Below are 222,810 nucleotides of genomic sequence, written 5' to 3'. Positions count from 1 at the left end.
CGAATGGCCTGCCACGGTCGCCTCCCGGGTGGCCCAGGGTCGCGGCTGTGGATTCTGTGCGGGGCAACGAGCAACGCCAGAACGCAATCTCGCCGTTGTAGATCCGGAGATAGCCGCCACCTGGCACCCCAGGCTTAACGGTGCTCTGCGCCCCATCGATGTCCTGCCTGCGTCTGGGAGAACAGTGCACTGGCTGTGCCAGAACGGCCACACATGGAAGCAGCAGGTCAGCAACCGCGTGAGATTCAGGCAGTGCGGCGAGTGCGCCGGTCGGCGAGTAACACAGACCAATAACCTCGCCGCCGCACACCCCGATCTCGCGGTTGAATGGGAGAGGGTCGCCAACTGGCCTCTGCTGCCTCATCAGGTGCTGCCGGGTAGCAACATGACCGTGACCTGGCGCTGTTCTCGCGGTCACACCTGGGAGGCCGTCGTCGGTAACCGCACCCGAGCAGGTTCGGGATGCCCCCGCTGCCAGATGTCAGCCACCTCAGTGCTCGAAATCCGTCTGTATGCCGAGCTCGCCTTCGAGCTGTCACGGTGTGGCTTCACCACCGAGCACGACGTTCGCTTGACCGACCCGAAGATCCCCGCGCGCTACCGATCAGTCGACATGTTGTTCGTCGACGAAGGCGGAGGCATAGTCATCGAGTTCGACGGAGCCTACTGGCATGCCGCCGGACGCAGTCGCGCTGACCGGGACAAGACCGATGCGCTGCTGAACGCCGACTACGGTGTGCTGCGTGTTCGGGAAGCGCCGCTGGAGTGTCTCGGTCCCGAAGAACTCCCCGTCCCCAAGAACCAGCAGCCTCACCTGACCGCCGGTGCTGTACTGAAGCGCATGATTAAGCTGGACTGGCTACGCTCAGCCGACTCCCAGGTCGTCGAGGACTACCTCAGTGCCGGGAAGGCCATGGCCGAGCACTCCGCCAGGCGAATGATCCACGAGCGCGGCGGCTACGACCTCGCGACATCAGCCGCCGCGCTCCGCGCCAGGACGATGGATTCATGAATTACTGATCTGTTCGGGATGTTGTCGGGAGGAGTGACGGCTGGTGAGCCCCGCGGTAGGCCGGTGGTATGCGGTACGCACAGGGCGGCGGGCTGACCGCCGAGGGACGGAGCTTCAGGGAACAGATCCGGTTCGAGGCCGGCAAACGGTTCGCGCGGGGTGAGAAGAACGCGGCGATCGCGAAGGAACTGCGGGTGAGTGAGCGGTCGGTGGAGCGCTGGCGGCGGGCCTGGCGCCAGGGCGGCACGGCCGCTCTGGCCTCCGCGGGGCCGCCGAAACTACCCAAACTGACCGATGAGCGGTTCGCCGAACTGGAACAGGACCTGGCCCGGGGGCCGGCAGTGCACGGCTGGGAAGACCAGCGCTGGACCCTGGCCCGCATCCGGTCACTGATCCTCTGGAAGTTCGCTCTGGACGTCTCACCGGCGGCGGCATGGCGACTGCTGCACCGGCACGGCTGGTCCTGGCAGTCGCCCGCCCGCCGGGCCGTAGAACGCGACGAGCACGCAGTGGAGCTGTGGAAGAGGAATGTGTGGCCGCAGGCGGAATGACTGCGGCGGCGCTGGGAGCCTTCATCGTCTTCGAGGACGAGGCGGGCTTTGGCATGACTGCGTCGCGGGCCCGCACCTGGGGTCGGCGCGGGCAGACGCCGGTGGTGCGGGTGCGCGGCCGGTCCTGGCGCCGCTACTCGATCGCCGCCCTGTGCTGCTACCGGCCGGGCGAGCCCTCCCGGCTGATCTACCGGCCCCGCCGACACCACAAACACCGCGGCACGGGCCGTAACAGTTTCGCCTGGACCGACTACCGCGACCTGATCGTGCGCGCCCACATCCAGCTCAAGGCCCCCATCGTCCTCATCTGGGACAACCTCAACACCCACCGAACCACCGGAATGCGCCAGTACGCAGACGAGCATGACTGGCTCACCATCGTGCAGTTGCCCTCCTACGCACCGGACCTCAACCCGGTGGAAGGCGTCTGGTCACTCCTGCGGCGCAGCCCGCTGGCGAACATCGCCTTCACCGACGACACCCACCTAGAACAAACCCTCCGCCGCGGCCTGCGACACATCCAACACCGCCCCGACCTGATCGACGGCTGCCTCGCCGGCACCGGACTGCAACTGACCCACCATCCGACAACACCCCGAAAGGATCAGTAGACCTGGTCACACGTGCCGACACGCGCAAGCCGTGACCCGCGGTCGGGCCGATCACATCTGAGATCGGCCCAGCCCTTCCGGTACGCCCGCCGCGAGCGATCACGACCTCTCCCGATAGGGCTCCCACTCGCGTGCGCCAGACGCAAAACCCCAGCTCAGCGCACCCGTCCCCGCGGTTTCAGCGGCACGTTCGGCAGTTCGGGGGCGGCTAGTGGGTCCCCGTCGTATCCCCGCACGACACCGAAGCGGTCGCCTGCCATCCAGTCGTCGCGGGCCTGCGCGATGTCCTCATGCGTTCGGCCGATGAAGTTCCACCACATCACCAGCTCCTCCTCGAACGGCTCGCCGCCCAGGAGCATCAGGCGTGCAGTGGTGTCCGTCTCGTTCGTGAGGGTCAGGGTGTCGTGGCCCGGGGCGAGGTAGCCGAGTTCCGCTGGGTTCAGGGGGGTTCCGGCCATGGTGACTCGGCCCTGGTCGACCAGGAGGCCGTGTTCGAAATCGGTGTTCACGGCGAGCGTGGTCGTCGCGTGTGGTTGGAGGATTAGTTCGGCGCCCAGGAGTGGTGTGAAGGTACGCACCGGGGAGGCGTCGCCCGCCAGCTCTCCCAGGAACACCCGGGCTTCGGCGCCGTCCACCCGGAGCGGGGTCGGCGCATAGTGCTGGAAGTCGCGGGCTGCGTGGCGGTGTTCGTCGGGGAGTGCCACCCAGAGTTGGACTCCGTGGAGCACGGTGGTACGTGGCGTGGAGACCTCCGTGTGGCTGATGCCGTGTCCGCCGGTCATGAGGTTCAGTTCGCCGGGCCGGACGAACGCGTGGCTGCCCAGGCTGTCGCGGTGTTCGATCTCCCCGGTGAACAGCCAGCTCACCGTCTGCAGGCCCGTGTGCGGGTGGGGTGCCACGTCCATGCCGCCGGTGTCGGCGACGTCGTCGGGTCCGTAGTGGTCGACGAAGCACCAGGCGCCGATCAGGGTCCTGGCCCGCTGGGGCAGCGTGCGACGCACCGTCATCGAGCGCGGGCCGCCCAGCGGGACGTCACGGGCGGACAGGACGTCGGCCTGCACGGCGTTACTCAGTGGGCTTCCCACAGTTGCTGCACCCCATCGAGGTAATTCGGCTTTCAATAATCATGACAGGTGACGTGGCGGCCCGCCCTGTCACCTCAGAGGGCCCGCCCAACTCGCCTCCGGTGACGACACGCGTCGGGCGATCAGCGCCGTCGCCATGAGTGCGGCCAGGATCAGCCCCAGGGTGAGGGGGAGTTCGTCGTGCGCCAGGAGTACGGCTCCGGTCAGCGCCCCGATGAAGATGGCCAGGACGGAGAGGATTCGTCGGCCCGGGCGGGGGGCCGCGCCGCCGGCCGGTGCGGAGTCCGCGGCGAGGCCCGTCAGGGTCAGCGTCAGTACCGTCGTCGTCAGGTCCGGGACGGCCAGGCGGCGGGCGACCGCGTTCTGCAGGCCCATGGCGAGGCCGAGAAGGACGATCAGGGTGTACTGGACCGGCGTGGTCACCCGGCCGTGCGCCAGCGCGGCCGCGACGAGTGCCGCGGCGACCAGCGCCGCCTGCAGCGCCGCGGCGAGGGCGAGCAGCCGCCCGCGGTGTGCCGCGAAGCGGGTGCCAAGCCGTCCTCCCCCGAGCGCGCCCGCCAGGAACGCCGCCATCGAGACCACGGAGGCCAGCGCCGACAGGCCGTCCGCGCCCGCCAGGGCGAACCCCAGGAAGACGACGTTGCCCGTCATGTTGGCGACGAAGACGTGCCCCAGCGCCAGATAACTGACGGCGTCCACCAGACCGGTCACCACAGTCAGTGCCAGCAGGAGCGGCGGCAGCGGCCCGTGCCGGTCGCCCTTCGGCGGCACCAGGGTGTGGGCCGCGTCAGTCAGCAGCGCGCGCATACGGACTCCTCCTGTCGGCCCCGGTCCCGGCCCCGGCCCCGGCATCGGCATCGGCATCGGCATCGGCATCGGCATCAGACGATCGGTGCAGCACCGCGCGGGTGAGCAGTCCGCTCGCCGGGCCGCCCACGAGAGCCACGGCCTGCACCCAGGGTGGCCAAGGGGTCAGCCCCAGGGCGTGGTCGGCCGACCAGCGGCCGGGCCCGGTGAGGACCAGGACCGCCGCGGCCGCCACGAGCACCAGGGGGTACTCGTAGCCGTCGTTCTGCACCCAGAGCCCGTGGCGCCACTTGACGGTGGCCGCGACCGTCATCACGCCCATGGCGGCCATCGCCGCCGCGGGCGTGAGGGCGCCGGCCGCCAGGAACAGGCCGGCGCCGATCTGGCTGCCGCCCGCGGCGAGCGCGGTGAGCCGCCCGCCGCGGAAGCCGTCGTGGCGGAACTCCTCCGTGCCGCCGGCCAGGCCGTTGCCGCCCAGCCGGAAGCTCACCTTCTGCACTCCGTGGCCGGCGATGAGGAGGCCCACCACCAGCCGGAGGACCAACAGTCCGTTGTCCATCGTGTTCGGGTCAGCCCGCCGCGTGGGCGCCGATGACGGCCTGGGCGTACACCACGCCGAGGCCATAGGCGCCGGCGTGCTCCTTCACGACCTCGGTGACGGGGACGTATGTGTCCGTGCGCGCCCAGTCGCGCTGGAGTTCGAGGAGCACCTGCACCCAGGTCACGGGGATGGCACCGCCCTGCACCATGCGCTGGACGGCGTGCTCGTGGGCCTGCGGGCTGACGCCGCCGGAGGCGTCCGTGACGACGTACACCTCGTAGCCCTGGGCGATGGCGGAGAGCGTGGGGAGCACGACGCAGACTTCGGTCCACAGCCCGGCGATGACGAGCTTCTTGCGGCCGGTGGCCTTCACCGCCTCGACGAAGGGGGCGTCCTCCCAGGCGTTCATGGAGGTGCGGTCGACCACCTCCTGTTCCGGGAAGACCGCGGTGAGCTGCGGCAGGATCGGGCCGGAGAAGGACTCGGCGGCCACTGTGCTGAGCACGACGGGGACGTCGAAGACCTTGGCGGCCTTCGCGAGTCCCACGGTCGAGTTGATGATCGCGGTGCGGTCGCCGCTGCCGGTGCCGAAGAACATCTGCGGCTGGTGGTCGATGAACAGGACGGCACAGTTGTCGGGGGTGAGCAGGTCGGGGCCGGGCGCCGGGGTGACCTGAGAGATGTCCATCATAAGGGTGCCTTTCTGGGTGTGGTGTGACCGCGGACGGGCGTCCGCGACGTGGTGGGAGGAGGGGTTCGGGGTAAGGCGGTGAGGGGTGGGGGGTGGGGTCAGAGGTTGAAGCAAGGGTCGAAGACGGGGGTCTCGGTCTCCGGGGTCAGGCCGCGCCGCGCACGCCACTGCCGGTGCTGCTCGGACTCGGCGACGGCCTGGCCGAGCAGTTCGGCCTGCCGGGCGCCCGACCGGCCCGTACGGGGTACGGCCTGGTAGCCACCGAAGTGCGCGACCGGGCTCCACTCCGGGCTGACCGGCGGCAGTTCCTCGTCGATGCCCTCGTACTCCGCGGCCGCGTACACGATCCGCCCGCCGACGACGGTCAGCAGGGACTCGATGTGGGCGATGTCCTGTTCGGGGACGGTGAAGTAGTCCTCGGACAGGACGGCGAAGTCGCCGAGGCAGCCCGGTCGCAGGACGCCCTTGATGTCCTGTTCGCCGGTGAGGGCGGCGCCCGCCTCGGTGAACATCGCCAGCGCGGTGCGCCGGTCGACGCGGTTGTGGGGCGGGCGGACCACCAGGTCGCCGATGGTGCGGCCGGTGATCAGCCAGTGCAGGGCGATCCACGGGTTGTAGCTGGAGACACGGGTGGCGTCGGTGCCGGCGCCGACGGTCAGGCCGCGCTCCAGCATGGCTCGGATCGGCGGGGCGTCCGCGGCGGCACCGGGGCCGTAACGGCTGAGGAACGCCTCGCCCTGGAACGACAGCCGGTTCTGCACGGACATGGCTCCGCCGAGGGCGGCGACGCGGTCGAGGCTGTCGGCGGAGACCGTCTCCGCGTGGTCGAACAGCCACCGGTTCCCGGCCGGGAAGAGCCCTTCCGCGGCGAGCTTCTCGAACACGGCGAGGTCGCGTCTGATTGTCTCGTCGTAGGTGGCGTGCAGCCGGAACCCCCAGCCGTTGGCCATGAGTAGGCGTACGGCGGTCTCGAATTCCCCTTCGTAGTCGGGGGTGAGTTCCGGGCGCGGCTGGGCGAAGTTCTCGAAATCGGCCGCCGCCCAGGTGAGGTTCTCCCCCGCTCCGTTGAGACGCAGCCATTCGTCGCCGTCTTCGGGGCGGGCCATCTCGATCCAGCGTTTCAGGTCGGCGATTTCCTGTCCGGCCGTCTGGGGAAACAGGTGATAGGCGATGCGGAGCGACAACTCACCGGCTTCGGCGAGTTCGACGACCGTGCTGTAGTTGTCCGGGAAGTTCTGGAATCCGCCGGCCGCGTCGATCGCGGAGGTGAGGCCGAACCTGTTCAGTTCGCGCAGGAAATGACGGGTCGACGTCCTCTTGTCCGCACCCTCCAGGACCGGCGCCTTGGCCAGGGTCGAGTAGAGGACGAGGGCGCTGGGCGCGGCGAGCAGCATGCCGGTGGGCTCGCCGTCCCGTCCTCGTACGATCTGACCGCCCCGGGGGTCGGGAGTGTCCCTGGTGTAGCCGGCGGCGTTGACCGCGGCGCGGTTCAGGACGGCCGCCTGGTACAGGTGCAGGACGAACACCGGGGTGTCCGGAGCGGCGGCGTTGAGCTCGGCGACGGTCGGCAGCCGCCGCTCGGCGAACTGCTCGGCGGACCAGCCTCCGACCACCCGGACCCACTGGCCCTTCGGGGTGCGGGCCGCCTGCTCGCGCAGCATCGCGAGTCCCTGGCGCAGGGTGGGGACGCCGTCCCAGCGCAGTTCCAGTACGTAGTTGAGGCCGCCCCGGATCACGTGCAGATGCGAGTCGTTCAGGCCCGGGATCATGCGGCGGCCGAGGGCGTCGACGACCCTCGTGGCCGGTCCGACCAGGGCGGCCATGTCCTTGTCGTCCCCGACGGCCGTGATGACGCCGTTCCGTACGGCCAGGGCCTCGGCCCGGGGATGGCCGGGGTCTCCGGTGTGGATATTCGCGTTCCGGACGACGAGGTCCGCGGCATTGCCTGCGGCGTGGTCCGTCGCGTTGGCCGTGGTGCTGGGGACCAGCCCACCGACCGGCATCGTGGACACCTTTCGACAACCTCCTGCTGTTTCGGAACCGCTCCATCGCTTCGCCGCAACGCTATGGCGGGCCGAAACCGCCGTGTTTTCCAGCAGTGCACTGTTGTCGGTCCGACAGTGCACTCACTCCAGTTCTCGCCGTGCGCTGTCGGGTCAGCGTCGGTGCGCTGGTGGTCAATTGGCGGCGCCCGGCCGCTTTTAGCGTGGGGACCCACAGCCCCGCAGCGCTTTTCCTCGGGGCTTTCGCCGGAAAACCGGCGCATCACATGACACTCAGGAGAACCACATGTCCGACGTCGTCGAGTCGCCCCAGCCGGTCGAACCCGTGCAGCCGGTGCAGCCGGTCCTGGAACCGGCGGCCGCCGCCTTCGCCGCAGCGACCGCTCAGTCGCCCTATCTCTTCGAACTGCCGCCCGCCGAAGGCCGCAAGGCGGTCGACGAGGTGCAGTCCGGCGACATCGAGAAGCCGGAGATCGACGAGGAGTGGATCACCGTCCCCGGCGGCCCCACGGGCGGTGTCCGGACCCGCATCGTCAAGCCGGCCGGTGCGCGGGGGACGCTGCCGGTGATCCTCTACATCCACGGCGCGGGCTGGGTGTTCGGCAACGCCCACACGCACGACCGGCTGGTCCGCGAGCTCGCCGTCGGCGCGCACGCCGCGGTCGTCTTCCCCGAGTACGACCTCTCCCCCGAGGCCCGCTACCCGGTGGCCATCGAGCAGAACTACGCCGTCGCCCGGTGGATCGTCCAGGAGGGTTCGGCCAAGGGCCTGGACGGCGGCCGGCTCGCCGTGGCCGGTGACTCCGTCGGCGGCAACATGACCGCCGCGCTGACGCTGATGGCGAAGCAGCGCGGTGATGTGCCGCTGGTCCAGCAGGTGTTGTTCTACCCGGTCACCGACGCGAGCTTCGACACCGGTTCCTACCACCAGTTCGCCACGGGGTACTTCCTGCGCCGCGACGGCATGCAGTGGTTCTGGGACCAGTACACGACCGACGAGGCCGAGCGCGCCCAGATCACCGCGTCGCCGCTGCGGGCCTCCACCGAGCAGCTGACCGGGCTGCCGCCGGCGCTGGTCGTCACCGGCGAGGCGGACGTGCTGCGCGACGAGGGCGAGGCCTACGCCAACAAGCTGCGCGAGGCGGGCGTTCCGGTCACCGCCGTCCGCTTCCAGGGCATCATCCACGACTTCGTCATGCTCAACGCCCTGCGCGAGACCCACGCCGCGGAGGCCGCGATCACGCTCGCCACGGGCACCCTGCGGGCGGCTCTCCACCGCGCCGACGCCTGACGGCACCTGAGACACGAACGATCACACACAACCAACTACCGACGAAGAGAACCCATCATGACCGCTCAGTCCACCCCCACCGTCCTGCTCGTCCACGGCGCGTTCGCCGACGCGTCCAGCTGGACCGGCGTCATCGAAGAACTCAAGAACGACGGCATCCACGTGATCGCTCCGCCGAACCCGCTGCGCGGCCTCGCATCCGACGCCGCGTACATCGCTTCCGTGGCGGGCCAGACCGACGGCCCGGTCGTGCTCGTCGGCCACTCCTACGGCGGCGCGGTCATCTCCGTGGCCGGTGCCGCCGATAACGTGACCGGTCTGGTCTACGTCGCGGCCTACGTCACCGAAGAGGGCGAGAGCCTGGCCGAGTTGCAGGACCGCTACCCCCTCTCGCCGCTCGGCAGCAACCTGACGGAGTGGACGTACCCCGTCGAAGGCGCCGAGCCCGCGGTCGAGTTCACCGTCGAGGCCGAGGCTTTCCCGGAGATATTCGCCGCCGACGTTCCGGCCGCCGTCACCGAGGTGCTCGCCGTCGCACAGCGCCCGCTGGCCGCCGTCGCGTTCACGGAGAAGGCCGCGACCGCCGCGTGGCACACGAAGCCCTCCTGGGCGGTCGTCGCCGGTGCGGACCAGGCGATCAATCCCGATGTCCAGCGTTTCGGCGCGGAGCGGGCCGGTGCGACGGTCGTCGAGCTCGACGGGGCGTCGCACGCCGTCGCCGTGTCCCGGCCCAAGGAGGTCGCCGACCTGATCCGTGACGCGGTGCGCGCGACGGGCTGACGCACGGCGGAACGCCCCGACGGTGCCCGGACAGACGGACACGGTCGGGGCGTTCTCGCGTTCGCGCTCGTCACCGCCGCGGCGCCGATGCCGATGCCGATACCGATGCCGACGCCGATGCCGATGCCGATGCCGATGCCGATGCCGATGCCGATGCCGATGCCGTAATGAGTACGACGAGCACCGCACCGGACGCCAGCGCGGGCGCCGGCGACCAAGTGGCCCCGAGCAGGCCCAGCACGGCCACCGGATACGGGGCCCACTCGGCCACGGACTTGAGGTGGGGCCGCAGGTGTACGGCCCAGACGGTGGTCAGAAAGACCGCCGCGGGGACGGTGACCGCCGCGCCTGCCGCCGTGGACGAGGTCTGCGCGTGGCCGGTGAGGTGATCGGCGTACGCGGCGAGACCGGCGCCCTCGGCGGCTGCCGACGCGAAGATCAGGTAGTGGCCGTAGGCCCACACGAACCTGCGGCGGTGCGTACGGTGCGTGGTGGCCAGCAGTGTGTGCGCGGGCCTGGCGAAGTACAGCCACCACAGGGCGAAGGTCGTGAGGAGGCCGCCGGCCGCCGTCGCGTACAGCTCTCCCGTGCTCTGGTGCCGTTCGAACGCGGTCCGGACGGCGACGGTGGCGGCCGCGACGGATTCGCCGAGGACGATGAGGGTGAAGAGCTCGTAGCGCTCGGCGATGTGGCGGGGGTGCCACGGCGTCATTCCGGCGGACTGGGCCCACACCGGTACGGAGACCTCGGCGGCGATCAGCACGACGATGCCGGGCAGCCGGGCCGCGTCCGGCAGGAAGAGCAGCGCCACCCAGCCGGCCTGGCACGCCGTCACTCCGGCGGCGAAGCGGAGGGCGGTGGACCGGCGCGCGGGGTCGGCGCGTGCCGCGCGCAGCCACAGGGCGGCCAGCGCGGTGCGCAGCACGACGTATCCGATGGTGACGACCCGCAGGTCCCCCTCCGCGAACGCGTGGGGGACACCTGCGGCGAGCACGAGGGAGCCCGTGATCTGGACGAGCACCGTCAGCCGGTACGGGGTGTCGTCCGGGTCGTACGCGGAGGCGAACCAGGTGAAGTTCATCCACGCCCACCAGACGGTGAAGAAGACCAGCGCGAAGCGCAGGACCCCGGTGGCGGACGCCCCGTGGGTCAGGGCCTCGTGCAGGCTCTCGGAGGCCTGCGCCACCGCGATGACGAAGCACAGGTCGAAGAGGAGCTCCAGCGAAGTGGCGGTCCGGTGCCGCTCCTCGGGGTCGCGGCCCCGCATGGCGCTCAGCGGAGCGCTCCGAGCGCGGCCTCGACCGTGCGGTGGAAGGTGGGGTAGGTGTAGATCATGTGCCGGAGCGTGTGGACGGGCACTTCGGCGTGGATGGCGACGTTCAGTCCGTAGAGCACCTCTCCGCCCGCCGGGCCCGCCGAGGTGGCGCCGACCAGCACGCCCCGGTCTGCGTCCTCGACGAGTTTGACGAAGCCCTCGTTGCCCGGTCCGTGGATCCAGCCCCGGGTGGAGGAGGTGAGGGGCAGCACGCTGGTGCGCACCCGCAGCCCCTGTTCCCGCGCCTGGCGTTCGGTCAGGCCGACGGCCCCTATCTCCGGGTCGGTGAAGGTGACGCGCGGCAGTGCCCGGTAGTCGGCGTCGGGGCCGGGCTCACCGAGGATGTCCCGGACGGCTATCTGCGCCTGGTACATCGAGACGTGGGTGAAGGCGCCGCGGCCGGTGATGTCACCGACGGCCCACAGCCCTTCCGCCGCCCGCAACTGCCCGTCCGTGGGCACGGCCCGGGCCATGGGGTCGAGCCCGACGGTGTCGACGGCAAGCGCGCCCAGGTCCGCCATGCGGCCGGTGGCCACCAGGAGCCGTGCGGCGCGCAGCGGCTCGGCGCCGCCTTCCAGGTGGACGGTGAACTGGTCGTCGCCGTGGCCGACTTCCCGTACGCGAGTGCCCGTCAGCACGGTGACGCCGTCCGCCCGCAGCGCCGCGGCGGCCAGTTCCCCGGCCTCGGGCTCCTCCTGGGAAAGGAGTCGGTCCTGCCCCTCGATCACGGTGACCGCACAGCCGAACCGGGCGAAGACCTGGGCGAGTTCGACGCCGATGGCGCCGCCGCCGAGCACGGCCATCGACTCGGGCAGCTCCTTCGCCGCCATGGCGTCGCGGTTCGTCCAGTAGGGGGTTTCCCGCAGGCCGGGCACCGACGGGATACGGGGGTGGGTGCCGGTGGCGAGGACGATGCCGCGCCGGGCCTCGATGGTGCGGTCGCCGACGGTGACGCGGCGCGGCCCGGCGAGGCGTCCTGTGCCCCGTACGAGGCGGCCGCCCTTGGCCGTGAGGCGGTCGGCCGCCACCTGGTCGTGCCAGTCGTCGGTGGCCTCGTCACGGATGCGTGCGGCGACTCTCCCCCAGTCCGGGGTGACGGTCGCCGTCCCGGCCAGGGCGGGTACCCGGCCCGCCTCGGCGAGCAGGTCGCCGGCCCGGATCATCATCTTGCTGGGCACACATCCCCAGTAGGGGCACTCCCCTCCGACGAGCTCCGCCTCGACCCCCACCACGTCGAGTCCCGCTTCGGCGAGTGTCCCCGCGACGTGTTCGCCGCCCGGTCCCAGCCCGACGACCACGACGTCCGCCCACTCGTGCGCGTTCATGCCTGCCTCTTCTCCGCTCGGTCCGCCCGCGGTCGGGGCGGTGCGGCCGACGCTAGGCCTGCCGCACGCCGGTCCCCCGCCCGTCAGTGCACGGGTGCTGGCCCGAGAGCGAACGACAGAAGCGCAGGTCACCGCCAGTGCACTCACCGGCAGCACGGCGTGCGCTGCGGGACAAGAGGGGCCGTGCGGACGCGCCTAGCGTTCCTCCGGCACACACAGCACAGCGCCGCAGGAGGCACACATGACCGACAAGACCCGGACCGCGGGCAGCAGTTCCCATCCGGCGGTGAACGGCAGCAGCCAGCCGTGGCTGCACCAGAAGGGCAAGGTGATCCAGGAGTACGGCACGGTCAAGCAGTTCCCGATCGGCCTGTCGTACGAGGCGAGGATGTACTCCTGCCAGCGGCTGAACCGGGTCCTCGCGGACACGCAGATCCTCTACGGCCTGTACAAGAAGCACCACTGGCTCATGCGCGGCGCGACGTTCTACCAACTGCACCTGGTCCTGGACAAGCACGCCGGTGACCAGCTCGACCTCGTCGACACGATCGCCGAGCGCGTCCAGTCCCTCGGCGGCGTCGCGGTGGGCGATCCGCGGCACGTCGCCGAGCTCACGTCGATTCCGCGCCCGCCGGACGGCGTCGAGGAGGTGCCCGCCATGCTGTCGCGGCTCCTGGAGGCCCACGAGACGATCCTCGTCGAGGCGCACGACGCGGCCGCGCGGACCGCCGAGCTGGGCGACGACGGCACGAACGACCTGCTGGTGTCGCAGGTGATCAGGACCGGTGAACTGCAGTCGTGGTTCCTGGCCGAGCACCTGGTGGACACCCCGCTCGTCCGCGCCTGACCGCTCCCCGGCAGCGGTGACGGAGCCGACGCGTCACCGCCGCCACACGGCCGCGTGTGCCGCGGCGAAGGCGGCGAACGAGCGGGGCGCGCGGCCCGTGACGCGTTCCACCACCGTGCTCGTACGGTCCTCCGCGCCCGCCGCGATCGCCTCGTCCATGCCCGCGAGCAGATCGGCGAACCGTGCCGGCATGCCGGTGGCGGCCAGCCGGTCCCGCATCGCCGTACGCGAGACGGGCCGGTGGCTGACCTGCCGGTCCGCGACACGGGAGATCGCCTCTGCGACATCGGCGTAACTCAGTGCCTGGGGGCCGGTGATGAGGTGGTCCGTGTTGTGCGGGTGCTCGTCCGTCAGGGCCCGCGCGCCGACCTCGGCGATGTCCTCGGCGTCGACGAACGCGACCCGGCCCTCGCCGGTGGCGGTGACGATCTCACCGGTTTCCCTGACGCTGTGCGCGTGGGGGTGGTCGCCGGTGAAGTTCTGCATGAACCACGAGGGCCGGAGCACCGCCCACTGCGGGAACCGCTGGCGGATCGCGCGGTACACCTCGCCGAGCCCATCGTCCGTCTCCGCGATGGCCGACGAGCCGAGCAGCACGACCCGTTCGACCCCCGCACGACGCGCCCGGTCGAGGAACGGGAGCAGGTGGGCGGCGGGGTCGGAGGCGGCGGTCGGCGGGACGAGGTAGAGGCGGCGCACGCCGTCGAGGGCCGGGTCGTGGGTCGCGGTGTCGTCCCAGTCGAAGCGGGCGGCCTCGATACGCGCGGTGGTGTCCGGTCGCGTCTCCGGGTGTCGGCTCGCCGTCCGCGTCCGGTGCCCTCGCGCGGCGAGGCGTGCGGCGACGCGGCGGCCGGTGTTGCCGGTGCCACCGGTCACCAGGACCGGCGCGTCCGTCGTCGCGCCCGGCCGGGCGGCGCTCATCGTGCACCGCCCGCGAACGGAGCGTCGGAACCGCCGGCGATCTCCAGGGCGGTCAGGGGGTTCCAGTAGTCGCGGTAGTGGGTGAACCGCCCGTTCTCGACGGTGACGACGACGATGTACGACATCTCGAAGTCCCGTCCCGTACGCACCGAGCGCCCCTGGGCACGCATCTCGACGATGACGACGTCGGGGTCCTCGGTCCGGTGGACCTCAACGTGCGGGATGGCGACGAGGTCGATGTGGTCGGGGTACGCGGTCATGTAGGCGCGGACGGCGGGCTTGCCGTCGAGGCGGCGCGGGGCGCCCGGCGGGGCGAAGGGGAACTCGCAGACTCCGTCCTCGGCCCAGAGGTCGATCCACCCCGCGAAATCCTTGGCGAGGAGCAGTTCGATGCCTCGCCGGAAGACGCCCTCGGGCGTGCTGTCGGGTGCTGTCACGTCCGGCGTGGTGGTGCCTGGCATGGTCGTGCCCTTCCACGGCTGTGGCCCGGCCCGCGCTAATATGCGGACCAGCGGTCCGGAACAACGATACGGACTGTCGGTCCGCTTTTCCAGTGGAGGCACGATGACACCACCCCCGCGCAAAGAACCACGCAAAGAACCACGCAAGGAGCCACGCAAGGAGCCGCGCAAGGAGCGGGCCGACGCCCAGCGCAACCGCGAGGCCGTACTGGCCGCCGCGGAGCGCCTGTTCACCGAGCGCGGCGCCCCCGACCGCGTCTCCATGGACGACATCGCGGCCGCCGCCGGGGTCGGCAAGGGCACGCTCTTCCGCCGCTTCGGCGACCGCGTCGGGCTGGTCAAGGCGCTCGTCGAGCAGCGCACCGAACGGCTCCGGGCCGACGTCGTCTCCGGTCCCCCGCCCCTGGGCCCCGGCGCCCCCGCCGACGTACGCGCCCTCGCCCTCCTCGACGCGCTGCTGCGCCTGAAACTGGACACCCGCCCGCTGATGCTCGCCCTGGAGAGCGCCGGCAGCGGCAGCCCGTACCGCAACGACACCTACGCGCTGTGGCACGCCGAACTCACCTTGCTGCTCACCGAGGCCCGCGGCGAGCGGGACGCCGACTTCCTCGCGCACGCCCTGCTCGCCGCCGTGCGCAGCGACCTCATCGAGCACCTGTGCGCGAACGGCGTTCCGCCGCGCCGGATCCACGACGGGGTGGCCGCCCTCGCGCGCGCGACGCTGGCGGACGACGCCGCGCGATCAGCCCCCGAGCACCCCTCGGTCAGCCCTTGAACGCGAGCTTCGCCTCCGGTGACGTGTTCCCGTACGCGTCGACCGCGCGCACCCGCGCCACATAGCGGGCGCCGTCCCGGGTGGCGGGCAGCGGGATGTCCAGGGAGTTGGGGCGCGGCATGAAGTAGTACTCGGCGAGGACCTTCGTCGAGAGCAGCTTCGCGCCGCTCGCCGTGTCCTCGATGTCGACTCGGTAGTGGTGCACCATCTGGTCGTCGTGGGCCTGCCGGACGCGCAGCACAGGACGCCCTCCCACCAGGTCGAGCGGGCGGCGGGTGGTGAACCGGGGCGCGGTCGTGTTGCGCCGGGCGTCCGTGTAGGTGAAGCCGTCCTTGATCTGCTGGGGAGTGCTGCCTTTCAGGCGTACGGTCCACGTCGGTCCGCTGAGGGTGCCCGCGCTGGCGTACGGGGGCTGCCAGTTGGCGGACCACTGGCCTCCGGTGTAGATGTCGTGCTTGTCCGCGGCCATGTTGACGCGCGCGATCTCCGTGCGGTCGCGGTACACCTCGACGAACAGGGCCTGCGCGGTCGGGGCCTCGAAGCGGTCCGCCAGGCCCGTCTCCGTGACCGCCTGGTAGCCGTGGTCCATCTCGACGTACGACATGGATCCGTCGTTGACGGCGGTGAAGTCACGCTGGTGGACGGAGCGTTCGTCGTTGATGTTCAGATGCGAGTGGCCGGAGAAGTAGATCACCTGCGGATGGGCGCTCAGGTCCTCGGTGAGCCGGGGGTTCGAGGCCTGCTGGCCGTCCATCGCGGTGCCGGGCGCGGGGCGGTGGCCCTGCACGAGGATCGGCGTGTGCGCGTTCGCCGGGTCGGCGGTGAGCTCGGCGAGCCGCTTCTTGAGCCAGGAGCGCTGCGCGGAGCTGGAGTTGTACGTCTCCGTGTTCACGGTGAACACGTGCAGGCCCCGCACCGTCGACTCGTAGTAGCCGCCGCCGGAGTCGGGGAACCAGTCGCGCGGGTAGTGGGCGCGGATGTCGGTGAGGCTCGCGTCGTGGTTGCCGTTGGAGAGCAGGACCTGGGTGTCGTCCATGCCCTTGCGCTTCAGGTTGGCGTGGAAGATCTCGGAGACGATGCGGTGGTCGCCGCCGCGGCCGTCGCCGTTGTCGTTGATCATGTCGCCGTTGGAGAGGATCGCGTCCGGCTCGGGGAAGACCGACGCGATGGTGTCGAAGTAGCTCTCGTACTTCTTGTCGTTGTTCTTGTGGTCGCCGATGTGCACGTCGGACATGACGACGAGGCGCGCGAGGGGCTTCTCCGCGGTCCTGACGAGGTAGCCGGCCGACACCGGAGCACTCACCCGGCCGCCGCGGAACGCGACGGCCGTGACGTTGGTGTCCTTAGCGATACGCAGCGGACGGCCCGGCACGAACACGCGGCTCGTATGTGTGGGCGTGGTGCCGTCCAGGGTGTAGCGGATCGTGCTGCCGCGCTCGGCCCGCAGGGTCAGCGAGACGGGATGCGCGTAGCGGCCGCCCGCGCTGCTGAAGGCGGGTGCCGCCGCTCCGGCCGCCGCCGGGGCCGACGCCTCGGCGGCGGCCGGGAGCAGCAGCGCCACACACGCGGAGGTGATCACAAAGGGGGTGCGTCTCACGGGGGATCCTTGCCTCTGGCCGGGCCCGCGGTGCGCGCCGCCCGGCGTGAACTCGCGGGAACTCCCGCGACGCTAGATCCCGTTGATGAGGTAACGAGGCCAGACCAGTTACCTTTCGGTGACTCGTCCGTGAACCGCTTCCACCGCTACTCCTGCGTCAGCAGGCCCGTGCGCAGGCGGGCCAGGGTGCGGGCGAGCAGCCGTGACACGTGCATCTGCGAGATCCCCAGCACGGTGCCGATCTCGGCCTGGGTCATCTCCTGCCCGAAGCGCATCTCGATGATGCGGCGCTCCCGTTCGCCGAGCTCCGCCAGGAGCGGCGCCAGGGCGTGGACGTTCTCGAAGACCTCGATGGCGGAGTCCGGCTCCCCCATGACGTCGGCGAGTGAGCGGCTGCTCCGGTGCGTGTCGCCGTCGTCGCTCCCGCCGTGCTGGGATTCCAGGGACCCGGCCGCGTAACCGTTGGCGGCGACGAGCACTTCGAGGATCTGCTCCTGGGTCACGTCCAGGTCCGCCGCGAGTTCGTTGACCGTCGGCTCGCGGCCGAGCTCGGCGAACAACTGCTCTCTGGACTTCACGAGTTCGGAGCGCAGCTCCTTCAGTCTGCGCGGGACGTGCACGGCCCAGCTGGTGTCGCGGAAGTGGCGCTTGATCTCGCCGAGGATGCAGGGGACGGCGAACGACACGAACTCGAAGCCGCGGCTCAGGTCGAACCGGTCGATCGCCTTGATCAGGCCGACGGTCCCGACCTGGACGATGTCCTCCATGTGACCGTTGCCGCGGTTGCGGAACCGGCCCGCCACGTAGTGCACCAGCGAGAGGTTCATCTCGATCAGGGTGTTGCGCGCGTACAGGTAGTCCGGTGAGCCCTTCTCGAGGGTCTCCAGCCGCTCGAAGAAGAGCTTCGACAGCTCCCGGGCGTCCTTCGGCGCGACCTGGTCGGCCTCGATCCGCGGCAGCCCCACGACCTCGTCCCGCGACGGCAGGGCCGGCCGCGCGGACCGGGGCGGCTCGGCCGGTCGGGCGGTCTGGACCGGCTCGGCCGCTCGGGTCGGCTCGACGGTCGTGTCCACACCCATTGCCCCAAGAAACATCGTCAGATTCCCCATGCTCTCGACTTGCCCGCGACTTGCCCGCGCCGGCGATGACTCCACTCGCGCGCTCAGCTCGCGACCACCGTGAAGGGGATGCCTTCGCGGTCCTCCAGCACCGCCTCACGCCGGTGGGAGGACCCTTGCGGCGGCGAGACGACCCGACCGCCCCAGATCACGGCAGCGGCGGCGGCCGCGTCGACGTCGGCCACGCGGAAGCACGCGTGCCAGCGGTGGTGGCCCTCGAAGCCCGGCGGCGTGTCGTCTCTGAGCGCGGCGACCGTGCGCAGCCCGTCCCGCACCAGGATCTGCCCGTGGGCGTACTCCACCTCGCAGCTGTCGTCGGCCCCGTCGGCCCAGCCGAGCGCGCCCCCGTAGAAGAGGGCCGCGGCGAAGATGTCCCGGGTGTGCAGTTCGAGCCGGGCGACCGGGCCGTCCCCGACCCGCCAGCTCTGGTCGGGAGCCTGCTGGCGCAGACCGAACACCGCGCCCTCGGGGCCCGCCACCACGGCGATCCGCCCGGCGCCGGTCAGCAGCGGCCCGACCGCCACGGTGGCGCCGCGCTCACGGAGCCGGGTCACCGCGACGTCCACGTCGTCGACGGCGAAGTACGGCGTCCAGGCCGCGTGGTCGCCCAGGTCGCACGTCGTCTCGCTGATGGTTCCCACCGGCGCGCCGGCCCGTACGGCCAGCGAGCGCGGCCTGCGCGGCGAGCCGAGCAGCGGAACGTGGCACCAGCCGAGGACCCGGCCGTAGAACTCCTCGGCGGCCCGCAGGTCCCGGGAGGCGAGGCTCAGCCAGCACGGCGCACCGTGCGCCTGCCGCAGGGCGCCCGGGGGCAGGCTCCCGGCGGACACGGTCGGTTTCCGGTCGCCGACGGGTATCAGCCGCGTTCCGCCGCCCCTCCGCAAGGTGCTCTCCCCGGCCCATACGCGTCGTGTCTCCCTCGGCACTGTCACGGCACCCTCATCTCGGTCGCTTGCCCCCACGCGGTTCGTGCGGTCTCGCGAGTGGTGATTCCGCAGAGGGGAGCCCGCATACCGGGACTTTCCTCACTCACCTGAGGGGCCAAAGACCTGCCTTCGCTCCGGTCTGGCAAGGTCACCCCATGACTGCCTTCGCCGCGCCGGACGGAACCCAGCTCGCCTATCACGTCCTCGGGGACGGCGGAGGGGCCGGCCCGGGTGCCCGTGACGTCCCTCCCGTGGTCTGTCTGCCCGGCGGCCCGATGCAGGACTCCGCGTACCTCGGTGACCTCGGCGGACTCGCCGCGCACCGCCCGCTGGTCATGCTGGACCTGCGCGGCACCGGCGGCTCCGCGGTCCCGGAGGACCCCGCTTCGTACCGCTGCGACCGGCTCGTGGACGACGTGGAGGCCCTGCGCCGGCACCTCGGTCTCGACACGGTGGACCTGCTCGCGCACTCCGCCGGCACCAATCTCGCCGTGCTGTACGCGGCCCGCCACCCGGAGCGGGTCGGCAAGCTGGCGCTGATCACGCCGAGCGTCATGGCGGTGGGAGTCACCGTCGATGGCGCCGTGCGGCGCGAGACGGCGCTGCTGCGGCGGGACGAGCCGTGGTTCCCGACGGCTTTCGTGGCCCTGGAGGAGATCGTGGCGGGGCGGGCGACGGCCGACTCCTTCCAGGCCATCGCGCCGTTCGCGTACGGCCGCTGGGACGCGGCGGCGCAGGCCCATCAGGCGGCCGAGGGCCCGCAGCGCAACGACGAGGCCGCGGCCGCCTACGGCGCCGAGGGCGCCTACGACCCGGCGGCCACGCGCGCCGCGCTCGCACGCCACGGGGGCCCGGTCCTGGTGCTGGCCGGGGAGGCCGACCTCAACTCACCGCCGCCCGCGGTGGCCGAGGTCGCGGAGCTGTTCCCGGACGCCGAGCTCGTCGTGCAGCCCGGCGCCGGACACTTCCCCTGGCTGTACGACCCGGCCGGGTTCGTGGCGGCCACGGCGGCGTTCCTCGCCTGACCGCCGCGCCGCCTCTCCCCCGGCCGGGACGTCCGGCGTCACCAGATCCGGACGCGCTCCGACGGGTCGAGCCACAGCCCGTCGCCCTCGGCCGTGCCGAACGCCTCGTGGAACTCGTCGAGGTTGCGGACGATGTTGGCGCGGAACTCCGGCGGCGAGTGCGGGTCGATGGTGAGGTACTGCTGCTCCTGCTGCTTGCGGCGCTTGGTGCGCCAGCAGTACGCCCAGTTCATGAAGAGCCGCTGCGAGCCGGTCAGGCCGTCGCTCTCGGGCATCGGCGCGCCGTCGAGCGCGATGAGGTACGCGGTGTGCCCGATGGTGAGGCCGCCCAGGTCGCCGATGTTCTCGCCGACGGTCAGCGAGCCGTTGACGAACTCGCCGGGGAGGTTGCGGGGCGAGAACGCGTCGTACTGCTTGATGAGCGCCTTCGACTTGCCCTCGAAGGCGGTCTTGTCGGCGGCGGTCCACCAGTCGTTGAGGTTGCCCGCGCCGTCGTACTGCGCGCCCTGGTCGTCGAAGCCGTGGCCGATCTCGTGGCCGATGACCGCGCCGATGCCGCCGTAGTTCTCGGCCGGGTCGGCGTCGGGCGAGAAGAAGGGCTTCTGCAGGATGCCCGCGGGGAAGCAGATCTCGTTGGTGCCCGGGTTGTAGTACGCGTTGACGGTCTGCGGCAGCATGAACCACTCGTCGCGGTCGACCGGCGCGCCGATCTTGGCGAGCTCCCTGTCGGACTCGAACGCGGCCGCCGCCTGCGCGTTGCCGAGGAGGTCGTCGGGCGAGACCTGGAGCGTGGAGTAGTCGCGGAAGGTGTCGGGGTAGCCGATCTTGGGGCGGAACGTGGCGAGCTTCTCGTACGCCCGCTCCTTCGTCTCGTCGGTCATCCAGTCGAGGCGCGCGATCGACTGGCGGTAGGCCTCGAGGAGGTTGGCGACGAGGTCGTCCATCATCGCCTTGGACGACGGCGGGAAGTGCCGTGCGACGTACTCCTTGCCGACGGCCTCGCCGATGGAGCCCTCCACGAAAGCGACCGCGCGCTTCCAGCGGGCGCGCAGCTCCGGGGTGCCATTGAGGGTGCGGCCGTAGAACTCGAAGTTGTTGCGTACGAACTCGTCCGACAGGTACGGCGAGCAGGCGCGCAGCACACGGGCCAGCGCCCAGTCGCGCCACTGCTCGATCGGCACCTCCGCGAGGACCGCGGAGAGGTGGATGAGGTAGGACGGCTGGCGGACGCAGGTCTCCGCGATGGTGGCGTCCGAGCCGCCGAGCGCGGCGGCATAGCCGCGCCAGTCGAACTCCGGCGCCAGGGCGGTCAGCTCGTCCAGGGTGGTGAGGTTGTAGGTCTTCAGGACGTCGCGGGTCTCGGCCCGCTCCCAGTGGCCCGCCGCGAGCTTCGTCTCCAGCGCGAGGACGGTCCGCGCGGCGGCCGCGGGGTCCGCGTGCCTGCCGAGCGTGAGGAGCTCGGTGAGGTGGGCGACGTACTTCTCGCGGATCTCGGCGAACTTCTCGTCGCGGTAGTACGACTCGTCGGGCAGGCCGAGGCCGCCCTGGAGGATGTTGAAGAGGTAGCGGTCGGAGTCGCGGTCGTCCGAGTCGATGTACGAGCCGAAGAGGCCGGAGCCGCCGATCCGCTCGAAGCGGCCGAGGAAGGCCGCGAGCTCCCGGGTGTCGCGCAGGGCCGCGACCTCGTCGATCAGGGGCTGGGCGGGGGCGAGGCCGCGGGCGGCGATGGTCTCCTCGTCCATGAAGGAGGCGTACAGGGCGGCGATCTTGCGGGCGTCCTCGGAGGTCGCGCCCGGATCGGCGGCGGCCCGCTCCGCCAGCTCCTGGATGATCGTCTTGACCTGCTGCTCCGCGGTGTCGGCCAGCTGCACGAAGGGGCCCCAGCTGGAGCGGTCCTCGGGAATCTTCTCGGTGTCGAGCCAGGCGCCGTTGACGTGACCGAAGAGGTCGTCCTGCGGCCGGATCTCGGGGTTCATGCCCGGGCGGGCGTCATCCAGAATGCTCATCCAGGCAGCCTATGCGAGCGGCCGGCCGGCCCTGGGCCGCCCGGCGCCGACCGGCACATCAACTCGCGTGCAAAACGTCTCAATAGGAGCGATAAAGTATCGCGTCAACCTCTTGTACGCCTGTGACACCCAGGAGCCCTTCCGTGAGCGTAGCCATCGTCCCGTCCCAGGAAGCCGCTTCCGCCGGGGAAGCCGCTCCCGCCGCCGGGGAAGCCGTCGACGCGGCGGCCCTGGTGGCCGCGGACGCCCGTGACTTCGGGGCGTACGCCCGCACCGGCGGCTGGGCCTTCGGCCTGAAGGTCGCCCGCAGTGTGCGGCCGGGCGGGCAGAGCGCCGGTGAGACGCCGAAGGTGTCCGCCAAGGAGTTCGCCGAGCTGGCGGGCTGCTCGGCCGACCGCGTCATGCGCTACTACAAGGCCTGGGACAAGGCCGCCGACGACGGGATGGTGCCGCACTTCGAGGCGCTCTCCCCCGGCATGGAGGTCGAACTGCCGGACGCCGACGTCTGGTTGTCGTACTACACCTCGCGCTCCAGCGCCCTGACGCAGCGCGGCGAGGCGATCACGGAGGCCGCCGAGGCCGAGGGCATCCGCCCCACCAAGGCCCTGGAGGTCGCGGAGAACCCGACCGCGCTGCGCGCCGCGATCCTCGCCGACCCCGGCACCGCGGAGGCGGCGCGGAAGGCCCTGATGGACCGTCTCGGCGAGGACCCGGCGCTGCGCACGGAGCTGGTCCGTGACATCGTCCGCGCCGACGACCTCAAGAAGGCCGTGGCGGCCGAGTCCAAGGCGGGCGACCGGGTCGACTACGTCCGCCAGATCGTCGAGAAGGGCCAGGTCAAGACGCCCGCCGGGCAGATGATCGACGCGCCCGCCGAGCTGCGCGAGGAAGCGGAGCGCCACCTCTCCCTCATCGACGAGCTGGACGACGGCGAGGAGTCCGGCGAGTGGGCGCGCGAGGCGTACGACACGGTGCGGGACATGGTGGCGCAGACCGTCCAGAGCGACCCGGAACTGCGGGTGCAGGAGCGGCGCGCGAAGTTCTACAGCAGCCTGCAGAAGGCCACGAAGGTCTTCGAGGAGCTGACGTTCGACGATGTCGACGCGGCCGAGGAGATCCGCGACATCTACGAGGACGACATGGTGAAGCGCCTCGAAGACCTCCAGCAGGCCATCGGCGCGTGCATCACGGCTCTCCGCACGGCGACGGCCACGCCGGCCGCTCAGGAGACGACGCCGTCGCCGGCCGCCCCGGCCGGCCAGGTCGAGAGCCTGCCGGACGAGTGGGACGGCTCCTGACCGGACCTGCCCGCCGTCGGCGCGCCCGCTTCAGCGCGTGAGCGTGATGCGGATTCCGACCGTGCCCTTGAGGCCGCGGCGGATTCGGCTGCCGAGGAGGGTGAGGAAGCCGGTCACGCCGTACTTGTGGAGGATGCGGGTGCGGTAGGACGCGGTGACGTCCGGCGAGCAGATCTCGGCGGTGGCGGGCACCTGCTCGCCCGTCGGGTTGCCCCGCCGGTCGCACGGGCCGACCATGACGTCCGCGCACCGGCGGATCCGCTTCACCTTCCACGAGTCCACGGGCGTCCAGATGCCGAGGGCGTCGCCGTCCCCGACGACCCAGACGGGAGTGGGTACCAGGGTGCCGTCCTTGCGGGCGCTGCTGACCAGCAGGTACTTTCCGGCGCTGAGCTGCGTCAGCAGGGTGTCGACCATGCCGAGAGTCTAGGACTCCGGAGAGGACATCTTCCGTAACCTCCTATTCTGGTTACATGGCCCAGTCCCCCGGCATTCCGATGCGCTCCCGCAGCGGGTCCACCTACCGCTTCGACCCCGGGGCGCTCTGCCTGGAACTGCTCACCACCGGGGGCCCGGGCGAGTTCCGGCGGTACGAGGTGCTGCACGCGCCCGGCGACCTCGCCGCCTGGGCGGAACGCTCGCGGCTGACGCCCACGCCCTCCCTGGAGGTCTCCGACGACGAGGTGGCGGCCGCCCGGCGGCTGCGCGACGCGCTGTTCCGCGTGACGACCGCCCAAGCCGTGCACGAACCCGCCGACCCCGCCGACATCGGCACCATCAACGAAGCGGCGGCCCATGCCCCGCTGGCCCCCGCGATCCGACCGGGCGGCGAGCGCGGCTGGGTCGGTGCCGCCGACGGCACCCGGCTGCTCGCCACCGTCGCACGCGACGCCGTGGAGCTCCTTACGGGGCCGTTCGCGCACCGCATACGCATGTGCTCGGCCGGCAACTGCTGTCTGATCTACGTCGACACCTCACGCCCCGGGCGGCGCCGCTGGTGCTCGATGGAACACTGCGGCAACCGCAACAAGGTACGGACGCTCCGCGCGCGCCGTTCCGAGGATCGCTGACGAGCAGATCGATGAGCCGACGGAACGCGGGAGAGCGCATGGGGGCGGGAGCGGAGCGGACCGACGGAGCTCCTGTGCTCCGCCCTGTCGATCTCGCGCGTGCGGCCGGTGTCTCCCCGCAGCAGATCCGCAACTACGCCGACGCGGGCATCCTGCCGCCCACGCCCCGCTCCCCCGCCGGATACCGCAGATTCGACGCCGGGCACCGGCAGGCCCTGCTCGCCTACCGGGCCCTGGTCCGCGGGCACGGTCCTGGCCCGGCCCGGGAGGTGATGCGGGCCGTGCACGCCGGGGACGTGCCGGGGGCGCTCGCCCTGGTCGACGCCGGGCACGCCCTGCTGCACGAACAGCGGAACTCACTGCGGACCACGGGGAAAGCGCTGGAGGCCGTCGCGGAGGGCGGACCCGCCGCCCCCGCGCTGCCGCGGTCGCCGCTGCGCATCGGGGAGGTGGCCGCCCAGCTGGGCGTGCGCACCTCGGCTCTGCGGGTCTGGGAGGCCGCCGGACTCCTGACGCCGTCACGCGATCCGGTGACGCACTACCGCTCCTACCTCCCCGCCGACGTCCGCGACGCCCGCGTCGTCCACATGCTGCGGCAGAGCCACTACCTCCTGCCGCAGATCGGTCCCGTCCTCGACGACCTGCGCCGCAGCGGCGGCGTCGGCGCGCTGCGCACGGCCCTCGCGGAACGCGGGGCCGCGCTGGACCTGCGGGCGCGGGCGATGCTGGAGGGCGCGGCCCACCTGCACCGCTACCTCACGGACGGTCCGTACAGCGCCGCCGGCGCCCCCGAGGCCAGGGCCCAGTAGCGGTCCCCGTACGACCAGTGCCACCACTCGGTGGGGTAGTTGACGAGCCCCGCGCCCGTGAGGGCGGCTCCGAGGATCGTGCGGTGGGCGCGCGCCTCGGCGCTGATGTTGGCCGCGCCGGTGTAGCAGGCGCCCGCGCTCTCCTCGGGGTCGGCGTTCATCCGGGTACCCAGGTCCAGCTCGCGCCCTTCGGCGTCGGCGAGCGTCAGGTCGACGGCCGCGCCCGCGCTGTGCGGGGCGATGTCGGGCGGGGAGACGTACCGGCTGGTCGCCGCGTGTATCTCGGCGGCCGGCCAGCGCGGGTGGAGGGCGCGCAGCTGCTCGGCGTACTCCTCGAAGTAGTCGCGTTGCAGCGACGGCGGCCGGTAGCCCTCCACGAACAGCAGCCGCAGTCCCCTCGGCAGCAGCTCCTCGGCCCGCAGGAGGCGCCGCAGGACACCTTCGCGCAGGAGTGCGAAATCGTCCCCGTCCGCCGCCTGTTCGCGCACGTCGACCAGGAGGCCCGAGCCGTCCCGTACGTCGACGAGCCGCTCGCCGCACTCCTGCACGGGGACGGCGGCGACCCGCGGGTCCGACATGAGGACGATCTCGCCCGCCTCGCCCGCCCCTCCCGCGACGGTGTGCGGGGCGGTCATGAGGCGGGCCACGGGGAGACCTCGGTCACCGCGTCCACGGGCAACGGCCCGTAGATGTGCGGGAACTCGACGCCTCCGGGCGCGGGGGCCTCGAAGCGCACCGGCACGGTGAGGCGTTCGCTGTCGATGGTGAGGACGACCAGCTCGTCGGGGCCTTCGTAGCCCCCGTAGAGGAAGTCGGCCACGCCTCGCAGCTGCTCCGGCAGGGAGCAGTGGATGAACCCCTCCTCGCTCAGTGTCTTTCCGCGGGTCGACATCTCGTAGGTCCCGGCTCTCCGGGCGGCCTCCCACAGGGCGCGCTCGGTGATGTGCAGCAGTTTCGTCATGGATCAACGGTACGTGGGGGCCTCGCGACGGAGTGCGGGGTCAGGGGCGGGCGGCCTCCAGGGCTTCGGCGACGGCGGTGTGGAAGCGGGCGTGCTGCCGTGCGCTGGGCGGGAGTTCGGGGTTCCAGGGCACGGTGGGGATGTCCGACCCGAGGGCGTCGCCGAGCGCGGCCGCGTTGCCGCGTACGTCGGTGAGGACGAGGTCCGGCTCCAGTGCGGCCGCCTCGGCCCAGGTCGTCGTGGACCAGTTGGCGCCCTGCCCCGGCGCCGGGTCCACGAGGCCGACGCCGAGACCGGCGAGCGCGGCCAGGTCGGGCCAGGCGTACGGCCTCGCCAGGTGGACGGAGTCGGGGCCCGCCGGGGAGAGCGCGAGCACCCGGAGCCGTACGGGCCGGGTGGCCGCGGCGGTCAACCTGCCCTCGGCGGCCGCGAGTTCGGCGTACGCTTCCGGGTGCGGAGCGGCGCCCAGACTGCGGGCGAGTGCGGTGAGGCGGTCCCTGATCCCGGCGAGGCTGCGGCCGCCGCCCACGTCGAGCACGACGAGCGGCAGCTGCTCCTCCAGGTGCTTGGCGGCCTCCGGGTCGATGCCGTAGACCTGACCGCCGCCGTAGGTCAGCGCCACCACCAGGTCGGGCCCTGCCGCCAGGAGCGCGTCCAGGTCGAGTGCGGAGCCCGCGCCGAAGTAGGGCAGGTCGGCCAGGGGGAGGCTGCCCGCCTTGGCCGGGTCGGGCAGGGCCGGGTCGTCGTGCGCGGAGCCGAAGACACCGGCGGGCCGTATGCCGTGGTCGTGCAGCGCCGCGCCGGTCGGCACGTAGGCGACCGGCCGGGAGGGGCGGGTCGCGGTCCTCACCAAGTGACCCCGGTCGTCGGTGAACTCCCAGTCCCGGTCCGTGTGTTGTGTCATGATCTCCGGCTCCTCCCGCCGTTCCGCGCCGTGGCTTGTTCCCGCCGTGGCCGTCCCGGTGCTACCTGCCCGGGCGCACGCCGGAGTACACGGGCCGGTGAGGTCTCCGCCGGTCGACCTAGTCCCTGCGCCCTGCCGATCCCCGTCGTGCGACAGATGCGGGGAGGGGGTGCGCATTCGTAGCTTCGTCGGTGTCGGAAACAAGCACCGGACATGCACGGGACAAGCACCGGCATGCACCTGACCAGGAGGCGGACATGAGCGGCACCCAGGGGACCACCATGAACGAGCGGGGTGAGGCGGCACGCGGCACCGGACGCGGCACGGGCGGCGACGAGCGCCTGAGAGTGGCCGTCATCGTCGCGAGCACCCGGGAGGGCCGCTTCGCGCCCACCATCGCCGACTGGTTCACCGGGCAGGCCGCGCACCGACCCGACCTCGACATCGATGTGATCGACCTGGCCGAGGCGCGTCTCCCGGACGGGCTGTCCAAGCGTCCCGGTCCGGAGGTCACCGGCATCACGCGCCGCATCGACGCGGCCGACGCGTTCGTCGTCATCACCCCGGAGTACAACCACAGCTACCCCGCCTCGCTGAAGACCGCGATCGACTGGCATTACGAGGAGTGGCGCGCCAAGCCAGTGGGCTTCGTCAGTTACGGCGGCCTTTCGGGCGGACTGCGCGCCGTCGAGCATCTGCGGCAGGTCTTCGCGGAGCTGCACGCGGTGACGGTGCGCGACACCGTCAGCTTCCACGGCGTGTGGGGCTGCTTCGACGAGTCCGGCGCACCGGTCGACCCGACGGGCCCGGAGACGGCGGCCAAGACGATGCTCGACCAGCTCGGCTGGTGGGGCCGCACCCTGCGCGACGGCAAGGCCGCCCGCCCCTACGCCGCCTGAGGAGTCGTCATGAAGATGGTCGCGGCGGCGCTGTCCGCCTACGGTCCGCCGGAGGTCCTGCGGCCGACGGAGCTCGACGTCCCGGAGCCTGGCCCCGGTGACGTGCGGATCCGGATCAGGGCGGCCGGGGTGCAGCCGTTCGACCTGGGGGTCCGGGAGGGCTGGGTGCCGCCGGGCGCCGAGCCGGGGTTCCCGGTCGTCCCCGGCAACGAGTTCGCGGGCGTCGTGGACCGGCTCGGCGCGGGCGTCGGCGACTTCGCGCCCGGCGACGAGGTGCTCGGGTACTCCCTGCTCGGCGCGTACGCGCAGTACACGACGGTGCCCGCGGAACAGCTGGTGCACAAGCCGACCGCAATGCCGTGGACGGTCGCGGGCGGCTTCTCCGGCAACGGCCAGGGCGCCCATCTGGCCCTCTCCCAGCTGCGCGTGGACACCGGGGACACCGTCCTCATCGGTGCGGCGGCCGGGGGGCTCGGCACGTTCTCCGTGCAGCTGGCGCGGGCCTGGGGTGCCACCACCGTCATCGGGACGGCCAGCGAGCCCAACCACGATCACCTGCGGGCGCTCGGTGCGATCCCGGTGACGTACGGCGAGGGGCTCGTCGACCGGATCCGGGCCGTCGCGCCCGACGGTGTCGACGCGGCGCTCGACGCGGCGGGCCCGGAGGGGCTGCGGGCCGCCGTGGCCGTGACCAAGGACCGCGCCCGAGTCGTCACCATGGTCGCCATGGAGGAAGCGGCGCGGCTCGGACTGCCCGACTGGGGCGGCACCCGCTCGGCGGCCCGGCTCGCCGAACTCACCGCGCTGTACGAGAAGGGCGCGGTGGACGTGCATCTGCGCGCGACGTTCCCGCTGGAGCGGGCGGCGGACGCGCACCGCCTCGTGGCCACCGGGCACGGCCGCGGCAAAGTGGTCCTCACCGTCGGCTGAAGGGCCGGCCGACCGTGCCCCCGGCCACCGCCATGGCGCGTCGACCGCAGCACCACTGCGCCGTCCGAGGGCACGGGATGCGGCGTCTACTTCTTACACAGGGCGTCGTCGACGAGTTGGTCGGTGCGGACGTCCCGGTCCTCCGCGGCCGTGTTGGTCGAGCGCATCACCATGACGCCCTTCTTACCCTTGTCGACGAAGCCGTTGGCGTTCAGGTGGCCGAGGGTGGTCCCGCCGTGGCCCCAGTAGCCGCCTCCACAGCTGAGCTGGGTCCACAGAATGCCGAGCCCCGCCCTCTCCACCTTCGTCTCGCCGTCCTCCCCGGGGGCCGGCACCGTCTTGAGCATCTGTGCCAGCTGCCGCGGCTGGAGCAGCCTGCCGCCCAGCAGGCTCTGCCAGAAGCGCGCGAGGTCGTTGGATGTGGTGATGAGGTCGCCCGCCGCGCCGCCCCAGGTCATGCTCAGCTCGGTGCTGTCGACAAGGCGGCCCTTGGGCTTGAACTGCTGGTACGCCTTGGCGTGCGGCTGAGGAAGACCGGTCCGCCTACCCGCGGAGAAGGTGTGCTCGAGACCGAGGGGCTTGATGATCCGGGCGCTCACTTCCTCGCTCCAGGGCCGGCCCGTCACCTTCTCGATGATCATCCCGGCGAGTATGTAGCCGGTGTTGGAGTAGCTCCAGCCCTTGCCGGGCTCGAAGAGGGGCCGGTTGCGCAGGGCCAGGTCGACCAGTTCGCGCGGCTCGTAGTGGTCGAAGCGGTGCTCCTGGAACTCCTTCTCGTCGGTGACGGGCAGGCTGTCGTCGTAGTCGGGCAGCCCACTGGTGTGCTGCAGCAGCTGCCGGACGGTGATCCGCTCGCCGTCGTTGCCGTTGGCCTCGACCACTCCGGGCAGCCATCGGTGGACGGTGTCGTCGAGCCGCATGCGGCCTTCGCCGACCAGTTGCAGCACGACGGTCGACACGAACGTCTTGGTGTTGCTGCCCATCCGGAAGTAGCCCTGGCGCGGCATGGCCCGGCCGGTGCCGAGTTCGGCGGTTCCGCTGCGCACCGAGCGCCGCTGGTCTCCGTTCACGAGGGTGGCCTGGGCGCCCACCACTCCGTCCTTGCGGACGATGTCGTCCAGGTCCCGCTGCAGGTCCGCCCGGCTGTGACCGGAGGAGGCGGGGGCGGTCTCGGCCCAGGCGGTGGAGACCGGTATCACCAGCGTCGCCGTGACGGCTATCGCGGTTATGGTTCCCAGGGTACGCAGCTGCGTCATGGTGGATCCCTCACCTCGTCGGAAGACGTGCGGCGCCCTCAACCCCCTTTTCCTTCGCGGGAGTTGCGGTGTCGCCGGGCGACCGGGCCATGCGCCCCGTCCCAAGATCATTGACCCATGGGAGGGTGGCTGCCGACCATGGAGGAGTCCCCCTGAAGGGGGGTGCGGAGAACCCCACCCCCCCGGCTGATTCCTCAGGCCCGTGTCACACGAGTGCCGCGAGTTCTCCCAGGACGCGGGCCGCCGGCGCGGGGTCGACCAGCCACTTCAGGTGGCTGCCTTCGAGGGTGCGGACGTCGTACGGGTTCTCGGGGGTCAGCGTGTCGCCCTCGCGGATCAGGCGGTCCTGCAGGGCGATGGGCATGCTCGCGTCGTCGGCGAGACGCACGTACGTCTTGGGGATGCGGCCCCAGGTCGCGGCCTGCGCGCGGTCGGCCGAGGTGCCGACGTCCAGGTTCTCGTCGGGCTGGAACGTGTTGAGGAAGGCCAGGAACTCCTCGTCCGTGCCGTCGGCGAGGAAGGCCGCCTTGAACGCCGCCAGGGCAGCGGGGTCCGCGGTGCGGAAGTTGACGCGCAGCAGGCCTAGTTCGGCCGGGTTCCCCGCCATCGCCAGAGCGAGCGAGGCGGCGTCGACCGTGGCCATCTCCGGCTCGGCGTAGTAGGCGCCGACGTCCAGGGCGACCGGGCACCAGGACGCGACGTAGACGATGCGGTCGATCAGGTCCGGGCGCGCGTTGGCCGCGGCGGTGGCCGTGACGCCGCCGCGGCTGTGCGAGACGAGGATCACCGGCCCGTTCCGCTTGGCCCGCTCCAGTGTCCCGATCAAGTGGGACACGTTGTCGGCCAGCGTGACGCCCTTGATCGATCCGGGCACGCCGGCGAGCCCTTCGAGGTCCTGCGGCGCCTGGTAGGCGCGCGAGTAGGTCGCCCCGAAGCCGTGGCCGGGCAGGTCGACGGCGACGGAACGGTGCCCGAGGAGGCCGAGTTCGGCCTGGAGCGGCGCGAAGGAAAAGGAGTTCGCGAAGGCGCCGTGCACCAGCACGAAGGTCGGTTGCATCCGTCTGCTCGCTTTCTCTGCCGCGCGACATGGGCGGCGGTATGTGCTGCCGGGTTACGTGCTCGGGGCGCATGCGCTGCGGGCACACGTGTTTCGAGGCGGTCCTTCTCCGGCGCCCCGCCCCTCTTTCCGCTGGTCACCCTACTCAGGGAAAGATCATCAGCACTACTGGTACGAACCCTTCCGCTTACCGCCGCCCGGCACCGCGTACGTCACCTGCGCAGCCAGTGACCCGCGCCGCTGACCCAGTCGCCGAACAGGGCCTCGTCGCCGAAGACTTCGATCCCGTCGGCCGGAGTCGGTGTGCGGCGCCGGTACAGGAGGAGCAGGAGGTCCGTGAGCGGGCCGCGTACGGCGGTGGTCGCCTTCTTGTGGGCGCGGCTCCAGGTGACCGGCGCCTCGGTGAGGTCGATCAGCCACTCCCCCGTCCCCTCGGGGGCGTCCGTGGCGTGGAAGTGGAGCGTGCGGTCGGGGCCCAGCAGGGCGTGCAGCGCGGCCTCCGACTCGTGGGCCTGGGGCAGGGTGCTGAACTCCATCCACTCGTCGAGGCCGTCGAGCGCGACGTCCGCGTCGAGGGTGTACGTTCCGCCGACCGCCGCGGTCGCGTCGAAGCGGTGGATCACCGTTTCGTACGTCATGCGGCGAGCCCAGAAGAGCGGGGTGCCGCCCGGCGCCACGGTCCACACCTCGACGTCCGGCCCCGCCTCCCGCAGCGTTTCCGCGAACCGGGCGGCGCCCTCCGCGAGCCAGGCGGACAGTGCCGGAACGTCGTCATCCGTCTCTGGAGTGACGTGGTTGACCTGCTCGTCGGGAACGGGACCGGTGGCCCGGGTCCGGACCACCGTCTCGGCCCAGCGGTGCGTGCCGCCCACGTGCCGCAGCAGGTGGGCGAGGGTCCAGCCGGGACACCCCGGCACGGGCGCGGTGGCGTCCGCGCCGGCGATGGCTGAGGTCAACAGGGCTGTCTGGTCGACGATTCGGTCGGCGTAGCGGTCGTGAACCGCGCGAAGGCTCGGACGCGTCATGTCGACACGGTAGACCACGGATTGCAGGGTGCTGGGTACGAACCAGGGACTGGCGAACACGGCCGGGAGGCGTCCCTTCGGACCCGGCGCCGCGGGCGGTGTCCTGTCGGGCCTCACGCCGTGCTCGCCAGGAACTGGGTCGCCGCCAGTTCGCCGTACAGCGGGTCCGCCGCCACCAGTTCGGCGTGCGTGCCCACCGCTCGTACCTTCCCCGCGTCCATCACCACGATCCGGTCCGCCAGCGTCACCGTCGACAGGCGGTGCGCCACGACCAGGACCGTGACCTCGCGGGACACCTCGGCCACCACGTCCCGCAGCGCGAGTTCGTTGACCGCGTCGAGCTGTGAGGTCGCCTCGTCGAGCAGCAGCAGACGGGGTTTCCTGAGCAGGGCCCTGGCGATCGCGACCCGCTGTCGCTCGCCGCCGGACAGCTTGGAGCCCCGGTGGCCGACCACCGTGTCCAGTCCCTCGGGCAGCCGCTCGACCACGGCGTCGAGCCGGGCGCGCACCAGAACGTCCCGTACCTCGGAGTCGGTGGCGTCGGGCGCGGCGAAGAGCAGGTTCTCGCGCAGGGTGCCCGCGAGGACGGGGGCGTCCTGCTCCACGTACCCGATGGTGCCCCGCAGTTCGGCCAGCGACCACTCCTGTACGTCCCTGCCGTCGACCAGGATCCGGCCGCCCGTCGCCTCGTAGAACCGCTCGATGAGCCCGAAGACGGTCGTCTTGCCCGCACCCGAAGGACCGACGAACGCCGTCATGCCCGGGCCCGGCACGTCGAAGCTCACGCCGTGGTGGACGTACGGGAGGTCGTCGCGGTAGCGGAAGGTCACGTCGTCGAAGGCCACCGACGCGGGGCCGTTCGACATGTGGCTGCCGGAGTGCTGCTCCGTGCGCTCCGTCTCCAGGCGTTCCGCCTGCACGATCCGTGCGATCGCCGCCGAGCCCACCTGGTACTGCGACGCCGCCTCGACCAGGCGTGACACCGGGTCGATCAGGTAGAAGAGGAAGAGCAGGAACGCCACCAGTGTCGAGACGGTGATCTCGCCCGACGCGACCCGTGCGCCGCCGATCCCGAGCACCGCGAGGAACGACACCTGCACGGCGAGACCGACCGAACTCCACGCCACCGACTGCCACTTCGCGGACCGCACCCCGTGCCGCCACGCCTCCTGCGCAGCCGCCTCCACCGCGGCCGCCTCACGCTGCTCGGCGCCGGAGGCCTTCACGGTCCGGAAGGCGCCGAACGCCCGCTCCAGAGCGGTCGAGATCGTGCCCACCGCCTCCTGGGCACGCTGCGTCGCCCGTGCGATCTTCGGCATGACGAGGGTCACCGCGCCGCCGATCAGCACGATCACGCCGAGCGTGACGCCGAGCAGCACCGGGTCCATCAGCCCCATCATCACGATCGTCGCGAGGAAGGTGAGGCCGCCGGACGCGGCGGAGACCACGGACTGTGTCGTCACGGCCCGCAGCAGTGTCGTGTCCGAGGTGACGCGCGACATCAGGTCCCCCGGCTGGGTGCGCTCCACCTCCGCGAGACGCAGGCGCAGCAGCCGCCCGATCAGAGTGCGCCGGGCCGCCAGCACGACCGACTCGGCGGTGCGCTCCAGGACGTACGCGCCGACGGATTCGATCGCGGTGCCGAGCACCACCAGCGCGGTCAGGAGCAGCAGGACGCCGGCGATGGAGTCGTCGCCGCCGAGCCGGTCCACGAGCGACTTGGCCGCCAGCGGCTGCGCGAGCCCGGTGGCCGAGCCGACCAATGTCAGGAAGGCGCCAAGGGCGACGGCACCGCGGTGCGGCCGGAAGTGCCGGTAGAGGGCGCGCCAGGTCTCCTTCGCGGGCAGCCGCTCAGGCTTTTCGGCGTCCTTTCTCTTGTCGGCGTTCTTTGTGCTGGTGGTGGATGTCGGGGTGGGGGCTGCGTCGGTCACGTCTGGCAGGACGCAGCGCGGCGTGATCCACCTGACAGCCGTGTCACTGGGTGTTCATGGGGCGCGCAAGGACCCCGTACAGGAATGCGATGAGTCGCTGACCCGCGTGATTCGACCCGGCGCCTCACTACCCCGGACGCCGAAGGGAAGTTAGCCGATCAGCGGAATTCGGTGCAGTGACGATTCTGCACGTGCACGATTCTGCACGTACGCGAGCGGGAGTGGATGGGTGTGCGAGTACGGGGTCACGGAGAGGACGCCGGGCGGCCGGAGCGGTCCGGTCGAGGAGCCGGGAGCCTGATCGGGCGGTCCGCGGAGCTGGCCGCGCTCCGCCGGATGCTCGCCCAGAACCGGCTGGTCACCGTGGTGGGCGGCGCCGGCATCGGCAAGAGCCTCCTCGCCGAGCACGCGGCCGCGGCGACGGGGAGCGCGATGGCGGACGGCATGGTGCGCGTGCGGTGGTGGGACGGCACCCCCTCGCGGCGCCGGTCGGTCGCGCAGGCGGTGGCCGCGGCGATGGACGGCGGGGCGGCGGACGAGGCGGGACCCGGCACGGAGCTCGTGGCGCGGCTGCTGCGCCCCCTGCGGCTGCTGCTGGTGCTCGACGACTTCGACCCGGTACGGGCCGAGTGCGTACGACTCGTACGGGAGCTCCTCGACACGGCCCCCGGACTGCGGGTCCTGGCCACCGGGCGCCATCCGCTGGGCCTCGGCCAGGAGGCGGTGCTGCGGCTCGGACCACTGGAGGCCGCCGATACGGACACTGTCGGGCCCGCCGTGACGCTCTTCCTGGAACGGTTGGACGCCGCCCGGCGCCGCGCCGGCTCCCCGAGCAGGGGTCGCGCCCCGGTCCCCGAGGACCGGACCGCCGACGAGCTGCGGCTCGCCCACGACATTTGCCGGCTGGTCGAGGGCGTGCCGTTGGCCGTCGAGTCGGCCGCGGCCCAGGCGGCGCACCATCCGTTGGCGCGGCTCGCGCAGATGCTGGAGTCCGCGCAGGGCCGGCTCGGCATGGCGGACGCCCCGCTGCGCAGGCACCGGTCACTGAGCGCCGCCGTGGGCGCCGGGTACGCGCTGTGCGGGACGGCGGAGCGGACCGTGTGGGCCCGGCTCAGCGTGTTCCCCGGCGGCTTCGACGAGGACGCGGCGGTCCACGTGTGCTCGGGCGGCGGGCTCGAACCCGACGAGGTGCCGGCCGCGCTGGCCCAACTGGTTCTCGCCTCGGTCCTGGAGCCGGTCCGCGATCCCGGTGGCGTGCTCACGCCGCGCTACCGGATGCCCGCCGCGGCCCGCGGATTCGGCGCCGAGCGGCTGCGGTCCGCGGGAGAGACGGCCGCGGCCGTCAGCCGCCACCTCCACTGGTACGGCCAGGTCGCCTCCACCGCCCACCACTTGTGGAGCACCGGCACACACGAACGGGCCGTCGCACTCGTCCGGGACGAGGAGGCCAACCTGCGCGCCGCGCTCGACAGGGAGCCCAGTGGCGACGACGATGCGTCGACGAGCCTCGCGCTCGCGGTCGACCTGTGGTTCTGGTGGGCGGTCTGCGGTCACGCCGAGGAGGGGCACGCCCTACTGTGCCGTCTGCTGCCGCCGGCCCGGTCGGACACCCGGGTGTGCGGGCAGGCGCTGTGGCTGTCCGGCTGGCTCGCCGCGTGCACCGGCTCTCCCGACGCCGCCGAACTGCTCGGCCAGGCGTGGCGCGTGGCCGTGCTCGCGGGGGACGACGCCACTGTGGGACGGGTCTCGCACGTCCTCGGCGCGCTCGCCCTCGAGGCCGGCAGGACCGAGGAGGCCATCGACCGGCTGCGGGAGGCCGCCGAAACGATTCCCGTGCACGCCGAGCACGGCCCGCCCGCGACGGTCAGCTGGGCGCTGCTGGCCGTGGCACAGGCCGGGGGCAGACCCGCCGACGCGTGGCGCAGTGTCCGCCGGGCCTCGACGGGTCCGGAGCCGCGGCACGATCTGTGGACGCGTTCCATGACGCAGTACGCGCAGGCTTTCGTCGACCACTCGCGGGGGCGCCGCAGCCGGGCCTGGCGCCGGGCCCGCAAGGCACTCGCGGGAGCCGTCGGAGTCGTCGGAGGCGTCGGCGGGGCCGAGGGCCCGGCCGTCGCCGCCGTGGCGGGGCCGCCCGGCGCCGCGCTCATCCATCAGCTGATCGCGGACATCGAGGCGGGCGGGCGGTAGCGGGCCCTGCGGAGGCGGCGGTCACCGTCCCGCAGGAACGCTCGGTCAGGGCACCTGAGGCACCCGGAACCGGCGCCGGTACTCCGTCGGCGTCGTGTTCAGGCGGCGGCGGAAGGCGCGGACGAGGGTGTCGGTCGTGCCGAAGCCGCACAGGGACGCGATGCGGTCGAGCGTCGCGTCGGAGGACTCCAGCTCGTGCCGAGCCTTCTCGACGCGCACCGATTCGATGTACGCGTGCGGGGTCATGCCCAGTTCGTTCTTGAACAGGCGGGTCAGGTGACGGTCGCTGACGTGGGCGTACTCGGCGAGGTCCACGACGGTGAGCGGCTCGGCGATGTGTCCCAGGATGTGGTGGCGCAGGTCCTCGATGCGCCGGGTGGTGGAGACCTGCTCCAGCGGGACGCTGAACTGGCTCTGGCCGCTGGAGCGTTTGAGGTACATCACCAGTTGGCGGGCGACCCGCAGGGCGACGGCCTCGCCGAGGTCGTCGGCGATCAGGGCGAGGGAGAGGTCGAGGCAGGCGCTGATCCCGGCGCCGGTCCACACGTTGCCCTCGCGGATGAAGATGGGGTCGGCGTCGACCTTCACCTCCGGGTGGTCGGAGGCCAGTTGGGGTGCGGTCGACCAGTGCGTGGTGGCCCGCTTGCCGTCGAGCAGCCCGGCGGCGGCGAGCAGATGCGCCCCGACGCACACGGAGGTGATCCGGCGCGTCCGCGCGGCGAGCACCTTCACCCAGTCGACGAGGGCGGGGTCGACGACAGGGTGGACGCGCCCGTCGTCGTCGATCTCCACGGCACCCGGCACGATGAGCGTGTTGATGCCGCGCTCGGCGGCCTCCGCGAAGGTGAGGTCGGGCAGGACGCGCACACCGGCGCCGGTGGTGACCGGGTCCATGGTCTCGGCGGCGAGGACCACGTCGTAGGCGGCCGCGTCCGAGGTCTCCCGGCGGGCCAGCGCGAACACCTCCGGCGGCCCGGTGATGTCGAGCAGGTCCACATCCTCGAAGATCACGATCACGATGAGCCGTTTCGCGGTTTCCGCCACGCTTCCCCCTGGTGTTGTTGCCGTTGTGCCACCCAACCGTGGGGCTGGGCCAACCAACCGTAGGGCTGCGCCACCCAACCCGAGGTCGGTATCTGCATGTTAGACGTCATTGTCGACACCGCCGCCGGCTCATAGCGTTGTGGACACAGCCACCCGGACCGACAAAGGGCCGAGGTCGGGCTGTGTTTCTCCTACGCGATGCAAAGGCGGTACACCCATGTCCAGGACCACGCTGCGCGAGCTGAACGGCTTCGTTCAGGAGCCCGCGAAGCTGGCCGAGTCGACGCTCATCCTGATCGACTTCCAGAACACCTACACCCAGGGCGTGATGGAGCTCGACGGCTGGGAGCAGTCCCTCGACGCCGCCGCGCAGCTGCTGGCCCGGGCCCGCGCTGCCGGCACGAAGGTCGTGCACGTCATCAACGACGGCGGGGAGGGCACTCCGTACGACATCCGGGTGGAGATCGGCCAGATCCACCCGAAGGTCGCCCCTGTCGAGGGCGAGCCGGTCGTCGTCAAGCAGGTCCCGAACGCGTTCGTCGGCACCGACCTGGCGACGCACCTCAAGGAGGGCCAGGACGTCGTCATCGCGGGGTGGATGACCCACATGTGCGTCGCGTTCACGGCGCAGGGCGCGTTCCTGAACGGCAACCGTCCCACGGTCGCCGCCGACGCCACCGCCACCCGCTCGCTGCCCGTCGCGGGCACCGACGTCCCCGCCGACCAGGTGCACCAGGGCGCTCTCGCAACCATCGCCGACCTGTACGGGGTCGTCACCGCCTCCCAGAAGGAGATCGTCTGATGAAGCCGCTGCACTCGAAGCCGCCGCGTTCGAAGCCGCTGCGTTCGCTCGTCGTCCTGGGTGCCGCCGCCCTGCTCGCGGCCACCGTGACCGCGTGCGGTGGAGACACCGAGGCCGCCGCCCGCACCGACCAGAACGACAAGAAGCCGTCGCCGTCCTCCGGGCAGAACGTCGCCAAGGACACCACGACGCTTCGCACGATCATGAAGCTCGACGAGACCCCGGCGAAGCTGTCCAACGCCGCGCTGGTCCTCGTCGACTACCAGAACGTCTACACCGGCGGCCCGATGGAGCTCACCGGCTGGCGCGACTCGGTGGACAACACCAAGGCGCTGCTGGAGCGGGCCCGTAAGGCCGGCACCCCGGTCATCCACATCGTCGAAAAGGGCTACGACCTCAAGTCGAAGGCCGGGCAGATCATTCCGGCGCTCAAGCCGGCCAAGGGCGAGGCCGTCGTCGAGAAGGCCGTCCCCAACGGCTTCCACGACACGAACCTCGACGCGGAGCTCAAGAAGACCGGCCGCAAGAACGTCATCATCGCCGGCTTCATGACCCACATGTGCACCCTGTTCACCACTGAGGGAGCCGTCTACAACGGCTACAACCCGACCGTGGTGGGCGACGCCTCCGCGACCCGGCCGCTGCCGGTCAAGGGCAACCCCAACGGCATCCCCGCCAAGCAGGTGCACGAGTCCGCGCTCGCCACGATCCAGGACCGCTTCGGCGTCGTGGTCCCCCAGCAGAGCGACATCAAGTAGCCCTCCGGCCACTGTCTTCGGCGGGGAAGGAACTCCGGTTCCTTCCCCGCCGACGGGCGCGACATCCCGCGCCCTCCCCCAAAAACCCCACACCCACGAATCCACCCCTCACCTCCCATCCCCCCAACCCGAAGGTTCCCCCCATGTCGATCCCCACATCGAAGAGCCACCAGAAACAGATCAGAACAACGCAATGGAGAAAACGAAGATGGCTACCCGCAGAGGGTTCATAGGCGGCGCTACCGGTGTCGGTACGGCGGCCCTGCTCGGCTACTCGGCATCCCCGAGCTCCGCGGCCGCCGCGGCGGACGGTACGGCCGCGGAGGCCGTCAGCCAGACGACGGCGCGAGCCTCGATGCTCGCCGTCAACGCCGGAATGCGCGACAACTACGCCGTTCTGAAGAAGGAATTGATCAAGCACCTCTCCCCGGTGGTCGTCGTGCAGAACGACGCCAAGGGGGGCCGGTTCACCCTGGTGACCAAGGACGGTCAGCAGTCCACCAATCCCGTGTCGGAGACGTTCGAGCTGGCGAAGTCCATCGCTCACGTCCCGCTCGGCATCTTCTCCGTGATCGCCCCCTACTTGGCGAACAAGGTTCCGAACCTGCCGAACGCCAACCGCATCGACGCGCACGACCTCGTCATGGTGGCGTTCAACAGCACCACTTCCACTGCGTGGATCGAGCCGCTGCAGGCGTACGCCGCCAAACTCGCCACGGCCCGCCGCCAGCTCGCCTCCGCCAATCTGCCCGCGGCGCTGACCACGTCCTGCGGCAACATCCTCGACGGCGGCCAGAAGTTCATCAGCGCCTCGGTCGCGGCCAAGAAGTTCGACATGGCGTCCTTCGAGACCTTCTCCGGCAGCGTCTACCCCGACATCCGCACCAACATGGAGCACGCCTCGCAGGCCCAGATCAAGGGCGTGCAGGACATCATGAAGGCCTGGCGCGCCAAGGTCGGCGAAGAGGCGTGGAGCGACCTGTACTGCGTGGTCCTGTCGCAGTGGACGACGAGCGTCCTCAACCAGAACACCATCATCATCAAGGACTGCATGAACGCGGCGAAGGTCGCCACCCACCTGATCGACCTGCCCGGCCTCGAGCCGCCGACGGACCCGATCTTCACCGCGCTCGACAACCTCGCGCGGATCGTGCAGGACAACATCGCCGCCGAAATGGTCTTCCCCAAGGACACGAAGGTCGCCGACGCGCTGAAGGGCCAGCAGGACCTGCTGTCCGACGAGATCCTGATCCAGCTCGGCAGCAATACGACGACTCCGATGGCCGCGCCCAACTACAACTCGGTCGCCTCGGGCTCGGGGGTGTGCCCGGTCCCGCACTAGCCCGCGACACCCCACCGGCTCCGGGCGCGCGCACCCGGAGCCGGTGGCCCGGCCGGTCGCCGGTCACCGGCGCAGCATGCGCAGCTCCCCTATCCCAAGCAGCCGGGCGAGCGCGAGATAACCCGCCGCCATCGTCACACCGCCGGCCGCAAGACCGAGGGCCGTCGCCGCCGTGCCGGTGAGCGAGGTCTCGCCGCCCGCGCGGGCGGCGGCCCAGCCGAGGGCCCCGGCCAGGCCGGACGCCAGGGTCAACTTGCCGTAGGTGCGCACCAGGCGGCGTCCGTCGAGGTAGCCCCCGAGGCGGCGGCGCAGCAGCCGTGCGGTGAGCAGCAGCCCCACGGCGTACGAGAGCGTGTAGGCGGCGGCCATGCCGGTGACGGCCCAGCGCGCGGGCAGCAGCAGATGGCAGGCGGTGGCCAGGGCTATGTTCACGCTCGCCACCCAGACGGCCATCCAGAACGGGGTGCGGGTGTCCTCGTAGGCGTAGAAGCCGCGGAGCAGGAGGTACTGCGCGGAGAAAGGGATCAGGCCCAGGCCGAACGCCTGCAGCATGTGGCCGAGCGGTTCGGTGGCCGCCGCGTCCGACGCGCCGTGGGCGAAGAGCAGTTCGGCGGTCTGCGGTCCGAAGGCGAGGAAGAAGAACCCGGCCGGCACGATCACCGTCCCGGTGACGCGCAGCGCACGGGACAGTTCACCGCGCAGATCGGCGGTGCGGCCCTCCGCCGCGGCCTTGCTCATCCGGGGCAGCAGCGCGGTCACCAGGGAGACGGTGACGATGGACTGCGGCAGGAGCCAGATGGTCTGTGCGTACGAGTACGCCGTGTAGCCGGCGCCGGCGTGCGGCAGGCGCTGGTCGGCGGCGTTGGCGTAGTTCGTGACGACGGTCAGCGCGACCTGGTTGGCGAGGACGAGCAGCAGCGTCCAGCGGGCGGCCCTGGCGCTCCTGCCGAGGCCGGTGCCGCGCCAGTCGAAGCGTGGCCGCAGGCGCAGTCCGGCAGCGCGCACGAACGGCACGAGTGCGAGGGCCTGCAGGGCGATGCCGCAGGTGGTGCCGATCCCGAGGAGCCTGACCTGGTCGGCGGTGATCCCTTGGACGCTGTCGGGCACGGTCATCAGGCCCAGATAGGCGCCGAACATGGCGACGAGCACCACGTTGTTCAGGACCGGGGTCCACATCATCGCCCCGAACTTCTCGCGGGCGTTCAGGACTTGGCCGAGTATGCCGAAGAGGCCGTAGAAGAAGATCTGCGGCAGCAGGAACCGCGCGAAGACCACGGTCAGCTCGAAGGCCTGGTGATTGGCCGGTGTGTCCCGCATGTAGAGGGCGACGATCTGCGGGGCCGCCCACACCGCGAGGGCCGTGCCGACGCCGAGGACGCAGACGACCAGCGTGATGAGCCGCTGCTCGAAGGCGGCGCCGCCGTCGGCGTCGTGCGCCCGGGCGCGCACCAGTTGGGGCACCAGGACGGCGTTCAGCGCGCCGCCGATCAGCAGGGTGTAGAGGCTGGTGGGGACGGTGTTGGCGGTGTTGTACGTCGTGGCGAGGAGGCCGGTGCCGAGGGCGGCGCCCTGGAGGACCTGCCGGATCAGGCCCGTGGCGCGGGAGACCACGGTCCCGAACGCCATGAGGAGCGAGGAGCGTGCGAGGGTCACCACGTCGGCGGCACCTCAAATCCGAATTTCATACGCTTGATCATCGCATGGGCCTCTGACATGGATCACTTCAGAACGGACTCCGCCGCTCCCTGGTCCTGTCGCTGGTCCCGCAGGACGCCCGCCGTGCAGGCCGCGATGACGCAGAAGGCCACCGGCAGGAAGAACGTGAGGTTGAGCGGCATGAGATGGGTCAGCGGGCCGATGACCGCGGGCCCCGCGAGCATGCCGAGGTAGCCGAGGCCCGCGACTCGGGACACGTTGGCCCCCGCCGCGTCGCGATCCGCGTGGCCCGCGGCGCTGAAGAGCTGCGGGATGCACCCGGAGAGCCCGGCGCCGAACACGGTCCAGCCGATGAGGGCCAGCGGGACCCAGGGTGACAGGGCCGCCACCGTCAGGCCGAGCGCGGCCACGGTCGCGCCGTGACGGAGGATCGTCACCGGGCCGAACCGCGCGGCCACCCGGTCGGCGAGCAGACGGCCGACGGTCATGGCCGTGGCGAAGGCGCCGTAGGCGAGCGCGGCGGTCGCGGCGGTCGCGTCCAGGACGTCGCGCAGGTGCAGCACACTCCAGTCGTTGGCCACGCCCTCGCAGAGCATGAGCATCAGGGCGAGGGCCGCGAGTGCCCAGATCCGCCGGGGAGTTGCGCGCCGGGACGTCGCGGGCTTCTCCGCTGCCTCCGATTCCTGCGGGGGCTCGGGCCGCAGCAGCGCGGGAGCGCAGAGCACGGCGGCCACCGCGCCGAGCAGCGCCACCGCGCCGAGCGTCGCCGCCGGGCTCCAGCCCCGGCTCAAGGTGCCGGCGCCGATCAGCGCGGCGAGGACGCCGCCGATGGAGAACGTGGCGTGGAAGGCGGACATGACGGGCCGTCGGTAGTCGCGTTCGACCTGCACGGCGTGGGCGTTCATGCTGACGTCCAGACAGCCGTTGCCGAAGCCCAGCGCCAGCAGTGCCATGCCCAGTGTCCATACGTTCGTGGCGAGGCCCGGCAGGACCAGGGCGCCGGCGCACAGGGCCGCGCTGACCGGTACGACGGTGCGGGCGCCGAGCCGGTCGGTGAGCGGGCCGACGATCTGCATGCCCACGAAGGCGCCCGCTCCGAGCAGCAGCAGGAGCCAGCCGAGCACAGCGTGGCTGATTCCGGCACGGTCCTCGACGGCGGGGATGTGGACGATCCACATCCCCATGAGGAAGCCGTTCAGCGCGAAGTAGGCGAAGGTGGCCACTCGGCCGGCCCGCAAGGTCTTGTCCATGCCTTCGAACATAACGAACATTGTTTGTGTTCGGAAAATTGATTATCGAACACATGTGATGTTTGATGAGTGGCATGGCCAGCACAGACCGACTGAGGCAGATCACCGACGCCGTGCGCGAGGCGGGACGGATCGGCGTCGCGGAGCTCGCCGGACTCACCGGCGCCTCCGAGATGACCATCCGCCGCGACCTCGAGGTCCTGGCCGAGCAGGGCGTGCTCGAGCGCTACCGCGGCGGCGCGAGGAGCCTGCTGCTGCGCGGCGAGGAACCGCCTTTCGCGCTGCGGGAGCAGGACGGCATCGCGGTCAAGCGCCGCATCGCCGCCGCCGTGGCCGGGCTGATCGCCGACGGGGAGTCCGTCGTCCTGGACAGCGGCACGACCTGCCTGGAGGTCGCCCGCGCGCTGGAGCACCGGCGCCTGACCGTGATGCCGCTGTCGCTGCACGCGGTGAACGCGCTCACGGGCGGGCCGGACATGACGCTCCTGGTGCCCGGCGGACGGCCCCGCCCGGGCGAGCTGGCCCTCACCGGCCCGCTGACCACGGCGTCCCTGGCCGCCCTCCGCTTCGACACGGCCGTGATCGGCTGCTGCGGGCTGTCCGCGGCGGACGGCCTGACCGCCTACGACCTGGACGACGCCGCGGTCAAGCGTGCCGCGATCGGCTCGGCGCGCCGGGTCGTCGCGGTCGCGGACGCCGCCAAACTCTCCCGTACCGCCCTGGCCTTCGTCGCTCCGGCCACCGCCCTGCACGCCGTCGTCACGGACGACGCGGCGCCGGACGAGGAGACCGACGCGCTGACCGCCGCGGGCGTGACCGTACGAAAGGTATGACCCCTTGAACCACAGCCCCCGGCCCAATCCCGAGCCCGCCGCCCGACAGGCCGCCACCCTCACCACCGCCACCGCCACCGCCACCGCCGGTCACGACGTCGTGCTCTTCGACATGTTCGGCGTCATCGCTCACCACCAGTCCGAGGACGGCAGGAACCGGCTCGCCGCGATAGCGGGCGGGCTCCAACAGGCCTTCTGGGATACCTACTGGGCGCTGCGGCAGCCGTACGACCGCGGGGATGTGACCGGTCCCGAGTACTGGGCGCGGGTGGCCGACGCGCTCGGCACCGACTTCGACCAGGCCCGCGTCGCGCGGCTCGTCGAGGCCGATCTGGCCAGCTGGAGCGGCGTCGACGACACCATGGTCGCGCTCGTCGAGGAACTCGCGGCGGCCGGCCGGCCGATCGCCCTGCTCTCCAACATCCCGGAGGAGCTGGCCGCCCACTACGAAGAGCGGCATTCCTGGCTCGGGCACTTCGAGGTGCGCGCCTTTTCCTGCCGCATCGGCCACGCCAAGCCCGAATCCGGCGCCTACCAGTGGTGCCTGGACGCCCTGGACACCGAGCCGGGCCGCGTCCTCTTCGTGGACGACCGCGAGGAGAACATCCGTGCCGCCGAGGCCGCCGGTGTGCACGGCCACCTCTTCACGAACGTCGCCCGGCTGCGCGAAGTGCTCCGCCTCAGCGCGTGATCGCGCCCAGCAGCGCCTTGGCGCACAGGTCCCGCACCTGTTCCCGCGTCAGATCGGGCTCCTCCAGCCACTCCAGGCACACCGCCACCATGAAGGCGAGCCAGCCCCGCACCGCGAGGCGCAGTGCGGGCAGGTCCCGTGTGCTGTCCGCGGCGCACGGGTCCGCGGCGAGGGCGGCGAGGATCTGCCGCTCCTGGGCCGCGAGGCCGTTGCGGTAGACCTCGCGGACCAGCGGATCGCCCGCGGCCTCGGCCCGGTGGAAGGCCCGGAAGCCCTGCGCGTGGCTCTCCACGTACCCGAGAAAAGCGTCGAGGCCGGCGCTGACCTGCTCCCGCACCGGCAGTCCCGGCACGGCCGCCGTCAGGCGCAGCATGCGCTCGCTCTCCCGGTGCACGACGGCGGCGAAGAAGTCCCGTTTGGTCGGGAAGTAGTGGTACAGGAGCCCCCGCGAGACGCCGGCGATCTCGGCCACCCGCTCGATCCACACGTCGTCGTAGGGCTTCTGCGCGAAGAGCCGCGCCCCGACCGAGAGCAGCTGCTCACGCCGCTCCTCGGTGCTCAGTCTGCGGCGCGTGCGCTCCTGGGGATTCGCGGCCATGCAGGCACCTTACTTGACGCGAATTCAATAGCGGTACCACACTGGGATCTCCTATTGAATCCACGTACAACAGGCCCAACGGGCCCGTCGGACAAGGGAGATGGGCACATGGCGCAGACGACGCGGTCCGTGGCGGCGGACGGTCCGGACGGGCGGCCCGCGCCCGCGGCTCCCCCGAAGGGTTTCCGCAGCGCCGAGCTCGGCTGGCCCGAGCTGCACCGCATCCCGCACCCGCCGCACCGCCTGCCGCTGCTCGGCGACCTTCTCGGTGCCAATGTCCGCACGCCGCTGCAGGATTCGATGCGGATGGCGCGCAGGCTCGGCCCCATATTCCGGCGCAAGGCGTTCGGCAAGGAGATCGTCTTCGTGTGGGGCGCCGAGCTCGCCGCGGACATGGCCGACGAGTCGAGGTTCGCCAAGCACGTGGGCCTCGGCGTCGCCAACCTCCGTCCGGTGGCGGGCGACGGGCTCTTCACCGCGTACAACCACGAGCCCAACTGGCAGCTCGCGCACGACATCCTCGCGCCGGGGTTCAGCCGCGAGGCGATGGCGGGCTACCACCCGTTGATGCTGGACGTCGCCCGGCAGCTGACCGCCCGCTGGGACGAGCGCGAGACGGCGGGCCGGGCGGTGGACGTGCCGGGCGACATGACGAAGCTGACGCTGGAGACGATCGCCCGCACCGGTTTCGGGCACGACTTCGGCTCCTTCGAGCGCTCGGCGCCGCACCCGTTCGTGTCGGCGATGGTGGGCACGCTCTCCTTCGCCCAGCGGCGCAACGTCGTGCCGCCCCTGCTGACCCCGCTGGTGCTGCGCGGCGCCGAGCGGCGCAACGACGCCGACATGGCTCACCTCAACCGCACGGTCGACGCGGTGATCGCGGCCAGGCGCGCCGCGCCCGGTTCGGGCGGCCAGGGCGACCTGCTCGACCGCATGCTGGAAGTCGCCCACCCGGAGACCGGCGAGCGGCTCACTCCGGAGAACATCCGCCGCCAGGTCATCACGTTCCTGGTCGCCGGCCACGAGACGACGTCCGGCGCGCTGTCGTTCGCGCTGCACTACCTGTCGCGCTCCCCGGAAGTGCTCGCCCGCGCGCGGGCCGAGGTCGACGAGGTCTGGGGCGCCGACGGGGAGCCCGCGTACGAACAAGTGGCCAAGCTGCGGTACGTGCGCCGAGTGCTCGACGAGTCGCTGCGGCTGTGGCCGACCGCTCCGGGGTTCGCCCGCGAGGCCCGCGTCGACACCACGCTCGGCGGCGTCCACCCGATGCGCCGGGGCGCGTGGGCGCTGGTCCTCGCGACGATGCTGCACCGCGATCCCGCCGCGTGGGGAGAGCATCCCGAGGAGTTCGACCCCGACCGGTTCGCCCCTTCGGCGGTACGCGGACGGCCGCCCCATGTCTTCAAGCCGTTCGGCACGGGAGCACGGGCCTGTATCGGACGTCAGTTCGCGCTGCACGAGGCGACCTTGGTGCTCGGCCTGCTATTGCGCCGCTACGACCTGCACGCCGATCCGGGGTACCGGCTGCGCGTCGCAGAGCGGCTCACCCTCATGCCGGACGGCCTCACTCTGCGGCTCACCCGCCGCGCCCGGACGGCATAGCGGGCCAATTGTCAGACCCGTGCGCGAGAGTGGAGACGGCATCCCCCGATGCCGACCACGCCACCCAGCGCAGAGGAGTCGCTCGACATGACCGGCACGACGTCCGAGGAACTGCTCGCCGCACAGGCCTGCTTGCGCCTGCTGCACACGGCGCGCGCCGCGCTCTCCGACTCCGCGTCGGTCTCCCCCGTGGCCGCGGCGACGCTGCTCGCGGGGCCGATCGCGGAGGCCGACGAAGCGCTGCGCCGCGCGGGCCTCGCGGGCAACGAAGCGGTGCTCATCGACCGTATCTACGATCTCGCGCCGCCCCCGCGAGCCGCCGACCCGGGGCCGTCCGCGGGGCGGACGCCGATGCCCCGCACCCGCGCAAGGGAAGGGAGCCAGTCATGAGCGCCGAGCAGGGCAACGCCTCGTACGGGCACAAGGAGTTCAAGCGTTCCAAGAGCCACTTCGCCGACCGCATCACGGCGGACGGCGGGGACGGCGGGGACGGCTGGCCGGTCGAGGCGGGCCGCTATCGCCTGGTGGTGAGCCGGGCCTGTCCGTGGGCCGGCCGGGCGCTCGTCGCGCGCCGGCTGCTCGGCCTGGAGAGCGCCCTCTCCCTGGCCGTCACCGATCCGATCCAGGACGACCGGAGCTGGCGGTTCACGCTGGATCCCGACGACCGCGACCCGGTCCTCGGCATCCGCTTCCTCAGCGAGGCGTACGACGCCCGCGAGAGCGGATATCCGGGCGGCGTCAGCGTCCCCGCCATCGTGGACGTCCCGAGCGGCAAGCTCGTCACGAACGACTACCAGCAGATCACGCTGGACTTCGCCACGGAGTGGACGGCCCTGCACCGCGAGGGCGCGCCCGATCTCTACCCCGAGCCGCTGCGCGACGAGATCGACACCGTCATGGAAGGCATCTACCGCGACGTCAACAACGGCGTGTACCGCTCGGGTTTCGCCCCGGACCAGGCCACGTACGAAATGGCGTGCCGCGATGTCTTCCGCCGCCTCGAGCTCACCTCCGAGCGCCTGGCGACCCGTCGCTATCTCGTCGGGGACACGATCACGGAAGCGGACATCCGGCTCTTCAGCACGCTGGTGCGGTTCGACGCGGTCTACCACGGCCACTTCAAGTGCAACCGCCGGAAGCTGGCCGAGGACCCGGTGCTGTGGGCGTACGCCAGGGATCTGTTCCAGACCCCCGGGTTCGGCGACACCATCGACTTCGACCACATCAAGCGGCACTACTACGAAGTACACACCGGCATCAATCCGACAGGCATCGTGCCGCTGGGCCCGGACCTCTCCGGGTGGCTGACCCCGCATCACCGGGAGCAGCTCGGCGGCCGCCCCTTCGGCGACGGCACGCCGCCGGGGCCCGTGCCCGCCGGGGAGGAGGTGCCGCCGACGGGGCGCCCCTGATCCCGGGAGGGGCACTCTCACCCTCAGGTTTAGCGTCAGGGTTCACCTCGGCGTGGGCGGCCACGGCCGGGGCGGTCGGGCGAGTTGTTAATGGGATTCATTTTCATATAGCGTGCGGTCCACTGCCCCACCTCACCCAGGAGGACCTCATGGCCGTACCGAAGCGGAAGATGTCCCGCAGCAACACCCGGCACCGTCGCGCCCAGTGGAAGGCCACCACTCCGCGACTGGTGCCCGTCACCGTCGACGGCGTGCCGTACATGGTCCCGCAGCGCCTGGTCAAGGCGTACGAGCGCGGCCTGCTGCGCCCGGAGAGCTGACGCACATGACGCACGCACGACCCGCGCCGGGCGGCCGGCTGCCCGTGACCGTCCTGTCCGGCTTCCTCGGCGCGGGCAAGACGACGCTGCTCAACCACGTCCTCGCCAACCGCGCGGGCCTGCGCGTCGCGGTGATCGTGAACGACATGAGCGAGATCAACATCGACGCCGCCCTGGTGCGCGGCGGCGAGGCCGCGCTGTCACGCACCGAGGAGCGCCTGGTCGAGCTGACCAACGGCTGCATCTGCTGCACGCTCCGCGACGATCTGCTCGAAGAGGTCGGCCGGCTGGCCGCCGAGGACCGCTTCGATCATCTCCTCATCGAGTCCAGCGGCATCTCGGAGCCGATGCCGGTGGCCGCGACGTTCGCGTTCCCGCGCGACGACGGCGCGACGCTCGGCGACCTCGCCCGCCTCGACACGATGGTGACGGTGGTCGACGCCGCGAACTTCCTGGCGGAGTTGTCCGCCGGGGACGGCCTGGTGGAGCGCGGCCTGGATCAGTACGAGGACGACGAGCGCACCGTCAGCGACCTCCTGATGGACCAGGTCGAGTTCGCCGACGTCCTCGTCCTCAACAAGCTCGACCTCGTCGACGCGGAGACCGCCGACCGGCTCACGGCCACCCTGTCGCGCCTCAACCCGCTCGCCCGTGTCGTGCCCGCGACCCGGGGACGGGTGGAGCTCGCCCAGGTCCTCGACACCGGCCTGTTCGACCTGGACCGCGCCCAGCAGGCGCCGGGCTGGGTGCGCGAGCTGAACGGTGACCACGTGCCGGAGACCGAGGAGTACGGCATCTCCAGCACCGTGTTCCGCGCCCGCCGCCCCTTCCACCCCGGCCGCCTGTGGTCCTTCGTCACGGAGGAGATGGACAGCGGCGGCTTCGGGCGGATTCTGCGCTCCAAGGGGTTCTTCTGGCTGGCGAGCCGGCCCCGGATCACCGGGCTGTGGTCGCAGGCGGGCTCCGTCGCCCGCTTCGAGCCCTCCGGCGCGCGCACCGCGGACGACACGCAGGGACAGGAGCTCGTCTTCATCGGCGTCGGCCTGCGGGCCCCGCAATTGCGGGTGGCTCTGGAGCGGTGCCTGCTCGCCGAGGGCGAGGAGCTTCCGTCGTACGATCCGTTCCCCGCATGGGACGCGTGCGACCTGTCAGATCAGCTGGCGTAGCAGGTGCGCGCAGGCCGCCGCCTCGTCCGCGTACCGGGCGAGGGGGTGGTGCGCGCCTCGCTCGTACGTTCCGACTTCCCACGCCCCGGCTTCGGTCCTGCGCAGATAGACGAAGTCGGGGGGCGTGGGAGTCGGTTCGTGGACGCCCTCGATCCAGTAGTAGCCGTCGGCCACGTGGGCGGCGCGCAGAGCCGCCGCGGCTTCTCCGGCGTCCATGGGCGTCAGTCGTTCGCGGGCTCGAGGTATCCGTGGTCCAGGAGCCACTTCACGTTGAGGCGCTGGCCCTCGCCCGGGTCCAGGAACGCCGGGTCCAGCTTGATCTGCCGGCCGCGGCCGGGCTGCTCGAACCAGGGGGCGATGCGGCCCTGCCAGACGCGGAAGGGCTTGCTCACCTCATAGACGCGGTAGTCGCAGGCGAACGCGACGTCGCGGGTATTGAGGTTCTGCGGGGGCAGCGCGCGCTTCGCGTAGGCGTCCCCCGCGGGTGCGAGGTACCCGCCGTACTCCGAGCCGAAGCGGTCCAGCTCCTCGCCCTTCTCCAGGAGTTCGGGGTGCTTGTCGACCTGGCCGTTGACGGTGTCGAAGCCGTCGTTGGGCGGGTACTTCCAGCTGCCCGTGTCGGCCGGCCCCTCCCAGTACTTCTTCAGGAAGGCCTTCGGCGACAGCTTGCCCGTCCGCTTCCAGTTCTTCAGGAGCGGGCCGACGGGCCGCTGCCACTTCTTGGGCAGCCAGGCGGGGCCGAGGCGGGCGTCCCCGCGGAACTCTCCCGTGCACGGCTCCTGCGCGGCACCTGCGGCCACCGGGGGCGCCGGTGCGGCGGTGGCGGCCGTGGCGCTCGCGGTAGGAGCGGCCGCCATGGCGCCCGCTGTACCGAACGCGGCCAGGACGGTACTGATCCTGATCAGACGGCTGTGGTCCACTCGGCAACTCCTGTACGTCTACGGGCATTCGGCAACGATCGCTCGCACACCGTATCGGAGTGATGACTCTCGGCGTACGGCAAACAGGTGCGCGCCCCGTGCCGACGCGGGTGCCTCTTGTCCCTTCCCTCGGACACGGGGCACTGTGTTGGCCACATCCGTCACCACCGACGCACGAGGTGCAGGCATGAACAGCGGAGCAGGGTCGGCCACGGGTTCCGGGAGCGGCGGCCCGGGACGGAGGCGGTTCATCGGCGCTCTCGTGGGGGCGGCCGGCACGGGGGCCCTGTCGTCCGTTTCGGCCTGCGCGTCGTCGGACCCGGCGGCCCCGGAGCGCCCGGACCGCGTACGCCGCCGGGACCCCGCATCCTCGGCCGCCCACCGGCCCCGCCGCGAGGGGCAGTTGTTCCTGGGGACGTACACCTCGCAGGAAGGCGGCGGTCCGGGGATCGGTCTGGCGACGTACGACGACGTGACGGGCCGCGTCACCGGCACCGGGACGCTCACCGGCGTCCCCGACCCCTCGTACCTGGCGCTGCACCCTTCGGGCCGTACGCTCTACGCCGTCAACGAGCGGGACAAGGGCGGCGTGACCGCCGTCGCGCTCTCACCCTCCGGCAAGCACGACGTCCTCGGCACACGGGACACCGGCGGCGCGGGCCCCTGCCACCTGTCCGTGCACCCCGGTGGACGCTGGCTGCTCAGCGCGAACTACAACTCCGGCAGTGTGGCCGTGCACCCCATCGGGGCGTCGGGCGCGCTGGGCGAGCGGACGGACCTCGTCACGCACTCCGCGCCACCGCCGGGGCCCGGCCAGGAGGGCCCGCACGCCCACCAGATCATCACGTCCCCGGACGGCCGCCACATTCTCGCCGTCGACCTCGGCAACGACACGGTCTACACATACCGCCTCGACGAGAAGGCGGGCACGCTCCGCCCCGTCTCGCACGCGGCCTTGCGGCCGGGCGCGGGGCCGCGCCACCTCACCTTCCACCCCTCGGGCCGCTTCGCCTATCTCGCCGCCGAGTTGGACAACACGGTGGTCGTCTGCGCGTACGACCCCGCCACCGGCCGCCTCACCCCCGGCAGGCCGCAGCCGACCGGCACCGGGGAAGGCACCAGCTATCCGGCGCAGATCGTGGTGACGCGCGAGGGCCGTTTCGCCTTCCTCGCCAACCGTGGGCACAACAGCATCACCAGGTACGCGATCGAGCGCGGCGGCGCCCGGCTCCGGCTCCTCGACACGGTTCCCGTCGACGGGGACTTCCCCCGCCAGCTCGCGTTCTCCCCGTCCCAGCGCCTGCTGTTCACCGCGAACCAGAAGTCGAGCTCGGTGAGCGTCTTCAAGGTCGACGCCCGCAGCGGCACACTCCGCCTCGTGGGCAAACCGTTCGCCTCACCGGTACCCGTGTGCGCGCTGCCTCTCTAGCCTCTCGTGCACACTTGCGGCGTTGAACGGATCAAGGGGGCGGGTGAATGGACGCGGAGAACGGGCTCGGGACGCGGCTCGTGTCGGCGGTGCGGGCGGGGGACGCCGACGCGGTGCGGACGTTGCTGGCCGAGGGGGCCGATCCGGACGCGGAGGACGCGAGCGGGATGTCGGCGCTGGGGCTCGCCGTGGCGGCGTACGACGCGGCGGTCGCCGAAGTGCTCGTGGAGGACGGGGCCGACCCTGACGAGGTGCTTCCGGATGGGACCACACCGCTGTGGCGCGCGATCGACGGCGGTTCCTACGCGGTCTTCTCGGCCGTCCTCGGCACGGAGCCCCGGCTGCGGCTGCCGGAAGCCACGCGTGAACAGCTCATCGCCCTGGCTCGGGGCTGGTACGAGACAGGAGTGGAGGCGGAGCTGCGGCGCAGGACCGGCGCGGTGGGGCCCGCGATCACGGAGCGGGTCTTGGACGGCGCGTACGACTGGGTCGACCAGGTCTCGCTGGGCGGGCTCGTCGTACGGGCCGGGCACGGCGGCATCCTGAGCGCGCTCGAATGGGCCTTCCGCATTCTGACACCCGTCGATGAACTGGTCGCCCGCGCCGTGCGACACCAGGACGAGGAGCACGCCGACTGGTCGGCGGTCTGCTGGGTCCTCGCCGGGCGCCGCAGCAACGAGACCTGGTCGGCCGTGGTCGCCCACCGCCACCATCACGACCCGGCGCACCGGCGGTTCGTGGCGGACTACCTGTGGATGCGTTCGTTCGTCGACCCCGGCCGTCGTCACTACGGCAAGAAGGAGACCGAACTCCTGATCGCCTGGGCCGCCGAAGAGACGGACAGCGCGGTGCTGGCCAAGGTGCTCAACGCACTCACCGAGTACGAACACCCCGATCAGGAGGCCGTCGGGCTCCGTCATGCGGGCCACCCCGACCCCCGCGTACGCCGCGAGGTGCCGTACACCCTCGTCACGAACGACGGCCTGCGGTCACCGGCCGCGCGGGACGCGGTGCTCGCCCTCACCCGCGACCCGGATGTGGAAGTACGACTCCGGGCCTGCGAGGTGGGAGCGGACGACGACGCCCTGTGGCCCGAGGTGACCCGGGCGCTGCTCCCCATGGCCGAGAGCTCGGACGCCGCCGCGCGCCGCGGGGCGGCGGTGGCCCTCGCCGCGTCCCGCGACCACGCGCCCGACGTCGCGGATGCCCTGATGTCGCTGCTGGACGAGGACGACCTGCTCGTACGCCTGGAGGCCGCCTGGGGGCTCGCCCGCCGCGACGACCCGCGAACGGAGGAGGCGTACGAGCGCGTGGGCCCGCTCGGCCCGGGCTTCGAGCACGATCACCGGGCACATGAGCTCTGGAACTGGAGGCGACGGAGAAGGGAGACGAACGCGGACTCCGCCACCGGGTGACACCACGTCGCGTGGTCGGCTCATGCTCGCCACTACGGCTTCGTGAAGCTCACGTCGGCCGCCCGCGCGACGATCTCGACCTCGTCCCCGAGGGACCACTCCGCCACGCGCGACGCCATCGCCGCCGGCACCACGTCGCTGATGCCCTCCGCGGCCGGGATGTCGTACGTCGCGTGCGCGTCGTGCGGCAGGACGACGCGGAAGCCGAGCTCCAGGGCAGTGCTCGCCGTCGCCCTGACGCACATCTCCGACATCACGCCGCAGATGGCCAGTTCCCGCACCCCGGCGTCGCGCAGCAGCTCTTCGAAGTGGGTGTCCTGGAAGCCGTCGTCGACGGTCTTGTGCACGACGAGCTCGCCCCGGTCGGTGTCGACGGGCAGGTGGAGCTCCCAGCCGGGGGTGCCGGTCCCGTCGGGGGTGCCGGGCTCTCCGTCGTTCTGCAGCTGGACGACGAGCGCGCCATTCTCGCGGGCCTCGGCCAGGAGACCCGTCACCCGGTCCAGGAGCCGCTCCGCGTCGGGCACGGCGTCGTCGCCGGCGACAAAAGCGGACTGCATGTCGACGATGATCAACGCCTGGACGGGCGGGACGGGCTCAACGGGCACGGGAGACGAGGGGGACCGCGTGGGCTTCGGCGCTTTTGTCACCACGCCATCATCCCTGCGGGACGCGGAACCTCAACTGGATTACCGTGCGTGGGTATGAGCACGGACCTGACCGTATTCCTTGTCGGCGCCGCCGTTCTGGTCGCCGCGACCCTCGCTGTCGCGGTCGTGTTGCTCGTGCGTCTCGTCCGGACCCGCCGCGCCCTGCGCAGAGCCGGGCTGCCCGTCGAGCGGCAGTGGGTCTTCTGGGGCGCGGTCGCCTATCTCGTACTGCCCACCGACCTGTTGCCCGACCCGGTGCTGCTCGACGACATCGGGGTGCTGCTGCTGGCGCTGCGGTCGATGCGGTCAGCCTCCGACGCCTCCGACGGGCCGCCCGCGCCGCGTGGTTGAGAGGCGGGCCTTCATCAGGAGCGCGTGCATGCACTCCGTGACCTGCGTGACGTCCTCGACGAGCTGGTGGAACGGGAGGCGGACGTCCGCCTGGCCGCGGGCGCGTTCGAGACGCAGGGAGATCCCGTGCCGGTCGATGGCGAGCGGGCGGACCCGCACGACGCCCTGGAGGCTGTCGGGGCTGATGAGGCGGGTGAGCTGCTCGACGGCGTCCGGGTGGGCGTCGGCGAGGTGGGTGAGCAGGCGTGACTCGGCCTCGGCGAGCGGGTCGGGCACCGTCAGGGCCAGTTCGTCGAGCTCGATTCCCTGGCGTTCCCCGGTGGAGTCGTGCAGCACGGCGCACGTCGGCTCGAAGACGAGGTGTTCCCCGTCGTAGGCCAGCGCCCCGGAGAGCCAGAGCCGCGCGCGGATCCGGTCCCTGAGCGGCACCGGCGCCACGTCGGCGAACTCGATCATGGTCGACGGTTCGCCGCGCGGCATGCAGATGAGGGCGGCGGCGAGCGCGCTGTCCTCGGGCGGTGACAGCAGCATCCTGCCGTCCTCGGTGACGGTGTGCGCGCCCACGAGTTCGTCCCTGCCGATCTCCGTGGTCACCGAGCAGGACCATGCGGTGGCAAGCACTGAACGAGCGCGTGCCGCCGCTGTGGGCACGGTCGTGCTGCTGTGACGAACACCCATCCTCAACCTCCATTAGGTAAGCCTTGCCTAACTTATCGAAGATTGCGGAACAGGGCCAGTACGCCTCATGGCCCCGCGCGGCGATCCACGCGAGGCCATGAGTCAGTTCGGCGCCGGTCGGCACCAGTCGGCGGAACTAAGCGTTCCGCACCGTTCAGTGCCCTCTGGCGATCCACTCCTCCAGGTGCGGCGCCTCCGCGCCGACCGTGGTGCTGTCGCCGTGTCCGGTCCGCACCACCGTCTCGGGCGGCAGCGTCAGGAGCCGCTCCTTGATGGACTCCACGATCGTCGGGAAGTCACTGAAGGAACGGCCCGTCGCACCGGGACCTCCGGCGAACAGCGTGTCGCCGGTGAACACCGTGCCGAGGCCGGGCGCGTACAGGCTCACGGCACCGTGGCAGTGGCCGGGCGTGTGCAGCACCGTCAGAGTTGTGCCCGCGACGGCCAGTTCCTGCCCGTCGGACAGCTCACCGTCCGGGGCACGGTCGGGATGGGTCCGCTTCCACAGCTCCGTGTCGGCCGGGTGCAGCAGGATCGGCGCGCCCGTGCGCGCCGCGAGCGCCGGGGCCGCGTCGATGTGGTCGTCGTGGGCGTGGGTGCAGACGATCGCGACCAGGCGCCGCTCCCCCACCGCGGCCGCGATGGCGTCCGCGTCGTGTGCGGCGTCGATGACGACGCACTCGCTGTCGTCGCCCACGATCCACACGTTGTTGTCGACGTCCCAGGTGCCGCCGTCCAGCGAGAAGGTCCCGGACGTCACGAGGTGGTCGACGCGCGCGCCGGACGCGCCCGCCGTGGCTTCGGCCGCCATCAGAACATCACCACCGAACGGAGGACGTCGCCGTGGTGCATGCGCTCGAAGGCCTTCTCGACGTCCTCCAGCGCGATGGTCTCCGTGACGAACGCGTCGAGATCCAGGCGCCCCTGCTGATAGAGGTCGATGAGCATCGGGAAGTCACGGGACGGCAGGCAGTCCCCGTACCAGCTCGACTTGAGCGCGCCGCCGCGCCCGAAGACGTCGAGCAGCGGCAGCTCGATCCTCATCTCCGGCGTCGGGACGCCGACCAGGACGACCGTGCCCGCCAGGTCGCGGGCGTAGAAGGCCTGCTCGTACGTCTCCGGGCGGCCGACCGCCTCGATGACGACGTCGGCTCCGTTGCCGCCGGTCAGCTCGCGGATCGCCTCGACGGGGTCGGCGGAGCGCGAGTTCACCGTGTGCGTGGCGCCGAGGCCCTTCGCCGTCGCCAGCTTCTTGTCGTCGATGTCCACGGCGATGATCCGCGCGGCTCCCGCGAGGCGGGCCCCCACGACGGCTGCGTTGCCGACGCCGCCGCAGCCGATGACGGCGACCGAGTCGCCCCGGCCGACCTCGCCGGTGTTGATGGCGGCGCCGATGCCCGCCATCACACCGCAGCCGAGCAGTCCCGCCGCGGCGGCGGATGCGGCCGGGTCGACCTTGGTGCACTGCCCGGCGGCGACGAGGGTCTTCTCCGCGAAGGCCCCGATGCCGAGCGCCGGGGAGAGCTCCGTGCCGTCGGCCAGGGTCATCTTCTGCTTCGCGTTGTGCGTGTCGAAGCAGTACTGGGGGCGGCCGCGCAGACACGCGCGGCACTGGCCGCACACCGCGCGCCAGTTGAGAATCACGAAGTCGCCGGGCGCGACCTCGGTGACCCCCTCCCCCACCGACTCGACGACACCCGCCGCCTCGTGCCCGAGGAGGAACGGAAACTCGTCGTTGATACCGCCCTCCCGGTAATGCAGGTCGGTGTGACAGACCCCGCACGCCTGGACCTTCACCACGGCTTCTCCCGGACCCGGATCCGGGACGATGATCGTCTCGATCCGTACCGGCTCGCCCTTCGCGCGCGCGACCACGCCCTGCACCTGCTGCGCCATGACTTCAGCCCTTCTCTCTCCACACGTCTTTCCCACCACATCGTTACAGGTCGAGCGCCGTGATACAGCAGGTGGAGCACGTGGAGCAGGTCGCGGGGGAGACGGCCCCCGCGATCTAGGGTGGGCCCGTGCGCAATCTCGCGGCCCAGGCCCTTCTGCCGGTCAACGCGGCGCTCGCCGCCGCCCTGCTCGTGCTGCTGCTGGCCGCCGCGGCGACGGCGGCCGTCTTCCGGCTCGCACCCGACGGCTCGCGCGGCAGGGCGCGGGAGATCCTGATCGCGGGCGTCCGCGCCACCGCCCAACTGGCCGTCGTCTCCCTGGTGATCGCCTGGGTCGTGCACCACGTGGCCGCGCTGTTCGCCTTCCTGCTCCTCATGTTCGCCGTGGCCACCCGCACCGCGGGCCGCCGCATCACCCCGAACGGCACCTGGTGGTGGGCGGCGCTGCCCATCGCGGGCCCCGTCGTCCCGGTCGTGACCGGACTGACCCTCGCGGGCCTGCTCCCCGTACGGGGCATCGCCATGATTCCCGTGACGGGCATCCTCATCGGCGGTGCGCTCACCGCGACGGTCCTCGCGGGCCGTCGCTCTCTCGACGAACTCCGCACCCGGTACGGCGAGTTCGAAGCCGGCATCGCCCTCGGCCTGCCCGACCGCGACGCACGCCTCGAGGTCATCGGCCGGGCCGCGTCGGACGCCCTGCTGCCCGGACTCGACCAGACCCGCACGGTCGGCCTCGTCACCCTGCCCGGCGCGTTCGTCGGCATGCTCCTGGGCGGTGCTTCCCCGGCACTCGCCGGAGCCGTGCAGCTCTTCGTGCTGATCGCCCTGATGGCGGTCCAGGCGATCGCCGTGGCCCTCACGGTCGAACTGGTCGCCCGCGGCCGACTGCACCGCGAGACGTAGGCGACGGAATCGGACCCCGACGGCATCGGACTCTCCCACTCCGCGGAGTCGGCGTAGGCTCGCCACCATGTCTGTTTACGACGCGGTAGAGATCGAAAGCCTGCAGGGCGGCCCCGCCGACCTGCGCCAGTACGAGGGCAAGGCCGTCCTGGTCGTCAATGTGGCCTCCAAGTGCGGGCTGACCCCGCAGTACGCGGGCCTGGAGCGGCTCCACGAGCAGTACGCGAGCCGGGGCTTCAGCGTGCTCGGCGTGCCCTGCAACCAGTTCATGGGCCAGGAGCCCGGCACGTCCGAGGAGATCGCCGAGTTCTGCTCGGCGACGTACGGCGTGACGTTCCCGATGACGGAGAAGGTCGACGTCAACGGCGAGGCGCGGCATCCGCTGTACGGGAAGCTCGTGGGCACGGCGGACGCCGAGGGGCACACCGGCGACATCCGGTGGAACTTCGAGAAGTTCTTGATCGATCCGGCGGGCGACGTCGTGGCCCGCTTCTCGCCCCAGACCGAGCCCGATGCCCCCGAGCTCGTCGCGGCCGTCGAGAAGCACCTGCCGGCCTGACCTCCTGCCGACCGAACCGCCGGGTGCGTCGACGCCCCGGCGGTTCGAGTCCCGGCGGTCCAGGCCCTCCGGGCGGCGGCCCAGGGATACCTCCAGCCGGGCCAAGCCGATCTGCGGACTCCCGGCCGCGCTCCTACGGTGGCTGAATGGTCATCAGGAACCTTTCGCGCTCCTCCTCCGTACGCGCCGGGGCCCTCTCCCTCGGTGCTCTGGTCCTCCTGTCCTCACCGGTTGCCGCCTCGGACGTCCCGGCCGAACCGGCGCCTCCGCGGCCGCTCCCCGTGTACTCGTCCGCCCTGCTCGACCGGCCCGGTGTCCAGGTCCGGCCCGGCCTCGGCGCGCCCGCGCTGCCCGCCGACGTGTCCGCCCGCGCCTGGCTCGTGGCGGACGCCGGTACGGGGGAGGTGCTCGCGGCACGGGACGCGCACCGCCCGCTGCCGCCCGCCTCGACGCTCAAGTCCCTCTTCGCCCTGTCGACGCTCTCCCGGCTCGACCCGGAGCTGCGGCACGTGGTCGCGGAGCACGAGCTGGACGGGGTCGGCGAGGGCAGCAGCATGGTGGGCGTGGCAGAGGGCCGCGCCTACCGGGTCGCCGACCTGTGGCGCGGCGTGTTCCTCAGCTCCGGGAACGACGCCGTACATGTCCTTGCGGGTCTCAATGGCGGCTTGGAGAAGACCGTTCGGGAGATGCGGGCCAAGGCGCGTGAGCTGGGCGCGAACGACACGCACGTGGTGTCGCCCGACGGTTACGACGCCGCCGGGCAGGTCTCGTCGGCGTACGACCTGGCGGTCTTCGGCAGGGCCGGGCTCGCCGACCCGGAGTTCGCCCGCTACTGCTCGACCCGCGTGGCGCACTTCCCCGCGGGAGGCTGGTCGTACCCCATCCAGAACACCAACCGGCTGCTGACCGGCGCCGACGGCGTGGCGGCCTACCCGGGGCTGCTCGGCGTCAAGAACGGTTACACCAGCCACGCGGGCGCCACCCTGATCAGCGCGGCCCAGCGCGACGGGCGCACGCTCGTCGTCTCGGTGATGAACCCGCGCGGGGGCAGCGGGCGCGCCGTGTACGAGGAGGCGAGGTCACTCCTTGACTGGGGCTTCGCGGCGGCCGGGAAGGTGCGGCCGGTCGGCTCGCTGCAGCCGCCGCCGAAGAAGGTCCGCACGGCGCCGGCCGCCAGCCCCGCGCACGCGGCCGGACAGGCCGCGCTGGCCGTACGGCCGGAGGACTCCGAGTGGCCTGCGGTGCTGCTGGTCATCGCGGGCTCGGTCGTCCTGCTCGCGGGCTGCGTCGTGGCGGCACGCCGGCGGACGATCCGGCGGCGGAGGGCTACGGTGGCCCGACGCACGGACCCGGAACACGTCGTGGAGTAGTGGAGCAGCAAGGACGGGCTCCAGGATGACGTGCGATACAGGGGTGGGTGCATCGGGCGCATCAGGCGCATCGGGTGCGGCTGGATCGCCGGGTGCGCGGACGCGGGGAGGGCTTGGGATGAGCGATCTACTCGGGGTGGCCGTGCTGGGGGCGGGCCACATGGGCGCCGATCACGTGCGGCGGATCGGTGAGACGGTGGGCGGGGCCCGCGTGGTGGCGGTCGCGGATCCCGACACGGCACGGGCGGAGGCGGCGGTGGCGGGGCGCGAGGGAGTGTCCGTGCACCGCGAGGCGACGGCCGCGCTGAGCGCTCCCGGAGTGGAGGCGGTCCTGGTGGCATCGCCGGAGGCGGCGCACGAGGAGGCGCTGCTCGCGGCCTGCGCGCGCGGGCTCCCCGTGCTCTGCGAGAAGCCCCTGACCCCGGATTCCACCTCGGCGCTGCGAGTCGTGGAGGCGGAGGCGCGGCTGGGGCACAGGCTGATCCAGGTCGGTTTCATGCGTCGGTACGACGCCGAGTACGCGGCCCTGAAGACACTCCTCGACTCCGGGAGTCTGGGCCGCCCCCTGCTGCTGCACTGCCGTCACCGGAACGTGGCGTCTCCCCCGTACTTCACCTCATCGATGCTGATCAGCAGCTCGGTCTCCCACGAGATCGACGCGGCCCGGTGGCTGCTCGGCCAGGAGATCACGGCGGTCACGGTGATGCGGCCCGCGCCGTCGGCGGACGCCCCGGACGGACTGCTCGACCCGCAACTGGTGCTCTTCGAGACATCGGGGGGTGCCGTCGTCGACGTGGAGGTCTTCGTCAACAGCGGATTCGGTTACGAGGTGGCGTGCGAGGCGGTCTGCGAGCGCGGCAGCGCGCGGCTCGGCGACGCGCACACGATGGTCGTCCGGTCGGCGGGCCGCGCGCACGAGGAGGTGGCGCAGGACTATCTGGTCCGGTTCGCCGACGCGTACGACCGTGAGGTGCGGGCGTGGGTGGCCGCCGCCCGGGACGGCCGGGTCACGGGGCCGAGCGCGTGGGACGGATATGCGGCGGCGGCCGTCGCGGAGGCGGGTGTCGCGGCGCTGAACGCCGGCACGCGGGTGACGGTGGAGATGACCGAGCGGCCCGAGCTCTACCACTGACCGGTGGCCGGTGGCCGGTGGCCATTGATCACTGGCCGCTGACGTCTCGTGGAGCGCGCTCAGACGCCGCCGAGCAGGCGCGATAGTCCCTCGTCGAAGTCGATCCCCTCACTCTCGCCGCCCGCGGGCACCACGGCGTACGACCGCACCAGGAAGCGGCGCAGCGCGAGCTTGTCGAACTGCACCAGCGCGAGACCCTGATGAGAGTGGAACTCCAGGACCGTGCGGGCCCGCCCGCAGGGCCACACATGCACGTCACCGCTGCCTGTCGGCGCCGTGAGACCGTCCTCGAGGAGCTGCCGGGCGAAGATCCATGTGACCTCCGCGCCATCGAGCGAGGCCTGCGAAGGGAAGGTCATCTGGACGGCCAGGGGATCTTCCGCCGAGTAGCGCAGAACGACGGGCAGGGCACGCTCACGGCCCTCGGGGGTGACGAGACGGGCACGGGCGGGCTGTTCGAGGGTGACGGCCATGAGCGGACTCCACTTCTGATGTTTCCAGTGCGCGGTATTGCGGTTCCGGGCGCCTGTGCCCTTATGACCCCTCACGGAGGGGCGGTATTACGCCACGATGTCGAATTTTCCATGTGACCTACATCACTCTTCTCTGCTTGGCCGGACATCTGGCACCTGGAGTCTCGAACCTCGGCGGAGTCGACCAACACGCCCGTCGGGTGCCCGCCACAAGCGAGTGCACGCGTACCTTCGGGAAACATCAGCCACGCGGCCTATTCGTGCCCACGGGCCAGCGCGGGCTGTGGCTGGCGATGGCCGTGGGTGGGATCGGGCTGAGCCTGTACGCGGGCTGGCTGACCGTCGACGACTTCCGCGACCGATCCGCCGGCGAACGCGACATCGCCGCGGCCTGCGACCACCTGGTTTCGGGGGCAGAGGTGATGGATCTGCAGGGCGGCATGGTCCGAGCGCAGACCGACGACGACAACGATTATCGGCTCGACGTGCGCCACCTGCCCAGCGCCTGCACCGTCTACAGGGTGAGTGGCTCGCACAGGCCCGCCGAACTGTTCCGGCTGATCGTCAGGAGCAGCGATGACTCCGAGCCGGTCAACAAGATCGGCGACAAGGGCTCCCCGTTCTTCACCCGCGAAGGGGGACGCCCGAAGCGCGACGTCACCGCGGTCGCCGACCGCAAACCCGAAGAGTGGCCGCTGGGCGACGGCAGGCTGGGCTCGTACACGGACTTCCGCATCACGGTTCGTGCCGAGTGCGGCCCCGGCAGCGGCCGAGCGGCGCCGAAACTGCTGAATGTCACCGCCGTGGCTCTCTACCCGGAAGTCTCCGCCGATGACCGCCGGCGCCTGGCCCGCCTTGCTCGCTCGGCCACCCAGCAGCTCACCCGACGGATCAACTGCCGAACCGAACTACCGGCTCTGCCCGAGCAGATGAGCCCGGTCTCCTCGAAGCTGCGCCCGGCCGTCTCGGCCACCGGTTCCTGCCGCTGGGCCGGCCGACTGGCCAAGAAACAGGGACAGGCCCGACTGCCCGACCGCGCCCTCACGGTCCCCGCCCGCGATGCGAACCCCGCCGAAGGGTGCCTACTGGCCGTGGGCCCCAGCCAGGTGCGGGCCATCGCCGAGACCTTGGACGTCGACCAGCGCGAGTACGCCCGGCACGCGCTCACCGTCTCACCCTGGTGGCTGCGCACGATGTCCTACTTCGGTGCCGAGGCAGGATCCGTGGGCTTCCAGGAGAGCAGCGACGACAAGAGGCTCAGGCCGGGAACGGCGGGAGGCGGGGACGGCATCTGGTGGGCGTCTTCCATCTGCGACGGCAAGCCCGCCCTGCACACCCTTACCGTCGACTTCTTGTACGACAACGTCCTCGGCCCCAAGGCACTGAATTCCCTGTTCCACGCCTACGTCGACGACATCACCACCCGACGCGGCTGCACCCGCGTCACCTTTCCCACCGCCAAGAACTTCCACGACGTGTGAGAACCCACCCTTGAACCGGCACGTCGCCGGCAAACCTCTGGTCCGAGCGCAACCGTCACGGGGCGCGGACCACGGTCGGCAACGCTGGTCGGTCGATCTCGGCGCTCTCCAGTCGTGGAAACCAGTTGCCCGAGCTGCTGCGGCGTCCGCAGACTCTCGATCATGACGTCTTCAGCACGCACCCTCACCCTTGAGCACTTCCGGTGGGTCGAGGGCCACGCAGACGTCTGGCGGATCTTCCGTGACTCCGTGGCGCTCGCCACGATTGTCCGCGAGCTGGCCGACCCGTTCAGGGACGACGACGTCACGGTGGTCTGTGGAGTCGAGTCGCGGGGATTCCTGCTCGGAGCGGCAGCGGCCGTGGAACTCGGCGTCGGCTTCCTGCCGGTGCGCAAGCGGGACGGGCCCCTGCCGGGAGAGAAGGTCACCCGACGCAGCGAGCCCGACTACCGGGGAACGTGTCAGGAGCTGCGTCTGCAACGGACTGTGGTAGGCCCCGGGGACCGAGTGTTGCTGGTCGACGACTGGATCGAGACGGGCAGCCAGGCGTCGGCCGTGCGGTCGATGGTCGAGGAGTGCGGCGGGCAGTGGGCCGGCTGCTCCGTCGTCGTTGACCAGACCGCCCCGGCCCAGCGGGCGGACCTGGGCATCCGCAGCATCGTCACCGCCGCCGAACTTCCGTCCTGACCTGCCGCCAGCCGGCCGGGCCCCGGCCCCCACCCGGGCCGTTCGTCTGTCAGGCGACCGTTCCGCCCGCGTTGCGGATCAGCCGCTGAAGCACCTTCACTGTGGTGACATAGTCCGCGTCGTCGATGCCCTCGTGGAGGGCGGCACGGATCGCCGGCGCGTTGCGCGCGAGGTCGACGCGGGCCTGTTCACCATCCTCGGTGAGCCACAGCCGGTCCTCGGCGTCCCGGGCCAGCCAGCCGCGTTCCAGGAGCACCTCGGCCTCCGCCGCGAGATCGTCCTCGGGTCGAATGTAGGACGCCATGGCCTTTCTCAGCTCGGGCAGCGTCATCCCCTCGCCGTCGGGCGAGATGTCGTTCACGGACAGGTTGCGCAGCAGCCAGAACTGGGGCTGGGTATAGCCCTTTTCGACCTGCTGGGCCCGGGTGTACGCGATGAGCGCCTCGTAGGCGACACCGGTCCAGTACGCGGCGGGCTGTCCGGCCAGATCGGCGTCCACGCTCTGTTGGGTCGTCATGGTTTCTCTCCCGGTGCTTCAGTGCGGAGCCTGCACGCTGGGCAGGTCGTGCAAGGACCGTAGAACCTCAAGTGCGGTTGAGGGCAAGCGGAAGATCGGCGCTGCTGGGCGCTAGTAGGGCGGAGTGTGCCGGAGGCGGGGATCCGGTCTCGACCGAGCCCGGAGGCCTAGGTCCCCGGCCCTCGTCCGCCAGCCCCCAGTCCTCCTCCCCGCCCCGGCTCAAGATCGACCTCCGGCCGGATGCCGCCCCGTGGGCGGCCGGACGACCATGCGGGTGAAGGTTCGCCGCCCGGCGGAGCCCCGGCATTGGAGCGACTCATGTCGTACCCGAACAACCTCTCGTACCCGCAGCCCCGCTACCACGGCACCAAGGGCGAGGTGAACGCGTCCTTCCGGAGGGCCGATAGCCCGCCGGACATCTCCTCGTCGGGTGGGGCCACGCACTACCTCGCCACCCATGAGTCGACCGGGGGCGAATTCGGTCTCTACAAGTCGGAATTGGCTCCCCGGTCCGCGGGGGCCAAGACGCACTTCCACAAGGCGATGTCGGAGTCGTTCTACATCCTCTCTGGCCAACTGGAGCTCTACAACGGCGAGAAGTGGGTCACGGGCCGCGAGGGCGACTTCCTGTACGTACCGGTCGGCGGGCTGCACGCCTTCAAGAACGTGACCGACGAGCCCACGTCCATGCTGATGCTGTTCTCGCCGGGCGCCCCGCGCGAGGAGTACTTCGAGCAGGTCGCGGAGGTGGCGCGGCGCGGGGCCGAAGAGCTCAAGGAGTTCCGCATCCGGCATGACAGCTACTTCACGGAGGACTTCGAGCCCGGAGCCGAGTGACGCCGCGTGTCCGGGCGGGCGGCGCCGCGTCCGGCCATGCGCCGCGCCCCGCCGCGATGCAGGATGGCCTCATGCTGCCCGCCCGGCTCGCACACGTGTCCAAGGAAGTGGCCGCCACCTCGGCGCGGTCCCGGAAGATCGCCCTGCTCGCCGAGCTCTTCCGGGCCGCGGAGCCGGACGACGTGCCGATCGCCATCCCCTATCTGTCGGGCCGGCTGCCCCAGGGCCGGCTCGGCATCGGCTGGAGCACGCTCAAGCACACGGTGCCGCCCGCCGTCGAGGCGACGCTCACCGTCCGCGGGGTGGACGCGGCGCTCACCGCGATCGGTGCGGTGACGGGCGCCGGGTCGCAGGCCGAACGCAAGCGGCTCGTCGGCGAGTTGATGGGCGCCGCGACCGCCGACGAGCAGCGGTTCCTGCTCGGGCTGCTGACCGGCGAGGTCCGGCAGGGCGCGCTGGACGCGGTGGCCGTCGAAGGACTCGCGCTCGCCACGGAGACCCCTGCGGACGCCGTGCGGCGTTCGGTGATGCTCGCCGGTTCCGTGGCCCCGGTCGCCCAGGCGCTGCTGGCGGACGGCGCGGCGGCCCTGGACGACTTCCGGCTGACCGTGGGCCGTCCGGTCCTGCCGATGCTCGCGCACAGCGCCGCCTCGGTCGCCGAGGGCATCGACAAGCTGGGCGCGTGCGCGGTCGAGGAGAAGCTGGACGGCATCCGCGTGCAGGTCCACCGGGACGGGGACGCCGTACGCGTCTACACCCGCACCCTGGACGACATCACCGACCGCCTGCCCGAGCTGACCTCCGCGGCCCTCGGTCTCGAAGGGTCGCACTTCATCCTGGACGGCGAGGTCATCGCGCTGGACGCCGACGGGCGGCCGCGGCCGTTCCAGGAGATCGCGGGGCGCGTCGGTTCACGGGTCGACGTGTCGACGGCGGCGGCCGGGCTGCCCCTCTCCCCCGTCTTCTTCGACGCCCTGTCCGTGGCCGGGCGTGACCTGCTCGACCTGCCGTTCACCGAGCGCCACGCGGCACTGGCGGCGCTGGTGCCCGAGCCGATACGGGTCCGGCGCACCCTCGTGGCGGACCCGGCCGACGAGCGGCTGCGCGGCGAGGCCCAGGAGTTCTTCGAGGCGACGCTGGGGCGCGGCCACGAAGGGGTCGTACTGAAAGGGCTCGACGCCCCCTACAGTGCGGGCCGCCGGGGTGCCTCCTGGCTGAAGGTCAAACCCGTCCACACCCTGGACCTGGTCGTCCTGGCCGCCGAGTGGGGCCACGGCCGCCGCACCGGCAAGCTCTCCAACCTGCACCTGGGCGCGCGCAGGCCCGACGGCACGTTCGCCATGCTGGGCAAGACGTTCAAGGGGATGACGGACGCGATGCTCGCCTGGCAGACCGAGCGCCTCCAGGAGCTGGCCGTGGAGGAGAATGGTTACGTCGTGACGGTGCGGCCCGAACTCGTCGTGGAGATCGCCTACGACGGGCTCCAGAAGTCCACCCGCTACCCGGCAGGTGTCACGCTCCGCTTCGCCCGGGTCGTGCGCTACCGCGAGGACAAGTCTCCCGACGAGGCGGATTCGGTCGAGACGGTCCTGCGGGGCGGCCCCGCCCCGGCGTGAGTCATGATCTCCGGCCGGACGCCGAGGGATTTTGCCAATCCTTGGCCCCGATAGGGTGACAGCCGGGGGAGATCATCTATCACGCAAGGGGAAAGCTGTGCCCGCCTCACGACTCAGCCGTACGCCGCTCCCAGGCATCGGCATCCGGTACGACCTCACGACCCGAGAACAGCGGCGTCTGTCGGTGGTCGCGCACCGGGACGGTGCGCGGACACTGAGCGCCTACCGGTCCGACGACCCCGACGAGTGCGCGCTGTCACTGCGGCTGAGTTCGGGCGAGGCCGACTCGCTGATCGACGCCCTGATGCCCTCCCACCACAGTCCGACCCTGCTGCACACCACCGACCTGGGCCTGGTCGCCGAGCGCGTGCTCCTGTCGGCCACCTCGCACTGGAACGGGCGGCTGCTCGGCGAGACCCGGATGCGGACCGAGACCGGCGTCTCGATCGTGGCCGTGCTGCGGCGGGCCGAGGCCATTCCGTCGCCGACGCCCGACTTCCGGCTGGCCGGCGGTGACACCCTCATCGTCATCGGGACGCGCGAGGGCGTGGAGACCGCCGCGACGATACTCGGGCGGGAGTGATCGCGTGCACTCCGCTGTCTTTCTGATCGAATTCGGCGCGATCATCCTCGCCCTCGGTCTGCTCGGCCGGTTCGCGGGTCGTTTCCGTTTCTCACCGATCCCGCTGTATCTGCTGGCCGGACTCGCGTTCGGCGAGGGGGGCCTGCTGCCGCTCGGCGCGAGCGAGGAGTTCGTCGCCATCGGCGCCGAGATCGGCGTCATCCTGCTGCTCCTGATGCTCGGCCTCGAATACACGGCCAACGACCTCGTCAGCAACCTCAAGACGCAGTACCCGGCCGGTCTGGTCGACTGCACGCTGAACGCCCTGCCGGGTGCCATCGCCGCGCTGCTCATGGGCTGGGGCCCGGTCGCCGCCGTCGTGCTCGCCGGTGTCACCTGGATCTCCTCGTCCGGTGTCATCGCGAAGGTCCTGGGAGACCTCGGCCGGCTCGGCAATCGCGAGACCCCCGTCATCCTCAGCGTCCTGGTCCTCGAAGACCTGGCGATGGCTGTCTACCTGCCCATCATCACCGCCCTGCTGGCCGGTGTCGGGCTGGCGGCGGGCAGCCTCACGCTCGCCATCGCGCTCGGCGCCGCGGGGCTCGTCCTCTTCATCGCGGTGCGGTACGGGCGGCTCATCTCCCGGTTCGTCTCCAGCGACGATCCGGAGAAGCTGCTCCTCGTGGTGCTCGGCCTGACCATCCTGGTCGCGGGCATCGCACAGCAGCTCCAGGTCTCCGCCGCCGTCGGCGCGTTCCTGGTCGGCATCGCGCTGTCCGGCGAGGTCGCCGAGGGTGCGCACACGCTGCTCGCACCCTTGCGGGACCTCTTCGCGGCCGTCTTCTTCGTCTTCTTCGGGCTGCACACCGACCCGACGAGCATCCCGCCGGTGCTGCTGCCCGCGCTCGCGCTCGCCGTGGTCACCGCGCTGACGAAGATCGCCACCGGGTACTGGGCGGCCCGCCGCGCGGGCATCTCGGTCAAGGGCCGCTGGCGGGCCGGTGGCGCGCTGGTGGCGCGGGGCGAGTTCTCCATCGTCATCGCGGGGCTCGCGGTCACCGCGGGCATCGAGCCGTCGCTCGGACCGCTCGCGACGGCGTACGTGCTGATCCTGGTGATCGTCGGCCCCCTGACCGCCCGGTACACGCAGCCCATCGCGGGATACGTCGGCGGGGTCCTCGCACGCCGCCGCGAAACCGCAGACGGCGGCACCCCCGAGGTGCCGGTGCCCCGGGACACTGTCGAGGTCCTGGACGGGCAGGACGTGGCCGACCGGCCGTAGGCACCGCGGCACCGCAAGGGCACCGCAGGCACTCTGGGGGCGACCGCCTACGCGCGAGGCGGCGCCGCTAGCCGATGCATCTGGGCCGGAACTCCGGGTCGGCCGGACCCTTCCGGCCCAGTGCGTCGAGGACCCACTGGGCGGCGACCGGGTCCTTCGTCACCTGGTCGTGCAGGAACGGGTCCAGCGGACAGCGGTCCTGAAGGACGACATTGGTGACGTACTCCTTCGGCCCGTTCAGCAGAGCGCTCGTGTACGGGATGACGACCTCGTCGTACCGCGTGGTGAGGACCGTGTAGTCGGGCCCCGCCGGTGTCTCGGTGCCCTCGTTGAGCCGCGCGAGCAGCTCGGAGCCCGCCATCTGGTCGAGGCAGGCGGGGCACGCGAGGTCGCCGAGCGGCTTGGTCAGCGGGTTGGTGGTGCCGTGGTTGGACGGCACGATGCCGATCAGATCGTCGACCTTGTCCGCGCCGCCGAGGAACTTCACGTAGTAACGGGGCATCATGCCGCCCTGACTGTGCCCGACGAGGTCCACCTTCGCCGCGCCGGTGGCGCCGCGCACGGCCTCCACGAAGTCCTTCAGCTCGGCGGCCGACCGCGGGACCGGAGCGGTCGCCAGCCTGCCGTAGTTGAACGCGAAGACGCAGTAGCCCGCCTTCTTCAGCTTCGGCGAGAGCGTGGCCCAGTTCTCCGCCATCAGCTTGAACGTGCCGTTGACCAGGACGACCGGCTCGGGGTGTGCCGGGTCCGGCTTGCAGGACCAGTCGTTGGCGCCGCGGGGCGGAACGTCCAGGATCGAAGTCGGTGCGGAGGCGGCGGGGGACGCCTGGGCCGGGGCGGCGAGGCCCACGACTCCGAGGGCGAGGGCGGCCGCGGCGGTCAGCAAGGACCGGACGGCGGGGCGCAGGTGCATCGGCATTCCCATCGTGAGGTGGTACGCGGTGATCTCGTGAGGTGGTACGTGGTGATCTCGTGAAGTGGCACGCGGTGAACGTGCCAAGTGGTGCATGGACGAACGCAGTTCGGCAATGCCGACCGCTGGACGTGATCATTTTCGTTGCGTACACGCCACGTCAAGGGGTTTTGGCAGCCGCGCGTCTTATACGGGCACTTCGGGCATCTCTTGGACTCGCCGCCCCGCACCGGGCCGCCGCCTGGCACGATGCTCCCCATGACCTCAGGGCCCGGGTTCCGCCTCGCACGAGCCGCGATGTTCGCGGCCGTGTGCGTGGTGGCGACGGCCCTGGGCCACACGGTCATGTCCGGTGCCGCGCTGCCCTGGTGGGCGGTGGGTTACGCGTTCGCCGCCACGGTGGCTGCCGCGTGGTGGCTCACCGGGCGTGAGCGCGGCGCGGTGGCCGTCACCGGCGCCACGGTCGCGGCCCAGCTGTGCCTGCACGAACTGTTCGGCCTGGCGCAGCGGATGGGTACCCCGACGGGCGGGAGCGGGCCGCCGGGCGCGGCGCGGGCCCACCCCGACGACGGCATGAACCACCTGAACCACGCGATGCCGACGGCCGTGCCGCCATCGGGTGCCGGCTCGTCCGGCGCCGCCATGTACGGGGCCGCGATGCCGGACGAGGGCATCTCCCACTGGGTCATGTCCGTGTTCGGGCACAGCGGCCTCGGCATGTTCCTCGCCCACGTCGTCGCCGCGCTGATCTGCGCCCTGTGGCTGTGGCGCGGTGAGGCCGCGGCCTTCCGTACCGGACGCGCGCTGGCCGCGGCCGTCTTCGTACCGCTGCGGCTCGTTCTCGCGATCCTCGTCGCGTCCCTGCCGCCGGCGCCGCCCCACGTCGGCGCCCTCGTACCCGTGCCGCGGCTGCGCGGGGTCCTTCTCCAGCACGTCGTCTCACGCAGAGGTCCGCCGGTTCTTCCGGCCAGTTCCTGACACCGCCCGCACCCCTCGGTGCCGGGCGGATCTTCGGCGTCCGCGCACGCGGGGTCCAGTCCCCCGCCGTGTGTCCACGCCGCTTCCCGAACTCCCTTCACCGAAGGACCTTTTGCGATGACCCATACCCTTGTGCGGTCCCGGAGCGACGCGGACCTGAACCGTGACGACCTCATCACCCAGTGGGCGCTGGCGGCGCGCGACGGCGACGCCCGGGCGTTCGAGGAGTTCGTGCAGGCCACACGCCGTGACGTCTGGCGCTTCGTCGCCCACCTCAGCGGTGACCTGCACGGTGCCGACGACCTGACCCAGGAGACGTACCTGCGGGCGCTCACCGCGTTGCCCGGCTACGCCGCCCGGTCCAGTGCGCGCACCTGGCTCCTCGCCATCGCGCGCCGGGTCGTCGCCGACCGTTTCCGCACGGCGGCGGCCCGGCCGCGGATCGCCGACACCGGCGACTGGCAGGCGGCCGCGGAGCGGGCCCAGCCGCGCGGCCTGCCCGGGTTCGAGGAGGGCGTGGCCCTGCTCGATCTCCTGGAGGCGCTCGACGCGCCGCGCCGCGAGGCGTTCGTCCTCACCCAGCTCGCCGGGCTGCCGTACGCGGACGCGGCGGCCGCCGTCGGCTGCCCGATCGGCACGGTCCGCTCGCGCGTGGCCCGCGCCCGGGAGCGGGTGAGCGAGCTGCTGCTCGCGGCTGATCACGCCGCATAGCGGTCCGCCGCGCACCGCCCGGCGCCCGCCGCCCGGCGGTTCCGCACCACCGTGCCGGGCCTTCCCCGTGGAGGCCCGGCACGGTGCGCGACAAGCCCCCCGTGCAGGTCCGGCACGGTGCAGCGACGATCCCGGTCGCGGGCCCCGAGCAGGGCGTTTAGCGTGGTTCGGGGGCGTTTGGAGGCCATCGCCATGGACCGTGAAGCCGTGCCCGCGCCGGAGCCCGCCCCGGTGCCAGGCTCCGCACGCGACGCCGGACCGTCCGCCTCCGTGCCGCACAGCGGAGGCGGCCGTCACGAACACCGCTGGCTGATCCTCGCGGTGGTCGGCATCGCGCAGCTCATGGTCGTCCTCGACGCGACGATCGTGAACATCGCGCTGCCCTCGGCCCAGCGGGACCTGGGCTTCACCGACGGCAACCGCCAGTGGGTCGTCACCGCGTACGCGCTCGCCTTCGGCTCCCTGCTGCTGCTCGGCGGACGCATCGCCGACCTGGTGGGGCGCAAGATCGTCTTCCTGGCCGGTCTGGCCGGCTTCGCGGTGGCGTCGGCTCTCGGCGGCGCGGCGACGAGTTTCTCGATGCTGGTGGCGGCCCGCGCGCTGCAGGGTGTCTTCGGCGCGTTGCTCGCGCCCGCTGCCCTGTCGCTGCTCACGACCACGTTCACCGATCCCCGCGAGCGCGCGAAGGCGTTCGGCATCTACGGCGCGATCGCCGGCGCGGGCGGCGCGGTGGGGCTGCTGCTCGGCGGCGTACTCACCGAGTATCTGGACTGGCGCTGGTGCCTGTACGTGAACCTCGCGTTCGCCGCGGTCGCCATGGTGGGCGGCGCGCGGCTGCTGCACGCGGGTGCGCCGCCGGACCGGCCCAAGCTGGACGTGCCCGGCACGCTGCTGGTGTCGGCCGGTCTGTTCTGCATCGTCTACGGCTTCTCCAACGCGGAGACGCACGCCTGGAGTGACCCGCTGACCTGGGGCTTCCTCGTCGTCGGCGCCGTGCTCCTGGCGGTGTTCGCCTGGTGGCAGACGCGCGCGGCCCATCCGCTGCTGCCCCTGCGGGTGGTCCTCGACCGGGACCGCGGGGCGTCGTTCCTCGCGATGTTCATCTCGGGCGCCGGCATGTTCGGGGTGTTCCTGTTCCTCACGTACTACTTGCAACAGATCCTGGAGTACACGCCCGTCAAGACCGGTCTGGCCTTCCTGCCCATGGTCGCGGTGATGGTGGTGGCCTCCGTGGTGACCACCAACAACCTGCTGCCGCGGATGGGCGCGAAACCGATCGTGCCGCTCGGCATGGGGCTCTCGGCCGCCGGCATGGCCTGGCTGACCGCCCTCGACGTCAGCAGCGGATACGCCGCCCATGTGCTGCCGCCACTGCTGGTCGCCGGCCTCGGCCTCGGCCTCATCTTCGCCCCGGCGATGAGCATGGCGACCGCCGGTGTCGCGGCGCACGACGCGGGCGTCGCCTCCGCCATGGTCAACACCAGTCAGCAGGTGGGCGGTTCCATCGGCACGGCCCTGCTCAACACGCTTGCCACGACCGCGGCGTCCAACTATCTGGTGGGCAGGAAGCCGACACCGCAGGTGGAGGAGCAGGCGGCGATGCAGTCATACTCGACCGCGTACTGGTGGTCGGCGCTCTTCTTCGCGATCGGCCTCGTCGTCACCGTCGTCCTGTATCGCAAGGGGCCGCCCGCGCCGACGGAGACAGGCAGTGGCGCGGTCCACATGTAGGACGGTGACGCGATGACTTCGGGCTCGGCTCCGGCTCCGGCTCCGGGCGCGGCCCCGGACTCCGGCGGTGGTGACGGTGGCGGAGTCGTGCTCGCCTCCGCCCGCGGCCGCTGGGTCCTCGTCTGCGCGGTGCTCGCCTCGGGCATGGCACTGCTCGACGGCACCGTCGTCAACGTCGCCCTGCCGACGCTCGGCCGGGACCTCGACGCGTCGATCTCCGCCCTCCAGTGGGTCGTCAACGCCTACATGCTGACCCTCTCGGCTCTGCTGCTGCTCGGCGGAGCGCTCGGCGACCGTGTCGGGCGGCGGCGCACGCTCGTCATCGGGGTGGTGTGGTTCGCGGCGGCGTCCGCGCTGTGCGGCCTCGCGCAGGACGCCGGGACACTGATCGCGGCGCGCGCCCTGCAAGGCGTCGGCGGGGCACTGCTCACGCCCGGTTCGCTGGCGCTCGTCCGCGCCTCGTACCGCCCGCAGGACCAGGCCCGCGCGGTGGGCGCGTGGTCGGGGCTCGGTGGCGTGGCGGGGGCGGTCGGCCCCTTCCTCGGGGGCTGGCTGATCGACGGGCCCGGCTGGCGGTGGATCTTCCTGATCAACGTGCCGCTGGCCGCGCTGGTGCTGTTCGCGGTGCGGCACGTGCCGGAGAGCCGCGACGAGGCGGCCTCCCAACGGCCGTTCGACGTGACCGGCGCGTGCCTGGCCGCGCTGTTCCTCGCCGGCGTCAGCTTCTCGCTGATCGGCGCGTCCGGTGACACGTCGGCGGGCGGGGTGGTCCTGCCGGGGGTGCTCGGTCTCCTGGCGGGCGGCGTCTTCGTCGTGGTCGAGCACCGCAGGCGGAACCCGATGCTGCCCCTCGAACTGTTCCGCTCGCGCCTGTTCACCGCGGCCAACGTCATGACGCTGTGTCTGTACGCGGCCATCGGCGGGATCCTGTTCATGCTGCCGGTGCAGTTGCAGACGACGCTCGGGTACGACGCCCTGCAGGCGGGCACGGCGACGCTGCCGATCACCGTCCTGATGCTGCTCCTGTCCGCGTCCGCCGGTGACCTGGCACGGCGTCTCGGCCCGCGGCTGCCGCTCGTCGCGGGGCCGCTGGTGGCGGCCGCGGGGGTGCTCCTGATGCTGCGGGTGCGGCCCGGCGCGGCGTACGTCACCGACGTGCTGCCCGCGGTGGTCGTCCTCGGCCTCGGCATGAGCGTGTTCGTGGCACCGCTCACGGCGACCGTGCTGGCCTCGGTGGACGCGAGCCGCGCGGGGCTCGCCAGCGGCGTCAACAACACGGCGGCGCGCATCGCCCAGTTGCTCGTCGTCGCCGGGCTACCGCTCGCGGTCGGGCTATCGGGCACGGCGTACGCGGATCCGGACGCGCTGAACACCGCCTTCGGCAAGGCCGCCGTGGGCTGCGCGGGCCTGTTCGTCCTCGCTGCGGCGGCCGCCGCGGTGTTCGTCCGGCCGAGCCCGCCGGCCTGGCACGGCGAGCGCGGCAACGAGCCGCGGTGCAAGACCTGCTGCGACCTCCAGGCGCCTCCGCTGGAGCCCGGAGGGCGTCCCCCGCGGAGTGAGTAGCAGAGTGACCGGAGTGCGCGGCGTGGCCGGTGAATCCGGCTAGCGGGGCGGTGTCTCGCGTACGAACAGCGTCACCGAGACGCTCGCCTCGAAGCCGTTGCGCCGCATCAGGGCGGACGACGCGGTGTTGCGGGACTCGACGTCGGTCACGACGGCGCTCGCACCCGCCTCCGTGAGCGTCGCGCAGCAGGCCTTCACGAGCCGGCTCGCGACGCCCCGCCCCTGGTACTCGGGGGCGCTGGCGATCCACTCCAGGTTGCCCCAGTCGGAGCGCTGGTCGAAGCCCATCGAGCCGAGCACGAAGCCCGCGAGGTGGTCCCCGTCCAGCGCGACCCAGCACGCGGACGCGTCGCTGTCCAGGTGCCTGGCGATCGCGGAGAGCGACCAGGAGGTGTACGGCTTCACGGACGTGTCGTAGACCCGGCGGCCCAGGGCGAGGACGTCGGCCAGATGGGTGGCCGTCATCGGCGCGAGACCGATTCCGGCCGGTTGGTCCGGCGCGGCCGGTTGGTCCGGCGCGGCGGGGTGGGACATGGGGCCTCCAGGGGGGCGGGCGCGGCGCCGCGCCGCGGCTGTCTGCGCCTCACGCTATGAGGCGGCCGCTGCTCGCGCACGCCGAAGCACCGGCCCGGAGTGCCCCCGCAGGGCGCGCTCGAAGCGCCGCGACGCGGTTTCGGAAGGCCCCCCGAATGGCCGAAAGGTCGTACCGCCCGCCTCCCGCACCCCAACTCACCCGCACCTAAGGTCCTTTGATCAGTTGGACGTCTGTCCGAGGCACCCTTCCGGAGCCCTTATCGTGGACCGCATGTCCGTTCCTGAGCTGATCCGCATCGTCTCCCGCTCCTCCCCCATGGCCCTCGCCCAGGTGGAGCGCGTCCGTACCGAACTCGCCGCGCTGCACCCCGGCATCCGTACCGAGGTCGTACCGGTCACCACCTCGGGGGACCGCTGGATGGGCGATCTGGCGGCGCTCGGCGGCAAAGGAGCCTTCACCAAGGAGGTCGACGCCGCGTTGCTCGCCGGTGAGGCGGATCTCGCGGTGCACTGCGTGAAGGACGTACCGGCGGACCGGCCGCTGCCCACGGGCACCACGTTCGCCGCGTTCCTGAAGCGGGACGACATCAGGGACGCGCTCATCCACCCCGGCGGGCTCACGCTCGACGAGTTGCCCGCCGGGACCCGCATCGGCACGTCGTCGGTCCGCCGCGTCGCGCAACTCGCCGCTTCGCACCCGGAGTTGGAGTGCGTCCCGATGCGCGGGAACGCGGGCCGCCGGCTGGAGAAGCTCGCCGCGGGCGACGCCGACGCCCTGCTGCTCGCCCAGTCGGGTCTGGACCGCATCGGCCGCCCCGAACTGGCAAGCGAGATCCTGTCGGTGGAGACGATGTGCCCGCCGATCGGTGCGGGCATCCTCGCCCTGCAGTGCCGCGAGGACGACACCGCCACCATCGACGCCGTGACGGACCTGGGCGACAAGGACGCCTGGCGGGAGGCGACCGCCGAGCGCATGTTCCTGCACGTGCTGCAGGGGCACTGCAACTCGCCGATCGCCGGGTACGCGCGCTCGGAGCGCGGCGGGGACCTGTCGCTGCGCGCCTGCGTGTTCACGCCCGACGGCAAGACGGTGCTCAACGCGCACGAGTGGGCGGGCCCGCTCGACCCGGCAACTCTCGGCACGTCCGTGGCCGTGGCGCTGCTGCGTCAGGGCGCCCGCGAGCTGATCGACGGCATCGCCCACTGAGTGGTGCCGGGTGAGCGCTGTCCGGCGCAGGCCGGATGAGCGCTGCCCGGCGGCTGCCGGGTGAACCCGCGGGCGCGGCGCGGGAGATGCCACACGTGTGGCAGACGCGGCGGATGCGCGGCGGGTGATCCGCACTTCTGTCACAGAACGTCGACAGCGCCAACCGCACAGCCGGATGTCTCCTCTTGCACGGCGGACCGACCGACAGCCCGTCCGCCGCGTTCCGCCGCGTGCGGCCACCGAGGAGACCTTCACCATGACCGAGACCACCGCTTCCGTGCACCGGCGTCCGCGCGACCGCGCCATGGGACGCACTCTGGCCGTCACGGCCCTGGCCCTCGCCGTGACGATCCCGGCGACGGCCGCCACGGCCGCGACCGCGACCGCGACCGCGCAGACCCGTACCGCCTCCGCCGACCCGGTCTCCGTCCTGAAGTTCACCGCCGCCGACCGCAAGGACGCCCTCTCCTACTGGACGCCCGCGCGCATGAAGGCCGTCGGGAAGTCGGTGGACCTCGGTCCCACCGGGCCGAAGGCCAAGCCGTGGCGCGGCACCAGCCTGAAGACGGTCGGGCGGCTCTTCTTCGTCAACGCGAACGGCGCCGACACCTGGTGCACGGCCACCGCGGTGAAGAGCGCCAACCGCTCCGCCGTCATGACCGCGGCGCACTGCGTACGCCGGGGCTCCTCCCCGTACAACACCAACGTCTCGATGGTCTTCGTCCCCGGCTACAAGAAGGGCACTGCGCCGCACGGCGCGTTCGCGGTCCGCCAGGCGGCGACCCCGCGCACCTGGGAGGTGGACTCCGTCAACGACGTGTCCACGCTGACCGTCGACGCCCGCAAGGACGGCAAGAAGCTCACCGACGTCGTGGGCGGCCAGCCCATCGCCTTCAACCGTCCCGTCGGCGGCACCATCTCCTCCTTCGGCTACTCCGCCACCCGCCCGCAGCTCGGCGAGGAACTCCTCCGCTGCGTCGGTACGGCGAAGAAGGAGCACGGCACACAGGTCATCCCCTGCGACATGAGCGGCGGCTCCAGCGGCGGCCCGTGGCTGGCCGACTTCGACGCGACCACCGGCACGGGCGTCCTCGTCTCGGTCAACAGCTCGCTGGACAACCTGACGCCGACCAAGATGTACGGAGAGGTGCTGGGGGCCACGGCCAAGAAGGTGTACGACCGGGCCCAGCAGAGCTGACCCGGCCGTGCGCGCGGAGGGGACGGCGGCGGTGTGTGACGGGACTTCTCGCCACGTATGACGGGAGGACTCCCGGTAGATGATGAAACGATGACAGCGCCCCTGATCTGCGGTTCCGCGGGTTCTGCTGGACGACATGAACACCGAGAACACTCCTTCCCCCCGCCCCCGCCGCCCCCTGTGGCGCACGACCGCGATCGCCCTCGTGGCGGCGGGGAGCATCGCCGCTCTCGCCGCCTGCGGTGGCGGCGACGGCGACTCCAGCGGATCCAGCCGCTCCAGCGACCGGAGCGAGAACACGAACGCGGACTCGAAGGCGAACGCCCCGAGGGTCCTGTGGATGGGCAACTCCATCGCCGGAGCCGAGGCCCCGGCTCTCGGCGCGGCACTGCGGGCCGACGGCGCGCCGTTCAAGTCGATGGCGGCCGACGGTGGCGGCGGCGTCATCGGTGAGATGGCCGAGCCGACCTGGGACCAGCTCCCCAAGGAGCTGACCTCCTTCAAGCCGGACGTCGTCGCGTACCAGATCACCACCTACGACTGGGGCAAGCCCGGCGAACAGCGTGCCGCCTACGAGAAGCTGGCCGAGAAGGTCGGTTCTGCCGACGCCGAACTCGTCTTCGTCACCGCGCCGCCCTTCAAGATCGACGACTTCTACAAGCCGCACGACGCCGAGATCAAGACGGCCGCGAAATCGGCCGAGGCAGTGGCCGAGCGGCACAAGGGGAAGGTCCGCTTCCTCGACGCCTCCGCCCTGTGGGGCGCCGACAGCGGTGCTCCCAAGGCGCAGCGCAGCAAGGACGGCATCCCCTCACGGACTGACGCTCTGATGCTCTGGCGCGGCACGGCCGTGGTCAGGCTGCGCCCTTGCCCCGGCGGCGGCCGGTTCCGGTGAGCGCGTCGATCAGCTCGTCCCGGCTCATCTTCGAGCGTCCCTCGATGCCCTGGTCCGTGGCTCGCTGGTACAGCTCGCTCTTGCTGAGTTGCTGAAGGTCGGTCTCTTTACGGGCCTTGGGCTTGCTCTTGGCTGAGTCCTTGTTCTTGGTGCTTTTGGTGCTCTTGTTCCCACGGGCCCGGTCCAGGCTGCCCTGCAGGACCTCCATCAGGTCGACGACGTTGGTGGCCTGCGGCGCCTCCTCCGCGGCCTCGATCTCCTGGCCCTCCGCCTTCGCGCGCACCAGCTCCCGCACCTTCTCCTGATACGTGTCGTGATACTTGGCCGGCTCCCACGGCGCGTCCAGTGCGTCGATCAACTGCACCGCCATGTCCCGCTCCTTGCCCTTGCCCACCCGGCCGGAGGGCAGTTCGGGGAGCTCCTCGCCCGGGTCGCGCACCTCGTCCGCCCAGTGGAGGGTCTGCAGCACCAGCGCCTTGTCGTCCGCGCGCAGCGCGGTCAGGTACTGCTTGCCGCGCATCACGAACGTCGCGATCCCGGCCTTGCCCACCTCCGCCAGCGCTTCCCGCAGCAGCCCGTACACCTTGTCGTGGTCCTTGCCGCGCGGGGCGACGTAGTACGTGCGGTCGAAGTAGACCGGCTCGATGTCGTCCAGGTCGACGAAGTCGCTGATGTCGATGGTGCGGGAGCGGCCCGGGGCGATCTCGTCGAGTTCGTCGGGCTCGATGACGACGTACTCGCCCTCGGCCGCCTCGTAGCCCTTCACGATGTCCTCGGAGCTCACTTCCTTGCCGGTGCGTTCGTTGACCCGCCGGTTGCGAATGCGGTCGGCGGTGCCGCGTTGCAGCTGGTGGAAGTGGACTGTGTGGTTCTCGACCGCTGTGTACAGGCCGACCGGCACGCTGACCAGCCCGAAGGTGATCACACCGGTCCAGATCGCGCGTGCCATGAACGCCTGCTCCCCTCGTGTGCCGGAGTCTCTGCTGCCCACGCTGGCACTCCCGCGCGGGGAGCGCCCGCTGGGAGCGGGCGAGTGGGCGAGCAGCAGGCACTCATGTGCCGGGACCGTCGAGCAGGCGTTCCGCTTCCTGGGCGGCATCCCGAGCGGCCTGTTCGGCCCCGGCGACGGCGTCGGCCGTCTCCCGGCTCCGTTCCTCGGCCTCCCGCTGGGCCCGGTCGGCCCGCTGGAGCTCCTCGCGTGCCCGACGCAGCTGTTCCTCGGCCTCGGCCACCTGCTGGCGTGCCTCGTCGTGCCGGTCGCGTGCCTGCCGCAGCGCCGCGTCGGCGTCCTGCTGTTCGGCGTTCCGCTCGCGCAACTGCTCGTCCGCCGCTTCGGCGGCCTCGCGGGCCTCCTGTGCGAGCCTTTCCTGCTTCTGCCGGCGCCGCTCGGCGAGTTCGTCCTTCGCCCCGGCCCGCCGCTTCCCCGCGTCCGCCCCTGCCCCTGCCCCTGCTCCTGCTCCTGCTCCTGCGCGTGACCGCCGCGAAGCACCCTGCGAGAAGTCCGCGGGCGGGGTGAGGGCGCTCTCCAGACGTCCGGCCGCCCACTGGTCCGCCGCGTCCTGATCGGCGAGAACGGCGTGCAGGGTGGAGGCGACATCCTGCTGCGCCGCGTCGGACAGCCGGTGCCCGGCGTCCCTGGCGAGCGCGGCGGCCTGCCGGGACAGGCTCGCTACGACACTGCCGCGCTGCTTGGACAGCTCTTTGATCTCGGCCGCGTCCAGCGTCCGGTACGCCTCACGCAGCTCCTGCCCGAGGTCCAGAAATCGCCGGCTCTCTTCGGGCTGTGAGTGCAGCAGCAGGTTCGCCGCCCACGCCGCGAGGGTCGGGCGGCGGGCGGCATGGATCCGCCGGGCGTCCGCCGCGCGCCCCTCCGTCCTGGCCCGCGCGGCCAACTCCTCACGGCGGGCGACGAAGCGGGGCGGCGCGGTGGCGTAGAGCTCGTCGAGAACACTCTCCACGTCGCGCTCTTCGCTGTCCTTCGCACTCTTGCGCCGCATCCTCCTCAGCGTCCCCCGAGCCGCGCCCCCGTGCACCTCGGGTCGCCCCTAAGGGGCCAGGTCCGGGCGCAGTCGGTGCCATACCGGATGGCGCAGGAGCCCGGCCCTGGTACGGGTGGCGTAGCGGATCTCCGCGACCAGACGGGGCAGCACCCATCTGGCGCCGGGCACGGCGGGCGCGGGTGTGAACGGGCACTCGTCGATGGCGGCGACGTCCAGGAGACGGGCGAGCTCGGCGCGTTCCCGCTCGCTCCACCCCGTGCCCACACTCCCCCGGTAGACCAGCACCCCGTCCTCGTACTCCCCGACCAGGACCGCGCCCGGCAGACCGCCGAGGCGCCCCTGCCCCGGCAGCCAGCCGCCGACGACCGCGTCCACCGTGCGCACGTTCCTGATCTTGAGCCAGGCCGGTGAGCGTCTGCCGGGCTCGTACACCGAGTCGAGCCGTTTCAGCACGATGCCTTCCAGGCCCTGCGCGTGGGCGAGTTCCAGGGCCTCGCGGCTGTGGCCGGTGACGGCTGTGGGGACGGACCAGCCCGGCCCCGCCTCGACCAGCTGCGTCAGGGTGGCGCGGCGGTGGGTGTAGGGCATGCGGGTGAGGTCCTGGCCGTCCAGGAAGAGCACGTCGAACAGGACGAGGTGTGCGGGGGCCTGCGCGGCGAGGCGGGCCGCCTTCGCCGGGGAGCCGGCCAGGCCCATCCGGGGCTGGAGACGCGCGAAGCTGGAACGGCCCGCCTCGTCGAGGACGACGATCTCTCCGTCCAAGACCACCGGCACGTCGCCCAGGGCGGCGGCCAGCGCGTGGAGTTCGGGGTAGGCGGCGGTGATGTCCTCGCCGGAGCGCGAGCGGATCAGTACGGTGCGGTCGCCGGGCAGGTACACGACCGCGCGCTGCCCGTCGTACTTGGTCTCCGTACTCCACAGGTGCTCGCTCTGCGGGGGCGGCAGCGAACCCGGGGTGGCGAGCATGGGGGCGATGCGCGGCAGGGGGGTCATGGTTGTCAGCCCTCGCCGCATCGGGTCGCGTTCATGCGCGGCATCGGCCCATCTCGCCCGGTCGGCCCCCGCCCGCCTCGGCACCGTCCCCGCCGCGGCGGTGGTACGGGGGCGCGCGACCCACACGCAGTGTGTGACGGCCTCACGACTCTACGTAGTAATGCTTCCTGTCCATCCTCTCGATGGGTTTCGCGGCGGTCCGTCTTTCTCTCCCTCGTACGCCGGGAAGCACGCAGGTGAACGCCGACTCGCGGGAAGGAGGTGACGACTCGATGCGCAAGATCCCGATCCAGGCCCGGACGATGGTGCGCGCCGACCGACAGGTCCACGGCAACATTCCCCACTGGCAGTGGCGCTGGCGCTGGATGGCGAAGGCGACCGGCAACGACGCCTGACCGTAGATCCGCGCCTGACGGCAGATCCAGGGGCCGGCGCTTCCCCCACGGGCTCCGGCCCCGTTTCCCTCATCCGCCCGCATCGCCTCCGGGAGGCCCCTTGCGGCTGCGTCGTTCGCGCTGTCTGACCTGCTACTGGCACTCAGGCATGTTCGTGTTGCACCCCTACCCCCACGGCACACCGACCACGGTGCACCCGGCGGTGTCCGAGATCCTGTCCGCCTTCGAGGAATGGACGACGCCCCAGGAGGCCGCCAAGGCCCTGGACCACCTCACCCCAGACACCGTCGCCGACGCCGTCACAGCCCTCACCGAGGCCGGGGTGCTGCTGGCCGAGGACGATCCCCGGGCGGCACGCGACGACGAAATCGCCCGGCACTGGAGCACCTGGTCGCCCGAGGCGTCGTTCTTCCACTACACCACTCAGGACGTGTACGACGACCTTGAGCAGTCCGCTTCCGAGCAGACCGAGGGAGAGGAGCGGGAGGAGCGTGAGGAGTCGGAAGGGCGGGAAGGGCCCGCTGCCGTGGGGGTGTTCACCGGGTACCCCGAAGCGCCCCGCGTCCTGCTGCCCCGGCCCCCGGCGGACCTGTCCGTTCCGTACGGGCAGGTGCTCTACGCCCGGCGTACCGTGCGGGACTTCACCGACACCCCCGTGCCGCTGGAAACGCTGGCCGCCTTGCTGGCCGCGTCGTTCGGCCCGGTGCACTTCATCGACTGCGGGCTCGGCGCCCTGTACCTGCGCACCAGTCCGCAGGGTGGCGCGCGCCAGGAACTCGACGCCTACGTCGGGGTGCGCGACGTCACCGGTGTGACGCCCGGCTGGTATCACTACAACGGTCTGCAGCACTCCCTGGAGCTGCTCACCGAAGGCCTCTCCCGCGACGAAGCGGCCCACTTGTGCGCCGACCAGGACTGGGCAGGGGCGGCCTCTTTTCTCGTGGTCCTGGCCGCCAGGCTGGAGCGGATGAGCGTGAAGTACCCGACGCCGCGCTGTTACCGCGTCTCCCTGCTCAACGCGGGCCACCTCGGGCAGACGTTCGCGCTGACCGCCACCGCTCTGGGCCTGGGCCCCGCCCAGACCGGCGCTTTCCGCGACTCCGCGCTCGCCCAGCGCTGCACTTTGGACAACACCGGCCACACACCGCTGTACGTCCTTGCCGCGGGTCCCCCGCACCCGGAACCCACGGAAGCGCCGCCGACCGCCACCGTCGGGACCTTCGGCGCCACGCACCTCGTCGGTGGTGACCCAACGGATCAACGAACGGTCACGCCATAAGGAGCGGCGTTCGACGGAGGACCGCCGGTCAGCGAGCCGAGCAGGGCGTAGGCGGTCGGGATGAGGGTGTCCCGGCGGCTGTGGCGGCGGGTGGACAGGGCGACGAGCGCGGTGCCGCTGTCGGGGCGGAAGCCCAGGAAGGCGGTCTGTCCGCTGGTGGCTCCCATGTGGAAGTACATGGTTCCGTCGTCGGCGGGGTGCTGGAACCAGGCCGCGGTGTGGGTGTGCGCGTGGTTCCAGCCGCGGCGCAGCAGCGGGCGGCGCACCTCGTGGAGGGCGGCGGCGAGCGGTGAGCCGTCGGGGCGCAGGTGTGCTTCGAGGAAGGTGAGCAGGGCGTCGGGGGTGGCGCGGACGGCGCCGGCCGCCTGGAAGCCGCCGATGCGGAGGGGCGGCGTGGGGGTGGTGCCGTCGGCGCGGTGGCCGGTGGCGTCGATGCCGGGGCCGGTGGGGCGCAGGGCGGTTCCATCGAGGAGGCCGAGGGGGCGCAGGACGCGCTCGGTCAGCAGGTGTTCCCAGGGGGTCGCGGTGGCCGCCGCGAGGGTGTGTCCGAGGACGGCGACGGCGAAGTTGGAGTAGCGCCAGCGGGTGCCGGGCCGGTGGCGCGGGCGGGCGCGCAGGAAGGCGCGGACGACCCGCTCGGGCGGGTAGTGGGCGTAGGGGTTGGTGGACCAGCGGGGCAGGGCCTGGGGGTAGAAGTCGGCGGGCAGCGGCGGCAGTCCGGAGGTGTGGGTCATGAGGTGCGTCAGGGTGGCGGGGCGCGGCCCCGGTGGTCCGGCGGGGTCCAGCAGGGAGGCGGCCGGGTCGTTGCCGGACAGTACGCCGTGGTGGACGAGGTCGGCGAGGAGCAGGCCGGTGAAGGTCTTGGACGCCGATCCGATCTCGTACCGGAGTCGCTCGCGCGGTACGGGTGCGGTGGGCGCGGTGCCGCCGCTGCGGACGGTGCGATGGCCGTCGCGGGAGAGCGCGAACACGACGTCGGGCGAGTCGACGGACGTGACGGCCGCGTCGAGGAGTCGGGCGTCGTCGCCGTACCGGCCGTGATGGTGGCCGGGGCGGTTCACGCGGGGGCCTCGGCGGTGAGCCGGCCCATGGCCCGCGAGGTGGCGAGGACGGAGGCGAAGGCGGCGACCAGCGTGGAGTGGTAGACGACGTCGAAGACGTCCTCGGGGTCGCCTTCGGGCATGGCGCGCACCGCGGGCATGGCCCCGTCGGGTTGCTGGGCGGCGGCGAAGCCCTCCCAGGAGGGCGCGTCGAGGGTGGGGTCGGGCAGGCAGGCGTCGACGACGAGCAGTTCGCCGAGCAGGTCCCATCGTTCCAGGTCGAGCCAGTCGTCCAGCCAGACCGGCAGCCACTGGCTCAGGTGTTCGGCGACGTCGGCCGGCAGGCCCTCCGGTCGCTCGCCCCAGTCGGTGAGGTGGAAGACGGTGTGGGTGATGTCGTAGCCGGTGCGGGTGTCGACGGTCCAGGGCTCCGGGCGGCGTGCCAGCCATGTCCGGCGGAACGCCTCGTCCTCGGGCAGGGTCGGCGTGAGCCCGAAGCGCCGTTCGAACGCGCTGAGGGCGAGCCTCCGGACGGGCAGGACCTCGAGGGCGGCATAGCCGGTCAGCCGGTGGTTGAGCAGGATCGCCCGTTCCAGCTCGGGCTGGCTGTAGCCGAGTTCGCGGAAGGGGATGTAGGTCTCGAAGGGGATCGGGGAGATCGGTTCGGTGCGCTGGCCGCGCACCAGCATCCGCCCGCCGTCCAGGACCTCCCGCCAGGCGTGGTCGATCAGCCGGCGGGCCAGGTCGGCCTGGCGGGAGCCGGCGACCCCTTCGCGGAAGAGCACTGTGCAGATGAAGGCGAGTTCGCCGACGGGTTTGAACCGTTCGAGGAATCCGGTCTCGGGGTCGGCGTCGGGTTGCAGCCGGAACCCGTCGCGGTGCGCGAAGAGCCATTCGATGGCTTTCACTCCGACCGTGTGGACAAGACGGGTGCTGGCGGCGGTCATTGCGGCACTCCTCGGTGGGTCGCGTCGCTGTCCGGTGCTTCGGCACGACGGGCGGCGGTCAGGGTGGCGGCGAAGGCCGCGACGAGTGTGGAGTGGTAGCAGTTGGCGAAGACCCTCGGGACCTCCTCACCGTGGGGTCCGCGGTCCGTCTCCGGCAGTGCTCCGGAGGTGTCCTGCGCCAGTGCCAGGGCCCGCCAGGCGTCGTCGGTGAGTTCGGGCGCCGGGGGGTCGGGGAGGGATGCGGCGACGGCGAGCAGTTCGCAGCTCAGGTCCCAGAGTCCGGCGTCCACGCAGTTGTCGAGCCAGGCGGGCAACCAGGCGTGCAGGTATGCCGCGATGTCCTCGGGCACGCGGTGCGGGTCGTGGCCCCAGTCCGTGAGGTGGTAGACGACGTGGGTGAGGGTGTATCCGGCGGTCCGCTCGAAGGCCCACGGCTCGGGCAGGCCGCCCAGCCAGGTGCGGCGGAGTGCGGCGGAGGTGGCCTCGTGGGGCGTGAGGCCGGTGCGGTACTCGGAGTTGAGCACGCTGAGCAGGCGGTTCGGCAGCTGTTCCGTCGTCCGCCAGGCCCGGGTTCGGACCAGGGTGGCGGTGAAGTGCTCGTACGCCGGGTTCCGCAGGCCGGCGGAGGCGAACGCGGCGTACACCTCGAAGGGGTACGAGGCCCAGGGTTCGAGCCGTTGCACGTCGAGGAACAGGGCACCGTCGCGGGTCTCGCGCCAGGCGTGCCGGAGCAGGTCTGCGGCGGTGTCGTGCGCCGTGGTGCCCGGCCGGGTGGCGCGGCGGACGCACAGGCACATCTGGGCCAGTTCGCCGACAGGTTTCCAGGAGCTGTTGACGTCGGCGTCCGGTTCGAGCGCGTCGTCGCCGAGCCGGAAGCCGTCGCGGTGGCCGGACAGCCAGCCGAGTGCACTGTCGGCCAGCCGTCGCACCTCGGTCGTCGCCGGTGAGGTCACGGCGCTCCCAGCCGCGCGGGGCGCAGGAGCCGGGCGGCGTGCAGGTGCAGTGCGACGCGTGGGTCGTCGCCGCCCATGAGGGTCACGAACTCCAGCCCGGCGTCCAGGCCCAGCGTCTCGGGCACGTCGTCGAGGAGGGCCAGCCAGCGTCCGGCGCCGGCCGCCTGGAGCCAGCCCCGGCGTCGTACGGCGCGTACGAAGCCCCGGGCGATGTCGAGGGTGCGGCCCGCCGCGGCGCGGGCGACCGAGCTGTCGGCGTCCGGTACGGCGAGCGGGGCCAGCAGGGACAGCTGGTGGGTGAGCGCCTGCCAGGGGAGGTCGTCCAGCCAGGCGGCGTCGGGCTCGGCGTCACCGTGGGGAGTGCCGGCTGCCGGTGCGCCCAGTCGCCGCAGCGTGCGGGTCATCGCCCAGTGGGTCCAGCGGGAGGTGACCGAGGCGTCGGGGCCGGGCGGGTGGGCGAGCACCGCCTTCTCGCAGACCGCCAGGTCGACGGGGGCGGGTGGGGCGCGGTGCAGAACGCTCGGCAGCAGGACGTCCGCCCCCAGGACGCGGACCGCGGCGAGGCCGAGGTCGTCGTCCCCGGTGGTGACCGCCGGGCCGGCGGACATCCGGCTGTGGCCCCCGCTCTCCAGAGCGGAGACCACGTTGGAGGCGAGTTCCCGCACCGCGCCCGTCAAAGGCGTCACAGTGCTGGGCTGCTCCATCTGATTACCCTTCAGCCCTTCTTCGGCCGTGGCGTCGGGGGCGACAGGAGCACCCCGCCTTGGCCACCGGCGAGGGCCAGTGCTGCGCACTCGCGGCTGTCACGGTAAAAGCCCTGGCTTTCGCCCGGGTCGAGGGCCGCTTCGATGTCGGTGTCCGAAACCTTGGTGCTGTCCCGGAGCTCGTACTCGTTCGTCATGCCATCATCCCCTAGGAAAGGAAATGTCTGCTTCCACTTCCAGTGGACCGCAGCCGTCCACATCACGCAACTGGCGCAAAAACGGCAATGACATACAACTTTCAAGCTCATTCCGGCCAGTTCACCGGGCCGGGGCCGGGCGCGCACTGCACGCCGGTAGTTCCACCCACCCCCACCAGCGCGAGAAAAGCTGCGGCCGCGGGTGACGGCGCGAACCGGCTCCAGACCAGCCGCTCCACTCGTACGGGCCCGTTGGTGACCGGCACGCTCCGCAGGCCGTGCAGTTCGACGGAGAACAGCGCGGGCAGCAGGGCGACGCCGAGTCCGTGGCGGACCATCCGGGCCATGAGCTCGACGCCGGACACCTCGAAGGCGACCTCGCGCCGCAGCCCTGCCGCCGCGAACGCCTCGTCGGACTGGGCGCGCGCCGCACTGCCTTCGGCGAAGTCGACGAACACCTCGTCGACGAGGCGGCGCAGGTCCACCTCCTTCTCCGCGGCCAGCGGGTGCTCCGGCGCGACCACGGCGACATGCTGCCCGTGGGCCAGTTCGTGGTCGCGGACGCCCTGAGGGCGAAATCCCGGCTGTACGCCGAGGAATGCCGCGTCCAGCGCGCCTTCGCGCACCTGCTCCACCAGCCGTTCACTGGAGCCCGCCCGCAGTGTGATCCGCACGTCCGGATAGCGCAGGCGGTAGTCGCGCAGCACCGCCGGCAGGTCGACGGCCGCGACGGTGGGAATCGAGCCGACGGTCAGCCTGCCCCGTATCTCACCGGTGGCCGCCGCCACTTCCGCCCGGGCCCGCTCCGCCGCCTCCAACGCCTGCCGCGCGGCGGGCAGGAACGCCTCCCCCGCGGCGGTCAACCGCACCCGGCGACTGGTCCGGTCGAACAGCCTGGCCCCCAACTCCTTCTCCAGCTTGGCCACTTGGTGACTCAGCGCGGACTGGACGACGTGGCACCGCTCGGCCGCGCGGGTGAAGCTCGCCGTCTCCGCCACGGCGAGGACGTAACGCATCTGCTGGAGATCCATCGATCCATCGTGATCCACGATGGATCGGATGACAAACATGCGTTGGACCGATGGATCTCCGCTCGGCGATGCTGAAGTCACCAACGGGCCACGGCAGTCACCGGCCGGCCCGCCCCCGGCACCCCTGGTGCCCCGACCGCACGGAGACCCTCATGCGCGTGATCGCCTTCGACCACCTCGTCCTCAACGTCGCCGACATCGAGCGCTCGCTCGCCTTCTACACCGGCCCCTTGGGACTGGACCCGGTGCGGGTGGAGGAGTGGCGCGCGGGCCAGGTCCCCTTCCCGTCCGTGCGGGTCAGCCCCACCACCATCATCGACCTCGTCGAGGGACCCGACGGCGAGCCGAAGGGCTCCAATGTCGACCACATCTGCCTCGTGGTGGAGCCGCTCGACTGGCAACAGGTCATCGACTCCGGCGTCTTCACGGTCGTCGACGGCCCCGGCAAGCGCTTCGGCGCCCGGGGCACCGCGATCTCCCTCTACGTCCAGGACCCGGACGGCAACACCGTTGAACTGCGCTGGTACCCGGAGGAGGACTGACCGACGGCTCTCAACCCGCGTGGGAGAGCGCGAAGGAGACCAGGAAGCCGCTCACGGTGATCAGCCCTATGGCCAGATGCGTGTCCTCGAACGCCTCCGGGATCATCGTGTCGGCGACCATGGCGAGGATCGCCCCGGCGGCCACCGCAGTCACCGCCGCGATGACGGAGGTCGAGAAGCCGCCGACCACGGCGTAGCCGAGGACCGCGGACACGGCGCACGCCGCGGCGATCCCTCCCCAGACGCCCAGGACGTACATGCGGCCGCGGCCGGCCCGCTTCATGCCCACCGCGCTCGACAGCCCTTCGGGGACGTTGCTGAGGAAGACCGCCGCCACGGTCACCAGACTGACCGCGCCGCCGTCGAGCAGGCTGACCCCGATGACCGCGGACTCCGGCACCCCGTCCAGCAGCGCCCCGAACGCCAACGCCGTTCCCGACCCGGCCTGTTGCGCCTCCGAGGGCTGGGCCTGGGAACTCCGGTGACCCGAGCGCTTGCGGTGCCGGGCGCCGCGCCGCGCCAGCCACGCGTTCCCCGCGGTGTAGGCCGCGGCGCCGCCCAGCGTGCCGATGACCGCGGGAGCGAGCCCCGCCTGCTCGTACGCCTCCCCGACCAGTTCGAAGGAGACAGCCGAGATCAACACCCCCGCTCCGAAGGCCATCACCGTCGCGACGAGCTTCTGCGGCACCCGCAGCCCATATCCCACTCCCGCTCCGAGCAACAGCGCGGAGCCCGCCACGAGTCCCCACAGTCCAGCTTGTACGACGTCTGCCATGCGGGTCCGTGTACCCGACACATAGGCCGTCACGCTCGTGCACTGACGACACACGGCCCCCATTCACCCGTGATGGTGAGATTCGCCCGCGGTGGTGCATCCATGTGGCGATCTCGTACGGAATGCTGTGCACAGCACGGCGAATTCCAGGGTGCGCGGCAAAGTGACCGGCGAGACGACCGGCGAGGGGGTTCATGCTCGACACGCAGATCGCCATCGTGGGGGCCGGCGCGGCCGGGCTCTCACTGGCGTATCACCTGGCCGGCGGCGGCTCCGGTGGCCGGACGCCCTCGGTGGTGCTGATCGACGCCCCGGCAGGCCCCTTGAGGCCGGCCGAACGCACCTGGTGCTTCTGGGAGGAGCCGGGCGGCGCGTTCGACTCCGCCCTGTCGGCCGCCTGGGACACCCTGCGGGTCAGAGCCCCGGACGGCGCCGCCGTCGCCGCTTCCCCCGCCCCGCTGCGCTACAAGATGCTGCGCTCCACGTCCTTCGAATCCCTCGTCGGCGACCGCCTGGCCGGCGAGGCGAACGTGGTCCGGCTCGACGGGGTCGTCGAGGACATCCGCGAACTGGACCGCGGCGCCGAGATCCGCCTGCGTCCCCCGACCGGACAGCCCCACGCGCTGCGGGCCCGGTGGGTGTTCGACTCCCGTCCCCTGCGGGTCCTGCCACCGGGGCGCACCACGCTGTTGCAGCACTTCCGCGGCTGGTTCATCACCACTGACCGCCCGGCCTTCGACCCGCGGGTCGCGGACCTGATGGACTTCCGCACGCCGCAGCCCGCACACGGCCTTTCCTTCGTCTACGTCCTGCCCATGAGCCCCTGTCAGACCCTGGTCGAGTACACGGAGTTCTCCCGCCAGGTCCTGAAGGACGAGGAGTACGACGCCGCGCTGCGCCGCTATCTGACACACGAACTGGCCCTGGAGCACTACGAGGTCACGCGGGTGGAGCACGGCGTCATCCCCATGACCGACGCGCGCTTCCCGCGCCGCACCGGCCCTTCCGTCTTCCGCATCGGCACCGCGGGCGGAGCCACCCGGCCCTCGACCGGATACACCTTCGCCGCCGTCCAGCGGCAGGCCCGCGCCATCGCCGCCGCCTGCCACCAGGGCCGGAACCCCCGGCCGCCCGCCGCCCACTCACCCTGGTCACGGGCGATGGACGCCGTCCTGCTGCGGGCCCTGCACACCGGACGCGTGAGCGGGGCGGAGTTCTTCACCGGCCTGTTCCGCCAGGTGCCCATGGAGCGGCTGCTCCGCTTCCTCGACGGACGCACCACTACCCGCGAAGACCTGTCCATCGGGCTGCGCACCCCCGTACTTCCCATGCTCCGCACAGCCCTCGAACTGCCTCTGCTGCCCAAGAACCGCACCACTCTCGCCCGCTCCCCCGGCACGACGGGCCGCCCAGCCGACCGGAAAGAGAACTGAGATGACCGTGCTGCGCGACGACAGCCTGTCCGCCGCGTTCGACCACGCCGCCCGCACCTACGACCGGCTGGTCGCCGTCAACCCCGGCTACCACGCCCACCTGCGCCGCTCGGCCCGCCGACTGCGGCTGCCCCGGGGCGGCGCCGGACTGCGGCTGCTCGACCTGGGCTGCGGGACCGGCGCCTCCACCGCCGCCCTGCGCCATGCCGCCCCGCTGGCCGAGATCGTCGCCGTCGACGCCTCACCCGGCATGCTGGCGCACGCAGCGGCGAAGGCGTGGCCGCCCACCGTCACCTTCGTGCAGGCCCCCGCCGAGCGGCTCGAAGAGGCGGGCGTACAAGGGCCGTTCGACGCGGTCTTCGCCGCCTATCTGTTCCGTAACCTCGCCGACCCCGACGTCGTGCTCGCCGCGGTCCGCGCCCTGATGGCACCGCACGGGCGGCTGGCCGTGCACGAATACACCCTCAGCGGCCGTCCGGTCGACCGCCTGGTGTGGCGTGCTGTCTGCAAGGCGGTGGTGCAGCCCGCCGGCACCCTGACCGGCGACGGACCCCTCTACCGGCACCTCTTCCACAGCGTGACCGGTTTCGACACGGCGGACGAGTTCGCCGCTCGTACGCGCCGGGCCGGCTTCTCCGGAGTACGCGTCCTGCCGATGCCGGGCTGGCAGACCGGCATCGTGCACACCGTGCTGGCCTTCGCGGGCGCCTCCCACGAGGACGTGCGGTGAAGCGGCGCACCACGTCACCGGACGGGTCGGCCCGCCGCGGCCTCGACCGCCGCGCCCAGGTGTGGCAGGCACCCGCCGGCCGGTCCCGCCCTGCGCAGGGCCCGCCGCCCACGGCGGCCGTCGTGGGCGGCGGCCTGGCCGGACTCGCCGCCGCCACCGCCCTGGCCGAACGAGGCGTCCAGGTCACCCTGTTCGAGCGCGACGACCAGCTGGGCGGCCGCCTCGCGGGGTGGCCGGTCGAACTCGCCGACGGCTCCACGGCGACCATGACCCGCGGCTTCCACGCGTTCTTCCGCCAGTACTACAACCTGCGCGGCCTGCTGCGTCGGGTGGACCCCGGCCTCGACACGCTGACCCGGCTGCCCGACTACCCGCTGTGGCACAGCGCGGGATACCGCGACAGCTTCGCCAAAGTGCCGCGCACACCGCCCTGGAGCGCCCTCGGCTTCGCCGCGCAGAGCCCCACCTTCGGCGGGCGCGACCTGGCCCGCATGAACCCCCGCGCCGCCCTGCCGCTGATGGATGTGCGCGTACCCGACGTGTACCGGCGGCTCGACCGGCTCAGCGCGCAGGAGCTGCTGGAGCGCATCCGCTTTCCCCGAGCCGCCCACCACCTGGCGTTCGAGGTGTTCTCCCGCAGCTTCTTCGCCGACCCGCGCCGGCTCTCGGCCGCCGAACTGGCCCTGATGTTCCACATCTACTTCCTCGGCTCCAGCGAGGGCCTGCTGTTCGACGTGCCGCAGGAGCCCTTTCCGGCGGCGCTCTGGGAGCCGCTGGCCGCCTATCTCACCGGCCACGGCACGGACATCCGCACCGGGCACGCGGTGGAGAACGTACAACCCACCCCGGCAGGCGGGTTCCGCGTCACCACCCGGAACGGCGAGACGCGGCACGACAGCGTGGTGCTCGCCCTCGACACGGCCGGTCTGCGGCACGTGGTCGCCCGGTCGCCCGGGCTCGCCGACCGCGCCTGGCGGGAACGGATCATGCGGCTGCGGACCGCCCCGGACTTCCTCGTCTCCCGCCTCTGGCTGGACCGGCCCGTCGACCCCGACCGCCCAGGGTTCCTGGGAACCAGCGGATACGGCCCGCTGGACAACGTGAGCGTGCTGGAACGGTGGGACGGCGAAGCCCTGCGCAGGGTCGCCCGCACCGGCGGCTCAGTGGTGGAACTGCACGCCTACGCCGTCCCTGAGGGCATCGACCGGATCGCGGAACAGGACCGGCTGCTGACCCAGCTCCACCGCGTCTACCCCGAGACACGCGACGCGAAGATCGTCGACGAGCGTCACGAATGGCGCGGCGACTGCCCCCTGTTCGCGGTGGGCACCTACCAGGACCGGCCCACGGTACGCACCACGGACCCGGCCCTGACCGTCGCGGGCGACCTGGTGCGCACCGACCTTCCGGTCGCTCTCATGGAGCGGGCCGTCACCTCCGGTTTCCTGGCCGCGAACGCGCTGCTCCAGCGCTGGGGCCTGCGCGGCCAGACCCTGTGGTCGGTCCCGACCCGCGGCAGGGTGGGCGCCCTGCGGGCCCTGAACCGGCTGGTCGGCACCTGAGCCGAGCCGGACAGACCCGCGTGAGCCGGAGGCCGTCAGCGGCAGGGATCGCTTCGCTTCAGCCGGGAAAGCGGCCGGTGCTGCGCAGAGCCCAGCGCCGCTCCGCATAGGCGATGTCGTCGCGCCACAGGCGCGCCGCCGCCGCCCGCATCAGCGGTCGCAGCGCGGAGGCGGTGGCCTGGGCGACGAGGAAGCCCGGACGGTCGGAGGTGGCGATCACCGCTTCGACGACGGCGGTCCGGGGCCGCCCGGCGCCGGCCGCGGTCAGGGGAGTCGCATGGGTCTCCACGACCGAGCCCGCGCCTTCGCCGTGGGTGATGTGCATGACGACGGTACGGGGCTCCGGTGCGGTGAAGACGGCCCGCACCGGCACGACCGCACGCCCGCCCACCTTGAAGGACACGTCGACGGTGAACGCGTCGTCCTCGGGGTCGTCCTGCCCCTCGCCTTCACCGCTCAAGGGGGCCACGGTCAGATCGACGAAGGAGTACGGGTGGAACCAGGCGCCGTGCCACGGGTCGAGGCGGTTGGCGACGACGTCCTCGGGTTCGCAGCGCCCGCTCGTGGTGACCACGGTCGCCACACTCCTCGCGAGCTCCGGGCGCACGGGCAGCACGGGCCGGTCCAGCGCCTGTTCGCCGCCGACGTCGTCGAGCCGGACCCAGGTCAGGACACCGTCGTCGTACGTCGGATACGGCTGCCAGGCCCCGAACGGCCCGCCGTCCAGGGCGAGTCCGTGCCAGTGACAGATCAACGTGCCGCAGCGCACCGGGCTGTCCTTGAGCGGGGCGCCCAAGTGGGGGCAGGCACCGGGGCCGGCCCGCAACGCCCCGTCGGCGCCGCGCCACACGACGATCTCCAGGCCCGCGACGGTGCGGCCCAGAGGCCGGTCGTCCCGGATGTCCCGGGTGGCGCCGAGCACGTACCAGTTGCCGGACGGGCGGCTCTGAGCGCGTTTCGACGCCGCGGCGATCACGGCGGGCCTCGCTTCGCGCCAGGTCGGGCGCTGGTGTTCCCAGGCCACGGGCCGCCGGCGCAGCCGCAGGGGGAAGCGCCCGGTTCCCTGTGTGCCACGTGCTCCAGGTGTGCCGCGTGTTCCACGCGGGCGTGAGTCACCGGTCATACCGGCTCCTTCGGGGACGGTCGGCGGCGCACGCCGTGGGTGAGGTGCGGTGGTGTGTGTCCGGCCGGTTCGGGCGACGGCGGCGGCGGTCCGCCGCCGTTCAGGCGGTGGCGCAGCCGGGCCGCGGCGAGCCGGCACAGACCGTCGCAGGCGACGGTGGCGCGGCGCCGGCGCGGGACGACCGCCCTGCGGTGCAGGACCGCGTACCCGTCGTCGGCGACGGCGTCGAGGATGGCGCCGTACAGCACGAAAGCGGTGCGGATGCAGGGGCGTGAGACCGGATCGAGCATGGCGAGACCGGGTGCGGCCATGCGGTAGACGTCTCGCGTCAGGGCGGCGGTGGCCTTCAACGCCGCGGTGATCCTCGTGTCCCGTCGGCCGGTGGCGCGGCTCCAGTGCAGCAAGCCGCGGTCGACGCCGTGCGCGGCGAGCAGCTCGCCGGGAAGGTAGGTGCGGCCGCGGTCGAGGTCCTCGCCGACGTCCCTGAGGAAGTTGGTGAGTTGGAAGGCCGTGCCGAGTGCGGCGGCGTGCGGGGCTGCTTCCTCGCGGGGTACGACGGTTCCCAGGACGGGCAGCATCTGCAGGCCGATGACGGCGGCCGAGCCGTGCATGTACCGCTCGAGGTCGTGATAGGTGGGGTATTCGCTCACTTCGAGGTCCTGCCGCATGGACGCCATGAAGTCGGTGAAGTACTGGGGGTCGATGGCGTACCGCCGGGCCGTGTCGGCCAAGGCCGCGGCGACGGGTTCGCTGCTCGTGCCCGTGCGCATCGCGTGGTCCAAGTGGTGCTGCAGGCGTCGTAGTGCCGCGGCCCGCTCGGCCGGTGGGGCCGTGTCCGCCAGGTCGTCGACGATGTCGTCGGCCCAGCGTGCGAAGCCGTACAGGGCGTGGACGGCGGGCCGCCGTTCGATCGGCAGCAGCCGGGTGGCCAAGAAGTACGTCTTTCCGTGGCGGGCGTTCAGGCGGCGGCAGTGGGCATAGGCGGAGCGCAGCACGGGGTCGGTGATGGCCGCGGCGTCCAGTTCCCGGGTGCTCATCCGGCTCCTCCCTCGGCGGCGTGTCCGGGCGAGGTGAGGTGGGGCGAGCGGCGGGGGCCCGCGATGCGTGCGGCGGCCAGCTTGCCGGAGAGGAGGACGGTCGGCACGCCGACTCCGGGAGTGGTGCCGCACCCCGCGAGGACCGCGTTCTCCGTGCCCCGCACCAGGTTCCGGGGCCGGAAGGGGCCGGTCTGCGCGAAGGTGTGGGCGGCGGAGAACGGCGTGCCGGCGGCGTGTCCCTGCGCCGTCCAGTCGGCGGGAGTCACCAGGCACTCCGCCTCGACGGCCTCGGCGATCCCGGTGAGCCCGCGCCGTTCCAGTGCGGCGAGGAGGCTGTCCCGGTAGCGCGGGGCCAGCTCCCGCCAGTCCTTGGCGCCGGGACCGATGTCGGTGTTGGGGCACGGGGCGAGTACGTAGTGCAGATGGCGTCCGGGGGGTGCCAGGGCGGGGTCGGTGGCCGTGGGGCGGGTGATGAGCAGGGACGGGTCGGTCATCAGGCGGCCGGTGCGGGTCAGTTCGTGGAAGGTGCGCTGCCAGGCGGCCCCGAAGGAGATCGTGTGGTGTGCCAGGTGGGGCCAGGTGCGGGCGCTGCCGAAGTGCAGGACCACGGCGGACGGCGAGTGCCGCAGTGGCCTCGGGCGGTACGGGGTGCGGCCCAGCAGTTCGTAGGTGACGGTCAGGTCGGGCGTCAGGACGACGGCGTCGCAGGGGATGCGTTCCTGGTCGGTGACGACGGCCGTGATCCGCTGGCCGGTCCGCTCCAGGCACCGGACGTCCTGTCCGTACCGGAAGTCGGCGCCCGCCCGGGTGGCGGCGTCGGCCATGGCCTGCGGCAGGGCGTGCATGCCGCCGCGCGGGAAGTAGACGCCGGCGACGGTGTCCATGTAGGCGATGACCGCGTACGCGGCCAGGGCACGGGCCGGGGGGACACCCGCGTACAGCGCCTGGAAGGAGAAGACGCGTTGCAGCCGCTCGTCGGAGATGAAGGAGGCGATGCGTGCGTCCAGGCGGCCGAAGCCGCCGAGGGCGGCGAGCCGCGCCAGGTCGGGGGTCAGGAGCTCCAGGGGGGAATCGAAGTTGGTGTCGATGAAGCGGCGCATCTGGAGCCGGTAGAGGCGCTCGAGCCAGGCCCGCAGCCTCCTGTATCCCAGGGCCTGCCGCGCGCCGGCGAAGCGTGCGATCTCCGCTTCCATCTCGTCGGGCCGGGTGTGGACGTCCAGTGAGCTGCCGTCGGCGAACCGGGCGCGGTAGGCCGGGTGCAGGGGGATGAGGTCCAGGTGGTCGCGCATGTTCTGGCCCACCGCGGCGAAGGCGTCCTCGACGATGTCGGGCATGGTCAGGACGGTGGGGCCGGTGTCGATCCGGTAGCCCGCCCGGAGCAGCAGTCCGGCCCTGCCGCCCGGGTGCCCGGCGCGTTCGACCACCGTCACCGCGCGTCCACGGCCCAGCAGGTGCAGGGCCGTGGACAGGCCCGCGAGTCCGGCGCCCACGACCACGACGTGGTCGGTCGGCCCTGGCACGGTCTTCATAGGCTCCCGCCTTTGGTACAGGGTTCTTCCGGGGCGGTCGGCGGGCCCGGTCGACGGGCCGCGGCCGGTCGTGTCATGCGGGGCTCACCGGCCGGGGTCGGGCCGGTCACGCGGGGCTCATCGGCCGGGCTCGGGCCGGTCACGCGGGGCTCATCGGCCGGGCTCGGGCCGGTCACGCGGTGGAAGAGCGCACGCAGCCGCTGTTCGGCGTGGGGGACGAAGGCGCCGGCGGCGAGATGCCGGTTCGCCTGCCCGACCAGGTGGCGGATCTTGTCCTCGACGATCGCTCGCGCGCCGGTCGTCACCAGGGCCTCCCGTACCTTGTCGACGTCGTCCTCGTCCAGGCGCGCTCTGCCGACGCAGGATTCGAGGAGGGTCAGCACGTCGCGGTCCGCCGTGGCCCGGGCCCTGGCGGTGGCCACCGCCAACAGGTACGTGCCCTTGCCTTCACGAATGTCGTCTCCAGAGGGTTTGCCGGTCTCACCGGGCTCGCCGAACGCACCGAAGAGATCGTCCCGCAGCTGGAAGGCGATTCCGGCACAACGACCCGCCGAACACAGCGCTCGGGTGGTCGCCTCGTCCGCGCCGGCCAGCGCCGCGCCGACGGCCAGCGGACGCTCCACCGAGTACAGGGCGCTCTTGAGCGAGGCCATCCGGACGGACCTGCCCATCGACCGGGAGCCGGTGACCTGCCCGTGCAGGTCCAGGTACTGGCCGGCCACCATCTCGGCGCGCATGGACTGCCACAGTGCGCGCGCCCGGGACGCCTTCGCCGCGTCGAGATCGGTCGACGCCATCACGTCGTCGGCCCAGCTGAGCGCCAGATCCCCCACGAGGATGGCGGCCGCCTCGCCGAACGGCTCGCGCGGCCTGCCCGCTCCGTGCGCCGCGTGCCGGCCCGCTCCGTGCGCCGCGTACTGGTTCCGGAGGTCCACGTGGACGGCGGCTCTGCCCCGCCGCAGCGGTGACCCGTCCATGACGTCGTCGTGGACCAGGGCACACGTCTGGATCAGCTCGAGGCCCGCGGCGAGGCGGAGGGCGGCCGCCGCCTCGTCGACGCCGGCGCCGCCCGCACACGCCCGAAGACCCCACCAGAGGAACTGGGAGCGCATGCGCTTGCCGCCCCGCAACGTGAAACGGGCCACCCGTTCCGCGATGTCCTCCGCGAACGTGGCGTCGATGGCCCTGGCTTCCACGATCCGTTGGCGAAGGATGGCCTCGAGCGTGCGTCCCACCGCCGCGGACACGTCGGTGTCGATTCCGCGGGCGCTCTCCAGACCCAGGGTGTTCTGCCCCCTGTGCATTGCACGTCCTCTCGGCCATGTGATCGATACAGGGCTACAGAACGCTTCGCTCCGGGAGCGCCGAGCGGATGCACGTGAAATTCCGAATGCGTGTGGATTCCCTGAGGCGCGTGCTTCGGCGGCCCGGGGGTACTCGGGCCTTTCAGCCCCCCCTCGGGATTCCGGCGCGGTGGGAAAGGCTGTCGAAAGGGGAACGTGATTTCGGCTCCGGACGAAAGTACGCGGTTGTGTACGGAGACGGTTCTGCTGGAGAAGCAGTGCGTAATCCTCCTCACCGGCGAGATCGACCTGAGCACCGTCGGCACGCTCTATGAAGCGGTCCGCGCCTGCCTGGACGCCGGCCCCACCCGCGTCCTCATAGACCTGCAAGGGGTGCTCTTCTGCGACTGCGTGGGCCTCCGCGCCCTGTTGCAGGCCAAGGATGAGATCCTGCGCGCCGGTGCCGACTTCGGTATGTACGGCCCCCTGCGCCCCCTGGTCGCCCGCCTCGTCGAGCGCACGCGCACCGCCGAGCGGCTCGGTCTGGTCTCTGCCGCCCCCGAAGAACAGGTGTGAGCACGCACGGTCCTGGGAGAAGCCTGTTCCGCCCGGCGTTCCCGGAGGTAGTTTTGTAGATAAGTCCCCCGAGGGAGGCTGATCCGATGCCGTGGCTCGCATGGCTGGTCGCCGCCGCCGCGCTGGGCGCCGCGGAGTTCTTCACCCTGACTTTGGCCTTCGGACTGCTGGCGGGTGCCGCGCTGGTCGCCGCCGTGGTCTCCGGTGTGGGCATCGGCATCGCGGGCCAGCTGGTGGCTTTCGCCGCGGCGGCGGCAGGCGGCCTCCTCGTCGTCCGCCCGGTCGCGCTGCGTCACATGGCGCAGGCCCCTCTCACGCACGAGGGCAGCGATGCCCTGATCGGCAAGCGGGCCGAGGTGATGCGGGAGGTCACCGCGTCCCACGGATTGATCAAACTCTGCGGCGAGGAATGGTCCGCCCGCACCCTGGACGAAAGCCATGTGATCCCGGCGGGAGCACTGGTGGATGTCATGGAGATCGATGGCGCCACAGCCATCGTCTATCCCCGCGAGCTCCTTCCGTGAAGGGCTGCGACTCGCGAGCTCCTTCAGCGAACAGCTGAAACTACGGCAATGGAGGAAGTGTGGATCCGGTCGTCATACCGATTCTCGTGGCGGCGATCGTCGTCGTCTTCCTCGTGGCTGCCTCTGTGCGCATCGTCCCGCAGGCCCGCCGCTACAACATCGAGCGGTTCGGCAGATATCGCCGGACGCTGCAGCCGGGCCTGAATCTCGTCCTGCCGGTGGCGGACCGCGTCAACACGAAACTCGACGTGCGGGAACAGGTGTATTCGTCGCAGCCCAAGCCGGTGATCACCGAGGACAACCTCGTGGTGAACATCGACACCGTGCTCTATTACCAGATCACCGACCCGCGGGCGGCGGCGTACGAAGTCGCGGACTATCTGCAGGCCATCGACCAGCTCACCGTGACCACGCTGCGCAACGTCATCGGCAGCATGGACCTGGAGGAGACCCTCACCTCGCGCGAGGAGATCAACACCCGGCTGCGCACCGTCCTCGACGACGCCACCGGCAAGTGGGGCATCCGCGTCAACCGCGTCGAGATCAAGGCCATCGATCCGCCGAACACCATCAAGGAGGCGATGGAGAAGCAGATGCGGGCCGAGCGCGACAAGCGCGCGGCCATCCTGCACGCCGAAGGGGAGCGGCAGGCCAAGATCCTCACCGCGGAGGGCACGAAGCAGAAGGACATCCTGGAGGCCCAGGGCACACAGCAGGCCATGATCCTGCGGGCGGACGGCGAGGCCAAGGCGGTGGAGCGCGTCTTCCAGGCCGTCCACCGCAACAACGCCGACCCGAAGGTCCTGGCGTACAAGTACCTGGAGACGCTTCCCCACCTGGCGAACAGTGACAACAACACGTTCTGGGTGATCCCGGGCGAGCTGACGGAGGCTGTCCGCACCGTCACCACGGCCTTCGGCGATCACTCGACGACGGGTCTTCCCGAGACCACGCGCCCCGCCGAGGCAGCCACGGCCGAGGCCGGCGAGGCGCCCGCCGAAGGGAGCGCGGAGCTCGAGGCGGGTTCGCCGCTCTCGCTCGACGCCGCCGCGGCCGCCGACGAGGTCGCCAAGCAGGCCGCCGCCGCGGTGAACGACGCCAAGGCCGAAGCCGAGGCCGCGCGGTCACCCCAGACGCCGGGCCGGGGACAGAAGGGATAGCGGGCAGCGGTACGACCAATTCGCGCCGTTCTGAAGCCCCAACAGGCGCCATTCGTACGGGAGTTCGCGCGACGAACACGTCCCGAGAGGTGGATTTGAGCGGACCGCGTCCGACTCGGGGAGCCGCTGCCATGTGTCGCGGCACGTACGGTCACCCCTCACCCCCGACCCACCGCCGGAACTCCATATTCCGCCCCAAGGCCCCACGCTTTCTTCACTGCTCGGCACTGGACTCCAGCCCCTCGTATCGCGTACCGACAGGACATAGGCATATGTCAGAAGCACCACCGAATCGTGTGTTGCCAAATCCCTTACGGCCCCCTCCCCGCTGTGCGAAAGTCGTTAGCGGTCCACCACCCGTCAAGTTGGTCGCACCGCACCTTCACCGGAGCACCTCATGCCGTCCCATGTCTTTGCGGACCACGCAGCCGCCCAGCCGCCCGAGCGCGGCACGGTCGACGCGCTGATCTCGCAGACACGCCGGCTCCGCGGCGAGGTCGACGCCGTGCGGCGCGACGCCGTCACCGACCACGGCGACCCGGCGGGACGCTGGCAGCGGGCCCTGTGCGACCTGGCGGTCCACCAGCTCAACGACCTCGACGACCATCTGGCGCAGCTGCGGGACGGCCCGCCGCGGGCGGGCGGGGAGCCCGCGGCACCGGCCGCCCCGATGCCCACGACATCACACCGGGGCTCCCTGCTGAGCCGGGTGGGCAGCGCCGAGTGGAACCTCCTCACCGACGAGGCCAGTTGGTCCGGCGAGCTCTACGACATCCTCGGACGCGACCCGGCCGCTCCCCCGCTCTCCCTGGACGAGCTCCCGTCGCTGGTGCACCCCGACGACCAGCCCATGCTGACCGCGATGGTCACGGACTGCCTCGTCGACGGAAAGCCCATCGACGGCGAGTTCCGCGTCCTGCGCCCCGACGGACGCTGGCGCCAGGTGCACATGATGGGCGAGCCCGTGCTCGCCACCGACGGCTCCACCGCCTCCATGTGGGCGGTCCTGCGGGACGTCAGCGAGCTGCGCCGCAGCCAGCGCGTGGTCCGCGAGAGCCGCGACTCGCTGCAGCGCCACCGCGACATCGAACAGACCGAGCACCGCCTCGCGCTCGAACTGCAGGAGGCGGTCCTCCCGCCGTGGCGCGGCTCCCTGCGGCTGCCGCACGGCGGCCCCGCCCGCCTCGACCTCGCAGGCCGGTACCTCCCCTCCTCGACCAGCGCGCTCGTCGGCGGCGACTGGTACGACGCGATGGAGCTGCCCGAGGGCCAGGCGCTGCTGAGCGTCGGCGACCTCACCGGGCACGGCGTCACCGTCACCTCCGGCATGGCGATGCTGCTCGGCGCGCTGCGCGGCATGGCCGTCACCGGCGCGCCGCCGGACCAGGTCATGGGCTGGCTGAACCAGTTACTGGACGCCACGGTCCAGCCCGCCCTCGGCAGCGCCGTCTACTGCCGCTACGACCCCGCCACACACCTGCTCACGTGGGCGCAGGCGGGACACCCCGCCCCGCTGCTGTTCCGCGACGGGACGGGGCGCACGCTGACGCCACCGCACGGCGTGCTCCTCGGCGCCACCTCCGGGGCGAAGTACGAGCAGGCCGAAGAGCAATTGCGGCCCGGGGACCTGTTGTTGTTGCACACCGACGGCCTGGTGCCGCGGCGCGACAGAGAGACGGCGACGGGCCTGCTGCTCTCCCTGGCATCCCGTCTGGCCGGTTCACGTACGGCAGAGGACTGCGTGCGGACCGTCGTCGAGGAGTTCGGCGAGGAACCACGCGAGGACGACGCCTGCCTGCTGGCCGTGCGGATCTGACGGCTCGCTTCTGACTGCTCGCTCTTGGATCCGCGAGCCCTGGTCGGTCTTTAAGCCCTGGCCGTCCTTCCCTTGGCCCCCTTCGGCAGTGCCAGCTTGATCTCCTCGCGCAGATCCTGGATCTTCGGATAGCCGGCGTACTGCGCGGTCAGCCGGTACATCTCACGCAGCCGGTCCCAGGTGCGGTGCGAGGAGTTCGCCCGCATCGACACCAGCGCCAACCGTGCGTACCTGTCGGCCTGTTCGGGGTCGTCGGCGATGAAGCAGGCCGAGGCGAGCGAGATGTAGTCGAAGATCTGCGACCGGTCGCGGTTCTTGGCCCGCAGCTCGATCGCCTCCTTGGCGTGCCGCTGCGCGGCGCCCGCCGCGGACGCCTCGTGGTCGGCGAGGGTGCGGTACGCCAGGGCCTGCATGCCGTGCAGATCCGCCTCGTCGAACATCTGCATCCAGCTCGGCGGCGGCACGTCCCCCTTGTCCGACACGAAGAGGTCCTCGGCGAGGCCGAGGGTGCGCCGCATCGCCTGGCCGCGGCCCATCGACGCGTGCGCCCACGCCTCGATGGTGTACAGCATCGCCCGGGTGCGGGGCAGGGCCTCCTCGCCCGCGCCCGACTTGGCGAGCTTCATCAGGTCCAGGGCGTCGTCCGGCTTGCCGAGGTGCACCATCTGGCGCGCGGCCCGGGACAGTGCCTCACCCGCGCGCGGGCGGTCGCCGCCCTCGCGGGCCGCGTGCGCGGCGATGACGAAGTACTTCTGCGCCGTGGGCTCGAGGCCGACGTCGTGCGACATCCAGCCCGCGAGCACGGCGAGGTTGGCGGCGACGCCCCACAGGCGCCGCTGGAGGTGGTCGGGGTGCCGGTAGGCGAGCATGCCGCCCACCTCATTGAGCTGTCCCACCACGGCCTTGCGCTGCAACCCGCCGCCGCGGGCCGCGTCCCAGGCGCGGAACACTTCGACCGAGCGTTCCAGTTCCTCGATCTCCTGGGACCCGATGGGGGCGGCCTCGTAGCGGTCGAACCCGGCGGGGTCGGCGTGCAAGGGATCTGCGATACGGGGGGCGTCGGCCTTGAGGGCCGGGTCGGTGTGCAGCCAGTCGTGCATGGCGCTGCTGAGTGCGGAGCCTGCGGCAAGCGCAGCGCCCGCGCCCACCAAGCCGCGTCGGTTGAGCATGAGGTCCATTCCCGTGAATTCGGTGAGGACCGCGGCTGTCCGCTCGGGCGCCCACGGCACGCCGTCGGGGTGCTCCACACTCCCGTCGCCACGCCGCTTCCCTGCGCGCCCGTGCCGGACCAGACCTAGATCCTCAGTGGTCACGACACGGCCGAGACGCTCGGTGAACAGAACAGCCAGCACGCGTGGCACCGGATCGCGCGGGATCTCTCCCATGTCGATCCACCGCCGCACCCGCGAGGTGTCGGTGGCCAGCTGGGGGTGGCCCATGGCCGCCGCCTGCCGGTTCACCAGTCTCGCGAGCTCCCCCTTCGACCAGCCGGCCAGGCCGAACAGGTCGGAGAGGCGGGTGTTGGGTTGTCCGTTCACGTCAAGCCCCCAGGTTCTCGGCTGAGTTGACAGTAACCGCCTGTCAGTTGCTGAGCGACTATTCGCCAGGGTTCGCCAGGGTGCGCCACATGGTGTGCCAGGGGACGCCGGGTGTCAGGTAGGAGTGCGCCACCCCGACCCGGTCGCCGCCAGGCATTCCCCAGGGTGCACCCGAAGCGATCGGGCCGGGAGGCGCACGCAACTCACAGGCACACGAAGGGATCTGTATCGCCCATGTACGCAGCATCGTCCTCCGTGTCCGCCCCGCCCCGGCCGCTCCGCCCGCGCCCCCCGGTCCACCGGGGCCGCGAGGTGCCCCCGGCACCGGGGAGCGGCCCCTATCTGGAGCCGGTGCGCCCCGCGGGCGCACTGCCCGGCGTCGGCCGCACGCCCCGCGTGCCGGGGCCCGGCACGCAACCGCTCAGCGGGAGACTCGACTTGTCCGGCCCCCAGGGGGCGCAACTGCGCACCGCGATCGCCTCGGTGCACCGCATCTGCCCCGAGTTCAATCCGGTGCAGGTGCTGCGCAGAAGCGGCCGCACCGTGCTGCTCATCGGCACGGCCGGGCGCGGCAGCGCCGTCGCCAAGTGCCTGCTCGACCAATCACCCGGCTGGGCCGAGCGGATCAGGCACGAAATAGCGGTCTACCGCTCGTTCGTCCGGCATCGCCCGCCGGTCCGAGCGCCGCGGCTCATCGCTGCCGACCCCGACGACTGCACGCTGGTGATCGAGCGGATGCCGGGACGGGTGGCGGCTCTGCTGCGGCACCCTGCCGAGGCGCCGCCGCGTGCGGACATCCGTGCGGTGCTCGGCTCCGTCTTCCGCCTCAACGAGTGGCGGCCGCCGACGGAGATGTTCGGCAAGCCGATGGACTACCCCAGGCGGATCTCCCGCTTCCACGAACTGGGTCTGCTGACGGACCGTGACATGGGCGACCTGCAGAAGCTGCTGCATGGCATCGCGCACTCGGTCGGTCACCAGGGCGGCGGCCCCCAGGCCATGTGGCAGTTCTGCCACGGTGACGCCCTCCTTTCGAACATCCTGCTCTCCCCCACCGGCCCCGTCCTGGTCGACTGGGAGCACGCCGGCTGGTACCTGCCGGGGTACGACCTGGCGACCCTGTGGACGGTCCTCGGTGACGCCCCGGCGGCGCGCCGCGAGATCAGTCAGCGGGCGCAGGCCGCGGGCCCCGCGGCGCGCGACGCGTTCCTGGTGAATCTGATGCTGATCCTGACCCGCGAGATCCGTACGTATGAATCGGCCGTGCAGCGTTCGATGCACGACTCGACCCCGGTGGCGCCGGGCCCGCCCCACCCCGGTGCCGCGCCGACCGGCGAGGAACAGCGGCTGCTGCTGAGGCGGCTGCACGACGACTGCCAGCTGGCCCGCCGGGCCGTGCGCGCGGCGGTCGGTACCCGCTGACGGGGGGCGAAGGCCCGCGGTGCGCTGTGGACAGGGGCGCGTCGCGGGCCTTCGTGCGCCTCTGGCGACTTCCGCGGGGCGCCGACACCCGGGGGGGCACGTTCCGGAACGCGTGGGCGGCGGTATCGGCCACAGTGCGGAGTCGCCCTGACGGCCGGGGTCTTCCGCCCGTAGCGTCAGGGTATGTCCGCAACCGACGCAGAGCAGATCGACCGGGCCAACACCTCCGGTCGCACGCCCGCCGTGTTCGTGCACGGCCTCTGGATGCTGGCGAGCAGCTGGGACCACTGGCTCCCGCACTTCGAGGCCGCCGGGTTCGCTCCGGTCGCCCTGACCTGGCCCGGTGAACCGGCGACGACGGCCGAGGCCAGACAGCACCCCGAGGCCGTGGCGGGCACGACGATCGGGCAGGTCGCCGACCATCTCGCCGGGCGCATCGGCACGTTGGAGCGCAAGCCCGTGGTCATCGGCCACTCCGTCGGCGGGCTGCTGACGCAGATCCTCGCGGGCCGCGGTCTGTCGGCCGCCTCGGTGGCGATCGACCCGGCACCGTTCCGCGGCGTCCTCGCGATGCCGCTGTCGACGGTGCGCTCGCTGCTCCCCATGATCGCCAACCCCGCCAATCGGAAGCGCGCCAAGCCGCTGACCTTCGAGCAGTTCCGCTACGCCTACGCCAACGCCGTCAGCGTTGAGGAGGCCCGGTCCCTCTACGAGCGGTACGCCGTGCCCGCGCCGTGCGCCCCGCCCATGCAGGCGGCCCTCGCCAACTTCAATCCCCGCACGGAGGTCAAGGCCAACTGCCGCAGCCCGCGGCGCGGTCCGCTCCTGATCGTCTCGGGCGGCCGGGACAACGCCATTCCCTGGGCGCTCGCCAGCGGCGCGTACAAACGGCAGAAGCGCAGTCCGTGCGTCACGGAGATCGTGGAGCTGCACGGGCGGGACCACGCGCTGACGCTCGACAGCAGGTGGCAGGAGGTCGCCGACGTCGCGCTGGCGTTCGTACGCCGCTTCGTGTGACTGGCGCAGGCTCCCGAACCGGGCAAAAGGTGTGTTCCAGATCACCCTGTATAGGGCACGTATCTGGAACAACAGGGGGTGGGTCGTCGTTCTGTTAAGTGTGGCTGCGGAGGGGACAGTGTCCCCGGGCCTCACCTATAGCCCATGGGGAAGATCGTTCGGCTGAAGCCCCATGGAGCCTTCCGCCGAGAGGCGACCGCCCTCCGCTCGCCACGCTTTACGGCCCCGGCTGGTCTCCCCCGTCCAGTCGGGGCTCTTTCATGCCGTCGTGGCCTCGTGGCCCTCCTGGGTGGTCTGTGTTCTCCGGCTCGTCAGCGGCCGGTGGAGCCGTCGATCTGCTCGCGGAGGATGTCCGCGTGGCCGGCGTGCCGACCGGTCTCCTCGATCATGTGCACCAGGACCCACCGCATCGAGGGCGCCGGGCCCCGGCGCGGGGGCCGCGGGGCGAGGAAGGCCAGGTCCGGGCAGGCCTCGATGACCTGGTTCGCCTGCTCGACGGTCCGCCGGTAGTCGGCGAGCACGCTGTCGACGGTGTCCTGCGCGGAGGGCCGCAGCGTCGCGCGCCAGTCGCCGGGTTCCTCGCCGAGGAAGTAGAACCGTTCGACGAACCCCAGATGCTTGAGCAGCCCGAGCAGGCTGGTGCCCGAGGGCACTCCGCCGGTGCGGACGTGCGGTTCGGGCGCGCCCGCGACCTTGTCGGCGATCGAGGTCCGCAGCTGGTCGAGGAAGCTCCGCAGCATGGCTTTCTCGGCGGTGTCGGCCCCGAGGAGTCCGGTGTCCTTCATCGCGACACTCCGTTCCGCGTGAGTCCTGCGGGTCCGCGCTGGACGAGCAGGACGTTGTCGATGACGGTGGCCGTCTCGCCGGTGGGTCCTGTGGCCCGGCGCTGCGGCATGTCGGCACGCAGGACGGACCAGTGCGCCGGGTCGAGGTCGAGGTCGGCGGCGGTCTCGGCGGGTGTGGGGTAGTGGGTGTCGGGGTCCTGGTTCCACGACCAGGGAGCGGCGGAGCCGTGGTCGACGATCAGCAGCAGACCGCCGGGCCGCAGGGCCTGGGCGGCGGTGCGCAGGACTCGGCCGCGGGGCAGGGCGAACGGGGTCTGGAAGTACTGGGCGGAGACCAGATCGAACCGCCCGGCGGGGAAACTGTCGGCCAGATCGTGCTGTTCGGTGGTGACCCGGTCTCCGACGCCGAGATCCCGGGCGCGTTCCCGCACCCGTTCGACGACGGTGGTGGAGATGTCCACAGCGGTGACGTGCCAGCCCTGTCCGGCGAGCCAGAGGGCGTCGCCGCCGGCACCGCATCCCAGGTCCAGGGCCGCACCCGGGCGCAGCGGTGCGACGGTCTCGGCGAGCAGCGGATTGACGCGCCCGCCCCAGGTGCGCCGGGCACGGTAGTGCTGCTCCCAGAACAGTTCGGCGTCGTCGTCCCCGCTCGCGGCCGGTCGGCTTCCGGTGGAATCCATGTGAGTTGCCCCTTCGTCGGCCGGCGTGCCGAGCGCGATCAGATCCGGTCCGATGCGCACCGGAAACCCCGGTGATGTACCGACAGCATCGGCACCACCCTTTCCACCCGGCAAGAAAAGTTGCGGATCCGCACTGTCGGGGCATCATCGGGCCATGAAGAGCACGGACAGCGGAATGGACAGCAAGATGGGCAGCGGGGATGACCGCACCGGAGACGTGCTGGCGGGCGTCGGGCCGCGGCTGCGTGCGCTGCGCCGGGCGCGCGGCACCACCTTGGCGGCGCTGGCGGCGGAGACCGGCCTCACGGCGAGTACCTTGTCCCGCCTGGAGAACGGCAAGCTCCGCCCCACCCTCGAACAGCTGCTGCCCCTGGCCCGGGCGCACGACGTCCCGCTCGACGACCTCGTCGCGGCGCCGCCCACCGGGGATCCGCGCGTCCACCTGCGTCCGGTGCGGCGGTCCGGTCTCGTGCTGGTGCCGCTGACCAGGCGGCCCGGTGGCATCCAGGCGTACAAGGTGATCCATCCGCCCGCCGGCCGGGCACCCACGATGAAGCTGCAGACCCACGAGGGATACGAGTGGTTCTACGTCCTCGACGGACAGGTCAGGTTCGTGCTCGGTGAGCGGGAGTTCCGGCTCGGAGCCGGCGAGGCCGCGGAGTTCGACACCCGGATCTCCCACTGGATCGGCAGCGCCGACAGCCGCCCCGCGGAGCTGCTCGCCCTGTTCGGGGCACAGGGGGAACGCGCGCACCTGGCCCCGTCGTCCGGCCACTGACCGGGGGCCCTCGTTGTCAGTGGCGGCTGGGAGGCTGGTCCGTATGGACAGCGACGACGAGCAGCTGCTGCGCGGCCGGGTCTACGGCCAGGATCACGACCACCCGGGCCCGCGCCCGGGTCAGTGCTACGCCGAGTTGGTCGGCGGCCCACTGGACGGGCTGCTGCTCGACATCACCGGCTGGACGCAGGACGACATAGCCGCCGGTGCTGCTCTCCGGACGGAGCTCGGACAGTTCGGCCACGGCGGCCGGGCGACGTACCGCCCACGTCCCGGCGCCCCGCGCCGCTTCGACTGGACGGGCGACATCCGGGGATAGGGCCGAGCCTTCACGTCTCCGTGGGCTTGGGCTCCTGAGCGTGGTGTTCCTGCTCCTGCGCCCAGGTGGTCGCCCATTCGTCGAGCGGATGGAGGGCGTGCCTGAGCGCTGTCCCCAGCCGAGTGAGCTCGTAGCCATCGGCCGAGGGGGCGATGATTCCGTTCGCCGTGAGTTCGCGGAGCCGCTGATAGAGGACGCTGGATGACAGTCCTTCGCACCGTGCCAGCAGCGCGCGGGCGCCGAGCGGGCCCGCACGCAGTTCCCAGAGAATGCGCAGCGCCCACCGTCGGCCGAACAGGTCCAACGCGGCCATGAGGGGACGGCCGGTCGTCGATCCACGAACCGGTGTTCCTGGGCGCGGTGTCGGCATGACCTCTCCTTGCGTTTCGTTATTCGAAACACTAGCATCCACCCAACGTTTCTGATTTCGAAACGAACTCGACGGGAGAGCAGATGTCGCGCATAGCCGTGCTGGACCCACCGTTCACCGATCAGGGTCGCTATGAGTCGGGCAGCCAGCTGACGCCTCTGGACGCAGGAGGTCGTCATGCATAGGACGTTGGTCCTGTACTCCGAGCCCACCGACCCCGACCACTTCCGCGACTACTACGTGAACCACCACCTTCCGCTGGTCAAGGATTGGCACGGCCCACTCGCGTGGCGCTACAGCTTCGACGTGGCGGCGCCCGAGGGAGAAGCGCCGTATTTCGCGGTCTTCGAAGCCGACTTCGCCGACGCCGCCGCCATGCACGCGGCGCGGGCATCGGCGCACGGCCAGCGGGTGGCCGCCGATGTCGTCAACTACGCCACCGGCGGTTTGGTCGTCATCCACTATCCGGTGCAGGACGGCACCGGCTGAGGCAGGCCGATTCACTCCGGGACGCCGACAGCAGATAGCAGATAGCAGATAGCCAATTGCCCGTTCGTGAGTGTTGAAGGTGGGCCCATGCCGTGGTGGCCGCATGTGACGGTGGTTGATGCGTGCGTGCGGCGCGACGGCCGGGGCGGCAGCCCCACGGCCGTCGCCGACGACGACCCGGCAGCGACGGACGCCGACCGGCGTGCGGTCGCTGCCGCGGCCGGCACCTCGCACGCGGCGTTCCTCCACCCGGGACGGACGCCGGACGGTGGCCGGCCGGTCCGGTTCTTCACCGCCACCGCCGAACTGTCCGGCTGCGGCCACGGCACCGTTGCCGCGCAGGCCGTCCGGCTGACCCGCACCGCGCTGGGCGAGTTGCACGACCGCCAACACACCGGCGGGCGCACGTTCGACACCGTCGCGATCCGCCGCCCCGCCGGCATCGAGGTGTGGTTCGAACAAGGCCTCGTCGCGCTGCGTCACCCGGCACCGGACGAGCACACCGCGATCGCCGCCGCGCTCGGGCTCACCGCGGACGACCCGCATCCGACCGACGCGCCACGGATCGCCGCGCCCGGCGCACCACGCATGCTGGTACCCGTCCGCGACCGGTCGGCACTGCTCCGGGTCCGCCCGCACCTCGGCAGGCTGGCGGATGTGTGCCTGCGGTACGGGCTCCTCGGCTGTTTCGTGTACGTACCGCCAGTGGGCGAACGACCGGGTGCGGCGCGGATGTTCGCGCCGGCGATCGGTGTCGCCGAGGACGTCGCCAACGCCAACAGCACCGGCTGCCTGGCCGCCCACCTGCTCGACATGACAGGGGTGCGGACGCTCGCGATCGAGGTGGAGCAGGGCGACACCCTCGGCCGACCGGCCAGCGTCCTCGCTTCCGCCCGACGCGGCCCGACGGGCATCACGACCCGGGTCGGCGGGTTGGCGGTGGTCCGCGATCAGCAGGGAGCTTCACCCGAGCCGGCTAGTTCTCCCGGGAGACAGGCTCGGGGTAAGGCTGTTCCGCGAGATCGCGCTTGATCGCGTCGTCGAGCTCCGCACGACGAGGTGCCACGTGTTCCTCCCACAGTGCAGCGCGTTGTTGGGGGGTCCGCGTACTGCTCAACGCCAGCGGCACGGCCTTTACGCGCACGCGAGTCGCCGCGCCATGCACTTCGTCCGACGCCACCATGCGCATCACGTGGTGATATTCGTGGATCACGTCACCCGCTTCCACCCGCTCCGGCCGGTCCGACGTTTCCGACAGAACGAGGCGCCGAAGGTGGTCCAGTGCCGCCTGGTACTGCTCATACACGGTCTTCCGCGCGTTCCATTTCAGGACAGCCCATTCGTGCTCCGCTTGGCGGCGTGCCAGTTCCGCAGCGTGGAGGTGGGCAGCCTCTGCCAGCTCCAGCGCACTGCGGTGGTTCGCCGCCGCCATCTCCAGAGCCGCGCGGTGGCTCGCCTCCGCCTGTTCCAACGCGCTCCGCTTCTGCCAACGGGCGACTACCAAGGTGACAGGTATGCCTGCGAGGGCGCAGAGCGCTGCGATGCCAGTCAGGTCCATGCTGCACATATTCGACGAGGGGGCCCGTTGCAGGCACTGGAACCGGAGACCCAGCGCTCTCGACCCCCCGAAAATGCACAGGAGATCAAAGCGCCGCGCTGTTAGCCTGAGGTCATGGCACGAGGTATCTGGTCGCAGAAGGTCCGCTCCGCCCGCTGACGGCGGCGCCTTCTCCCACTGAACGAGCGCTCGCCGTCCGCTTCCCGCCGGGCGGCCGCTTTTCGCTGCCCGGCTCCCACTGCGAGCTGCGGAGCACCCGTGAACCTCTCCACCTCCCCCGAAGCCCGATCCCTGACGACAGCCGGCCCTGTCGGCGGACCGCACGGCGGCCTGCCCGTCGAGGCGGGCGACAGCGCCCACGTACGCGCGGAAGGCGTCAGCGTCACCCTTGGCTCCCGGCATGTCCTGAACGACGTGTCGGTCACCGTCTCCGCCCGGTCGCGGATCGCCGTGGTCGGCGAGAACGGCCGGGGCAAGACGACACTGCTGCACGTCCTCGCCGGGCTCGTCGTCCCCGACGAGGGCACCGTCCACCGGGCCGGCACGATCGGCCTGGCCCGCCAGGAGCTGTCCGCGCGGGACGGCGAGACAGTGGGCACCCTCACCTCCGAGGCCCTGGCCGCCTCGCTCGCGGCCCTCGCCGCGCTGGACGAGGCGACCCTCGCCATGTCCGAGGGCGACCCCACCGCCGACGACCGCTACACAACCGCGCTCGACGCCGCCACCCGACTCGACGCGTGGGACGCCGAACGCCGCGTCGACGTCGCCCTCGAAGCCCTCGGCGCCTGCACGGACCGTCGACGCCCGCTGGCCACGCTGTCGGTCGGGCAGCGCTACCGGGTCCGGCTTGCGTGTCTGCTCGGCGCGCGGCACGACGTCCTGCTGCTCGACGAGCCGACCAACCACCTCGACGCCGACGGTCTCGACTTCCTGACCCGCAGGCTGCGCGAGCACGACGGCGGCCTCGCCCTCGTCAGCCACGACCGCGCGCTGCTCCGCGACGTCGCGGACCGGTTCCTCGACCTCGATCCCACCCGCGACGGCAGGACGCGTCTGTACGCGGGCGGGTACGACGCGTGGCAGGACGCGCGGTGTCGCGAGCGTGCGCGCTGGGAGCAGGACCACGAGGAGCAGCAGGAAGAGCACCGGCGGCTGCGGGACGCGGCGTCGAAGGCCCGCGACCGGCTCTCCACCGGCTGGCGGCCGGACAAGGGGACCGGCAAGCACCAGCGCCAGTCCCGCGCGCCCGGTGTCGTACAAGCGCTGAAGCGGCAGCAGGACGCCCTGGAGGCGCATCGGATCGACGTGCCGGAGCCGCCGCCGGTCCTGCGGTGGCCCGACCTGGGTGTCCGGCCCGGTGCGCCGCAGGTGCGGGCGCACGGCGTCGCGGTCGACGGCCGGCTCGCCGGTCCTGTCGACCTCGCCCTCGACGGCGGCGACCGGCTGCTGGTCACCGGGCCGAACGGCGCCGGGAAGTCCACGCTGCTCGCGGTGCTCGCCGGTGCGCTCGCGCCCACGGACGGATGCGTTCGTACGGCGGCGGGGGCGCGGGTCGTCCGGGTCGGCCAGGAGACCGCGGGGCAGCAGCCCGAGCTCACCGCCCGCGAGGTGCATGCCCGCCATGTGGGGCAGTTGGTGGCCCGCGGAGTGCTGCGCGACGCCGATGCTGTCCCGCTCGGTTCGGTCGGGCTGCTGGACCGCGACGCGCTGCGCACGCCGGTCGGACGGATGTCGGAGGGGCAGCGGCGGCGTCTGGACCTGGCGTTGGCGCTGGCCGGGCGGCCCGGCCTGATCCTGCTCGACGAGCCGACCAACCATCTGTCGTCCGCGCTGGTCGACGAGTTGACCGACGCGATCCGCGCCACGAGCGCCGCGGTGGTCGTCGCGACGCACGACCGGCAGCTGCTGCGGGACCTGGCGAACTGGCCGCGCCTGGAGATCAGGGCGCGCCCCGGTGTTCCGGGCGGCGCCGAGAAGGAGGGGGATCGTTAGTTCCGTGCGGTGGACCAGGACGGGCGGCAGCAGCCCGTCCTGGTGGCGGTGTCAGCTGTCGAAGCGCTGGCGCGAGGTCTCGATCTGGCCCAGGTACCGGTGCGTCCAGGCGCACATGCCGTCGACCGTCTCCCGCAGGCGTCGGCCGGGCTCGGTGAGGGTGTACTCGACCTTCGGCGGGACGGTGGGGTGCACGGTCCGCTCGACCAGGCCGTTGCGCTCCATCATGCGCAGGTTCTGCGTGAGCATTTTGTGGCTGATGCCCTCGACCTGGCTCCGCACCTCGCTGAAGCGCAGGGTCCCCTCCCCCAGTGCCTCGATGATCAGGAGCGCCCACTTGTTGGCGATGTCCGAGAAGATCTCCCGCGCCAGCGAGTCCGCGCGCCGCAGGTCCGCCGCGTCGGCCGAGCCGTCGTACTGCTTGGTCACCATGAGGTTCCCCAGTCACTGAAAAGTGCGTTCTTCCACGTCAGCGCTGACTCTCCTACGGTTTCCGAGTAACCACAAGAGACCAAGGGCGCCTTGGTCGAGGAGGCGGACACCCACATGACCATCACATTGGTGAACCCCGAAGGCCTGCCGGAGATCGACGTGTACCGGCAGGTGTCGATCGCTTCGGGGTCGAGGCTGGTTTTCGTCGCGGGGCAGGTTTCCTGGGACGCGGCGGGGGCCACGGTCGGCGAGGGTGACCTCGCCGCTCAGGTCGAACAGTGCTACCTCAACGTCGGCACCGCCCTGGCCGCAGTGGGCGGCTCCTTCGCCGACGTGGCGAAGCTGACCGTCCACGTCGTCGACTGGACCCCCGACAAGATGCCGCTGCTCCTGGAAGGGATCGCGCGGGCCGCCGCGAAGCTGGGCGTCACCCCGGTGCCGCCGAGCACCTTGCTGGGCGTCGCGGCACTGGACGTACCCGCTCATCTCGTCGAGGTCGAGGCCACCGCGGTCCTCGACTGAGCCCGGTCCACGCCGACGGGCCCACTCTCATTGGTCCATGCCACTGACGCGCCGCAGGCGGTGGGGCCACCCCTGGCGAAAACCCGCCACCGACCCGCCGGAACCGGCGCTGACATGCGAAATCCCGTCTCCTGGGGATGATTGACGGATCGTCGGAGAGCCGGTACCACTGACGCACGCCCGGCCCCGCACGCCCCGTCACGCTTCATCGGCCCAGGAGGCTGCATTGCGAGGATCCGACACCGCCCCCACCTCGTCCGCCCGCAGACGTGCCGTCAGAACGGCGGGCGCCCTCGCGTCGGCCGGCCTGCTGGTGCCGCTGCTCGGCGCGGCCCCGTCGTCCGGCGCTCCCCAGCAGGCCCCCTCGGAGCGACTGCAGGGAGCCTTCGCGTCCGCCGCCGCCGAGTACCGCGTGCCCCAGAGCGTGCTGCTCGGCGTCTCGTACCTGCAGTCGCGCTGGGACGCGCACGGCGGCGCGGCCAGCGTCACCGGGGGCTACGGCCCCATGCACCTCACCGACGCGCGCACCGCCCTGGCCTCGGCCCCGCACCACAGCGAGGGCGACGAGGACCCGCGCGGTGACACCTCACGCCCCGCCCCGCCGCCGAGGGCCGAACTGCCCGAGGAGACCGAACTCCCCGCGCGGCTCAGGACGTTGCCCCGCGCGGCCGAGTTGTCCGGCCGGTCGGCCGACGAGCTGCGCACCGACCCCGCGGCGAACGTGGAGGGCGGCGCGGCCCTGCTCGCGGCGGCCCAGCGCAAGCTCGGCAAGCCGCTGAGCGACGACCCCGCCGACTGGTACGGCGCCGTCGCCCGCTTCTCCGGCGCGGACGACGAGGCCACCGCCGCCACGTACGCCAACGACGTGTTCGCCGTGATCCGGGACGGCGAGCGGCGCACCACCGACGCGGGCCAGCGCGTCGCGCTGGCGCCCGAGCCGGGTCTGAAACCCGACTCCGCACAGCTGAAGCGCATGGGCCTGCGCAAGGCGCCGGCAGGGCAGACGGAGTGCCCGAGGACGGTGTCGTGCGAGTGGATTCCCGCGCCGTACGAGGAGTTCAAGGATCCCAACGGCAACCCGGACTACGGCAACCACGACAAGTCGGACCGGCCGAAGAGCCAGAGCATCGACTCGATCATCGTCCACGACACCGAAGGCAGGTGGGAGGGCGTCCTGAACATGGTGCAGGACCCGACCTACGTGTCGTGGCAGTACACCCTGCGCTCCACCGACGGCCACATCGCCCAGCACGTGAAGGCGAAGGACGTCGCCTGGCACGCGGGCAACTGGTACGTGAACGCCAAGTCGATCGGCCTGGAGCACGAGGGCTTCCTCACCGCGCCCGACACCTGGTACACGGAGGCCATGTACCGCACGTCGGCCCGCCTGGTGAAGTACCTCGCCAAGAAGTACGACATCCCGCTGGACCGCCAGCACATCCTCGGCCACGACAACGTCCAGGGCACCGTGGCCTCCACCATCCCCGGCATGCACACGGACCCGGGGCCGTACTGGGACTGGCAGCACTACTTCACGCTGCTCGGCAAGCCGTTCCGGCCCACCGCGGGCCCTGGCGGCGGAGTGGTGACGGTGGCGCCCGAGTACTCGAAGAACCGGCCCGAGTACACGGGCTGCGTCAAGCCCGGCGAGAAGTGCGTGCCGCACGGTTCGGCGGCCGTGCGGGTGCACACCGAGCCCCGTGACGACGCGCCGCTGATCAAGGACATCGGCAAGCGCCCCGGCGGCCAGGACTCCACGATCGACGTGACCGACATCGGCGCACGGCTCTCCACCGGCCAGCAGTACGCGGTCGCCGAGCGCAAGGGCGACTGGACGGCCGTCTGGTACCTCGGCCAGAAGGCCTGGTTCAAGAACCCGCCGAAGCAGCCCACCGCGGTCCACGCCAAGGGCCTCGTGGTGACGCCGAAGGCCGGCGCGACCGAGGTCCCGGTGTACGGGCGCGCGTACCCGGAGAAGGAGGCGTACCCGGCGGGCGTTCCGGTGCAGGCCGTCTCCCCGCTGCCGTACAAGATCCTCGCGGGCCAGAAGTACGTGGTCGGCGACAAGGTGCCGGGCGAGTACTTCTACGCCCCGACGTTCGACACCTCGCGGCACACGGTGGTGCGCGGCAAGGACATGTACTACGTGATCCAGTACGGGCACCGCATCGGCTATGTGCGCGCGGCGGACGTGCAGGTGGAACGGTCCGGCTCATGACCCGGTAGCGGCGGTGGGGTCCGGGCCCGCGCGGAGGCGGGTCCGGACCCGACGTACGATCTGGAGCGATCTCGAACCGCGGTGGGGAACTCCGGAGGTGCCCAGTGGGGAGTCAGGTGCGTTCACGCGTCTCGGCGTACGCCGTCGCCGCCGAGCGGGACGAACTGCTCCTGACGCGGCTCTCCGACGCCTCACCGGTGTTCGAACCCGGGCTGTGGCATCTGCCGGGCGGTGGGATCGATCCGGGTGAGCAGCCCGAGGAGACGCTCGCTCGTGAGGTGCGCGAGGAGACCGGTCTCGAAGTCGTCGGCGCGCGTCTCGTCGACGCACGCACGTACTCGGCCCGTCGGCTCGGGGTGAGCTGGCATCTGGTGGGGCTCTTCTACGTCGTCGAGCTGGCGCCGGGGCCCACGAGAGTCGTCGAGGCGGACGGCTCCACGTCGGCCGTGGCGTGGAAACCCCTGTCCGGCCTGGACGAGGCGACGCTGTCCCCGGCCGCGCTCGACGGTCTCGGGATGATCGGCGCCCGGGCCTGACAGGTCGACTCCGCACAGGGGCACGACGCGCGCCGGGGCTCAGTCGAAGACGTAACGCTGCCCCGCGCGCACCTTCACGGTCTTCGTGCCGCCGCCGAACAGGTCGCTGCGCAGGGTGAGTTCGCGGGTGCGCGCCGCTTGCAGGGCGATGCGGGTGGCACGGCCCGACGCCCAGTCGATGTCGACGGTCGCGCCGCCGCGGGCCCGCAGGCCGCGTACGGATCCTTCGGGCCAGGTCGCGGGCAGCGCGGGCAGGATCTCGATGGCGTCGTGCTGGCTCTGCAGGAGCATTTCGACGATGCCCGACGTAGCGCCGAAGTTGCCGTCGATCTGGAACGGCGGATGGGTGTCCCAGAGGTTGGGCAGCGTCGAGGACTTCAGCTGTTCGCCGAGCATCTTGAGCGCGTGGTCGCCGTCGCGCAGGCGCGCCCAGAAGTTGATTTTCCAGGCCTTGGACCAGCCGGTGCCGCCGTCGCCGCGGGCCGTGAGGGAGACTTTCGCCGCCTCGGCCCACTCGCTGCCCGGCTCGATCTGCCGTCCGGGGTGAAGGGCGTACAGGTGCGAGACGTGCCGGTGGCCTTCCGTGCGGTCGTCCAAGTCCTCCTTCCACTCCTGGAGTTGGCCCCAGGAACCGATGCGCAGCCCCGGATCGAGGGCGTCCAAGGTCTTCTTCAGCTCGGCGCGGAAGGACGGCGAGTCGCCGAGCACGCGGGCGGCTTCCAGCGTGCTGGTGAGCAGATCGTGGACGATCTGCTGGGCCATCGCGCCGCCCGCGGTGAAGTCGCCGTGCTCGGGCGAGTAGCTGGGCGTGACGATGAGCGAGCCGTCGCGCGGGTCGGTGCGCAGATTGTCGAGCCAGAACTCGGTGGCCTCCTTCATCGCCGGGTACGCGGTGGTGCGCAGGTACTCCGTCGAGCCGCCGAAGCGGTAGTGCTCGTACAGCTGCGCGGTGAGCCACGCGGCGGCCTCCGGGAACCAGAACGCGGTCGACCAGTCGTGGACGCCGGTGAAGCCGTAGGGGTTGGTCTCGTTGTGCACCACCCAGCCGCGGCTGCCGAACATCTCCTTGGCGGTGCGCCGTCCGGGCGCGCGCAGGGCCTCGACGAAGCGGTCGTACGGGGCGGTCGTCTCGGGGAGGTTCGCGGCCTCGGCGAGCCAGTAGTTCATCTGGAGGTTGATGTTGGTGTGGTAGTCGGCCGACCAGGGCGGGGTGGTGCTGTTGTTCCAGACGCCCTGGAGGTTGGCGGGCAGCGAACCCGCGCGCGACGAGGCGATGAGGAGGTAGCGGCCGTACTGGAAGAAGAGCGCCTCCAGCGCCCGGTCGGCGGTGGCGTTCACCCCGGTCCCGTACTGCTTGAGCAGCCGGTCCGTGGGCACGGCGGCGGGGAGCGCCTGGCCGATGTCGAGGGTGACGCGGTCGAAGAGGGCGCGGTGGTCGCGCAGGTGGCGCGTGCGCAGCGCGCGGTGGCCCGTCGAGACGGCTCGGTCGACCGTGCGGGCCACGGTGGTGTGCGGGTCGTCGCCCCGGTAGTCGGGGTAGGTGTCTGCGTAGTCCGTGCCGGCGGCGAGGACGAACCAGACGTGGTCGGCGCCGGTCACCGTGACGCTGCCGTCGTCGTTCGCGACGAGCGTCCCGCCCCGGTGCCTGATGCGCAGCTGGGCCTCGAACACCAAGTCGTTGTCGGCGAGTTGTCCCCGGACGGTGATGCGGCCCTCGTCCGCAGTCGCGGTGAAGTCGGTACGGGGTGAGGTGTGGCGAAGGGTGCAGGTGACCTGCGCGGCACGGTCGGCGGAGAGCCGTCCGACGATCACCCTGTCGGGGTACGAGGCGAAGAACTCCCGGTGGTGGCGCACCTGTTCGTGGGTGTATGTGACGGACGCGAGGCCCTGTCCGAGGTCGAGGGCGCGGCGGTATGTGACGTCGGGGGCTGCGGGCGCGTTCGGCACGTCGATGTGCAGGTCGCCGAAGGTCTGGTGGGCGCCGTAGCCGCGCCGGGCCTGGCCTAGCTCCGCGGCGACTGCGTCCGGGGCGAGTCGTCCCTTCACGACGAGCTCGTCGCGCACGGCGTCGAGGGTGCCGGGCCGGGGCGTGCGCCAGTTGCCGAAGTCGTAGCCTTCCCGGGAGCCGGGGCCGCCGGTCCACAGCGTCTTCTCGTTGAACTGGAGCCGTTCGGAGGTGAGAGTGCCGAAGATCATCGCACCCAGGGCGCCGTTGCCGACGGGCAGGGCCTCGCGCTCCCAGTCGGTGGCGGGAACGTCGTACCAGAGCGCAATTCATCGGAGGTGTCGTGATCCGATGTGCCGGTAGCGGCGGAGGTCGACCGGGTATCGGTGAGACCGCCGCCACCCGTGCCGACAGCGGCTGCTGCGGCCGCACCACCGAGCACGGACCGCATGGTCGTCCTTCGCGTGATCCCCTGAGTCATGACCGGTCACGTTAAAAGTCCGATGACTGGGCTGGCAAGAGGTCGGCACGGGCGCGACGCAAAACTGCCCCGTTCCTTGGACGGAACGGGGCAGCACTTGGACGGAAGTAAGCGCGAGCGGTTCGGCGTGGGTGGTTCGGTGCGGGCCGTCAGCCCTGCTGGAAGAGCTCCGCGGGCAGCGGCTTCAGGAGCGCGTACAGGTCGTCGGTGATCGGCCGGTCCCAGGCGGCGATGGTCACCAGGACGTTGTCACTGCGGTCGAACTGCACGCAGGAGATCCGGCTCTCGGAGAGCTTGAGACGGCGCACGATGAGGAGGTTGTCGCCCTGCATCACCGGCACGTCCTCGGCGGAGACGACCGTGATGTCCTCGTCGTTCTCCAGCGCCAGGAGCAGCTGGGCCACCTCGAAGGGGACCTCGCCCTGGGCGGTGTCGCGCGCCGGCGAGCCCTCGGGGAGGTTGCCGATGATCATCGCGGGGCCGCGGCCGCCGAACAGGTCGTAGCGCAGGAAGACGCCCTGGCAGCTGCCGTCGGGGGCGGGCAGCAGGCCCGCGCCGAGATTGCCGGGCCAGTCACCGGGGTCCATGGCCAGGACATCGAAGTCCGGGCCCGCGGGGGTGGCGGAGCTGCGGCGGCGGAGGAAGGACATGCGCCTATGGTACGTGGCCTGCGGGGCGTTCCGGCGCGGGGGCGGGCGCGCCGTCACGGGGGCGGACGACGGCGCGACCAGCCACGGAGCTTTCCCGGGCGAGCCCGGAGCCGTCCCGGACCCGACGCACCCCGCACCCGACGCCCCTGCCCCCGACCCGCACCCCAGGGGCAACCTCAGCCCCACCCTCGGGCACAATGACGCCACCATCGACGGCGGAGTCCCTGTGCCCAACAAATCCGTACTGAACTACTGGCGCGACGGCCTCGACGCCGTACCGGACGAGGTGTGGCGCCACCCCGGCCTGGAGATCCTGCTCCTGCCCGACAACGCGCTGACGAGCCTGCCCGCCCGCATCGGCACGCTCACCTCCCTGCACACCCTCGACCTCGGCCACAACAAGCTGCGCGCGGTTCCCGACGAGCTCGGCGACCTCACGGCCCTCAGCCGCTTCCTCTACCTCCACGACAACGCGCTCACCGAACTGCCCGCGTCCCTCGGCCGCCTCACCCGGCTCGCCTATCTGAACGTCGGCGAGAACCGCCTGACCACACTCCCCGACACGCTCGGCGGCCTGGCCGGGCTCGTGGAACTGCGCGCTCAGCACAACGAGTTGACCTGTCTGCCCGAGTCGATCGGCTCACTCGGCGCGCTACGGGAGCTCTGGCTCCGCGGCAACCGCCTGACCCGGCTGCCGACGGGCGTCGGGCACCTCTCCGAGCTGCGCGAACTGGAACTGCGCGAGAACGCCTTCACGGAGGTGCCGGACGCCCTCCGCGGCCTGCCCCTGCTGCGCCGCGTCGACCTGCGCGCCAACCGGCTCACGGAGCTTCCCGGCTGGGTCGCCGAGTTGCCCGCTCTGGAGAAGCTGGACCTGCGCTGGAACGACGTACGCGTCGGCGACCGCCTCCTGGACGCTTTGGACGCCCGGGGCTGCGTGGTGCTGCGCTGAGCCCCGGGCGACCCGCTACGTCAGGTCGAACTCGCCCGCCCGGGCGCCGTGGACGAAAGCTCCCCACTCCGCAGGGGTGAAGATCAGGGAAGGGCTTTCCGGGCGGCCGCTGTTGCGCATGGCGACGAAGCCCTCGACGAAGGCGATCTCCACGTCCCCGCGCCCCTCGCTGCTCGATCGCCAGTCCGCCGTGCTGAGGTCGAGCTCCGGCTTGTCCCAGCCCGCGAGCGGATGCTGCTGAGTGGTGCTGTCGGCCACGTCCGTGCTCCTCCCGAATGCGTCGGTCGGGCGCCAGCCTAGCTTTCGCCCCGGGCGCCGGACAGGCCGCGGGGGCAGGACCTCGATCCGTCCGGCGTCGCCGGTCTCCGTCAGGTGGTGGGCGGTTCGGCGCCGACGAGCCACATGGCGAAGAACTGCGAGCCGCCGCCGTAGGCATGGCCAAGTGCCTTGCGCGCGCCGTCGACTTGGTGCTCCCCCGCCTGGCCGCGCACCTGAAGTGCCGCCTCGGCGAAGCGGATCATGCCGGAGGCGCCGATGGGGTTGGTCGACAGGACACCGCCGGACATGTTCACCGGGAGGTCGCCGTCCAGTTCCGTGACGCCGGACTCGGTGAGCTTCCAGCCCTCCCCCTCCGCCGCGAAACCGAGGTTCTCCAGCCACATCGGCTCGTACCAGGAGAACGGCACGTACATCTCGACGGCGTCGATCTCCCGGCGCGGCTCCGCGATGCCGGCCTGCCGGTAGACGTCGGCGGCGCAGTCCTTGCCGGCCTGCGGGGAGACGAAGTCCTTGCCCGCGAAGAGGGTCGGCTCGCTGCGCATGGCCCCGCCGTGCAGCCAGGCGGGCGGCCGGGGCGAACGGGCCGCGCCCGCACGGTCGGTGAGGACCATCGCGCAGGCGCCGTCGGAGGACGGGCAGGTCTCCGAGTAGCGGATCGGATCCCAGAGCATCGGCGACGCCTGCACCTTCTCCAGCGTGATGTCGTGCTCGTGGAGGTGCGCGTAGGGGTTCTTCAGGGCGTTGCGCCGGTCCTTGTACGCGACGAGGGAGCCGACCGTGTCGGGGGCGCCGGTGCGCCGCATGTACGCGCGCACGTGCGGCGCGAAGAATCCTCCCGCGCCGGCGAGCAGCGGCTGCTGGAACGGAATGGGCAGCGACAGACCCCACATCGCGTTGGATTCCGACTGTTTTTCGAAGGCAAGGGTGAGGACCGTGCCGTGGACGCGGCCCGCGACGAGGTTCGCGGCGACGAGTGCCGTGGAGCCGCCGACGGAGCCCGCGGTGTGGACGCGGAGCATGGGTTTGCCGACGGCGCCGAGCGCGTCGGCCAGGTACAGCTCCGGCATCATCACGCCCTCGAAGAAGTCGGGCGCCTTGCCGATGACGACGGCGTCGATGTCGGCCCACGTCAACTCGGCGTCGGTGAGAGCCTCTTGGGCGGCCTCGCGGACCAGGCCCGCGATCGACACGTCACGCCGCGCCGCCACGTGCTTGGTCTGGCCGATTCCGACGACCGCCACGGGTTCCTTGGACACGGCTTCCTCAGACACGGGCTCCTTGGACACGGGGCTCTCCTTCCAGGACGGCGACCAGGTTCTGCTGCAGGCAGGGCCCGGACGTGGCGTGGGCGACGGCCCGGTCCGAGGCGCCGCGGTGGATGCGGGCGGCGGCCTCGCCGAGCCGGATGAGTCCGGCGGCCATCATGGGATTGGCGGCGAGGGCGCCGCCGGAGGGATTGACGGCGACGTCGTCCGCCAGCTTCAGGGCCTTGCGCAGGACGACCTCCTGCGAGGTGAAGGGGGCATGCAGCTCGGCCGTGTCGACGGGGCGTTCGAAGACCCCGGCGCGCTCGGCGGCCAGGCGGGTCGACGGTGAGTCGGTGAGGTCGCGCACGCCCAGTCCGTGCGCCTCGATGCGGTGGTCGATGCCGCGGATCCACGCGGGCCGCCCGCACAGCTCCCGGGCACGCTCTCCCGCGGCGAGGATCACGGCGGCCGCCCCGTCGCCGATCGGCGGGCAGTCCCCGGTACGCAGGGGACGTACGGCGTACTCACCCTGCGCCACCGAACCCGTCAGCTGGGCATGGGAGTTGGCGGTGGCGTCCGTGCGGCTGCGGTGTGCGATTCCGGCGAGGGCGGGTTCGTCGGTCTCCCCCGCGTCGATGAGTGCCTGCGCCTGGAGCGCGGCGAGCGCCACGGAGTCGGGCCAGAGCGGGGCGACGTAGTACGGGTCGAGCTGCCGGGTCAGCACGTCGCGCACGGAGCCGGGCGACGACTTGCCGTAGGAGTAGACGAGCGCGGTGTCGGCCTCGCCGGTCTGCAGCTTCACCCACGCCTCGTACAGGGCCCAGGCCCCGTCCATCTCGACGTGCGACTCGGGGATGGGCGGCCAGGCGCCCACCCCGTCGAGCGCCATCGTGAAGGAGAAGGCGCGGCCCGCGAGGTAGTCCGACGAGCCGGAACAGGTGAACCCGATGTCGCTCGTCTTCATGCCGGTGGCGGCGAGGACCTCGTGCAGCACCGGCATGAGCATCTCGACCTCGGAGAGCTCGTCGGTGGTGCGCAGGTGGTCGCTCTGCCCGAACGCGACGACGGCGACGTCGCGGGCGGGCCGCATCGGGGTCGGCTTGCGGGGCGCCATCTACACCAGCTCCTTGTACGTGTCGTAGTCGGCGTCGGGCTCGCCGGTGGGCCGGTAGTGGTCGGGGAAGCGGCCGCCCTCGGTCCACACCGGTTCGACGCGCAGCCCCATGCGGACCTGGTCGTAGGGGATGCCCGCGATGCGTGCGTGCAGGGCGAGGTCGGCGCCGTCCAGGGCGATGTGCGCGTAGACGTACGGGACGTCGATGTCGAGGTTCTTCGCCTTGATGTTGACGATGCAGTACGTGGTGACGGTGCCGCGCGGTCCGACCTCCACCCGTTCTGCCGTGGCGACGCCGCAGGTGGGGCAGGCGCCGCGGGGCGGGACGTACACCTTGCGGCAGGACGGGCAGCGCTCGCCGACGGTCTTCTGCTCGGACAGCGCCTTGATGTAGGCGGTCTGGGCGCGACCGGGCGCGTAGGTGTAGTCGAGGCGTGCGGCGGCGACGATGCCGGTGACGGGGTCACTGAACTCCCCGGTGTGCGGCGTGACTTCACCGCCTACCGGACCTTCGTCGGCCTCGAAGCAGGCGATGTCGGTGATGGCGCCGACGCGCTCGGCGGCCCAGCGGATCCGGACGCGCATGCCGGTGCGGACGGCGTCCGGGCCGGGGGCGTCGAGGGCGTGCAGCAGGGCGGTGTCGGCGCCGTCGAGCCGCACCAGGACCCAGGCGAAGGGCCGGTCCAGAGGCTGTCCCCTGCGGGGTTCATGGTTCCAGGCCCAGGTGGTGACGATGCCGGTGGCGGCGACCTCGACCAGGTCGCGTATCTCGTCGGCGGTCACGGGGTCGTACTCGACGGGCGGGACGAGCGTGCGCCCGTCGGTGGTCCGCACGCCGAGCACGGTGCGCTCGCGCAGCCCGGTGAGGAAGGCGCTCTGCACGGGCCCGAGGGACCGGGTGAAGGGAAACTCGACGACGAGAGGCGCACGCAGCACTTCGGGCACGGGGGCGGATGTCATGACCAACTCCGATTCTCGACGATGGGGGCGGAGGGCCGCCCCTTGCAGGGGCGCCCCGAAGGGGCGCGGGGAACTGCGCGACCGGCCCCCACCGGCCCGCAGGTGGTCGGCCTAGGCTCGCCGGAACTCCGGAGGCCGCTTCTCCGCGAAGGCTCTGGAGCCCTCCTTCGCATCGGCGGTGTCGAAGATGGGCCATCCCCGCTTCAACTCCGCCGCCAGGCCGTCCGCCTCGGACATCTCGGCGGCCTCGTACACGGACGCCTTGACCGCCTCGACGGCGAGCGGCCCGCACGCGTTGATCTGCTCGGCGATGACCAGCGCCTTGTCCAGAGCGGCGCCGTCCGGGACCACATGGCCGACGAGGCCGATCGCGGCGGCCTCGGCCGCCGAGTAGGGCCGCCCGGTGAGCAGCATCTCCAGGGCGTGCGTACGAGGGATCTGGCGCGGCAGCCGCACGGTCGAGCCGCCGATGGGGAAAAGCCCCCGCCGGACCTCGAAGAGTCCGAAGGTCGCCGACTCGCCCGCCACGCGGATGTCCGTGCCCTGGAGGATCTCCGTGCCGCCCGCCACGCAGTAGCCCTCCACCGCGGCGATCACGGGCTTGCGGGGGCGGTGGTGGCGCAGCATCGCCTTCCAGTGCAGATCGGGGTCGTCCTTGAGCCGGTCCCGGTACTGCTCGCCCTCCATGCCCTTGCCCGCGAGGGCCTTGAGGTCCATGCCCGCGCAGAACGAGCCGCCCGCGCCGGTGAGCACGATGGAGCGGACCTCGTCGTCCTCGTCGGCCTCGACCCACCCGTCGTACAGGCCCACGAGCATCGCGAGCGAGAGCGCGTTCTTCGCTTCGGGCCTGTTCAGCGTGAGTATCAGTGTGGCGCCTTCGCGCCGCACGGAGAGGTGTTCCGTCCCACCCATTGCCGTGCTCCCTCCATCGACGGCCACCGAGCGGCCGGCCTGTCGCCTCCGGACCTGGAACAGGTTGCAGTAGCCGGGGAGCCAGTTCAATAGTTTTCTGACACCCAGTCAGTTTCTTTGCGCGGGGGCCCTTCCCAGTTGTGGGTGCCTCTGCTCTGATGACCGCCAAGCGGGACGTCAGTGAGGACGCCGGGGTCAGGAGGAGTGCGGTGGAGTACAACCTTGCCGACCTGTTCGAGTCGGTCGTCGACGTGGTCCCCGACCGCGAGGCTCTTGTCTACATCGACCACCCCGGTACGGGCGCGGAGCGCCGCCTCACCTATGCCGCGCTCGACGCGGCCGCCAATCGCATCGCCCACCACCTCGTCGACAGCGGCCTCGGACCCGGCGAGCACCTGGGCCTGCACCTGTACAACGGCGTCGAGTATCTGCAGACCGTCCTCGCCTGCCTCAAGGCGCGACTCGTGCCCGTGAACGTCAACTACCGTTATGTCGAGGAGGAGTTGGTCTACCTCTACCGCGACGCGGACCTCGCGGCGCTCGTCTTCGACGCGGAGTTCACGGACCGCGTCGCGGCGGCGCTGCCCCGCACGGAGAAGCTGCGGCATCTGATACGGGTGGGGGCGCCGCCCGCGGACGCTCCCCCGCTCGACGTGGTGGCCTTCGCCGACGCGGAGGCGGCGGGCTCACCGAAGCGCGGGTTCGGGCCCCGCTCGGCCGACGACCTGTTCATCATCTACACCGGCGGCACGACCGGCATGCCCAAGGGCGTCATGTGGCGCCAGGAGGACCTGTTCTTCGCGGGCCTTTTCGGGGGCGACCCAGCGGGTGAGCCGGTGAAGCGGCCCGAGGAGCTGGCCGAGCGTGTCGCGGCGGGCGGCCCCGGCATCACGTTCTTCCCCACTCCCCCGCTGATGCACGGCACGTCGACGCTGACCTCGTTCATCGCCTTCAACTACGGGCAGCGGGTGGCCCTGCACCGCAAGTACGTGCCCGAAGAGGTGCTGCGCACCATCGAGAAGGAGAAGGTGTCCAGCGTGTCGCTGGTCGGTGACGCGATGCTCAGGCCGCTCATCGACGCACTGCACGGCCCGCTCCAGGGCGTCGACCTCTCGTCGCTGTTCAGCGTCTCCTCGTCCGGCGCGATCATGTCGGAGACGGTGCGCGCCCAGTTCCAGGAGCTCGTGCCGAACGTCCTGCTCCTCAACAACTTCGGTTCGTCCGAATCCGGCTCCAACGGCAAGGCGACGGACGACTCGGGCCCGGAGAAGGGCTTCCGCCTGGAGGTCAACGACCGTACGCGGGTGGTGGACCCGGCGACGCACGAACCGGTCCCGGTGGGCGAACCCGGCCGGCTCGCGCAGCGCGGACACGTGCCGCTCGGCTACTACAACGACCCCCGGAAGACCGCCGAGACGTTCTTCCAGAAGGACGACGAGCGCTGGGTGCTGCTCGGCGACATGGCGACGGTCGACGAGGACGGCATCGTCACCGTGCTCGGCCGCGGCTCGCAGTGCATCAACACGGGCGGCGAGAAGGTGTACCCGGAGGAGGTCGAGCAGGCCCTCAAGTCACACCCGGACGTGTACGACGCGCTGGTCGCCGGGGTCCCCGACGAGCGGTGGGGCAACCGGGTGGCCGCGGTCGTCCAACTCCGCCCCGACTCGGCCCCCTTGGAACTGGAGGCGGTGCAGACCCACTGCCGCACCCTGCTCGCCGGCTACAAGATCCCACGCTCCGTGGTCTTCACGGACCACATCCAGCGCTCCCCCAGCGGCAAGGCGGACTACCGCTGGGCCAAGGCGGTGGCGGCGGAGGGCCGGGGCTAGGGCCGGCGCCCGAGGCCGGGGCTGTGGCCGGATTTCCGGGCGGACCGCACCACGAAGGCCCCATGCCAGAGCCGAACAGCTCAACCCTGCCCGATATCGGGCAGAAATGTGGAAGTTCCACGGTCACCGACCTAGGGTGATCACTCATGATCACCCTAGACGCAATAGGGGCTTTTGCCCTCATAGTGGGACTCCTCACGCTCACTCCCGGACTGGATTCCGCACTCGTCCTGCGCACCGCGGCGCTCGGACACCGCCGTCGCACGTGGGGCGTGGTCCTCGGCATCCAGAGCGGCACACTGGTCTGGGGCGTGCTCACCTCGCTCGGCGTGACCACACTGCTGACCGCGTCCCACCTCGCGTACGAGACTCTTCGCTGGGCCGGGGCCGCGTACCTGGTGTGGATGGGCGGCAGGATGCTGTGGGCCACCTGGCGCCACCCATCGAGCGGGAACGCGCAGACAGAGGAGACCGGGAGCGAGACCAGAACGAGGACGGGCGCCGAGGACACCCTGCTCGGTGGCTGGCGACAAGGGCTCGGGACCAATCTCCTCAACCCGAAGATGGGCGCCTTCTACGTTGCGGTGCTCCCGCAGTTCATCCCCTCCGGTGCCTCGCACCTTGCTCCAGGGGTGCTGCTGGCCGGTGTGCACATTTTCCTTGCCGTCATCTGGTCATGTGCGCTGATCGCCTTCGCGAACGTGCTCCGGGACCGCCTGCGACGCCCCTCGGCCCGCCGCCTCCTCGACCGCATCACCGGCACGGTCATCGCCGCGTTCGGCATCCGGCTCGCGCTCGGACAGTAGGGCGCCGGTCGGGGCAGCCGTTCAGCTGAACGTGCGCCGGTAGGTCTGGGGGCTGACGCCGGTGGTGCGTTTGAAGCGGTCGCGGAAGGTGGTGGGTGAGCCGAAGCCGACCTGGCAGCCGATGCGCTCCACGGTGTGCTCCGTGGTTTCCAGCAGGTGCTGTGCCTGGCGGACGCGGGCTCGGTGGAGCCATTGGAGCGGGGTGGTGCCGGTGTGGTCGCGGAAGCGCCGGATCAGGGTTCGGGTGCTGGTTCCGGCCCGCGCGGCGATGTCGGCGAGGGTGAGGTCGCGGGCCAGGTTCTCCTGCAGCCAGGTGAGCACCACCTCGAGTTCGGAGCCCTGCGGTGTGGGTACGTGATCGTGGACGATGAACTGCGCCTGCCCGCCCTCCCGTTCGAGAGGCATCACCGACAGGCGTGCGGCGTCGGCGGCGACGGCCGAGCCGTAGTCGCGGCGGATCATGTGCAGGCACAGGTCCATACCCGCCGCGGCACCGGCGGAGGTGAGCAACTGGCCGTTGTCGACGTACAGGACGTCCGGGTCGACGTCGATGTCCGGGTGAGTGGCGGCCAGCAGACCGGCCGCGCGCCAATGGGTCGTGGCGCGCAGCCCGTCGAGGAGCCCGGTGGCGGCCAAGGGGAAGGTGCCCACGCAGATGGAGGCGATCCGGGTGCCGACGGCAGCGGCCGACCGCAGCGCGTCGTGCACGGCGGGAGGGAGCGAGGCGGCGAGATCGGTGACGCCCGGCACGATGATCGTGTCCGCGCCCCGAAGACCCTCCAGACCCCAGGGGGCACGCAGGACGAAGGCTCCGGCGTCGACCTCGTCGCGTTCGGCGCACACCCGGACCCGGTAGCCGGGCCGCCCGTCGGGCAGGCGGGTCCGGGAGAAGACCTCGATCGGGGTGGACAGGTCGAACGGGATCACCTGATCCAACGCGAGAACGGCGACCGTATGCATGGCCAGAACCTATCCCGCCCTCAACGCCCTTCGAGAAGGCGTTGGCATTTTCCCGTCGACACCTGTCACTAGTGCCACTGGGCGAGCACCCGGGAAGCCGGTTGACTTCGGAGCACCCCGATGGAAATCGACGCCGAAGGAACTCATGAACCTTGTGTCACCGGTGATCGTCGGCATCGTCTACTGCCTGCTGATGTCCCTGATCGAAGAACCGCACCGACGCCGCTTCAACGCGATCATGGTGGGCGGAGCCGGCGCCGCCTATCTGAGCGGGGGCGGATTCGGCCTGTGGGAGCTGCCCTTCGTCGCGCTCACGGCCTACGTCGCCTACCGCGGCCTGGACTCCTGGGCCTTCATCGGCGTCGGCTGGCTGCTCCACACGGCCTGGGACATCGCCCACCACCTCAAGGGCAATCCGATCCTGCCCTCCTACCACGACGCATCCCTGGCATGTGCCATCTGCGATCCGGTCATCGCCCTGTGGTGCTTCCGCGGAGGACCTTCCCTGATCGCACTCGTCCGCCGCCGGCTCACGCCCGGCCGCGTCCTCCACAACCGCCCGCAGACGGACCGGGTCGGCCCATGAGGGGCCCGTCGGCACGGCTCGTCACGCCACGCCGGTGTCGTGCGGAGCGGATGTGTACTCGACCTGCTGCCGTCCGCAGCCCTCCGCGAGTTCACGGAGTGCGGCGGCCTCGGCCCGGTCGACGCTCAGCGACCAGCGCAGCTTCGTCGCCGTCCAGTCGGCCGCGTAGGTGCAGTAGGTGTCCGCGAGCGGCGGCAGCCACTCGGCCGGGTCCCGGTCGGCCTTGGCGCGGTGGCTCGTCGCCGTGACCGCCACCAGGGAACGCTCGGCGTCGAGGTCGTTGGCGTAGTCCTCACGCCGTTCGGCACTCCACTGGGAGGCGCCCGAGTCCCAGGCCTCGGCCACCGGCACCGTGTGATCGATGTCCAGGGCGCGCGGCTCGGTGGCCGTCTTCCCGTCGTAGTACGAGTACCAGGTGCCCGCGGTGACCCGGCAGTCGCCTTCGATCACCGCTCTGGTGCGCGACTCCGCGATGAGGACCTCCGCCCGGGTGGTGCAGTGGTCGTGGTCGTCGTCCACCCAGCGCTTGAACGCGCCGCGCACGTATCCCTCCCGGGACTCCGCGGCCACCGGCAGCCGGCCGATCGCGTCGGCCAGGCTCAAGGGGCGGGGCTGCGGGAGGGCCGGTGCGGCGTGGGCGGTGGTGGCTGTCATGGGCAGCAGCGCGAAGACGGCGGCCGCGAGGGCGCGCGCGGGCATGTTCATCACGGAGGCAGTGATACCGGGCCCGGCCGCCGCCCGGCGGCTGCTCCAGCCTCGTCTCACCCGTCAGGAGGGAACAGTAGTACCGCAGAAACGTCCCGGCGCCTCCTGGGGCGCCGGGCACTCCTCGTGGTGGCCCCCACCGGTGCCGTGCGTGCCGGCCCGGTGGGGGCTACTGGTTCCGTCAGGTGCGGTACGCGAAGTAACGCGCGTCGGGGTAGGACGCGATGACGCTCGCGAGCGACCTGCGGTACGTGTCCGCCGTGTGGTACGTCAGGTACGGCATGCCCCGCCCGTTGCGGTACGTCACCATCATGGTGTGGTCCTTGGACCCATTCTTGTCGAAGTCCACCTGGAGGACGTCACCGACGTCCATCTGGTAGACGTTCGCGAGGTTGGGGGCCCGCCGGTTGGACAGCGTGAACCACGCCAATTCGTTCACGCCCACCCAGGAGGTGCTCTGCTTCGTGGCGTCGTACCACCAGTTCCGGTAGTCGTAGGCGGAGCCGGGAACGGCCTTCCAGCCGCCCGCGAACAGCGCCTGACTGACGAAGTTGGTGCAGTCGCCGCCCGCACCGTTGAACTTCCGGTACGCCGGGTTGTAGTTGGACCAGTACTTCTCCGCGTACCGCGCCATGGCCGCGTAGTCGTAGCTGCCGGCGGTCTTGCCGGAGGGCATCGGAGTGGAGGGGCGCCTGGTGGAGGCCGGCGTGCCGTCCGGGTACTGGTTGCCGTCGTCGTCGACGGTGTTCACGCGGGCCACCGACGGCTCGTTGACCGCGACGGGGCCGTTGTCCCGCGAGGTGATCGCGGTCAGCTTCCAGCCGCCGTCCTTCGTGCCGGCGAGCTTCAGCTCCTGCCGCGTGGAGAACGCGGTGGTGGCCGGCTCGTCCCCGCGCACCTTCTTGTAGGTGAGCGTCGACGACGAGGTGACCTCGACGGTCGCCGTGCGGCCGGTGATCGTGGCGCGCTCCACGGCGACGCGGGTGTCCGCCTTCGTGTAGGCCTCGCCGAGCTTCGCCAGGCGGGACTTGCGGGTGCGAAGGTCCCGCAGCGCCGCGTCCTCGTCCTTCTTCAGCCGGCCGGTCATGCGCGCCGTGGACGCTTTGGCGTCGGAGCCGCCGCGTGCCGTGCGCTTCTCCACCAGTGCCTCGGTGCGCCGGGAGAGGACGTCGTCGGCGATGCGGGCGAAGACGGCGACCGTCTCGCGATCGGCCTTGCGGGGCTTGCTGTCGACGGCGTCCGCGTGCGCGGGGGCCGTGAGCAGGGAGCCGGACGCCACGGCCGCGGTCACACCTGCCACAGCGGCGTATCTGTATCTCTTGGATATCACTGTGTTTCCTCTTTTCGCCTGATCACCCCGACTGGGGCACGGAATCTTCGCACAACTGCGTGCCCTTGCTGTGCCGTTGCCCCCCGCTCGCCCCCGAGGCCCTCCGGGCGGGCCGCCAGGGTCCCAGCGGCTCGCGCCCCGGATACCTCTAAGGTGTGCGGCAAGCGCAGCAGAGGAGGCATACGGGGTGGGTGGGCGCAGGATGGCCGCAGGTCAGGGATCCGGGGGGCGGCGCGCGGCGCCGGGGGGCCGTCGTGCGGCGACCGGCCGGCGCAGGAAGCCCGGGGAGCGGAGCAGGGGGTCGGAGGGCGGCATACCCGGCGCGCTCGTCTGGGCGCGCAGACAACTGCGGCGGCTGCGTCCCGCGTATCCCCGGCCGGGGCGCAGCGGTTGGCGGCGCTGGATGCCTTCGTGGCGTCAGTGGCTGGGCGCCGTCTTGTACATGTTCGTCGGCTTGACCGGTTTCGTCGCGATCGCGTACGCCGCCACGGACATACCGGACGACCTCAACTCGTTCGCCACGCAGCAGGACAATGTGTACTACTGGTCCGACGGTACGGTCATGGCCCGCACCGGCTGGGTCATCCGGCAGGAGATCCCGCTGGACAAGGTGCCGTCGAAGGTCCGGGGGGCCGTCCTGGCGGCCGAGAACGCGAGCTTCTACTCGGATTCCGGGGTCTCGCCGAGCGGCGTCCTGCGTGCCGCGACCGCCGCGGTCACCGGCGGGGAGACGCAGGGCGGGTCGACCATCACCCAGCAGTACGTGAAGAACGTCTACCTCAGCCAGGACCGCACCCTGTCCCGGAAGTTCACCGAAGCCCTGCTCGCCGTGAAGCTGGACAACCGGACGAGCAAGGACAAGATCTTCCAGGACTACCTGAACACCAGCTGGTTCGGGCGCGGCACGTACGGCATCCAGCGCGCGTCGCACGCGTACTACGGCAAGGACGTGTCGCGGCTCAACGCCAGCGAAGGCGCCTTCCTGGCCTCTCTCCTCAAGGGCGCCGGGCTGTACGACCCGGCGCTCGGCAAGGAGAACCGCGAGCGGGCCGTCGAACGGTGGAACTGGATCCTGGACCGGATGGTCAAGACCGGCCATCTCTCGCAGGCCGAGCGCGCCACGTACAAGAAGTTCCCGGAGCCGACGAAGCCGGGGTCCGGCGGCACCATTCCCGGTGCGCAGACCGGCTATCTGGTGGAGCTGGCCAAGCGGCACGCGATGAAGGCCGGGCACATCAGGACCGCCGACTACGACCTCGGCGGCTACCAGATCCGCACGACCTTCGACCGCAAGCGCACGAAGGCCCTGACCGCCGCCGTCCGCAAGGCCGAGGAGGGCTTCGACGCCAAGCGGCGGCCCGACACCGACAAGTACGCCAAGATCGGCGCGGCGAGTGTGGGCAGGGACGGCCGGCTGCTCGCCGTGTACGGCGGCCACGACTTCCTGAAGCAGGGCTTCAACCAGTCGAACGCGACGACCATCCCGGCGGGTTCGACGTTCACCCCCTTCGTCTACGCCGCCGCCCTGGAGGACGGCGTGCAGCGCACCCGGGAGGAGGGCCGCACCCCCGTGTCCCCTGCCAGCGTCTACGACGGCGACGACCGGATCGCCGTGCGGACGCCGGAGGGGCCGTACTGGGACCGCAGCGGCAAGGTGGTGAAGGGGCGCAACGAAGGCGGCCGGGACTGGGGCGAGGTGACCCTGCGGCGGGCCGTCGCCGACTCCGTCAACACGCCCATGCTCCAACTCGGCATGGACGTGGGCCTCGAGCGGGTGGAGAAGTACGCCCTGCGAGCGGGGCTGCTCGAATCGAGCCTCGGGGAGCGGATTCCCACGTTCGCGCTCGGGGAGAACTCGACGCCCAGCGCCATCCGGATGGCCGGGGCGTACCAGACCTTCGCCGCCGCCGGCATGCACACCGAGCCCTACTCGGTGCGCTCGATCACCCGGGCCGGGGACGCGGTGCCGATCGTCAAGCCGAAGCCCTCCCGGGCGGTGTCGCAGAAGACCGCCGAGGCGGTCACGGACGCCCTGCGGGCCACCATGACCGACGGGTCGGCGAAGGCGGCGGGCGGGGCGCACGCCGGTGCCGTGGGCAAGACCGGGACGACGACGGCGAACACGGCGGGCTGGTTCGTGGGCGGCACGCAGGACGAGACCACGGCCGTGGTCGTCTACCGCATGTCGCTGAAGGATCTGGTGCCGCTGCCGTTGAAGGGTCTTGGCGGGGACGCGCCCGGAACGCTCGGCAGCGAGCGGGCGGTGGGCTTGTGGGCCGACTACGTCAAGGGGGTCGAGTAGGCGGTGGGGCGGCCCCCGCCTGCGCCGCGCTACTTGACGAGCGACTTCCAGTCCGGCGCCTGGGCGGGGTCGAGCAGCCGCATCCGGGCCAGCACCTTGGGGTCCTGGACGTCGAGCCAGTCCGCCAGCTCCCTGAAGGACACGCAGCGGACGCCCTTGCGCGGGCACACGTCCCGCATCACGTCCTCGACGGCGTTCATGTAGATGCCGCCGTTCCAGTCCTCGAAGTGGTTGCCGATGAACATCGGCGCCCGGCTGCCGTTGTAGACGCGGTTGAAGCCGTTCATGTACGACTTCCGGACCTGCGCCTCCCACTCCGGGAACTTCGCCGGGTCGCCCTGGGTGGCGTCGCCGGACTGGTGGTAGAGGAAGTTGAAGTCCATGGAGAGGACTTGCACCTCTTTGCCCTCCATGGGCAGTAGTTGCAGGGGAAAGTTCCATATGCCGTCGACCTTGGACGGCCATATCTGGAAGTCCCCCGAGGAACTCGCGTCGTAGCGCCAGCCGAAGGGCTTGATCGCGGACAGGAGGTTCTTCTGCCCCTCCAGGCAGGGTGCGCGGCCACCGACCACTTCCCGGTCCGGGTCGAAGGGCAGGGGCGGCTCCTGGGTGAAACCGGTGTTGGTCTTCCACTTCTTCATGAACGAGTACGTCTGCTCTATCTCGCTCTTCCACTCCGCCGGGCTCCAGTCCCCGCCGCCCTTGGGACCGCAGAAGTGCCCGTTGAAGTGCGAACCGATCTCGTTGCCGTCCTTCCAGGCACCGCGCAGCTGCTCCAGCGTGGTCTGTATGTGCGGGACGGTCGGGTACGAGATGGCGGCCGACCCCGGGTTGTGCTGCGGCGGGCGGTAGAGCGTCTTCTTGCTCTCCGGCAGGAGGTAGATGCCGGTGAGGAAGAAGGTCATGTGGGCGTTGCTCTCCCGCGCCGCCTGGCGGAAGTGGGAGAAGCGGCGGTCGTCGCCCTCCAGCGCGCCGTCCCAGGAGAAGACCACGAACTGCGGCGGCTTCTCACCGGGCTTCAGCTTCTTGGGCTTGAGCTGTCCGCGCTGCGGGCCGGTGTACGAGGTGGAGCCGTCGCCCAGCACCCGGACCTTGCCGTCCCACTTCTCCTCGGCCTTCTTCCCGCGCTTCGCCCCATGCGCCTTCTCGGCCGCGCTGTCCGACGAGGTGGAGGCGGTGTCCCCGGCGGCGTCGCTGCGGCCCCCGGAGGAGTCCGCGAGGGCGAGCACGGCCGTGGTGGCCACCCCGCCGAGGCCCAGCGCGGCCGCGGCGACCAGGGTCATGCGCTTGCGCTTACGGGCCTTCTCGCGCGCCTTGCGGGCAGCGCGGGACTCGGCCGCCCGGGCGGGTTCAGTGCCGTCGGATTCGATCACTGCGGTCCTACCCCGTGTTCATCGCAGCAGGGCCGCGCGTGAATTGTTTGTATGAATATAGGACTGACGGGGTGGTCTTCAGTACCCCGGGTTGCACACACCACACTTCGGCCTCGGGGTCTAGAGCCCGGGCCCGCCGGTCACTTCGGTCATTCCGGTCACTCCGGCCGGTGTTCGGAGCCGCCGAAGTCCGGGGAGGTGAAGTCCGGGGAGGTGAAGTTGGGGGTCACGTACGTCGTGACGTCCGGGTCGGCGAGCGCGGTGCGCAGAAAAGGCAGCAGGCCTCGTTCCAGCAGGGCATGTCGCCAGGCCGCTCTGGCCCGGTCCACTTCCTCCTGCGTCGCCTCGCTGGGCCCGTCCGGCGGGGGCGCCTCCGCGTCATTGCGCAGCGCGGTCATCACCAAGCCGCTCGCGGCGACGGCAAGGCCGGCCGCCGTCAGAGTCCCGAACAACCACGCGCCTGTGACCGCGGTTTGAGCGGTTGCCGATCCGGCGCCCAACATCTTGAGGAGCAGGCTGACGGTCAGTAGGACCACGGCGGCCACCCCGGAGAGAGCAGCGCCGATCACGACGCAGGTCACTGTGCCCGTGCGCGGCGTCCGGGCCGCTCCGGCGGTTACCGCTGCCTTTGGCGGTCCCTCTGGGCGTACGCGCATGCCGAGCAGCGCCGCGAGCAGACGGCGCCCGTAGGACATCGCCGCCCACCGCTGGAGGGGGACTTCGCCGGTGGGGCGGCGGCTTCCTGGTTCTCCGTCTCCGGCTCCCAGGACGGCCGCGCGCAGCCGACGGCCCGGGCGTGCGGCGGCCGTGGTCGGCGCGGATGTGGAGTTCTCGGACGAGTACGCGGTGGCTGGGCCGGTGACCTGGTTCCGGACCGACACGTAGTGGTCGTACTCGGCTGCCGCGGCCGCCGTGATGAGGGCGGTGGCGTTCAGTGCCATGGTGCGCAGTTGCTCATGGTTGAGCGGGCCGCCGACCGGGGCGAGTTCCGGACGGTCCGGCGCCGTGCGTAGCGCCTCGTCGAGGAGCCGCTCGTACTCCGCGCGATCCTCGCTCAGCAGGTATGGAGCGCTGTTCACAGCCCCTCCTCCCCGGTCGTCGGCCTCTGTCGCCATCGTGGCGCGCCGCGTCCGTCAAAGCCAGATTCGGGTCCGGGGCCTGGTTCGGGTTCGGGTTCGGGCCCCGGGGCGTGAGCGTCCGCGACGGTGGCGGGCGGCCTGAGCGAAGGTGCGGGAGGGGGAGGGAGAGGCGCCGCGGAGGTTGCTGGGGCATTCGGGGCGGCGGCGTCGGGTATTGGGGTGTTGGGCGCTGCGACGCTCGGCGTCGCCGCCGACACTCCTGTTGCCGTCACCGCTGGTGATGCCGCGCCCGAGCCGTCCGCCGGGCCCACGGCCCCGGTTGCCGAAGGCCCGCCCGCCTCCGTGGCCGTCTCCGCCGGTGCGGGCGGCTGCCGCTCCCCCATCACCGCTTCGTTCACCGTCTGGATGCGGCCGAGTTGGGTGAGCAGCATGGGTGCCGACATGCCGACGACAAGGGCGGCGTACTCACCGTTGATCTGTTCCGTCGTACCGAACAGCACGGCGGCCCCCGCGCCCATCACGCTGTGCACGACCGCCGCGGCGGCGTCGACCGTGGGGTCGAAGTACGCCTGGAACCGCGGGGCCTGCCCCTGCGCCACCCCCGCCGCGGCCCACTGCCGGCGCGCCGGTCGGCTTGCCAGGTCACGAAGCGGGTGTAGACGTCCAGGACCCCACGCAGCAGACCACCCGCAGCCCCCAACAGGATCAACGTCGGGACGTCCACGGTCTCTCCCGAGTGAGGGCGCTGACGCCTGACTTCGGACTTGCGGGCACCGGACGAGCCTAGAGCTCGGAGAGGAAGGCGGATACCGCATCGGCGAATTGGTCCGGAACGTCGTGGTGCACGACGTGCCCGGCGGGCAGCTCGACCCGCCGGATGGTGCCGGCCCGGCGGGCGACCATCTCTTGGGCGTGCTCGGCCGCCAACACATCGCTGCGGGACCCACGAATCAGGAGCGTCGGGCAGGAGACCGCCGTCCAGTCACACCAATGATCACCGTTGAGCGCCTTCTGGGACGCCACCGTGTCAGCGATGTCGAAGGAGAACCCCCAGCCCTCATCTGTCCGGCGGAAGGAACACTCCAGGTAAGGGGCCACCTCACCCAGCGCCGCGACCAACGCCTCCCGGGACGGCGCGACGCCGGGAAGACCAGTGGTGAACGACCAGTCCGAGTCCAGCACCGCGCCGATGTCCTCGACGATCAGCTCGCTGACCTTGTCCGGATACCGAGCCGCGAACTGGTAGGCATTCACCCCGCCCAACGAATGCCCCAGCACCGCCACCGCACCGACGTCCAGATGCTCGTGAAAGGCCGCGACATCGGCCACGTACCCCTCGCGCTCATAGCCGGGCGCACGGTCGGACTCCCCGTGCCCGCGCTGATCCAGCGCGATCACTCTCCACCCTGGAGCCAGCGCCGCCGCCAACGGGGCGAATGCCAACGCTTCGTTGTAGTGCCCGTGCAGAGCCAGAAGGGGCCTGCCGGGGCCTCCGAAGTCCACGTACGACAGCCTCCGACCACCCACCATGAAGTATCTCCGCATGGTCCGGATGGTAGAAGACGGCCGACAGGCCCTGGCCGGGTGTCCAACCCGGCCAGGGCCTGTGTACGTCAGGGTCTGTCTCTGCAGGAAGATCCTCGGTGGTCAGTCCGTGACCAGCAGGCCCGCACGGAGCTTGGCCACGACGCGGGAGATCAGGCGGGAGACGTGCATCTGCGAGCAGCCGAGCTCGTCAGCGATCTGCTGCTGGGTCCGCTCCTCGACGAAGCGGAGGTGGATGAGCTTGCGGTCCCGGTCGTCGAGGTCCGCGATCAGCGGCGCCAGGGAGTGGAAGTTCTCGACGAGCTCGAAGGACTCCTCGTCGACACCGATGAAGTCGGCCAGCATCGTGTCGGACTCGTCGTCCTGGCCGTTGACCGCGGCGTTCAGGGAAACGGCGCTGTAGCCGTTGGACGCCTTCTGCGCCTCCGCGACCTCCGCGGGCTCCAGCTGCATCAGCTCCGCGAGCTCCGCCGTGGACGGCATGCGGCCGAGCCGGGTCCGCAGCTCCTCCGTCGCCTTGGACAGCTCGATACGGGCTTCCTGCAGGCGGCGCGGCACGTGCACGGCCCAGGAGGTGTCACGGAAGAACCGCTTGATCTCACCGGTGATGTACGGGACGGCGAAGGAGGTGAACTCGACCTCGCGGGTGAGCTCGAACCGGTCGATCGCCTTGATCAGGCCGATCGTGCCGACCTGGATGATGTCTTCCATCTCCTGCGGGCCACGGTGCCGGAAGCGCGACGCCGCGTACTGCACCAGCGAGAGGTTCATCTCGATCAGCGCGTTCCGCACGTACTGGTATTCGTGCGTGCCCTCTTCGAGTTCGGTGAGGCGCTCGAAGAATCGCTTGCCCACCTCCCGCGCGTCCTTCGGCGCGATCGAGGAGGGGTCCGTGTACGCGCGCTCGACGAGGTCCGCCCCGGCCGAGGTGGTGGCCGTGTCCTGCGTCTGCTCCTGCGTCACGGTGATCATGGCGTTCCGCTCCTTGTAGCTCGGCTTCTTCCCCCCGCAGCGCCACGCTTACCCCAAAGGTTGCCGCTCACGCGTGCCGACTTTCGAGCAGTCAGGTCCGCCGGGGGCAAACCCGTCCAAAGCAGCAGTGATCGTCTTGCCTCCGTGCCGTACTTCGACCGTGACGCTCGAACTGAGGCGGTGGACCATCGACCAGCCGAAGCCGCCGGGCCGGGCCGGATCCGAGGGCACGTGGCACGGCACCGTCTCACTGCGGTCGCTCACGCTGAGCAGCAGGAGACCGTCATGGATCCGGACAACGAGCCGGGTGAGGCCGCCGCCGTGCCGGATCGCATTGGCCGTCAGCTCGCTGACCACCAACAGCGCGTCCTCCTGCAGACGTCGCGCCTCCGCCTGCGGCATCGCACGGCACGCCGGTCGCAGCACCGAGCGGACCTCGGCCCGGGCCTGGGAGCAGGTCGTGCGCTCCGTGTCCGGTGTCTCGGGAGCGCTCATCGGGCTGTGATCCTTCCCCTGCACACGTGCAAACACGACCGGGTCCCACCGTTCCTTCGAGCTATTCCTTCGTGCCGTCCTCGTCTTCGCATGCCCGACCCGGCAGCCCGCACACCTCCGTCCCGCCCGCAGCCGCCGACCATGTTCACAACAGTGAAATGACGCAGGTCAGTGCTGCCTTGCGGCACACGCCACCTTGACATTTTTCGCTGCGACGATGTTTGCCGAGCGGCTGAACGGCCAGGCGAACGTCAGCACATGATGTCGATGCCAAGGGAGCGTGAGCGGACCATGACCGCCAACGAGAAGGCCAAGGCGAAGACCGAGCAGGCCAAGGGCGCAGCGAAGGAAGCCGCCGGTCGCACCGTCGGCAACGAGCGCCTCACCGCCGAGGGCCGCACCGACCGGATGAAGGGCGATGCGCGCCAGGCCAAGGAGAAGACCAAGGACATCGGCAAGCGCTGAGAGCGGTGCTGAAGCACCGAATGCGCTGAGACACCACGTCGGCAGGGGCGGCCCCACCACAGGGGCCGCCCCTGCTGGCGTGTTACCGCGACGGTCGGTGCCGGGGCTAGGCGGGGTTCGGGCCCGTGGCCGCGGCCGCGGCCGCCAGATGGTCGCGGAACCAACGGTGGCCCGGGTCGACCGAATTGCGGGGGTGCCAGGCCATCCCGAGTTCGATCGGGGCGAGGTCGAGGGGAATGGGGAACGTACGCAGCCCTAGTGCGGCGGTGGCGTCGGGGAGCCAGTCGTCCAAAGTGAGTGCGACGAGGTCGGTGTCCCGGGCGAGCAGCATCGCACTCGTATGGCTGGGAACGACGACCGCGGTGCGGCGCCGCAGGCCGAGTTCCGCGAGGGCGCTGTCGATGGGACCGTGGCGCTTGCCGAGCCGGGAGATGCCGATGTGGTCGGCCGCGGCGAAGCGGCGTGCGTCGATCCGCCCGGAGAAGAGGGGATGACCGGCGCGGGCGACCGCGACCAGCGTCATCCGGGTCAGCGGCCGGGTCCTGATCTCCGGGTCGAGGTGTCCGAGGACGCCCAGTTCGACATCCACCCAGCCCTGCCGCAGCGCCGGGCCGCCCTCCACCGACTCCGGCAGGAAGACCACGTCGACGTGCGGCGCCTCCGCGTGGATCCGCTCGGTCAGCGTCCCCGCGAGTCCCGCAAGGAGCACGTCGGCGGCCTGCACGGTGAAGCTGCGCCGGAGATGCACGGCGTCGAAACCGGCGCCGGGCCGCAGGACGTTGTCGCACCCGCGCAGCAACGCGCTCACCTCGCCCTGGAGTTCCAGGGCCCGTGGTGTGGGCACCATGCCCTGCCCCGCGCGGACCAGCAGCGGGTCGCCGACGGCGCGGCGGAGCCGGGCCAGCGTGCGGCTCACCGCCGCCGGTGACGTGCCGAGCCGCTCGGCGGCACGCGTCACGCTGTTCTCCTGGAGAAGGGCGTCCAACGCCCGCAGAAGGTTGAGGTCCATGGCCACCTGTGCGCTCCTGAGCTGCAATTTTACGCCTGCGGCAATGGGTGCATGCCGATCTTTGCATTGTTCCGCAACGCTCTCCTCCCGAGAGTGGAGGGGTCGACGCGGCTACGCGTGACATCCCTTCACCCCGTTGAGGAGCTCTCCATGCAGCAGGATCCGCGTGCCGGCCGACACGGCGACATCGACGGCGACATCGATCGCGACGGCGACGTCCTGGCCGTGGTCAGTCAGAGCGGGCCGACCGTCTCGTTCTTCGACGCCGCGTCCGACCGGTGGCTCGGCGCGGTCGACGTACCCGCCGAACCGCACGAGTTGTGCTTCGACGCGTCGCAGCGTCTGCTGTGGTGCACCACGGCGTACCACTCGGGCTACTACCACGCGAACAGCGGCCGCCGCACCGAGGTGACCGTCATCGACCCGGACGCGCGCCGCGTCGTCGAGGTCATCGATCTCGCTCCGGAACACGGGCCGCACGGCCTCGCGCTCGACCCCGTACGCCGTCGCCTCTACGTCAGCGTGGAGGGCTCGGCCGACCGGCCGGGCGGCGTCGTGGTGATCGACACGGAGTCCCGGCGGCCGGTGGGCCGTATCGACACCGACGCGCCGGGACCGCACTGGTTCGCCATCGACCCCGCGGGCAGGACGGGTTACGCCACGAACAAGGAGGCACCGTTCGTGTCGGTCGTCGACCTCGAACGCGGCACGCTCACCGCGAAGGTCGAGGTGCCGGGCAGCGAAGGTCTCGCCGTCTCCGCCGACGGCGCGCACGTCTACGTCGCCTCGCCCTACGCCATGTTCACCCCCTCCCCCGCCGCGGAGAGCCCGGCCCCCGGGATCAGGGTCATCGAGGCCGCGACGGCGTCCGTCGTCGACCTGCTGCCCACGGACGACGTCGTACTGCCGGTGCACCTGACGTCGACGGGCAAACTGCTCGCGGGCGAACTGCGCATGGCGGCCGACCCGGTGTCCCGGCTCGGGCGCCACGCCCCGGGCCGCCTGACGGTGTTCTCCGCCGACACCCGCAAGCGGCTGGGCGAGGTGGAGGTGGGGAGCGGGCCGCTGACCATCACGTCGTCGCCCGACGGCCGAATCGCCTACGTGGCCTGCGTCGTCTCGTCCACCGTAGATCTTGTCGACTTGGAGACAATGCGGAACCTGGCCCGGATTGACGTGGCGAAGCGCGGTGAGCCCGGCGCCCACGGACTGGCGTACATCCCGCGCCCCTCCTGACGCCTCGTCCCTGCCTGACACCTCGTGCCCGCCTCGCACCCATCACTGCGCGGGCACCCCTCAGGCGACCCAGCGCGGCCGACCGCTGCCGGCCGACGGTCCGAGGCCGGCCGCCAGGGTGGCGGCCATCCGGCGCACCGCCTCGCGCAGAGTGTCGGGCGAGGCGGTGTACGGGATGCGGAGCCGCTGCTCGAAGACGCCCGGGTCGGTGGCGAAGCAGGAGCCGCTCTCGATCCGCACGCCGTTGTCGAGCGCCCGCTCGGCCAGCGCCGAACCGACGGGCTCGCCGAGGTCCACCCAGAGCGAGAGGCCACCGGGCGGCAGCCGCCAACCCCACTGCGGCAGGTGCTCCTTCAGGGCGGCGGCCAGGGCGGCGCGCCGCTCGCGCAGCTCTGTCAGGCGGATCGGCAGCAGTTCGTCGGTCCGGTCGAGGAGGTCGAGGGCCACCAGTTGGTCGAGGACCGAGCCGCCCATGTCGGTGGCGACGCGCTGTCCCGCGAGTTCGGTGACGAGCCGCGCGGGGGCACGCAGCCAGCCGATGCGCAGGCCCGCCCAGTGCGTCTTGCTCATGGAGCCGACGGTGATGAGCTGTCCCGCGCCGCCGGGCGCCGCGTGCGAGGCGAAGGGCGGCGGCGCGGGCACGTCCAGGGCGAGCTCGGCGAGGGTCTCGTCCACGACGAGCCAGCAGCCGGACCGCTGAGCGGTCCGCGCGACCCGGCCCCGCTCTTCCTCGGGCATGAGACAGCCGGTCGGGTTGTGGAAGTCCGGGATGAGACAGCCGAGTCGGGGCGCCGCCCGGCGGAAGGCCGACTCGACGATGCCGATGTCCCAGCCGTCCTCGGTCACCGGCACCGACACCGTGCGCAGTCGGGCGCGGCGCATGGCCTCCAGGGCGTTCGGGTAGGACGGGTTCTCCACCAGGACGCGGTCGCCCGGACCGCAGAGAAGTCCCAGGACGAGGGTGAACGCGTGTTGAGCGCCCGAGGTGACCAGGATCTGCTCGGGCACCGTGGGCAGCCCCCGCCGGGTGTAGCGCTCGGCGACGGCGGCGCGGAGCTCCGGCAGGCCGTAGGGGTGATAGCCCGGGGTGTGCGCGTGTGCCGCCAGTTGTGGGGCGATGCGCGTGACGGTGTCGGTCAGCTCCCGTCCGGGCAGCCCGGGGGCGGCTCTGGCCAGGTCGATCGCGGTGTCCTCGGGGGCGAGAAGCCGCCGGACGCCGCTGGGCACGCGGCCGTCAGGCAGCGCCGTCCAGGTTCCTGCGCCCTGTCGGCTGTGTGCGTAGCCGCTCTCGCGCAACAGGTCGTACACGGCGGTGACGGTGGTTCTGCTGGTGTCGAGGGCGGCGGCCAGTTCGCGTTCGGCGGGGAGCCTGATGTGCGGGGCGATGCGCCCGTCCAGGATCAGTGCGCTGATCGCTTGGGCGAGGTGGCGGTAGGCGGGGCGGGCTGCGGCCGGGTCGGGCAGCATCGCGGCGAGCCGGCGGCTGCCCAGCGTCGGGCCGGTGCCGCCGCCCGTGCCATCGGATCTGTCACCCACGGCGCCATCGGGTCTGTCACCCACGGCCCGCTCCGAGTCCATGTCGGTCCATGTCGGCTGTCGACCACACCATTCTGCTCGGATTGGCTGTGTTTTCCGGGCCAATCACTCTACAGAGTGGCCGCAATGGCCTTGCGGGCAGGGAAGTGGCTTGCGAGGCGCGCACACGCACACCCGTCACGGAGGCACCCCGGCATGCGGCAGGACATCTCCTACGTCCCTTTCCACGAGCGCCCGTCGAGACGCCTGCCCCAACTCCTCCTCGGCCTGGCCCTGTACGGGTTCAGCCTCTCGATGCTGGTCAGGGCCGCGCTGGGCGTGAACCCATGGAGCGTTCTGTACGAGGGCCTGGAGCATCGCACACCGCTCAGCTTCGGCACGATCAGTGCCGTGCTCGGGGTGCTCGTCCTGCTGCTGTGGATACCCCTCAGACAGCGGCCGACGTTCGGCACCTTCGCGAACATCGCGGTCCTCGCCGTCTCTTCGGACCTCGGCCTGCTCGTCCTCCCCGGCCACCTCGGGCTGCCCGCCCGGATCGGGCTGCTCGCCGCCGGGGTGGTCCTCAACGGCCTGTCCGTCGCCGTCTATGTCGGTGCCCGCTTCGGGCCCGGACCGCGTGACGGGCTGATGACCGGTGCGGCCGCCGCGACCGGCTGTTCCTTGCGGCGGGTCCGTACCCTCATCGAGCTCTCCGTACTCGCTGTGGGCTGGCTGCTCGGCGGGACCGTCGGCGTCGGCACGGTGCTGTACGCCGTAGCGGTCGGCACCGTCACCCAGTACTTCATGCCACGATTCGCCTACCGGCGCCCATCCGACGAGCGGCGGGTGTCAGCCCGCGCAGACTGAGCGCAGCGCCCGCCCCAGAGCGGCGGAGTGCAGCGCGTCCAGCCGGTCCTCGTGCCGTACCCGCGCGGCCGCGGCGGTCAGCACACCCCCGCAGTACGGCGCCGTGCGCGCCGCCGAGGACGCGGCGATGCCCCGTACCAGCGCGCCGTTGACGCGGTTGATCTCCTCGCGGACCTCGGCGAGGTCGGGCCGGTCGGCCGGGGCCCGGGACGGGTCGGTGTCCCAGCGCCGGAACAACCCGCGCTGCACGGCCTTGTTGGCCTCGATCTGGTCGCGGAAGATCCGTACGGTCGCCTCCGGGTCGGCGCCGAGCTCCCTCGCGTGCCCGGCCACGGCGTCCAGCACCTGCCGCTCGCGGGCGGGGTCGTCGATGGGGCTGTCGGTGCCGTACTTGGCGGCGGCGACGAGGTCGGCGGTGGCCAGGCGCCGCGCGGACAGCTCGGCGAGGGAGCGGAGTTGGTCCTGCGGGGGCGTGGAGGTGGCGGTCGTGGCGGGGACGGCGGACTCGGTGGGCGGCCGGAGCGGTAGCGCGCCCGCCGGGCCGCCGCCCGCGAGCAGCCCGGCGGCCAGCGCCCCGGCGGTGAGCACGCGGCGGATGTGAGTGGCGAAACGCACGAGAGCCCCCTGGGAAGCGGTGAGTGTGATGCTGTCAGTCCTGCGCGAGGAATCCCTCGACCCGCCGCACGAACCACTCCGGGTCGTCCAGCCACGGGAAGTGTCCGCCACGCGGCTGCACTTGGTGGACTCCGTGGAGGAAGAGCGCGGCGAACTCCTCGGCATGCGCGGGGTTCGGGCCCCCGTCCCACTCCCCCGCGAGGACGAGGACGGGCGCGGCCAGGTCGGTGAGTGCGGCACGGGTGGCGGGCGGGTCGAAGGCGCCGTCTCCGTAGAAGGCGGCCGCCGCTTCGGCGTTCTTCTCCGTGGCGCTCGCCGCCCGGTGCGCCTGCGCCGCCGCGTCCCAGCGTCCGTAGGCGAGGGGCGCGAGGGCGTCCGCCACCTCGGCGATACTGCGGCCGGCGGCGATCTCCCGCAGCGCGGCCTCGGCGGCCGGGTACCACGGCTCGTCCGCGCGCAGCGCCGCGGCGTCGCGGTGGTCCCGGTCGGTGACCGTGAGGCCGAGGGAGTGCGTGGCCGGGGTGATCAGGACGAGCGTGCGGATCCGCTTCGGGTGGCGGGCCGCGTACAGCGTGGCGATGTTGCCGGACGCAGAGTGGCCGAGCAGGTCGATCCGATCGAGCCCCAGGTGTTCACGCAGCGCCTCGACGTCGTCGACGAGCCGGTCGCAGCGGTACGTCGCCGGATCGTCCGGCGCCGCGGAGTCGCCGGTGCCGCGCAGGTCGAGCAGGATCAGGCGGCGGTGCGCGGTGAGGCCGCCGAGGTCACCGAGGTAGGCGGAGGCGCGCATGGGGCCGCCCGGCACGCAGAGCAGCGGTTCGCCGTCGCCCTTCTCGTGGTAGGCGAGCTTCGTCCCGTCGTACGCGCTGAATGTCGGCATGGCGATGATGATCACATCCGGTGCCCCGCCCGGGCAACGCCGTCCCCGCGCCGGTGCCCCGCCCGGACAACGGCGTCCCCCGTGGTGGCCCATGACCGTGGCTCATGCCCTCGCGCCGCAGCTCAAAGCCGCTGTGCGAGATCTCTTGACGCCCACGCCCGTGCCTGGATTACTGAGCTTCACAGAAGATCGACGACCGAATGATCGGTCGCCCGTTCAGGACGGGAGCATTCCCTATGACGCGTATGCCGCCACTGCTGGACGCGGCGGAACGGCTCGGCCCGCGCGAGCTCGGGGCCCTGCAGCTGGAGCGCCTCCAGGACACCCTGCTGCACGCGTACGAGAACGTCCCGTTCTACCGCGCGGCGTTCGACAAGGCGGGCCTGCGCCCCGACGACTGCCGTTCGCTCGCCGACCTCTCCCGGTTCCCCTTCACCACCAAGGACGACCTGCGGGCCAACTATCCGTTCGGGATGTTCGCGGTGGAGCAGTCGGAGGTGCGCCGGCTGCACGCGTCGAGCGGTACGACGGGCCTGCCGACGGTCGTCGGGTACACGGAGCAGGACCTCTCCATGTGGGCGGACGTGGTGGCGCGCTCGATCCGCGCCGCGGGCGGCCGCCCCGGCGACAAGGTCCATGTGGCGTACGGGTACGGGCTGTTCACCGGCGGCCTCGGCGCGCACTACGGAGCCGAGCGGCTGGGGTGCACGGTGATCCCCGCCTCCGGCGGCATGACGGCGCGCCAGGTGCGGCTGATCCAGGACTTCCGCCCCGAGATCATCATGGTCACCCCGTCGTACATGCTCACGCTCCTGGAGGAGTTCGAGCGGCAGGGCGTCGATCCCCGTACGACCTCGTTGCGGGTCGGCATCTTCGGCGCCGAGCCGTGGACGGAGGCGATGCGGCGCGAGATCGAGGAGCGCTTCGCGATCGACGCCGTGGACATATACGGCCTCTCCGAAGTCATCGGTCCGGGTGTCGCGCAGGAGTGCGTGGAGACCAAGGACGGGCTGCACATCTGGGAGGACCACTTCTATCCGGAGGTGGTGGACCCCATCACCGGCGAGGTGCTGCCCGACGGCGAGCGCGGCGAGCTGGTGTTCACCGCCCTCACGAAGGAGGCCATGCCCGTGATCCGCTACCGGACACGGGACTTGACGCGGCTGCTGCCCGGCACGGCGCGGGTCTTCCGGCGGATGGAGAAGGTGACGGGCCGCAGCGACGACATGGTGATCCTGCGCGGCGTCAATCTCTTCCCCACGCAGATCGAGGAGATCGTGCTGCGGACGGCGGGCATCGCCCCGCACTTCCAGCTGCGCCTGACGCGTGAGGGCCGGATGGACGCACTGACGGTACGGGCGGAGGCGCGTGCGGGCACGCCGGCGGAGCGGCGCGCCGAGGCGGCCCGGGAGATCGCGGCCGCGGTGAAGGACGGCATCGGTGTCTCGGTCGGCGTGGACATCGTCGACCCGGAGACGCTGGAGCGGTCGGTGGGCAAGTTCAAGCGGATCGTCGATCTGCGGGACGCCGATCCGCGGGACTGAGCCGGCGCCCGTCAGCCTTCCGGGACCGGGACCGGGCCCGCCGGGGCGCACGCTTCTTCCGTGCGGGATCCGACCGGGTCAAGGGAAACTGCCCGGGGTGCGGCGGACCTCCGACCCGCGGACGGCACCGTCGGGGCGCGGCACCCCCAGCGGTGCCTCGGCCGCCGCCTTCGCCTTGGCGACCGCGATCTCGATCTGCTTGCGCACGGCGGCCGGCAGGGCGACGCCCTCGACGGTGCTCACCACCGCCTCCGCCAGCACGTGCAGTTTGATGTTGGTGTTCTGGGAGGCGGTGACCAGCACGTCCCAGGCCTGTTCGGGGCTCAGGACGAAGGACGACATCAGGATGCCGCGGGCCAGGTCGATGGTCGGCCGGGTCACCATGGCCCGGCGCAGCTGTGCCACGAGCAGGTGCAGATCCTGCTCGGCGCCCTCGGGCGGAACCGCTTCGTGGACGACGGGGCACGGCCCGTCATCGTCGTCCTCGCGGCCGGCAGGCATGAACAGGTGGCGGGTGCCGGTCACGTCGAGCAGCCGCTCCACCGCGGGACTGGTGGAGCGGATGACGACGGTCTTGCCCTGCTGCACGGCGTGCTGACGCAGGGTGAGCAGAATGTTGAGGCCGGAGCAGTCGCAGAACTCCACCTCCGCCAGGTCCAGGTCGACCCCGTCGGCCGCATGGGCGAGGGCACGGAACAGGTCGGCCCGGAGCCACTGACCTGTGTCGAGATCGAGCTCGCCACGCAGCGCCAGGCTCCTCCTGGCGCCGGAGCCCGCCGGGGCGGCATCGAGCGGCGCAGGCGGCGATGAGGCCGTGGACGTACTCCCGCCCTGCTCGTGCTCGCTGCCCTTTTCCACGAAGGGCCGCTGTGAGTACGCGGGTTCCGGCATGACCTCTCCCTCATGTTCGTGCATGTCGCTGCCTACCGCCGTTCCTAGGCTGCCTCTCATTCCACACACACGTCAACTAATACATGAACTCTAGTACGTGTTTTTGAAACCGTGAATGACAAGCACTAGAGTTGACGCATGGATGGAGTGCCCGAGCCACACACTGGATGGACCTTTCTCACCAATCACGCCCGCGTACTGGCGGCCATCGCCGACAACCACAACGCCCGTATCCGTGACATCGCCGCGCACTGCCGGCTCACGGAGCGTGCCGTCCAAAAGATCATTGCCGACCTCGAGCAGGATGGTTACCTCTCTCACACCCGCGAGGGACGTACCAACACATACCAGATCGATCCGGCCAAGGTGCTGCGTCACCCGGCCGAGTCCGGGCTCGCCGTCGCCTCCCTGCTCTCCCTGCTGGTCAGGGACGAGGCGAACCGGACCGGTTCCGGTCAGGACGACGAGCGACATCACGCCAGGGCCTGACCCACTGCCAGGTCCCCGACTCAGCCGACCGTGAAGCGGGAGCGCAGCTCCCGCTTGAGAATCTTCCCGCTGGCGTTGCGCGGCAGTTCGTCCACGAAGAGAACCCTCTTGGGCGCCTTGAAGTGGGCGAGCTTTTCGCGTGTGTGGGCCAGCAGCTCGGCTTCCGTGAGCTCCTTGTCGCCGCGCACGACGACGGCGGTGACGGCCTCGATCCAGCGCTCGTCCGGCAGTCCGATCACGGCGGCCTCGGCGACGCCCGCGTGTTCGTACAGCGCGTCCTCCACCTGCCGCGACGCGACGAGAACTCCCCCGGAATTGATGACGTCCTTCACCCGGTCGACGACGGTGAAGTACCCCTCGGCGTCCCGCACCGCGAGGTCCCCGGAGCGGAACCAGCCGTCGCGGAACGCCTCGGCGGTCTCCTCCGGCTTCTCCCAGTAGCCCTCGCACAACTGCGGTGAGCGGTAGACCACTTCACCCTGGGTGCCGTCCGGCACCTCCCTTCCCCGCTCGTCGACGACGCGCGCCTCGACGAACAGGACGGGCCGCCCGCAGGAGTCGAGCCGGCCCTCGTGCTCGTCGGGCCCGAGGACGGTGGCGAGCGGACCGATCTCGCTCTGCCCGAAGCAGTTGTAGAACCGGAGCCCCGGCAGCCTGGCACGCAGCCGCTCCAGGACCGGCACCGGCATGATCGACGCCCCGTAGTAGGCCTTGCGCAGCGCCCCGAGGTCACGGCTCGCGAAGCCGGGGTGGCGCGAGAGGCCGATCCACACGGTCGGCGGCGCGAAGAGACTGTCGGCGCGGCCGGCCTCGACGAGGTCGAAGATCCGCTCGGCGTCCGGCCCGTCGAGGACGGTGTTCTCGGCACCGACCGCGAGGTAGGGCATGAGGAAGACGTGCATCTGCGCCGAGTGGTAGAGCGGCAGCGCGTGGACCGGCCTGTCGGTCTCCTTGAGGTCCAGGGCGGTGATCGCGCTGACGTACTCGTGGACGAGGGCGCGGTGGGTGAGCATCGCCCCCTTCGGCAGGGCGGTGGTGCCCGAGGTGTACAGCAGCTGCACCAGGCCGTCGCCGCAGGGGCCTTCGCCCTCGTACGCCGATGCCGTGGCGAGCCGCGTGAGCAGCGAGTCGTCCGCGTCCCGCAGGGCCAGGACGGGCACGTCGGCGGGCAGCCGTCCGGCTATGTCCGGGTCGGCGAGAACGAGGGAGCTGCCCGACTGCCGGACGATGTATGCGAGGTCGTCGCCGGTGAGGTTCTGGTTGACCGGCACATGGACCAGGCCCGCCCGCGCGCAGGCGAGGAAGCCGATCAGATAGGCGTCGGAGTTGTGGGCGTAGGCGCCGACGCGGTCGCCGGGGGCCAGGCCGTGGGCGCGCAGGGCGGTGGCCGCCCGCGACACGGCGTCGTCGAGTTCCCCGTACGTCCAGGACCGTTCGCCGTAGCGCAGGGCCGTGCGCCCGGGTGTGCGGCGCGCGCTGCGCCTGAGGACTCCGTCGACCGTGTTGTCGCGTACACCCGTCATGGCGCGATCCTGTGGCCCCCGGCCGCCGGGGTCAAGAGGCCGGGGACAAGGGGCAACGCAAATGACCAACCGCTTGGTACGCTCAACCGCTTCTTCCCGAAACCCAGTTGGGAGGCACGATGCGCATCCGCACAAGACGCTCGGCGGCCGTGGGAATCACCCTGCTGACGGCGGTGGCCCTGCTGCCGGCGTCCGGCGCGGGGGCCGCGCCCCGCGAGGCCCGCCCCTCCGGCGGCGGCCTGCACGCGACCGTCCGCTACACCGAGTACGGCATTCCCCACATCCTCGCGAAGGACTACAAGAGCCTCGGCTTCGGTACCGGTTGGGCGCAGGCCGCCGACCAGGTGTGCACGCTCGCCGACGGCTATCTGACCGTCCGCGGCGAGCGCTCCCGGCACTTCGGGCCCGACGCCTCCCCCGGCTCCGCCCTGTCGTCGGCGTCCACGAACCTGAGCAGCGATCTGTACTTCCGTGGCGTGCGGAAGGCCGGGACCGTGGAGAAGCTCCTCGACCAGCCGGCGCCCGCCGGTCCGAGCCGCCGGGCCAAGGACCTCATGCGCGGCTTCGCCGCGGGGTACAACGCCTGGCTGAAGCAGAACCGCATCACCGACCCGGCCTGCGCGAAGGCCGACTGGGTGCGTCCGATCAGCGCGCTGGACGTGGCCAGGCAGGGCTTCGCCGTGCAGGTGCTCGGCGGGCAGGGGCGCGGGATCGACGGCATCACGGCCGCCGCCCCGCCGGGCGCCACGGCGGACGCGGTCCCGGCGCCCGATCCGCAGCGTACGGCGAGGGCGGCCCGCGAGCTGTTCTCCGCGCAGGACGCCGACATGGGTTCCAACGCCGTCGCGTTCAGCGGAGAGACCACCGCGAACGGCAGGGGGCTGCTGCTCGGCAACCCGCACTACCCCTGGCAGGGTGGCCGCCGCTTCTGGCAGTCGCAGCAGACCATCCCAGGCGAACTCAACGTGTCCGGTGGTTCGTTGCTCGGCACGAGCGTGGTCAACATCGGCTTCAACGGCGATGTCGCGTGGAGCCACACGGTCGCGACCGGCGTCACCCTGAACCTGCACCAGCTCACGCTGGACCCCGCCGACCCCACCACCTACCTGGTCGACGGCAAGCCGCACCGGATGACGAAGCGCACGGTCACGGTGCCGGTCAAGGACGGCGGGCGCGTCACCCGCACCCAGTGGTGGACCCGTTACGGACCCGTCGTCACCGGCCTCGGCCCCCAGCTCCCGCTGCCCTGGTCCTCGACCACGGCGTACGCCCTCAATGACCCCAACGCCGTGAACCTGCGCGGCAGCGACACCGACCTCGGCTTCGGCAAGGCCCGCTCCACCGCCGGCATCCTCAAGTCGCTGCGCGACACCCAGGGGCTCCCGTGGGTGAACACCGTCGCCGCCGACCGCCACGGCCACTCGCTGCTCAGCCAGTCCCAGGTACTCCCCCGCATCACCGACGACCTGGCGCGGCGGTGCAGCACGCCGCTCGGCAAGGTCACCTACCCGGCATCGGGCGTCGCCGTCCTCGACGGCTCGCGCGGCGCGTGCGCGCTCGGCTCGGACAAGGACGCCGTGCAGCCCGGCATCTTCGGCCCGTCGCGGATGCCGACCCTCACGGACGCCCCGTACGCGGAGAACTCCAACGACAGCGCCTGGCTGACCAACGCGGACAAGCCGATCACCGGCTACGAGCGGATCTTCGGCACCATCGGCACGCAGCGTTCGATGCGTACTCGCGGCGCCATCGAGGACGTGGCGGCGATGGCGGAGAAGGGCGACCTCACGGTCCGGGACCTGTGGCGCCAGCAGTTCGCGAACCGCGTGCCCGCGGCCGACCTCGCGGCGGCCGACACGGCGAAGGCGTGCGCGGCCCTGCCCGGCGGCACGGCAACGGGCAGCGACGGCAGGCAAGTTGACATACTCAAGGCCTGCACGGTCCTCGCCCGCTGGGACCGCACGATGGACACCGACAGCCGCGGCGCCCTGCTCTTCGACCGCTTCTGGCGCAAGCTGACGGCGGCCGTGCCGAACGCACAGCTCTGGAAGGTGCCGTTCTCGGCGGCCGACCCGGTGCGCACCCCGAACACGCTCGACACCACACGGCCGGGCTTCGGGACCGCACTGGCCGACGCGGTGACCGAGCTGACCTCGGCAGGCATCGCGCTGGACGCGCCGCTGGGCAAGAACCAGTACGTCGTACGCGGCGGCAAGCACATCCCGGTCTCCGGCGGTACGGAATCCCTCGGTGTGTGGAACAAGATCGAGGCCGGCTGGGACAAGGAGAAGGGCTACACGGAGGTCGCCCACGGTTCGAGCCACATCCAGGCGGTCGGCTGGAACAAGAACCGCTGCCCCGAGGCCCGCACCCTCCTGTCGTACTCCCAGTCCTCCAACCCCAACTCCCCGCACTACAGCGACCAGACGAGGCTGTACGCGAAGGAGCGGTGGGTGACGTCACGCTTCTGCGAGAAGGACATTCTCGGCGACCCGGCCCTGAAGGTGGTGCGGGTGCGCGAGCGCCGCTGAAGCCTTTTCGCCGGCCGCTGTGACGAGGCCGGGCCCCCGCGCGACCAGCGGCGGGCCCGGCCTCGCGCCGTTCGCGACGCGGTCGTCACAGCGTGCGTTCGCGGCCCTCCCAGTACGGCTCGCGCAGGCGGCGTTTGTAGAGTTTGCCGTTGGGGTCGCGCGGCATCGTGTCGATGAAGTCGACGCTCTTCGGGCGCTTGTAGCCGGCGAGGCGGTGCTCGCAGTGGGCGAGGATCTCGGCGGCGAGCGCGTCGTCGGCGGTCCGGCCCTCGGCGACCTCGACGACGGCCTTGACCTCCTCGCCCCAGTCGTCGTGCGGAATGCCGAAGGCGGCGGCGTCCGCGACCGCGGGGTGGGTGAGCAGCGCCGACTCGATCTCGGCGGGGTAGATGTTGACCCCGCCCGAGATGATCATGTCGATCTTGCGGTCGCGCAGGAAGAGGTAGCCGTCCTCGTCGAGGAGGCCGAGGTCGCCGACGGTGAAGAAGTCGCCGATGCGGTTCTTCTTCGTCTTCGACTCGTCCTTGTGGTACGAGAAGCCGCCGGTGGACATCTTCATGTAGACGGTGCCCAGTTCGCCGGGGCCGAGGATGTTCCCGCCGTCGTCGTACACCGCCAACTCACTGATGGGCCAGGCCTTTCCGACTGTGCCCGGCTTCTTCAGCCAGTCCTGCGCGGTGGCGAAGGCGCCGCCGCCCTCGCTGGCCGCGTAGTACTCCTCGACGCACTCGCCCCACCAGTCGATCATGGCGCGCTTCACGTGGTCGGGGCAGGGCGCGGCCCCGTGGATGGCGTGCCGCATCGACGACACGTCGTACGCGGCCCGGGTCGCTTCGGGCAGGGCGAGCAGCCGGTGGAACTGGGTCGGCACCATGTGCGTGTGCGTGCACTTGTGCACGTCGATGAGCCGGAGCATCTCCTCGGGCGTCCACTTGTCCATCACGACCAGCGGGTGGCCGATGTGCAGGGCGGCGCCCGCGAACTGCAGGACCGCCGTGTGGTAGAGCGGCGAGCAGACCAGGTGGACGTTGCCGTCGAAGGGTTTGATCCCGAAGATGCCGAGGAAGCCCCCGAGGTACGACTCCTCGGGGAGCTTGCCGGAGAGCGGGCGGCGGATGCCGCGGGGGCGGCCCGTCGTGCCCGAGGTGTAGTTCATGACCCAGCCGAGCGTGCGGTCGGCGGGCGCTGACTCGGGCCGTCCGTCCAGGAGTTGGGCGTAGGGGCGGAAGCCGGGCACGTCTCCGACCGCGTAGCGGTGGCTCGCCGGGAGGCCCGCCTCGTCGGCCGCCGCGATCGCGGCGTCCCCGTACCGCTCGTGCGCGATCAGCACCTTGGCGCCCGAGTCGGCGACGATCCAGGCGATCTCGGGGCCGACCAGGTGATGGTTGACGGGGACGAGGTAGAGACCGGCCTGGGAGGCGGCGAGGTACGCGGTGAAGAACTCCACGCCGTTGGGCAGCACGACGGCGAACGCGTCGCCGCGCTCCAGGCCCGCGGCTCGCAGCCCGTGCACCAACTGGTTGACGGCGCCGTGCAGTCGGCCCGCCGTCCACTCCTCGCCGTCCGGTGTGATGAGGACGGTGCGGCCGGGGTCGGCCGTGGCCTGGGCCCAGAAGCCGTTCGGCGGGGCGTTGTCGGTCGGTGTGCTCACGACTTGCCTTCCCTTCCCGCGATGCGGATGACACGGTCGACTGCCCGCTCGAAGCCGCGCGTCAGATCGTCGAAGACGGCCTGGACGCCGCGTTCGCTGTTCATCCGGCCGACGATCTGCCCGACCGGCGTGCCGAGCAGGTCCTGCACCTCGTACTTCTGGATGCGCGAGACGGCCTCGGCGACCAGCAGCCCCTGCAACGGCATCGGCAGCGTCCCCGGCCCCGCCGGGTCGTCCCAGGCGTCGGTCCACCGCGTCCGCAGCTGCCGGGCCGGCTTCCCGGTCAGGGCACGGGAGCGGACCGTGTCACCGGAGCCGGCCGCGAGCAGCTTGCGGGTGAGGGCGGGCGAATGCAGGTCGGCCTCCGTGGTGGTGAGCCACAGCGAGCCGAGCCAGACGCCCTGCGCGCCGAGCGCGAGCGCGGCCGCGATCTGCTGCCCGCTGCCGATGCCCCCGGCGGCGAGCACCGGCAGCGGCGCCACCGCGTCGACGGCCTCGGGGGTGAGCACCATGGAGGCGATCTCACCGGTGTGGCCGCCCGCCTCGTACCCCTGGGCGACGACGATGTCGATGCCCGCCTCCGCGTGCTTGCGGGCGTGCCGGGCGCTGCCCGCGAGGGCGGCGACGAGGATGTCGTGGTCGTGGGCGCGCCGGACGACGTCGGCCGGTGGCGATCCGAGCGCGTTGGCGAGCAGTTTGATCGGGTAGTCGAAGGCGACGTCGAGTTGGCTGCGGGCGACCTGCTCCATCCAGCCGGTGATGCGCCAGCCGGACGCCTCGCCCTCTGCGAGCTCGGGCACACCGTGCTTGGCCAGGGTGTCCCTGACGAACTGCCGGTGCCCCTCCGGAATCATCGCCTCTACGTCGGCCTCGGTCAGCGCCTGACCGTCCTGGGCCTCGGCCTTCTTGGCGGGCATGACGACATCGAGGCCGTACGGCCGCCCGTCGACGTGCTCCTCGATCCAGTCGAGATCCCTGGCCAGCTCGTCCGGCGCCGTGTAGCGGACTGCGCCGAGCACCCCGAACCCGCCCGCCCTGCTGATGGCGGCGGCCACCGCGGGGAAGGGCGTGAAGCCGAAGATGGCGTGCTCGATCCCCAGTTTCTTGCTCAACTCCGTCTGCATGGGCGCAGGATGCCGCAGCCGCCCATCCGAGGGAAGAGATTTTCTGATGCGGTGTCAGATCGGCTTTGGCTCGCCGGACTTGCGGGCCACCCGACCCCCGCCCCGGCCCGCCTGCACGTGCCAGCCGCCGCAGATGGCCACCGCCAGGGCGGCCGCCGTGGGCACCAGCAGGAGCGCCGTCCCGCTGCCCGCCGCGCCCGCCAGCTGCGCCACCGCCGCGGCGCCCACCGCCGCGCCCGCCGTGTCGGCGCTCGCGAGCCAGGACATCGTCTCGGTCGTCCTTCCCGGGGGCGCGAGATCTCCCCCGAGCGTCCGCAGGGCCCCGAAGGTTCCGCCGATGACCAGCCCGGCCACCGGACAGACGACCAGGACCGCCGTCGGGGAGAACCGGGCGGCCACGGCCAGGGCGCCCCCGCCCACCGCGAAGGCGCAGAGCAGCCCGGAGAGCCCGGGGCCGCGGCCGCCGCCGCCTGACAGCAGCGAGGGAGCGACTCCGAGGGCCAGGCTCCCCAGGACGCTGCCGACGGAGAGTGCTGCCAGGTACAGGCCGGTGTACGGGGCCGCGCCGTGCTCTGCCGCGTAGATCGGCAGGACGACGTCGGCGGCGGTGACGGCGGCGACGAAGAGACCGTTGGCGGCGAGGAGGCGCCGCAGGGGCACGGAGGCGAGGGGGGTGGGGTGGCTTTCCGGTGTGCGGGGCGGGACGGACTGCCGGGTGGACCCGGTCTCGGACTCGGACTCGGACTCGGACTCGGACTGCCGAGTGGACCCGGACCCGGGCTCAGGCTGCCCCGCTCCCACGCCTCGCCCAGGTGTCTCGGAAAGTGAGCCGATCAGCAGGAGCACCACGCATGTGGTCATCGCGCCGATGACGGCGAACGGCGCGGCCGCCGAGAAGGAGAGGCTGAGCCAGCTGGCGAGCACCGGGCCTGTGACGAGGGCGGCGCCCATCATGGCCGCGTCCAGGGCCATCGCGGTGGCGAGCGTCCGGCTGTCGGTCAGCGGGTGCCAGACCGTACGCATCATGACCGCGACCGGAGGAGCCGTGGCGCCCGCGCAGGCGGCGAGGACCAGGACCACGGCGGCCGGGCCGCCCCCGTACACCGTGAGGACGAGGAGGACGAGTGACGTCAGGTGTCCCGCGAGGCAGCAGAGCAGGACCGTGCGCGGCGTATGCCGGTCGACGAGCCGCCCGCGCAGCGGCCCGGTCACGCCCTGCCCGATCGCGAGACTGCTGACGGCGAGCCCCGCGGTGCCGTACGAATGGTCCCGGTCCACCAGGAGCAGCAGGCTCAGGGCGGTCATGCCGGCCGGGAGTTTCGACACCGTGCCGAGCACCGCGATCCGCCGGAAGCCGGTGACCTCCGCCAACTGGCGGTAGCCGTCGAACAGTCGAGGGGCGGAGGAGCCTGCATCCGTCACGCCCCGCTCCGGGCGCGCAGGGCGCGGACGGCCCAGTCGAGTGCCGGAGCCAGGCTGTCCGGTGCGGGCCAGCCGTTGACGACCGCGAGGAGCCGCAGGTAGTGGTCCCTGCGGGGGTCGTTCATCCCGTCGAGGTGGGTCGCGAGCCGCGCTCGGAGCGCGTCGTCGTCGGGGCTGCCGACGATGCGGGCGTAGTGGGCGGAGAGTGCTTCGACGATCGGGGTGGCGTGCGGCCCTTCGGGGTCGATGCCGTCCCTCAGCGTCGGTTCGGCCAGGGCGCGGACGGTTTCGGCCAGGATGCGGGGCAGGCCCATGGCGTCGTCCGGCGCACGGTCGGTCGCCAGGTTCCTGGCCATCCCCCGCATGCTGGTGCGGAAGTCGGGGTCCTGCAGCAGTCCGGCGAGTTCCACCCATGCCTCGACCTGCTCGACGTCGGGTTCGTCGGGCAGCTCGGGCGTCAACGAGCGGATGACCGCCGCGAAGGCGGGGTGGTCGTGCAGGCCGTCGAAAACGGTGTCGAGGAAGCCGTCGATCAGCCGGTGGCGTTCGTCTTCGGAGAGGCGGGCGAGGCGGTGCATGAGGTTCATGAGCTCCTTTTCGTCGGACGTGGAGCCGCGGTCGGCCACCACGGTCAGGACCGCCCTCCGCAGGCGCAGGGTCCGTATCTGTACATCGAGCGCGTCGGCGTGCGCGGCGGCGACTTCCTGGAGCGGCACCTCCCGGTCGACGACCTTGCGGATGGTGGGCAGGTCGATGCCCAGTTCGCGCAGGGTCCGTACGAGATCCAGGCGGGCGACGGCGTCGATGCCGTAGAGCCGGTAGCCGGCCGGGCTGCGGTCCGTCGGCGTCACGATGCCGGAGTCGGAGTAGAACCGGATGGTCTTGACGGTGAGCCCGGTCCGCCGGGCCAGCTCGCCGATCGAGTAGAGGATGTCGCCGTTCATGCGCTCACTCTGACGCCTCCCCCTACTGGAGACTCAAGCGTCGCTTTCGATCACGTCGGCACGCGGTGAGGGGGCGGCGTTCCTACGATGGCGGCATGGCCATCGAACTGTTCTCAGGCATCCCGGTCAGCGACTACGCGTCAGCGCTGCACTGGTACGAACGCCTGCTCGGCGAGCCGCCCGCCTTCTGCCCGAACGACGTCGAGGCCGTCTGGGAGCTCGCGGAACACCGCTATCTGTACATCGAGCAGCTGCCCGAGCACGCGGGCCATGCCCGCCACACCGTCTTCGCCGGTGACTTCGACACGCGTGTCGAGCAGATCGCCGACCGGGGCCTGCGGCCCGCCGTGCGGGAGACGTACGCGAACGGCGTCCGCAAGGCCACGTACCGCGACCCCGACGGGAACGAGATCGGTTTCGGCGGCGCGCCGCTCCCCGCGTCCCCGTAGCCGTCGGCCTCCCCGTCCCCGTAGCCCTCGGTGCCTCGTCAGCCCAAGGCCTCCAGGACCGCCATCGCGGCGTTGTGCCCGGGGATGCCGCTGACGCCGCCCCCGCGCACCGCGCCCGCGCCGCACAGCACGACGTTCGGATGCCGGGTCTCCACTCCCCAGCGCCCGGCGCCCTCCGCGGCGGCGTTCTCCTCAGCGTGGGGGAAGGCGAGCTCGCGGTGGAAGATGTTGCCGCCGGGCAGCCGCAGGTCACGCTCCAGGTCGAGCGGGGTCTTCGCCTCGACGCAGGGGTGTCCTTCGGCGTCGAGGGCCAGGCAGTCGGCGATCGGCTCGGCGAGGTGTGCGTCCAGTTGGGCGAGGGTCGCTTTCAGGAGGTCGGCGCGTACGGCGTCGTTGTCGCGGGCGAAGAGCCGTGCCGGTGTGTGCAGCCCGAAGAGGGTGAGGGTCTGGTGGCCGCTCTCGACGAGGTCGGGGGCGAGGATCGTCGGATCGGTGAGGGAGTGGCAGTAGATCTCGGAGGGCGGCGCGGCGGGTGGCGTGCCGGCCGCGGCCTGGGCGTACGCGGCCGCCAACTCCTCGTACCCCTCCGCGATGTGGAAGGTGCCGGCGAACGCCTCGCGCGGGTCGACGGACGTGTCGCGCAGCCGCGGCAGCCGTCTGAGCAGCATGTTGACCTTGAACTGGGCGCCTTCGGCGGGCGGTGGCGGCTCCTCGCCGAGGAGCTCGGCGAGGGCCTGCGGCGACGCGTTGACGAGGACGTGGCGGGCGCCCGCGGTCCGCTCGCCGTCCTCCGTCGCGTACGTCACCTCGGCGCGCCGCCCGTCGGTGGCGATCCGCGTCACCTCGCATCCGGTCCGCAGCCGGGCGCCCGACACGCGCGCCGAGTCGGCGATGGCCGTGGTGAGGGCGCCCATGCCGCCGACGGGCACGTTCCAGTCGCCGGTGCCGCCGCCGATGACGTGGTAGAGGAAGCAGCGGTTCTGGCGCAGGGACGGGTCGTGGGCGTCGGCGAACGTGCCGATGAGGGCGTCGGTGAGGACGACGCCGCGCACCAGGTCGTCGGCGAAGCGCTCCTCGATCGCGGTGCCGATCGGCTCTTCGAAGAGGGTGCGCCACGCGGTGTCGTCGTCGACGCGGGTGCGCAGCGCGGCGCGGCTCGGCAGGGGTTCGGTGAGCGTGGGGAAGACGCGGCGGGCGACCTCCCCGGTCATGGCGTAGAAGTCGCGCCAGGCGTCGTACTCGCGCCGGCCGCCGGTGAGCCGCTCGAACGCCTGCCGGGTGCGGGCCTCGCCGCCGCCGACGAGCAGGCCGGTGGGGCGGCCGTCGCGCTCGGTCGGCGTGTAGGAGGACACGGTGCGGGTGCGCACCCGGAAGTCGAGGTCGAGGTCCCGGACGATCTTCTTGGGGAGGAGGCTGACCAGGTACGAGTAGCGGGAGAGCCGCGCGTCGACCCCAGGGAAGGGCCGGCTGGAGACGGCGGCGCCGCCGGTCGCGGAGAGCCGCTCGAGGAGCAGGACGGACCGTCCGGCGCGGGCGAGATAGGCGGCGGCGACAAGACCGTTGTGGCCACCGCCGACGATGACGGCGTCGTACGCATCACGATCAGGCATGGCTCTTCCTAACACGGCCCCCGGCGCCGGGGGCCGTGTACGCACCCATGGTCATGGGGGCGTCCGGAAGCGGCCTACCAGTTGTCCGGCCGCACCTCGTAGGTGAGGGTGTAGTGGGCACCGTTGTTGCGGAACACGGCGACCTGCTCGCCGCGTCCCGAGACGGCGGGGCTGATGTGGAAGTCGCCCAGGTGGTCGTCCGGGTCGAAGTCGTCCTTGTCCCACATGGAGACGACGTCGGCCCCGCTGTTGACCATCGTGAACGGCCCGTTGTTGACGTTGATGACCTGGCCGTTGTTGATGTCACCGCGGCCCCAGACGCGCTGGCCGCGGAAGTCCACCCACAGCTCGTCCTCGCCGTTGTCCTCGGTCTCGATGCACCGCAGTTGGTAGAACTTGACCTGGTATCCCATGACTGTCTCCCGGGTCCTTCTCGACGTCGGACGTGTTTCCGACACCCATGAGAATGCGCGCATCAGGGCTACCCTCGCGTCCACTCCGGAGTGGATTACGGGTGTACGACCCAGGGGGTACGTTTCTGCGTGGGGAAGAGAAAGTTTCATGGGTCCATGAGCGACTGGACCGACCCCATGGACGAGGCAACCGTGCTGGTCACGGCTGCGGACGTCACCCTCGAACCGATCGGCGCCCGGGCGCTCCTCGTCGACAGGGACGCGCTCCTCGTCCCTGATCCGCCGCCGCTCCTCGTCCGGCCGCCGGGAGCGCTGGTCGCGGTGATCGCGCCGGTGCCCGCGGGCTGCGGCCCGGTGGAGCGGATCGCCGTGTCCGACGTGGAGCACCTCGGCTCCGGCGACCCCGCGCCGGGCGTGCGAGCCAGTGTGGTCCGGCTGGCGGGGCGGTCGCGGTACGTGGTGCGCGCCGAGCCCTCCACCCAGCGCCGGCTGGCCGAGGTACTGCACGCCGAGGGCGGCGACCTGTGGGCGGCGATGCGCACGCTCGGCTACGACGCGCCGGTGCCCGACCGGCCCGGGAAGGCGGGCCGGGCCGGGGCGACCGAGGACAGGTCCGGGGCGTCCGGCGCCTTCGAGGCGTTCGACGCCTTCGCGGCCGGCCCCTGCCGGGTCATCCGCACATGCCTGCCCCACCCGCCCCGCCCCGACGACCCGCGCCCGCCGCACGGCGGTGCCCCGCGCCGTGATGCCCCGCACCGTGACGACCCCGACCGCGACGACCCGCACCCGCCGACCGGACCGTGATGGCCGCCGGGACCGGAGCCACCCTCGGCGGGCTGTCCCTGTACCGGGCGGCGCCCGCCGTCCAGGACTCGGTGCTCGCCGCCGCCCTGCTGCTGCCCGACCTGTTCCTCTTCTCGGACTTCGCGCTCCCGAACGTCGACACGGCCGACCGGCTGCTCACGGTCGGGTACGCCGTCCTCGGTTACGCGGTGCTCGCGGCGCGGCGGCGCGCCCCCCGTACGGTGTTCTGCTGCGTGTGGGCCCATGCCCTCGGCGGTGAACTGCTCACGTTCGCCGCGGTGTTCGACTACAGCCCGACTCTGGCGCTGCTCGCCGCGCTGTACACCGTCGCCGCCCTGCAGAGCGCCCGGTGGGCCGTGCCCGCGCTGGTCTGCGTGACGGTGCCGGTCGCGCTGTCGGTGCGGGCGGCGCTCGCCGACGTACCCGCCGCGGAGCGGCTGACCTCCCTGCTCGGGGTGGCCTGCTTCTACGGACTGCTCAACCTGGAGGTGTGGGGCGTCGGCCGGTGGGTGCGGGCGGGGCGGGCTGCGGCCGCCAGGGACGGGCTCGCGCTGGCCCGCGCCCAGGAGGCGATCCTGACCGAACGGGCGCGCACGGCGCGGGAGTTGCACGACATCGTCGCCAACGCGGTCACCGTCATGGTGCTGCAGGCGGGAGGCGCCCGCCATGTGCTGCGGACCGACCCGGACCGGGTCGAGCGCGCGCTCGATCAGATCGAGTCGAGCGGCAAGACGGCCGTAGCGGAGCTGCGGCACATGCTGCTGGTGCTGCGCACCGACGGTGAGCGGCTCGCCGCCGAGGGGGCCGGCTTCGGGCTCGCCGACCTGGACCCGCTCCTCAACGGGGTGCGCCAGGCGGGTCTCGACGCCCGTGTGGCGGTGACGGGCGTCCCCGCGGCGCTCACGAGGAGCGTGGACCTGACCGCGTACCGGCTGGTGCAGGAGGCGCTCACCAACGCGGCCAAGCACGCGGGTCCCGGAGCGGCCACGGTCGTACGCCTCGACTGGCGCGGGGCCGACGGGCTGCTGAGCGTCGAGGTCACCGACGACGGCCGGGGCACTCCGGCGGCCGTCCGCTCCGCGCTCTCGACGGGGCACGGGCTGATCGGGCTGCGTGAGCGGGTGGCCGTGTGCGGCGGCACGTTCGCCGCCGGGCCCACCGGGGAGGGTGGCTTCCGTGTCGCCGCCACCCTGCCGACAGAGGAACACTTCCGGCAGGAGGCCGCGTCATGATCCGGGTACTGCTCGCGGACGACCAGGCGATGGTCCGCTCCGCGCTCGCCATGCTGCTCACCGGCGAGAAGAACATCGAGGTGGTGGGCGAGGCCGCGGACGGCGACGAGGCCGTGGCCCTCGCGGCCGAGCTGCGCCCCGAGGTCGTCGTCATGGACGTGCGGATGCCCGGCATGGACGGTGTCGAGGCGACCCGGCGGATCACCGCCGACGCCTTCCCCGGCGAGGCCCGGGTGCTCGTGCTGACGACGTACAACGTCAGCGAGGCCGTCTATCAGGCGCTGCGGGCCGGCGCCTCCGGCTTTCTGCTCAAGGACGCGGCCCCCGACGAACTGGTCGGCGCGGTCCGGGCGCTCGCCGCCGGGGACGGCTGGCTGGACCCCGCGGTGACCTCCGATCTGCTGGCCGAGTTCGCCGCGCGGCCGGAGCGGATCAGGCCCGCACCCGAGGAGCTGGCGGCGCTCACCGGACGCGAGCGCGAGGTACTCGTCCTGGTCGCGCACGGCTTCTCCAACGCCGAGGTCGCCGCCCACCTCTTCATCGGCGAGGCGACGGTCAAGACCCACCTCGGCCGGATCCTCCTGAAACTCGGCGTGCGCGACCGCGCCCAGGCGGTGGCCGCGGCCTACCAGAGCGGCCTCGTCCCACCGGGCTCGTCCCCGCCGCTGCCCTGACCCGGGGCTCGGGTCAGACGGTCAGGGGCACCGGGTGGACCTCGTCGGCCCGGTGGCCCGCGCGTTCGTGGATGCGCTGGACCGCTTCGGCCGACGGTGCTTCGGAGAGGCAGTAGACCGTGCCGGACTGCGGGTCCGCCCATGCCTTCTCGAAGTGGACGCCTTCTTCCTTCTCGATGGCGAGATCTGCCTCGTGGGCCTTCTTCAGGTCCTCCGCCGTGATGCCGTTCATCCCGTGGTGGACGTCCATGAACTTCGACATGGCGCCGCACCTCCTTCTGTCTGCGCTATCTCCATCCTGCGCCCGTACGCCGGTGCGGTCGACTCCGTCGGAGCCTCAGTGGCTTCCGGCGCCCCGCCGCTGCCGGAGCGCCGCCACCCGGCGGTAGAGCTCGACGGCCTCGGTGCCGCGGCCCAGCTGTTCCAGACAGTGGGCCTCGTCGTTGCGGCTGGCGAGCGCGTCGGGGTGGTCGGCGCCGAGGACCTGCTCGCGGGCGGCGGCGACCCTGCGGTATTCGGTGAGCGCGTCGGCCCAGCGGCCGAGCCAGCCGAGGCCGACGGCGACCTCGCGGCGGCTCACCAGCGTGTCGGGGTGGTCGGCGCCGAGGACCCGCTCGCGGATGGCGCACACGTCACGGGCCTCCGCGAGTGCTTCCTCCCAGCGGCCCTGGCGTCCCAGATTCACCCCGAACCCGTGCCGGGCGCGCAGCGTCTCGGGGTCGGCGGGGCCGTTGACGCGCGTGCGGTCGTCGATCAGGTCGCGGTACAGCTCCAGCGCCTCGGCGCTGCGGCCGAGCCTGCCGAGGCTTATCCCGACCTCGTAGCGGGCGGTCAACGTGTCGGGGTGGTCGGCGCCGAGGGCCCGCACGCGGGCTTCGGCGACTTCGCGGTAGGTCTGCAGGGCCTCAGGCCAGCGGCCCAACTGGCCTAGTGCGTAAGCCACTTCGTAGCGGGTGACGAGCGTGTCCGGGTGGGTCGGGCCGAGCACCCGTGCGCGGGCCGCCGCGACCTCCTCGGCCAGTTGGTAGGAGTCCTCGAGGCGGCCGAGGCGGCTCAGGTTGTACGCGAGGTTGTGGCGGCAGCGCAGCGTGTCCGGGTGGTCGGGGCCCGCCGTGCGCTCGCGGGCGGCGAGCACCGAGGTGTACGTCTGGTGGGCCTCGAAGTGCCGTCCGAGCTGGCCCAGGACGTACGCCATCTCCTGGCGCGCGGCAAGCGTGTCCTGGTGGTCGGGGCCGAGCGTCCGCTCCCGGCCTCGCGCCACGCGGTCGTACTCGCGCAGTGCGTCGGCGGCGCGGCCGGTGCGGCTGAGGGTGAAGCCGACCTCGTAGCGGCTGGCGAGCGTGTCGGGGTGGTCGGGGCCGAGGGCGTGCTCGCGTTCGGCGGCGACCGCGCGGTGCACCTCGCCCGCCTCGGCCCAGCGGCCGAGCCGCCCCAGGCTGAGGCCCGCGTTGTGGCGACTCGTGAGAGTGGCGACCAATTCCGGTGAGGGCGTGGGCCGTTCGGGCTGGCGTGGGGCCGCGGCGCGGCGGGCGTCGACGCGTGGGATCCATTCGCCGGTCAGGCCCGCGGCCGCGTCGGGCGGGGTGGTGCGCAGCACGGACGCGCCGCTCGCCTTGTGCCCGGTGGTCATGCCGCGTGTCCAGGAAGGCAGCCGCGGTTCGTGCGGCGGCAGGTGGTCGTGGCGGCGGTGCACGGGGGGCGTGGCGACGGTCGGGACGTACGTGAGCGAGGTGCGGCCCGCGGCGATGCGGCGGCCGAGCTCCCGGGCGTCGGGCGGGCGGTCGCCGGGCTCCTTGGCGAGCAGGTCGAGGACGATCCGGTCGAGGTACTCGGGCAGTTCGCCGCGGTGCCTGCGGGGTGGTTCGGGTGCGGTGTCGCGGTGTCCGACGAGGACGGCCCAGGCGTCCTCCAGGTCGAACGGCGGGGCGCCGGTGGCGATCTCGTAGAGCACGCAGCCGAAGGAGTAGAGGTCGCTGCGCTGGTCGACGGGGTCGCCGCCGATCTGCTCGGGCGACATGTAGTGCGGGGTGCCCATCGCGATGCCGGTGCCGGTCAGCCGGGAGGTGAAGCCGATGTCGGCGCCGAGGCGTGCGATGCCGAAGTCGCAGATCTTCACCGTGCCGTCGGCGAGCCGCATGATGTTCGCGGGCTTCAGGTCCCGGTGCACGATGCCCTGTTCGTGGGTGTACGCGAGGGCGGCGGCGACCTGGTCGGCGATCTCCACGACGTCGGCGACCGGCAAGGGGTGCTGCTTGTTGTCCTCGAGGAGCTGGCTGAGGTTGCGCCCTTCGAGGAGTTCCATGACGAGGTACAGGACGCCGTCGGACTCGCCGAAGTCGTGGACGACGGTGACGCCTCGGTGCTGGAGCGCCGCCGCGACGCGCGCCTCGCGCCGGAAGCGCTCGCGCAGCACACCCGCGAAGGCCTGATCGTGCTGGTGCCCCATCGGTTTGAGGCATTTGACGGCGACCTGGCGGCCGAGCGACTCGTCGCGCGCCCGCCACACCTCGCCCATACCGCCGCGCCCGATCAGATCCAGGAGCCGGTACCGGCTCTGGATCAGCCTGGTGTCCGCCATCTCGTGTTGTCGCCCCCGTTGCCTCGCTGCGCCCTCCCCGGCCCGTCCAGTATGGCGTTCCGTCTGTGGAGTTTGTACGGGGCGGGGCGGCTGCCGGGACCGAGTCGGGCCACGGCACGCAGGATGTGCTTGGGCGGGAGTTGCCAGCGCACACGCGCGGGGATGCGGCGCAGGACGGTGCCGGTGAGGACGAGGCGGCGGGTGACCGTGGCGGGTGGTGGGGCGGCCCTGCCGTACAGGGCGTGGGCGTACGGCGGCAGGGACGCGTACGCCAGGTTCGCGACGCGCCGCCACAGCAGGTCGCGCGCCGGGACGAGCAGGGGGTGTGTCGGCGGGCGCTGCAGGAAGTCGTCGACGGCGCGGGCATCCCGTCCGGCGGCGAGCCGGGGCCTCATCTCCTCGAAGTAGGCGGCGAGTTCGGCCGTCGACGCGGGTACGTCCGCGGGGTCGAGGCCGACCAGGCGGGCGCTCTGCCGGTGTTCGTCGACGTAGCGGTCGGCCAGCGCGTCGGTGAGGCGGAGGCCCGAGCAGCGTACGACGTGGAGGTAGGAGTCGATCTCCGCGCAGTGCACCCAGAGCAGCAGTTCGGGCTCGTCGACGCCGTAGCGCTCCCCCGTCTCGGGGTCGGTGGCCTGGAGCATCGTGTGGATCTTCCGCACGCGGGCGCCCGCCTTCTCGGCGACCTCGGTGGTGCCGTAGGTCGTGGTGCCGACGAAGTTGGCGGTGCGCATGAGGCGGCCCCAGGCGTCCTTGCGGAAGTCGGAGTTCTCCATGACACCGCGGACGGCGCGCGGGTGCAGGGCCTGGAGGTAGAGGGCGCGGATACCGGCGATCCACATCATGGGGTCGGAGTGTGCCTGCCAGGTCACGGAGGCGGGCCCGAAGAGCCCTGGGTCGGGCCGGGGCCCGGGCGCGGGTCCGGACGCCGGATCGGGCGTGGATATGTGCTCGGGCATGATGCGAGCCTCTCCTGACGGGTGACGCGGACGTCCGCGACCAGTATCCCGGCTCCGCGCCCTGACACCAGCGCCGCCGGGCGGCCTCTACAGCCCGTACGTCCTGCCGATGATGTCGCGCTGGATCTCGCTCGTCCCGCCGTACACGGTGGATACGACGGTCGAGCGCAGCAGGGCTTCCATGCCGTACTCGGTGGCGTATCCGTAGCCGCCCATCATCTGCATGCCTTCCAAGGTCACGTGTTTGGCGAGTTCGGTGCACTTGAGCTTGGCCATGGAGGCCTCGCGGGCGAAGACCCGGCCCGGTTCGGCGTCGATGGCGGCCGCGACGTCGTCCACCAGGAGCCGGGCGCATTCGAGTTCGGTGGCCATGTCGGCGATGCGGTGCTTGAGGACCTGGAAGGAGCCGATGGGCCGGCCGAACTGCTCGCGCTGGCGCACGTACCGAAGGGTGTCGTCGAAGGCGCGGCGGGCGGTGCCCAGCATCAGCGCGGCGAGGATCATCCGCTCCAGGTTGAGGCCGGCCATCAGCTGGGGCCAGGCCTGGTCCGGGGTGCCGACGACCGCCGAGTCGGGGACGAAGCAGTCGGTGAAGTACAGGTCGTTGACCTCCCGGCCGCCCATCGTGTCGATGCCCCTGATCTCCAGGCCCTCGACGTCGCTCGGCACCATGAACTGGGTGAGGCCGTCGTGCTTGGACGCCCCGTGCGACGTACGGGCGATGAGCAGGATGTGGTCCGCGATGTGCGCGTTCGAGCACCAGGTCTTCTGTCCGTTGATCACGTAGCCGCCGTCGGTGCGGTCCGCGCGGCAGGTGAGCGCGCCCACGTCGGAGCCCGCGCCGGGCTCGGACATCGAGATGGCCTCGACCCTGCCGCCCGCCACGCCTTCGAGCACGACGCGCTTCTGCTCCTCGGTGCCGAACTTGTCGTAGGCCGCGGCGGCGATGACCGTGGTGGAGAAGCCGCTGATCGGCGCGAGGCCGTACGCGGTCTCCTCCAGGAACAGGCACAGCTCCGCCATGCCGAGGCCCGCGCCGCCGTACTCCTCCGGGACGACGATGCCCAGCCAGCCGAGCTCCGCCATCTTCTCGTAGAGCTTCTGGTTGTGCGGCTCCCGGCCGCCCTCGGTCAGCTTGTCCCGCTGCTCCTTGGTGCCGCACTCGCGGCGGCAGAAATCGCCGACCGCCTTGACCAGGTCGCGTCGCTCGTCCGTCAGAACTCGGGGCATGGTGCGCGTTCCTCCTCGAACAGAGTCAAGAGCCGAAGATCAGGGGGCAAGGGCGCATCGCGTTCACCGGGTGGGCGGCGGTCCCAGCATCGGTACCAGGAACCGGCGCGCCACCGCCCGCACCTGCTCCTCGTCGTCGATGTCGACCACCTGGCTGGGAATGACCAGGAAGGACGCCGACACCCGGACCATCAGCTCGGCGACGACGTCCACGTCCACGTCGCGCGCGACGTTGCCCGCCTGTTGTTCGCGGCGCAGCCTGCCCGCGACGAACTGCCGCACGACGGCCAGCGTGCGACCCCCGTCCGTGGTCATGGACGGCACGACCGCGTCCGGCTCCGCGTCCATCAGACCGCCGATGAGCGGGTTGCCGCGAATGGCGCGGAGCGAGCTCACGAAGCCGAGGACCACGCGGTCGGCGACGGTCTCCGCGCCCCGGACATCGACGATGAACTGGTCGAAGTACCGCCGGAACTCGCGGCGGACGACCTGCTCGACGAGCGCGTCCTTGGAGGCGAACCGGCGGTAGACCGTGATCCGGGAGACCCCGGCACGGCGGGCCACGTCCTCCATCGTGGACCGCCGGATTCCCATGCGGCGGAACTGCTCGAAGGCCGCGTCGAGCACGCGCGCGGTGACCTCGTCGTGGTCGTCGCCGGTCTGCTCGGTGGCCTCGGCCCGCTCTGCGGCCTCGGCGAACGCGCGATCCAGCACGGAGTCCGAGTCCTGTGGCGCGGCGAGAAAGGGAAATGCGGGTTCCACAGTCTGGTGCTCCGATCCGGGTTGTGCTTCTCTCGATGAAACACAGCTACAGACTCTGTATCAGAGTATCAGGCAGGGTATCAGCCAGCGCTGAGGCGACTCAAGGAGGAGTTCCGGGAATGGACGAACTCAGCAGGCGCAAGATGCTGCTCACGGGCGGTGCGCTGGGCGCGCTCGGCGTGCTCGGCATGGCGTCGCCGGCGAGCGCGCGGTCCACGTGGACGTGGGCGGCGAGCGGCTCGGTGGCCGGATCGGGTGCGGGCACCGACCCGCAGTGGGTGTGGGACGACGAGGCCGACGAACTTCTGGGTGCCGTCCTCGCACGGGGCGATGTGCCGAGGGTCAACGAACTCCTGCGCACCTGGACCCGCAACGACCAGCCCCTTCCAAGCGAACTCCCCCGCGACCTGCGGCAGTTAATGGAGAAGGCACGCCGGCTGCCGCCGTGGGCGGACCGGGCCAAGCTCGAGACCGCCGCGAAGTTCAACGAGGGCAGGGGCCTCTACCTCAACATCCTCAACGGCATCGGCGGCGGCATGCTGAGCACCGCCATCCCCCGCGAGGCGCGGGCCGTCTACTACTCCAAGGGCGGCGCCGACATGGAGGACCGGGTCGCCAAGACCAGCAAGCTCGGCTTCGCCGTCGGCGCCCTGGACGCCTACCGGCCCGGCGGCACCTGCGTCGTGGAGGCCGTGAAGACCCGCATGGTGCACGCGGCGGTACGCAACCTGCTGCCGAAGTCGCCGGGCTGGACCGGCACCGGGGACGGCCAGAAGATCCCGATCAGCCTCGCGGACATGCTGGTCACCTGGCACACGCTGCCCACCTACGCGATGCGCACGATGCGTGAGTGGAAGGTCCCGATCACCTCCGCCGAGTCCGACGCCTATCTGCACGTGTGGCAGGTGACCGCGCACATGCTCGGCATTCTCGACGAGTACATCCCCGCGACCTGGGAGGCGGCCGAGGCGCAGTCCAAACAGCTCCTGGACCCGGTCCTCGGCCCCACACCGGAAGGCGTCGAACTGACCGACATCCTCCTGGGGCAGCTCGCCGAGCAGACGAGCCCCGGCAGCGTCGACCGGCCCCTCGTCAACGCCTTCGCCCGGTACCTCGTCGGCAACCGGATCGCCGACTGGGACGGCATCCCCCGCGAGCCGTTCTGGGAAGCGGCGGTCAAGACCGCCTGGCCGCCCCTGGTGGCGTTCCGCGAGGGTCTCATCAAGCTGCCCCTGGTGCCGCAGATCGCCTGGACGATCGACGAAGCGGCCCGCAAGTACATCTTGTTCTATCTCTCCAAAGGGCGTGAGATTCACATAGACATCCCCGACACCAACCGCCCCGCCTGACCAACGAGCCCTACAGAAGGAGGAGTTCCCTGATGGACGAACTCAGCAGGCGCAAGATGCTGCTCACGGGCGGTGCGCTGGGCGCCCTCGGCGTGCTGGGCGCGGCGTCGCCCGCGAGCGCGCGGCCTCTGTGGTCATGGGCCGCGAGCGGCTCGGTGGCCGGGGCGGGCGCGGGCGCCGACCCGCAGTTGATGTGGGACGACGAGGCGGACCGGCTGCTCGGCTCGCTGCTCGACCGCGGGGACATACCGAAGGTCAACCAGCTGCTGCGGAACTGGACCCGCAACGACCAGCCGCTGCCCGACGAACTCCCGCGGGACCTGGCGGAGTTCATGGAGAAGGCGCGCCGGCTGCCGCCGTGGGCGGACCGGGCCAAGCTCGAGACCGCCGCGAGGTTCAACAAGACCAAGGGGATCTACGTCGGTGCGCTGTACGGCCTCGGCAGCGGGCTGATGAGTACGGCGATCCCGAGGGAGGCGCGGGCCGTCTACTACTCCAAGGGCGGCGCGGACATGAAGGACCGCATCGCCAAGACCGCGAAGTTCGGGTACGACGTCGGGGACCTGGACGCGTACCAGCCGCAGGGTTCGATGATCGCGACCGCGGTACGGACCCGGCTGGTCCACGCGGCCGTACGCAATCTGCTGCCCAAGTCCCCGGGCTGGTCGGGAACGAGCGACGGACAGAAGATTCCCATCAGTCAGGCGGACGTGCTGGTCACCTGGCACAGTCTGGCCACCTTCGTCATGCGCAAGCTGCTCGACTGGGACGTTCCGGTCTCCCGGGCCGAGTCCGAGGCGTATCTGCATGTGTGGCAGGTGACCGCCCATATGCTCGGCGTCCATGACGAGTACATCCCGGCCACCTGGGACGCGGCCAACGCGCAGTCCAGGCAGCTCCTCGACCCGGTCCTCGCCCGCACGGACGAGGGGGTCAAGCTGACCGAGGTGCTCCTCGACATCGTCGCCGAGCTCGACGCCGGGGTGACGCGGCCCCTGGTCAGCGCGTTCTCGCGGTACACGCTCGGCGACCGGATCGGCGACATGATCGGGTTGTCCAGGGAACCGTTCTGGCAGCCGCTGATCTCGAAGGCGTGGCCCCTCCTGGTGGCCTTCCGGGAGAAGCTGATTCCGCTGCCCCTGGTGCCGGAGGCCGCCTGGGCCATGGAAGAGGCCATCCGCAGGTTCGTCCTGCTCTTCCTGTCCGAGGGCAGACCCATCCACCTGGAGATCCCCGACGCGAACCGGCCGCACTGACATGGGTGAATCGCAGTCGAGCACGCCCGGCCTCGGGCGGCGTCGCTTCCTCGGTTACGTACTTGCCGCCCCGACCCTGGTGACCGCGGCCCCGCTCGTGTCCGAAGCAGCGGCCGCGGTGCCGTCGCCGGACGTCACCGAGCTGGTCGATCTGAACGACGTGATGACCGCGGCGGCCCTGCCGACCTCGCACCTGATCACGGTCGAGGTCGGCGGGGACGGCACCGTGTCGTTCGCGCTGCCGCGGGCCGAGGTCGGGCAGGGCATCACGACGTCGACGGCCATGCTGATCGCCGAGGAACTGGACGTACCGGTGGACCGGGTCCGGGTCACGCTGGCCGAAGCGCGCCCCGAGCTGGTGTTCAACCAGCTCACCGGCGCGTCCAACACGACCATCTCGACGTACACCCCGATCCGCGTGGCGGCGGCCGTCGCCCGGCGGCGGCTCCTCGACGCCGCGGCGGTCGAGCTGGGCGCGGCCGTCGGGGATCTCACGCTGAAGGCCGGTGTCGTCACCGACCGCGCGGGCGGGCGGGTCGGCATCGGGGAGCTGGCCGGGAAGGCGGCGAGCCGCAGCCCGCGGCGGATGTCCGTGGAGCTCAAGGAGCGTGAGCGGTTCACCGTCATCGGGCGGCCGCACAACCGTGTCGACGCGCTCGCCGCGGTCACCGGACGCAAGAAGTTCACGATGGACCTCGACGTGCCGGACGCCCTGCCGACCATGGTGTGCCGCCCGCCGACCCTCAACGGCAAGGTCGGTTCGGTGGCCAACCTCCAGGAGGTACGGGCCATGCCGGGCGTCACCGACGCCGCGGTGATCTCCACCGGGGTCGCGGTGCGCGCGCGGACCTTCGGCCAGTGCATCGACGCCGTACGGGCCCTGCGCGTGGCGTGGAAACCCGGCAGTGCGGCAGGAAAGTCGGACGAGACGGTGCTCAAGGAGTTGCGGGCGGCCGAGCTGCCGCTCGGACTGCCGCCCGTGACGCCGTCGGTCGAGGCCTCGTTCACCTTCCACTTCCGCAGCAACAGCGCGCTCGAACCCAACTGCGCGATAGCCGACGTGCGTCCGGGCCGGGCCGAGATCTGGTCCGCCCTCAAGGCGCCGATCGTCGCCAAGCAGGCCATCGCCGTCCGGCTCGGGCTTCCGCAGAGCGCGGTCACCGTGCATGTCACCGAAGGCGGTGGCTCCTTCGGGCGGAAGCTGTTCTTCGACGCCGCGCTGGAGGCCGCCGAGATCTCCAAGGAGTTCGGCAAGCCGGTCAAGCTGATGTGGCACCGCGCCGACGACTCGCGCCAGGGGCGCACGCACCCCATGGCCACCTCACGGGTGCGCGTCGCGTACGCGGGTGACACCGTGCTCGGCTACAAGCAGCGGCACACCAGTGTCTCCACGGACCTCGGGCACGGTCTCGGCGAGCTCTTCACCGCGATGGCGGCGAAGCTGCCGGTGGGCGACATCGGTTTCTCCCAGACGTTCTTCCACCTCTCCCAGTCGATGCCGTACGACTTCGGCGTGCACAGCCGACTGCTCAGCGAGACCGACAAGGGCTTCAACACGGGCAGCATGCGCAACGTGTACTCCCCCGACGTCACCTGTGCCCGGGAGCTCATCGTCGACAGGCTCGCCGCGAAGATGGGCAAGGACCCCTTCACGTTCCGCAGGGACTTCCTCCGCGACGACCGCACGCGAGCGGTGCTGGAGAAGGCCGCCGAGGTGGGGAAGTGGGGCCGGCCGATGCCTGCCGACACCGCGCAGGGCATCGCCGTGCACTCCGAGTATCACGCCACGAGTGCGGTGCTCGTGGAGATCGACTGCCGGCCGGAGACCGTCAACCGGCCCATTCGCGACGGTGTGACCGGACCGCGCGTCACGAAGGCCGTCATCGCCGTGGACGTCGGACTCGCCGTCAACCCACGCGGCCTTGAGGCGCAGATGATGGGCTGCCTCATGGACGGCATCGCCCTGACCCTGACGTCGAGCCTGCACCTGCGCGACGGATACTTCCTGGAGGCCAGCTGGGACAACTACTTCTACACCCGGCAGTGGAACACCCCGCCCGAGCTGGAGATCATCGTGATGCCGACCACGACCGGCAAGCCGGGCGGTGCCGGCGAGCTCGGTGTCGCGGCGTCGACGGCCGCGGTCGCCTGCGCGTACGGCCGGGTGACGGGCACGATGCCGACCACCTTCCCGATCAACCACGGCACGCTCTCCTTCGTACCCAAACCGACCGTACCGCCCGTCCCCCAGTCCCCCACCGACGGCTTGGACCACGTCCGCTGACCACCAGGAGACCCCCGTGCCCGAGCACACCTTCCGACTCAACGGCGAGCAGGTCACGGTCGACGTCGCCGACGACGTACGGCTGCTGTGGGTGCTGCGCGACGTCCTGGGCGTCACCGGGCCCAAGTACGGCTGCGGCATCAACGTCTGCAAGGCCTGCACCAGCCACATCAACGGCAAGGCCGCGAACCCCTGCGCCATCCCGGTCAAGGACCTGCGCCCGACCGACGAGGTCACGACGATCGAAGGCCTCCCGGCCACGGTCGACGCGGACCTGCACCCGATGCAGCAGGCCTGGCTCGACCAGGACGTGGCCCAGTGCGGCTACTGCCAGCCCGGCCAGATCATGGCCGCCGTCGCCCTGGTCACCCGCGTCACGCAGGAAGGCCGCCAGGTCACCGACGCGGACCTCGACGACATCCGCAACATCTGCCGCTGCGGCACGTATTTCCGCATCCGCGAAGCGGTGAGGGAGGGCGCCCGGAACATGTGAGGCACGGGCGCCGCCGGGCCCGGGACCTCGACCGCCCCGTCGACGAACCGAGTCACCCGGGCGGCGCGGCCGACGACCACACACCGAACCACTGCTCGGCGCCGTAGTCCTCGTACCGCTCCACCTCGGTGAACCCCAACTTCGCCGCGACCCGCATCGACCGCTCATTGGCGATCTGGGTACGCAGCACCACCGACCTGCCGGGACACTCGCCCGCGAACCAGCCGAGCGCCGCCGCGCACGCCTCGGCGGCGTACCCGTGTCCCCACGCCTCCGGCAGGAACAGATAGCCGAGTTCGGTCTCCCCGACATCCGGACGGACGTGCCCCGGACGGCTCGCGTCGTGCCGGTCGAGCATGACCGTACCGATCATGGCTCCGGCGAGCTCGACCACGAAAAAGCCGGGGCGCCGCCCGGGCACCTCAGGCATCGCGCGTTCCAGCTCGTCACGTGGTCGAGGGCCACCGCCGTAGGTGTTCACCTCCGGCGAGGCGAACAGCTCGACGAACGCCGGGCGGTCCCGGGCCTCCGACTGCCGGAGCACGAGGCGCTCGGTTCTGAGTGGGGCGGCAGGTGGCCAGGTGACGGGTGCGGGTTCGGGCATGGCGGGGAACCTATCGCACGCCTGTGGGATTGCTCTGCGAGGTGCTTGACCCGTTGCGGGGGCCGGAGCGGACCGTGCTGCGCACTATCGCTTCCTTGAAAGTTGCTGCGGCGCGTCCTGTCAGGACGAACCTGCGCGGGCTGTCGTCGGCGCGGGTGAACTGGACGACGCCGTCGCGTCTGCCGAGGCTGATGTTGGTGAAGGTGTAGCCGATCCGGACGGGCTCCGGTTCCTTGCCTGTCAGCCGCGCCGCGATGACTTCGGCCACGCCTCGGCCCATGGGCAGGGCCGCCTGGCAGGACATGCGGCTCGGTGTCCCGTCCACCGAGAGGCCGGCCGCCGCGTCGCCGATGGCGTACACGTCGGGGTGCGAGACCGAGCGCAGGGTCGCGTCGACGAGCATCCGTCCGCTCTCGTCCGTCGCGAACCCCGCCGCGCGTGCCAGCTCCGGCGCACGGAATCCGGTCGTCCACACCACCGCGTCCGCGGCGAACGGGGCGCCGTCGCGGGTGTCCAGGCCGTCCTCCCGCACTGCCGCGACAAGGGTCCTGGTATGGACCGATACGTCGAGTCGCCGCAGAGCACGCCGCAGGTGGGTGCGGGCACGCGGCGTGAGCCCGGACCCGACCTCATCGGCCTCGGTGAAGAGCCGCACGCGCAGCCCTGGGTGGCTTTCAGCCAGCTCGGAGGCCGTCTCCAGGCCGGTCAGCCCTCCCCCGACCACCGCGACCGTGCCGCCTGACCCGATCTCGGCGACCCTGTCCCGCAACCGCGTCGCCTCCTCAGGAGTGGCTACGGTGTACGCGTGCTCGGCTGTCCCCGGGACGTCGTCGAGCCGTGCCAGGCTGCCCACCGCGTACACCAACGTGTCGTAGCCGATCGTTCCGGGCGCGCGGTCCATGACCACGGTCCGGTCGGTCGTGTCGATCGTCGTCACGCGTCCGACGGCCAACCGGACCGGCGTACCGCTGAGCAGTTGACGCAACGACGGCGCCACCGCCCGCTGCCCTGCGGCCAGTTGATGGAGCCGGACCCGCTCCACGAACCGGTCCGAGGCATTGACCAGCGTGATGGTGACATCGCTGCCGCGCAGCTTGCGGGCGAGGCGTCGGGCCGCCGACACACCGGCGTAACCAGCGCCCACGATGACCAGGCGATGACTCATGGCATGACTTCCTCTGGGAGTACGGGCACGACCGGGAGGGCTGCCGACCTGACGGCAGCGGTAGCGTGCGGGGCACGATGATCCACTCACCTCGTGCCTGGGCACTTGAACAAAACGATCGCCGCGTCGTCTTCGCCTCCGGCGACGAGGCGACGATGTTCGCGGAGTCGCGTCCGTTCCGCGTCGCCCAGCACCAGCTGCCCGCATGGAAGGCCGTGCTGTCGATCGGCGGCCACGCCGAACTCCGCTCGCCGGGACGGCCCGTGGTGGCGGCGCCGGGGCTGATCGTCCCGCCCCAACTGGTCCACAGTTGCGTGTCGACCTCGCCCTACATCGCCCTGTTCATCGACTCCTGGCTGCTGCCCTCATGCCCGGGGCCGATTCGGCTCGATGCCGGCGAGGTCCGTCGCCTGCTCGCCGCACTCGGCACCACCACCGGTTCCGACGGGCCCGGACCCGGCGCGGATGTGGCCGCCGGTTACGCCGAGTTGAGGTCCCTCGCCGGGCGCCCTGCCCCGCTCGCACGGCTCGACCCGAGAGTCGCTCACGCCCTGCACCTGTGCACGTCGCACGATCCGGACATGCCCCTCGTGTCCGTCGCCGACGAGGTCGGCGTGTCGGCCCCGCGGCTGCGCGCCCTGGTCCGGCGAGACGTGGGCATCGCACTCGCCCACCTGCGCCGATGGGGCCGGCTCCGCACGGCCGTCGCCGAACTGCCGGATTCGACCGCCGCCCTGGCCGCGGCCACCGCGGGCTTCGCCGACCAGGCTCACCTGGCCCGTACGGCACGGGAGTTCATAGGACGTACGCCTGCCTCGCTGCGCCGTACCGAAGTGTGACGGCGGACTCCCCGGAGTGGGGCGGCGTTTTGCGGGTTAGCCGTCCCGGAGCCGGATCGCCGCGCGGCCCGTCGCCGGGGTGTGTTCCAACACCACGTAACGGCTGAGGGCGGCGAGGGCGACGAGGCAACCGCCCATCTCCAGGCCCTCCTCCACGAGGGTTCCCAGCATGAGGACTGTGCTGTGACCGCCGTCGAGCGCCCACCCGTTGAACGCCTCGGTCACCAACGCCCCGCCCAGATAGACCGCGAGGGCGCCCAGCAGCCCGTATCGCAGGTCACGCGGAAGCTTCCGCGCCCACACCACGGCACACACAGTGCCTGCCACCGCGAGGACCGCGCCTGGCAACACCCAGGCGTGCGTGGGCAGCGAACCCCCGGCCCACTCCTTCCACGACCGGCCGACCTCACCGAGCCGCTCGTGCCACGAGACCGTCTCGTCGATGCTGAGCAGCGCCGTCGCGGCGGCGAGCCCCAGCCAGGACAGCCGCCCGGGGCGCGCCCCGCGCCCGCTGAGCAGCGCGGCGGTCAGCGCCATGCCGGCGACGGCCAGCAGCAGTGTGCTGTTCCACCAGGTGGCGAGGTTGGCCTCGACGTCCACGTTCACCAGCCTGCGGACGGTCGGGATGGGGTCGTAGTGGTTGTACGCGCGCGTGGCGAGATCGGCGAGGAGCAAGGACGCGGTGGCGCCTGCGGCGAACCATAAGACGCGGTGGGAGCGGGACGAGGGTCTCGCGAGGCCACCCACCATCCGGCCGCGGGTTTGAGAATCGGTCATGCGTACGAAGATTAGCCGCTCGGCCGGACGGCGGAGCAAGGGTGGCGCGCCTTACGGAGCCCTCTCCAGCGACGCACTAGCGACGCGGCATCAACGACGTACTCGCGGCATTCCCAGGCCGATCCAGGAGATGATCTCGCGCTGGATCTCGTTGTTCCCGCCGCCGAACGTGAAGATCACCGCCGAGCGGTAGCCGCGTTCCAGCTCGCCGTGGAGGACCGCGCCCGCCGATCCCTCCTTCAGGGCGCCGGCCGCGCCGACGACCTCCATGAGCCAGGCGTACGCGTCGCGGCGCGCCTCGGAGCCGTAGACCTTGACGGCGGAGGCGTCCTGCGGGGTGAGGGTGCCTTCCTGGACGGCGTTCACCATCTGCCAGTTGAGAAGCTTCATCGCGTCGAGCTTGGTGTGGGTCATGGCGAGCCGCCCGCGGACCCAGGCGAGGTCGATGACACGGCGGCCGTCCGCCAGCTTCGTGTCCATGGCCCAGCGCTGCACGTTGTGGAGGGACCGGATGGCCATGGTGCCGTGGGCGGCGAGAGTGACGCGCTCGTGGTTGAGCTGGTTGGTGATCAGGCGCCAGCCCTTGTTCTCCTCGCCGACGCGACGGGAGACGGGGACGCGGACGTTCTCGTAGTAGCTGGCGGTGGTGTCGTGCGAGGCGAGTGTGTTGATGAGGGTGCAGGAGTAGCCCGGGTCGTTCGTCGGGACCAGGAGCATGGTGATGCCCTTGTGGAGCGGGACGCCTTCTTCGGGTGTGGCGGTGCGGACGGCGAGCCAGACCCAGTCCGCGGTGTCGCCGTTGGTGGTCCAGATCTTCTGCCCGTTGACGACGTACTCGTCGCCTTCCCTGACCGCCTTGGTCTTCAGCGAGGCGAGGTCCGTGCCGGCGTCGGGTTCGCTGTAGCCGATGGCGAAGTCGAGTTCACCGGAGAGGATCCGGGGCAGGAAGTACGCCTTCTGCTCGTCCGTGCCGAACTGCATGATGGTCGGGCCGACGGTGTTGAGGGCCATGAGGGGCAGCGGGACGCCCGCCTGCGCCGCCTCGTCGAAGAAGATGAACTGTTCCATGGGCGAGAGCCCGCGGCCGCCGTACTCCTCCGGCCAGCCGACCCCGAGCCACCCGTCCGTCCCCAGGCGCCGGATGGTCTTCCGGTAGAACCGTTTCTGAGCGGCCGGTTCGCCGTAGCGCGCATAGGAATTGTCCGGCACCAGTTCGGCGAAGTACGCGCGCAGTTCGGTGCGCAACTGCTGCTGTTCAGGCGTGTATTCGAGATGCACGGCCCCTCCAGGCTCTACTGGCTCACTGCTCGGATCGTTCCGCCGGCTCGGATCGCTCGGTCCCGACCTGACGGCGCACACAGTAGAACCCGTTGCAGAAATAGGGAATGGGCGGTGCTCAGCTCTGCGAAGGACCCCCTGCGGGACGGAGGCGGCGCAGGGTTCGGATCAGCAGCGGGGGCAGCAGCGCGCACTGGAGGGCGACCGCCAGCCAGAAGAGGCTCGCGTGGCCGGCGCGTTCGGCCCAGGCATAGCCCTCGCCTCCCGCGATGCCGCTGGCGAACGCGCCGATTCCGGCCGCCATGCGCTGGCGGCCGAAGACCACAGCGGGTGAACGGGCGGACCCGGCCAGGGCTTCGAGGTCGTTCTTGAGGAAGAGGACGACCTCGCCGAGGCAGATGAGCAGGGCTCCGGCCAGGATGGCGGCGGGGTGGCCGAGGGCTAGAGCGGCCATGCCGGTGGCCAGCGCCGTGAAGCCGACGCGCAGGGCGCGGGGGTAGGGCAGGTCGGCTATCCAGTCCGACAGGAGGGGCTGGGTGACGACGAGCAGCAGGGCGTAGAGCGCGAGGACGAGGCTGTAGAAGAGCGTTGAGGTCCTGCCCACCACGTAGATCGCGAGGTAGTGCTGGAAGAACATGAAGACGTACACGCTCAGCACGGTGATCGCGAAGGGGAGGGACAGGAGGGACGGCGGGTGCGGCCCGCCACCCGTGCGCTCTCCGCCTGGCTGCTCCACACCTACCTGCCCCGCACCTGCCCCCTCTGCCGCTTTCCGCCCGTCGTCCGGCGTCTCCACGGGCAGCAGCGCGTGCCCCGCCGTGATCAGCGCGAAAAGGACCGTCACGGCGGTGAAGAGCCCTGCCGAAGCCGTGAGTATGAACGGCGCGGCGGCTATGGGGCCCAGCGCGATCCCGGCGTTGAGGGCGGAGCTGCTCGCGGACAGCAGCAGCGGGCGGCGTATCTCCCCCACGTCGTGCACCAAGTACGCCTTGTTGGCGGGCAGATAGAGCGCGGCCCCGCAGGAGACGAGGAACAGCGCGGTGATCGCCGCCGCCGGTCGGCTCAGTCCCGGCAGGAAGGCGGCGAAGCCGGCGGTGCGGACCAGCAGCGCGAGCAGCATGGTGCGCTGCAGGCCGATGCGTTCGGCGATGGCGGCACCGACGACACCGCCGGAGAACTGCACGAACGACGCGACGGCGAGCACCGCACCGACGGTGCCGAGCCCCATGCCAAGCCGTTCGTGCAGCAGGACCGACATGAAGGGCAGCACGGCGAAGCTGCCCAGGGGTATGAGGAACGAACCGGCCAGCAGGAAGTACTGCGGGCCGGTGAGCTCCGTGAACCGTGCGAGGCGGGAGTCCGGCCGCCCGGGCGGCTTCCGCGACGGCGCCTCCGTCATCCCCGGTCGTCGGCAGCGAAGGTCGGCCGTATGCTCCCGGCGGCGCTGAGCGCCCGGTGCAGGGCGAGCTCGGCGGTGTCGCCCTCGGCCAAGAGGATGCCGGTGCAGCCGCGTTGGTCGCTCAGGTGCTCCACGCGTCGGCCGGGGACGGCGGTGGGATACCACTCGGGCGAGCCGGGGAAGGCGGAAAGGCCGTCGAGCCCGGTCCAACCGGTGAGGGTGCCGGGGCGGTCGGGGTAGACGAGCACGAACGCCGTGGCCGGGCCAGGAGTGCGATGCCCGGCAGCGACGGCGTCCAGCAGCGCGGGGCGCCGGCCAAGCGCCACGTCGACCATGGCGTCGTAGACATTCGTGCGCAGGGCGCGGCACAGGGCCTCGCCGACGAGCGCGCCGCCGATGCGGCGGTTGATCTCCACCAGCTCCGGGCCGTCCGCGGTGAGGACGAACTCGACATGTGCGAAGCCGTTGTCGTGGCCCGCGGCAGCCAGCACACGCCCCACCCAGTTCTCGATCAGGGCGAGTTCGGGCTGCGGGAAGGCGACGGGGAAGGCCGCAGCCTCCTCGCGGACGGAGGGCTCGGGTGACATCTGGCGGCTGAGGACGCCGAGCAGCCTGGTCTCGCCCTCCCAGCCGAGGGTTTCCGCGCTGTAGACCGGTCCGGAGAAGAACCCTTCTGCGAACAGCCTTCCAGTGAAGGCGCGTTGGGACGCCTCGGCGAGTGCCGTACGGAGCTGCCGCTCGTCGCGTACGGGCCAGACGTTGCGGGAGGAGGTGCCCGCGGAGTCCTTCAGGATGGCGGGCAGACCGACTGTACGGAGGATGTCGGCGGCCGCGGAGACATCCGCGGGAACGTCGACGGCACCGCTGCGGCTCAGCCCCCGCTCATGGAGGAGGGCACGCACCCGGCTCTTGTCGCGCAGCAGCCGGGCCGCGCTCGGGTCCGGTCCCGGCAGGCCGAACTTGGCCGCGAGGTCGGCGCCCGGGACGCCCCACCTGTCGGTCGAGTTGATGAGCCCCTTCAGGTCGGGCACGGCCGCCAGGGCGGCGGCACAGGCCGCGGTGTCGTCGGTGTCGAGGTCGACGATGTCGAGCGCCCCGGAGTCGAGGTGGGCGAGTTCGTGGCGGTAGACGTCACGGTCGCCGGTGAGCAGGCAGAGCCGGTGACCGGCGTTCCCTGCCGCCTCGACGAGGCGCCCCAGGCCGAAGGTGAGTGCTTCGAGTGCGGCGATGGTCACGGTGCCAGGTCCTCCTGGGACGGCACGCCGAACGGGGCCGTCGGCTGTGCGGGTACGGGCGGGTGCGCGGGTGCGGATGAGGGCGGCGCGGGTACAGACGACATGGGCGCCGGTACGGATGACGGGTGCGCCGGTGCGGCCGGTCGGCGTACGTCGTACCGCCTCCGGTTCCACTCCATCGCCGACCAGGGCGGGGCGAGGTCGCCGAGGTCGGCGATCTGGTGCGGCTTCAGGGTGCGCGGGTCGAGGGCCTCGCGGTGCCGGGCGAAGACGCGGTCGGTGTAGCGGTGGCCGGTGTCGGCGCCGATGACCAGGTGCGTGCGGCCGGGATCGCGGGCGGCCTCCCAGCCCGCGACGAGGTGGGCCGCGCCGGTGGAGAGACCGGCGAACACGGCGTGTTCCCGCAGCAGCCCCACGGCGCCCGCCATGGCGTGCCGGAAGTCGAGCCAGTGGAGGGTGTCGTAGAGATCGTGGTGGACGTTGTCGAAGGGGATGGAGCTGCCGATCCCGGCGATGATCGCCTCGGGGTCGCTGAACCCCTCGCTGCCGAAGGTGACGCTGCCGAAGGGCTGCACGCCCAGCAGGCGTACGTCGCGGCCGCGCCCGCGCAGCGCCTGGACGAGGCCGCCGCTGGAGGAGCCGGTGCCGACGGCGCCCACCACGGTCAGCGGCACATCCGGCAGCGCGCGGTCCACGAGCGCGGCGAACTCCCGGTAGCCGGTGTAGTGGACGGCGTCGTGGTACTGCCGCATCCAGTGCATGCCGGGCCGCTCGGCCATCAGCCGGCGGACGCGCCCGACCCGGCCCTCCTGGTCGAGCCGCAGGTCCTTCGACGGCGGCATCTGGTCCACGGTGGCGCCGAGGACTTCCAGTTGGGCGCGCATCGTGGCGTCGACGGTGGTGGAGGCGACGATGTGGCAGTTCAGTCCGTAGCGGTGGCAGGCCATGGCCAGGGCCAGTGCGTAGATGCCGCTGGAGCTGTCCACGAGGGTCTGGCCGGGTTTCACGGTCCCGCGCTCCAGCAGCGTGCGGACCGCGCCGAGGGCGGCGTAGACCTTGAGGGTCTCGAAGCGGGCGAGCACGACGTTGTCGGAGAGCCGCAGCAGGTCGGGCGCTTTGATCGCGTCGGTGATGTGGTCGTGGACCGGGGCGGGCGCGGTGCTGACCGGCGCGGGGGCGGCGCTGTCGGCGGGGTGTGTGAGAGTCACGTCGCCGTCACCGCCCGACCGAGCGCAGGTAGCGGCCCAGATCCTCGGCGCCCGTGACGTTGCGCGGGCCGCTGACGACGTCGCCGTACGACATCACGTGGAAGCGGTTGTTCTTCACCGCGGGGACGGATTTCAGGGACGGCAGCGACTTGAGGTAGGAGATCTTCTCCTTCGCGGGCTGGTCCGCGTAGTCGACGATCACGATGACGTCGGGCTTGGCCTTGATGACCGGCTCCCAGCCCACCGTCGTCCACCCCTTCTCGAGGTCACCGAAGACATTGGTGCCGCCCGCGGCGGTGATGATGCTGTCCGGTGCGGCGTGCCGGCCTGCGGTGAACGGCTGGTCGGTGCCCGAGTCGTAGACGAACACCTTGGCCGGGTCGCCCTTGTCGGGCCACGTCTTCTTCACCGCGGCGACGCGGTTCTTGAGGTCGCCGACGAGCTTGTCGGCCCGCTTCTCGACCCCGAAGATCTTGCCGAGGTTGTCCAGGTCCGTGTAGAGCGCCTGGAGCGGTGACACATCACGGTAACCGGCGTTCTTCTTGCCGTAGTCCCAGCAGGTCTCCGTGTGCAGGTAGCTGGCGACGCCGACCTTGTCGAGCAGGGCGGGGGTGATGCCGCGCTCCTCACTGAAGCCGGAGTTCCAGCCCGCGAGCACCCAGTCGGCGTTGGCGTCGACGACGATCTCCCGGGTGATGCGCTCGGTGCCGAGCCGCTCGACCTCGGTGTACTTCTCGCGCCAGGGCGAGCCCTTGATGGCGGGGTCGCCGAGCTTGTTCATGACGTATCCGCGCATACGGCCCGCGAGTCCCAGGGCGAACATCTTCTCCGCGCCGCTCACGTCGTAGGCGACCGCCCGCTCGGGACGGGTGTACGTGACGTCCTTGCCGCAGTTGGAGACGGTGACGGTGTCGGGCTTGCCGTCCGCCGCCTTCTGTTCGACCTCGGCGCCGCAGCCGGCGGTCAGCACGAGCCCGGTGGCCAGCAGCCCTGCGGCGAGGGCTCGGGGAAACGGTGGTCTGGTCACGAGTGTGGTCCTTCCGGGAAAGCGTCGGCGGAGGCCGGTGGTTCAGCGGGAGCCAGGGGCTCGGTGGGGGCGGGGACGGCGGTCGGGTTCGGGATGGCGGTGGGGGCCGGAGCGAGGTCGTAGAGCAGTTGGGGGATTCCGGTACGCGGGTGGGGTACGACGTCCGCGTCGACGCCGAACACCTTCCGCACCAGTTCCGGGGTCAGGACCTCGGCGGGGGCGCCCGATGAGACCAGGCAGCCGCCGCCGAGCACGGCGATGCGGTCGCAGACCTGGGCCGCCAGGTTGAGGTCGTGCAGCGCGGTCAGCACGGTCAGGCCGGAGCCGCGCAGGAAGGACAGGAGCTCCACCTGGTGCCGTACGTCGAGGTGGTTCGTCGGTTCGTCGAGGACGAGGAGGCGGGGTTCCTGGGCCAGGGCACGCGCGACGAGCACCCGCTGCCGCTCCCCGCCGGAGAGGCTCAGGACGCTGCGGTCCGCGAGGTGGGAGACGTCCAGCCGGTCCATGGCCTGGCGGCACAGCTCCCGCTCGTGGCCGGTCAGCGGATGGTTGCCCTGGGCGTGCGGGGCGCGGCCGAGGGCGACGACCTCCTCGACGGTGAAGTCGAGTTCGGTGTGGCTCTCCTGGGTGAGGGCGGCGATCGAGCGGGCGCTGTCGCGCAGCTTCAGCGACGTCAGGTCGGTGCCGTCGAGCAGGACGGCTCCGGACGTCGGCTTCAGTGCCCGGTAGACGCAGCGCAGAGCGGTCGACTTGCCGCTTCCGTTGGGGCCGACGAGCCCGACGACCGAACCCGCGGCGACGTCGAGGCACAGCCGGTCGACGAGTGCGCGCCCGGCCGCCTCGACGGTCAGATCGTGCAGGGAGAGGACCATTCACCGGCCTCCGAACAGATAGCCGCGGCGGCGCATCAGGACGACGAACACCGGCACCCCGATCAGCGCCGTGATCACGCCGAGCGGCAGCTCCTCGGGCGCGAACGCCGTACGCGCCACCAGGTCGACCCAGACCATGAAGCAGGCCCCGGCGAGGGGCGCGACGGCGAGCACCCGCCGGTGCGTGGAGCCGACCCAGATCCGCACCACGTGGGGCAGGACGAGGCCGACGAAGCCGATCGCGCCGCTCACCGCGACGATGAGACCGGTGACGGCCGCGGTGAGCACAAAGAGGCCGCGCCGCAGCGCGTCCGCGTCCACGCCGAGGCTGGCCGCGGTCTCGTCGCCGAGCGACAGCACGTCCAGGGACCGGCTGTGCCGCAGCAGCACCACGACGGCGGTCAGCACCGCCGCGGTGACCAGGGGCAGGGACTCCCAGGTCGCCGACCCTAGGCTGCCGAGGAGCCAGAAGAGCACGGTCCGCGCGGCCTGCCCGTTCGGCGCGAGGAACACCAGGACGCTCATCAACGCCTGGAAGCCGTACGCCAGCGCCACCCCGGTCAGCACGAGGCGCAGCGGTGTCAGCCCCGTCGGACCGCGCGCGGCCAGATACACGAGGACCGTCGCGCCGAGGGCCCCGAGGAACGCGGCGGCCGACAGGGCGTAGACGCCGAGCCCGGCGAAGATCCCGAAGACGACGACCCCGGTCGCTCCCACCGAGGCCCCGGACGAGATGCCCAGCACGAACGGGTCAGCGAGGGCGTTGCGCACCAGCGCCTGGATGGCGACGCCCACGACGGAGAGGCCGGCCCCCACGACCGCGGCGAGCAGCACCCGCGGGGTGCGCACGTGCCAGACGATGGAGTAACCCGTCACCTCGTCCGCCCCGATGCCGCCGCCGGTGAGGGCCGCGGTCAGGAAGTGCACGACGTCGCCGAGCGGTACGACGGTCGGTCCCAGCGCGATGCCCGCCAGGACGGACACCACGAGCGTCACGGAGAGCGCAACCAGCGTGGTCAGCAGCCGGCCGCGCCCCGCGGCGGGACGGTCCTCCGCGGGGTGGTCCTCGGGTCCCGGGCGTGGTGTGCCGCGCGAGCGGGCGGCGCGGCCCGGGGTCGGCGTCGCGGATGCGGCCTCGGTCATGAAGTCCCCTCGTTCACGTGCGAGTCGGCGGACGCGTCGGGCTCGACTGCGTCCACCGACCAGTAGTCGGCCGCGACCGCGTCAAAGTTCCCGGGTGTTCGCGGGCAGTTCGGGGCGGATGCCGCTCACCACCAGGCGCTTCGAGTGGTTGTCGTAGGGCCCGCCGTCGAAGTCGCCGTAACAGCGCACGTCGGTGAAGCCGGCCGCCTCGAAGAGCGCGCGCAGCTCGGCCGCGCTGTAGAGGAAGGAGGTGAGGGACGACTCGCGCGCCTCCCCGTCCCGGACCAGCGTCCAGTCGGTGCGCAGCCGGGTCCAGCTGTCCAGGATGGTGTCGCGCTGCACGACGTACGCCCCGCCGTCGAGTTCGACGAGCTGCGGCCGGCCGATCCAGCCGGCGATGACCTCCTTGCCCATCACGTCGACGAGGAGCCGTCCGCCCGGTACGAGGGAGTCGTGGGCGTTGCGCAGCACGCGCTCGTTGTCGTGCGGGTCGTCGAAGTAGCCGAACGAGGTGAAGAGGTTGAGCACCACGTCGTACGTCTCCGGCTCGACGTGGGTGAGCATGTCCGCCCGCACGAGCCTGACGTCGACGTCGGCGGCCGCGCACGCCGCCTCGGCCTGTTTCAGCATGGCCGCGCTGAGGTCGACCCCGGTCACCGCGCAGCCGCGGCGGGCCAGCGGCACCAGATAGAGGCCGGGCCCGCAGCACAGGTCGAGCACCCGGGTGCCGGCCGGGAAGTCGAGCAGCGGCGCCCCGGTGACCAAGGTCTCGACCTCCGCGCGCCTGCGCTCGGAGAACATGGTCTCGGAGAAGTCCGACCAGAATCCGTCGTCCTCGTACCAGTGCATACAGCTGCTACCTCGTTCCACTGCGTGGTGCGCGCGGGGTGCGCGGGGCTCTGGTGCAGTGGTCGGACGGAGAGCCGTTCTGGTTCCCGGCGAGTCGGTGGCCGCGTGATTGCGGCGGCCGCGGAGACTCCGGTGCTCAGCCCAGTGTCGTCAGGAATGCTCAGCCCAGTGTCGTCAGGAAGTCGTCGCACGCCTTCGCGCAGCGGCGGCAGGCGTCGGCGCAGCGGGCCGACGTGGAGTCGAGGTCGCAGAGGGAGGCGCACTGGAGACAGATCTCGCGGCACCACTCGACCTGCATGCGGATCCGTTGCTCGTCCTGGTCCGCCTGTTCGGCGAGGATGCGGGACGTCGCGTCGCACACGTCCGCGCAGGCGGTGTTGAGCCGGGGCCCGCCCGCGCACGCCTCCGGGCCCTGGCGCATGGCGCAGGCGCGTACGCAGTCCTCGCAAGCCTGCGCGCAGGCGAAGCGGTCCTCCAGATAGCGGACGAGGTCCTGGTGGCTCAGCTCCTCCCGCTCCCTCGTCGACGGGGCTGCGGGCACGGTCGTGGCTGTCACGGGGACCCCCTCCCTTCGGTCCCGCACGGGTAGCCGCCGCGTGGTGGTTGAAACAACCGACCGTCTCGCGCGTCCCCGGCGGCGCCGCGGGCGCGGACCTGAGCCGTACTCCGAGTCGCTCCGTCTAGGTGTGCCGCGGTGGGCTCGTGCTCGCCCTGGGGACCAGTCGGGCGGCGGTGACCTGGCTGTTCTCGTCGGGTTCGCCGTCGACGGCGGCCAGCAGGGTGCGCGCGGCGCAGGCCCCGTACTCGGCGATGTCCCTTGTCAGGGCGGTGAGTTGCGGGCGGACGACCTGAGTGAACGGGGAGTCGTCCCAGGCGACCAGGGACAGGTCGCGCGGCACCTCCAGGTTCAGCTCCTGTGCGACGGAGAGGCCGGCGACCGCCATGATGTCGTTGTCGTAGACGATCGCCGACGGGCGTGCCGCGCCGATGAGGAGCTTGCGGGTGGCCCGGGCCCCTTCGTCGCCGGAGTAGTCCGTGTGCACCACGACGGGCGCGGGCAGACCGGCGTCGCGGCAGCCCGCCCCGAACGCGGCGTCGCGCACCGCCGTGTGCGCGAGCTTCGGCAGCCCCGCGACGCGCGCGATGTTCCGGTGCCCGAGAGCCGCCAGATAGGCGACGGTCTCGTGGATGCTCGCGCCGTCGTCGGACCAGACGGCGGGCACCGCGCCGGCCGCCTCAGGCGGGCCCAGTGCCACGGCGGGCAGGTCCATGGCCGTGAAGGCCGGTACGCGGATGTCGTCGTCGTGCAGGTCCACGAGGAGCGCGCCGTCCACCCGGCCCTCGCCCCACCAGCGGCGGTACAGCTCGATCTCGTCGTCGTGGCTGGTGACGGTCTGGAGCATGAGCGCGATGGATCGCGGCGCGAGTTCGGACTCGATGCCGCTGATCAGCTCCATGAAGAACGGCTCGACGCTGAGGGTGCGGGCGGGCCGGCACACGACCAGGCCCACCGCGCCGGCCTTCGCGCCGTTGAGGGCGCGCGCGGCGCTGCTCGGCCGCCAGCCCACATCCCGCGCGATGGCCTTGATCTTCGCCCGGGTCTGCTCGGAGACGCCCGGCTGGTCGTTGAGGGCGTAGGACACCGCGACCTTCGAGACGCCCGCGCTGCGCGCGATGTCCGCGATGGTCGGCCGTTTCATGCGCCCTCCTGCTGGACCGGTTCCGCACTTCGGCGGCCGACCTTACCGGCCGCCCGCCGAAGTCCGCTCATCCGGCCGCGGAACCGGGATTCAGGCGGTGGTGCAGGTCTTGCCGTTGAGGGCGAAGGTGCCCGGTGCGGTGTTGGACCCGGTGGAGGACCCGTTGAGGCCGAAGCTCACCGACCCGTCGGCGGGGATGATCCTCGTCCAGGCCTCGGGCGTGACGTGGACGCGGGTGCCGTCCTGGGTCGCCTTGGCGTTCCACACCGAGCGGATCTTCTGCTGCCCGGGGAAGGCGAAGTCCAGGCTCCATCCGTCGACCGGCTGCCGGGACGTGTTGCGGACGGTGATGTCGGCGTTGAAGGAGTCGCCCCAGTCGCTGAGGCGGTAGGTGACGGCGCAGGCGCCGCTCCCGCCGCCGTCTCCCGGGTCGCCGAAGACACCGGCCTCCTTGGCGGTGGCCTTGATGCCGTTGGCGCCGTCGAACAGGCGCTTGCCCCAGTCGGAGAGCTGGTTCGGGTCGAAGTTGCGTACCAGGTCCAGATACTCGACACCGCCGCCGTTGCCGCTCCAGGACCAGCCCAGGTAGCCGATGCCGTGGGACTGGGCGGTGGCCATGATGGCGCCCTCGTCGGGGTTGCCGTCGGAGTGCATGTCGCCGAACTCGCCGACCACGATGGGCAGTTCGGCCCGGACGAAGCGGTTCAGGTAGTCGCTGACCTCGGCCGGGGTGTCGTAGACGCCGTACATGTGGATGTCGAAGACGGTGTTCTTGTCCGGGTCGGCGGCGAAGACGCCGGCGGCGTTGTCCCGCATGGTGAAGGACCAGTCCTGCCCCCAGTTGGGGGCGTCGACCATCAGGGTGTGGTCGAGACCGCCGTCGCGCAGCCGGCCGATCGCGTTCTTGGTGGCATCGGTCCAGGCCGTGTAGTTGGTGTTGCCGAAGGGTTCGTTGCCGATGTTGACCAGGACGTACTTCTCCTGGCCGACGAGGGCGCCCTTGACGCTGAGCCAGTAGTCGACGGCCTCGGCCAGGGTGACGGCGGCGCTCGCCTCGCCGTAGCCGGTGGTGTCGTGGGCCTCCAGGACGCAGATGAGCCGGTTCTTCTTGCACTCGTCCACCACGTGGGCGACGTCGGCGGTGTCGTTCTTGGTCCACTGGTCGCCCGTGCTCAGCACGACACGTACGGAGTTGGCGCCCTTGGCCTTGATGTCCTTCAGTGCCTGGTCGGTCCTGCCGGGATACCAGGCGTGGGCGTGATTGACGCCCCGCATCACGAACTCATCGCCGTTGGCGTCCAGCAGCCGCCCGTCCTGGATGTGGAAGCCGGGGGCCGGGGCGGCGTGGGCGGTGTGGGTGACCTCGGTGGCTTGAGCGGCCTGGGTGGCTTGAGCGTTCGGAGTGGCAGTGAGGAGAGAAGCGCAGGCAACGAGCAGGGCGCCTGCCGCGACGGCGGCTCGGGTACGTCTCATCTGGTGCTCCTGGTTCGATCGGGGCGCGTCCGACGATGGGCATGAGCGGTCCCCGGGCCCGGCGACGGCCACGACATTAGAGGCCACGAAAAACGAGCACAACGGTTCGGGCGGAACCGGTTAAGTTCGCACAGGCACGCCCCAGGAGCGGTACGTCGGAGGAGGCGCGACACAGGGGCGCGAAGGCGGCAGCAGAAGGCCGCAGAGACGAGGAAGGCCCCGCCGCGACGGGGGAGACACGGCGGGGCCCAACAGTCGAGTGCCCGCTACGGACGCGCTCACACCCGCGCGTCGTAATGCGTTCCGATTTCCTCGGTCCTGGCCGGCCGCGCGAGCCGCCGTCCGGTCACTGGCCTTCCTTCAGCTTGATGATCTTTCCGTCCTTGTCGAGCGTGTGGTCGCTCCAGTACGTGTCCCACTTGTCGCCCACATGCTCGGGAACCTTGCCCTCCGGGTAGCGGGCGTAGCCCTTCGGCGGCTCCTCCCCGTCGGGCTGGCACGCGGATCCGCTGCTGCCGACATGCAGGACCGGATACTCCCCGCCGCCGCAGATCGCATCCTCCGTGGAGCAGCCGGTCAGCAGCGCGGCGGCCGTCGCGCCCGCCAGCGCGAGCCCCACGAGTGATCGCGCCGATCCGCCGCCCATGGCCCGCCACGCCGGACGCGGACGCACTCGCGACACCGGACGAACTCGCATGCTGCCACTCACGGTCGGCTCCCTCTCCTCGATCACTTCAGCCTGTACGACCAGCTTGCGGGAGCCGCGCGGGTTGTTCATGAGTACCAGTACTCAGAGCGGCGTGTGCAGCCGAGGCGCCACGGTGAGCCACCTTGGCTCGATATGGCGTCACACAGGCACCACATCATGTGCCATGCTGGCGTCACAGCACTTTCGTACCGGAGGGGAACATCGATGCACAACGATTTGTCGACCGATTCCGTCAGCGGCTCGCCCGACCTTGTCGACAGCTTGCCGACGTCCCGCGCCAAGGGCTGCCCCTTCGATCCGCCCGCCGAACTGACGCGGCTGTGCGAGGAGCGTCCGCTCACCCGGCTGCGCTACCCCGACGGGCACATGGGCTGGCTGGCCACCGGCCACGCCGCCGCCCGCGCGGTCCTGAGCGACGCGCGCTTCAGCTCCCGCTATGAACTGCTGCACATACCCATGGCCACGGGGTTCACCGGTGAGCTGCCGCCCGCCCCCACGGGAGACCTCACGGGCATCGACGCGCCCGAGCACACCCGTTACCGGCGGCTGCTCGCCGGCAAGTTCACCGTGCGCCGCATGCGGCTGCTGACGGAACACGTCGAGCAGATCACCGCCGACCACCTCGACGCCATGGAACGACAGGGTCCCGTCCTCGACCTGCTGCAGGCGTACGCGCGGCCCATCCCGGCCCTCATGATCTGCGAGCTGCTCGGCGTGCCCTACGCCGACCAGGACCTGTTCCAACGGCACACCGAGACGGCCATGACGCTGAGCTCCACCGAGGAAGAGCGCTACGCGGCCATGACCGCGATCGACGACTACATGCGGGAACTCGTCCTGCGGAAGCGCGCCACCCCCACCGACGACCTGCTCAGCGATCTGACCGACAGCGACCTCACCGACGAGGAACTCACCGGCATCGGCGGTTTCCTGCTGGGCGCGGGGCTCGACACCACCGCCAACATGATCGCGCTCGGCACCTTCGCCCTGCTGACCCACCCGGACCAGCTCGACGCCCTGCGTGCCGAGCCCGAACTCGCCGACCGGGCCGTCGAGGAGCTGATGCGGTACGCGACCATCGCGCAGACCGGGGTGCGTGCCGCGCTGGAGGACGTCGAGGTGGAGGGCGAGCTGATCAGGAAGGGCGAGTCCGTCGCCGTGTCGATGGAGGCCGCCAACCGCGACCCGGCGAGGTTCCCCGACCCCCACGTGCTCGACCTGCGCCGCAAGGCGGGCGGACAGCTGGGCTTCGGCCACGGCGCCCACCAGTGCCTGGGCCAGCAACTGGCCCGCGTCGAGATGCGGGTGGCCTTTCCCGCCCTCGTCACCCGCTTCCCGACGCTGCGCCTCGCGGTCGCGCCCGAGGACGTACCGCTGCGCGAGGGCATGAACATCTTCGGAGTCCACGAACTCCCCGTCACCTGGGGCGAGTCGTAGGCAGCAGCCCGGCGCCCCGGGCGTGCGTCAGGAGAGCGTGCGCACCACGTCGCGCACCTGGCCCGCGACGGACTCCGGCAGCGGCGCGTAGTTCAGCCGGGACAGGTCCTTCTGTCCCGCCTTGCTCGCGGTGTAGGTCAGGAAGGACTTGAGCGCGGGCAGGGTCTCCTTGTGGTTCCCCTTGTCGCAGACGAGCTCATAGGTGACCTGGACGATCGGGTACGCGCCCGGAGTCCGGGCACCGTAACGGAACTTCAGCTTCATGTCCTTGCCCTCGCCCACGACCCGGGCGGCGGCCGCGATGCCGGCCGAGGCCGTCCTTGGCGTCGGCGCGACCGGCGCGGGCGCCCCCGTGTCGATGCTCACGGTCTTTATCTGCCGCGCCCGCGCGAAGGACAGCTCGAAGTAACCGATCGCGCCGAAGCCGGAGGTCACCGCGGAGGCGACACCGCTGGACCCGCTCGCGGACGCGCCGCCCGTGCCCTGCCAGGCCTTGCCCACCGGGTGGGGCCAGGCCGCGGGGGCCGCGCCCGCGAGGTAGGCCTGGAAGTTCTGCGTGGTGCCCGAGTCGTCGGACCGGTGCACGGGACGGATGGGCATGGCGGGCAGCTCGGCGCCGGGGTTGAGGCGCTGGATCGCCGGGTCGTCCCACGTGGTGATCTTCCGGTCGAAGATCTTGGCGAGGGTCGGGGCGTCCAGCACGAGGTCGGTCACGCCGGGCACGTCGTAGCCGATCGCGATGGGCCCGCCGACCATGGGCAGGTCGATGGCCCGCCCGCCCCGGCAGACAGCCTTCGAACGCTCCACCTCGTCGGGCTTCAACGCGCTGTCGGAACCGCCGAACGCGGTCGCGCCCCGGAGGAACTGCGCGCCGCCCGCACCGGATCCGATCGGGTTGTACGCGATCCGCACGCCCGGACACGCGGCCTGATAGTTCTTGATCCAGTACTTCATCGCGTTCTGCTGGGCGCTCGACCCGGTCCCCTGGACCTTGCCCGCGGCGGCACAGTCGATCCCCGCGACGGCGGCGGCATCGGCGGACGACGCCCCGCCCCCGTCCTCACCGCTGTCCCCGAGGACACCGCATCCCGTCAGTGACAGCGACAGCAGAGCCGTCAGGGAGACCGCGGTGCGCGCTCTCCCTCCTTGGTACGTACGTCCTGGACGTGGGCGTTGCAACGTTGTCCCCTCGGGGTACCGCGAAATGGATCTCGACCGGACCTCAGATGTTCGCCGATTCACGACGTCGCCGGGTGAATCCAGAGCGAACATCGGACGACACCCCGTGGTACGGAGATCGACCGGTAGCCTGAACATGACGCAGTGTGAGGTATTGCGGCCACTTGGGACACAATGCCCGCATGAACTTACCTGACCAGCTCACTCCCGTACCCGGCGCCGACGGGCTCTTTCTCTGGGCTCCTGAGGGCGCGGGCCGTTGGGGATACGCCAACTGTCTCTGGATCGTCTCCGGCTCCGACGCGGCAGTCGTCGACACCCCCTACGACGGGTTGTTGACCGAGGCGATGATCGCTGCGGCCCGGCCCCGGCTCGGCGACCGGACCGTGCGGACCGTGGTCAACACGCACGCGAACGGAGACCACACCTTCGGCAACCACCTGTTCCCCGGAGCGGAGATCATCGCCACCCGCGCGGGCAGTGACCACCTGCACCACGAGCCGGCCCCGCAGCAGATGCACGCACTCGTGCAGCAGTCACCGCCCGACACCCCTCTGGGCCGTTACCTGCGGGACCACTTCGGCGTCTTCGACTTCACGTCGGCCCGGCTGACCGAGCCCACCCTCACCTTCTCCGGCCGGTACACGTTCACCGTGGGAGACAAGGAGGTGGAGCTGCACGAGGTGGGGCCCGCGCACCACGTCGGCGACCTCGTGGTCCGCATCGGGGACGTCGTCTGCACCGGCGACGTCTTCTTCCACGGCGACCACCCGCCGCACTGGGCGGGACCGCTGCAGAACATCATCGACGCGTGTGAACTCGTCCTCGGCTTCGACCCGCGTGTCGTCATTCCCGGCCACGGGCCGCGGACCGATCAGGCCGGCCTCGAAGAGCACCTGGTCTACCTCCGCACCGTGCAACGCGAAGTCCGGCTGCGCTTCGAGGCCGGGATGACCGCGGAGAAGGCGATGGACGACCTGTCGCAGCAGGACTTCTACCCTCACCTGGGAATGCCCGAGCGCCTCATGATCGTGACCGCTCTCGAGTACAGCCACCTCCGTGGCGACGCGTCTCCTCCCGGTGTGCTCGAACTCGCCGACCAGGCGGCGGCCTGGGCGTACCAGTAGTCCATCGTCGGCCCATCGTCCTTCAGCCACTCGGAAGCCCCGCCTCCGTTGTCGGCCGGCGCTGGCTAGGCTTGTCCCGGACGAGCTGTGATCGCACGGGGGCCGACACGTTGTGATGCGAGGAGAACGGACAAGTGCAGCCGGACGGGCAGGACTTACAGGGGTGGGCGCCGATGCATGGGGTCTGGCGGACGGTCGTCGAGGGAGTCACGGGCTCGATGGCCTACATGGCCGACCGGCGCTGGAACGTCGTGGCGTGCAACGCCGAGTTCGAAGGGCTCTTCCCGGACGGCCGGGCGCCGTCCAACATCATGCGGTGGATGCTGCTGGACGACCGGGCCCGTGAGGGCACGCTGCTGAACTGGGCCGAGGACTGGGCGCGGGGAGCCTGCCCGGCACTCAGGCAGGCCGTCACGGACCACCCGGCCGACCCCGAACTCGTCGAGCTGGCCAGCGACGTGCGATTCGACCCCGTCGCCGGACCCATCTACCTGGCGACCGCGGCCTCGCGCGCCGTGCACCCCGACGGGGCCGTGCGCCAGGTGGACCACGCCTCGCACGGTCCTGGATGGGTGATCGTGACCGCCGCGAACACCCTCCCGGACATCGACGCGCGGTTCGTGATGATGCGGTTCCGGCCGGGCGCGGTCCGCCCTCAACAGCCCCCGCCCCTGAGGGCCGCACACGCGTCGTCGCATCCGGGCGCCCTCACCGGCACGCCTGTCCCTTCCGGGAGTTGAGACGCCCGGCCGCACGAGCACGCGCTGTCGAGTCGGTGCGCCCGTCGCGTCCGTCGGCCGTCACGGGTGGCTCACAGCGGCCCGCCCCCGAGGAGCTGCCCCCCGTCCACGACGAGCGTCTCGCCGGTGATCCAGCGTGCGCCGTCGCCCGCGAGGAACGCCACGGCCTCCCCCAGGTCCTCGGGTTCGCCGATGCGGCCGAGCGGGGTGGCCGCGGCGACCCGCGCCTCGTTCTCCTGCCACAGCGCCTCGGCCAGCCTGGTGCGGACGACGCCGGGCGCGATGGCGTTCACCCGGACCTTCGGGCCCAGTTCCAGGGCGAGTTGCTTGGTGAGGTGGATGAGCGCGGCCTTGGAGACGTGGTAGATCCCGACGTCCTGGGCGACCGAGAGCCCGCCGATGGAGGCGGTGTTGACGACGGACCCGCCGTGCTCCCCCATCCACGCCTTCACCGCGAGCGACGTCCACAGGATCGGCGCCCACAGGTTGACGTCCATCGTCTTGGCGAAGCGGCCGTGGTCCTGGTCGATGACCGGGCCGTACGCGGGGTTCGTACCGGCGTTGTTGACCAGGATGTCGAGGCTGCCGTAGGTCGCGACGGTGTGGTCGACGCAGGCGCGCGCGGCGGCCTCGTCGGTGGCGTGGGCGCCGAACCCCGCGACGGTGCCGCCCAGTTGGGCGGCCGCCTCCTGGGCGCGTTCCTCGCTGCGCGAGGTGATCACGACCTGCGCCCCGCGGTCGCGCAGGGCGACGGCCGCCGCGAGGCCGATGCCGCGTGACGCGCCGGTGACGACGGCGACCCTGCCGTCCAGCGGGCCGCTCATCGCGCGTTCCGCTCGGTCTCGCGGCGCCGCAGCTCGCGCAGTGCGATGGTGCGCTTGTGCACCTCGTCGGGGCCGTCGGCGAGGCGCAGGGTGCGCAGATGGGCGTACATGCTCGCGAGCGGGAAGTCGTCGCTGACGCCTCCGCCGCCGTGCACCTGGATCGCCCGGTCGACGACCTTCAGCGCCACCTCGGGAGCGGCGATCTTGATGGCGGCGATCTCCGTGCGGGCTTCCTTGTTGCCGACGGTGTCCATCAGGTGTGCGGCCTTCAGGGTCAGCAGGCGCGCCATGTCGATCTCGACGCGGGATTCGGCGATCCAGTCCTGGATGTTGGCCCGGTCGGCGAGCGGCGCGCCGAACGTCGTGCGTGACTGGGCGCGGTCGATCATCAGGTCGAGGGCGCGCTCGGCCATGCCGATGGTGCGCATGCAGTGGTGGATGCGGCCGGGCCCGAGCCTCGCCTGACTGATCATGAAACCGTCGCCCTCGCCCGCGAGCAGGGCGGTCCTCGGGACACGTACGTCCTCGAAGAGCACCTCGGCGTGGCCCTCACGGTCCTGGTAGCCGAAGACCGGCAGATTGCGCAGGACCGTGACGCCCGGGGTATCGAGCGGGACGACCATCATGCTCTGCTGCCGGTGGCTCGGCCCGTCGGGGTCGGTCTTGCCCATGACAATGAGCACCCGGCAGTTCTTGTGCAGGGCGTTGGAGGTCCACCACTTGCGGCCGTTGAGGACGTAGTCGTCGCCGTCGCGGACCATCCGCATCTCGATGTTGCGGGCGTCCGAGCTGGCGACGGCGGGCTCGGTCATCGCGAACGCGGACGCGATCTCGCCGGCGAGCAGCGGCTTCAGCCACTTCTCCTTGTGCTCCTCGGTGCCGAAGAGCGTGAGGACCTCCATGTTGCCGGTGTCCGGGGCGTTGCAGTTGGTGGCCTCGGGGGCGAGGTGCGCGCTGCGGCCCATGATCTCGGCCAGCGTCGCGTACTCCAGGTTGGTCAGGCCGGGGCCCCACTCCGGATGCGGGTGGAAGAGGTTCCACAGGCCCTGCTTCCGCGCCTCGGCCTTGAGCTCTTCCAGGACCGGCGGGTGGAAGTGCGGATCGCCCGACTCCGCCATCTGCGCCTCGTACACCGCCTCGGCGGGGTAGACGTGCTCGGCCATGAAGGCGAGCAGCCGCTCCTGGTACTCCTTGGCCCTGTCGGTCACGTCGAACACGCGTCGTCCTCCCATTGCGCCATGGCTCGCCTCGGATGCCGTCAACGTATTTGAATCCGGGTTCAACTTCAAGGGTCGTGGCGGCACCGGCCGCGGGGCGGCCTGTATGTTTGAATCCAACGTCAAGTTCGATAATTTTGACGGAGGTTCCGCACATGCCGACACACATCCCGATCGCCGAGTGGGAGCGCGTCGCGACGCGCGAGGTCACCTCCGGCGACATCACCCTCCGGGTCTACGACCACGGCGACGCACGACCGGGCAAGCCCCTTGTGGTGCTGTGCCACGGCTTTCCCGAGCTGGCGTTCTCCTGGCGGCACCAGATCTTCGCGCTGGCACGGGCGGGGTACCGCGTCCTGGCCCCCGACATGCGGGGTTACGGCGGAAGCTCCCGTCCCGCCGACATCGACGCGTACGACATCCTGACGCTCTGCGGCGACCTGACCGCGGTGCTCGACGACGTGGGCGCGGACGACGCCGTCTTCGTGGGGCACGACTGGGGTGCCATGGTCGTCTGGCAGCTGGCCCTGGCCCACCCGGAGCGGGTGCGCGCGGTGGCCGGGATGAGCGTGCCGGTGTCACCGCGGCCCCCGGTGCCGCCGCTGCCGATCCTGCGCAAGCGCCTCGGCGACGACTTCTACATGGTGTGGTTCCAGGAGCCCGGCGTCGCGGACGCGGCCCTGCACCGGAACGTACGCAGGACACTCACCGCGAAGGAGATCTACTCCGCCCGCTGGGCCGAGCAGGAGGACGAGCAGGCGCCGCCCCCGCCGTGGCTCGACGCCGACGAACTCGCCTACTACGTCGACACGTTCGAGCGGACGGGGTTCACCGGCGGCCTCAACTACTACCGCAACCTCGACCGCAACTGGGAGCTCACCGAGCACCTCGCCGACCGGCGTGTCACGCAGCCCTCGCTGTTCGTCACGGGTTCCAAGGACCCCGTCGGGCAGTTCATGCCCGCGAAGGATCTCGACCGGATGCTGACCGACCAACGCGGCCACATCGTGCTCGACGGCGCCGGCCACTGGATCCAGCAGCAGCGCCCCGACGACGTGAACGCCGCGCTCCTCGAATTCCTCTCGACGGTCGGCTGATAGCATCCGCTGCCACCGATACGTACAGGTTCGACCGACAGTGAATGGATCGCAGTGGCTGCCCAGGCCCCGGCCGCAGACGGCGGTCAGAAGCAACCGATCACGCCCCGCAGCGCCCGCGGCGTCAGGACGCGCAACGCCCTGATCGCCGCCGCGCGCGAGGTCTTCGAGCGCGACGGCTACCTGGACGCCCGCATCACGGACATCTCCAAGGCGGCACACGTCGCCTCCGGGTCGTTCTACACGTACTTCAACAGCAAGGAAGAGATCTTCCAGGCGCTCGTCGAGCAGGTGCAGGAGGAGATGCTCCACCCGCACCTGCGCGAGCGCACCGGCATCACCGACCCCCGTGAGCTCATCGACGCGTCGAACCGCGAGTACCTGCGCGCGTACAAGAAGAACGCCAGGCTCATGGCGCTGTTCGAGCAAGTCGCCCAGGTCGACGAGCAGTTCATGGCGTTGCGCATCGAGCGGGGCAACGCCTTCGCCCGGCGCAACGCCAAGCTGATCCGGACCCTCCAGGAGAACGGCCAGGCCGACACCGATCTGGATCCGCTCATCACCGCGCACGCCCTGTCCGTGATGGTGAGCCGCATGGCCTATATGGTCTTCGTGCTCGGGCAGCGCATCCCGTACGAGCGGCTCGTCACGACGCTCAACACCATCTGGGCCAACGGCCTGCGGCTGCGGGACCCTGCACCGCCCGGGACCTGACCGACGAGGGCTGCCCGGCGCCTCGTCACCAGCCGCGCGCCGACTCCAGCAGGTGGTCCCTGACCAGGGCGACGTGCGGATTCTCCGAGGAGCCGGGCCGCTGGACGAGATAGCCGGTGTTGATGGGCGGGTCGTCCGGGTCGTTCAGCAGGATCAGGGCCCCCGAAGCGAGTTCGTCGAGGCACAGATAGCGCGGCAGCACGCTGAAGCCGACGCCGCCGACGACGGCACCCTTGACCGCGCGCAGGTCGGGCATGGTGACGGCGGGCTTGCAGACCAGGCGCTTGCCGAAGACGTGCCGCCAGTAGCGGCGGACGATGGGCAGGTCCTCGGCGTACGCCACCAGGGGGACGCCGTGCAGCGCCGCGGGCCCGTCGGCGGCGATGCGCGCGGGCCCGCCGATCCGCTCCGCCCAGGCCGCCGAGGTGACCAGGACGAACTCCTCGTCGGCCAGGGGGACGGCGGCCAGCGCCCGGCCGCGGGGCCGGGCCGTGGCGATCAGCAGGTCGTGCCGGCCCGCCCGCGTCTCCTCCAGGAGCTCCTCCGTCAGGCCGGTCGCGATCCGCAGCAGCACGCCCTTCTCCACCAGCGGCGCGAGACGGGGCAGCACGCAGTGGGAGAGGAGTTCCGCCGGGCCCGCCACATGGACCGGCTCGGCGGAGCCGTCGCCGCCGTGGCCCGCGACCTCGGCGAGGGCGTCCAGGGGGTCGACGACGCGGGACGCCAGCTCGTCGGCGAAGGGGGCCGGGGCCGCGCCGCGCGGCAGCCGCTCGAACAGCTCCCGGTCGAGCTGTCGCTCCAGGGAGCGGATCTGCGCGGTGACCGTGGGCTGCGACAGGCCCAGGAGACGTGCGGCCGCGGTGAAGGACCCGGAACGGTACACCGCCAGGAACGTGCGCAGCTGATTCAGGTCCAGCGGCGCGGCGCCCGGCACACCGCCCGGGGCCTCCTCCGCGGGCTCTCCCTCGGCATTCCCATTCCTCTTTCCCATGCTCAGGAGGTTACGGGTGCTCAGGAGGTTACGGGTGCTCAGGAGGTCAAGGGGTGACCAGGGGGCGCACGTCTTCCGTGACGAAGCGGATGAACCCCTCCGGGTCCGGTTCGTCGGCAGTGGGCTGCAGGACGACCGTGTCGGCGCCCGCCTCGGTCATCTCCCGGACGGCCTTCGCGACGGCCTCGGCGTCCCCGGCGACTCCGAGACCGGCCACTCCGTCCAGGCCTTCACTCCGCTGCTCGGCACGCAGCCGGGCCTCGGCGTCGGGCCCGGTCGCGGTGAGCAGGTAGACCACCACGGGGTGCGCCCCGTCGCGTCCGGCCGACTCCCTCCCCTCCGCGATGAGCCGGCGGGCCCGGCGCACCCCGTCCGGAGCCGTGCTCGCGTCCAGGACGGTGCCGTCGGCGGCCTCTCCGGTGAGCCGCACCGAGCGAGGGCCGCGCGCACCGGCATAGACCGCGGGGGCCGACGCGGGCGGCCAGTCGAGCGCGACGTCGTCGAGGTGGACGTACCGCCCCCGCGTCGTGACGCGTTCGCCGGCCAGCAGGGCACGCATCGCGTCGAGGTGCTCGCGCAGCAGGGTCAGCGGCGACTCGGCCCGCGCGCCCACCTGCCCCATCCAGTCCTGCACCCCGTGCCCGACGCCGAGCATGACGCGGCCAGGGAACAGCCGGTGCAGCGTGGCCGCCTCCATCGTGGTGAGAGCGACGTTCCGCAGCGGCACCGGCAGCAGGCCGACCCCCACCCGCAGCCGCTCGGACCACGCGAGGGCGGCGGCCGCGGTCGCGATGCCGCTCTCCAGGAAGCAGTCCTCCCAGAGCCACAGCTCGTCGAGGCCCGCGTCCTCTGCCGTGCGCACCATGGCACGCAGGCGCTCGGGGGGAAGCTGGGGACGGAACACCACGCCGAGAGTCGTCATGACGCCTTCCTACCCCGCTCCTCGCCGGAGATCAACAGCCGCTCCCGGTAAGGGTTGTGGTGTACCAGGCCCTTACCTGAGGGTGATCGTCATGATCCAGCCCACCGAACAGATCACCGACCTGTCGTACGACCAACTCACCTTGTCCCGTACCGGGGTTCGGCAGGCGGTCGAGGCCGACCTTCCCGAGCTCGTACGCCTGCGGGCGCTGCTCTTCGAGACCCTTGGCGGGGAGTACTTCAACCCCTCGGCGGACGGGGACGACTGGCGCCGCGACCTCGCAGCGGTACTGAAGGAGAAGCTGCATACGGACGCCGCGCGCATTCTCGTTGTGGACGGTGAACACGGCCTCGCCGCCTGCGGCATCGGCACCGTCGAACAGTGGTTCCCCGGCCCGCACAACCGCAACGGCCGGGTCGGCCACGTGATCGGCGTGGTCACCGACCCCGCGTACCGCCGACGCGGCCACAGCCGCGCGATCATGCGGGCACTGCTCGACTGGTTCCGCGTGCAGGAGGCCTCCCGCGTCGATTTGTACGCGTCGACCGGAGGGGAACCGCTGTACCGGGACCTCGGTTTCGTCGACCACCCCGACCCCGCGCTGTACTGGCGCCCCTGAAAACGGGGCGGACGCCGTCAAAGGGATACCGGGCGACGCCCCTCCGCAGCATGATGTGAGGGAGGCGAAACGGGGGTGTCGCCATGGCTGTCCGCTCCGGTTCGGGCGCCGTAGAGGTGCCGGTCTGGGCCTTTGCCGTCATCGGGTTCGTCCTGGTGTTGGGGTTGTTCTTCGGGATACGGGGGGTCGCGTCGCCCGATGGCGGGGCGCGGGGAGGCGGGGGGAGCTCCGCGGGCGGGAGCACCGGTACGGATACGGGCACCGTCGGCGGTGGCACGGGCACCACGGGCGGGGGCGACACGACGGGCGGGACAACGGGTGGGCCCTCGGACGGATCGACGGGCGGATCGACGGACGGGTCCTGGCAGACCGGTGGCGGGGACGGCGGCACGAACGGAAACCAGGGCGGCGACGGCGACCGGGACGGTGGCGGAAACCGCGGGGACGGGAAGCCGCCCGGTTGGCTCCCGTGGGGGCCCAAGTCGCCGAACACCGACGAGGTACTCGAGCCGGACAGCGCCTACGACCTGCTCCAGCGTGGCGAGTGCCGTCAGGCGTACGAGGCCGCGACCGACCCCGGCAAGCAGCCCGACGGCTCGGCGACCCCGCAGTCCTGGAAGGTCATCGAGGGGCTTGCCGGGATCTGCAAGGCCGCCCATGGCGAGAGGCAGGGGCTGAACATCGCGGCGAAAGCCGAAGCGGGGCTGCGCGCGGCCGGATACCGGCCCGCGAACACCGACCAGTTGTGCAAGGACGGGGACGCCTTGGCGGTCCTGCGACGCTTCGTCGCCCACTACCAACGCCACCCCGCCGAACAAGTGGTGCTGCGCCCCGCCCCGGCGGGCGCCGCAGCGTGCGGCAACAAGATCTCCGCCACGGACGCGAGCGTCGCGCCGGGCTCGTCGATCGGCTTCTACGGCACCTGGCCCGACGCGCCGGCCGCCGTGGAACTGCGCGCCGCGGAGCTGACGAACCCGATCTCCCTGGAGCCCTTCGGCGACGAGGACGACAAGACCAGGTGCTGCAAGGACGGGACTGTATCGGTGGACCTTCCGGGACCCGACCGTTTTGAGGGGCGGCGCCCGACGGTCATCGATGTGACGCTGGTGACGAAGAGCGGCGCCAGGGTGACGAAGCGGGCGGCGTTCACCCTCGACTGGAGCGGCGTCCCGCAGCCTCCCTCAGCCGCGTCACCGTCCTCGGCGTCGCCCACGTCCGCGCCGTCCCGATGAGTGGGCCTCCGGAACCGGATCCGGAACCCGAACCGGAACCGCCCGCCGACCCTGACCCAGCACCCCGGCCCTCCCCCGCCCCGGAGCCCTCCCCCACCCCAGAGCCCACCCCACCCCCCTCCCAGCCCCCCATCGGCTGGCTGGAGCTCGTCGGCGCCATCGGCTCCCTCGTCACCCTGCTGACCGCCGTCCTCTTCTACTTCGGCTGGGCGAGCACCGACGCCGAGACCAAGGCGCTCGGGCTGCGCGACACCGTCTTCCACTTCTCGACCAGCGACTACCTGCTGCGCAGCGTCGGCGCCCTCTACCTCCCGGCCTGGTTCGCGGCAGGCATCGCGCTCGGCACGCTCGGAGTGCTCCGCTGGGCGGCGGGCGCACCGGAACGGCTCGCCCGCGCCGTGCGCGTGCTGCGGTTCGCGTGGGCGGTGCCCCTCGCCCTCGTACCGCTGTATCCGCTCAACCCCTGGCTGTTCGACCTGCTGCTGCCGCTCGCCGCGATCGGCGGCTTCGCGCTCAACGCGTACGCCCGGACGCGTGACCGCCGGGACCTGCGGCTCTGGGGGCTCACCCTCTTCATCTGCGTCCTGTCGCTGTTCTGGGCCGTGTCGACGTACGCGGCGATCGCGGGCCGCGGCCGGGCGGAGCTGACCGAACGGACCCTGCGCAGCGACTTCCCGGCTGTCGCCGTCTTCAGCGAGAAGGATCTGATGATCCGCGGCGGCGGCAGCTGCTTCCGTCGCGTCACCGACAAGGGCAGCCAGTACGCGTACGAGTACGGCGGGCTGCGGCTGTTCCACGTCTCCGGAGACCGCGTCTTCCTGGTGCCCCGCTACTGGACGCCCGAGGACGGCACCCTCTACGTCCTCAAGGAGGGGCCGGGTCAACGCGTCGACCTGCTCAGCGGGACCGGTCACCGGGAGCGGGAGTGCCGGGGATAGCCAACCGGCGTGGCGTCGCGGGTGGCTCGTGTGTGGCCCCGCGTGTCGCACCTCACTTTTCGGATCCTGCCGTGATCCGGACCACCGGGGGACGGCGTCGTAAAGTGATCAGTGCAGCTGGTTCGCCCCGTCCGCCAGGCGGGAGCGTCGCAAGAGGGAACCCGGTGGAAATCCGGGACTGCCCCGCAGCGGTGAGCGGGAACGACCGCCGTCACACGCACTGGGACCGGAGACCGGTCCTGGGAAGCGACGGCCAGTAGGCGTCCTCCCCCAGGAGGATGTGCCCGCGAGTCCGAAGACCTGCCCGCTGTCCGCGCGCGAACCCTTTCGGGCGCGGATATCCCGGTGACCTCGAGGGCGGGTCGGCGCACACATCGGACGGACGGCCGCGCCACCCGCGCGATCCCTCCCCCGTCCGGTCGGTCGCCCCTTCGCGCTCTCGTCCCGTCCCCGGGATCTCAGGGATTCATCTCGCGAAGGAGATCTCCGTGACCACCAAGCCCGCAGCCGCGGCAGCACGGGCCACCGTGTACGGCTACCCCCGCCAGGGCGGCAACCGCGAACTGAAGAAGGCGATCGAGGGCTACTGGAAGGGCCGCGTCACCGCCGACGCCCTCCGTACCGCCGCCGCCGACCTCCGCCGCGCGAACTGGCAGGAACTCGCCGACGCCGGCATCGGCGAAGTCCCGACCGGCGACTTCTCGTACTACGACCACGTCCTGGACACCACCGTCATGGTCGGCGCCGTCCCCGAACGGCACCGCAGCGCGGTCGAGACGAACACGCTCGACGGCTACTTCGCGATGGCGCGCGGCACTCAGGACGTGGCGCCGCTGGAGATGACCAAGTGGTTCGACACGAACTACCACTATCTGGTGCCCGAGTTGGGCCCGGGGACGGTCTTCAGCGCCGATTCGACCAAGCAGGTCACCGAGTTCAAGGAGGCCCGGGCCCTCGGCCTCTCGGCCCGGCCCGTCCTCGTCGGCCCGGTCACCTACCTGCTGCTGGCCAAGCCCGCGCCCGGGGTGGCCCCCGACTTCGACCCGCTGACCCTCCTCGACCGTCTCCTGCCGGTGTACGCCGAGGTCCTCGCGGACCTGCGCGCGGCGGGCGCCGAGTGGGTGCAGCTCGACGAGCCCGCCCTCGTCCAGGACCGCACGCCGGCCGAACTGAACGCGGCCGAGCGCGCCTACCGCGACCTGGGCGCCCTCACCGACCGCCCCAAGCTGCTCGTCGCCTCCTACTTCGACCGGCTCGGCGCCGCCCTGCCGGTGCTCGCCAAGGCCCCGGTCGACGGCCTCGCCCTCGACTTCACCGGGGCGGCCGCCGCCAACCTCGACGCGCTCGCCGCCGTGGGCGGCCTGCCCGGCAAGCGGCTCGTCGCCGGTGTCGTCAACGGCCGCAACATCTGGGTCAACGACCTGGAGCAGTCCCTCGCCACGCTCGGCACCCTCCTCGGACTCGCCGACCGGGTCGACGTGGCCGCCTCCTGCTCCCTCCTCCACGTCCCCATCGACACGGCCCTCGAACGTGACATCGAGCCGCAGATCCTGCGCTGGCTGGCCTTCGCCCGCCAGAAGACCTCCGAGATCGTGACCCTCGCCAAGGGCCTGGCGCGGGGCACGCACACGATCTCCACCCAACTCGCCGCGAACCGCGCCGACCTGGCATCGCGGGCGGGCTCCCCCATCACCCGCGACCCGGCCGTCCGCGCCCGCACCGCAGCCGTCACCGACGCGGACGCACGCCGCTCCCAGCCGTACGCGGAGCGGGCCGCGGCCCAGCGCGCCACCCTCCGCCTCCCCCTCCTGCCGACGACGACCATCGGCTCCTTCCCGCAGACCGGTGAACTGCGGGCCGCCCGCGCCGACCTGCGGGCCGGACGGATCGACGGCGCGGGGTACGAGGAGCGCATCAGGGCCGAGATCCAAGAAGTCATCACCTTCCAGGAGAAGACCGGCATCGACGTCCTGGTGCACGGCGAGCCCGAGCGCAACGACATGGTGCAGTACTTCGCCGAACAGCTCACCGGCTACCTCGCCACGCAGCACGGCTGGGTCCAGTCGTACGGCACCCGCTATGTGCGTCCGCCGATCCTCGCCGGTGACATCTCGCGGCCCGAGCCGATGACGGTGCGCTGGACGACGTACGCCCAGTCCCTCACCGGCCGTCCCGTCAAGGGCATGCTCACCGGGCCCGTCACCATGCTGGCCTGGTCGTTCGTCCGCGACGACCAGCCGCTCGGCGACACCGCCCGCCAGGTGGCGCTCGCCCTGCGCGACGAGGTGAACGACCTGGAGGAGGCCGGTACTTCGGTCATCCAGGTCGACGAGCCCGCGCTGCGCGAGACGCTGCCGCTGCGCGCCGCCGACCACCCCGCCTATCTGGCCTGGGCCACGGAGTCGTTCCGTCTCACCACCGGCGGGGTGCGTCCGGACACACAGATCCACACACATATGTGCTACGCCGAGTTCGGGGACGTCGTCCAGGCGATCGACGACCTCGACGCCGACGTCATCAGCCTGGAGGCGGCCCGCTCCCACATGCAGGTCGCGCGCGAACTCGCCGCCCACGGATATCCGCGCGAGGCGGGCCCCGGCGTGTACGACATCCACTCCCCGCGCGTGCCGAGCGCCGAGGAGGCGGCGGCCCTGCTGCGCAAGGGACTTGACGCCATCCCGGCCGAACGGCTCTGGGTCAATCCGGACTGCGGCCTGAAGACGCGCGGCTGGCCCGAGACCCGTTCCTCCCTGGAGAACCTGGTCACGGCGGCCAGGACGGTCCGTGCGGAGCTGGCCGGCTCGTGACGGCCTGACGCGGTGTGACGGAACCGGGCGGGAGCGACGTGCTCCCGCCCGGCAGGGCACGCCGGCACAGGGATGTTTCTTCGCGCTCGGCAGCGCGTCGCACTGTGGAAGGATGCGTTCAGCCGGACAGCACTCCTCGCCTCACTTCCAAGGCCGGACGCCATGAGACAACTTCCCTCCCTCCTGTTCGTCCTGTACGTGGCCTGCGCCGTGTGCAAAGCGCGCGTCGCCCACCTGGAGTTCACGCCTCCCGGCATGGAACCCGTGAGCATGCCGCGCTGGAGCGCGCTGAGCCGCGCCGCCTACACCGCGTCGAGAAGTCCCTCGCTCTGGTGGTTCACCGTGGAGAGCGAGGCGTACACGAACGGCACCGGTGAGAACATCGCCTTCGAAGACGCGAGCCGCTACCGCGACGCGTTCCGCTACCCCCGCACCTTCGCCCGCGTCCACACGGCGGGCCTCAAAGGGGACGCGGGCTTCTGCGCGGAGTGCGACGTCCCCTACTGCGCCCGGCACTGGCACCTGCAAGAGGCGGAGGGCGAAAGAGTCCTGTGCCCGCTGGGACACCGGCGCTGACGGGGTACTCGGACCGCCCTTGCGTGGTCCGAGGCACAGGAGGTGCACGTGTTCGAAGGTTTTGAGTTGACGCGCCGTGCGGGTGACGGGGTCGAGCTGCGGGTGCGCCACGGCGGCGACGGTCCCGCGGTCCTGCTCCTGCACGGCCATCCGCGCACGCACGCGACCTGGCATCGCGTGGCCCCTCTGCTGGTCGCGGCAGGCCACACGGTGGTCTGCCCCGATCTACGGGGTTACGGCGCATCCGAGAAACCCCCGACCGATCCGCGGCACCGCCCCTACGCGAAGCGCGCCATGGCCGCGGACTGCGTGCAGGTCATGCGCGGCCTCGGGCACGAGCGGTTCGCCGTCGTCGGGCACGACCGCGGCGCGTACGTGGCGACGCGCCTCACCCTCGACCATCCGGAGGCCGTGTCGGCCGTCAGCGTGCTGGATGCCGTCCCCATCGGGGAGGCCCTGCGGCGCTGCGACGCGACGTTCGCCGCGAGCTGGTGGCACTGGTTCTTCCTCGGCCAGACCGACAAGCCCGCCGAACGCCTCATCAACGCCGATCCCGACGCCTGGTACAAGGCCACTCCGGAGGCGATGGGCGCCGAAGCCTTCGAGGACTACAGGCGCGCCATCCACGACCCGGCCACCGTGCACGCCATGTGCGAGGACTACCGGGCGGGTCTCGGTGTCGACCGGGAGCACGACGACACCGACCGCCGGGCGGGCCGGCGCATCAGTTGCCCGCTCCAGGTGCTGTGGGCCACCCGCGACGACATGGCCGATCTCTACGGCGACGTGCTGAGCGTCTGGCGCGACTGGGCGGGCGGCCGGCTGACCGGGGGCCCGATCTCCTCCGGCCACCACATGGCCGAGGAGGCCCCGGACGAACTCGCCGCCGCCCTGGAGAAGTTCTGGGAGGACATCGACGAGCGGCAGGGCCGCACGCACGGGTGAGTGCGGCCCTGCCGGCGAGCCGTTAGTTCACCGTCAGCTCCGCGATTCCGGGGTGCTTCTTCGCCTCCGCGTCGCCGTGCACCGTCACCCGTACGTACCGCGCGAGTCGCGTGTCGTCCGACTCGGCGCGGTGCCAGTGGCGGCCGTCGAGGGAGAGCTCGACGGTGTGGGCGGTGGGCTCGGTCTCGGTCCAGGTGGGGGTGACCTTGTCGACGCGGACGGGCTTGCTGAGGTCCACCGTCAGCCGGCCGCGCGCACCGTCCGGGACCCAGGCGGTGGCCGAGTTTCCGTCGACGGCGGCTCCCGCGTACATGCCGGGCTGCTCGGACGTGGCCTCGGCGGGGGTGCAGCGGGCCGCGTTGGTGGTGGGTGTCAGGTCGGGGCGGCGGGTCTTGAGGACGGCCGGGGCGCCCTTGCTGACGATCTGCTCGCCCTGCGGGGTGTCGAGCGTCATCGGCTCGCCGCCGGTGAGGCGCACGGTGGTGCGGTGGGCGCCGAGCTCGATGTCGTACGTACGTCCCTGCCAGGCCAGTCCGCGCAGGGTGACGCCGCGGTCGAGCTGGGGAGGGAGCATCGGGTCGAGGTGGAGGCGGTTCTCCCGCATCCGCATGCCGGTCAGGCCGTGGGTGAAGGTCTGCAGGAAACCGCCCTTGCCGGTGAGGAAGTCGTGCGCGGGCGAGCCCGACAGCGGGTCCTCGGCGCCCGCCTTGTCGCCGCGGGCCTCCGAGAACTGGGCGAACGGGCCGCGCACGAACGGCTTGATGGAACGCTCCAGATAGGTGTACGTGGAGCAGCCCGGCTCACCGATCCCGGCGGCGTCGACGGCGTGCACCGAGTCCGTCATGGCGGGGCCGTCCGGGTCCGTGCGCTGCGCGTAGTAGTCGAGGGTGGCGGCCGCCGCCCCCTCGGGCATCCGCCACTCCAGCGGGTACATCAGGAGGACCGTGTCGGCCTGCTTGATGGTGCTGCCGTCGTAGCCGTCGTACTGCTGGAAGACCTTGCGGCGCTCGTCGTACGGGATCCGGATGCGGTCGGCGACGGTCTTCCACTCGGCGGGTGCCCGCTCGCCGAGCAGTTCGGCGGCGCGGGTGGCGTGGCGCAGGGCGGTCACGGCACCGGCGTTGGTGAAGACCGCGTCGTCGACGCCGTTGCTGTACTCGTCGGGCCCCGCGGTGTCCTTGATCGAGTAACTGCCGTCCTTGTTGCGGCTGACGCGGCCCGCCCAGAACTCGGCGATGCCCTTCATCACCGGCCACCCGCGCTCGCGCAGCCACCGGGTGTCCTTGGTCGCCAGGTAGTACTGCCAGGTGGCCAGGGAGATGTCTGACTGGAGGTGGATCTGGGTGCGGCAGTGCGGCGGGTCGACGCTGTGGCACTCCTTGGCCAGGTCGCCCGAACTGCCGCTGTTCCAGGGGTAGAAGAGCCCTTGATAGCCGAGTTCGCGGGCGTTCTCGCGGGCCTCCCCGCGGGTCCGGTAGCGGTAGTCGACCACGGACTTGGCGAGTTCGGGCCGGGTGGCGAGCAGGGCCGGGTACATCCACGTCTCGGCGTCCCAGAAGACGAGGCCCGCGTAGTTGTCGCTGGTCAGACCCGCCGGGGCGATGCTGTTCGCGGCACCCTCGCGGGTGTTGGAGAGCAGCCCGTACTGCGCGGACCGCACCCATGCCTGCATGTCCCGCCGCCCGCGCACCTCGATGTCGGCGCGCCAGAGCCGCGACCAGGCGGCGGTGTGGGAGCGGAACAGGGCCTGCCAGCCGCGGTCGGCGGCACGGCGCGAGGTGGCGGTGGCGTCCCGGCGCGGGGCGTGTGAGGTCAGGGCCGTGTCGACGCCCACGTACTTGGTGAAGTCGTACGACTGCCCGCGACGCACCGGCAGCGTCAGCGCCTGACGTACGGTCAGCTTCTTGGCGTGCCCGGCCTTCCGGGACGAGGCGGCGTGCGCTCCGCGTCCGGCGCGCAGGGTGGAGGCGACGGCTCCGTCGACCTTCGTGCCGTCCGTGCGGAACGCCACGTCCATGCTCGGTGCGGTCCGGCCGCTGCCACGGTTCTCGCCGGTGCGGTCGCCGCCGCCCGTCTGTTGGACACGCCGCGCGCCGCGCCCGTCCAGCATGTCGGTGACGGTCGCCTTGCCGCTCCAGTGTGGGGTCATGCTCATGCGTACGGCGCCCACGTGCGGGTTGGCGCGGTCGGCGAGCACCTCGTACACGAGGTCGGTGCGGCGGCCGTCGGTGGCGGTCCACGTCAGCGACGTCCGGACGAGGCCGCAGCCGAGGTGGAGCGACTGACGATAGTCGGAAATACGTCCGGACGGCGTCGAAGAGTTGAAGGTATCGGAGTGGGCTCCGCCGGTGCTGAGGGTCAGCGCGGTCCAGGTGGGCAGCGCGGCGACGGCCTGTCGGTCCTCGGCTGTCTTCTTGTTGTGGGCGTACAGGCCGGACACGAAGGAGCCGTCGTAGCGCGGGGTGAACAGCGGCCAGCCGGTCTTGGCCGCGCTGTGGGAGTAACCGGCCCCGTTCGGCGGTACGCGCTGCCCCAGATAGCCGTTGCCGACGAAGGCGTGGTGGGTGTCCGACGCGTCGGAGCGGGTGGTCGTGGTGAGCCTCCACCCGTCACCGCGCCCGCCTCGGCAGTCAGGGGCCGTGGCGTTGTCGCCGCTCCGCGCCGGCTGGGAGGCGGCCGGCGGCACGGAGGCGACGAGGGCTCCGGCCAGCAGCACCGCGGTCAGTCGGGCGGCACGCGGCAGCGCACCGAGGGAGTACGTCATTGTTCTCCGTCACTCTGGAGTCACCTGGATCACCTGCGAGGTCCAGGGACCATAAATTTCCTGAACGAGTCACGTCAATAGTTGAGCGTCATCAGTCAAGTGTCGAAGACATGAGAGATGTGAGCAGGTTATGACGGCCTCAACGGGCCCACCATGTGACGGTCGGGTCAGCGTCGCGTGCCGTCGAGTCCGCACAGGGCGAGTTCCTCGGGCGTGAGGGGTGCGCTCCGCTGCACGTCCCCGCCCGGGCACCGGGCGACGCCGAGCAGCACGGCGGGCCTGGCCAGGCAGGTCATGGACGCGGACAGTGTCATGAGGTCGGTCAGCGCCCGCAGGACCGCCGGGTCTCCGGTGGCCCGCATCATCCGCTGGGTGTAGCCGCGCAGCAGCCGGGCGGCCGGCGGCGGGCGTTTGCCGCTGGTCCCCGGATAGTTGAGGTCCTCGCCGGTGGCCATGCTCCAGGGGCCGCCCGTCGCACGGGCCACCGCCCGCTGGACGTGCCGGGCGAAGCCCACGGCATGGACCTCGCGCTCACGCAGGGCGCGGCACAGCGCGGCCGCGCTGTGTGCGGCGACCGACAGGCCCTGGCCGTAGACGGGGTTGAAGGTGGCGGCCGCGTCACCCATGACGACGAGCCCCTCCGGTGCGGCGGGGAGCTTCTCGAAACGGCGGCGCCGGTTGACGGTGCTGCGGGTGAGGTGGACGTCGGTCAGGGGTTCGGCGCGGGAGATCAGGTCGGCGAGGAGGGGGTCGCGCAGGCTCCGGGCGAACGGCTCGAAGTCGGCGCGCTCCCTGGTGGGTTCGGCGCCCCGGGTGCCTCCGAGGGTGACCAGCCAGCGGCCGTCCTCGACGGGCAACAGGGTGGCGGCCCGGCCGGGGGCTCCGGAGTGGGGGTCGGACTGGATGCTGACCAGGGGGAAGTCTTCCGTGCCCTGGGGCGCGCCGAAGAGCCGGGTGGCGTAGACCTGGCCGGCGTCCACCGTCTCCTCCGGGACGGCGGGCAGTCCGAGGCGGGCGAGGTGGCGGAGGGCCTGCGAGCCGCGGCCCGAGGCGTCGACCACCAAGTCCGCCGTCAGGTTCTCGACCGCTCCCCCGTCGGCCTCGCGGACGGTCACGCCGACCACACGGCGCCGGTCGCCGATCAGCTCCACCGCCTCGGTGCCGTCCCGCAGGACCACCTGCGGCAGGGCCAGTACGCGCTCACGCACCACGGCGTCGAGCAGGTCCCGGGTGCAGGAGACGAGGTACGACGTGCCGGGCCTGCGCGGGAACCAGCCCCCAGGCCCGAGCACGGCCATCCCCTCCGTCACCCCCACCCGCCGCGCACCCGCGGCCACCCAAGCCTCGACGGTGCCCGGGAGCAGGGAGTCGATGACGCGCGCGCCACCGGACATCATCAGGTGCGCGTGGCGGGCCTGCGGCAGCCCCCGGCGCCGCTCGGCCCCGGCCGGCATGCGGTCCCGGTCGACGAGCACGACCTCGCTCATCCGACCGGACAGGACACTCGCGGCCAGCATCCCGGCCATCCCCGCGCCCAGAACCACCGCGCGACCGCTTCCGCCCGAAGTGCTGTCCTGTGCCTTCATGACCACGACCTTCCAGCGCCCTGTACGGGAGTTGATCCCAAACTGCGGGCTGCGGCCCCTCGGCACAAGCAGCGATCAGGACGCACCTGGACCAGGGCAGGCGATTGCTCGGCGGTTGCTCGATGGCTGCTCGGTGACTGTTCCTCAAAGGCCGTTGTCAGTGCCTCCCCATAGAGTGAACACATCGCTCAGGGAACTTCGGAGGGGGAGCAGAAACATGTCCGCAAACAAGATCCAGCACAAGGTGAACCACGTCGCTTTGGTAGTGGACTGTTCGGGTTCCATGCGTCCGCACGAGAGCCAACTCATCCGTGTCGTGGATGAGTTCGTGGCGGGCCTGAAGGCCGAATCGGACAGCCTCGGCCATGAAACGCGCATCAGCCTCTACTCCTTCGACCACAGGGTGGAGAATTTGGTCTGGGACATGGATGTGAAGCATCTGCCGTCCATGCGGGGCCTGTACCGCGTCAACAATGGAGCGACGGCTCTCATCGAGGCTTCCCTGAAGTCCCTTGACGACCTGGGCCACATCTGGGAGGAGTACGGCGAGCACAGCTTCCTCCAGATCGTCGTGACGGACGGCGAGGAGAACGCCTCGGGGGGCGACCGGCGGCACGACGGCGACATGACCATCCTCGGCCCCTGGCTGGACAGGATCACGGCGAAGATGGGCGGGCTTCCCGGCCACTGGACCTCCGCGATCCTCGTGCCGAACTCCCTGGCCAAGCGGACCGCCCAGAACTACGGCTTCCCCGCGGGGAACATCGCGATCTGGGACGCCGACTCCCAGCAGGGCGTCGAGGAGGCGATCGGCACCGTGCGTGCCGCCGCCACCAGCTTCCTCCGCGGACGGGAGCAGGGCCTGCGCGGCACGAAGAACCTGTTCGCCGTCGGCCAGGACATATCGGTGGACGAGGTCAGGGCGAACCTCGAACCGATACCGGCCGACAAATACCGCCTCTTGAAGGTCGACCAGGAGGTCGAGATCCGCCCCTTCGTGAATTCCCACCCGGGCGTGACGTACGAACGCGGTGCGTGCTACTACCAATTGGGCGCACGGGCCCAGGTCCAGCCGAACAAGGAAGTCATCGTGGTGGAGAAGGACACCGACCGCGCCTATACGGGCGACGCGGCGCGCACCCTTCTGTTCGGTACGGGAATTCAGGGAACGGTCTCCGTGAAGGCGGGAAACAACCCCAAGCTGGAGGTGTATGTGCAGAGCCGTTCGGTGAACAGGAAACTCAAGCCGAAGACGCGTCTGCTCATCATGCTCTGAATGCCGTGAACACTCAGAACACCCTGAGGACCCGCCCCGAGGCGGCCCGGCGGAAACCCCGGCCCACCTGACGCCACGTCAGGTCGGATCTGTCCTTAGGGTGTTCACCACGGAAGTCCACTGGTAGGCCCGGAGGTGCCATGTCCCCGCAGATGAAGCTGGCTGCGATCACGCTCGACTGCCCCGATCCACTGGCGCTGGCGGCGTTCTATCGACAGGCCACCGGCTTCGCGCCGCACCCGAAGTCGGACGCCGACTTCGCGGGACTCAGCCGCGACGACGGACTCTTCATCGGCTTCCAACGGGTCGACGACTACCGGGCCCCGCACTGGCCCGGCCAGACGGTTCCCCAGCAGCTGCACCTCTGCTTCGACGTCCCGGACCTGGACGAGGCCGAGGCCTGGCTGCTGGGGCTGGGTGCGGGGAAGCCGGATCACCAGCCTCATGAGGCCGCCAGGGCGCGGGTTCTCACCGACCCGGCGGGGCACCCCTTCTGCATCTCCCGATCGAGTTCAACGAGTTCATCGAGCTCACCGAGCTAGTCGAGGCTTCCTCGACCAGCTAGGCGATGATGCCCTCGACGATTCTCAGCAGGCGCTCCCCCGCCCGGTCGATGCTTCCGTTCTGGGTGCTGACCTGTGCTCCTTCGAGTACGAAGGTGATCGTGGCCGCGGCCTGGTCGGGGTCGGGGAGTCCTGCCGCGGCGCACATGGCGGTGAGCCTGCGGGTCTGGTGGGCCTTGTGGTCCTCGATCACTCGCCGTGCGGGGTGGGCGCGGTCGGGCAGTTCGGCGATGGAGTTGATGAACGGACAGCCCCGGTGTGAGACCGAGGGCAGCCCCTCGGCGATGAAGCGGGCCAGGCCGAGGATCTGCTCCCTGGGCCTGCCGGGGTGTTCCGCCTCGACCCGGTCGAAGGCCGCCTGATAGTCGGCGGCGACGATGCGCAGCCACTCCGCGACCAGCGCGTCCTTGGTCTCGAAGTGCCGGTAGATCGCCATCTTGGTGGTCTCGGCCCGCTCGGCGATCGCCTGGACGCCCACCCGGCGGATCCCCTCGCTCTGGAAGAGCTCTTCCGCCGCGTCGAGGATGCGTTCACGCGGGGGCAGCTTCGCCACCCTGCTCGGCCTTCTGTCGGTCGATCCCATGTCTGCTACGGTACCAATCCGTCCCGTGCGATACCGATCGGTATCATCCAGTACTCATCGGTATCGCTCGCTGTGTGGGGAGTGACGTAGTGAGAGTTGCCGAGTACGTGACCTTCGACGGGGTCGGCCTCGCCGAGCTGGTGGCCAAGGGCGAGGTGACCCCCGCCGAAGTGGAGGCAGCCGCTCGGGAGGCCGCGCAGACGGTGAACCCGCGGCTCAACGCCATCGTCGAGACATGGCCGACCGACGAGGGACCGAAGCACCCCGGCGGTGGCGCGCCTTCGGGGCCGCTCGCCGGGGTTCCTTTTCTCATCAAGGACATGGGGGTCTCCATGGCCGGGAGGCGGATGGAGCTGGGCAGCCGCCTCGCGGCCGGCCTCGTCGCCGGCGCCGATTCCTCGCTGATGCTGCGTCTGCGCCGCACCGGCCTCGTGACGTTCGGGCGTACGACGACGCCGGAGATGGCGTACAGCATCACGACGGAACCGGAGCTGTACGGCCCGACCCGGAACCCGTGGAGCCCGGAGCGGAGCGCGGGCGGTTCCAGCGGGGGCGCGGGCGCGGCCGTTGCCGCCGGCGTGGTCCCGATCGCCCACGCCACCGACGCCGCGGGCTCGCTCCGCATCCCGGCCTCGTACAACGGCCTCTTCGGGTTGAAGCCCACCCGCGGCCGGGTCTCCATGGGGCCCACCGCCGACGAGGTCTTCAGCGGCCTGGCCGTGCACGGCAGCGTCAGCCGCACGGTGCGCGACAGCGCGGTGCTGCTCGACGGGATCCGCGGCCCGGAACCGGGCGACCCCTACTTCGCCGAGGAGCCGCCCCGGCCGTACGCGGAGGAAGTCACCCGCCACCCTGGTTCGCTGCGGATCGGTGTGCTCGCCCAGGCATGGGGCGGACGCCGCACCAGCCGGCCGGTGGCCGACGCGCTCTCCCGCACCGTGCGCCTGCTCGAGTCCCTCGGGCATCGGGTGGAGGAGGTGACGGTGGATCTCGGGGTCGGCTGGGAGGAGTTCGTGCTGGCCAACGCCCGGCTGATGACGGCGAATCTCGCGGCGTCGGTCGACGAGTTGGCCGCCGCCCTCGACCGGCCCGTCGACTCCTCGACGCTGGAACCGGCGACCCTCGCCGGCTACCACTACGGGCAGCGGGTCAGCGGCGCCCAGCTCGTCGCCGCGCTCGCGATGCGCAACCGGGTCGCCCGCAGCCTGGCACGGTACTTCGGCACCCATGACGTACTGCTCACCCCGAGCGTGCCGGAGCTCCCCATGCCCCTGGGTGCCTACGCCGAGGGCGCGGAGGCGCTGGACGGTCTCGGGTGGATCGACCGCCTCAACGACCGTTCGCCGTTCACCATGGCGTTCAACGTGTCGGGGACGCCCGCCATGTCCGTGCCGGTGACGGCCGACGCCGGGTCAGGGCTCCCGATCGGCATGCAGTTCGCCGCCGGCCACGGGCTCGAAGGGCGCCTCTTCCGCCTCGCCGGACAGCTCGAACAGGCCTGCCCGTGGTCAGGACGGACTCCCGCGGTGTGGGCGGGCGACGCCCAAGGTCACTAGCGGGTTTCCGGTGGGTGCTTGTGTGCGGGGTCCAGCCGGTAGTCGGGACATTCGCGGTTCTGACATGCCCCGGGCACCCAGGAGGGTACGAACACCCCGAGGCTCTTGTGCCGGTGAATCGTCAGCGGCACGGTCTCCTTGCAGGTCGGACACGTGTGCGTCTCAACCTCAACGTCACGCTTCATTTTGACCATATCTTTACGATATGCCCGAAATGCCTCATCGGAAAGTGGTTCGTCTCCTTCGGCCGCCGTGGGCTCCGGCGGCCGTTTGAGGCTGAGCACCACCGAACCCGTCAGGACGACGACGATGACCGCGAGGCTGACCGGTGAGGGGATCTCCGGGATGCCCGGGCTGATCAGCTTGTGCGAGGCCTGGAAGATGAGCTTGACGCCGATGAAGGCGAGGATGATCGCCAGGCCCTTGCTCAGCAGGTGGAAGCGGTCCAGCAGCCCCGCGAGCAGGAAGTACAGCGCCCGTAGGCCGAGGATCGCGAACACGTTGCTGGTGTAGACGATGAAGGCGTCGTCACTGACCGCGAGGACGGCGGGGACGCTGTCGACGGCGAAGATCAGGTCGGCGGCCTCGATCGCCGCGACCACCGCGAGCAGCGGGGTCGCCATCCGCTTGCCGGCCTCCTTGACGAAGAACTTCGCCCCGGCGTACTCGTCCTGGACCGGGATGGCCTTGCGCAGCATGCGCACCGCGAAGCTCTTGCCCGGGTCGAAGCTCTCCTCGTCGCCCTTGAGGAGCTTGTAGGTGCTGTAGAACAGGACCGCCGCGAAGACGAACAGCACCGCGGTGAAGCGGCTGACCACGGCCACGCCGAGGGTCAGGAAGATGCCGCGGAAGACGAGTGCGCCGATGACGCCGAAGAACAGCACCCGGTGCTGGTAGGCCCGGGGCACCTTGAAGTAGGCGAAGATCACGGCGAAGACGAAGAGGTTGTCGACGGACAGGCTCTTCTCCAGCAGCCAGGCCGTCGTGTACTCGGTGCCCGCCGTCGTGCCGAGGACGACGAAGACGACCGCGCCGAAGATCATGGCGAGGCTCACCCAGAGGACGCTCCAGGCGGCGGCCTCCTTGAAGCCGATGACGTGCGCGCTGCGGTGGGCCAGCAAGTCCACCGCCAGCGACACCACCACGGTCGCGGCGAAAGCCCCCCACAGCCACAGCGGGACCTCAAGCACACCGAACACCCTCGTCACGGCCGACACGACACCGGCCTCTGCTAAAAGTGTGCGCCCCCGACCCCAAGCGGACCACTCACCCGTCCGCCCTCCCCGGTAGGTTCCCCGCAATGACCTCAATGACCTCAATGACCTCAATGACCTCGATGGAGACGCGTGGCCTCGCATCGATGACCGACGGGGCGCAGGTGAGCTGGAGGGCGCTGGGAAACACGGGGCGACGGCCCGCCGTGGTCCTGCTCCACGGCGGTCCGGGGCTGCCGGACTACCTCGGCGATGTCGCACGCATGGTCGCGGACCTCGCACCCGTGTACCGCTACGACCAACGCGGCACGGGCCGCTCCCCGTGGCAGGGCCGCCACTCCCTCGCCCGCCATGTCGACGATCTCGCCGAGCTGCTCGACGTATGGGCCGTGCCGAGAGCCGTACTGATCGGGCACTCCTACGGCACCGATCTGGCGAGCCGGTTCTGTCTGCGGCACGCTGACCGGGTCGCCGCCGTGCTGCTGATGTGCGGGCCGTTCGTCGGTGCCTGGCGCGCCGGGGAGCGGGCCGAGCGCGAGCGGCGCATGTCCACGGCACAGCGGCAACGGCTGCGCGAGTTGGAAGAGTTGCCGCACCGCACGGAGGAGCAGGAGGTCGAGCTGCTCACGCTGGCCTGGTTCCCCGACCACGCCGATCCCGGGCGGAGGTGGAGCTGGGCCGCGCGGGCCGCGCGGCGACGCCGCCCGGTCAACTGGGCCATGAACGCCGAACTCGGCGCGGAAGGACGCACGGACCCGCTGGATGAGCACCTCGCCGAGCTGCGCACGTGCCTGCCCGCGCGGACGGAGCTCCTCGGCGGGGCCGGAGATCCCCGTCCCGTGTCGGCTCTGGAGTCACTGGCGCTCCGGCTCGCGCTTCCGCTGACGCGGATCGAGGGCGCCGGGCACGAGCCGTGGCTGGAGCGGCCCGACGCCGTGCGGGCACACCTGCGGCGATTCGTGCGCGGCGGCACGGATTCGCCGATCAGAAGGTGACAGAAGTCCGGCCCTCTTCAGCTCCGTACGATCATCGGGAGCGCCGATTGGGGCGACGGGTGTCGATTCCCTCCTGCGTCCGCCTGAGCGCCGATCAGATCACTAACGTAGGCACCAGTTCCGCAGATTGTGTTACTCGGCGGTCCGTTCGGTGTCTTGGGGGTGAACGATGGCCGCTGCTGACGATGCGGCATCTGCCGGCACAATGCCGGTGCAGCAGCTTCGGGCGGGAGACCACGCCTTTGTCAGTTACGAAGACGATGACGCGGGCCGGGACGTGGTGACCACGTTCGCGTGGACCGGGCTCGCCAAGCGCGAGAAGGTGATGGTCTTCGCCGCCCCGCAGCTCGCCGACAGCGAGGTGTGGAACCGGCTCGAGGTCCCCGGCCCGCTGCTCGGCGCCGCCCGCGAGCGGGGCCAGCTGGTGGTCAGCAGCATGCGCGCGCTGATCCACCCCGCCCCGCACTTCACACCCGAGCGGCAGTGGCAACGCATCGAGGAGGAGACCGACCGTGCCCTGGAGGAGGGTTTCCGCGGTCTGCGCACCTATATCGACATGCACTGGGTGGGCGACCTGAACGCCGACGTCGCGGTGATGATGCACCGCGAGTCCCACGCCCGGCATCTGTTCACCGACCGCCCGTACACCGAGATCTGCGCCTACGACAGCCGGTGGTTCACCCCCGAGGTGCTGAAAGCCATGCACAGGGCGCATCCGTGTCGGCTGCTGTCCCGCCTCGGAGCACTGCACGCGGAGCAGTCGGACGGCACCGTGCGGCTGGCCGGCGAGGCGGACCTCGCCACCCGCGAGGAGTTCGTCGCCGCCGTACGCGAAGGGCTGGTGCGCACTTCGGACACGCGGCGGCTGACGGTGGACATGTCCCAGCTCGTCTTCCTCAGCGCGGCCTGCGCCGTGGACCTGCTGCGGCTGGTCGCGTCCTCCGGACACGACGGCATCCACGTCCGCTGCCATCCGGCGGGCGCCCGCATACTGCGCCGGGCGGGCGCCGACGACATGCCCGGCCTGGTCCTCAGCGAGGTGAGCCGTTGATGTCCTCACCCGGCTCCCGCGACCTGCCCACCACTCCCCTGCTGGAGTCCCCCCTCACCCAGGAGGACCTGCCCCGGCTGCGCATGCTCATCGACCGGTACGCCGACCGCGAGGGGCTGCCCGAACCGCGGCGCGGCGACTTCATCGTGGCCATCGACGCGGTAGCCACCGACGCCATCGCGCGCGCGGGCGGCGGCGGCACGCTGACCCTGCGGCGCGCCGACGGCCATCTGGAGTGCCGTATCCACGACCGGGGTCCTGGCTTCACCGCGGACGTCGTTCCCGGGTCGGCCCGCGGGCACGACGGTCACACCGTGGGGAGCGGGCTGTGGCTCGCCGGCCGCATCACCGACCACCTCACGGTCTCCGCGGCCGCCATCGGGGCCGTCGTCACGCTCGTCATGCGGCTGCCCGGCTGACGACCGTCCCGTCGTCCTCGACGCGCATGTCCGGGCGCCCGGTGACGAGGAGCCACGCGGGCAGCGCCGCGACGCAGAGCATCGGCAGCAGGTCGAGGTCCATGAGGACGACGGCGGCGGTGAAGAGGCTGAGCCAGCCCTGCCGGGTGGTGGCGAGCAGGATGCCGAGTACGGCGCAGGTGATCGCCAGGGAGGCGGGCACCGAGTCGACGAGGGCGTGCGCGAGCATGCCGAGCGCGACTCCCACGAAGACGGCGGGGAAGATCCGCCCGCCCCGGAAGCCGCAGGACCCGGCGACGACGAGCGCGGCGAGTTTCACCACGGCCAGGAGCAGCAGGTTCGCGGCGCTGTGGGCGCCGGCTTCCGCGGTCAGCTCCTTCACCTCGGTCAGCCCCTTGAAGAGGGTGAGGTGACCGCCCAGCGCACCGAGCGCGCCCAGGACGAGTCCGCCGACGGTCAGCATCAGCACGGGGTGGCCCAGCCGGCGGAAGGCGCGGTGGAAGTGGGGGAAGGCGTAGACGGCGGCGAGCCCGACGAGCGCGGCGCACGAGCTGATCACCATGGCGGAGACCACGTCGATCGGCCGCGCGCCCGGGTAGGGCGCGATATCGACCTGGAACGCCGGATGCGCGACGAGCACCGTGGTCAGGGCGCCCGCGCCCGCCGCGACCAGGGGTGCGAAGAGCCGGTCCCACAGCGGCCGCGGGTCGGCCGCGGAACCGCTCTCGGAGAGGACCAGGGCCGCGGCGACGGGCGTGCCGAACAGCGCGCCGATGGTCCCGGCCGCCGCGAGGGAGACCCAGGCGGTGCCGGGCGTGCGCGGCATGGCCCGCATGCCGAGCGCGTACGCGAGGGCGATGTTGATGGCGGTGATCGGGTTCTCGGGCCCGAGGCTGACGCCGCCGGCGAGGCCGATGACCACGGCGAGCGCGAGGCCGGGCAGGACCCGCAGCGGCAGCGGCGGGTCGACCAGCCCCGTCGTCGCGGGGTCGGGCCCGGCGTGCCCCGGCACCCGCCACACCACCAGGCCCACGACGAGACCGACCACGGTGAGCATGCCGAGCATCCAGCCCGCCGAGGTCCCGGAGACCCCGAACGCGCCCGGCAGCCTGTCCCACAGCACCTCCTGGAGCCGCTCGGAGACCCGGCTCAGCGCGAGGAGCAGCAGGCTCGACCCCACACCGACGAGCAGCGCCGGAATGATCATCGGGGCGAGCGCGCGGGCCTGCGGCGGCACGGTCATGGCGTCACCACGCCTCCGACTCCGATTCCGATTCCGAGGTCGGTCCGCCGCCCGAGGCAGTGGGCTTCGTGGCTTTCCCCGTCTTGCCGCGTACGCGCAGGGCGAGCAGCGGGAAGACGAGTACGGAGACCATGGCGGCGCCCACCAGGGCCGCCGCCTCGCCCTTCTCCAGGGCTCCCTCGTCGAGGCCGATGGTGGTGATGGCGACGACGAGCGGCAGACACGTGGAGGAGTACAGGCTCAGGGCTCTGCGGTCGGCCGGGGCCAGGTCGCGCGGTGCCAGGGCGTAGGCCGGCAGTCCTCGTACGACGAGGAACAGGAGCAGGAAGACCGGGAGCAGCAGGAGGGCCCGGCCGCCGTCGAGCAGCGAGGCCAGGTCGAAGTTGATGCCGGTGACGATGAAGAACAGCGGGACGAGGAAGCCGAAACCCATCGCTTCCACCTTGCCCAGGACTTCCTCGCCGCTCTCGGGGGCCGCTCCTTGGAACACGAGCCGGGTCAGCAGTCCTGCCGCGAAGGCGCCGAGCAGCACGTCGAGGCCGAACGCGTGCGAGAGGGCGAGCATCGCGACGAGCAGCAGCATCACGAAGCGGACGGCGAACTGACCACTGGTGTGCAGCGTCGTACGGATGAGGTGGGCGAACCACGGCGGGTGGGGGCGCAGCGCCCAGCAGACCGCCGCCGCGGTGATGACCGCGAAGGCGGCGAGCACCACGGTGGAGACCCCCGGATCGCGGCCGCTGAGCAGCACCGCCATGGCGATGATCGGCGCGAACTCGCCGACGGCGCCGAAGGCCATCATCACGGTGCCGAAGCGGCCGCGCAGATCGCCGCTGTCGCGCAGGATCGGCAGGACCGTGCCGAGGGCGGTGCTGGTGAGCGCGGTGCCGATGACGACGCTCCGGGACAGGTCCATGCCTGTCAGTGCCAGGGCGATGCCGAGGCCCAGGACGAGGGAGACGAGCCAGGCGCGGACGGAGCGGCGCAGGGTGTCGCCGCGGATGGCCGCGAACTCGATCTCGTACCCGGCGAGGAAGATGAGCATGGACAGGCCGAGCTCCGAGAGGGTGTCGATCACCTCGTCGTGGTGTGCCCAGCCGAGCACGTCGGGGCCGATGAGGATGCCGAGGACGATCTCGAAGATGACCAGGGGGACGCGCAGCCGGCGGCCGGCGGCGTGCGCCAGGAGGGGCGCGAGCACGGCGACCGCCATGATCAGGATGAGGGTCCCCGGATGTGTCACGCCGCTGCTCGCTCCCGTGCACCGGCCTCAGGCGTCCCTACCCGCACGGCCGGTCAGTCCTTGGCGGAGGCGGCCGCTGCCTCTGCGTCGACGATGCCGAGGCCCAGCTTCGGGAGCTTGTCCGGGTTCTTCGCCGTGTCACGGATGGCCGCCATGATCTGGTCCGGGGTGCGGTCCTGCTGGTGGAGCAGGGCCGCGACGGCGGAGACATAGGGCGCGGCCATGGAGGTGCCGTCCAGTTCCCCGTAACCGCTGTCGTTCTTCAGCGTCTCCTTCGTGCGGTACGTCGGGAGGGTGGAGAGGATGCCGACACCGGGCGCCGAAACTGCCTGCTGTGCGCCGAAGTTGGAGAATTCGGCGGGCTTGGAATCCTGGTCGCTCGCGCCGACGACCAGGACCGGTGTGTCGGGCTTGTAGGGCTGGAGCGCGGTGCCTTCGTTGCCCGCCGCCGCGACCACGACCGCGCCCTTGTCGTGGGCGTGCGCGATGGCGTCGTTGAGGGTGCCGCCCTTGAGGAGGCGCGCCATCAGGCCGCTCTCGCCGAGGGAGAGGTTGATGACGTCGGCGCCGTGGTCGGCGGCCCAGACGATGCCCTTGCCGATGTGGGCGTTGTCCCCGGTGCCGCCCGCGCCCAGTACCCGCACCGGCATGATCTTGGCGCCGGGGGCGCCGCCCGCGATCCCGACCCCGTTGTCGGTGTGGGCGGCCGCGATACCCGAGACGTGGGTGCCGTGGCCGTTCATGTCCTTGGGCTCATCGTCACCGTCCACGAAGTCGTGGCCGTCGACCAGGCGGCCCTTCAGGTCGGGGTGGTCGAGGTCGACGCCGGAGTCGACGACCGCGATGACGGTGCCGTCCCCCTTGGTGTCGTCCCACGCGCCCGGCAGTTTCGGCGCGTCGACCGCCCACTGCTTGTCCCGCATCGGGTCGGCTTTGTCGGAGGTGCCGTCCTCGCCGCCGCACGCGGTGGCCAGCAGCAGCGTGGCGGAGAGGGCGACGGCGAGGCGGGTACGGGTGCGCATGGTCCGAGCGTTGGGGCGGTGGAGCCGTGTCGCATGCGGTGGCGGACCGAGCGGGCGATCCGTGCGGAGG

At 71.5% G+C, this 222,810-nt stretch carries 214 protein-coding genes, 2 pseudogenes and 1 riboswitch (1 of these 217 cut by a window edge); of the genes and pseudogenes, 101 read left to right on the top strand and 115 right to left on the bottom strand.

Translation table 11 applies throughout. From position 1 onward, the window contains the following. The 3 genes and pseudogenes from ACZ56E_RS04635 to ACZ56E_RS04625 form a co-directional block, all read left to right on the top strand. Positions 1-469, top strand: a pseudogene (locus tag ACZ56E_RS04635) (zinc-ribbon domain-containing protein) (its annotated part extends 1,007 nt beyond the left edge of the window); the annotation flags it as partial. A gap of 24 nt (positions 470-493) precedes the next feature. After that, positions 494-1,012 carry a hypothetical protein gene (locus ACZ56E_RS04630; protein WP_471211582.1) on the top strand — a complete coding sequence of 173 codons (519 nt, stop codon included), beginning with the start codon at positions 494-496 and terminating at the stop codon, positions 1,010-1,012. A 68-nt stretch (positions 1,013-1,080) separates the two neighbouring features. After that, positions 1,081-2,174, top strand: a protein-coding gene (locus ACZ56E_RS04625) for an IS630 family transposase (protein WP_471210963.1) whose coding sequence is annotated in 2 segments (ribosomal slippage) — positions 1,081-1,542 and positions 1,545-2,174 — 1,092 coding nt in all. Because the reading frame shifts where the segments join, the coding sequence is not laid out codon by codon here. 155 nt (positions 2,175-2,329) lie between these two features. Here ACZ56E_RS04625 and ACZ56E_RS04620 read toward each other — a convergent pair. The 5 genes from ACZ56E_RS04620 to ACZ56E_RS04600 all read right to left on the bottom strand — a co-directional run bounded on the left by ACZ56E_RS04620 (position 2,330) and on the right by ACZ56E_RS04600 (position 7,310). Next, entirely contained in the window at positions 2,330-3,181 is an 852-nt protein-coding gene (locus ACZ56E_RS04620; protein ID WP_471211558.1) for a pirin family protein, read from the bottom strand. A gap of 147 nt (positions 3,182-3,328) precedes the next feature. Next, complete coding sequence (locus ACZ56E_RS04615; protein WP_471210960.1) at positions 3,329-4,066, bottom strand: YoaK family protein; 738 nt, start codon at positions 4,064-4,066, stop codon at positions 3,329-3,331. After that, on the bottom strand, positions 4,047-4,625 hold the full coding sequence (locus ACZ56E_RS04610; RefSeq protein WP_471210958.1) for a DoxX family membrane protein: 579 nt from the start codon (positions 4,623-4,625) through the stop codon (positions 4,047-4,049). Before ACZ56E_RS04610 ends, ACZ56E_RS04615 begins: the two co-directional genes overlap by 20 nt. A 10-nt stretch (positions 4,626-4,635) precedes the next feature. Further along, a complete protein-coding gene (locus tag ACZ56E_RS04605; RefSeq protein ID WP_471210956.1) occupies positions 4,636-5,298 on the bottom strand; it encodes a hydrolase in 663 nt (220 codons plus the stop codon). 98 nt (positions 5,299-5,396) lie between these two features. After that, complete coding sequence (locus ACZ56E_RS04600) at positions 5,397-7,310, bottom strand: amidohydrolase (RefSeq protein WP_471210954.1); 1,914 nt, start codon at positions 7,308-7,310, stop codon at positions 5,397-5,399. Positions 7,311-7,587: 277 nt separating this feature from the next. Between ACZ56E_RS04600 and ACZ56E_RS04595 the strand changes: the two genes are divergently transcribed. After that, positions 7,588-8,592 (top strand): alpha/beta hydrolase, encoded by a 1,005-nt coding sequence (locus ACZ56E_RS04595; protein WP_471210951.1) that lies wholly within the window; start codon positions 7,588-7,590, stop codon positions 8,590-8,592. A gap of 57 nt (positions 8,593-8,649) precedes the next feature. Beyond that, a complete protein-coding gene (locus tag ACZ56E_RS04590) occupies positions 8,650-9,372 on the top strand; it encodes an alpha/beta fold hydrolase (RefSeq protein WP_471210950.1) in 723 nt (240 codons plus the stop codon). A gap of 70 nt (positions 9,373-9,442) precedes the next feature. On the opposite strand, the gene ACZ56E_RS04585 is transcribed toward ACZ56E_RS04590, so the two are convergent. Together ACZ56E_RS04585 and ACZ56E_RS04580 are read right to left on the bottom strand one after the other, a co-directional pair. Then, positions 9,443-10,639 carry a low temperature requirement protein A gene (locus tag ACZ56E_RS04585; RefSeq protein WP_471210949.1) on the bottom strand — a complete coding sequence of 399 codons (1,197 nt, stop codon included), beginning with the start codon at positions 10,637-10,639 and terminating at the stop codon, positions 9,443-9,445. Between the two features lie 5 nt (positions 10,640-10,644). Next, a complete protein-coding gene (locus tag ACZ56E_RS04580; RefSeq protein ID WP_471210947.1) occupies positions 10,645-12,012 on the bottom strand; it encodes a dihydrolipoyl dehydrogenase family protein in 1,368 nt (455 codons plus the stop codon). Positions 12,013-12,253: 241 nt separating this feature from the next. Here ACZ56E_RS04580 and ACZ56E_RS04575 point away from each other — a divergent pair, with 241 nt between their 5' ends. After that, positions 12,254-12,859, top strand: coding sequence for a Dps family protein (locus ACZ56E_RS04575; protein ID WP_471210945.1), 606 nt, complete (start codon positions 12,254-12,256; stop codon positions 12,857-12,859). A gap of 33 nt (positions 12,860-12,892) precedes the next feature. Here the strand turns inward: ACZ56E_RS04575 and ACZ56E_RS04570 are convergent, their stop codons facing one another. Further along, positions 12,893-13,780 (bottom strand): SDR family oxidoreductase, encoded by an 888-nt coding sequence (locus tag ACZ56E_RS04570; protein WP_471210942.1) that lies wholly within the window; start codon positions 13,778-13,780, stop codon positions 12,893-12,895. Then, complete coding sequence (locus ACZ56E_RS04565) at positions 13,777-14,241, bottom strand: nuclear transport factor 2 family protein (protein WP_471210940.1); 465 nt, start codon at positions 14,239-14,241, stop codon at positions 13,777-13,779. Before ACZ56E_RS04565 ends, ACZ56E_RS04570 begins: the two co-directional genes overlap by 4 nt. Positions 14,242-14,344: 103 nt before the next feature. Here ACZ56E_RS04565 and ACZ56E_RS04560 point away from each other — a divergent pair, with 103 nt between their 5' ends. Next, positions 14,345-15,016, top strand: coding sequence for a TetR/AcrR family transcriptional regulator (locus tag ACZ56E_RS04560; protein ID WP_471210938.1), 672 nt, complete (start codon positions 14,345-14,347; stop codon positions 15,014-15,016). Here ACZ56E_RS04560 and ACZ56E_RS04555 read toward each other — a convergent pair. The 3 genes from ACZ56E_RS04555 to ACZ56E_RS04545 form a co-directional block, all read right to left on the bottom strand. Then, positions 15,006-16,613, bottom strand: coding sequence for a chitobiase/beta-hexosaminidase C-terminal domain-containing protein (locus tag ACZ56E_RS04555; RefSeq protein WP_471210935.1), 1,608 nt, complete (start codon positions 16,611-16,613; stop codon positions 15,006-15,008). The two genes, ACZ56E_RS04560 and ACZ56E_RS04555, sit on opposite strands and share 11 nt — an antisense overlap. A gap of 146 nt (positions 16,614-16,759) precedes the next feature. Continuing rightward, positions 16,760-17,692 (bottom strand): SigB/SigF/SigG family RNA polymerase sigma factor, encoded by a 933-nt coding sequence (locus ACZ56E_RS04550; protein WP_471210933.1) that lies wholly within the window; start codon positions 17,690-17,692, stop codon positions 16,760-16,762. 83 nt (positions 17,693-17,775) lie between these two features. Next, entirely contained in the window at positions 17,776-18,561 is a 786-nt protein-coding gene (locus ACZ56E_RS04545) for a VOC family protein (RefSeq protein WP_471210931.1), read from the bottom strand. Positions 18,562-18,812: 251 nt separating this feature from the next. Here ACZ56E_RS04545 and ACZ56E_RS04540 point away from each other — a divergent pair, with 251 nt between their 5' ends. After that, positions 18,813-19,682 (top strand): alpha/beta fold hydrolase, encoded by an 870-nt coding sequence (locus ACZ56E_RS04540; RefSeq protein WP_471210928.1) that lies wholly within the window; start codon positions 18,813-18,815, stop codon positions 19,680-19,682. Between the two features lie 38 nt (positions 19,683-19,720). Here the strand turns inward: ACZ56E_RS04540 and ACZ56E_RS04535 are convergent, their stop codons facing one another. Beyond that, the gene (locus ACZ56E_RS04535; RefSeq protein WP_471210926.1) at positions 19,721-21,688 is read right to left on the bottom strand and encodes a M13 family metallopeptidase; all 1,968 of its coding nucleotides are present in this window, start codon (positions 21,686-21,688) and stop codon (positions 19,721-19,723) included. Positions 21,689-21,831: 143 nt separating this feature from the next. Here ACZ56E_RS04535 and ACZ56E_RS04530 point away from each other — a divergent pair, with 143 nt between their 5' ends. Beyond that, complete coding sequence (locus tag ACZ56E_RS04530) at positions 21,832-22,986, top strand: hypothetical protein (RefSeq protein ID WP_471210923.1); 1,155 nt, start codon at positions 21,832-21,834, stop codon at positions 22,984-22,986. A 30-nt stretch (positions 22,987-23,016) separates the two neighbouring features. Here ACZ56E_RS04530 and ACZ56E_RS04525 read toward each other — a convergent pair whose 3' ends face one another. Continuing rightward, positions 23,017-23,403: a PPOX class F420-dependent oxidoreductase gene (locus ACZ56E_RS04525; protein ID WP_468606175.1), complete on the bottom strand. Its 387-nt coding sequence runs from the start codon at positions 23,401-23,403 to the stop codon at positions 23,017-23,019. A 56-nt stretch (positions 23,404-23,459) separates the two neighbouring features. Between ACZ56E_RS04525 and ACZ56E_RS04520 the strand changes: the two genes are divergently transcribed. Continuing rightward, the gene (locus ACZ56E_RS04520; RefSeq protein WP_471210921.1) at positions 23,460-24,056 is read left to right on the top strand and encodes a CGNR zinc finger domain-containing protein; all 597 of its coding nucleotides are present in this window, start codon (positions 23,460-23,462) and stop codon (positions 24,054-24,056) included. A 38-nt stretch (positions 24,057-24,094) separates the two neighbouring features. Next, positions 24,095-24,865 (top strand): MerR family DNA-binding transcriptional regulator, encoded by a 771-nt coding sequence (locus ACZ56E_RS04515; protein WP_471211556.1) that lies wholly within the window; start codon positions 24,095-24,097, stop codon positions 24,863-24,865. Here the strand turns inward: ACZ56E_RS04515 and ACZ56E_RS04510 are convergent. The 3 genes from ACZ56E_RS04510 to ACZ56E_RS04500 are packed head-to-tail and all read right to left on the bottom strand — an operon-like array spanning position 24,808 to position 26,730. Beyond that, on the bottom strand, positions 24,808-25,443 hold the full coding sequence (locus ACZ56E_RS04510) for a M15 family metallopeptidase (protein WP_471211553.1): 636 nt from the start codon (positions 25,441-25,443) through the stop codon (positions 24,808-24,810). The two genes, ACZ56E_RS04515 and ACZ56E_RS04510, sit on opposite strands and share 58 nt — an antisense overlap. A gap of 53 nt (positions 25,444-25,496) precedes the next feature. Further along, complete coding sequence (locus ACZ56E_RS04505; RefSeq protein ID WP_471210919.1) at positions 25,497-25,826, bottom strand: DUF952 domain-containing protein; 330 nt, start codon at positions 25,824-25,826, stop codon at positions 25,497-25,499. A gap of 40 nt (positions 25,827-25,866) precedes the next feature. Then, complete coding sequence (locus tag ACZ56E_RS04500; RefSeq protein ID WP_471210917.1) at positions 25,867-26,730, bottom strand: ABC transporter substrate-binding protein; 864 nt, start codon at positions 26,728-26,730, stop codon at positions 25,867-25,869. 281 nt (positions 26,731-27,011) lie between these two features. On the opposite strand from ACZ56E_RS04500, the gene ACZ56E_RS04495 reads away from it, so the two are divergent. Together ACZ56E_RS04495 and ACZ56E_RS04490 are read left to right on the top strand one after the other, a co-directional pair. Beyond that, positions 27,012-27,629, top strand: coding sequence for an NADPH-dependent FMN reductase (locus ACZ56E_RS04495; RefSeq protein WP_471211551.1), 618 nt, complete (start codon positions 27,012-27,014; stop codon positions 27,627-27,629). A 9-nt stretch (positions 27,630-27,638) separates the two neighbouring features. Further along, a complete protein-coding gene (locus tag ACZ56E_RS04490) occupies positions 27,639-28,559 on the top strand; it encodes an NADP-dependent oxidoreductase (protein ID WP_471210915.1) in 921 nt (306 codons plus the stop codon). A gap of 86 nt (positions 28,560-28,645) precedes the next feature. On the opposite strand, the gene ACZ56E_RS04485 is transcribed toward ACZ56E_RS04490, so the two are convergent. The 4 genes from ACZ56E_RS04485 to ACZ56E_RS04470 all read right to left on the bottom strand — a co-directional run bounded on the left by ACZ56E_RS04485 (position 28,646) and on the right by ACZ56E_RS04470 (position 33,744). Further along, a complete protein-coding gene (locus ACZ56E_RS04485; protein WP_471210913.1) occupies positions 28,646-29,815 on the bottom strand; it encodes a serine hydrolase domain-containing protein in 1,170 nt (389 codons plus the stop codon). A 205-nt stretch (positions 29,816-30,020) separates the two neighbouring features. Further along, a complete protein-coding gene (locus tag ACZ56E_RS04480) occupies positions 30,021-30,872 on the bottom strand; it encodes an alpha/beta fold hydrolase (RefSeq protein ID WP_471210911.1) in 852 nt (283 codons plus the stop codon). Positions 30,873-31,084: 212 nt separating this feature from the next. Further along, positions 31,085-31,897: a maleylpyruvate isomerase family mycothiol-dependent enzyme gene (locus ACZ56E_RS04475; RefSeq protein ID WP_471210909.1), complete on the bottom strand. Its 813-nt coding sequence runs from the start codon at positions 31,895-31,897 to the stop codon at positions 31,085-31,087. 113 nt (positions 31,898-32,010) lie between these two features. Next, entirely contained in the window at positions 32,011-33,744 is a 1,734-nt protein-coding gene (locus tag ACZ56E_RS04470; RefSeq protein WP_471211549.1) for an ABC transporter ATP-binding protein, read from the bottom strand. Positions 33,745-34,059: 315 nt separating this feature from the next. On the opposite strand from ACZ56E_RS04470, the gene ACZ56E_RS04465 reads away from it, so the two are divergent. After that, positions 34,060-36,018, top strand: a complete 1,959-nt coding sequence (locus tag ACZ56E_RS04465) for an ATP-binding protein (protein ID WP_471210908.1) — start codon at positions 34,060-34,062, stop codon at positions 36,016-36,018. Between the two features lie 45 nt (positions 36,019-36,063). Here the strand turns inward: ACZ56E_RS04465 and ACZ56E_RS04460 are convergent, their stop codons facing one another. Then, positions 36,064-37,062: a GlxA family transcriptional regulator gene (locus tag ACZ56E_RS04460; RefSeq protein WP_468606193.1), complete on the bottom strand. Its 999-nt coding sequence runs from the start codon at positions 37,060-37,062 to the stop codon at positions 36,064-36,066. A gap of 217 nt (positions 37,063-37,279) precedes the next feature. Here ACZ56E_RS04460 and ACZ56E_RS04455 point away from each other — a divergent pair, with 217 nt between their 5' ends. The 3 genes from ACZ56E_RS04455 (at position 37,280) to ACZ56E_RS04445 (ending at position 39,964) form a co-directional block, all read left to right on the top strand. Continuing rightward, a complete protein-coding gene (locus ACZ56E_RS04455; RefSeq protein ID WP_468606195.1) occupies positions 37,280-37,864 on the top strand; it encodes an isochorismatase family protein in 585 nt (194 codons plus the stop codon). Further along, a complete protein-coding gene (locus ACZ56E_RS04450; RefSeq protein ID WP_471210903.1) occupies positions 37,864-38,622 on the top strand; it encodes a cysteine hydrolase family protein in 759 nt (252 codons plus the stop codon). Before ACZ56E_RS04455 ends, ACZ56E_RS04450 begins: the two co-directional genes overlap by 1 nt. Before the next feature lie 208 nt (positions 38,623-38,830). Continuing rightward, positions 38,831-39,964 (top strand): hypothetical protein, encoded by a 1,134-nt coding sequence (locus ACZ56E_RS04445; protein ID WP_471210900.1) that lies wholly within the window; start codon positions 38,831-38,833, stop codon positions 39,962-39,964. 63 nt (positions 39,965-40,027) lie between these two features. On the opposite strand, the gene murJ is transcribed toward ACZ56E_RS04445, so the two are convergent. Together murJ and ACZ56E_RS04435 are read right to left on the bottom strand one after the other, a co-directional pair. Next, a complete protein-coding gene (murJ, locus tag ACZ56E_RS04440; RefSeq protein WP_471210898.1) occupies positions 40,028-41,620 on the bottom strand; it encodes a murein biosynthesis integral membrane protein MurJ in 1,593 nt (530 codons plus the stop codon). Positions 41,621-41,682: 62 nt separating this feature from the next. Then, positions 41,683-42,870, bottom strand: a complete 1,188-nt coding sequence (locus ACZ56E_RS04435; RefSeq protein ID WP_471210895.1) for an MFS transporter — start codon at positions 42,868-42,870, stop codon at positions 41,683-41,685. A 74-nt stretch (positions 42,871-42,944) separates the two neighbouring features. Here ACZ56E_RS04435 and ACZ56E_RS04430 point away from each other — a divergent pair, with 74 nt between their 5' ends. Both ACZ56E_RS04430 and ACZ56E_RS04425 read left to right on the top strand, forming a co-directional pair. Then, positions 42,945-43,703: a DeoR/GlpR family DNA-binding transcription regulator gene (locus ACZ56E_RS04430; protein WP_471210892.1), complete on the top strand. Its 759-nt coding sequence runs from the start codon at positions 42,945-42,947 to the stop codon at positions 43,701-43,703. 4 nt (positions 43,704-43,707) lie between these two features. Further along, complete coding sequence (locus ACZ56E_RS04425; protein WP_471210890.1) at positions 43,708-44,394, top strand: HAD family hydrolase; 687 nt, start codon at positions 43,708-43,710, stop codon at positions 44,392-44,394. Here the strand turns inward: ACZ56E_RS04425 and ACZ56E_RS04420 are convergent. After that, positions 44,384-44,992, bottom strand: a complete 609-nt coding sequence (locus tag ACZ56E_RS04420; protein WP_468606207.1) for a TetR/AcrR family transcriptional regulator — start codon at positions 44,990-44,992, stop codon at positions 44,384-44,386. The two genes, ACZ56E_RS04425 and ACZ56E_RS04420, sit on opposite strands and share 11 nt — an antisense overlap. 108 nt (positions 44,993-45,100) lie before the next feature. Between ACZ56E_RS04420 and ACZ56E_RS04415 the strand changes: the two genes are divergently transcribed. The 5 genes from ACZ56E_RS04415 (at position 45,101) to ACZ56E_RS04395 (ending at position 49,492) form a co-directional block, all read left to right on the top strand. Then, positions 45,101-46,594: a cytochrome P450 gene (locus ACZ56E_RS04415; protein ID WP_471210887.1), complete on the top strand. Its 1,494-nt coding sequence runs from the start codon at positions 45,101-45,103 to the stop codon at positions 46,592-46,594. Between the two features lie 87 nt (positions 46,595-46,681). Beyond that, positions 46,682-46,984, top strand: coding sequence for a hypothetical protein (locus ACZ56E_RS04410; RefSeq protein WP_471210885.1), 303 nt, complete (start codon positions 46,682-46,684; stop codon positions 46,982-46,984). Then, complete coding sequence (locus tag ACZ56E_RS04405; RefSeq protein ID WP_471210883.1) at positions 46,981-48,006, top strand: glutathione S-transferase family protein; 1,026 nt, start codon at positions 46,981-46,983, stop codon at positions 48,004-48,006. The genes ACZ56E_RS04410 and ACZ56E_RS04405 overlap by 4 nt, the downstream gene beginning before the upstream one ends. Before the next feature lie 149 nt (positions 48,007-48,155). After that, positions 48,156-48,326, top strand: a complete 171-nt coding sequence (rpmF, locus tag ACZ56E_RS04400) for a 50S ribosomal protein L32 (protein WP_468606217.1) — start codon at positions 48,156-48,158, stop codon at positions 48,324-48,326. 5 nt (positions 48,327-48,331) lie between these two features. Then, positions 48,332-49,492, top strand: a complete 1,161-nt coding sequence (locus ACZ56E_RS04395; RefSeq protein ID WP_471210881.1) for a GTP-binding protein — start codon at positions 48,332-48,334, stop codon at positions 49,490-49,492. Here the strand turns inward: ACZ56E_RS04395 and ACZ56E_RS04390 are convergent. Further along, positions 49,475-49,708: a hypothetical protein gene (locus ACZ56E_RS04390; protein ID WP_471210878.1), complete on the bottom strand. Its 234-nt coding sequence runs from the start codon at positions 49,706-49,708 to the stop codon at positions 49,475-49,477. The two genes, ACZ56E_RS04395 and ACZ56E_RS04390, sit on opposite strands and share 18 nt — an antisense overlap. Before the next feature lie 5 nt (positions 49,709-49,713). Further along, positions 49,714-50,397, bottom strand: a complete 684-nt coding sequence (locus tag ACZ56E_RS04385) for a TNT domain-containing protein (protein WP_471211547.1) — start codon at positions 50,395-50,397, stop codon at positions 49,714-49,716. 202 nt (positions 50,398-50,599) lie between these two features. Here ACZ56E_RS04385 and ACZ56E_RS04380 point away from each other — a divergent pair, with 202 nt between their 5' ends. Further along, positions 50,600-51,841 (top strand): lactonase family protein, encoded by a 1,242-nt coding sequence (locus tag ACZ56E_RS04380; protein WP_471210877.1) that lies wholly within the window; start codon positions 50,600-50,602, stop codon positions 51,839-51,841. A gap of 47 nt (positions 51,842-51,888) precedes the next feature. After that, positions 51,889-53,256, top strand: a complete 1,368-nt coding sequence (locus ACZ56E_RS04375; RefSeq protein WP_471210875.1) for a HEAT repeat domain-containing protein — start codon at positions 51,889-51,891, stop codon at positions 53,254-53,256. 32 nt (positions 53,257-53,288) lie between these two features. Here the strand turns inward: ACZ56E_RS04375 and ACZ56E_RS04370 are convergent, their stop codons facing one another. Then, positions 53,289-53,861 carry an isochorismatase family protein gene (locus ACZ56E_RS04370; RefSeq protein WP_471210872.1) on the bottom strand — a complete coding sequence of 191 codons (573 nt, stop codon included), beginning with the start codon at positions 53,859-53,861 and terminating at the stop codon, positions 53,289-53,291. A 96-nt stretch (positions 53,862-53,957) separates the two neighbouring features. Here ACZ56E_RS04370 and ACZ56E_RS04365 point away from each other — a divergent pair, with 96 nt between their 5' ends. Beyond that, positions 53,958-54,254 carry a DUF1232 domain-containing protein gene (locus ACZ56E_RS04365; RefSeq protein WP_468307306.1) on the top strand — a complete coding sequence of 99 codons (297 nt, stop codon included), beginning with the start codon at positions 53,958-53,960 and terminating at the stop codon, positions 54,252-54,254. Here the strand turns inward: ACZ56E_RS04365 and ACZ56E_RS04360 are convergent. The 3 genes from ACZ56E_RS04360 to ACZ56E_RS04350 form a co-directional block, all read right to left on the bottom strand. Beyond that, a complete protein-coding gene (locus ACZ56E_RS04360; RefSeq protein ID WP_471210870.1) occupies positions 54,210-54,932 on the bottom strand; it encodes a DUF2470 domain-containing protein in 723 nt (240 codons plus the stop codon). The two genes, ACZ56E_RS04365 and ACZ56E_RS04360, sit on opposite strands and share 45 nt — an antisense overlap. A 154-nt stretch (positions 54,933-55,086) precedes the next feature. Beyond that, the gene (locus ACZ56E_RS04355; protein WP_468084644.1) at positions 55,087-55,743 is read right to left on the bottom strand and encodes an MBL fold metallo-hydrolase; all 657 of its coding nucleotides are present in this window, start codon (positions 55,741-55,743) and stop codon (positions 55,087-55,089) included. After that, a complete protein-coding gene (locus tag ACZ56E_RS04350; protein ID WP_471210867.1) occupies positions 55,743-56,828 on the bottom strand; it encodes an S-(hydroxymethyl)mycothiol dehydrogenase in 1,086 nt (361 codons plus the stop codon). Before ACZ56E_RS04350 ends, ACZ56E_RS04355 begins: the two co-directional genes overlap by 1 nt. A 128-nt stretch (positions 56,829-56,956) precedes the next feature. Here ACZ56E_RS04350 and ACZ56E_RS04345 point away from each other — a divergent pair, with 128 nt between their 5' ends. The 4 genes from ACZ56E_RS04345 to ACZ56E_RS04330 all read left to right on the top strand — a co-directional run bounded on the left by ACZ56E_RS04345 (position 56,957) and on the right by ACZ56E_RS04330 (position 60,794). Further along, positions 56,957-57,733 (top strand): ABC transporter permease, encoded by a 777-nt coding sequence (locus tag ACZ56E_RS04345; RefSeq protein WP_471210865.1) that lies wholly within the window; start codon positions 56,957-56,959, stop codon positions 57,731-57,733. 67 nt (positions 57,734-57,800) lie between these two features. Then, positions 57,801-58,292 (top strand): glutathione peroxidase, encoded by a 492-nt coding sequence (locus tag ACZ56E_RS04340; protein WP_468606236.1) that lies wholly within the window; start codon positions 57,801-57,803, stop codon positions 58,290-58,292. Positions 58,293-58,438: 146 nt separating this feature from the next. Next, positions 58,439-59,662, top strand: coding sequence for a D-alanyl-D-alanine carboxypeptidase family protein (locus ACZ56E_RS04335; protein ID WP_468606238.1), 1,224 nt, complete (start codon positions 58,439-58,441; stop codon positions 59,660-59,662). 118 nt (positions 59,663-59,780) lie between these two features. Further along, positions 59,781-60,794, top strand: coding sequence for a Gfo/Idh/MocA family protein (locus tag ACZ56E_RS04330; RefSeq protein ID WP_471210861.1), 1,014 nt, complete (start codon positions 59,781-59,783; stop codon positions 60,792-60,794). A gap of 59 nt (positions 60,795-60,853) precedes the next feature. Here ACZ56E_RS04330 and ACZ56E_RS04325 read toward each other — a convergent pair whose 3' ends face one another. Next, the gene (locus tag ACZ56E_RS04325; RefSeq protein ID WP_471210860.1) at positions 60,854-61,267 is read right to left on the bottom strand and encodes an SsgA family sporulation/cell division regulator; all 414 of its coding nucleotides are present in this window, start codon (positions 61,265-61,267) and stop codon (positions 60,854-60,856) included. A 260-nt stretch (positions 61,268-61,527) separates the two neighbouring features. Between ACZ56E_RS04325 and ACZ56E_RS04320 the strand changes: the two genes are divergently transcribed. After that, positions 61,528-62,748 carry a hypothetical protein gene (locus ACZ56E_RS04320; protein ID WP_471210858.1) on the top strand — a complete coding sequence of 407 codons (1,221 nt, stop codon included), beginning with the start codon at positions 61,528-61,530 and terminating at the stop codon, positions 62,746-62,748. A 162-nt stretch (positions 62,749-62,910) separates the two neighbouring features. After that, positions 62,911-63,435: a phosphoribosyltransferase family protein gene (locus ACZ56E_RS04315; RefSeq protein ID WP_471210856.1), complete on the top strand. Its 525-nt coding sequence runs from the start codon at positions 62,911-62,913 to the stop codon at positions 63,433-63,435. 49 nt (positions 63,436-63,484) lie between these two features. Here the strand turns inward: ACZ56E_RS04315 and ACZ56E_RS04310 are convergent, their stop codons facing one another. After that, positions 63,485-63,952, bottom strand: coding sequence for a MarR family transcriptional regulator (locus ACZ56E_RS04310; protein WP_471210854.1), 468 nt, complete (start codon positions 63,950-63,952; stop codon positions 63,485-63,487). A gap of 318 nt (positions 63,953-64,270) precedes the next feature. Here ACZ56E_RS04310 and ACZ56E_RS04305 point away from each other — a divergent pair, with 318 nt between their 5' ends. The 4 genes from ACZ56E_RS04305 (at position 64,271) to ACZ56E_RS04290 (ending at position 68,249) form a co-directional block, all read left to right on the top strand. Next, positions 64,271-64,789 (top strand): cupin domain-containing protein, encoded by a 519-nt coding sequence (locus ACZ56E_RS04305; RefSeq protein ID WP_471210851.1) that lies wholly within the window; start codon positions 64,271-64,273, stop codon positions 64,787-64,789. A gap of 71 nt (positions 64,790-64,860) precedes the next feature. Further along, positions 64,861-66,405: an ATP-dependent DNA ligase gene (locus ACZ56E_RS04300; protein ID WP_471211545.1), complete on the top strand. Its 1,545-nt coding sequence runs from the start codon at positions 64,861-64,863 to the stop codon at positions 66,403-66,405. A 97-nt stretch (positions 66,406-66,502) separates the two neighbouring features. Next, the gene (locus ACZ56E_RS04295) at positions 66,503-66,988 is read left to right on the top strand and encodes a cation:proton antiporter regulatory subunit (protein ID WP_468606254.1); all 486 of its coding nucleotides are present in this window, start codon (positions 66,503-66,505) and stop codon (positions 66,986-66,988) included. Between the two features lie 4 nt (positions 66,989-66,992). Beyond that, positions 66,993-68,249 carry a cation:proton antiporter gene (locus tag ACZ56E_RS04290; RefSeq protein WP_471210849.1) on the top strand — a complete coding sequence of 419 codons (1,257 nt, stop codon included), beginning with the start codon at positions 66,993-66,995 and terminating at the stop codon, positions 68,247-68,249. 67 nt (positions 68,250-68,316) lie between these two features. Here the strand turns inward: ACZ56E_RS04290 and ACZ56E_RS04285 are convergent, their stop codons facing one another. Next, the gene (locus ACZ56E_RS04285) at positions 68,317-69,174 is read right to left on the bottom strand and encodes an alpha/beta fold hydrolase (protein ID WP_471210848.1); all 858 of its coding nucleotides are present in this window, start codon (positions 69,172-69,174) and stop codon (positions 68,317-68,319) included. Positions 69,175-69,420: 246 nt separating this feature from the next. On the opposite strand from ACZ56E_RS04285, the gene ACZ56E_RS04280 reads away from it, so the two are divergent. The 4 genes from ACZ56E_RS04280 (at position 69,421) to ACZ56E_RS04265 (ending at position 74,145) form a co-directional block, all read left to right on the top strand. Further along, the gene (locus ACZ56E_RS04280; protein WP_471210845.1) at positions 69,421-70,140 is read left to right on the top strand and encodes a hypothetical protein; all 720 of its coding nucleotides are present in this window, start codon (positions 69,421-69,423) and stop codon (positions 70,138-70,140) included. 117 nt (positions 70,141-70,257) lie between these two features. Further along, on the top strand, positions 70,258-70,851 hold the full coding sequence (locus ACZ56E_RS04275; protein ID WP_468606260.1) for a sigma-70 family RNA polymerase sigma factor: 594 nt from the start codon (positions 70,258-70,260) through the stop codon (positions 70,849-70,851). A 192-nt stretch (positions 70,852-71,043) separates the two neighbouring features. Then, positions 71,044-72,582, top strand: coding sequence for an MFS transporter (locus tag ACZ56E_RS04270; RefSeq protein ID WP_471210842.1), 1,539 nt, complete (start codon positions 71,044-71,046; stop codon positions 72,580-72,582). Between the two features lie 12 nt (positions 72,583-72,594). After that, positions 72,595-74,145: an MFS transporter gene (locus tag ACZ56E_RS04265; RefSeq protein WP_471210840.1), complete on the top strand. Its 1,551-nt coding sequence runs from the start codon at positions 72,595-72,597 to the stop codon at positions 74,143-74,145. A 39-nt stretch (positions 74,146-74,184) separates the two neighbouring features. Here ACZ56E_RS04265 and ACZ56E_RS04260 read toward each other — a convergent pair whose 3' ends face one another. Further along, positions 74,185-74,679, bottom strand: a complete 495-nt coding sequence (locus ACZ56E_RS04260) for a GNAT family N-acetyltransferase (protein ID WP_471210838.1) — start codon at positions 74,677-74,679, stop codon at positions 74,185-74,187. Positions 74,680-74,950: 271 nt separating this feature from the next. Here ACZ56E_RS04260 and hemC point away from each other — a divergent pair, with 271 nt between their 5' ends. The 3 genes from hemC to ACZ56E_RS04245 all read left to right on the top strand — a co-directional run bounded on the left by hemC (position 74,951) and on the right by ACZ56E_RS04245 (position 77,979). Further along, entirely contained in the window at positions 74,951-75,886 is a 936-nt protein-coding gene (gene hemC, locus ACZ56E_RS04255) for a hydroxymethylbilane synthase (protein ID WP_471210835.1), read from the top strand. A gap of 256 nt (positions 75,887-76,142) precedes the next feature. Next, positions 76,143-77,084, top strand: a complete 942-nt coding sequence (locus ACZ56E_RS04250) for a trypsin-like serine peptidase (RefSeq protein ID WP_471210834.1) — start codon at positions 76,143-76,145, stop codon at positions 77,082-77,084. Positions 77,085-77,220: 136 nt separating this feature from the next. Next, on the top strand, positions 77,221-77,979 hold the full coding sequence (locus ACZ56E_RS04245) for an SGNH/GDSL hydrolase family protein (protein WP_471210831.1): 759 nt from the start codon (positions 77,221-77,223) through the stop codon (positions 77,977-77,979). Here the strand turns inward: ACZ56E_RS04245 and ku are convergent. The 3 genes from ku to ligD form a co-directional block, all read right to left on the bottom strand. Then, positions 77,939-78,928 carry a non-homologous end joining protein Ku gene (ku, locus tag ACZ56E_RS04240; RefSeq protein ID WP_471210830.1) on the bottom strand — a complete coding sequence of 330 codons (990 nt, stop codon included), beginning with the start codon at positions 78,926-78,928 and terminating at the stop codon, positions 77,939-77,941. The genes ACZ56E_RS04245 and ku overlap by 41 nt on opposite strands. Positions 78,929-79,031: 103 nt before the next feature. Then, positions 79,032-79,976 (bottom strand): hypothetical protein, encoded by a 945-nt coding sequence (locus ACZ56E_RS04235; protein ID WP_471210827.1) that lies wholly within the window; start codon positions 79,974-79,976, stop codon positions 79,032-79,034. 48 nt (positions 79,977-80,024) lie between these two features. Continuing rightward, positions 80,025-80,972 carry a non-homologous end-joining DNA ligase gene (ligD, locus tag ACZ56E_RS04230; protein ID WP_471210825.1) on the bottom strand — a complete coding sequence of 316 codons (948 nt, stop codon included), beginning with the start codon at positions 80,970-80,972 and terminating at the stop codon, positions 80,025-80,027. A 272-nt stretch (positions 80,973-81,244) separates the two neighbouring features. Here ligD and ACZ56E_RS04225 point away from each other — a divergent pair, with 272 nt between their 5' ends. Both ACZ56E_RS04225 and ACZ56E_RS04220 read left to right on the top strand, forming a co-directional pair. Then, positions 81,245-81,367: a hypothetical protein gene (locus tag ACZ56E_RS04225; RefSeq protein WP_471210822.1), complete on the top strand. Its 123-nt coding sequence runs from the start codon at positions 81,245-81,247 to the stop codon at positions 81,365-81,367. A 148-nt stretch (positions 81,368-81,515) separates the two neighbouring features. Then, complete coding sequence (locus tag ACZ56E_RS04220) at positions 81,516-82,646, top strand: SagB/ThcOx family dehydrogenase (RefSeq protein WP_471210821.1); 1,131 nt, start codon at positions 81,516-81,518, stop codon at positions 82,644-82,646. Here the strand turns inward: ACZ56E_RS04220 and ACZ56E_RS04215 are convergent. From ACZ56E_RS04215 to ACZ56E_RS04190, 6 genes are all read right to left on the bottom strand, one after another. Next, positions 82,625-83,707: a serine hydrolase domain-containing protein gene (locus ACZ56E_RS04215; protein ID WP_471210818.1), complete on the bottom strand. Its 1,083-nt coding sequence runs from the start codon at positions 83,705-83,707 to the stop codon at positions 82,625-82,627. The two genes, ACZ56E_RS04220 and ACZ56E_RS04215, sit on opposite strands and share 22 nt — an antisense overlap. Further along, a complete protein-coding gene (locus ACZ56E_RS04210; RefSeq protein WP_471210816.1) occupies positions 83,704-84,633 on the bottom strand; it encodes a DUF6895 family protein in 930 nt (309 codons plus the stop codon). The genes ACZ56E_RS04215 and ACZ56E_RS04210 overlap by 4 nt, the downstream gene beginning before the upstream one ends. After that, entirely contained in the window at positions 84,630-85,586 is a 957-nt protein-coding gene (locus ACZ56E_RS04205) for a DUF6895 family protein (RefSeq protein ID WP_471210814.1), read from the bottom strand. The genes ACZ56E_RS04210 and ACZ56E_RS04205 overlap by 4 nt, the downstream gene beginning before the upstream one ends. Next, a complete protein-coding gene (locus ACZ56E_RS04200; protein WP_471210812.1) occupies positions 85,583-86,290 on the bottom strand; it encodes a hypothetical protein in 708 nt (235 codons plus the stop codon). The genes ACZ56E_RS04205 and ACZ56E_RS04200 overlap by 4 nt, the downstream gene beginning before the upstream one ends. Positions 86,291-86,301: 11 nt before the next feature. Then, a complete protein-coding gene (locus ACZ56E_RS04195) occupies positions 86,302-86,487 on the bottom strand; it encodes a hypothetical protein (protein ID WP_471210809.1) in 186 nt (61 codons plus the stop codon). 107 nt (positions 86,488-86,594) lie between these two features. Further along, positions 86,595-87,518: a LysR family transcriptional regulator gene (locus ACZ56E_RS04190; protein ID WP_468606300.1), complete on the bottom strand. Its 924-nt coding sequence runs from the start codon at positions 87,516-87,518 to the stop codon at positions 86,595-86,597. 152 nt (positions 87,519-87,670) lie between these two features. Here ACZ56E_RS04190 and ACZ56E_RS04185 point away from each other — a divergent pair, with 152 nt between their 5' ends. After that, positions 87,671-88,060: a VOC family protein gene (locus ACZ56E_RS04185; protein WP_398304865.1), complete on the top strand. Its 390-nt coding sequence runs from the start codon at positions 87,671-87,673 to the stop codon at positions 88,058-88,060. A 10-nt stretch (positions 88,061-88,070) separates the two neighbouring features. On the opposite strand, the gene ACZ56E_RS04180 is transcribed toward ACZ56E_RS04185, so the two are convergent. Further along, positions 88,071-88,835 (bottom strand): ZIP family metal transporter, encoded by a 765-nt coding sequence (locus ACZ56E_RS04180; RefSeq protein ID WP_471210805.1) that lies wholly within the window; start codon positions 88,833-88,835, stop codon positions 88,071-88,073. Between the two features lie 194 nt (positions 88,836-89,029). On the opposite strand from ACZ56E_RS04180, the gene ACZ56E_RS04175 reads away from it, so the two are divergent. From ACZ56E_RS04175 to ACZ56E_RS04165, 3 genes are read left to right on the top strand one after another with little or no spacing between them, the layout of a single operon-like run. Continuing rightward, entirely contained in the window at positions 89,030-90,268 is a 1,239-nt protein-coding gene (locus tag ACZ56E_RS04175; RefSeq protein WP_471210802.1) for a lycopene cyclase family protein, read from the top strand. A gap of 1 nt (position 90,269) precedes the next feature. Then, positions 90,270-90,998, top strand: a complete 729-nt coding sequence (locus ACZ56E_RS04170) for a class I SAM-dependent methyltransferase (RefSeq protein WP_471210799.1) — start codon at positions 90,270-90,272, stop codon at positions 90,996-90,998. Further along, positions 90,995-92,560 (top strand): FAD-dependent oxidoreductase, encoded by a 1,566-nt coding sequence (locus ACZ56E_RS04165; RefSeq protein ID WP_471210797.1) that lies wholly within the window; start codon positions 90,995-90,997, stop codon positions 92,558-92,560. Before ACZ56E_RS04170 ends, ACZ56E_RS04165 begins: the two co-directional genes overlap by 4 nt. 58 nt (positions 92,561-92,618) lie before the next feature. On the opposite strand, the gene ACZ56E_RS04160 is transcribed toward ACZ56E_RS04165, so the two are convergent. The 4 genes from ACZ56E_RS04160 to ACZ56E_RS04145 are packed head-to-tail and all read right to left on the bottom strand — an operon-like array spanning position 92,619 to position 97,553. Beyond that, positions 92,619-93,683, bottom strand: a complete 1,065-nt coding sequence (locus ACZ56E_RS04160) for a DUF5914 domain-containing protein (protein WP_471210794.1) — start codon at positions 93,681-93,683, stop codon at positions 92,619-92,621. Then, complete coding sequence (locus ACZ56E_RS04155) at positions 93,680-94,720, bottom strand: phytoene/squalene synthase family protein (protein ID WP_471210792.1); 1,041 nt, start codon at positions 94,718-94,720, stop codon at positions 93,680-93,682. Before ACZ56E_RS04155 ends, ACZ56E_RS04160 begins: the two co-directional genes overlap by 4 nt. After that, positions 94,717-96,249 carry a phytoene desaturase gene (locus ACZ56E_RS04150; protein WP_471210789.1) on the bottom strand — a complete coding sequence of 511 codons (1,533 nt, stop codon included), beginning with the start codon at positions 96,247-96,249 and terminating at the stop codon, positions 94,717-94,719. The genes ACZ56E_RS04155 and ACZ56E_RS04150 overlap by 4 nt, the downstream gene beginning before the upstream one ends. Next, on the bottom strand, positions 96,246-97,553 hold the full coding sequence (locus ACZ56E_RS04145; RefSeq protein ID WP_471210787.1) for a polyprenyl synthetase family protein: 1,308 nt from the start codon (positions 97,551-97,553) through the stop codon (positions 96,246-96,248). The genes ACZ56E_RS04150 and ACZ56E_RS04145 overlap by 4 nt, the downstream gene beginning before the upstream one ends. Before the next feature lie 225 nt (positions 97,554-97,778). Here ACZ56E_RS04145 and ACZ56E_RS04140 point away from each other — a divergent pair, with 225 nt between their 5' ends. The 4 genes from ACZ56E_RS04140 (at position 97,779) to ACZ56E_RS04125 (ending at position 101,608) form a co-directional block, all read left to right on the top strand. After that, entirely contained in the window at positions 97,779-98,108 is a 330-nt protein-coding gene (locus ACZ56E_RS04140; RefSeq protein ID WP_468606315.1) for an STAS domain-containing protein, read from the top strand. Positions 98,109-98,194: 86 nt separating this feature from the next. Further along, entirely contained in the window at positions 98,195-98,632 is a 438-nt protein-coding gene (locus tag ACZ56E_RS04135; RefSeq protein WP_471210784.1) for an NfeD family protein, read from the top strand. 59 nt (positions 98,633-98,691) lie between these two features. Then, a complete protein-coding gene (locus ACZ56E_RS04130; RefSeq protein WP_471210782.1) occupies positions 98,692-99,792 on the top strand; it encodes an SPFH domain-containing protein in 1,101 nt (366 codons plus the stop codon). A 397-nt stretch (positions 99,793-100,189) separates the two neighbouring features. Beyond that, complete coding sequence (locus tag ACZ56E_RS04125; protein WP_471210780.1) at positions 100,190-101,608, top strand: PP2C family protein-serine/threonine phosphatase; 1,419 nt, start codon at positions 100,190-100,192, stop codon at positions 101,606-101,608. Between the two features lie 50 nt (positions 101,609-101,658). On the opposite strand, the gene ACZ56E_RS04120 is transcribed toward ACZ56E_RS04125, so the two are convergent. Next, positions 101,659-103,146, bottom strand: coding sequence for a DNA-binding protein NsdB (locus tag ACZ56E_RS04120; protein WP_468606322.1), 1,488 nt, complete (start codon positions 103,144-103,146; stop codon positions 101,659-101,661). Between the two features lie 234 nt (positions 103,147-103,380). Between ACZ56E_RS04120 and ACZ56E_RS04115 the strand changes: the two genes are divergently transcribed. Both ACZ56E_RS04115 and ACZ56E_RS04110 read left to right on the top strand, forming a co-directional pair. Continuing rightward, a complete protein-coding gene (locus ACZ56E_RS04115) occupies positions 103,381-104,568 on the top strand; it encodes an aminoglycoside phosphotransferase family protein (protein ID WP_468606324.1) in 1,188 nt (395 codons plus the stop codon). Between the two features lie 183 nt (positions 104,569-104,751). After that, a complete protein-coding gene (locus ACZ56E_RS04110; RefSeq protein ID WP_471210777.1) occupies positions 104,752-105,585 on the top strand; it encodes an alpha/beta hydrolase in 834 nt (277 codons plus the stop codon). Between the two features lie 311 nt (positions 105,586-105,896). Here ACZ56E_RS04110 and ACZ56E_RS04105 read toward each other — a convergent pair whose 3' ends face one another. Together ACZ56E_RS04105 and ACZ56E_RS04100 are read right to left on the bottom strand one after the other, a co-directional pair. Next, positions 105,897-106,370 (bottom strand): DinB family protein, encoded by a 474-nt coding sequence (locus ACZ56E_RS04105; protein WP_471210774.1) that lies wholly within the window; start codon positions 106,368-106,370, stop codon positions 105,897-105,899. Further along, positions 106,367-107,050, bottom strand: coding sequence for an SAM-dependent methyltransferase (locus ACZ56E_RS04100; protein ID WP_471210772.1), 684 nt, complete (start codon positions 107,048-107,050; stop codon positions 106,367-106,369). The genes ACZ56E_RS04105 and ACZ56E_RS04100 overlap by 4 nt, the downstream gene beginning before the upstream one ends. A 154-nt stretch (positions 107,051-107,204) precedes the next feature. Here ACZ56E_RS04100 and ACZ56E_RS04095 point away from each other — a divergent pair, with 154 nt between their 5' ends. Next, entirely contained in the window at positions 107,205-107,828 is a 624-nt protein-coding gene (locus ACZ56E_RS04095) for a helix-turn-helix domain-containing protein (RefSeq protein ID WP_471210769.1), read from the top strand. 43 nt (positions 107,829-107,871) lie between these two features. Further along, a complete protein-coding gene (locus tag ACZ56E_RS04090; RefSeq protein WP_471210766.1) occupies positions 107,872-108,147 on the top strand; it encodes a hypothetical protein in 276 nt (91 codons plus the stop codon). 10 nt (positions 108,148-108,157) lie between these two features. Here the strand turns inward: ACZ56E_RS04090 and ACZ56E_RS04085 are convergent, their stop codons facing one another. Continuing rightward, positions 108,158-108,460 (bottom strand): winged helix-turn-helix transcriptional regulator, encoded by a 303-nt coding sequence (locus ACZ56E_RS04085; protein WP_471211541.1) that lies wholly within the window; start codon positions 108,458-108,460, stop codon positions 108,158-108,160. Positions 108,461-108,694: 234 nt separating this feature from the next. Between ACZ56E_RS04085 and ACZ56E_RS04080 the strand changes: the two genes are divergently transcribed. Beyond that, on the top strand, positions 108,695-109,006 hold the full coding sequence (locus tag ACZ56E_RS04080; RefSeq protein WP_471210763.1) for an EthD family reductase: 312 nt from the start codon (positions 108,695-108,697) through the stop codon (positions 109,004-109,006). An 87-nt stretch (positions 109,007-109,093) separates the two neighbouring features. Next, positions 109,094-110,038 (top strand): PhzF family phenazine biosynthesis protein, encoded by a 945-nt coding sequence (locus ACZ56E_RS04075; protein ID WP_471210761.1) that lies wholly within the window; start codon positions 109,094-109,096, stop codon positions 110,036-110,038. Here ACZ56E_RS04075 and ACZ56E_RS04070 read toward each other — a convergent pair. Continuing rightward, the gene (locus ACZ56E_RS04070; RefSeq protein WP_471210758.1) at positions 109,983-110,564 is read right to left on the bottom strand and encodes a hypothetical protein; all 582 of its coding nucleotides are present in this window, start codon (positions 110,562-110,564) and stop codon (positions 109,983-109,985) included. The genes ACZ56E_RS04075 and ACZ56E_RS04070 overlap by 56 nt on opposite strands. Positions 110,565-110,822: 258 nt before the next feature. Here ACZ56E_RS04070 and ACZ56E_RS04065 point away from each other — a divergent pair, with 258 nt between their 5' ends. After that, entirely contained in the window at positions 110,823-112,556 is a 1,734-nt protein-coding gene (locus ACZ56E_RS04065) for an ATP-binding cassette domain-containing protein (protein WP_471210756.1), read from the top strand. Between the two features lie 51 nt (positions 112,557-112,607). Here the strand turns inward: ACZ56E_RS04065 and ACZ56E_RS04060 are convergent, their stop codons facing one another. Then, positions 112,608-112,988: a winged helix-turn-helix transcriptional regulator gene (locus ACZ56E_RS04060; RefSeq protein WP_468606342.1), complete on the bottom strand. Its 381-nt coding sequence runs from the start codon at positions 112,986-112,988 to the stop codon at positions 112,608-112,610. A 114-nt stretch (positions 112,989-113,102) separates the two neighbouring features. Between ACZ56E_RS04060 and ACZ56E_RS04055 the strand changes: the two genes are divergently transcribed. The 3 genes from ACZ56E_RS04055 to ACZ56E_RS04045 all read left to right on the top strand — a co-directional run bounded on the left by ACZ56E_RS04055 (position 113,103) and on the right by ACZ56E_RS04045 (position 116,264). Beyond that, positions 113,103-113,510, top strand: coding sequence for a RidA family protein (locus ACZ56E_RS04055; protein ID WP_471210753.1), 408 nt, complete (start codon positions 113,103-113,105; stop codon positions 113,508-113,510). A gap of 226 nt (positions 113,511-113,736) precedes the next feature. Further along, positions 113,737-115,728 (top strand): N-acetylmuramoyl-L-alanine amidase, encoded by a 1,992-nt coding sequence (locus ACZ56E_RS04050; RefSeq protein ID WP_471210751.1) that lies wholly within the window; start codon positions 113,737-113,739, stop codon positions 115,726-115,728. 116 nt (positions 115,729-115,844) lie between these two features. Then, a complete protein-coding gene (locus tag ACZ56E_RS04045; RefSeq protein WP_471210750.1) occupies positions 115,845-116,264 on the top strand; it encodes an NUDIX hydrolase in 420 nt (139 codons plus the stop codon). Between the two features lie 39 nt (positions 116,265-116,303). Here ACZ56E_RS04045 and ACZ56E_RS04040 read toward each other — a convergent pair whose 3' ends face one another. Together ACZ56E_RS04040 and ACZ56E_RS04035 are read right to left on the bottom strand one after the other, a co-directional pair. Then, positions 116,304-118,538, bottom strand: coding sequence for a glycoside hydrolase family 95 protein (locus tag ACZ56E_RS04040; protein ID WP_471211539.1), 2,235 nt, complete (start codon positions 118,536-118,538; stop codon positions 116,304-116,306). A gap of 301 nt (positions 118,539-118,839) precedes the next feature. After that, complete coding sequence (locus ACZ56E_RS04035; protein ID WP_471210747.1) at positions 118,840-119,340, bottom strand: hypothetical protein; 501 nt, start codon at positions 119,338-119,340, stop codon at positions 118,840-118,842. On the opposite strand from ACZ56E_RS04035, the gene ACZ56E_RS04030 reads away from it, so the two are divergent. Continuing rightward, entirely contained in the window at positions 119,339-120,292 is a 954-nt protein-coding gene (locus ACZ56E_RS04030; protein ID WP_471210745.1) for a leucine-rich repeat domain-containing protein, read from the top strand. The genes ACZ56E_RS04035 and ACZ56E_RS04030 overlap by 2 nt on opposite strands. 15 nt (positions 120,293-120,307) lie before the next feature. Here ACZ56E_RS04030 and ACZ56E_RS04025 read toward each other — a convergent pair whose 3' ends face one another. The 5 genes from ACZ56E_RS04025 to ACZ56E_RS04005 all read right to left on the bottom strand — a co-directional run bounded on the left by ACZ56E_RS04025 (position 120,308) and on the right by ACZ56E_RS04005 (position 124,804). After that, complete coding sequence (locus ACZ56E_RS04025) at positions 120,308-120,550, bottom strand: DUF397 domain-containing protein (protein WP_398304185.1); 243 nt, start codon at positions 120,548-120,550, stop codon at positions 120,308-120,310. A gap of 110 nt (positions 120,551-120,660) precedes the next feature. Further along, the gene (locus ACZ56E_RS04020; RefSeq protein ID WP_471211536.1) at positions 120,661-121,827 is read right to left on the bottom strand and encodes a thiolase domain-containing protein; all 1,167 of its coding nucleotides are present in this window, start codon (positions 121,825-121,827) and stop codon (positions 120,661-120,663) included. A 7-nt stretch (positions 121,828-121,834) separates the two neighbouring features. Further along, on the bottom strand, positions 121,835-122,932 hold the full coding sequence (locus ACZ56E_RS04015; RefSeq protein WP_471210744.1) for a thiolase domain-containing protein: 1,098 nt from the start codon (positions 122,930-122,932) through the stop codon (positions 121,835-121,837). Beyond that, positions 122,933-123,877 carry a Zn-ribbon domain-containing OB-fold protein gene (locus ACZ56E_RS04010; RefSeq protein ID WP_471211533.1) on the bottom strand — a complete coding sequence of 315 codons (945 nt, stop codon included), beginning with the start codon at positions 123,875-123,877 and terminating at the stop codon, positions 122,933-122,935. Between the two features lie 126 nt (positions 123,878-124,003). Continuing rightward, the gene (locus ACZ56E_RS04005; RefSeq protein ID WP_471210741.1) at positions 124,004-124,804 is read right to left on the bottom strand and encodes a crotonase/enoyl-CoA hydratase family protein; all 801 of its coding nucleotides are present in this window, start codon (positions 124,802-124,804) and stop codon (positions 124,004-124,006) included. A gap of 209 nt (positions 124,805-125,013) precedes the next feature. On the opposite strand from ACZ56E_RS04005, the gene ACZ56E_RS04000 reads away from it, so the two are divergent. Beyond that, on the top strand, positions 125,014-126,633 hold the full coding sequence (locus tag ACZ56E_RS04000) for an acyl-CoA synthetase (RefSeq protein ID WP_471210738.1): 1,620 nt from the start codon (positions 125,014-125,016) through the stop codon (positions 126,631-126,633). A 146-nt stretch (positions 126,634-126,779) separates the two neighbouring features. After that, positions 126,780-127,439: a LysE family translocator gene (locus ACZ56E_RS03995; RefSeq protein ID WP_471210737.1), complete on the top strand. Its 660-nt coding sequence runs from the start codon at positions 126,780-126,782 to the stop codon at positions 127,437-127,439. A 21-nt stretch (positions 127,440-127,460) separates the two neighbouring features. Here the strand turns inward: ACZ56E_RS03995 and ACZ56E_RS03990 are convergent, their stop codons facing one another. Beyond that, entirely contained in the window at positions 127,461-128,399 is a 939-nt protein-coding gene (locus tag ACZ56E_RS03990) for a GlxA family transcriptional regulator (RefSeq protein ID WP_471210735.1), read from the bottom strand. Positions 128,400-128,544: 145 nt separating this feature from the next. Here ACZ56E_RS03990 and ACZ56E_RS03985 point away from each other — a divergent pair, with 145 nt between their 5' ends. Beyond that, positions 128,545-128,985 carry a DUF6010 family protein gene (locus ACZ56E_RS03985; RefSeq protein WP_471210733.1) on the top strand — a complete coding sequence of 147 codons (441 nt, stop codon included), beginning with the start codon at positions 128,545-128,547 and terminating at the stop codon, positions 128,983-128,985. Positions 128,986-129,006: 21 nt separating this feature from the next. Here the strand turns inward: ACZ56E_RS03985 and ACZ56E_RS03980 are convergent, their stop codons facing one another. Both ACZ56E_RS03980 and ACZ56E_RS03975 read right to left on the bottom strand, forming a co-directional pair. Then, complete coding sequence (locus tag ACZ56E_RS03980; RefSeq protein ID WP_471211530.1) at positions 129,007-129,690, bottom strand: GmrSD restriction endonuclease domain-containing protein; 684 nt, start codon at positions 129,688-129,690, stop codon at positions 129,007-129,009. A gap of 181 nt (positions 129,691-129,871) precedes the next feature. After that, positions 129,872-130,990, bottom strand: coding sequence for an amidase domain-containing protein (locus ACZ56E_RS03975; RefSeq protein WP_471210731.1), 1,119 nt, complete (start codon positions 130,988-130,990; stop codon positions 129,872-129,874). Between the two features lie 433 nt (positions 130,991-131,423). Between ACZ56E_RS03975 and ACZ56E_RS03970 the strand changes: the two genes are divergently transcribed. Further along, the gene (locus tag ACZ56E_RS03970) at positions 131,424-133,322 is read left to right on the top strand and encodes a transglycosylase domain-containing protein (protein ID WP_471210725.1); all 1,899 of its coding nucleotides are present in this window, start codon (positions 131,424-131,426) and stop codon (positions 133,320-133,322) included. Between the two features lie 29 nt (positions 133,323-133,351). Here the strand turns inward: ACZ56E_RS03970 and ACZ56E_RS03965 are convergent, their stop codons facing one another. From ACZ56E_RS03965 to ACZ56E_RS03940, 6 genes are all read right to left on the bottom strand, one after another. Then, positions 133,352-134,695 (bottom strand): polysaccharide deacetylase family protein, encoded by a 1,344-nt coding sequence (locus ACZ56E_RS03965; RefSeq protein WP_471210724.1) that lies wholly within the window; start codon positions 134,693-134,695, stop codon positions 133,352-133,354. Positions 134,696-134,853: 158 nt separating this feature from the next. Further along, the gene (locus tag ACZ56E_RS03960; protein ID WP_471210722.1) at positions 134,854-135,810 is read right to left on the bottom strand and encodes a hypothetical protein; all 957 of its coding nucleotides are present in this window, start codon (positions 135,808-135,810) and stop codon (positions 134,854-134,856) included. Next, positions 135,771-136,373, bottom strand: coding sequence for a hypothetical protein (locus ACZ56E_RS03955; RefSeq protein WP_471210719.1), 603 nt, complete (start codon positions 136,371-136,373; stop codon positions 135,771-135,773). Before ACZ56E_RS03955 ends, ACZ56E_RS03960 begins: the two co-directional genes overlap by 40 nt. A gap of 184 nt (positions 136,374-136,557) precedes the next feature. Beyond that, a complete protein-coding gene (locus ACZ56E_RS03950) occupies positions 136,558-137,304 on the bottom strand; it encodes an alpha/beta fold hydrolase (RefSeq protein WP_471210718.1) in 747 nt (248 codons plus the stop codon). A 117-nt stretch (positions 137,305-137,421) separates the two neighbouring features. Beyond that, on the bottom strand, positions 137,422-138,291 hold the full coding sequence (locus tag ACZ56E_RS03945; RefSeq protein ID WP_471210716.1) for a SigB/SigF/SigG family RNA polymerase sigma factor: 870 nt from the start codon (positions 138,289-138,291) through the stop codon (positions 137,422-137,424). Between the two features lie 48 nt (positions 138,292-138,339). Further along, positions 138,340-138,786 carry an ATP-binding protein gene (locus ACZ56E_RS03940; RefSeq protein WP_471210714.1) on the bottom strand — a complete coding sequence of 149 codons (447 nt, stop codon included), beginning with the start codon at positions 138,784-138,786 and terminating at the stop codon, positions 138,340-138,342. Positions 138,787-139,077: 291 nt separating this feature from the next. Between ACZ56E_RS03940 and ACZ56E_RS03935 the strand changes: the two genes are divergently transcribed. Beyond that, entirely contained in the window at positions 139,078-139,251 is a 174-nt protein-coding gene (locus ACZ56E_RS03935) for a CsbD family protein (RefSeq protein WP_468606382.1), read from the top strand. A gap of 106 nt (positions 139,252-139,357) precedes the next feature. Here the strand turns inward: ACZ56E_RS03935 and ACZ56E_RS03930 are convergent, their stop codons facing one another. Beyond that, complete coding sequence (locus ACZ56E_RS03930; protein WP_471210712.1) at positions 139,358-140,260, bottom strand: LysR family transcriptional regulator; 903 nt, start codon at positions 140,258-140,260, stop codon at positions 139,358-139,360. A 150-nt stretch (positions 140,261-140,410) separates the two neighbouring features. Between ACZ56E_RS03930 and ACZ56E_RS03925 the strand changes: the two genes are divergently transcribed. Continuing rightward, positions 140,411-141,496: a YncE family protein gene (locus ACZ56E_RS03925; protein ID WP_471210709.1), complete on the top strand. Its 1,086-nt coding sequence runs from the start codon at positions 140,411-140,413 to the stop codon at positions 141,494-141,496. Between the two features lie 60 nt (positions 141,497-141,556). Here the strand turns inward: ACZ56E_RS03925 and yczR are convergent, their stop codons facing one another. Next, on the bottom strand, positions 141,557-143,032 hold the full coding sequence (yczR, locus tag ACZ56E_RS03920) for a MocR-like transcription factor YczR (protein WP_471210707.1): 1,476 nt from the start codon (positions 143,030-143,032) through the stop codon (positions 141,557-141,559). 195 nt (positions 143,033-143,227) lie between these two features. Between yczR and yczE the strand changes: the two genes are divergently transcribed. Then, positions 143,228-143,878, top strand: a complete 651-nt coding sequence (yczE, locus tag ACZ56E_RS03915; RefSeq protein ID WP_471210705.1) for a membrane protein YczE — start codon at positions 143,228-143,230, stop codon at positions 143,876-143,878. Here yczE and ACZ56E_RS03910 read toward each other — a convergent pair. Next, entirely contained in the window at positions 143,861-144,493 is a 633-nt protein-coding gene (locus ACZ56E_RS03910) for a chorismate mutase (RefSeq protein WP_471210702.1), read from the bottom strand. The genes yczE and ACZ56E_RS03910 overlap by 18 nt on opposite strands. A 34-nt stretch (positions 144,494-144,527) precedes the next feature. Next, a complete protein-coding gene (locus ACZ56E_RS03905) occupies positions 144,528-145,373 on the bottom strand; it encodes an alpha/beta fold hydrolase (RefSeq protein ID WP_471210700.1) in 846 nt (281 codons plus the stop codon). A 245-nt stretch (positions 145,374-145,618) separates the two neighbouring features. On the opposite strand from ACZ56E_RS03905, the gene paaK reads away from it, so the two are divergent. Next, positions 145,619-146,917 carry a phenylacetate--CoA ligase PaaK gene (paaK, locus tag ACZ56E_RS03900; protein WP_471211528.1) on the top strand — a complete coding sequence of 433 codons (1,299 nt, stop codon included), beginning with the start codon at positions 145,619-145,621 and terminating at the stop codon, positions 146,915-146,917. 78 nt (positions 146,918-146,995) lie between these two features. Here the strand turns inward: paaK and ACZ56E_RS03895 are convergent, their stop codons facing one another. Beyond that, complete coding sequence (locus ACZ56E_RS03895; protein ID WP_471210698.1) at positions 146,996-147,808, bottom strand: anti-sigma factor antagonist; 813 nt, start codon at positions 147,806-147,808, stop codon at positions 146,996-146,998. A gap of 138 nt (positions 147,809-147,946) precedes the next feature. Between ACZ56E_RS03895 and ACZ56E_RS03890 the strand changes: the two genes are divergently transcribed. After that, positions 147,947-148,297, top strand: coding sequence for a helix-turn-helix transcriptional regulator (locus ACZ56E_RS03890; protein ID WP_471210695.1), 351 nt, complete (start codon positions 147,947-147,949; stop codon positions 148,295-148,297). A 20-nt stretch (positions 148,298-148,317) separates the two neighbouring features. Here the strand turns inward: ACZ56E_RS03890 and ACZ56E_RS03885 are convergent, their stop codons facing one another. Beyond that, positions 148,318-149,820 carry an acyl-CoA synthetase gene (locus ACZ56E_RS03885; protein WP_471210693.1) on the bottom strand — a complete coding sequence of 501 codons (1,503 nt, stop codon included), beginning with the start codon at positions 149,818-149,820 and terminating at the stop codon, positions 148,318-148,320. 119 nt (positions 149,821-149,939) lie between these two features. On the opposite strand from ACZ56E_RS03885, the gene ACZ56E_RS03880 reads away from it, so the two are divergent. Then, on the top strand, positions 149,940-152,351 hold the full coding sequence (locus tag ACZ56E_RS03880; protein ID WP_471210691.1) for a penicillin acylase family protein: 2,412 nt from the start codon (positions 149,940-149,942) through the stop codon (positions 152,349-152,351). 85 nt (positions 152,352-152,436) lie between these two features. Here ACZ56E_RS03880 and ACZ56E_RS03875 read toward each other — a convergent pair whose 3' ends face one another. Genes ACZ56E_RS03875 through ACZ56E_RS03860 form a run of 4 tightly spaced genes read right to left on the bottom strand, consistent with a single transcriptional unit; the run spans position 152,437 to position 157,492 of the window. Continuing rightward, entirely contained in the window at positions 152,437-154,002 is a 1,566-nt protein-coding gene (locus ACZ56E_RS03875; RefSeq protein WP_471210689.1) for an acyl-CoA synthetase, read from the bottom strand. Next, a complete protein-coding gene (locus ACZ56E_RS03870; protein ID WP_471210687.1) occupies positions 153,999-155,126 on the bottom strand; it encodes a nitronate monooxygenase in 1,128 nt (375 codons plus the stop codon). Before ACZ56E_RS03870 ends, ACZ56E_RS03875 begins: the two co-directional genes overlap by 4 nt. A gap of 54 nt (positions 155,127-155,180) precedes the next feature. Next, positions 155,181-156,548: an MFS transporter gene (locus ACZ56E_RS03865; RefSeq protein WP_471210685.1), complete on the bottom strand. Its 1,368-nt coding sequence runs from the start codon at positions 156,546-156,548 to the stop codon at positions 155,181-155,183. Beyond that, the gene (locus ACZ56E_RS03860) at positions 156,545-157,492 is read right to left on the bottom strand and encodes a MerR family transcriptional regulator (RefSeq protein WP_471210683.1); all 948 of its coding nucleotides are present in this window, start codon (positions 157,490-157,492) and stop codon (positions 156,545-156,547) included. Before ACZ56E_RS03860 ends, ACZ56E_RS03865 begins: the two co-directional genes overlap by 4 nt. Before the next feature lie 95 nt (positions 157,493-157,587). On the opposite strand from ACZ56E_RS03860, the gene ACZ56E_RS03855 reads away from it, so the two are divergent. Continuing rightward, a complete protein-coding gene (locus ACZ56E_RS03855; RefSeq protein WP_398304117.1) occupies positions 157,588-157,941 on the top strand; it encodes a VOC family protein in 354 nt (117 codons plus the stop codon). Positions 157,942-157,979: 38 nt separating this feature from the next. Here ACZ56E_RS03855 and ACZ56E_RS03850 read toward each other — a convergent pair whose 3' ends face one another. Both ACZ56E_RS03850 and ACZ56E_RS03845 read right to left on the bottom strand, forming a co-directional pair. Continuing rightward, a complete protein-coding gene (locus ACZ56E_RS03850) occupies positions 157,980-159,551 on the bottom strand; it encodes a phytoene desaturase family protein (protein ID WP_471210681.1) in 1,572 nt (523 codons plus the stop codon). Between the two features lie 74 nt (positions 159,552-159,625). Continuing rightward, on the bottom strand, positions 159,626-159,964 hold the full coding sequence (locus tag ACZ56E_RS03845; RefSeq protein ID WP_468084503.1) for a hypothetical protein: 339 nt from the start codon (positions 159,962-159,964) through the stop codon (positions 159,626-159,628). Between the two features lie 156 nt (positions 159,965-160,120). Between ACZ56E_RS03845 and ACZ56E_RS03840 the strand changes: the two genes are divergently transcribed. Genes ACZ56E_RS03840 through ACZ56E_RS03830 form a run of 3 tightly spaced genes read left to right on the top strand, consistent with a single transcriptional unit; the run spans position 160,121 to position 162,674 of the window. Next, positions 160,121-160,768: a hypothetical protein gene (locus tag ACZ56E_RS03840; protein WP_471210678.1), complete on the top strand. Its 648-nt coding sequence runs from the start codon at positions 160,121-160,123 to the stop codon at positions 160,766-160,768. Then, a complete protein-coding gene (locus ACZ56E_RS03835; protein WP_471210676.1) occupies positions 160,768-162,000 on the top strand; it encodes a sensor histidine kinase in 1,233 nt (410 codons plus the stop codon). Before ACZ56E_RS03840 ends, ACZ56E_RS03835 begins: the two co-directional genes overlap by 1 nt. Beyond that, positions 161,997-162,674 (top strand): response regulator, encoded by a 678-nt coding sequence (locus tag ACZ56E_RS03830; RefSeq protein WP_468606415.1) that lies wholly within the window; start codon positions 161,997-161,999, stop codon positions 162,672-162,674. Before ACZ56E_RS03835 ends, ACZ56E_RS03830 begins: the two co-directional genes overlap by 4 nt. A 13-nt stretch (positions 162,675-162,687) precedes the next feature. On the opposite strand, the gene ACZ56E_RS03825 is transcribed toward ACZ56E_RS03830, so the two are convergent. From ACZ56E_RS03825 to ACZ56E_RS03805, 5 genes are all read right to left on the bottom strand, one after another. Next, positions 162,688-162,936 carry an SCO4226 family nickel-binding protein gene (locus tag ACZ56E_RS03825; RefSeq protein WP_471210673.1) on the bottom strand — a complete coding sequence of 83 codons (249 nt, stop codon included), beginning with the start codon at positions 162,934-162,936 and terminating at the stop codon, positions 162,688-162,690. Between the two features lie 75 nt (positions 162,937-163,011). Next, positions 163,012-165,252 carry a serine/threonine-protein kinase gene (locus tag ACZ56E_RS03820; RefSeq protein WP_471210670.1) on the bottom strand — a complete coding sequence of 747 codons (2,241 nt, stop codon included), beginning with the start codon at positions 165,250-165,252 and terminating at the stop codon, positions 163,012-163,014. Then, positions 165,234-166,208 carry an oxygenase MpaB family protein gene (locus tag ACZ56E_RS03815; protein WP_471210668.1) on the bottom strand — a complete coding sequence of 325 codons (975 nt, stop codon included), beginning with the start codon at positions 166,206-166,208 and terminating at the stop codon, positions 165,234-165,236. Before ACZ56E_RS03815 ends, ACZ56E_RS03820 begins: the two co-directional genes overlap by 19 nt. 87 nt (positions 166,209-166,295) lie before the next feature. Next, positions 166,296-167,438, bottom strand: coding sequence for an acyl-CoA dehydrogenase family protein (locus ACZ56E_RS03810; RefSeq protein ID WP_468606421.1), 1,143 nt, complete (start codon positions 167,436-167,438; stop codon positions 166,296-166,298). Between the two features lie 63 nt (positions 167,439-167,501). After that, entirely contained in the window at positions 167,502-168,152 is a 651-nt protein-coding gene (locus ACZ56E_RS03805) for a TetR/AcrR family transcriptional regulator (protein WP_471210665.1), read from the bottom strand. Positions 168,153-168,319: 167 nt separating this feature from the next. On the opposite strand from ACZ56E_RS03805, the gene ACZ56E_RS03800 reads away from it, so the two are divergent. The 4 genes from ACZ56E_RS03800 to ACZ56E_RS03785 are packed head-to-tail and all read left to right on the top strand — an operon-like array spanning position 168,320 to position 173,582. Then, positions 168,320-169,549, top strand: coding sequence for an oxygenase MpaB family protein (locus ACZ56E_RS03800; RefSeq protein WP_471210662.1), 1,230 nt, complete (start codon positions 168,320-168,322; stop codon positions 169,547-169,549). Positions 169,550-169,581: 32 nt separating this feature from the next. Continuing rightward, on the top strand, positions 169,582-170,805 hold the full coding sequence (locus ACZ56E_RS03795; protein WP_471210660.1) for an oxygenase MpaB family protein: 1,224 nt from the start codon (positions 169,582-169,584) through the stop codon (positions 170,803-170,805). 1 nt (position 170,806) lies between these two features. Beyond that, entirely contained in the window at positions 170,807-173,089 is a 2,283-nt protein-coding gene (locus tag ACZ56E_RS03790) for a molybdopterin cofactor-binding domain-containing protein (protein ID WP_471210658.1), read from the top strand. Positions 173,090-173,105: 16 nt separating this feature from the next. Continuing rightward, positions 173,106-173,582 carry a (2Fe-2S)-binding protein gene (locus ACZ56E_RS03785; protein ID WP_471210654.1) on the top strand — a complete coding sequence of 159 codons (477 nt, stop codon included), beginning with the start codon at positions 173,106-173,108 and terminating at the stop codon, positions 173,580-173,582. A 52-nt stretch (positions 173,583-173,634) separates the two neighbouring features. On the opposite strand, the gene ACZ56E_RS03780 is transcribed toward ACZ56E_RS03785, so the two are convergent. After that, a complete protein-coding gene (locus ACZ56E_RS03780; protein WP_471210652.1) occupies positions 173,635-174,186 on the bottom strand; it encodes a GNAT family N-acetyltransferase in 552 nt (183 codons plus the stop codon). Positions 174,187-174,196: 10 nt separating this feature from the next. Beyond that, a complete protein-coding gene (locus ACZ56E_RS03775; protein WP_471210649.1) occupies positions 174,197-175,351 on the bottom strand; it encodes an NAD(P)/FAD-dependent oxidoreductase in 1,155 nt (384 codons plus the stop codon). A 77-nt stretch (positions 175,352-175,428) separates the two neighbouring features. Here ACZ56E_RS03775 and ACZ56E_RS03770 point away from each other — a divergent pair, with 77 nt between their 5' ends. Next, a complete protein-coding gene (locus ACZ56E_RS03770; protein WP_471210647.1) occupies positions 175,429-176,190 on the top strand; it encodes a helix-turn-helix domain-containing protein in 762 nt (253 codons plus the stop codon). Between the two features lie 36 nt (positions 176,191-176,226). Here the strand turns inward: ACZ56E_RS03770 and ACZ56E_RS03765 are convergent, their stop codons facing one another. The 13 genes from ACZ56E_RS03765 to ACZ56E_RS03705 form a co-directional block, all read right to left on the bottom strand. Further along, positions 176,227-176,967, bottom strand: a complete 741-nt coding sequence (locus tag ACZ56E_RS03765; RefSeq protein WP_471210645.1) for a hypothetical protein — start codon at positions 176,965-176,967, stop codon at positions 176,227-176,229. Between the two features lie 90 nt (positions 176,968-177,057). Beyond that, on the bottom strand, positions 177,058-178,245 hold the full coding sequence (locus tag ACZ56E_RS03760; protein ID WP_471210642.1) for an acyl-CoA dehydrogenase family protein: 1,188 nt from the start codon (positions 178,243-178,245) through the stop codon (positions 177,058-177,060). A 118-nt stretch (positions 178,246-178,363) separates the two neighbouring features. Further along, positions 178,364-179,644, bottom strand: coding sequence for an MFS transporter (locus tag ACZ56E_RS03755; RefSeq protein ID WP_471210639.1), 1,281 nt, complete (start codon positions 179,642-179,644; stop codon positions 178,364-178,366). Beyond that, positions 179,641-180,879, bottom strand: coding sequence for an ATP-grasp domain-containing protein (locus ACZ56E_RS03750; protein WP_471210638.1), 1,239 nt, complete (start codon positions 180,877-180,879; stop codon positions 179,641-179,643). The genes ACZ56E_RS03755 and ACZ56E_RS03750 overlap by 4 nt, the downstream gene beginning before the upstream one ends. Next, complete coding sequence (locus ACZ56E_RS03745) at positions 180,876-182,087, bottom strand: pyridoxal-phosphate dependent enzyme (RefSeq protein WP_471210635.1); 1,212 nt, start codon at positions 182,085-182,087, stop codon at positions 180,876-180,878. The genes ACZ56E_RS03750 and ACZ56E_RS03745 overlap by 4 nt, the downstream gene beginning before the upstream one ends. A gap of 7 nt (positions 182,088-182,094) precedes the next feature. Next, positions 182,095-183,114 carry an ABC transporter substrate-binding protein gene (locus ACZ56E_RS03740; protein WP_471210633.1) on the bottom strand — a complete coding sequence of 340 codons (1,020 nt, stop codon included), beginning with the start codon at positions 183,112-183,114 and terminating at the stop codon, positions 182,095-182,097. Beyond that, positions 183,111-183,986 (bottom strand): ABC transporter ATP-binding protein, encoded by an 876-nt coding sequence (locus ACZ56E_RS03735; protein WP_471210632.1) that lies wholly within the window; start codon positions 183,984-183,986, stop codon positions 183,111-183,113. Before ACZ56E_RS03735 ends, ACZ56E_RS03740 begins: the two co-directional genes overlap by 4 nt. After that, positions 183,987-185,129: a FecCD family ABC transporter permease gene (locus ACZ56E_RS03730; RefSeq protein WP_471210629.1), complete on the bottom strand. Its 1,143-nt coding sequence runs from the start codon at positions 185,127-185,129 to the stop codon at positions 183,987-183,989. Between the two features lie 81 nt (positions 185,130-185,210). Beyond that, on the bottom strand, positions 185,211-185,978 hold the full coding sequence (locus tag ACZ56E_RS03725; protein ID WP_471210627.1) for a class I SAM-dependent methyltransferase: 768 nt from the start codon (positions 185,976-185,978) through the stop codon (positions 185,211-185,213). A gap of 160 nt (positions 185,979-186,138) precedes the next feature. Next, entirely contained in the window at positions 186,139-186,534 is a 396-nt protein-coding gene (locus tag ACZ56E_RS03720; protein WP_471210625.1) for a four-helix bundle copper-binding protein, read from the bottom strand. A 124-nt stretch (positions 186,535-186,658) separates the two neighbouring features. After that, the gene (locus ACZ56E_RS03715) at positions 186,659-187,678 is read right to left on the bottom strand and encodes a LacI family DNA-binding transcriptional regulator (protein ID WP_471210622.1); all 1,020 of its coding nucleotides are present in this window, start codon (positions 187,676-187,678) and stop codon (positions 186,659-186,661) included. Positions 187,679-187,768: 90 nt separating this feature from the next. Continuing rightward, positions 187,769-189,151 (bottom strand): cellulase family glycosylhydrolase, encoded by a 1,383-nt coding sequence (locus ACZ56E_RS03710; RefSeq protein WP_471210620.1) that lies wholly within the window; start codon positions 189,149-189,151, stop codon positions 187,769-187,771. 346 nt (positions 189,152-189,497) lie between these two features. Continuing rightward, a complete protein-coding gene (locus tag ACZ56E_RS03705; RefSeq protein WP_468606886.1) occupies positions 189,498-189,797 on the bottom strand; it encodes an SCO0607 family lipoprotein in 300 nt (99 codons plus the stop codon). Between the two features lie 267 nt (positions 189,798-190,064). On the opposite strand from ACZ56E_RS03705, the gene ACZ56E_RS03700 reads away from it, so the two are divergent. After that, a complete protein-coding gene (locus ACZ56E_RS03700) occupies positions 190,065-191,297 on the top strand; it encodes a cytochrome P450 (RefSeq protein ID WP_471210618.1) in 1,233 nt (410 codons plus the stop codon). A gap of 27 nt (positions 191,298-191,324) precedes the next feature. On the opposite strand, the gene pstS is transcribed toward ACZ56E_RS03700, so the two are convergent. Continuing rightward, positions 191,325-192,476, bottom strand: a complete 1,152-nt coding sequence (pstS, locus tag ACZ56E_RS03695; protein ID WP_471210616.1) for a phosphate ABC transporter substrate-binding protein PstS — start codon at positions 192,474-192,476, stop codon at positions 191,325-191,327. A gap of 182 nt (positions 192,477-192,658) precedes the next feature. Here pstS and ACZ56E_RS03690 point away from each other — a divergent pair, with 182 nt between their 5' ends. Together ACZ56E_RS03690 and ACZ56E_RS03685 are read left to right on the top strand one after the other, a co-directional pair. Next, complete coding sequence (locus ACZ56E_RS03690; protein ID WP_471210614.1) at positions 192,659-193,603, top strand: MBL fold metallo-hydrolase; 945 nt, start codon at positions 192,659-192,661, stop codon at positions 193,601-193,603. Between the two features lie 173 nt (positions 193,604-193,776). Then, positions 193,777-194,343 carry an MmyB family transcriptional regulator gene (locus tag ACZ56E_RS03685; RefSeq protein WP_471210611.1) on the top strand — a complete coding sequence of 189 codons (567 nt, stop codon included), beginning with the start codon at positions 193,777-193,779 and terminating at the stop codon, positions 194,341-194,343. 71 nt (positions 194,344-194,414) lie between these two features. Here the strand turns inward: ACZ56E_RS03685 and ACZ56E_RS03680 are convergent, their stop codons facing one another. Both ACZ56E_RS03680 and ACZ56E_RS03675 read right to left on the bottom strand, forming a co-directional pair. Next, on the bottom strand, positions 194,415-195,167 hold the full coding sequence (locus ACZ56E_RS03680) for an SDR family oxidoreductase (RefSeq protein WP_471210609.1): 753 nt from the start codon (positions 195,165-195,167) through the stop codon (positions 194,415-194,417). Beyond that, positions 195,164-196,399, bottom strand: a complete 1,236-nt coding sequence (locus tag ACZ56E_RS03675) for an acyl-CoA dehydrogenase family protein (protein ID WP_471210607.1) — start codon at positions 196,397-196,399, stop codon at positions 195,164-195,166. Before ACZ56E_RS03675 ends, ACZ56E_RS03680 begins: the two co-directional genes overlap by 4 nt. A gap of 140 nt (positions 196,400-196,539) precedes the next feature. On the opposite strand from ACZ56E_RS03675, the gene ACZ56E_RS03670 reads away from it, so the two are divergent. Together ACZ56E_RS03670 and ACZ56E_RS03665 are read left to right on the top strand one after the other, a co-directional pair. Next, the gene (locus ACZ56E_RS03670) at positions 196,540-197,481 is read left to right on the top strand and encodes an alpha/beta fold hydrolase (protein WP_471210604.1); all 942 of its coding nucleotides are present in this window, start codon (positions 196,540-196,542) and stop codon (positions 197,479-197,481) included. A gap of 54 nt (positions 197,482-197,535) precedes the next feature. Then, positions 197,536-198,195, top strand: a complete 660-nt coding sequence (locus ACZ56E_RS03665; protein WP_468606483.1) for a TetR/AcrR family transcriptional regulator — start codon at positions 197,536-197,538, stop codon at positions 198,193-198,195. Positions 198,196-198,220: 25 nt separating this feature from the next. On the opposite strand, the gene ACZ56E_RS03660 is transcribed toward ACZ56E_RS03665, so the two are convergent. Both ACZ56E_RS03660 and ACZ56E_RS03655 read right to left on the bottom strand, forming a co-directional pair. Continuing rightward, the gene (locus ACZ56E_RS03660) at positions 198,221-199,186 is read right to left on the bottom strand and encodes a LysR family transcriptional regulator (RefSeq protein ID WP_471210602.1); all 966 of its coding nucleotides are present in this window, start codon (positions 199,184-199,186) and stop codon (positions 198,221-198,223) included. A 46-nt stretch (positions 199,187-199,232) separates the two neighbouring features. Continuing rightward, positions 199,233-200,108: an LLM class flavin-dependent oxidoreductase gene (locus tag ACZ56E_RS03655; RefSeq protein ID WP_471210600.1), complete on the bottom strand. Its 876-nt coding sequence runs from the start codon at positions 200,106-200,108 to the stop codon at positions 199,233-199,235. A gap of 91 nt (positions 200,109-200,199) precedes the next feature. On the opposite strand from ACZ56E_RS03655, the gene ACZ56E_RS03650 reads away from it, so the two are divergent. From ACZ56E_RS03650 to ACZ56E_RS03625, 6 genes are all read left to right on the top strand, one after another. Continuing rightward, the gene (locus tag ACZ56E_RS03650; RefSeq protein WP_471210598.1) at positions 200,200-200,727 is read left to right on the top strand and encodes a GNAT family N-acetyltransferase; all 528 of its coding nucleotides are present in this window, start codon (positions 200,200-200,202) and stop codon (positions 200,725-200,727) included. A gap of 83 nt (positions 200,728-200,810) precedes the next feature. After that, positions 200,811-201,959, top strand: coding sequence for a hypothetical protein (locus ACZ56E_RS03645; RefSeq protein WP_471210596.1), 1,149 nt, complete (start codon positions 200,811-200,813; stop codon positions 201,957-201,959). Then, a complete protein-coding gene (locus tag ACZ56E_RS03640; protein WP_471210593.1) occupies positions 201,956-202,897 on the top strand; it encodes a hypothetical protein in 942 nt (313 codons plus the stop codon). Before ACZ56E_RS03645 ends, ACZ56E_RS03640 begins: the two co-directional genes overlap by 4 nt. Before the next feature lie 101 nt (positions 202,898-202,998). Next, positions 202,999-203,219, top strand: a riboswitch (cobalamin riboswitch). Positions 203,220-203,385: 166 nt separating this feature from the next. After that, positions 203,386-205,704 carry a 5-methyltetrahydropteroyltriglutamate--homocysteine S-methyltransferase gene (metE, locus tag ACZ56E_RS03635; RefSeq protein ID WP_471210590.1) on the top strand — a complete coding sequence of 773 codons (2,319 nt, stop codon included), beginning with the start codon at positions 203,386-203,388 and terminating at the stop codon, positions 205,702-205,704. Positions 205,705-205,866: 162 nt separating this feature from the next. Continuing rightward, positions 205,867-206,280 (top strand): hypothetical protein, encoded by a 414-nt coding sequence (locus tag ACZ56E_RS03630; protein WP_471210588.1) that lies wholly within the window; start codon positions 205,867-205,869, stop codon positions 206,278-206,280. Between the two features lie 48 nt (positions 206,281-206,328). Beyond that, positions 206,329-207,225, top strand: a complete 897-nt coding sequence (locus ACZ56E_RS03625; RefSeq protein WP_471210585.1) for an alpha/beta fold hydrolase — start codon at positions 206,329-206,331, stop codon at positions 207,223-207,225. A 22-nt stretch (positions 207,226-207,247) separates the two neighbouring features. On the opposite strand, the gene ACZ56E_RS03620 is transcribed toward ACZ56E_RS03625, so the two are convergent. Together ACZ56E_RS03620 and ACZ56E_RS03615 are read right to left on the bottom strand one after the other, a co-directional pair. Beyond that, positions 207,248-209,989 carry a glycosyl hydrolase family 65 domain-containing protein gene (locus tag ACZ56E_RS03620; protein WP_471210583.1) on the bottom strand — a complete coding sequence of 914 codons (2,742 nt, stop codon included), beginning with the start codon at positions 209,987-209,989 and terminating at the stop codon, positions 207,248-207,250. Between the two features lie 167 nt (positions 209,990-210,156). Then, the gene (locus ACZ56E_RS03615) at positions 210,157-211,575 is read right to left on the bottom strand and encodes an NAD(P)/FAD-dependent oxidoreductase (RefSeq protein ID WP_471210580.1); all 1,419 of its coding nucleotides are present in this window, start codon (positions 211,573-211,575) and stop codon (positions 210,157-210,159) included. 217 nt (positions 211,576-211,792) lie between these two features. Between ACZ56E_RS03615 and ACZ56E_RS03610 the strand changes: the two genes are divergently transcribed. Together ACZ56E_RS03610 and ACZ56E_RS03605 are read left to right on the top strand one after the other, a co-directional pair. Beyond that, positions 211,793-212,851 carry a vWA domain-containing protein gene (locus ACZ56E_RS03610; RefSeq protein ID WP_471210577.1) on the top strand — a complete coding sequence of 353 codons (1,059 nt, stop codon included), beginning with the start codon at positions 211,793-211,795 and terminating at the stop codon, positions 212,849-212,851. 140 nt (positions 212,852-212,991) lie between these two features. After that, the gene (locus ACZ56E_RS03605; RefSeq protein ID WP_471210575.1) at positions 212,992-213,393 is read left to right on the top strand and encodes a VOC family protein; all 402 of its coding nucleotides are present in this window, start codon (positions 212,992-212,994) and stop codon (positions 213,391-213,393) included. Positions 213,394-213,412: 19 nt separating this feature from the next. Here ACZ56E_RS03605 and ACZ56E_RS03600 read toward each other — a convergent pair whose 3' ends face one another. Further along, positions 213,413-213,997: a TetR/AcrR family transcriptional regulator gene (locus ACZ56E_RS03600; protein WP_471210572.1), complete on the bottom strand. Its 585-nt coding sequence runs from the start codon at positions 213,995-213,997 to the stop codon at positions 213,413-213,415. A gap of 89 nt (positions 213,998-214,086) precedes the next feature. Here ACZ56E_RS03600 and ACZ56E_RS03595 point away from each other — a divergent pair, with 89 nt between their 5' ends. Next, the gene (locus tag ACZ56E_RS03595; RefSeq protein ID WP_471210570.1) at positions 214,087-215,553 is read left to right on the top strand and encodes an amidase; all 1,467 of its coding nucleotides are present in this window, start codon (positions 214,087-214,089) and stop codon (positions 215,551-215,553) included. 230 nt (positions 215,554-215,783) lie between these two features. Here ACZ56E_RS03595 and ACZ56E_RS03590 read toward each other — a convergent pair. Further along, positions 215,784-216,743: pseudogene (locus ACZ56E_RS03590) on the bottom strand (TerC family protein); the annotation flags it as partial. A 128-nt stretch (positions 216,744-216,871) separates the two neighbouring features. On the opposite strand from ACZ56E_RS03590, the gene ACZ56E_RS03585 reads away from it, so the two are divergent. The 3 genes from ACZ56E_RS03585 (at position 216,872) to ACZ56E_RS03575 (ending at position 219,232) form a co-directional block, all read left to right on the top strand. Continuing rightward, positions 216,872-217,762 (top strand): alpha/beta fold hydrolase, encoded by an 891-nt coding sequence (locus tag ACZ56E_RS03585; protein WP_471210568.1) that lies wholly within the window; start codon positions 216,872-216,874, stop codon positions 217,760-217,762. Between the two features lie 205 nt (positions 217,763-217,967). Beyond that, positions 217,968-218,813 carry an MEDS domain-containing protein gene (locus ACZ56E_RS03580; RefSeq protein ID WP_471210567.1) on the top strand — a complete coding sequence of 282 codons (846 nt, stop codon included), beginning with the start codon at positions 217,968-217,970 and terminating at the stop codon, positions 218,811-218,813. After that, entirely contained in the window at positions 218,813-219,232 is a 420-nt protein-coding gene (locus ACZ56E_RS03575; protein WP_471210565.1) for an ATP-binding protein, read from the top strand. The genes ACZ56E_RS03580 and ACZ56E_RS03575 overlap by 1 nt, the downstream gene beginning before the upstream one ends. Here the strand turns inward: ACZ56E_RS03575 and ACZ56E_RS03570 are convergent. Genes ACZ56E_RS03570 through ACZ56E_RS03560 form a run of 3 tightly spaced genes read right to left on the bottom strand, consistent with a single transcriptional unit; the run spans position 219,213 to position 222,740 of the window. Next, on the bottom strand, positions 219,213-220,475 hold the full coding sequence (locus tag ACZ56E_RS03570; RefSeq protein ID WP_471210563.1) for an ion channel protein: 1,263 nt from the start codon (positions 220,473-220,475) through the stop codon (positions 219,213-219,215). The two genes, ACZ56E_RS03575 and ACZ56E_RS03570, sit on opposite strands and share 20 nt — an antisense overlap. A 4-nt stretch (positions 220,476-220,479) precedes the next feature. After that, positions 220,480-221,718 (bottom strand): cation:proton antiporter, encoded by a 1,239-nt coding sequence (locus tag ACZ56E_RS03565; RefSeq protein WP_471210561.1) that lies wholly within the window; start codon positions 221,716-221,718, stop codon positions 220,480-220,482. A gap of 53 nt (positions 221,719-221,771) precedes the next feature. Next, positions 221,772-222,740: a S8 family peptidase gene (locus ACZ56E_RS03560; protein WP_471210558.1), complete on the bottom strand. Its 969-nt coding sequence runs from the start codon at positions 222,738-222,740 to the stop codon at positions 221,772-221,774. Between the last annotated feature and the right edge of the window lie 70 nt (positions 222,741-222,810).

It is taken from the genome of Streptomyces sp. NPDC039480 (genome assembly GCF_055597165.1).
The sequence above is the reverse complement of the archived record's forward strand: the minus strand, read 5'-3'. Positions and strand labels throughout refer to the sequence as shown.

Bases quoted from the DNA above. Each gene is read 5' to 3' on its own strand.
- ACZ56E_RS04620 (WP_471211558.1), bottom strand. From the start codon at position 3,181: ATGACGGTGCGTCGCACGCTGCCCCAGCGGGCCAGGACCCTGATCGGC.
- ACZ56E_RS04615 (WP_471210960.1), bottom strand. From the start codon at position 4,066: ATGCGCGCGCTGCTGACTGACGCGGCCCACACCCTGGTGCCGCCGAAG.
- ACZ56E_RS04610 (WP_471210958.1), bottom strand. From the start codon at position 4,625: ATGGACAACGGACTGTTGGTCCTCCGGCTGGTGGTGGGCCTCCTCATC.
- ACZ56E_RS04605 (WP_471210956.1), bottom strand. From the start codon at position 5,298: ATGATGGACATCTCTCAGGTCACCCCGGCGCCCGGCCCCGACCTGCTC.
- ACZ56E_RS04595 (WP_471210951.1), top strand. From the start codon at position 7,588: ATGTCCGACGTCGTCGAGTCGCCCCAGCCGGTCGAACCCGTGCAGCCG.
- ACZ56E_RS04590 (WP_471210950.1), top strand. From the start codon at position 8,650: ATGACCGCTCAGTCCACCCCCACCGTCCTGCTCGTCCACGGCGCGTTC.
- ACZ56E_RS04585 (WP_471210949.1), bottom strand. From the start codon at position 10,639: ATGCGGGGCCGCGACCCCGAGGAGCGGCACCGGACCGCCACTTCGCTG.
- ACZ56E_RS04580 (WP_471210947.1), bottom strand. From the start codon at position 12,012: ATGAACGCGCACGAGTGGGCGGACGTCGTGGTCGTCGGGCTGGGACCG.
- ACZ56E_RS04575 (WP_471210945.1), top strand. From the start codon at position 12,254: ATGACCGACAAGACCCGGACCGCGGGCAGCAGTTCCCATCCGGCGGTG.
- ACZ56E_RS04570 (WP_471210942.1), bottom strand. From the start codon at position 13,780: ATGAGCGCCGCCCGGCCGGGCGCGACGACGGACGCGCCGGTCCTGGTG.
- ACZ56E_RS04565 (WP_471210940.1), bottom strand. From the start codon at position 14,241: ATGCCAGGCACCACCACGCCGGACGTGACAGCACCCGACAGCACGCCC.
- ACZ56E_RS04560 (WP_471210938.1), top strand. From the start codon at position 14,345: ATGACACCACCCCCGCGCAAAGAACCACGCAAAGAACCACGCAAGGAG.
- ACZ56E_RS04550 (WP_471210933.1), bottom strand. From the start codon at position 17,692: ATGGGTGTGGACACGACCGTCGAGCCGACCCGAGCGGCCGAGCCGGTC.
- ACZ56E_RS04540 (WP_471210928.1), top strand. From the start codon at position 18,813: ATGACTGCCTTCGCCGCGCCGGACGGAACCCAGCTCGCCTATCACGTC.
- ACZ56E_RS04535 (WP_471210926.1), bottom strand. From the start codon at position 21,688: ATGAGCATTCTGGATGACGCCCGCCCGGGCATGAACCCCGAGATCCGG.
- ACZ56E_RS04525 (WP_468606175.1), bottom strand. From the start codon at position 23,403: ATGGTCGACACCCTGCTGACGCAGCTCAGCGCCGGAAAGTACCTGCTG.
- ACZ56E_RS04520 (WP_471210921.1), top strand. From the start codon at position 23,460: ATGGCCCAGTCCCCCGGCATTCCGATGCGCTCCCGCAGCGGGTCCACC.
- ACZ56E_RS04515 (WP_471211556.1), top strand. From the start codon at position 24,095: ATGGGGGCGGGAGCGGAGCGGACCGACGGAGCTCCTGTGCTCCGCCCT.
- ACZ56E_RS04510 (WP_471211553.1), bottom strand. From the start codon at position 25,443: ATGTCGGACCCGCGGGTCGCCGCCGTCCCCGTGCAGGAGTGCGGCGAG.
- ACZ56E_RS04505 (WP_471210919.1), bottom strand. From the start codon at position 25,826: ATGACGAAACTGCTGCACATCACCGAGCGCGCCCTGTGGGAGGCCGCC.
- ACZ56E_RS04500 (WP_471210917.1), bottom strand. From the start codon at position 26,730: ATGACACAACACACGGACCGGGACTGGGAGTTCACCGACGACCGGGGT.
- ACZ56E_RS04495 (WP_471211551.1), top strand. From the start codon at position 27,012: ATGAACGAGCGGGGTGAGGCGGCACGCGGCACCGGACGCGGCACGGGC.
- ACZ56E_RS04490 (WP_471210915.1), top strand. From the start codon at position 27,639: ATGAAGATGGTCGCGGCGGCGCTGTCCGCCTACGGTCCGCCGGAGGTC.
- ACZ56E_RS04485 (WP_471210913.1), bottom strand. From the start codon at position 29,815: ATGACGCAGCTGCGTACCCTGGGAACCATAACCGCGATAGCCGTCACG.
- ACZ56E_RS04480 (WP_471210911.1), bottom strand. From the start codon at position 30,872: ATGCAACCGACCTTCGTGCTGGTGCACGGCGCCTTCGCGAACTCCTTT.
- ACZ56E_RS04475 (WP_471210909.1), bottom strand. From the start codon at position 31,897: ATGACGCGTCCGAGCCTTCGCGCGGTTCACGACCGCTACGCCGACCGA.
- ACZ56E_RS04455 (WP_468606195.1), top strand. From the start codon at position 37,280: ATGTCCAGGACCACGCTGCGCGAGCTGAACGGCTTCGTTCAGGAGCCC.
- ACZ56E_RS04450 (WP_471210903.1), top strand. From the start codon at position 37,864: ATGAAGCCGCTGCACTCGAAGCCGCCGCGTTCGAAGCCGCTGCGTTCG.
- ACZ56E_RS04445 (WP_471210900.1), top strand. From the start codon at position 38,831: ATGGCTACCCGCAGAGGGTTCATAGGCGGCGCTACCGGTGTCGGTACG.
- ACZ56E_RS04435 (WP_471210895.1), bottom strand. From the start codon at position 42,870: ATGGACAAGACCTTGCGGGCCGGCCGAGTGGCCACCTTCGCCTACTTC.
- ACZ56E_RS04430 (WP_471210892.1), top strand. From the start codon at position 42,945: ATGGCCAGCACAGACCGACTGAGGCAGATCACCGACGCCGTGCGCGAG.
- ACZ56E_RS04420 (WP_468606207.1), bottom strand. From the start codon at position 44,992: ATGGCCGCGAATCCCCAGGAGCGCACGCGCCGCAGACTGAGCACCGAG.
- ACZ56E_RS04415 (WP_471210887.1), top strand. From the start codon at position 45,101: ATGGCGCAGACGACGCGGTCCGTGGCGGCGGACGGTCCGGACGGGCGG.
- ACZ56E_RS04410 (WP_471210885.1), top strand. From the start codon at position 46,682: ATGACCGGCACGACGTCCGAGGAACTGCTCGCCGCACAGGCCTGCTTG.
- ACZ56E_RS04405 (WP_471210883.1), top strand. From the start codon at position 46,981: ATGAGCGCCGAGCAGGGCAACGCCTCGTACGGGCACAAGGAGTTCAAG.
- rpmF (WP_468606217.1), top strand. From the start codon at position 48,156: ATGGCCGTACCGAAGCGGAAGATGTCCCGCAGCAACACCCGGCACCGT.
- ACZ56E_RS04395 (WP_471210881.1), top strand. From the start codon at position 48,332: ATGACGCACGCACGACCCGCGCCGGGCGGCCGGCTGCCCGTGACCGTC.
- ACZ56E_RS04390 (WP_471210878.1), bottom strand. From the start codon at position 49,708: ATGGACGCCGGAGAAGCCGCGGCGGCTCTGCGCGCCGCCCACGTGGCC.
- ACZ56E_RS04380 (WP_471210877.1), top strand. From the start codon at position 50,600: ATGAACAGCGGAGCAGGGTCGGCCACGGGTTCCGGGAGCGGCGGCCCG.
- ACZ56E_RS04375 (WP_471210875.1), top strand. From the start codon at position 51,889: ATGGACGCGGAGAACGGGCTCGGGACGCGGCTCGTGTCGGCGGTGCGG.
- ACZ56E_RS04365 (WP_468307306.1), top strand. From the start codon at position 53,958: ATGAGCACGGACCTGACCGTATTCCTTGTCGGCGCCGCCGTTCTGGTC.
- ACZ56E_RS04360 (WP_471210870.1), bottom strand. From the start codon at position 54,932: ATGGGTGTTCGTCACAGCAGCACGACCGTGCCCACAGCGGCGGCACGC.
- ACZ56E_RS04355 (WP_468084644.1), bottom strand. From the start codon at position 55,743: ATGGCGGCCGAAGCCACGGCGGGCGCGTCCGGCGCGCGCGTCGACCAC.
- ACZ56E_RS04350 (WP_471210867.1), bottom strand. From the start codon at position 56,828: ATGGCGCAGCAGGTGCAGGGCGTGGTCGCGCGCGCGAAGGGCGAGCCG.
- ACZ56E_RS04340 (WP_468606236.1), top strand. From the start codon at position 57,801: ATGTCTGTTTACGACGCGGTAGAGATCGAAAGCCTGCAGGGCGGCCCC.
- ACZ56E_RS04335 (WP_468606238.1), top strand. From the start codon at position 58,439: ATGGTCATCAGGAACCTTTCGCGCTCCTCCTCCGTACGCGCCGGGGCC.
- ACZ56E_RS04330 (WP_471210861.1), top strand. From the start codon at position 59,781: ATGAGCGATCTACTCGGGGTGGCCGTGCTGGGGGCGGGCCACATGGGC.
- ACZ56E_RS04325 (WP_471210860.1), bottom strand. From the start codon at position 61,267: ATGGCCGTCACCCTCGAACAGCCCGCCCGTGCCCGTCTCGTCACCCCC.
- ACZ56E_RS04315 (WP_471210856.1), top strand. From the start codon at position 62,911: ATGACGTCTTCAGCACGCACCCTCACCCTTGAGCACTTCCGGTGGGTC.
- ACZ56E_RS04310 (WP_471210854.1), bottom strand. From the start codon at position 63,952: ATGACGACCCAACAGAGCGTGGACGCCGATCTGGCCGGACAGCCCGCC.
- ACZ56E_RS04305 (WP_471210851.1), top strand. From the start codon at position 64,271: ATGTCGTACCCGAACAACCTCTCGTACCCGCAGCCCCGCTACCACGGC.
- ACZ56E_RS04300 (WP_471211545.1), top strand. From the start codon at position 64,861: ATGCTGCCCGCCCGGCTCGCACACGTGTCCAAGGAAGTGGCCGCCACC.
- ACZ56E_RS04285 (WP_471210848.1), bottom strand. From the start codon at position 69,174: ATGGGAATGCCGATGCACCTGCGCCCCGCCGTCCGGTCCTTGCTGACC.
- ACZ56E_RS04280 (WP_471210845.1), top strand. From the start codon at position 69,421: ATGACCTCAGGGCCCGGGTTCCGCCTCGCACGAGCCGCGATGTTCGCG.
- ACZ56E_RS04275 (WP_468606260.1), top strand. From the start codon at position 70,258: ATGACCCATACCCTTGTGCGGTCCCGGAGCGACGCGGACCTGAACCGT.
- ACZ56E_RS04270 (WP_471210842.1), top strand. From the start codon at position 71,044: ATGGACCGTGAAGCCGTGCCCGCGCCGGAGCCCGCCCCGGTGCCAGGC.
- ACZ56E_RS04265 (WP_471210840.1), top strand. From the start codon at position 72,595: ATGACTTCGGGCTCGGCTCCGGCTCCGGCTCCGGGCGCGGCCCCGGAC.
- ACZ56E_RS04260 (WP_471210838.1), bottom strand. From the start codon at position 74,679: ATGTCCCACCCCGCCGCGCCGGACCAACCGGCCGCGCCGGACCAACCG.
- hemC (WP_471210835.1), top strand. From the start codon at position 74,951: ATGTCCGTTCCTGAGCTGATCCGCATCGTCTCCCGCTCCTCCCCCATG.
- ACZ56E_RS04250 (WP_471210834.1), top strand. From the start codon at position 76,143: ATGACCGAGACCACCGCTTCCGTGCACCGGCGTCCGCGCGACCGCGCC.
- ACZ56E_RS04245 (WP_471210831.1), top strand. From the start codon at position 77,221: ATGAACACCGAGAACACTCCTTCCCCCCGCCCCCGCCGCCCCCTGTGG.
- ku (WP_471210830.1), bottom strand. From the start codon at position 78,928: ATGGCACGCGCGATCTGGACCGGTGTGATCACCTTCGGGCTGGTCAGC.
- ACZ56E_RS04235 (WP_471210827.1), bottom strand. From the start codon at position 79,976: ATGCGGCGCAAGAGTGCGAAGGACAGCGAAGAGCGCGACGTGGAGAGT.
- ligD (WP_471210825.1), bottom strand. From the start codon at position 80,972: ATGACCCCCCTGCCGCGCATCGCCCCCATGCTCGCCACCCCGGGTTCG.
- ACZ56E_RS04225 (WP_471210822.1), top strand. From the start codon at position 81,245: ATGCGCAAGATCCCGATCCAGGCCCGGACGATGGTGCGCGCCGACCGA.
- ACZ56E_RS04220 (WP_471210821.1), top strand. From the start codon at position 81,516: ATGTTCGTGTTGCACCCCTACCCCCACGGCACACCGACCACGGTGCAC.
- ACZ56E_RS04210 (WP_471210816.1), bottom strand. From the start codon at position 84,633: ATGACCGCCGCCAGCACCCGTCTTGTCCACACGGTCGGAGTGAAAGCC.
- ACZ56E_RS04200 (WP_471210812.1), bottom strand. From the start codon at position 86,290: ATGGAGCAGCCCAGCACTGTGACGCCTTTGACGGGCGCGGTGCGGGAA.
- ACZ56E_RS04195 (WP_471210809.1), bottom strand. From the start codon at position 86,487: ATGACGAACGAGTACGAGCTCCGGGACAGCACCAAGGTTTCGGACACC.
- ACZ56E_RS04190 (WP_468606300.1), bottom strand. From the start codon at position 87,518: ATGGATCTCCAGCAGATGCGTTACGTCCTCGCCGTGGCGGAGACGGCG.
- ACZ56E_RS04185 (WP_398304865.1), top strand. From the start codon at position 87,671: ATGCGCGTGATCGCCTTCGACCACCTCGTCCTCAACGTCGCCGACATC.
- ACZ56E_RS04180 (WP_471210805.1), bottom strand. From the start codon at position 88,835: ATGGCAGACGTCGTACAAGCTGGACTGTGGGGACTCGTGGCGGGCTCC.
- ACZ56E_RS04175 (WP_471210802.1), top strand. From the start codon at position 89,030: ATGCTCGACACGCAGATCGCCATCGTGGGGGCCGGCGCGGCCGGGCTC.
- ACZ56E_RS04170 (WP_471210799.1), top strand. From the start codon at position 90,270: ATGACCGTGCTGCGCGACGACAGCCTGTCCGCCGCGTTCGACCACGCC.
- ACZ56E_RS04160 (WP_471210794.1), bottom strand. From the start codon at position 93,683: ATGACCGGTGACTCACGCCCGCGTGGAACACGCGGCACACCTGGAGCA.
- ACZ56E_RS04155 (WP_471210792.1), bottom strand. From the start codon at position 94,720: ATGAGCACCCGGGAACTGGACGCCGCGGCCATCACCGACCCCGTGCTG.
- ACZ56E_RS04150 (WP_471210789.1), bottom strand. From the start codon at position 96,249: ATGAAGACCGTGCCAGGGCCGACCGACCACGTCGTGGTCGTGGGCGCC.
- ACZ56E_RS04145 (WP_471210787.1), bottom strand. From the start codon at position 97,553: ATGCACAGGGGGCAGAACACCCTGGGTCTGGAGAGCGCCCGCGGAATC.
- ACZ56E_RS04135 (WP_471210784.1), top strand. From the start codon at position 98,195: ATGCCGTGGCTCGCATGGCTGGTCGCCGCCGCCGCGCTGGGCGCCGCG.
- ACZ56E_RS04125 (WP_471210780.1), top strand. From the start codon at position 100,190: ATGCCGTCCCATGTCTTTGCGGACCACGCAGCCGCCCAGCCGCCCGAG.
- ACZ56E_RS04115 (WP_468606324.1), top strand. From the start codon at position 103,381: ATGTACGCAGCATCGTCCTCCGTGTCCGCCCCGCCCCGGCCGCTCCGC.
- ACZ56E_RS04110 (WP_471210777.1), top strand. From the start codon at position 104,752: ATGTCCGCAACCGACGCAGAGCAGATCGACCGGGCCAACACCTCCGGT.
- ACZ56E_RS04105 (WP_471210774.1), bottom strand. From the start codon at position 106,370: ATGAAGGACACCGGACTCCTCGGGGCCGACACCGCCGAGAAAGCCATG.
- ACZ56E_RS04100 (WP_471210772.1), bottom strand. From the start codon at position 107,050: ATGGATTCCACCGGAAGCCGACCGGCCGCGAGCGGGGACGACGACGCC.
- ACZ56E_RS04095 (WP_471210769.1), top strand. From the start codon at position 107,205: ATGAAGAGCACGGACAGCGGAATGGACAGCAAGATGGGCAGCGGGGAT.
- ACZ56E_RS04090 (WP_471210766.1), top strand. From the start codon at position 107,872: ATGGACAGCGACGACGAGCAGCTGCTGCGCGGCCGGGTCTACGGCCAG.
- ACZ56E_RS04085 (WP_471211541.1), bottom strand. From the start codon at position 108,460: ATGGCCGCGTTGGACCTGTTCGGCCGACGGTGGGCGCTGCGCATTCTC.
- ACZ56E_RS04080 (WP_471210763.1), top strand. From the start codon at position 108,695: ATGCATAGGACGTTGGTCCTGTACTCCGAGCCCACCGACCCCGACCAC.
- ACZ56E_RS04075 (WP_471210761.1), top strand. From the start codon at position 109,094: ATGCCGTGGTGGCCGCATGTGACGGTGGTTGATGCGTGCGTGCGGCGC.
- ACZ56E_RS04070 (WP_471210758.1), bottom strand. From the start codon at position 110,564: ATGGACCTGACTGGCATCGCAGCGCTCTGCGCCCTCGCAGGCATACCT.
- ACZ56E_RS04060 (WP_468606342.1), bottom strand. From the start codon at position 112,988: ATGGTGACCAAGCAGTACGACGGCTCGGCCGACGCGGCGGACCTGCGG.
- ACZ56E_RS04055 (WP_471210753.1), top strand. From the start codon at position 113,103: ATGACCATCACATTGGTGAACCCCGAAGGCCTGCCGGAGATCGACGTG.
- ACZ56E_RS04030 (WP_471210745.1), top strand. From the start codon at position 119,339: ATGCGCCTATGGTACGTGGCCTGCGGGGCGTTCCGGCGCGGGGGCGGG.
- ACZ56E_RS04035 (WP_471210747.1), bottom strand. From the start codon at position 119,340: ATGTCCTTCCTCCGCCGCCGCAGCTCCGCCACCCCCGCGGGCCCGGAC.
- ACZ56E_RS04015 (WP_471210744.1), bottom strand. From the start codon at position 122,932: ATGGCGCCCCGCAAGCCGACCCCGATGCGGCCCGCCCGCGACGTCGCC.
- ACZ56E_RS04005 (WP_471210741.1), bottom strand. From the start codon at position 124,804: ATGGGTGGGACGGAACACCTCTCCGTGCGGCGCGAAGGCGCCACACTG.
- ACZ56E_RS03995 (WP_471210737.1), top strand. From the start codon at position 126,780: ATGATCACCCTAGACGCAATAGGGGCTTTTGCCCTCATAGTGGGACTC.
- ACZ56E_RS03990 (WP_471210735.1), bottom strand. From the start codon at position 128,399: ATGCATACGGTCGCCGTTCTCGCGTTGGATCAGGTGATCCCGTTCGAC.
- ACZ56E_RS03985 (WP_471210733.1), top strand. From the start codon at position 128,545: ATGAACCTTGTGTCACCGGTGATCGTCGGCATCGTCTACTGCCTGCTG.
- ACZ56E_RS03980 (WP_471211530.1), bottom strand. From the start codon at position 129,690: ATGAACATGCCCGCGCGCGCCCTCGCGGCCGCCGTCTTCGCGCTGCTG.
- ACZ56E_RS03970 (WP_471210725.1), top strand. From the start codon at position 131,424: ATGCCTTCGTGGCGTCAGTGGCTGGGCGCCGTCTTGTACATGTTCGTC.
- ACZ56E_RS03960 (WP_471210722.1), bottom strand. From the start codon at position 135,810: ATGGCGACAGAGGCCGACGACCGGGGAGGAGGGGCTGTGAACAGCGCT.
- ACZ56E_RS03950 (WP_471210718.1), bottom strand. From the start codon at position 137,304: ATGGTGGGTGGTCGGAGGCTGTCGTACGTGGACTTCGGAGGCCCCGGC.
- ACZ56E_RS03945 (WP_471210716.1), bottom strand. From the start codon at position 138,291: ATGATCACCGTGACGCAGGAGCAGACGCAGGACACGGCCACCACCTCG.
- ACZ56E_RS03940 (WP_471210714.1), bottom strand. From the start codon at position 138,786: ATGAGCGCTCCCGAGACACCGGACACGGAGCGCACGACCTGCTCCCAG.
- ACZ56E_RS03935 (WP_468606382.1), top strand. From the start codon at position 139,078: ATGACCGCCAACGAGAAGGCCAAGGCGAAGACCGAGCAGGCCAAGGGC.
- ACZ56E_RS03930 (WP_471210712.1), bottom strand. From the start codon at position 140,260: ATGGACCTCAACCTTCTGCGGGCGTTGGACGCCCTTCTCCAGGAGAAC.
- ACZ56E_RS03925 (WP_471210709.1), top strand. From the start codon at position 140,411: ATGCAGCAGGATCCGCGTGCCGGCCGACACGGCGACATCGACGGCGAC.
- yczE (WP_471210705.1), top strand. From the start codon at position 143,228: ATGCGGCAGGACATCTCCTACGTCCCTTTCCACGAGCGCCCGTCGAGA.
- ACZ56E_RS03905 (WP_471210700.1), bottom strand. From the start codon at position 145,373: ATGCCGACATTCAGCGCGTACGACGGGACGAAGCTCGCCTACCACGAG.
- paaK (WP_471211528.1), top strand. From the start codon at position 145,619: ATGCCGCCACTGCTGGACGCGGCGGAACGGCTCGGCCCGCGCGAGCTC.
- ACZ56E_RS03895 (WP_471210698.1), bottom strand. From the start codon at position 147,808: ATGCCGGAACCCGCGTACTCACAGCGGCCCTTCGTGGAAAAGGGCAGC.
- ACZ56E_RS03890 (WP_471210695.1), top strand. From the start codon at position 147,947: ATGGATGGAGTGCCCGAGCCACACACTGGATGGACCTTTCTCACCAAT.
- ACZ56E_RS03885 (WP_471210693.1), bottom strand. From the start codon at position 149,820: ATGACGGGTGTACGCGACAACACGGTCGACGGAGTCCTCAGGCGCAGC.
- ACZ56E_RS03880 (WP_471210691.1), top strand. From the start codon at position 149,940: ATGCGCATCCGCACAAGACGCTCGGCGGCCGTGGGAATCACCCTGCTG.
- ACZ56E_RS03870 (WP_471210687.1), bottom strand. From the start codon at position 155,126: ATGCAGACGGAGTTGAGCAAGAAACTGGGGATCGAGCACGCCATCTTC.
- ACZ56E_RS03860 (WP_471210683.1), bottom strand. From the start codon at position 157,492: ATGAACGGCGACATCCTCTACTCGATCGGCGAGCTGGCCCGGCGGACC.
- ACZ56E_RS03855 (WP_398304117.1), top strand. From the start codon at position 157,588: ATGGCCATCGAACTGTTCTCAGGCATCCCGGTCAGCGACTACGCGTCA.
- ACZ56E_RS03850 (WP_471210681.1), bottom strand. From the start codon at position 159,551: ATGCCTGATCGTGATGCGTACGACGCCGTCATCGTCGGCGGTGGCCAC.
- ACZ56E_RS03845 (WP_468084503.1), bottom strand. From the start codon at position 159,964: ATGGGATACCAGGTCAAGTTCTACCAACTGCGGTGCATCGAGACCGAG.
- ACZ56E_RS03840 (WP_471210678.1), top strand. From the start codon at position 160,121: ATGAGCGACTGGACCGACCCCATGGACGAGGCAACCGTGCTGGTCACG.
- ACZ56E_RS03835 (WP_471210676.1), top strand. From the start codon at position 160,768: ATGGCCGCCGGGACCGGAGCCACCCTCGGCGGGCTGTCCCTGTACCGG.
- ACZ56E_RS03830 (WP_468606415.1), top strand. From the start codon at position 161,997: ATGATCCGGGTACTGCTCGCGGACGACCAGGCGATGGTCCGCTCCGCG.
- ACZ56E_RS03825 (WP_471210673.1), bottom strand. From the start codon at position 162,936: ATGTCGAAGTTCATGGACGTCCACCACGGGATGAACGGCATCACGGCG.
- ACZ56E_RS03820 (WP_471210670.1), bottom strand. From the start codon at position 165,252: ATGGCGGACACCAGGCTGATCCAGAGCCGGTACCGGCTCCTGGATCTG.
- ACZ56E_RS03815 (WP_471210668.1), bottom strand. From the start codon at position 166,208: ATGCCCGAGCACATATCCACGCCCGATCCGGCGTCCGGACCCGCGCCC.
- ACZ56E_RS03810 (WP_468606421.1), bottom strand. From the start codon at position 167,438: ATGCCCCGAGTTCTGACGGACGAGCGACGCGACCTGGTCAAGGCGGTC.
- ACZ56E_RS03800 (WP_471210662.1), top strand. From the start codon at position 168,320: ATGGACGAACTCAGCAGGCGCAAGATGCTGCTCACGGGCGGTGCGCTG.
- ACZ56E_RS03795 (WP_471210660.1), top strand. From the start codon at position 169,582: ATGGACGAACTCAGCAGGCGCAAGATGCTGCTCACGGGCGGTGCGCTG.
- ACZ56E_RS03790 (WP_471210658.1), top strand. From the start codon at position 170,807: ATGGGTGAATCGCAGTCGAGCACGCCCGGCCTCGGGCGGCGTCGCTTC.
- ACZ56E_RS03780 (WP_471210652.1), bottom strand. From the start codon at position 174,186: ATGCCCGAACCCGCACCCGTCACCTGGCCACCTGCCGCCCCACTCAGA.
- ACZ56E_RS03775 (WP_471210649.1), bottom strand. From the start codon at position 175,351: ATGAGTCATCGCCTGGTCATCGTGGGCGCTGGTTACGCCGGTGTGTCG.
- ACZ56E_RS03770 (WP_471210647.1), top strand. From the start codon at position 175,429: ATGATCCACTCACCTCGTGCCTGGGCACTTGAACAAAACGATCGCCGC.
- ACZ56E_RS03765 (WP_471210645.1), bottom strand. From the start codon at position 176,967: ATGACCGATTCTCAAACCCGCGGCCGGATGGTGGGTGGCCTCGCGAGA.
- ACZ56E_RS03755 (WP_471210639.1), bottom strand. From the start codon at position 179,644: ATGACGGAGGCGCCGTCGCGGAAGCCGCCCGGGCGGCCGGACTCCCGC.
- ACZ56E_RS03735 (WP_471210632.1), bottom strand. From the start codon at position 183,986: ATGGTCCTCTCCCTGCACGATCTGACCGTCGAGGCGGCCGGGCGCGCA.
- ACZ56E_RS03730 (WP_471210629.1), bottom strand. From the start codon at position 185,129: ATGACCGAGGCCGCATCCGCGACGCCGACCCCGGGCCGCGCCGCCCGC.
- ACZ56E_RS03725 (WP_471210627.1), bottom strand. From the start codon at position 185,978: ATGCACTGGTACGAGGACGACGGATTCTGGTCGGACTTCTCCGAGACC.
- ACZ56E_RS03715 (WP_471210622.1), bottom strand. From the start codon at position 187,678: ATGAAACGGCCGACCATCGCGGACATCGCGCGCAGCGCGGGCGTCTCG.
- ACZ56E_RS03710 (WP_471210620.1), bottom strand. From the start codon at position 189,151: ATGAGACGTACCCGAGCCGCCGTCGCGGCAGGCGCCCTGCTCGTTGCC.
- ACZ56E_RS03705 (WP_468606886.1), bottom strand. From the start codon at position 189,797: ATGGGCGGCGGATCGGCGCGATCACTCGTGGGGCTCGCGCTGGCGGGC.
- ACZ56E_RS03700 (WP_471210618.1), top strand. From the start codon at position 190,065: ATGCACAACGATTTGTCGACCGATTCCGTCAGCGGCTCGCCCGACCTT.
- ACZ56E_RS03690 (WP_471210614.1), top strand. From the start codon at position 192,659: ATGAACTTACCTGACCAGCTCACTCCCGTACCCGGCGCCGACGGGCTC.
- ACZ56E_RS03685 (WP_471210611.1), top strand. From the start codon at position 193,777: ATGCATGGGGTCTGGCGGACGGTCGTCGAGGGAGTCACGGGCTCGATG.
- ACZ56E_RS03680 (WP_471210609.1), bottom strand. From the start codon at position 195,167: ATGAGCGGCCCGCTGGACGGCAGGGTCGCCGTCGTCACCGGCGCGTCA.
- ACZ56E_RS03675 (WP_471210607.1), bottom strand. From the start codon at position 196,399: ATGGGAGGACGACGCGTGTTCGACGTGACCGACAGGGCCAAGGAGTAC.
- ACZ56E_RS03670 (WP_471210604.1), top strand. From the start codon at position 196,540: ATGCCGACACACATCCCGATCGCCGAGTGGGAGCGCGTCGCGACGCGC.
- ACZ56E_RS03660 (WP_471210602.1), bottom strand. From the start codon at position 199,186: ATGGGAAAGAGGAATGGGAATGCCGAGGGAGAGCCCGCGGAGGAGGCC.
- ACZ56E_RS03655 (WP_471210600.1), bottom strand. From the start codon at position 200,108: ATGACGACTCTCGGCGTGGTGTTCCGTCCCCAGCTTCCCCCCGAGCGC.
- ACZ56E_RS03650 (WP_471210598.1), top strand. From the start codon at position 200,200: ATGATCCAGCCCACCGAACAGATCACCGACCTGTCGTACGACCAACTC.
- ACZ56E_RS03645 (WP_471210596.1), top strand. From the start codon at position 200,811: ATGGCTGTCCGCTCCGGTTCGGGCGCCGTAGAGGTGCCGGTCTGGGCC.
- ACZ56E_RS03640 (WP_471210593.1), top strand. From the start codon at position 201,956: ATGAGTGGGCCTCCGGAACCGGATCCGGAACCCGAACCGGAACCGCCC.
- ACZ56E_RS03630 (WP_471210588.1), top strand. From the start codon at position 205,867: ATGAGACAACTTCCCTCCCTCCTGTTCGTCCTGTACGTGGCCTGCGCC.
- ACZ56E_RS03620 (WP_471210583.1), bottom strand. From the start codon at position 209,989: ATGACGTACTCCCTCGGTGCGCTGCCGCGTGCCGCCCGACTGACCGCG.
- ACZ56E_RS03615 (WP_471210580.1), bottom strand. From the start codon at position 211,575: ATGAAGGCACAGGACAGCACTTCGGGCGGAAGCGGTCGCGCGGTGGTT.
- ACZ56E_RS03610 (WP_471210577.1), top strand. From the start codon at position 211,793: ATGTCCGCAAACAAGATCCAGCACAAGGTGAACCACGTCGCTTTGGTA.
- ACZ56E_RS03605 (WP_471210575.1), top strand. From the start codon at position 212,992: ATGTCCCCGCAGATGAAGCTGGCTGCGATCACGCTCGACTGCCCCGAT.
- ACZ56E_RS03600 (WP_471210572.1), bottom strand. From the start codon at position 213,997: ATGGGATCGACCGACAGAAGGCCGAGCAGGGTGGCGAAGCTGCCCCCG.
- ACZ56E_RS03585 (WP_471210568.1), top strand. From the start codon at position 216,872: ATGACCTCAATGACCTCGATGGAGACGCGTGGCCTCGCATCGATGACC.
- ACZ56E_RS03580 (WP_471210567.1), top strand. From the start codon at position 217,968: ATGCCGGTGCAGCAGCTTCGGGCGGGAGACCACGCCTTTGTCAGTTAC.
- ACZ56E_RS03575 (WP_471210565.1), top strand. From the start codon at position 218,813: ATGTCCTCACCCGGCTCCCGCGACCTGCCCACCACTCCCCTGCTGGAG.
- ACZ56E_RS03570 (WP_471210563.1), bottom strand. From the start codon at position 220,475: ATGACCGTGCCGCCGCAGGCCCGCGCGCTCGCCCCGATGATCATTCCG.
- ACZ56E_RS03560 (WP_471210558.1), bottom strand. From the start codon at position 222,740: ATGCGCACCCGTACCCGCCTCGCCGTCGCCCTCTCCGCCACGCTGCTG.